Source organism: Mariniflexile aquimaris, assembly GCF_042676825.1.
Taxonomy (GTDB): domain Bacteria; phylum Bacteroidota; class Bacteroidia; order Flavobacteriales; family Flavobacteriaceae; genus Mariniflexile; species Mariniflexile aquimaris.
On record NZ_JBHTIB010000012.1, the window covers coordinates 115,343 to 346,028 of the forward strand.

Below are 230,686 nucleotides of genomic sequence, written 5' to 3' on the forward strand. Positions count from 1 at the left end.
GCCTGACTTGAGGTACGAAAGTAACGCCCAAAAAAATAATAAAAATGATAGATCAACTTTTAGAATACGATACCGAGCTTTTTTTATTTTTAAACAATTTAGGTTCGCCTACCTGGGATAATTTTTGGCTGTTTGTAACTAACAGATTTGCGTTTATTCCGTTATACGTGTTTTTATTGTATTTATTATACAAAAAATATGGTTTAAAAGCCCTGTTTATTTTTATTGTGATGGTAACCTTAATGATTACGTTTACCGACCAAATTACCAATGTTTTTAAGCGTGGTTTTGAGAGATTACGACCTTGCGGCGTGCCAGAATTGGCAGATTCCATGCGTTTTGTGGTAGACTACTGTGGGAAATACGGTTTCTTTTCTGGGCATTCGTCTAATAGTATGGCGGTAGCAGTCTATGTGGGTCTATTTCTAAGGCCATATTACAAAAATGTTATATTTATGTTACTGTTTTGGAGCGCTACAGTAGCGTATAGCAGAATTTATGTTGGCGTACATTACCCATTAGACATTTTCTGCGGGTTAACTTTTGGAGCCTTATCGGGTTTTATGTTCTACAAAATAACCAAAATTGCAATTGCTAAATTAACAAGCGATTAAGCGATAACGGTTAGTGCTTTTTCTAGGATGTTAATGTCGATTGACGGCTTCTTAATCAGTAAAAATTCGCCATCTAATTGTATTTGAAATAGGCGTTTGTTTTTTTGTGTGATTGTGATGTTTTTAGTCTGATAACAATCTACTCCTTTTAAAATATTGTGGCGTTTAAAGAGCATTAAAAACATGAATAAGATGATTTTTAGCAGGCTTATTTTTTTAACAATAAGGATGTCTAATTTCCCGTCTTGTAATGATGCTTTTGGTGTTAAACTTAGGTGATAACCTAATTCGTTTGAATTTGAAATAAAAATTAGAAACGGTTTATGCACGATGGTTTTACCATTAAAAGTGGTTTCTACCTGAACAAGTTTCTTTGATTTTTTTAACGATTTTATAGTTGCTTTTATATAACTACCAATAGTCCTTTCGTTAGAGGCTTCGTAGTTTTTTATTACCTGAGCATCAAATCCAATACCAGTATTACTAAAAAAGTAGTGCTTATTTAATTGCCCTACATCTATGCGTTTAGTCTCTTGGGCTTTTATGAGTTGAAGCGCCCTATTAATGTTTTTAGGAATGTTTAAATTAGATGCCAGTCCGTTTCCAGAACCAATGGGAATAATTCCTAACGGAATGGATGTGTTAACAAGGCAAGATGCTACCTCATTAATAGTGCCATCGCCGCCACAGGCTACTACAATATCGGCTTGTTCTAAAACAGATTCTTGAGCCAACTTTATGGCATGCTTTTTATATGATGTAGGTTTTAAAGTTAAGGTAAACTCATCCTTATTAAAAAACGATTCAAGTAATGCAATATCGATGTTATTATTGCCTTTTCCAGCAATAGTATTAACAATAAAGTGAATATGTTTCAATAACTAATTTTTTAATTTAAGGCCATTATTTCGATATAAATAATCGGCGACTTGGTAGAAAGCAATGGTTTCTTCTAACATTTTAGAATCAACATCTTTAGGAATTAAATTATCGTTATCTGTTTCCCATTCAAAATAATTAACAACTTTCTGGTCGCTTAAAACCATGAGTTGTCTGTCTTTTAGAAGACCTAAATTTCTGTAGTTACCAATAAAAGCACGCTCGTCTTTTTTGGTCATTTTCATTATATCTAATCCGAATAAATTAGATGTGTAATCCCAATTTAGAAGTGCAAAAAGAGTAGGGAACATATCTATTTGGGAACTTAATTTTTCAATTTTTTGCGGTGATTGATTTTCTAAATTGAAAATCATGGCAGGAATACGATATTTATCAATATTTAAATTCCAACGACCGGCACTACTAGCGCAATGATCGGCCATTATTACAAATACGGTATTGCTAAACCATGGTTTTGTTTTGGCTTGCTTTAAAAAATTATTAATGGCATAATCGGTATACTTTATACCACCATCTCTACCAGTGCCAGACGGAATATCTATTTTACCTTCAGGATAGGTGAACGGGCGATGGTTAGAGGTAGTCATTATAAAATTAAAAAAGGGTTCTTCATTTAAAAAAGCGGCATCTGCTTCTTTTAAAACTTTCGAATAAATATCCTCGTCGCAAACGCCCCAGGCATTTTCAAAAGTTACTTCGTCATCATTAATATTGGTTCGTTTGGTGTTCACATTAGAATCTAATAAAAACCCTCTGCCTCTGTCAACAATATTAAATCCGTTACCCCCAAAATAGTTGTTCATATTATCAAAATAGCCATCACCACCGTAAAAGAAGCTCGATGTATAGCCTTTTTGTTTGAAAATTTCGCCTATTGTGAACAGGCCTTGGTTTTTATCGCGTTTTACAATACTTCTTCCCGGAGTTGGCGGGATTGATAATGTAATGGCTTCCATACCTCTAACCGTACGGGTACCAGTTGCATATAGGTTTGTAAAAAACAGACTTTTATTCGATAAAGAATCTAAAGTTGGTGTAATGTTTAAATTGCCGCCTAAAGAGTTTAAATATTCGGCACTAAGGCTTTCTATACAGATAAAAATAACGTTGGGTTTTAGCTCTGGGTTATTGATGCTGTCTGCGTGTGTGAGCGTTCTATAAATTTCTTTCTTATCTGGTTCTAAAAATAAGCTATTCGGCGCCTTTATTTTTTGTTTAACAATATTGAAGGCGAGGCTATCATCAATGGTTTTGTAAAATTCGGTGTACGACAGTTCGTTGCTTCTAAAGGCTGCAAAAAAGGAATAAATACCTGTTTTGGCGATTTCGTTATTATATCTGTTATTGAATTGTTCCGCATTAATGTTTTTTACAAAAAGCCCAAAAACTAAAGCGATACTGATTACTACAACTGTAGGAAGTAATTTGTCTTTAAACGTTGTGCCATTTTTAAAGGTGATTTTAAAAATATTTTTTCTTTTGGTGATGTAGATGATGATGAATAATACAATTAAAATAGCACTTAGTAGCAGCGGAATGGGGTAGGACTCATTGATGTTTTTTACCACCTCGAAAGTATAGATAAGATAATCGACTGCTATAAAATTAAAGCGGCGTTCAAATTCGAGCCAAAAGGTTATTTCGGCAAAAAACGAAAAAAGGAATATGGTAATGCCTAAACCGTATCCGAAGTAAGTAATTATTTTATCGAATAAGGAGCCATAAAGTTTTTTAGGAACGAGAATTAAATATAAAATATAAGGAAGTGCAAAAAAAGAAACAGTACCTATATCGAATAAAAAACCAACAATAAAGGTGCCTATTAAAACAAAAAATGAATTGTTAGTTTGGGTAATACTCCAAATTAAAAAACAGACTCTTAAAATAAATGAGAAGACTAAAAATATGGAAATGAAAGCTGCCAGTAATTTATAACGACTAGGAAAAATTTTACTTAGCATATAATGGGAGTATTAATTTTAGTTTTATTAGGGAGAATTTTGGTTTAGTTTTTAAGTGGTACCGCAACTTTTACATCGTCCCATGCTAAGGTTAGCGCTAAACTATCGGTAGAATTATCGAATGCAATGGTAAATTGTTCAACTTCTTTGTCTAATTTTATTACTGGCACGTCTATATCTACAACATCATAATTAGGATCCCACATGGGTTTCATTTCAGAATTTACGCCCCAAGAATATTGTTTAGAATTAAATATTACGGTCCAAGTAGAGTCTTTCGGTACGGTCCATAGCGTGTATTTTCCAGGAGATAGGTTCACCCCATTTATGGTAAGAGGTTTATTGGTTTCGAAGGTAGTTGCTTCGTTGGCACCTGTTCGCCATACCTGATTAAAAGGAACTAACCCACCAAAAATAACTCTGCCTTTTTTAGAAGGCCTGTTATAGAACACTCTCAGTTTTAAGTCATTGAGTTCGAATTTAACGGTATCTTTCGGACTTAAGCGTTTTTCAAAAATATTTTCTACAAAAACAGAATATAAAAATAAGCCTAAAGCGATTACAAAGAGAAGAATAACAACTCGTTTTAAAAAGGTGTTCATAAATTTATTTTAATTTGGGCATAAAGATACTTTAAAATGCAACAATTATTAAAAGCCTAACGTACAATTATTAGATTTAGTTTTCACTTGGTGAAAAAAAATTGTTTCGACAAAATAATAGCTTTTTATTTTTGATACTTAAAAACGTGTGTACTTATCAAAAACCGAAATTACAGGTTGCACATTACCATTCGCATCAAAAAAACTTCGAGAACCTCTTTTTGAAACTGCAGGTTCCCACCAGAAAATTCCAACGCCTCTTTCATTAGGAATGCTGAGTACTATGCGATTAACTTCATCTAAAAATTCTTTTTGACCTGTCGGAGATTCTGGAAACGGTGGTTTTTTATCGAGGTATTCAGTTGGTGTCCAATTATAAGCAACTTCAACAAGAATCACATTTTTATTATAATTAGTTGCCGTAAAGTTGAGACATTCTCTCAAGTTTAATAAATTTCCGTGCCACCATGGATAGTATGATTGCCCAATGACATCGTATTTTAAATTATAGGAATTCAGTTTATCGAAAAAGTATTTAGTAAAATCTTTATCGCCGCCTTTATCAATATGAATCATAATTTCCGGACAAGGATTGTTACCACAACTGGCATTAACGCCATTTATTCCTGCTTGTACTAATTGCGAAAAGTTATCCCAATTTTCTGGAAGTTTACCATTTGGCCATAGCATTCCGTGGCTAATTTCATTACCAATTTGAACCATATCTGGATATACATTGGCATTTCTAAAGGCTATCATGGTGCTTTTAGTATATTCGAATACGGCTTTAACTAATTCAGATTGTGTTTTGCCTTCCCAGGCTTTCGGAATAAACTGTTTTGCAGGATCTGCCCAGGTATCTGAATAATGATAATCTAACAAAAATTTAAACCCATGCTTTTTAGCTTGTTGCGCCAGCGCTATGGTATACTCAAGATTATTTGGCAGTTCGGTAGGTGTGTGAAATAAACGTAAGCGAATCCAATTATAGCCATGTTCTTTAAAAATTTCTAATCCTGGTTTTATCTTTCCGTTTTCTTTAAATGTAAACCCCGAATCTTCTGCTTGTTTTAAAAATGATACATCGGCGCCTATGGCATAATTTTGAGCAATTGATAAGTGATTTATTAAAAAGCAAAAGCAAAAAAACAGTAATAAACTTGAGGTAATATGGATTGGTTTTTTAATGGAAGTTTTCATCTTTTTTAAGTTCTTCGTTTATTTTTTCCACGATGCTATCAGCACTTGTTAAATAATCAAACCATAGCGTATTTTCATCTTTTTTAAACCATGTTAATTGCCTTTTTGCAAAGCGTCTTGTATTCTTTTTAATTTCTGAAATAGCAAAGTCTAACGTCCATTCGCCTTCCAAATAATTAAATAACTCTTTGTAACCAACCGTATTTAAAGCGTTTAAACTTTTGAATGGGATTAGACTTTTAACCTCGTCTAGCAACCCTTGTTGCATCATGATATCCACCCGTTGGTTTATTCGATTGTAAATAATGTCTCTATCGGCAGTCAGTCCGATTGTGATTGTCTCAAAATTACGATTATTATTTTTCTTGTTCAAAAAAGAAGAATACGGTTTGCCAGTACCTATACAAATTTCTAAAGCCCGAATAACGCGATGCGGATTATCGATGGCAATGTTAGTATAAGATTTAGCGTCTAATTCTTTTAATTGATTTTGAAGATAGGGAAGCCCTTGTTCTTGTAAATGCTTGTTTAAAGTCTCTCGAATATTGGGATCAACATCCGGAAAATAGTCTAATCCTTTTGTAACGGCATCAACATACATGCCGGAACCACCAACCATGATTACGACGTCGTGATTATGAAATAATTGGTGTAACAGATTGAGAGCGTCTTTTTCAAAAGCACCGACATTATAATTGTCTTGAATAGATTTATGATGAATAAAATGATGCTTAGCAGCTGTTAATTCTTCTGTTGAAGGCGCCGCTGTGCCAATACTCATTTCTTTAAAAAACTGTCTGGAATCTGCCGAAATTATTTCTGTATTAAAAGCATTTGCCAGTTTTATGCTTAACGCCGTTTTTCCTATAGCAGTCGGTCCAACAATAGATAGTAATAGTTTATTCATGTTTTAATACTTTCCCGCAACTGTAGCAGAATTTGGCAAGGTCAATATGGTTTTCTGCGTTACAGTTTGGACATGATTTAGTGTTAAGATCTGCTGTAGGTTTTATAGGTTCGGTTTTATCTTTGTTTTGAGCTGTATATTCCGCCGATACAATGCCCGTTGGTACAGCAATGATGCCATAACCTAAAATCATTACTAGAGAAGCAATAAATTGTCCTAAAGGTGTTTGTGGCGCAATATCGCCAAACCCAACTGTAGTAAGGGTTACAATACACCAATACACACTTTTCGGAATATTTGTAAAGCCATTTTCTTCTCCTTCAATTAAATACATAATGGTTCCAAGAATAATAGCTACAATGATAACAGTAAATAAAAACACAGAAATTTTGGCGCGACTTGCTTTTAAGGCGCGTACTAAATTATTAGAAGCTCCTAAATATCGTGTTAATTTTAAAATTCTGAATATTCGTAATAATCTTAAAGCGCGTAACGCGGCCAAAGCATGTACACCGCCAAAAATTATAGAAATGTATTTAGGAATGGTTGATAACAAATCGATAATTCCATAAAAACTAAAGATGTATCTGATTGGTTTTTTTACCGTAATAATTCTTGCAATATATTCGAATGTGAATAGTATGGTGATAACCCACTCAGAGATATTCAGGAAATTATGAAACCTTGCATCAATACTTTTTACACTTTCCAGCATTACCAATAAAATACTAGCAATGATGGTTATCATTAAAACAATATCGAATAACTTACCGGCAGGTGTATCTGCTTCATAAATTATTTCGTAGAGTCTATTTCTCCATTTTACGATTTGCCGTTTTTGCATAGTATCAAAAGTACTAAAGATTTATTGCTTCTTTTGTAATAAGATAAGAGAATTGGTTTGAATGTCGACTATTTTGTTCATGAATTCTTTTAAATAGGGATAGAATTCTGGTCCGTATATAGTTTCTTTAAAATTAAACTTAAGTGAAACAATTACTGAATTATTTTGAATCGTACTAGTAAATAGTAATTGTCCCGAATTATTGGGCAAAGAAATTACATAATCTTTTGGTGCTTCAATAATTGAAAAGGTTTCGCCAAAATTTAATTTCATAGAATAGAAATAAACGTCTTTATATCCAAAATCTATGGGGTATGTTCTTTCTTGTAGTTTAAACGGATTTTCATTAAAAAATTTAAATAAAAACGGATTGAGATAAATTTTGTCTGCAATAAGATTGTCTTCGTAAGTTACATCGTATGTTTCTACGAAATTAGGACTTTTTTTATCCTCGTTATCAACAATGTGGTTTGTTATTTCGATATGCGGAAAATTATTTTGCAGTTGATCTACATAAGATTCTTTATTAGGAAAATACTGTTTTTTGCTATTTAAAGCATGATAACCAGTACTTTGGTCTGTAACTTTGCCCGTGATATTGCCAGAGTCGCTTAAATTTAATTCGACTTTACATAGTTTAGTGGATAAATTATTTGCAGCAATATCAATCCATTCGCTTCCCTTTTTAAAATCTAAAATTCGGCCATAACCATTTAAACATCTAAAGGGTAGGTCTCCAAAGCTCAGGTATTTATCGGTGGCATCTAATAAATAAGGTTTACCATTAATTGTTGCTTGCACAATTAAGTAATTAAAATCTGAAATAACTGGGAAAATTTTTGTTGCAAACCCGCTATTTCTGGTTGATAATAAAACAGGTTTTACATCAATTCCAGCTTCTAACAATAAATTATGCAATAAGATGTTTATTGCCGAAACATTACCAGATTTATTATTGATAATGTCTTTTATTGACACGTCTTTAAAAATGTTAAATTCTTCGTTCCAGGTATAATTGTCTTGAACAAACCAATAGATGCTTTCTGCTTTTTTTAATGCATTGGTTTCGGATATTATAGAGGCATCTAAAAAATCTTCTAATTTTAAAGATTTGCCCAACTGTCTGCCAATATTTGGTTCTTTTCTTAGTTCATCATCTACAGTTTCCCATGTTTTGGTGTAATGATTAATAACACCATCAAATCCTTGAAACGTTTTTAATTCGTAATCAATACGCGCCAGATAGTTTGATTTTGAGGTCATATAATTTTCTTCCTTAAATGCCGGAATATCTTTCATGGCATAATGCATTAAAGAACAACCTGCGCTGGCACCTCTTGCTCCTTCCAAACAATTCTTTTCAACTTCTGAAGTGTTTATATCTAGTGGTTTGTAACCTACTAATTTTATATTATAATCCCAATTGGCAGGGATGCTGGCTCTGTAATCGCTGTAAAGTTTTGGAATATCGTCTTGAAACTTCCATCCATAATAATTAAACATAAATGGCGAGGTTTTGGTGTAACTATACGTAATAACAGAGCCTTCTTTTATGTTTGGTAGTGTAAACTTTACCACCGTATAATTTTCGTTGTATTTTTCTGTGAAAATATTTTTAGCATCAAGCTTAGTAATCTTAATTTTTCCAGCTTCTAGGTTATAGGTTGCTGCAAAAATATTTTTTATTTGCTCTTTCCGCTTGTCGTTATTATAAAGATAAATAGCAACGTTTGCCTTCTCAAACCCTTCGCGTTTTAATATTTTAATTTTATGTTTTAGTTCTGTTCTTAGGTCGTATTCATTTTTGTCGACATAGCTATTGCCTTCTTCATAAATTACCAAAGCATTCGCGGTAGTATCGGCAGCAAATACGTTCGTTTCAATGTCGTTTAAAGACACATTGTACGAATCTGAGTTGAAGTTTGTTTGAGAAAAAAGCAGAAAATTGCAGAAAAGACAGGTTAGTAAGGTGAAGTTTTTCATGGGTTATCAAACGTAATTTGTTTTACATGTTTATTTTTTCGAAGGTAACTTTGAATAATATGTTGGGTGTCTCTATTATTCTGCATGGGGGTAATAATAGATTCTAATACCTCGATGTTGTTTATTTGATAATTTAAATTGAAAAACCCAAGCCCTTTAAAAACCCCGTTTTCAATTAAAATGGCACTACGTTCGTCGATTTCCCGTCCTTTATCAATAATAACCATGTTTTTGTTTGCATAACTGTTTTTAGTTATAAGGGCTTCAACACGTTTATTATAGGTTTCGGCTGCTTCCTTATTAACACAAGCCCCATCGCATGTTTTAATATCGTAATTAAAACAGCTGGTTTTTGTTTTGTATAAACCTGTTAATTTTTGGCATAGGCGATAATCTTCAACGGCTTTGGTAATAAAGCTTTTTCCACTTTGTTTATTGGTGAAAGTTGTTATGGGTTTTTTTCGTCCGTCTACAATATCAATTTTTAAGTTTAAATAATTATTGTCGTCAACAAAACTATATAACGCATGAGTGAACGACGTGCGCCTTAATGCGCGATTAAATTTAGGTTTTAATCGCTTTATTTCTTCACTTTCCTTTAATAGCGCTACTAATTCGCTACCGGTTTCTTCGTAAGTCACCGTAGAAACTTGGGCCTGTAATTTTTTTGATTTGTGATTTGTGTTTGTGAAGTGTTGATTGATGCGTTGTTTTATATTTTTACTTTTACCAATATAGATAATTTCGCCATCGCTTTTATGAATATAATAAACACCAGTTACAGAAGGTAATTCTTTAATGATGTCTATGTGTTTGGGTTCTAATTGAAGTTTCGGATTTAATCGAATAGATTGTTGAATGATACTTTTGCCCGTATCTTTTGCCAATAGCATTTGGAATAGTTTTACGGTAGCCAAAGCATCTCCAGTAGCGCGATGTCTGTCGGTTACCGGAATACCAAGCGAGCGTACCAATTTCCCTAAACTATACGATTCCTGTCCAGGAATTAAATCTTTTGAAAGTTCTACAGTACAAAGTGACGGACGAACATATTCGAAGCCCAAACGGCTAAATTCGGTACTTAAAATACGGTAGTCAAATTGGGCATTGTGCGCCACTAAAATGCAGTCGTCTGTAATTTCAACAATGCGTTTTGCAACCTCGTAAAATTTGGGTGCGTTGCGAAGCATATTGTTATTAATACCTGTAAGATTTACTACAAAAGGTTGGATGTCGCGTTCTGGATTAATAAGGCTTATAAACTGATCTACAACTTTATGGCCATCAAATTTATAGATAGCAATTTCTGTAATTCCTTCTTCATTATACTTACCACCAGTAGTTTCTATGTCTAATATTGCGTACAAAAAGTGTTTGTGTGTTTAATCGTTTTTTGTTTATTACTTGTACCTAATTATAATGTCGTTCGCCAAAAATGCTACTGCCCACGCGAATCATATTACTTCCGCATTCTATTGCTAATTCGTAATCGCCGCTCATGCCCATACTTACAATTTCTGGTTTAAAGTTAAAAGTTTCGAATGATTTTAAGGTATCAAAAGTGGTTTTTAACAATGTAAATTCATTTTTAATCTGACTTTGATTATCGGTAAAAGTCGCCATTCCCATAACACCTACAACTTTTATGTTTTTTAATTCTGAAAACACTGGCGAGAGTAACAGGCTTTTAGCTTCCATGGGTGTCATTCCAAATTTTGTGTCTTCTGAAGCTATTTTTATTTGAAGTAAACAATTAATAATTCTATCGTGCTTTTTTGCCTGCTTGTTTATTTCTTCTAATAATTTGATATCGTCCACACCGTGAATTAGGCTTACAAACGAAGCCATATATTTGACTTTGTTTTTTTGCACGTGCCCAATCATATGCCATTGAATATCATTTGGTAAAACATCATATTTGTCTACCATTTCTTGAATTTTATTTTCTCCAAAAACACGTTGACCCGCTTTATAAGCTTCCATAATGGCGTTAACGGGTTTGGTTTTAGAAACAGCTACCAACGTAACGTGTTTTGGTAAAGTAACTGTTATTTTATTTAGGTTTTCTTGTATAGACATTGTTTTTTGCATTTAATTTGAATCTCGATTGATTACATAAAATATTACATAAAACCAGCCAAAAACACCATGGAGTATTGCTAGTAAAACGGATTTATTGTATTCCCATGAAATTACAACTGCAATTACACTTCCTAAACCAATTCCATTTTTGACCACCGTATTTTTGATTGATGAACCTGAATATTCTTGACAAAAACAATCTAAAGTAAATAATAAAATTAATAATAGGCTTAATGTGTATCTTTTCATATTAAATTGGCATTAAATTTTAATAATTTGTAAATTCAAAATTCAAAAATTGTGATGCCACTACGCAATTTTGGTTCTATAAACGTGCTTTTTGGCGGCATGGTTAAGCCTTCGTTTGCAATGGCTTTTAATTCGTTTATTTTTATAGGTACTAATCCAAAACCAACAGCAAATTCGCCAGAATCTACTTTGGTCTTAATTGTTACTAAGTTATTTGTTCCGTAAGAATAACTCAAGCGTGTATTGTTTCTAACATCTTTAATACCTAAAATTGGCTCTAAAATGGTTTTATATAATATTTGAGTATCTAAGGCTTCTAACGGGTTTTCAAACTGATACGTCATTTTTCGCAGAAACAACGAGTAAAATTCGCCATCTAAATACATGCAAAAATGATGCTTTTTTGTTGGTTGATAGAGTTCGTTACCTCGATTTTCAATTCTGAATACAGTATCTAATTGAATTAAAAAGGCTTCTTTAGTTAACCCATTTAAGTCTTTAACCAGTCTATTGTATTCGTGAATTTTTAATTCGGATTCTGGAAGTAAATAACTCATAAAATAGTTGTAGGGCTCGTTACCAGTATGATTCGGGTTTTCAGATTTTAATGCTTGCGAAAGTAAATACGATGAAGCGGTACGGTGATGCCCATCGGCAATATAAATGGTTTTGATGTTTTTAAATTCCGTTTTAATGCTTTCAATGGCGCTTGTATCATCTAAAACCCATAAATAATGTGTATCTCTAAAATGGGTTGTAAATTCAAATTCGGCTCGCACTTTTTGAGTTTTCGAAATTATAGTTTTTATAACATCGTTATCTGGATAGGTAAGTAATACGGGTTCTGCATTAAACCCAACTGTTTTTAAATAATCTTTAAAAATATGTTCTCGATATTCTATGGTGTCTTCGTGCCTTTTAATAACATTGTTTTTATAATCCTCGGTGCTTGTTGCTGCAATAATTCCAGAGAATTCATCACCATTTCGGTTTACAATTTTGTAGATATAATAACATGGTGTTTGGTCTTGTACAAAAATGCCATCTTCTTTAAATTCTAAATAGCGGTTTTTTACCAGACTATAGCGTTCCTTTCCGTGTAAATCCTTGTCGTATTTATACCCAGGATTTACAATGTGTAAAAAAGAATACGGATTGTAATTTAAGCGAGCTTCTAGTTCGGGTTCAGAATAACTTTGATAAGAACGCGACGCTACAAGCCCCACTTTATCGCGGGTTGGTCGCACTGCCTTAAAAGGAATTACTGTTGCCATTTTAATCAGCTTTTAGTTTTAGTTTTGAGGTTTACAACTTCTCATTTTAAAAACTGTTTTGAAATTTTTTCAGCTTTTTTACTTTCAGAATAGTCATAAAAACCTTCGCCAGATTTCACACCTAATTTTCCGGCGTTCACCATATTAACCAAAAGCGGGCAGGGTGCATACTTGGGGTTTTTAAATCCATCATACATCACGTTTAAAATAGATAAACAGACATCTAAACCAATAAAATCGGCTAACTGTAAGGGTCCCATGGGGTGTGCCATACCTAATTTCATTACAGTATCTATTTCGCTAACGCCCGCAACGCCATTGTAAAGTGTTTCAATCGATTCATTAATCATGGGCATTAAAATACGGTTGGCTACAAAACCAGGATAATCGTTAACTTCAACAGGGGTTTTACCTAAAGTTTTAGATAATTCCATTATAACGTTTGTAACCTCGTTGCTCGTATTATAGCCTCGAATAATTTCAACCAATTGCATAATGGGAACAGGATTCATAAAATGCATCCCGATTACTTTGTCGGGTCTTGAGGTTACACCACCTATTTGTGTAATGGATATAGACGATGTGTTGGTTGCTAAAATGCAATCTTTAGCACACGCTTCATCCAGTTGCTTAAAAATGTTAAGTTTTAAATCGACATTTTCGGTAGCCGCTTCAACCACTAAATTTACTTGATTAATGCCCGAACTAATGCTTGTAAAGGTCGAAATATTGGAAAGTGTTTGTTCTTTATCCGATGCTGTAATGGTTTCTTTTGCAACCATTCTGTCAAGATTTTTAGTAATGGTTGCAATTCCTTTTTCCAAGGCAGTTTCGCTTACATCAATTAGGTTTACTTGAAATCCTTTTTGCGCAAATGTATGCGCGATACCATTTCCCATGGTGCCAGCACCTATTACAGCTATATTTTTCATAATCCTCACTTAATCTCTCCAAAGAAGAGAAATTGTTATATTAATAGTTTCGTCTAATTTAATTACAAATTTTGCTCATTAGAGTTTCCTTCCCTTTGGGAAGAATTAAGGATGGTATTAAAAACAATTTATTATTTGAGTGGCTACACGCAATGCTTCAGTACCATCATGTAGTGTCACTTCTGGCGAGGAATTGGTATTTATAGCATTTGCAAACGATTCTAATTCATCTAAAATCGAGTTGTTATTTGCCACATGCGGATTATCAAAATAAATCTGTTTTTTAACACCTTCCGCATTTTGAAGTACCATATCAAAATCACCCGGCGTTTCTGGGGCATCTTTCATTTTTACTACTTCACATTTCTTATCCAGAAAATCTACAGAAATATAGGCGTCTTTCTGAAAAAAGCGGGCTTTACGCATTTTTTTAAGAGAGATTCTACTGGCAGTTAAATTGGCCACACAACCATTTTCAAACTCGATTCGCGCATTGGCAATATCTGGAGAATTACTAATAACCGCCACACCGCTAGCGCTAATGTTTTTTACTTTCGATTTTACAACACTTAATATAATATCTATATCATGAATCATTAAATCTAAAACCACAGGTACATCGGTACCACGCGGATTAAATTCTGCCAATCGATGCGATTCTATAAACATGGGCGAATTAATTTCGTTCTTAACCGCCAAAAATGCAGGGTTGAAGCGTTCTACATGCCCAACCTGACCCCTTAAATTGTGTTCGGCAAGCAATTCTCTAATATGTTCTGCCTCTTCAACCGTATTGGTAATTGGCTTTTCAATAAAAATGTGTTTTCCTTTAGAAATGGCTTGTTTTGCACATTCGTAATGCGATAAGGTAGGCGTTACAATATCTACCATATCTACAGCATCAATAAGTGCTTCAATAGAATTGAAAAACTTATATCCAAATTCGGCTTCTACCTTTTTGCCACTTTCTTCGTCGGCATCGTAGAATCCTACAAGTTCGTATTTTTCAGATTGTTTTAAGAGTCTTAAATGAATTTTTCCGAGGTGGCCAGCACCAAGTACACCAGCTTTTAGCATAATATTTTACGTTTTCAACAAAAATAAGATAATTAATAAATGTAGTTCATAATTTGACATCTAAATTTAATTAAAATAACTATTTGGGCGTTCCCCTCCCGAGCGGTCGGGAGGGTCGGGCTTTACGCGCTACACGGTAGCTTGCTTCAATCCCTAACGCGGGTCTATTTGCCATGGTTCGTTAGCACCTAAAGTTTAAGGTTTATTTAAAAAGCCCAATATTATAAATTCATAAAAAAGCATTTTAAAATTATTCTAAATTTAGCTTTTTAAGCTAAAAATGTTTACCTAATTTTATCCTGAAAAACCACAGCAATTTTGAAAGACACTTTTAAACATAAAGGATTACGACAGCAATTAGTTAATGTGTTAATTAGCAAAGGCATAAAAGACGAAGCCGTTTTAAAGGCTATAGGTAAAGTGCCAAGGCATTTGTTTATGGATTCTGGGTTTTTAGACTTTGCGTATATTGACAAAGCATTTCCTATTGCGGCAGATCAAACCATATCGCAACCCTACACTGTAGCCTTTCAAACCGAATTATTACAAGTAAAGAAGGATGATAAAATTCTAGAAATTGGTACGGGTAGTGGCTATCAAACCGCTGTTTTATGCGAAATGGGAGCTAAAGTGTACAGTATCGAAAGGCAACAGGAATTGTTTAAAAAAACCAGTAAGTTTTTACCTAAATTAGGGTACAGAGCTAAAAAGCTTGTTTTTGGAGATGGTTACAAAGGCTTGGAAGAAGATGCCCCTTTTGATGGTATTATTGTAACAGCTGGTGCACCTTTTGTTCCTAAACCATTATTAAGTCAGTTAAAAGTAGGAGGAAGGTTGGTAATTCCCGTGGGCGAAGACACTCAAATTATGACCCTATTTATTAGAAAGGATACCAAAGAGTTCGAGCAACACGAGTTTGGGGAGTTTAGATTTGTGCCGTTGTTAGAAGATAAAAATTAATGCTTTAATCTTCAGGAAAATATTCAATTGGGATTAAGTTTCTTCTATTTTCATGAGCCCAATACACATTAACTATCCACCAGCGTTTGCCATCGTTAAATAATTGAATACTATTAATGCCGCGCATAAACGGGGATTCATCTTTTTTGCTATTGTAAGATTCATAGGTACTAAAAACCTGTGCCATGGTACCGAATGCATCTACTTTGCGGTGTATTTCTTTTTCAATAAAACCATTGTCTACTAGCCATTTCCCAGAGCTTTTTATGTAATCTTCTGGTTTCATATAGCGTACTTGTAGTTTGCCTTCGTCATTCTTCCCTGAAGCAATTAATTTGGCATCCGGATAAAATAAATATTTAAATAAATTCCAATCGCGTTTTTCCTTTTTTTCACCCGAAATGGAGCTATATAATGAATTGATAATACTATCGATAGTTAAAACATTTTCGGTATAATCTTTTTCAGGAGCTTTGGCAGCAGGGGCTTTTTTGCCTTGCGATTGTACTGCCGAAGAAATTAATAAAACGAATACAAGAGGAAGTATTTTTTTTAGCATTATTAAAATGATTATTTAAAGTTTTTCTTTATTCTGTCTAAATCACGTTTATTATCACGGTCTTTTATGGTTTCGCGCTTATCGAAAAGCTTTTTACCTTTTGCCAAGGCAATCTCTAATTTCGCAAAGCCTTTTTCGTTAATAAACAATCGAAGCGGTATGATGGTAAGTCCAGAGTTTTGAACTTCTTTATGTAACTTTTTAAGTTCGCGTTTGCTTAACAACAATTTTCGTTCCGCTTTTGGCCTGTGGTTGTAATAATTTCCATAGGTATATTCTTCAATAGTGGCATTCACCACAAATAGCTCACCTTTATCATTAAATTCACAAAAACTTTCGGCAATAGACGCTTTACTGCTTCGTATCGATTTTATTTCTGTTCCAGTTAAAACAATACCAGCAGTGTACTTATCTAATATTTCATATAGAAAGCGTGCCTTTTTGTTTTGTATGTTTATATTTTTTTGCATAAAGCACAAAACTACATAAATTTATTTTTAGTAATTGATTGCAAATAATTAAAAGTTAAATAAAATTATTGCATCGAGAAAAGTGATAAATTCGAGTAAATTAGCGTGTTGAGATTGTTTTAAAGCTTTAATATTGTACATGAAAAAAATTATTGGGTTTGTTTTTGTTTTAATGCTCGTTGGGTCGTGCAAAAGCGTTTCAAAGTATAACGAGCAAATAGCACGTTTACATCCCATTAAAGATTTACATGCCGATATAGACAAAGTATACGGACAGTTACAGAAGAACCATCCAAAACTTTACCAATACACCCCAAAAGAGGTGCTAGATTTTAAATTCGATAGTTTAAAAAAGTCTATAACAACCCCTATTAATTCCCGCGAATTTTATAAAAAATTAGCACCGGTGGTGGCTAATGTAAGGCAAGGACATATTTCGGTGGGGTCGGCAAGCAAGCAATTTACCAACAAGGAACGTAAAAAATTAAAAAAGCAAAAGTTTGAATTTTACGATTTAGAATTCGGATACTTAAATAATGCCCTTTGGGTGTTAAAAACTAAAGGAGAAGATTCTACATTAATTGGCAGTGAAGTTGTTAAAATAGATCATGAAAACATTAATGATTTAATTGATGTTTACAAAACACGGTTTGCATCCGATGGGTATAATAAAACCTTGCATAATAGGCTTGTGGGTAATGCTTTTTCTACCTTATACTTTAAAGATAAAGGTTATTTAGACAGTTTAAATGTGACTTTTAAGTTAAAGGATTCCTTGTTTAGTAGAACCTTAAAACGTGTTGAAAAAGAAAAAAAGAAAGACTCCATTGCCACAGATAGCTTAAAGTCAATTGCGAAAATAAAACTAACCGCTTCAGAAAAGAAGCAGAATAGAAAAGTAGCAAAACAAAATAGGCGATTTAAACGAATACACGGTTTTATAAATAAGCACGATGGGTATACGCGTAATTTTCAATTTTTAGAAGATAGTACCGTGGCTTACATGAAAATAAAGTCCTTTTCTAATGGTAATTATAGAAAGTTTTATAAAGAAAGTTTTAAAACAATAGATTCGTTACAAACCAAGAATCTCATTATAGATTTACGAGATAATGGCGGTGGACGAATAGCCGAAATAGATTTTCTATATGCCTATTTAACAACCCAAAATTACAAACTTATTGAAGAGAGCGAAGTAAATAGCCGCTTGCCGTATTTCAACTATTTAATGGGTAACACCACGCCTTTTATTCTTAAAGCGTCATCTGTAATTTTGTCGCCCTTAATCATTGCACAGAATTTAATTAAAACAAAAAAGAAAGACCAAAAAATCTACTATAAGCTTAGGTTTTCTAAAGAAAAAGAGCCTAATCCTTTAAACTATAAAGGCAATTTATATGTGTTAATTAACGGGAATTCTTTTTCAGCTTCGTCTTTGCTTTCAACGCATTTAAAAGCCACCAAGCGCGCGGTTTTTGTTGGGGAAGAAACGGGTGGTGCTTATAATGGTTGTGTAGCCGGCATTTACAAGATTTATCAAGTTCCAAATTCCAAACTAAAAATCAGAATGGGGTTGATGCAAATTGAAACACCTTTTAAACAAGATCCAGATGGTTATGGCGTTAAGCCCGATGTAGAAATTGTGCCGTTGATTGACGATAGAAAACTACACAAAGACCCCGAATTAAATTGGGTATTGCACGCTATAAAAACCGATGCGAATTTAAAAGAAACAACATCGAAAATTTGATGGATTCCTAAACTTTTTAAGGCATATTTTTAAAATAGTAGAAGTTTTAACACATTTCAATTAACATTTCTTTTTTATTGCCTTACAATAAAACATTTGTATTTTTGTTTTCAATTTTTAATAATCGAACTTCAAACATTTACTATGAATTCATATGATGTAGCCGTTATTGGCTCAGGTCCTGGAGGCTATGTTGCAGCCATTCGTTGCGCACAATTAGGCATGAAAACTGCCATTATCGAAAAATATAGTACACTTGGTGGAACCTGCTTAAATGTGGGGTGTATTCCAAGTAAAGCACTTTTAGATTCATCGCATCATTACGAAGATGCGGTTAAGCATTTTGAAGAACATGGCATCGAAATTCCTGGCGATATTAAAGTGAATCTTGAAAAAATGATTGCTCGTAAGCAAGCAGTCGTAGACCAAACAACCGGTGGAATCGATTTTTTAATGAATAAAAATAAAATCGATGTGTACCGTGGTTTAGGAAGCTTTAAAGATGCTACCCATATTAGCATAAAAGGCGAAAAAACTGTTGAAATTGAAGCTAAAAATGCCATTATAGCAACAGGAAGTAAACCATCAAGTTTGCCTTTTATAACATTAGATAAAGAGCGTGTAATAACATCTACCGAAGCTTTAAAACTTAAAGAAATTCCAAAGCATTTAATTGTAATTGGCGGTGGTGTTATTGGTTTAGAACTTGGGCAAGTTTACAAACGTTTAGGTGCCGAAGTAACCGTTATTGAATATTTAGACAGAATCATCCCAACAATGGATTCTGGACTATCAAAAGAATTAAATAAAGTATTGAAAAAGCAAAAATTCAATATTAATACTTCACATAAAGTAAAATCTGTTGAGCGAAAAGGCAATGAAGTGATTGTAAAAGCAGATAATAAAAAAGGTGAAGAAGTGGAATTTAAAGGAGATTATTGCTTGGTTTCTGTTGGCAGACGTCCTTATACAGATGGTTTAAATGCTGAAGCTGCTGGTGTAAAAATCACTGATAGAGGTCAAATTGAAGTGAATGACCATTTACAAACATCTGCTAAAAACATTTACGCTATTGGTGATGTTGTTAAAGGAGCAATGCTTGCACATAAGGCCGAAGAAGAAGGTGTATTTGTTGCCGAAACTTTGGCGGGACAAAAACCACATATCGATTATAATTTAATTCCTGGTGTGGTTTACACTTGGCCAGAAGTGGCTGCTGTTGGTAAAACAGAAGAGCAATTAAAAGAAGCTAAAATAGACTATAAAGTTGGGTCCTTCCCAATGCGTGCTTTAGGTAGAAGTAGAGCGAGTATGGATTTAGATGGCTTTGTTAAAATTCTGGCAGATAAATCAACAGACGAAATTTTAGGGGTTCATATGATTGGTGCACGTGCTGCCGATATGATTGCTGAAGCGGTTGTGGCTATGGAATTTAGAGCATCAGCGGAAGATGTTTCAAGAATGTCTCATGCGCATCCAACTTTTACAGAAGCTATTAAAGAAGCTGCTTTGGCTGCTACCGACGATAGAGCGTTACATATTTAAAAAACGTAATAACGATAATTTAAAAAGGTTGACTAAATGTCAACCTTTTTTATTAGAAGATGTTATTCAAAACTTTTGCTAAGCGAATGCCAGCTTTATGCAGTTGAGATCTTACGGTTTCAAAATTATCATAAGAATAATTATAGCGTAAATTTTCGCCGGGTTTAACATGTGCATAAACCTCTCTGGTTAATTTGTGCGTATCATTCACCCAATCAATTACAGAGCCTTCTTCAATGGTTTTTACTTGATTTTTATTCAATACATCAGCATTATCAGCAAGTTCCGTATAACTCATGCCATAGCTATCAATGAGTTCTCTGTCCCAAACAGCATGTAAATTAGTGTCATCATAAAACCATTTTAATTTAAAATCGTTTCCGCCTTTATCTTCTAAAAGACCAACGTGCATGGGTTGATGTAAATCGCCAATAAAATGAATTAATAACTTCAAGTAAAACGCTTTGTCTTCAAGCTTTGCATTTTTATCTTTTATCACAGAAATGCAATGGTTTATGCCAGTAACTAAATCCCCTTTAGGATTTTTTTCAGATGTTTCATAATCAGATTCTAAAGGGATATTAATAAAATGCCAAGTATAAAATTCATCGTAACGTTTGTCAGACTTGATGTCGTCGGCATAGGTAGAAACAAAATCTAAGGATTGATTGTTAAGGAGTTTTTTAATTTTCCTTTTCGTGGCAGGTTTTAAATACTTGTAGGCTATTTTACCTACTACGCGATGCCCTGTAGCACTCCAGTCATCGTCTGCTTGTAATTGTGCTGTGGTAAAAACAAAACATGCTAATAATACTGTTAGTAATTTGCTCATTCTTTTAAATTTAAATAAACTAGTCTTCAATTTTTTTCACGGTACTTTTTCGCAATACTAACATGGGTAAAGAAATACCGACGGTAATGGAAATTAATATAAAAAGCATGGTAAATCCGTTAGAGAATATCGAATCAATAAGTACCAGTTTTTTAGCCGCATCTTTTTCAATAAAAAGAAAATTCATGACTGCCAACACGGTTTCATAGGCAAAATAACCTGGTATCATGGGTATCACTGGCGGGATGCAAAACACTACTGGCGGATGATGAATTTTATGAGCAATAGGCATGCTTATAATGGCTACAAAAAGGACTCCAATAAAAGTGGCTAGTACAATGTGCACCCCAAATTTTAACAAGGTGAATTTTATTAATCCTGCCACAAATCCTAATGTGATGACTGTAAAAATGGATCCTTTTGGTATATTAAATAGTATTCCAAATCCGAGCGCCGCTATTCCAGACCAAACAGCAACTTCCAATAATTTTAAAATAATTTCTAACATATTAGTGTAATTGAAAAATTATCATGGTTACAAATAATCCGAGGGCAATCGCTAAAACCGTCATTACTCCAGAGGTAAAGCGTACCATGCCGTTAATAATGTTGTTGTCTAAGAAATCTGTAAACGAGTTAATTAATGCCACCCCAGGCACCAAATAAAGTATCGATGTGGCTAAGGCCGCTTGTGGATGCTCGCCAATATTGTAAATAATGCCAAGTCCGGCGATAAGCGATGCAATAAACGATCCTAAAAATATGCGGATATACACGTTGTATTTCACTTTATGGGTTAATTGAAAAATAATTAAGCCAATAAATGTGCTTATAAAAGCTACGAGCATATTTAAATAATCGCCTTGAAAAATATTACAAAATCCTGCGCCTGCTAAACTTACCGCGATAAGCACTGTAAGTTTTGAATATCTTTTGGTGGTTTTAATTTTTTCAATTTCGGTAGAAATTTGGTCGAGCGTCCAGTTTTCGGTTACGGCATCCCAACTTGCTTTACTAATTGCAGAAATTATTGAAAAATTGATGGCGTGCGGCGGAATATTTTTAACGCGGGTACAACTTTGTACAGAATCTTCTTCATATAAGGTCATAATGATGCTTTTATGACTAATAAAGCAAGAAGTTTTAAAATTTAATCCGGCGGCAAACCGAGCAATACTCAAATTTACGCGAACGGTATTGGCTCCCGAAACCATGAGAAGCGAAGAAATTTCTAAGAGTAAATTAGTAGCTTTTATTAGTTCTTTTGAAGAATCCATATGCTGGTTAAATTCGATAAACAGATGCAAATTTAAACCATTCTGAATTTATTTGGGTCATCTAAGTAAGCTAAAATTTTAATTAAGAAAAACTTTACTATTTTTGAAAAATACAAAGTGACTTTTTGTATTCTAGAGTGTCATATTATAACGATTAATTAAACTAGCGTAAGCTACATTTGAAAACTTTTAAAAATAGTAAAGAACTATCAGATGACGATCTGATTAAAGGCATTGTTAAAAACAATGATACTTTGCTGTTTGAGATTTTATATGACAGATATTCCAAATTGGTTTTTAACAAGTGCTATGGTTTTGCAAAAGACGAGCACGAAGCCAAAGATTTAACGCAAGATGTGTTTTTAAAACTCTTTGTTAAGTTAGCCAGTTTTAAAGGGAATTCTAAATTTTCAACCTGGTTATACGCGTTTACATATAATCATTGCGTTAATTATGTAACTAGAAATACTGCTAAAAAATTTGAAAAACAAACAGCAGATTATGCAGAATTAGAAAACCTGTCGGATGTTGAAGACGAGAGTAGTTTTTTAGAGATGAAAGTCGAAAATTTGCAAAAAGCATTAGAACTTATTTCTCCGGACGAGAAAATGATACTACTCTTAAAATATCAAGATTTTTTGAGTATTAAAGAAATAGAAAGTGTTTTAGATATTGGCGAAAGTGCCGTAAAAATGCGCATAAAAAGGGCTAAAGACAAGCTCGTTGCCGTTTATAATGAAAAATTTAACTAATGGAAAATCCGTTTAAACATATAAACCAGCCTCTTAAAGAAGTTCCGCCAGAACTTAAGGCTAAGGTAATGAACGATATTGCCATGGCTAAGTTGCTTATGGATTTAGCAACACTATTTTCTTATAATATTGGAAACGTTATAGAGTCTGTTATAAAAAGTAGAGAAAAATAAAATAACCAAACCCCTAATAACAAATTAAAAATGGAAAAAGCAACACAGTGGAAAGAGATAGCGCTTGAATCTTTAACCAAGGTATGGTTTGAAATATCTAGTATATTTCCAAATATTATAGGAACCTTAGTAGTTTTAATAATAGGTTGGTTATTTGCAAAACTGGCAGTACGTATTATTAAAAAAGTATTAACGCTTGCCAAAGCCGATAAATTAGATGAAACCATAAACGAAATTGAAATTATTGAAGGCAAAAAGTTAAACTTTAATACTATTAAAATAGTTTCGGTATTTGTAAAATGGCTTATCTATATTATGCTGTTAATAATGGCATCAGATATTTTAGGGCTACAAATTATTTCACAAGAAATAAGCAACTTTTTAGGGTATTTACCAAGGTTGTTTGCGGCGCTAATAATATTTATTGTTGGCTTGTTACTGGCTAATCTGGTTAAAAACGGATTAAAATCGCTTTTTGAATCGATGGAGATATCGGGTTCAAAAATTATTAGCCAGTTAGTGTTTTTTATCTTTTTAATATTCATTTCCATAACAGCTTTAAATCAGGCAGGCGTAAATACCGAAATTATTACCAATAATATCACCATGATTTTGGCAGCGTTTTTATTGGCTTTTGCTTTGGCATTAGGCCTTGGAGCTCAAAAAGTGGTGGGCGATTTATTAAGAACCTTTTATGCCAGAAAAACCTATGAAATTGGTCAGATTATAGAATTTAATAATATAACTGGCGAAATAATTGCGATAGATGGCATTTCTGTAACTATCAAAACTGCCAAGGGCAAGTTTGTAATTCCTATAAAAGACGTTGTTGAGAGTCAAGTACGGGTAGATGAATAAACTTAAATCGAATTAGAAGTAGGTTAGTTATCTTCAACATATCTATAAGACTTTAATCCCTTTTTTGTTGATCCTTAAAAGGGATTTATTTTTGCTTTAAATGTTGATTTTCATGTATTAAAGAAGTAACTTTATTGAATAGGGTTGAAAGTTTGTTTTTCGACCCAAAAAGGATTGTTGTTTTAATTAAATAACATGGATATTTTTGAAAGTGTAAAAAATTGGATGCTTGAAAATCCAACATCTGTGAAGGTATTAAAATACTTTATATGGATTGTTTTGGTGTTTTCTCTTATTGCTTTTTTCAAACGCTATTTAAAATATATATTTCGAGACACCTCTGTTCGTTATAAATCTCAAAAAGGAATTGAAATATTCGGATTTATTCTCTTAATCGGAATATCAATTTCATATTTCACTGGTAATATCAAAGATTTTGGTTTGGCTATTGGACTGTTATCGGCGGGAATCACTATTACCTTGCAAGAATTAATTCTGAGTATTGCAGGGTCGTTTTACATATTTTTTGTTCGTGTTTATAAACCAGGAGATAGAATAGAAATTAATGGTATAAAAGGCGATGTAATTGATGTTGACAGCATTTATACAACGATGATGGAAATAGGGCAGTGGGTGTCTAGCGATAATTACAGCGGTAGAATTGTTAAACTAAGTAATGCTTTTGTGTTTCGCGGACCAGTTTATAATTATTCGCAAGATTTTCCTTTTGTGTGGGATGAATTTAATTTACCTATTCGCTATGGGTCGGATATTGAATTGGCAAAATCTATAATTATTAGTGTCGCTACCGAACATCTTTCTGAATATGTTCAGGAATCGATTACCGATTGGAAAAAAGTAGTCGATAAATATTATATTGAAGATGCCGTTGTAGACCCCACACTAGCCATTACGTTAACCGATAATTGGGTTTCTTTTAATTTAAGATACATTGTAGACTATAAAAAACGACGAGGAACCAAACACCGATTAAACGAAATAATTGGTCAACGCATCGAAGCAACAAACGGAAAAGTGTTGTTAGCATCAGCAACCTTCGAAATTGTTAAAATTCCTGTATTAGATATCAATAAAAAGGAGTAAAGGTAAACTGAAATTAGATACCTTTTTTATGGTCTTTAAAATATAAAATTTTAAAATGGACTTCCTGAAAACTGTGACTGCGACCGAATACTACTTCTTTTTCCGCTTATTATAATTCTTATCCCCTCGAGTCTTAGGCTTTTTGTATTTCGCAGCAATTTTAAATTTATACGAGCCTCCTAAATTTTCTTTTTTGTTTTTATCTTTTTTCTCATGAAAAGCAGGTCCAGGCGCATTTTCATCGGTGCGTTTAATGGGGTTGTAGTGTTCTTTTATTTGTGGACGCTCTTCTTCAATTAATTCTGTAGAAATCTCAACGTCTTCAGGAAAATCTATTTTCGGAATAGACATTTTCATCAATGCCTCAATTTGTTCGATATATTCCTGTTCATTTTCTGTCGAAAACACAATAGATGCCCCTTGGCGTTCTGCACGACCCGTTCTTCCAATGCGATGCATGTAATTTTCTGGATATTCAGGAGTATCAAAATTAATAACATGAGAAATGTTATCAATATCTAAACCACGAGCCATAACATCGGTAGCTACCAAAATACGATTCATGCCGTTTCTAAATTGCTCGATACTTCGAAGTCTGTAATTCTGTGTTTTATTGGAATGAATCACACATAATTCTTCATGAAAAAATTCGTCTAATTTCTCGAATAAACGGTCTGCCATTCGTTTTTGTGAAACGAAAATTAACACTTTGTTGAATGTTTCAGTATCCTGCAACAGGTATTTCAGTAAATTAACTTTGGTATAAAAATTAGCAACATCGTAACGTGATTGTGCAATATTTTCTAGAGGTGTTCCAGAAACCGCGATTGAAACACGCTCCGGACTTTTAAAGAAATCGTTAATCAGCACATCAACGTCATGAGTCATGGTCGCAGAAAACATGATGTTCTGTCTTTTTTCTGGAAGAATATCAAAAATATTAATTAACTGATGTCTAAAACCTAAATCGAGCATCACATCTACTTCATCAATCACCAGTTTTTGTATCGATTTTAGCTGTAATACTCTGCTTAAAGCTAAATCGTAAAATCTTCCGGGTGTTGCAACCAAAATGTCTAAACCATCGGCAATGGCTTGTTTTTGAGTGTTTATATTGGTGCCACCATAAACCCCAAGTACTCGGGTATTTATATATTTGGCAAGTTTTTCAATTTCTTCTACAACCTGCACAACCAATTCGCGCGTAGGGACTAAAATTAGAATACGAGGTGTTTCTTGGGTTGAAAACTTTAAATTTTTTAAAATCGGCAACATGTAGGCAAAGGTTTTACCAGTACCAGTTTGTGCAATGCCCACCATATCGGTGCCAGAACTCACTACATTAAATGCTTCCGCTTGAATAGGCGTAGGTGTAGTAAAGCCTAAATCGTTTAAGGCGTTGTATAAAGGTGTATTTAAATTTAAATCTTGAAAAGTCACAGTGTGCAATTTAGCTGGCAAAGTTACGCTTAAAATTCTATTTAGACTAAACTCTCATGAATTTCAATAAAGTAGCTAGCTTCAAACGTTTTGCCCGCATCCAATTTTATGATGCCTTCCTTGGTTTTAAAATCTTGATTCGTGTTTACATTATCAGCTATTCCTAGCCAAGGTTCAATACAGACGTAATCGCCCGTTGGTTTTGCCCAAATACCTAAATATGGGAAATCTTTATAGCTAACTGAAAGTACTTCACCATGAGTTTTACTTTTTAATGCCACTTTTTTCGACTTTAAATCTTTAAAAATTAGCGCATCTTCGTTAAATAAATTATGGGTTAACGGTAGCTTATTGGTATTGTTAAATATGGGTTTTGTTGCATCAGAAATCAATCCATTTTCCATATTAATAAGATGTGTTTTAGAGTTTTCAATATGTTCGAATTCTAAAAAATAATCTTCATAAACTTCATTTTCAAAAACAGGACATTTAAAAGCTGGGTGTCCACCAACAGAGAAGTACAAAGGTTTATCATCTACATTTTTAACTGTATGCAGTACTTCAATAGTATTATTGACAAGTTTATAGGTGATTAAAAATTCAAATTTAAACGGATATATTTTTAAAGATGCTTCGCTAAACGCCAGCCTATAGGTTAAGCTATTGGCTGTTTGTTCGTGCAATACCACCGATTTGTTGTTTCTAACCATACCATGCTTTGGTAATGCGTAATTGCTATCCTCAAAAATATAAGTGTCTTCTTTTAATGCGCCAATAATTGGGAATAGGTTAGGAGCAAAACTTCCCCAAACATTTGGGTTGGCATCCCACATAAATTCGGTATTATTTTTAACCGACGTTATTTTGCATAATTCGGCACCAACAGTGTTTACTGTAATTTTAAGTTGACTATTTTCGAGCGTGTGCATAACATGTTATTTTAAACTAAAGTACAAAACTTGCAAATTTTTAAGGAATCTAACTAACTTTACGGCTTAAATTTTTAAATGGTTGCATATTTTCTGAATCAAATAATTTTGATTGCTAAGAGAGATATAGCAAGTTGCACAAAAAGTAGATTTAATAAAATGGGATTTATAAGACGTTTAAATTGAGAACAACCTACCATCATACCGCCCAAAACCCAGAAATGTTTAAGCAGCAGCTAGTTACATGGGCGCAACAGTTTGATGATGTGATCTGGTTAGATTCCAATAATTACAATCAAGCGTATTCCAACTACGATGCTGTGTTGGCGGTAGACGCTTTTACCAGTATTAAAACCGATTATTTACAGGCTTTCGAGCACTTAAAAGAATACCAAACCATAACAAAAGATTGGATTTTTGGGTACTTAACTTATGATTTGAAAAACGCTGTTGAAACCTTGATTTCACAGAATTTTGATGGCTTGGAGTTTCCTGATTTGTATTTTTTTCAACCTAAAAAACTCTTTTTTATTAAAGGCAACCAAATAGAAATGCAGTATTTAAAAATGGTTGATGATGCATTTGAAAGTGATTTAAAAGCGATTAAAAGTGAAGTTGTGGGTCACCCCGAGCGAAGTCGAGGGGTCGTAAACAATATCAAAATAAAACTCCGAATTCATAAAGACGACTATTTCGAAAAAATTAACAAAATGCTCGCTCATATTCATCGAGGTGATATTTATGAAGCTAATTTTTGTCAGGAGTTTTATGCCGAAAACACCGAAATAAATCCGTTAGAAACATACAACAAGCTTAACGCAATTTCTAACCCGCCATTTGCCACCTTTTTAAAGTGTAACGATAAGTATTTATTGTCTGCCTCACCAGAGCGCTATTTAAAAAAGGAAGGAACTACAATCGTTTCGCAACCAATTAAAGGAACTGCAAAACGCTCATTAAATAAAGCGGAAGATTTAAAATTAAAGAACGAATTGTTGAACAATGATAAAGAACGCAGTGAAAATATCATGATTGTAGATTTGGTTCGAAACGATTTATCTAAAACAGCCATTAAAGGCAGTGTTGAGGTTGAAGAACTTTGTAAAATTTACACATTCGATCAGGTTCATCAAATGATTTCTACGGTTAAATCGAAAGTAGAATTAACAGCTCATCCAATCGATATTATAAAAAGTACGTTCCCGATGGGCAGCATGACAGGTGCTCCAAAAATTTCAGCAATGAAAATTATTGAAGCCTTAGAAGAAACGAAACGCGGACTCTATTCTGGCGCGGTGGGCTATTTTTCTCCTACGGGCGATTTCGATTTTAACGTGGTGATTCGCAGTATTTTATATAATGAAACAAAAAAATACGTGTCTTATTCTGTAGGTGGCGCTATTACCGCTAAAAGCGATCCACATAAAGAATATGAAGAATGTTTGGTTAAAGCCAAAGCCATGCGACAGGTTTTAGAAGATTAATCTAAATGGTCTTTAAATTTGTTTTTAACCTCTTCGTAAATAAATTCTACACGCTTAACCTCAATAGATTTTACTTTCGCTATTTCTTCAAAATTTAATTTTCCAAAAACAAGTAAATCAATAACGCCAGATACATTTAGTGGCAGCCAGCTATAAATGCCACCCAATAATTCTTTTGTTTTATTTTCGGCAACATCATCTGCATCAAAGGCCGATAATACAGAGTTTTCATCTTCATCATATACAAACAAGTGTTTGTGTTTGCGGTCTTGTTGATAAGAAATATCATTTAACTCATCATTCATCACAAAGTCAAAACCGTCATCAATGGTATATTTTTCTTCTAAAGCATCTAATTCTTCTTCTAAAATAGCATTGGTGCTAACCGTGTTTTTATGAAAATCCTCTTTTTTAAAAATGGCATCTAATTCGTTATCAACAAACTTAAATAGCTTTAGTTTTAAAGCATTAGGTTCAATATCAATGTCGTACCCATTTTCATAAAATTTGGCGATTCCTTCATCAATAACACCACTAGAAGAATACATGTTTTTTGGTATAACTCCCATTGATTGCGCTATATAAAGTCGGTGTTTTACATAAGGATGTAGCTGTTGAGATGCAGAAACTACTTTTTTGTCGAAAGCAGCTTGTGTTGCTTTTTCGTTAAGTTTATCTATTGAGCCCATAATTTTTAATTTAAAAATCTATTTCTAAAGTTACTAAATTATTAAGAAACTCGTATGATGAATGTCATTTTAAAATAACTGATAATATGTATTTAAATAGCCAAAGTTGTATATTTGAGGCATGCTTATTCAACTGCAAGACCAATTAAATTCAAAGCTTTCGTTCTTAAAATCGAGTAAGCTTCTTATCGCTATTTCTGGAGGTTTAGACAGCGTCGTGTTAACGCATTTATGTTGTAAACTGGGTTTAAATGTTGCGTTAGCACATTGTAATTTTAATTTACGCGGAAAGGAAAGTGATGCCGACGAAGATTTTGTTTTACAACTTGCCGAAGATTTAGATTTGGAAGTGTTTATTGAAAGTTTTGAAACTAAATTGTTTGCCGAGGATGAAAAGATAAGTATTCAAATGGCAGCAAGGGTTTTAAGATATCAATGGTTTGCCGAACTTACCGAACAACTTCATTTTGAATATATTTTAACGGCGCATCATGCCGATGATAACCTCGAAACGTTTTTGATAAATCTAACGCGAGGAACCGGATTAGATGGTTTATTAGGCATTCCGGCAGTTAATAATAATGTGGTAAGGCCACTATTAAGTTTTACAAGAGAAGACATCGAAACCTATGCCAGAGCTCATAAGTTGGAGTGGCGAGAAGACAGCAGCAATATTTCTACAAAATATTTAAGAAACAAATTACGTCATGATGTGATTCCTATTCTTAAAGAAATTAACCCGCAGTTGTTACAAAATTTCGCCAAAACGCAATTGTTTTTAAATAGAACAAAATGTATTGTAGATGATAAAATAGCAGAGGTAATTCCTAAAGTTATCAAGCCAATAGACGATTATACCTTTTCTTTGAATATTAGCGAAATAAAAAATTTAGGTCATCCCAAAGCGTATTTATACGAGCTTTTAAAAGATTTTGGTTTTACAGAGTGGCAAGATGTGTTTGCTTTATTAGATGCGCAGTCTGGTAAATATGTACAATCGCATTCGCATCGTTTGATAAAAGATCGAACCTGTTTATTACTGAGTGAAATTCAGAATAATAAAAGTCATATCATCACTATTTTGGAGTCAGACAAGGTTGTGAATACGCCTTTTGGGGCGCTATTGATTAATGATGTTGATGCCATTACGGAAACCGATAAATCTGTAATATATATTGATAAAGATCGTGTTAAGTTTCCGTTAACCATCAGAAAATGGGAAAAAGGCGATGTTTTTTATCCCTTAGGAATGACAGGGAAAAAGAAGCTAAGTAAGTACTTTAAAGACGAAAAATATTCCTTATTAGATAAAGAAAATGCCTGGTTACTGTGTTCTGAAGATAACATTGTTTGGGTGATTGGGAAACGAGCAGACAACAGATTTAAAGTCACCGAAAACACAAAGCAAATATTAAAAGTTGAATTGAAATAATTTGTAACACTGAGCGCAGTCGAAGTGTCTCATTAATAAAATCATATAATTTGAAGCTACAAGGGCAAATAGTCGACATACAAAACAAGCGCGTTTTTAAAGGTGAAATCACTTTTGAAAATGGAAAAATTGCATCAATTATTGAAAAGGAACATACTAACGAAACCTATATTCTTCCAGGTTTTGTTGATGCCCACATACACATAGAAAGTTCTATGTTGGTGCCCAGTGAATTTGCGCGTTTGGCAGTAACGCATGGTACGGTGGCAACGGTTTCAGATCCGCACGAAATAGCCAATGTTTTAGGTGTTGAGGGGGTTGAATTTATGATTGACAATGGTAAAAAAGTACCGTTTAAATTTAATTTTGGTGCGCCATCTTGTGTGCCGGCAACCACTTTCGAATCGGCTGGCGCAGTAATAGATTCTGATGCCGTAAAACTGCTTTTAGAAAATCCCGATATCAAATATTTAACAGAAATGATGAATTACCCAGGCGTTCTGTTTGATGATGCCGAGGTTTTAAAGAAAATTGATTGGGCAAAAAAATATGGAAAACCTGTGGATGGGCATGCACCCGGATTGAGAGGTGACGCGATCACCAAGTACATCAACGCTGGAATTACTACCGACCATGAGTGTTTTACTTACGAAGAGGCATTAGAAAAACTTCAAAAAGGCATGAAAATTTTAATTCGCGAAGGAAGTGCCGCTAAAAATTTTGATGCTTTAATAGATTTAGTTCCAGAGTATTTTGAAAATATGATGTTTTGTAGTGATGATAAGCATCCTGACGACTTAATAATCAACCATATAAACAAGCTTTGCGCGCGAGCGGTGGAAAAAGGTATTGATGTGTTTAAGGTGTTGCAAATGGCCTGTTTTAATCCCGTAAAACATTATAATTTAGAGGTGGGATTGTTACAAGTTGGTGATGCTGCCGATTGTATTGTAGTTGAAGATTTAACAAATTTTAAAACGCTTCAAACTTTTATAAATGGCGAGTTGGTTTTCAATAATGGTGAATCGTTAATCAAACCCGTAAGCTTTAAAAATCTAAATAATTTTAATTGTAATAAAAAGGAGGTTTCAGATTTTAGAGTGGCATCTTCATCAACCCTTCGACTGCGCTCAGGACAAGCAAAAATCAGGGTGATTGAAGCCTTAGAAGGGCAATTGGTTACTAACGAATTAATTGAAAACACATTAATTGTTGATGACAATCTGGTTTCGAATACAGATACAGATATCTTGAAGATGACGGTTGTTAATCGCTATAATCCCGATAGCCATCGGGATGAAAAACCAGCCGTGGCATTTATTAAAAATTTCGGACTGAAAGAAGGGGCTATTGCGTCGTCTGTTGGTCACGATTCGCATAATATCATTGCGGTAGGTGTTTCAGATGAAGCCATTTGTAAAGCGGTTAATTTAATTATTGAAAATAAAGGCGGTATTTGCGCCGTGAGCGATTCGGAAGCAAAAATTGTGTCCTTACCAGTCGCCGGAATTATGAGTGATAAAGATGGAAAAACTATTGGAGAACAATATGCTGTATTAGATACTTTGGCAAAACAATTGGGCAGTAAGCTGCACGCACCCTATATGACTTTGTCGTTTATGGCATTGTTGGTAATTCCGTCGCTAAAATTAAGCGACAAAGGCCTTTTTAACGGAACAGATTTTAAATTTACAAGTTTAACAATTGACAATTAACAATTAGCAATTGACAATTGACAATTAGCAATTTGCAATAATCAATAATCAATAATTTTACATCTAACCATCTAACCATCTAGAACCTAGAACCCAACACCTAACACCCAAAACCCATAAAACATGCCAGTAATAGAATCCACCTATAAACCACCATTCTTTGTTAAAAAGGGATTTGTTTCAACCGTTTATTCAGGCTTGGTTCGCAAAGTAAGCTTACAGCAAGAACGCGAGCGCATCACATTACCCGATGGCGATTTTTTAGATTTAGATTGGAGTTATTCAAACGAAAAATCAAACAAGCTCATCATTTTACTTCATGGTTTAGAAGGGCATGCACAAAGACCCTACGTTACTGGAGCTGCTAAATTGTTTAACAACAATCATATGGATGCGGTATGCGTAAATTTTAGAGGTTGCAGTGGCGAAGATAATTTACTGTACAGAAGTTACCATTCTGGCGCTACCGAAGATTTAGAAGCGGTTATTAATCACGCCATTTTAAATAAGAAGTATTCAGAAATTTATTTAAAGGGCATTAGTTTGGGTGGAAATATTGTTCTAAAATATTTAGGAGAACGCACGTTGGTTCCCACAGAAATAAAAGCTGCTGTGGCAATTTCGGTACCATGTCATTTATCGGGTTCTGCTAAAGAATTACATGCATTTAAAAATATATTATTTCACGAAAGGTTTAAAAAACACTTAGTCGACCGATTAAAAATTAAGCAAAAACGGTTTGCAGAAGATTTGAGTATCAAAGAAATTGAATCTATAAAAACTTTATACGATTTTGATAATGTATACACCTCTAGAGCACACGGATTTAAAAACGCCGAAGATTATTATGAGAAATGTAGTTGTCTTCAATTTCTTCCGAAAATAAAGACACCTTCCCTTATTATCAATGCATTAAACGATTCTTTTTTGTCAGCAGAATGCTACCCTGTTAAAGAAGCTAAAAATAATCAGAACTTGTATTTAGAAATGCCAAATCATGGCGGGCACGTAGGATTTATTGATAAGAAAAATATTTATTACAACGAAAAACGCGCGTTAGAGTTTATAAAAACACAAGCTATTTAGTTTAATTTTTAGGTGCTATTATCAGTTAAGGTGTCTGTATTGGTGTCGCGTTTATTAATGCTTTACTAATTCTATTTCCCAAAATTTACTTAATACTTAATAAAATTCATGTCATTTTGCGAAATCGTTAATTATTGCCCGTTTATTAAAAATGTTAGTTATTTATACTTAAAAATAAGTAAAAATACTTAGATTTGTAAAAGAATTACGTAGTTGTAAAGTGCAACTAACACTAAATTTTTAATATTTAACTGATGAAAAGAATTATTGTTGTTGGTAATGGTATGGTAGGATACAAGTTTTGTGAAAAATTTGTAGCATTAGCAGAAGATAAAAAGTTTCAGTTAACTGTTTTTGGTGAAGAACCAAGACCAGCTTACGATCGGGTACATTTAAGCGAGTTTTTTCAGAATAAAGATGCCAAGGCTTTAGAAATGGCGCCTAGAGAATGGTACGAAGAACACGGTATTGAATTAGTTACCGACGAGCGAATTACAGCCATTCATCGTGTTTCTAAAAAAGTAACTACCTCTAAAGACCTTAATTATAAGTATGATTACTTAGTATTAGCAACAGGATCTGCGCCTTTTGTACCTAATATTCCGGGTGTAGAGAAGCAAGGTATTTTTGTTTACAGAACCATTGAAGATTTAGAAGCAATGCTTAAATACGCTGCTAAACTTAAAAAGGGCAGAAAAAATGAGGCCATAAAAGCGGCTGTATTAGGTGGTGGTTTGTTAGGCTTAGAAGCTGCGAAAGCGGTTATGGATATGGGCTTTGAGCCGCATGTAGTTGAGTTTGCAAACAAACTAATGCCACGTCAGTTAGATACCAGAGCTAGTAAGGTTTTACAAGAAAAGTTAGAGTCTTTAGGGATTAATATACACCTATCAAAAGCTACCAATAAAATTCTTGGAGACAAGAGTATTTCAGGAATGGAGTTTGGTGAATATGATAAAATTGATGTTGAAATGTTGGTTATTTCAGCAGGGATACGTCCGCGTGACGAACTAGCAAAAACCTGTTTTTTAGAAATGGGTACGCGCGGTGGTATTGTGGTGAACGATAGGATGCAAACTTCGGATCCTGAAATTTATGCGATTGGTGAAGTTGCTTTGTATAACCAAATGATATACGGTCTGGTTGCTCCAGGTTACGATATGGCAGGTGTTGCCGTAAACCAAATTTTAGGAGATGCTGAGGTTGTGATGGCACAAGATATTGATATGTCAACCAAACTAAAACTAATTGGTGTTGATGTAGCAAGTTACGGCGAGCCGTTTATGCCTGTTGAAAAAGGGTATTCTATTATTTACGAAAACAAAACGAAGAATTTATATAAGCGTATTAATATCAGTCACGATGGGAAAAGCCTTTTAGGAGGTATTTTAGTTGGGGATGCGTCTGATTATAACATGTTCCATCAAATATATTTAAACGGATTGCCAATTCCTGAAGATGCTGAAGAATTGATTTTAGGAAGCAGAGGTGAAGGCGGGTCGTCGTTTGGAAGTGTGATGGATATTCCTGATGCTGCGCAAGTATGTTCGTGTGAAAGTGTTACCAAAGGCATGATTTGCTCGTCCATTACTGAAGGCGGTTGCCAGAATTTAGGCGATGTGATTGCAAAAACCAAAGCAACCTCTGGTTGTGGTGGTTGTAAACCTATGGTGGTTGATTTGGTAAACGAAACTTTAAAATCCTTAGGAAAAGAAGTTAAAGAAACGCTTTGCGAGCACTTTAGCTTTAACCGTCAGGAGCTTTACGATTTGATAAAAGTTAATAAAGTTAAAGATTACGACGAAGCGCTGAACCTATTTGGTGAAGGCGATGGTTGTGAGGTTTGTAAGCCAGCATTGGCGTCTATTTTCGCTACCATTACTATGGAAACGCCAAATAAACAAGTGGCTATTCAAGATACCAACGACCGTTTCTTAGCAAACATTCAACGAAATGGAACCTATTCGGTAGTGCCAAGAATTGCGGGTGGTGAAATTACACCAGACAAGTTGATTGTGATTGGTGAAGTTGCTAAAAAATACGATTTATATACGAAGATCACTGGTGGACAACGTATCGATTTATTCGGTGCGCAGTTACACGAATTGCCACTTATTTGGAAAGAATTAATTGATGCTGGTTTTGAAAGCGGACATGCTTACGGAAAATCGTTAAGAACGGTGAAAAGTTGCGTAGGTTCTACCTGGTGTCGCTACGGTATGCATGAAAGTGTAACCTTTGCCATAGAAATTGAAGACCGTTACAAAGGCTTACGTTCGCCACATAAATTAAAAGGAGGCGTTTCGGGTTGTATTAGAGAATGCGCCGAAGCTAGAGGAAAAGATTTCGGATTGATTGCTGTTGAAGGTGGTTGGAACTTATATGTATGTGGAAACGGTGGTGCTACACCAAAACACGCCATTCTTTTTGCAGAACAATTGGATGATGCCACAGCTATAAAATACTTAGATAGATTCTTAATGTTCTACATACGTACCGCGGGTCCTTTAGTTAGAACTGCACCTTGGTTAGAAAAACTAGATGGTGGTATTGAGTACTTGAAGAAAGTAGTTATTGAAGATTCGTTAGGTATTGCTGAAGAATTAGAACAAGAAATGCAAGGGCTGGTTAACAAATATGAATGTGAATGGAAACAAGCTATTGAAGACCCGAATATGGCAAAACGTTTCAAACATTTTGTGAATTCGGATGATACAGATGATAACTTGGTGTTTGTTCCAATGCGTGACCAGAAGATGCCGAAGGCGTGGTAGGTCAATTGACAATTATCAATTATCAATTATCAATTGTTCCGCGTTAGGGATTGTGCCGAAGCGTCGGGAGAAATTCTTTTTTTGTCACCCTGAGCGGAGTCGAAGGGTTAAACACAAAAAAGATATAGCGTAAAGCCCAACTTTTACGCTCCTACAAGGTTTTAAAAACCTTGTAGGTATAAGTAAAAGGAACCCAAATAAAAAGAATGAAATTAAGAGGATTTGTTTAATTGTTTGTAACACTTAAACGAATCAACAAATCAACAAATCAACAAAAAAATAGATATGCAAAATATTCTTGAACAATATCAATCGGTTACAGAAGCAGAGGTAAAAACGTGGTTTGAAGTGGGTATGGTTTCGGATTTTCCTGAAAACAGCGGTGCCTGCATTAAGTACAAAACCAAGCAAATAGCGGTGTATAACTTCGCCAGAAAAGACAAGTGGTATGCCTGCCAAAACTTATGTCCGCATAAAATGGAAATGGTTTTGTCGTTGGGGATGATTGGCGACAAAGAAGGCGTTGCTAAAGTGGCTTGCCCGATGCATAAAAAGAATTTTTCGTTGGAAGACGGTAGTAATTTAGGTGGTGATGATTTAAAAATTGCAGTGTATCCTGTTAAAATTGAAAGCGGAAATGTGTATATTGGCTTTTCAGATTAACCAATAATACGTACACATCATGAAACCAACACGTTTTGAAACAGCCATTGCATTAATAGATAAAAAAAATTCTGAAGATCCGAATGTTTACCATGCTTGTGGATTGGATTTTCCTAAAGAATTATTGTATTCGCAACGCATGTCTCAAAAGTTATTGCAGTTTAAACCGGATGCTTCCAGAGCACTTCAAATTGCAGCAAGAGCGCAACATATTTGCCGTTGGAAAATTGCCAGAGATGAGTACCCAATGGATCGAGTAGGGTATTTAAAATGGCGTGAAACCCTTAAAAAAATGCATGCTGAAATTACAGCAGATATTTTAAAAGAAGTGGGTTATGACGACGAATTTATTGAGCGTGTATCCTTTTTGATCAATAAAAAACTCATTAAAAAGAATGAAGAAAGCCAAACTATTGAAGATGTGATTTGTTTGGTGTTTTTAGATTACTATTTTGAAGAGTTTGCCGAAAAGCACGATGATGCAAAAGTGATTGATATTCTTCAAAAAACCTGGGTTAAAATGTCGGAAGAAGGACATGCAGAAGCCCTAAAACTTAAATTTTCAGATAAAAGTTTGGCACTTGTAAAACAGGCCATTTCTTAAATACTTTAATAAACAATGACGAAAAACGGTAATTCATTAGATCAACGCACTTTTGATAGATTAAGCCGTTTGTACATTATTGCGTTAAGTGCCATTGCGCTTTCGGTAATTGTGAGTCAATTTTTGGTACGCAAGCATTTAAACGACCAGCAAAGTGATTCTTCGGTTATTAATGTGGCGGGAAGACAGCGAATGTTAAGCCAGAAATTAACCAAAGAAATTGTATTACTTGCTACGGAAGACAGCATTGAAGCGCGTTTAGAGCAGAAAGAAAAAGTAAAACAAACCCTAAAACTTTGGGGGGTATCGCATAAGGCACTTCAAAACGGGAATGATAGTTTAGGATTGCCGGGAAAAAATAGTGCTATCATTAAACAAAAATTCGAAGAATTAAACCCGACGTTCGATAGTATTTGTACTGCTTCCAAAGCGATTATCAATACAATTGAAATGAGTCCCGCCGCACCACGTTCCACCTTTATGGAAGATGTTGACATGGTGAAACAGCACGAAGGCCATTTTCTTCAGGTCATGGATCAGATAGTGAACCAGTACGATGTAGAAGCCGATGCCAAAGTAACTTGGTTACGCACCTTGGAAATGCTGTTAATGGTGCTTACCTTGCTAATATTGTTGGGTGAATTTTTATTCATTTTTTGGCCAACGGCAAAATCGGTTAAATCGACACTGGCGGAATTATTAATCGCCGAAAAGAAAGCGAAGAAAATGGCTTTTGATGCCGATGAGTTAACCATATCCAAAGAAAAGTCCATTAAGGAATTGCGTGCCTTGAGTCATGCCATGGACGAAACGCTCTTGTTTGCCAGAATTACACCCAATGGCGCCTTGGTGCACATCGGGAAAAAGTTTTCGCGCCTGTTTAAATTCACCAAGTTTAATATGACCACTAATTTTTCGGAAGTTTTATCAATAAACGAAACCGAACAGTTAGCTATTGAAAACTTAATTTCGAAAAACAAGAAAACAGGTTGGCAGGGCGAAGTAAAAGGAACCACCAAAGATAAGCAAGATGTTTGGTTAGAAATGGCCATTATTCCATTTAGTCCAACCGATGATAAATCGGAACTGCTTATCATTGCTTCAGAAATAACGGCGCGTAAAGCGGCGCAACTTGAAATAGCGCGCTTAACTAAGGAAAGTTTTGAGGAGAAAATTAATCAGCAAAAAATAGTTTCCAGCCAGATTATTGAAAACCAGGAAAAAGAGCAAAACCGCATAGCGAAAGACGTACACGATGGTATCGGGCAGATGCTTACCGGTCTAAAATACAATTTAGAAAGTATCGATATTAAAGATATTGATAAAACAGCGTCTAAAATTGAGCATTTAAAAGAACTTACTACCAATATCATAAAGGGCGTAAGAACCGCGACCTTTAATTTAACGCCACCAGAATTATCAGATCATGGTATTGTGCCAGCCATCACGAAGTTAACGTCGGAATTGGGTAAACTAACAGGTAAAAACATCGTGCTTTTTAATAAAACAGAGTTTAATCAGCGATTGGATTCCTTAGTAGAAATAAATATTTACCGTATTGTTCAGGAAGCCATAAACAATGCTATTAAGTATGCCGACTCCACACATATCCTGGTGTCCTTATCGCATAGCGAAAACATACTAAGTATCGTTATAGACGATAACGGAAAAGGATTCGATCCTTCAAAAGTAAAGCATGTTAAAAATGGCGATGGCGGCATGGGGCTTACCTTTATGCGAGAACGTATTAAATATATTGACGGACGATTGTTTCTCAATTCAGAACCAGGAAAAGGAACCCGTGTTACATTAAATATACCATTAAGTAATTAAGTATATTTACGTAATTATTTGTAAATTTGTACTTAATATTTCAGTTTTACAAGGTTTCAAGTCCTGCAAGGTTTCAAAAACCTTGTAGGTATAAAAGGAATTAAATCCTGAAAGTTTTCAAAAACCTTTTAGGTATAAAGTAAGTATTGATTTAGTTTAATAAAAACCTACAAGGTTGCAAAACCTTGCAGGTTAGATAAGTAGGTTTTATGAGCATAATAAATGTAGTTTTAGCAGACGACCATGTTTTAGTAAGAGATGGCATCAAAGCACTTTTAGAAGATCAGGAAGGTATTCGTGTTGTAGATGAAGCTTCTAATGGGGTGGAAGCCCTAGAGGTTATAAAAAAGAACAAACCACATTTGTTGATTGTTGATATTCGCATGCCAGAAATGAATGGCATTGAAGTCGTTGCTGAAATTAATAAGTTGTATAACGATGTAAGAACGCTTGTATTGTCTATGCACGATTCTGAAGAATACGTAGTAAAAGCGATTCAAGCGGGTGCTGATGGGTATTTGCTGAAAGGAGCCAGTAAAGAAGAATTCCTAAAAGCATTACACAAAGTAGCATCGGGCGGAAAATATTTTACAGGTGATGTGTCTGCAATTATTATGAATAATTTCGTGAACGGCAATACAGCAACGCCTACTTCCGAAGAACCAAAGCAAATAGAAGATCCGTTCAATCTAACCAAACGGGAAAAACAGATTTTAAACCTGGTACTTCAGTTAAAAAACAACAAAGACATTGCCGAAGAACTTCAAATAAGCAAACGCACCGCCGAAGTACACCGTTTTAATTTAATGAAAAAACTAGACGTTAAAAACCTTATGGAACTAAGTAATAAGGCTAAGGAGTTTGAGTTGGTTTAGTTAGTATCGCAGCACATTTTTGTCTCATGTTTTTACGATAATATTTTAGGGTATCAAAGACCTCACAGGTTTTAAAACCTGTGAGGTCTGAATAACAAACATGCCTTTCTACGCTAAATACTTATATTTCTATTCTGAATTTTTGCCATCTATTAATCAAAAGTTTATAAAATAGGCGTCATTGGAAATTTTACTTCTTTTAAGTAAAATTTGGCAATCTTCCTATTGAAATATATGCTTACAAAAACAATTTTCACCAAAAATTCTCTCAACCTCAATCACTCATTTCATCAATTTCCTATACTTAGCAATCTCTTTTTTATCAATTCCTCAAAAACCATCTTCTAAAATTATCAACCTCATATTAATTATCAAATAATACGTATTTAATAGTTATAATTAAGTAAATATACTTAGTTTTGTACGTATAAATATACTTAATATGAAAACGACACCATCTCTTAAGGCTACCAAATTAAATTTATTAAACTTTAGATCCATTCCAATTCGTACATTTTGGATAACGTCTATATCATTCTTCATGTGTTTCTTCGCATGGTTTGGTATTGTACCGTTTATGCCCGATGTGGTTAACGATTTAGGTTTAACACCTACCCAAAAATGGAATTCTATCATATTAGCGGTTTCTGGAACCGTGTTTGCCAGATTACTTATTGGTAAATTATGTGATAAATACGGACCACGTTTATGTTACACCTGGTTGTTAACATTAGGCGCCATTCCGGTTATTGCTTGTGGTTTGGTACAAACACCACTTCAATTTTTAATATGTAGATTATTTATTGGTTTTATTGGTGCGTCGTTCGTTATCACGCAAGTACATACGTCTTTAATGTTTGCGCCTAATGTAGTAGGAACTGCCAATGCCACATCTGCTGGTTGGGGTAATTTAGGTGGTGGTGCTAACCGTTTAGGGATGCCACTTATTGCTGCAGCAGTTGTTAGTTTTGGGGTTGCCGATGCAGAGGCGTGGAGATATTCTATGGTTATTGCGGGAATTGTTTGTTTTTTAATGGGTATTGTGTATTACTTTTTTACACAAGATACGCCAGAAGGAAACTTTAAAGATTTAAGAGAATCTGGTGAAACGGTTACCACTAAAAAAGATAAAGTTGGTTTTTCAACCGTTATAAAAGATTACAGAACTTGGATCCTTTTCATTGTATATGCTGCCTGTTTTGGTATTGAACTTACGGTATATGGTACCATGGATGATTATTTGCAAAACACCTTTCAATTAAGCAGACTTACGGCAGGAAACATCGTGTTATCTTTCGCTTTAATGAATATTTTTGCCCGTACTTTGGGTGGTTTCTTTGGCGATAAATTTGGTAAACTTAAAGGTTTACGTGGTCGTGTATTGTTTTTGGCAGCCATCTTATCGTTAGAAGGTATTATGCTAGTAACATTTTCTACAACTACAAGTATTTACTTAGGAATTCTATTCTTAATCATGTTTAGTTTAACGGTACAAATGGCCGAAGGAGCAACCTTTTCTGTGGTGCCTTTTATAAATAAAAAAGCCATTGGTTCGGTTTCGGGTATTGTGGGTGCCGGCGGAAATGTAGGTGCCTTTTTAGCAGCCATGTTATTAAAATCGAAAGCAGCTGTGGCTGAAAAAGCGGCACTTGCTACCAATCAAGGCTTGGGTGAAGAAGTGATGAAATCAGCGCAATCAGCTGCTGCTTCTAGTGCGGTTTCTAGCGGCTATTTTATCATTGGTTTTATAGTGGTATTGGCTGGAATATTAGCACTAGCTATTCGTTTTTCGACTGAAGATGAGGTGGTTAAGGAAGTTAATTTAGAGGATGTGAGTCCGGAATTGATTGCTGTTAGAGCCGATTATAAAAACTAAGTTTTATAGATATTTAAAAATCAAGCGTTATTTTTAGCGTATTGGTAATAATAAACCTAGCATTTGTTTTGTGTTAGTAAATTGTCTTAATTCGTAATAAATCGTATTTGTAGATGCATAAAAAGGAAGTAAAAACCACGTGTTCGTATTGTGGAGTTGGTTGCGGTATTATTGTTAAAAAAGATAACAATGATAAGGTTTTTGTTGAAGGCGATAAAGACCATCCTGTGAATCGCGGTATGCTGTGTTCTAAAGGCATGAATTTACATTACGTAGTTAACGACACTTCCGATAGAATTTTATATCCAGAAATGCGCTGGAGTCGTTCGCATCCGCGTGAGCGAGTTAGTTGGGACGATGCCTTAGATAGAGCGGCAAGTGTTTTTAAATCCATTATTAAAAAACACGGACCCGATAGTGTGGCGTTTTATGTATCCGGGCAAAGTTTAACCGAAGAATATTACATTGCCAACAAGCTTACCAAAGGCTTTTTAGGAACGAATAATATTGATACGAACTCGCGCTTGTGTATGAGTTCGGCAGTAGTTGGTTATAAAAAAACCTTTGGAGAAGATAGCGTTCCGGTGTCTTATGAAGATATCGAATTAGCAGATTGTTTTTTAATTACAGGCGCAAACCCTGCGTGGTGCCATCCCATTCTTTTCAGACGCATCGAGCAACATAAAGAGAAAAATCCCCATGTAAAAATTATTGTCATCGACCCGCGAAAAACAGATTCTGCAAATTTTGCCGATTTGCATTTGCAATTAATTCCGGGAACCGATATTATTTTATACAATGCCATTGCGAGATGTTTGTATAAACGCGGTTTAATCGACGAAGATTTTATTAAAAATTATACCGAAGGCTTTTCAGCATATAAAGAACAAATTTTTGCAACTTCTGTAAAAGATGCGTCAAAAATATGCGGCGTACCAGAATCGGATATTCGAAAAGCCGCCGATATGATCGGGCTTTCAAAAGGCTTTATTAGCATGTGGGCTATGGGGCTTAACCAAAGTGCTGTGGGTACCGATAAAAATACGGCGTTATTAAACTTGTCGCTTATTACTGGGCAGGTTGGTAAACCCGGTTCTGGTCCGTTTTCATTAACCGGACAACCCAATGCCATGGGCGGTCGTGAGGTAGGCGGAATGGCTAATTTACTGGCAGTTCATAAAGATTTACAAAATGAAGAACACCGTAGGGAGGTAGCGCAATTTTGGGGCGTCGATCAAATTTCACCAAAACCAGGTTTAACGGCTACCGAAATGTTTGATGCTTTAGAATCGGGTAAATTAAAAGCTATTTGGATTGCTTGTACCAATCCCTTAGTCAGTTTGCCAAATACGCATCGCATAGAGAGCGCCATGAAAAACGCGAAGTTTGTGGTGGTTCAAGATATTTCGCATAAATCTGATACTGTCGCGTTTGCCGATTTAGTACTTCCAGCTGCCGGTTGGTTGGAAAAGGAAGGTACTATGACGAATTCTGAGCGTCGCATTTCTTATTTACCAAAGGAAATCAATGCGCCAGGTGAAGCCAGACCCGATGTGGAGATTTTTTGCGATTTCGCACAACGTATGGGCTTCCGCGGATTTAACTTCAACAGTGCCGAAGAAATTTACGAAGAATATTGTTCCATGACTAAAGGAACTAAAATTGATATATCGTTTCTTAATTACGACCGATTAAAAAGTGAAGGCACCTTCCAATGGCCGGTACCAGAACACCGCCATGCAGGAACACAAAGACTTTTTCAAGATAAAAAGTTTTACACACCGTCTCAAAAAGCCATTTTTAATGTGGCAACCAGTATAGAAAACACCTCGATGCAACCTAATGGAATGTATCCATTGGTTTTAACAACAGGGAGAGTGCGCGACCAATGGCACACCATGACTAAAACGGGGAAAGTATCGCGCTTAAAAACGCATTATCCAACGCCTGTTCTAGAAATCAATCCTGTTGATGCCTATTTAAGTAAAATTAAAGATGGTGATATTACCGAAATTAAAAGTGAGAATGGCGTTGTTAGAGTACGCGCAAAAGTTACCGATAACATTGTAAAAGGCTGTGTGTTTTTGCCAATGCATTGGGGTAAACAATTGCAAAGCGATTTAAACAGAGCTAACAATTTAACCAATACGCTGGTCGATCCAATTTCTAAAGAACCAGATTTTAAATTCACACGAGTTTCGGTTTCAAAATATAAAAAGGCAGTCGAAAAAATAATCATTGTTGGTGCGGGTGCTGCAGCGTTCCGATTTGTTCAGAATTATAGAGAATTTAACGAGGTTGATGAAATCCATGTGTTTTCAAAAGAGCCTAATTTATTCTATAACAGGGTATTGTTGCCGGAATACGTTACCGAAGAATTGTCTTGGGAACAACTGCTTAAGATAAAACAAAAGGAGTTAGGCAAGTTAAACATTAAGGTATATCCAGAGACTTCCATCAGTACCATCGATTCAGAAAATAAAGTCGTTACAGATACCAATGGTGAGCAACACACCTTCAATAAACTCATTCTGGCGACAGGAAGTCGTGCTTTTATTCCTAAAGATGTTCAAATAGATTTGCCAGGGCGTTTTACCATGCGTAATAAAAATGATGCCGACAAATTTAAAGCCTATTTAGAGGCTACAGGCTTGCCGCCAGAAGAACAACATGTAGTGATTGTCGGCGGTGGTCTATTAGGTTTAGAGTTGGCAGCAGCCATGAAGCACAAAAACGTAAAAATCACCATTATACAGCGTGCTTCCAGATTAATGGAGCGACAGTTAGATAAAGTTTCCAGCAAGTTATTGGCTTTAGATGTGCAAGAACGCGGCATTCAAATATACTTTGATAATGAGGTTAGTACCGTGTTTGATGATGAAGATACCGGCGAATTAAACATCACCTTAAAGAGTGGTAAGTTTATTACTGCCAATGCCATTGTGTATGCTATTGGAACCATCCCCAATGTAGAAATCGCCAGAGAAAATGGTATTTTATGTAGCCGTGGCGTGAAGGTGAATCAGCATTTACAATCGTCTCATCCAGACATTTTTGCCATTGGTGAAATAGCCGAATTTAATAATCAGTTATTCGGAATTACCTCAGCTGCAGAAGAGCAGGCTACTATTTTAGCAAACTTTATAGCAGGCGATGTGAGTTCAGCTTATAACGGTTCGGTATTAATGAATATCCTGAAATTTAACGATTTAAATTTATGTAGCATCGGTGATATTGATGTTCCTGAAAACGACGATTCGTACGAAGAAGTTATCTTCACCGATATTTCTAAACGCTATTATAAAAAATGTATCGTTAAAGACGATTTATTGATTGGTGCCGTTTTAATGGGCGATAAAAATGAGTTTGCCGAATTTAAAACCATGATTGAAAGTAAAATAGAAATGTCTGAAAAGCGAAATACCTTATTGCGAGGCGTTTCTAACGATGTTCCTGTTTTGGGCAAATTAGTATGCTCTTGCAGTCAGGTAGGGGCAGGAAATATTGAAGAAGCCATTAAAGGTGGTTGCACAAACTTTACCGAACTGTGTAATAAAACAGGCGCCGGTTTGGGCTGCGGAAGTTGTAAAACAGAGGTTAGGGAAATTCTAAATAACACAAAAGTTTTGGTTTGATAAATGAGTTTCCTGCAAGGTTTCCAAAACCTTGTAGGTAAAAAACAAAGTATACTAATAGGTGTAACATATACCTACAAGGTTTAAAAAACCTTGCAGGACAGAAAAATGTAAAATGAAAGAATCGTGTAGATTGATAGTAAATGGCGGTGTATTGTCTCCGGGAGAATTAAAATACATTTGTGAAGCAGCCGAAAGTTTGGGTTTAGATACCATTTCGTTTGGATCTAGACAAGACATTATTTTTCCAGAACCTGTTGATATAGAAAAGCTAAGAAGTTTCGATAAGCTTCAAGTAGTGTTACCTAATCAGGTGCGTACAGAAAATATGGTATCTTCATACGTGTCGGCAGATATTTTTCCAAATACCTCATGGCTTACTAGCGATCGCTATCTCTATGTTTTAGAACAATTTAAACACGAATTAAAACTACGTGTAAACATTACCGACCCCAAGCAACGTTTGGTGCCGTTATTCACTGGGAATATAAACTATATCGCTTCAGAACACGAAGACTATTGGTATTTATACATTCGTCTTCCAGAATGGAAAAAAACGGTCATGTATCCGGCGCTTATTTATAGCTGGGATTTAGATAAAGTAGAGCTCGCTATCGAAAATTTGTTGCAAGAAGAACCCGAAAATGTAGAAACTATTTTCGAATTGGTCAGTGATGCCATCGATACCAACAACAGAACGGTCGATAAACCCTTGGAAGTACCATTCTACCCATTTCCTTATTACGAAGGCATGAACCGAATTGGCGATAAATATTGGTTAGGATTATACTGGCGAAACAACCGCTACGACTTGGCTTTTTTAAAAGCCATGTGCGAGTTGTGTGCCGAAAATAAAATAGGTAAAATATCCATTACCCCATGGAAATCCTTTATAGTAAAAGGTATTCCGTTGCAGGCAAAACTACAGTGGGAAAAGTTTTTAGGTAAATTCGGTATCAACGTTCGTCACTCTATGTTAGAGTTAAACTGGCATTTACCAGTCAACGATAAAGACGCTTTAAATCTTAAAAAGTACTTAGTAACTAATTTCGACCAAAACGATATCAGTACCTATGGTTTAACTTTCGGACTCACTAATTACGCCAGTAGTGCCTATTATTTCACGTCTATCGTTGTCGAAAAAAACAAAAAACCAGAAGCCTTGGGCGATTTTGTAATTCGCGATACCTATAACTTATTGTACGCCAAAAACTTCGATCCGAATACACGCGAGTACATCATGCATGTTCAGGATGTCGATAAGGTAGAATTACCAGGCTTGTTAATGGAATTAAGTCAGCTGTATTTCGATCAACTAGGTACAGAACGAGAAGATATTACTTTGCAAGAAGTTAAAAAAGAAGCTTCAGAAGAACAAGTATTTCAGTGCAAAGATTGTTTAACAGTGTACAACGAAATTTATGGCGACATTACTCAGCATATTTCACCAAATACACCCTTCGAAACATTGCCCGATAGCTACGAATGTTCACTGTGTGAAGCACCAAAAAGCAATTTCGAGAAGAAGGTATTGGTTAAGTAGTTCATGTGATAAATCACTATTTCATTAAACAAATAAACAAATAAACAATTAAACAGTTAAACATTATTAGGGCGTTACCCCAAGGGTCGGGCTTTACGCTATATCTTTTTTGCTTTTAGTGGCAAAAAAGGATGCCTCCCGACGCTTCGGGACAATCCCTAACGCAAATCCAGATACCAGATAAAAAAAAAGGCTGAAATCAAGCTAATAAGCTTAAATTTCAACCTTTTTTTGTAATTATTTATAGCTTAATTCAATCGCTTTCTTTTAAAATTATACATGGTTTCATCAATAGTAAACCAGCAGAAGTAAAAAATACCAACCGAGAATATCACATCACCAATCATACGCATCCATTTAAGCGTTTGTACTGTTGGAGAGTATAATAATTCAGATTCTCTAGCAAAAGAATAACCCTGAGTAATTGAAGTATACGCTTGTATAATACCAATAGGTAATAAACTGAAAACTACCATGGCTACTAATCCAATATTCAATAACCAAAAAGCACGTTTTAGTTTTTTGTTTTCCCAAACGCGGTTAGAGTAAAAACGTAAACAAATTAAAATAAAGCCCATGCCTAACATACCATAAACACCAAATAGAGCGGTGTGTGCGTGTACCGCTGTGGTATTTAAACCTTGAATATAGTACAATGCAATTGGCGGATTAATTAAGAAACCAAATACACCGGCACCAACAAAATTCCAAAAAGCAACCGCGATAAAGAAGAAAATGGGCCATTTATATTTTTGCATCCATTGTTTACTTTTTAGCAGGTTCCAGTTTTCTCTAATTTCGAAGCCCATAAGAGTCAGTGGTACAACTTCCAAAGCACTAAAAGTGGCACCCAAAGCAATGGCTTGTACCGGTGTTCCCGAATAGTATAAATGATGCAGCGTACCAATAATACCACCAGCTAAAAATATAGAAGCAGAGGCTATAGAAACACGTCCAGCCGTTTTAGGTGATATTACCTTCATTTGAGAAAATATATAGGCAATCACCACGGTTGCAAAAACTTCAAAGAAACCTTCAACCCATAAATGTACCAACCACCATCTCCAGTAGTTAATTACAGGTAAGCTGCTGTTTTCGCCGTACATAAGTCCGGAGAAAAAGAACATACCAATTGCCATTACCGATATTAATAGTATTATGAGCAAGTGTTTTGAAGCATCGTTTTTTCGAATGGCAAAAAGAATATGACGACTTACCATAACTACCCAAAGTACCAGACCGATACCAAGAAATATTTGCCAAAAACGACCTAAATCCATGTATTCATAGCCTTGGTGACCAAAGAAGAAATTCGTAGTTAAGTCTAAAAATTGGTGTACACCTAACCATTCGCCAAACATGGATCCTAAAACGATTACCAATAAAGCGAAGAACAAAAAGTTGATACCAAAACGTTGGTATTTCATTTCTTTGCCAGAAATCATAGGTGCTAAAAACAAGCCAGTCGCTAACCAAGTGGCAGCAATCCAAAATACCGCTAATTGGGTATGCCAAGTTCTGGTAACCGAATAGGGTAGGAAGCTCGATAAATCAAAGCCAAAAAACGCTTGTCCTTCTACCGTGTAATGTACCGTAACTGCACCTAAAATAACCTGCAAAGCAATCAATAAGGAAATTACTATAAAATACTTTAAGATGGCCTTTTGTGAAGGGAATAGTTTTAGGTTTGTTAAAGGATCTGATTCCGGTTTCTCTAAAAGTTCGCCTTTTTCATGGTTTAATAAATAGTAGTAGGTAAGAATACCTATAAAAAGTAACAGCAACACAATAGATAATCCAGACCATATAATAGAATCATCTGTAATGTTGTTGTCAATTAGCGGCTCGTGTGGCCAGTTAGAGGTGTAGGTATAATCTTTTCCGGGGCGATTGGTACTTGCTGCCCAAGACGTCCAGAAAAGGAAAGCATTCAATTGTTCTAACTTTTCCTTTTCAACTAACGCTCCTTTTGGTATGGCGTATTCTTCTTTTCCTTCAGAAAAAATAGCAGAGTAATGTTTAATATTTTCTTTAATTGCGGCTAATCTGCTTTCAGATATACTAATCGATTTGTCAGATTCATTAAAGGAATTTGTTTTAATATCTTTAATCAATCGTGCTTTTAATGCTGCTTTTTGTTCAACATCCAAAGATTCGTAGGTCGTATTAAAATCATTTTTCGCCCAAGCGTTTAACATATAAACGGCTTCTTTATGGATCCAATCGGCAGTCCAATCTGGGGCAACATAACTTCCATGCCCCCAAATAGAACCGACTTCCATACCGCCAATAGATTCCCAAACGTTTTGTCCGATTTGGATATCTGCTTTGGTGTAAAGAATTTCTTTAGTTTCTTTAACAATAACAGTTTCTGGAATAGGAGGTTGGGTTTGATATACTTCCGTACCAATCCAGATTAGCGTGATGAATGATAAGACAACAACACTAATAAAGGCAAGCCATGTTTTTTTCATTTTAAGTTGTATTTAGAGGTTTTATTAATTAGTTATTTACATTTTTTACGCGTTCCACACTATCATAAATTGAAAGAGATAACCTGATGATACAATCAGACAGACAGGTTAGATCGTGCAGAATGTTGGCGTTTAGCGCTATTAAATCACCTTTATTTAAAAGTTTCTTTTCGTTGTTTACACCAAAATTGATACTGCCTTCAAAGATTTCGATAACAATGGGGTAGGGCGCTTGGTGTTCCTTCATGGTTTGTCCTTTTTTCATAACAATCCGAATTTCCTTAGTGGTTTCGGTTTTAAATAAAACGGTGACGGTTGGTTTGTTTTCTTGGTAGGTTATTTGGTCTACCAACGATGCAATGTTCATGGTTTAAAAGGTTTAGTATATTTTTATTATTTCTCTTTTTAATTGACTTATTATAACTTTGAATAATCCATCTAAATTAATTAGGATAAAAATATCTTATTTGTAATCAGAATGGTTTTCAAATTGCTGGCAAATTTAGTTTTAAATTATATAACGGACAAATTTATCCTAATTAAAAATAATTTATTTTTTAAGTGAGGAAAAGGGGGAAGTATTTTGGTCTATTGTATTAAGAAACGCGAATTCATAATTAAGTGTTATCCACCAATCGTAATCATACTTCTGTTATTATTATGCAGTTTAGGTTCTTGAAGTTTTTCCAGCGTGTCCATACCACCACGGACTTTAAACTTCGCTTGAACCGCTTTTTGAATGATAGGTTCAATCGATTTTCCTGCACGAAGTGTTGTTAATAAATCGGATTCTTCGGAAGAAAATAAACAGTTTTTTAATTGGCCGTTTGCCGTTAAACGCAGTCTGTTGCAGGAATCGCAAAATGGATTAGTAACAGAACTAATAATAGCAAAACTACCTTTGTAGTCTTTTATTTTATAATTCTTCGACGTATCATTTGGAGCATCTTGCAGACGGTTAATATCTTCTTCGGAAAAACTTGCATTTACATGCGCCATCACTTCAGCATAAGAAACCATTTTACTCATATCCCATTTGTTGCCATCAAAGGGCATAAATTCTATAAATCGAATGACAATAGGTAAGTCTTTGGTAAGATTTATAAAATCGATGATTTCATTCTCGTTAAAATCTTTCATTAACACTACATTTACTTTCACGGTAAAACCTTCTTCAACTAAAAGCAACATGTTTTTATAAACGATATCGAATTGATCGCGACGGGTAATTTGATGAAATTTGTTTTTATCTAATGAATCTAAACTGATGTTGATTTTTTTAACGCCATTCTCTTTTAAAACATCAATAAATTTATCAATGATTACAGCATTGGATGTAATAGATAATTCAACAGGAAGCGTCGCCAGTTTTTCTAAAATAACTGGAATATCTTTTCTGATTAAAGGCTCGCCTCCAGTGAGTCTTATCTTGGTAACCCCATGATTAACGAACGTTTTTGCAATTTCATAGATTTCTTCATAGGTCATTATATGACTTTTAGGTGACAATTGCACACCTTCTTCAGGCATGCAATAGGAACAACGTAAATTACACCTTTCAATGAGTGAAATACGTAAATACCCATGGTTTCTGCCATGTAAATCTTGTAATATGTTGTTGTGTTCGTTCATTGTTTTGTTTTGTGTAATTGTTGAATCGTTGAATTGTTTAATCGGTTAAACGACTAAACGATTCCACGACTAAACGTTTAATCATGTCTGGCGCCTTTTAAAATTCTAAAAATGTGTAATACCGACGGAAAAATAGCATCCATTGATTCACTTGCACCATTGGTTGAACCTGGTAACGCTAATACTAACGTGTTTTTAAGGGTTCCCGCAACGCTTCTTGAAAGCATGGAATACGGAGTTCTGTCTTGCCCGTAATTACGAATCGCTTCTTCAATTCCAGGGATACGTCTGTCTAATAGTGGTATAAGCGCTTCTGGGGTAACATCTCTTGCCGAAAGCCCTGTGCCGCCTGTATATATTATTAAATCGATGCCCTGACTTTGATACATTTTTGCTTTTTCTTGTATAATATCTTTTTCATCAGGAATTATGATGTATTCTTCAACTTTAACCTCGCAAGCTTCTAGTTTTTCAATAATGGCTTTTCCTGCTTTATCTTCTTTATGTCCACCCGAAATGGTATCGGAACACACAATAACCACAGCAGTCAAATCTTTTCTAAACTTGTCTTTAAAGTCCGATTTACCACCTTTTTTGTTTAATAATTTTATATGATGAATTTCGATGCCTTTATCGATTGGTTTCAACATATCGTACATGTTTAAAGCCACTACACTGGCACCATGCATCGCTTCAACTTCCACGCCTGTTTTGTAAATGGTTTTTACAGTGAAAATTACTGATATTTCTAAACCGTTTATGTCGTATTCAACGCCAGTAAATTCAATAGGCAAGGGGTGACAATCGGGTAAAATATCTGGGGTACGTTTAACACCTAATAACCCAGCGGCTTTACTCATGGCAAATACATTGCCTTTTGGAACGGTATCGTTTTGTATAGCCAAAATTGTTTCTGGTTTGCTAACCTTTACCACTGCCTGTGCTACGGCTGTTCTTAATGTGGTGCTTTTATGTGTGATGTCGACCATTTTCGGATTTATTATTTTCTATTGATTATTGATTATTTTGTGCTTGCTGTTTTTCTTGAAGCCATAAAGATTGCTGTTAATTCACTAGATTCTTTCAAAAGATTGTCTATTTTTTCTTTTAAAATTAAATCTTCATCTAAAGCAAATTCTAACCAAAAATTAGATTCATCAACCTCTTCAATCACAATACTGATTTTTGCAATAAAACTTGGTTTTGATTGGGCGATACAAGATGCTCTATAATTGGCTGCAACAGAAGTTGAACATCTAATAAGTTGACTTTTAATGTGGTTAGAAAGATACGTATTAGGAAATTCCTGCGTTATTTTTACACAGTTATGGGCAAATACTTTAGTTCTCTTTTTTAGTTGCTCTTTCATGGTAGTTTAATAATAAATAGTCAATCAACAATAATCAATTATTGACCTTCCATTGATGTGTGTCGTCTTCAAAAATCTCCTTTCCAAAAACAGGTACATCGGCTTTAATGGCTTCTACAATATATTCTAAAGCTTTAAAAACCTCTTTTCTTCTCGGTGAAGACACAAATACAAACAGGCATATTTCTCCTGCTTTTACGGTACCCAAACTGTGGTAAATATGCATGCAAGTGAGTTCGAACTTTTCAAAAGCGGCCTCGCGTATGTCGTTAAATTTCTGGTTTGCCATGTCTTCATAAGCGGTGTATTCTATGGCTGAAACGGGTTTTCCGTTAATAACATCGGCACGTACCTGACCCAAAAATATATTATGGGCACCAATACTTGTTTTGGTTTGATGCTTTGCGATGGATTCTCCAATAAATTCTGAAGAAATGGCGCCTTGTTTAAATACGCTTTTTGGTTTTTTAGTTTCCATAAAGATGTTTTTTTTGTAGACCTACAAGGCTTTTGAAACCTTGCAGGTCGAATTCATTCATTCTATTTATCATGCGAGGTTTTCAAAACCTCGTAGGTATCAATTATTTGTTTAGCGCCTTCTTTCAAACTAAAGCAATTTTTAATATTCAAATTATTTAAAATTGAAACGGCTTGTTTACTTCGTATTCCTGCTTGACAAAAGAATACTTTTTGCTTTTTATTATCGATTTTATCTATTGAATTTTCAAGTTCGCTTAAAGGAATTGAAGTCACTGTTAGATTTGTAATTTTTGGAAGTTCATGCGATTCTCGAACATCAATAACCTGAACATTCTCAAATTCTGAAAGGTCTGTAATGGAAATTTCTTTTATTTCAGTCTCACAATTAAAATCCATTTGGTTAGTATGAAAATTCGCTTTGTTTTTTAAAACGGTATCAATTGTTTCTTGAGATTTTTTGACTTTCAAAATGGAAGTCTGATTTGTCAATGCATTAAAACATAATAATTTTCCAGAAAGTACATGTCCAATTCCCAAGACGATTTTTAAGACTTCATTGGCTTGCAAACTTCCAATAATTCCGGGTAAAACACCTAACACACCAATTTCAGAACAATTTGGAACGGTATCTTTTTTTGGCGGATTCGGAAATAGGCAGCGATAACTCGGTCCGTTTTCATAATTAAATACAGACACCTGACCTTCGAACTTGTAAATAGCACCAAACACGAGCGGTTTATTCGTTAAGATACACACATCATTTACCAAATAACGCGTTTCAAAATTATCGGAGCCATCAACGATAATATCATACTGTTTAAATAATTCGAGTGCATTTTGATAATCTAATGGAAACGGATATGCGTTAATTGTAATGGTGTCATTTAAATCTTTTAACCTTATTTTTGCGGCTTCAGCTTTATTTTGACCCAAGCTGGAAGTTCCGAATAATACTTGGCGCTGTAAATTAGATGCTTCAACAATATCAAAATCAATAATGCCTAAAGTGCCAATGCCTGCTGCGGCTAAATATTGCAAAACAGGACAGCCTAATCCGCCAGCACCAACTACCAAAACTTTAGCGTTGGATAGTTTGTCTTGACCAATTTGACCAATTTCTGAAAGGATGATATGTCTGTTGTATCTATTCATAAATTCCTGCGAAGGCAGGAATCTTATCCTACCTTTTAATATAATTAATTATCCACCCGCAAAAGGCGGTAATAAAGCGATTTCGTTTCCTGTGATTTTTGTTTCAAATGACACCAACTCTTGGTTTTGTGCCACTTGAAAATCTTTGTTTTTTAGCTCTGGATATTTAGCATATAAATCATTGAAAAGTTCAGAAATTAAGTTGCCAGAAAAACTAAGGGTTTCTTCTTCACATTTAGTGACTTCAGCAATAAGTCCGAAATATTTTATGTTGACGTTCATAGGGTAATTGCTTTTAATTCTTCAGGGGTATTGATATTTTGTGTGAACAAAGCATCGGCTTCATTCAAAACTACATTTTTAAGGTTACATTGATTTACTGCAAATTGTAATCGTCGTTCTCCTTCGTTTAATAGTTTTAAAAATATGTGTTCACATTGTTTTTTATAGAGTGCTATTAACGGCATGGTTTTACCGCCACTTTCAATCTGGATAACTTCATAGTCTTCAACAGCTGCATTAACAAGTTTTTCCAGAATATTTGATTTTATTAGCGGAATATCGCAACTTAAAACTAAGTTGTATTCGGTGGAAGCATGCTTTAATCCGGAATAAATACCAGCCAATGGTCCGGTGTTTTCAATTTCATCTTCAATGCGTTTGAATCCGAATATATCGTAATCTTTATTATTAGAAATAATAATGATATTGGAGACTAGGGGTTTTAAAGCGTCAATACTATGCTCTACAAACGGTTTTCCTTCAAACATTAAAAAGCCTTTATCGCTGCCCATGCGGGAGCTTTTTCCACCGGAAAGTATAATGCCTGTTATGTTTTTTTTATCAATCATTTTAGGTAAATAGTAATTTTACGCAAGCAATAATTAATACAAATGCCAGCATGTAACGTAATTTTTTGTCGTTCCATTTCTTGCTTCCATAGTAACCACCCAAGATGCCTCCAAAAAGTGCAATAGCCACTAAAACAAACGATTCTAGTTCTATTTGAATACCGCTACTTATTTGTCCGACAAGTCCGGCAGCAGAATTTACCCAAATAAAAAGGGCAGAAACAGCAGCAGCTTCTTTCATATTTCCCCAATGCAGGAGTAAAATTAATGGTGTTAAAATGATGCCACCACCAATGCCAATTAAGCCAGAAAAGAACCCAATAATGCCTCCCGCTAAAAGTCCTTGCCATAGTTTAACTTCTTTGATGTTTTTAGTTTCTTTACCAAATACGTTGAGCATTTTTAAAATAGCAAACACTAATAAAATGGCTAATATTTTTTTGTACCAAGTAGCATCAATCTCGATGGTACCTCCGATAAATGCTAAAGGAATAGACGTGATTGCGAATGAAAGAAACAGTTTTTTATTGAAATAACCTTCTTTATAAAAATAATAAAACGATATGCCCGCTACAAATAAATTAAGTAGTAGGGCAGTGGGTTTCATCGTTTCTGGGGAGAACGAAAACAAAGCCATTAATGCTAAATAGCCACTGGCACCGCCATGACCCACACTAGAATAGAGGAATGATACTATCGGGAGTACTAGTAGAAATAGGTATATGTTTTCGGTTTGTAACATTTATTGTGAGTGTCTAAAGTTATGAGTGTCTAAAGTTATGAGTGTCTAAAGTATTTAAAGTTATGAGTGCCTAAAGTATTTAAAGTTGTTTTTGTATAACTTGTTCCTGATTTAGTAATCTGATTTCTTATGACTAAGCCCTCTGCCGTTTTAGGTAATGAGGACGACATTTTATTGATTGAAACAGCAAATTGAAGCGTTCTCAATTCAAGTTTTTTAGCAAATTCCTTGTTTTCCATAACTCAAATTTTAGGCATTTTAAATACTTTTAACTTTAAGTACTGTTATCATAAATTTTCAATTTTTTGAAGTTGAACATCTAAAAATTCCCAACAATTAGTGTTTATTTCATCAAAAACTTGGATTAATGATTTGCCGTATTCAGTCAATTCCGCTCCACCGCCTCCTTTACCACCGGTGGAATTTATGGTAACTGGTTTTTTAGCCGATTTGTTTACAGAATCAATAAGGTTCCATGCTTTTTTATACGATAGATTTAACGATTTTGCAGCTTTTGATAACGACCCTGTTTCGTCGATTGCTTTAAGCAATTGCACACGACCTTCGCCTAATAACACGTGGTTATCGTACTCAATCCAAACGCGACTTTTTATTTTATAACTCATAATTTTCAGCTTTAGACGGGTAATAAAACGACATCGACCAAATCTCCTATTTCAATTTTATTAATTTCTTCAGGTACAAAAACCAATGCATTAGAAACGGAAAAAGTTTGCAACATGGCAGAACTTTGACCTTCTAAAATTTTTACTGTCCCGTTGCTGTAAATAGCCTTTAAATACTGTGGTCGGTCGCCATTTTTCATGAATTTCGTTAACGATTTTGCCTGTATACGTGGCAGCTCCAGATCTTCATTATCCATCATTTTTTGCAACGCGATATACACATAGGCATAGAAACATGTTAGTGCCGCCGCTGGATTTCCAGGGAGTGCAAAAATTGATGTTTTATCTTTTTTTCCGAAGAATAAAGGTTTTCCTGGTTTTTGTTTTACTTTATAAAAAAGGGCTTCAACTTTTAATTCTTCAAGCGCTTTTCCAACAAAATCGTAATCGCCAACAGAAATACCACCCGAAATTATCACGAGGTCGTTTTCGGTGATCACCGATTTTAGTATGGCTTTTGTTTTGTTATAATCATCTTCAACTTTATGAATCGTTACATCATAAAATTTCAAATTATAAAGCGCGTTTTGAAGCATTTTGGAGTTGCTTTCATATATTTTTCCATAGGTTAATGTTTGTCCTGGTTCAACTAATTCGTTTCCAGTGGTCACAATAGCGATGGTCGGTTTTTTAAATACAGTTACGTTTTGTATTCCTAACGACGCTAAATAACCAATGGCAGCAGGAGTGAGCTTGGTGTTTTTTGATAGCGCTAAAGCACCTTTTTTTACTTGTTCGGCAACAGGTCTGATATTATGATGGATTGGAATTTGGGATTCTAATGTAATTTTAGAACCAGTAACACTAACTTTTTCTTGCATCATTACAGCATTCGCGGTATCGGGAACTGGAGCACCTGTAAAAATGCGCACCGCTTCTCCTTTTTTTAAACTAGGTTGTATAGAATCGCCTGCCTTTATTTCTCCAATTAAGGTGTAGGTTAAACTATCGTGAAGACAAACCGCATACCCATCCATGGCAGATTGCCGGAAAGGAGGCATATTTAACGGCGAAATTACATCATTAAAAAGTTTGTAACCGCCCGCTTTTTCGATAGGTTTAATGGTGTTTTTTAATAAAGGAGAACTATTATCTTTAACTAATTGAATGGCTTCTGAAATGGATATCATTAAAATTTCGTTATGTATTTGCAAATATAACGCTTTTTAATGAAATATCTAGAGTTAAAATAGGACTATATTAGTTAAAAGGTACCAGAAGACGAATTTTATTTCTTGATGAATTTATTTTCTTTTCATCATTTAATTGCTTAATAATTCTGGATATTACAACTCTCGACGTATGTAAATCGTGAGCAATTTCTAAGTGTGTAATTTCAAGATCGCAGTTATGATTAATTTGAGCCTTATGGATTAAATATTTTAAAATGCGTTCATCTAAATTCATAAAAGCTAAACTATCTACGGCATCTATCATCTCTAAGAATCTAAAATGATAACTGTCAATTATATAATAGCGCCACGACTTATGTTTAATTATCCATTGGTCGATGTACTCTACGGGTATAAAAATAGCTTCAAGATCTTTTTCTACAATACCTTTAAAGATACTTTGTTTTCTGTTTATACAATTGGCGAACGAAATGGCACAAGTATCGCCACTTTCTAAGAAATACAGGACAATTTCTTCACCATTTTCTTTTCTTCTAATAATCTTTAAAACGCCTTCTAAAATGAGTGGCATAAAAGACATTTTAGCGCCAATATTGATTAATAGCTCGCCACTTTTAAATGCTTTATATTCAGCTACTTTTACGATGTCGTCTATTAGTTCCGCATCGAATTTTTTGGAAAAGTATTTTTTTAATTTCTTCTGTAAAAAAAGTTCTTGATTAGTCACTTTTAAAAGCTATTAAAGATTACACAGAAATAACAGTTAACAAAAAAACCCTCCAGCCATACCTAGAGGGTTTAAACTCGAAACTTAAATTATAAAAATCCAACCAATAGATATATATATTTAAGATATGTAAATTTAAAATTTTGAAGCTCTAAATTAACTGATATTTATCAGGTTTTTCTTATATAAAATGATTCAAAAGAGTAACATTTGTTACATTATAAATAACTGAAAATGAATTAAATAAATAATTAAGTAAACGCTCTATCTTTTGTTTTAAAAAAGTGTTTTTTAATTTTTTATTATTTTTCCGGAATGAGAACGCGAATTTTATTTCGTGTAGAATATATTTTGTTTTCATCATGCAATTGTTTAACAATTCTAGAGATAACTACTCGAGACGTGTTTAAATCGTTTGCAATATCGAGATGGGTAATATCGAGGTCGTTAGTATTGTTAACTTTTGCTTTGTCTGCGAGGTATTTCAAAATACGTTCTCCTAGATTCATAAATGCCAATCCATCTATGGTGTCTACCATTTCTAATAATCTAAAATGATAACTATCTATAATAAAATGACGAAATGATTTAAATTTTGATAGCCAAATATCGATTGAATCAACTGGTAAAAAAATAGCTTCTAAATCTTTTTCAATAATCCCTCTAAAAATGCTTCTTTTTTTGTTTATACAATTCGCAAAAGAAATAGCACAAGTATCACCGCGTTCTAGAAAATGTAGTACAATTTCTTCACCATTATCATCTTTCCTCATTATTTTAACAATACCATCTAAAATTAAAGGAATGTGGGTCATTTCATCACCAATATCTATCATTAGTTCGCCACTTGGTATTTTATTATAGTGGCTCACTTTTACCATTTCATCAATTAATTCTTCTTCTAATATGTTAGAATAATATTTTGTGATTTTTTCCTTTAAAAACAGCTCTTGATCGTTCACTTTTTATGGCGTATTGACGTTTAAACAAAGATAGCAAAAAACAAAGAAAAACCCTCTAGTAATCCCTAGAGGGTTTTGTACTAATTTTTGAATGTTTTTTAATTAAATGAAAGCTTTATCAAATTAAAACTTAATTTGTATTTGGGCTAATAATGCGTCGTTGTCAACATTTATAACCGTATCAATATTCGCTTGATAATTTAATTGAAAGCGAACTTTATCATTAAAGAAATAATTAGCACCTATGGTCATACGTTCCATATAACTTCCATCGTCTTTTAAGTCTAAATTCGGATCGAAAAATTCATATTTAAATACGGGTTGAATTTTTTCGTCCACGCTATACGATGCCATGATATAAGCACCATCTCTTCTTTCACCAAGAGCAACTGGTGTGGCACCACAACCACCTGAAGCACCACTAAAATAAGCGCCTTCATCGTAGATATATTCTGCTTGAATTGCTAATTTATCCAATTGCATTAAAATTTCAGCGCCATAAGTAGTACGGGTATCCTCTTCGTTATTAGGAATAGGATATCCATATCTAAAACTACCACCTACAGTTAAATAATTTGTAAGTTTATAAGTAGCTCTAGCAATAACGTCTTTTTTGGTGTTATCATCTTTTACCTGTAAACCTCTACCGTTCATTACAGCTACCCAATAGTTGAATTTGGTATAGTTGTTACCTCCTAAAATCATTAAACCAAAGTCTCTTTGAGGAGCAACAAGTTGATCGGCTACAATAGATCTGTCTATAGTTGTTAAGCTATGGCAAGGTGTGGCAACATCTAAACTAAATGGTTGTTTAAATGTACCTACCGATACTTTTGCCCAATTGTATTTCGTGTAAGATACAAAGGCATCCATAAGATAAGCATCACCAGTGCTACCAACAAACGGACTTGCTTCAAGCATGAAATAATATGAAAAATCTTTATAAACAAGACCTCTGGCACCAATTCTGGCACGTTTAAACTTAAATGTGTTATCTCCAGCATCTGTAAAGTTATAATCATATTCTGGTTGAATGTAACCAAATATAGTAACTGCAGGCGCTTTTAAGGAGTCGTTACCTACAGGCAAATCACCTTCGCAACCTTGGGCCAAGGCATTACCTGATAGTAATAGAATGCCTATTGTTATTGCGATATATATATTGTTTTTCATCATTGTTTGTTATTTAGAATTTAAATTAATTGTATACAACAGGATAGTTTTTTGGCACTGAAGAACTCCATTTGTTTGAGGTCCAAGCAGGATTATTATTGTATAATCCATTCATGCCAAATGTTAAACTGTACGCGTCGTAGCCAAAAACTCTTAAACAAGCTGCAACTACTGCAGATGTTTGCCCGGTATAACAGTAAACAACAACTTTAGCATTATTGTCAAGTCCTAAATACGTGTCGTCTCCAAGGTTTAAAGGAAGTATGCGGTTTGCACCGGCTATATGTCCGAATCCTAAATAATCTGTTTCAGAAAAATAATTATTAATAAAGTAGCCACTTGGATTTGCTAAAACATCTGATCCTTTAACTGTAGCTGGTGTGAAACCTGCTGCTACAACCTCTTCAACTCTACTTTTAAGGATTGCAAGACCGTCTGAAGATAAGCTGGTTATAGTTGGGTCTTTATAAACAACTTTAGCAGGTGCTGCGGTAAAAGACCAATTACTATGTCCGTTTGCAATATTTCCAGTAATGGCATTATTCCAAGAGGTCGCGTTGTTAGAATTCCAACCAGACATACCCCATTTTAGGGCTTGTGTGCGAGGATATCCATACAAACGTAATAAAGCGGTTGCGTAACAAGCTGTTTGACCTGTGTAGCAAACAACCAAGATAGGTTTTGTGCCAGCTTTTGGAGCTTCGGTTAAAATATTAGCAAATGCTACATTGTTCGCACCCGCAACATGACCTGTAGCTGTAAAATCGGCACTACTTCTAATATCCATAATATAATATGAACTTAAAAAAGCGTCAACATCGGCAGAAGTGGCAGGTGGACCCGCAACAAATTTTTCGTTTAATGAATTGGTTAAAATATTATCGATATCAAGATTGTTATCCACAACATAATCTTTCATTAATGTGAATTTGGGTGTTGCCACCACGCCATCAGATGGATCGTCGCCACGGTCGCAAGATGTTAGAAAGAATGTTGGAATTATTAGTAATCCTAAAATTAAAAATGATAGTTTTTTCATGACTTAATATTTATTAGTTAATTGGTTTTTTTATTCTACAACTGGATACATGTTTATTTCTTTTTTTGTAAACGCATCCGAGCCTTTTTCTTTTAATAGGTTATTCATAAAACTATTTTCGCCATAGGCTAAATTTCCTGTGTTATAACCTAATACATTTAAGTAGGCTACTACATATGCTGCTTTTTGTCCTGTGGTTTCATAAACCACTATTTTTTCTTTAGCAGGAAGTGTTAATAAATCGTTAGTTAATGATGCTTCTGGATTATAGTGTAAGGCTCCTGGTAAATGCCCTTGACATTTAGTTTGATCCCAGTAGTTTACTATGTAGTAATTTGCAGGATTTTGGAATACATCTGTAGATTTTACGATATACTCGTTATAAGGTTTTGCAAATAATTCTTCTAATCGTGCTTTTAAAATGTCTTTTCCTTCAGTTTTACCAGTTTTTAAAATAGGATGTTCACCTTTTACTTGTTTTTCTTTTTCGGTAGATTCTATTTTAGAAGCAAAATCGTTAGAGATGTTTTTGTTCCAGGCATTGTTTGCAAAGTCTTCTCTCCAAGCGCTCATGCCCCATTTCATGCTAGCAACATTTGGGTAACCTGCTAATTTTAGTAAGCCAGCATAGTAAGCCGCAGATTGTCCGGAATAGCAAACAAGAACTATTTTATCAAAATCGGCTGGTTTTATTTTAGTTTCGAAATAAGTAAGTAAAGTTTCTGCTTTTACATTGGCGGCACCTTTAATATGTCCGTATTGAAACCAACTTTCGGTTCTTATATCGATAACATGATATTTAGGATTTTTCATATTATCTTTTACCTCAGAAGCCATTATAATGGGTAATTCTCCTTTTATTATATTGTTGTTTTCTTCAAGGTATTTTACAAGTGTTTCGAATTCGTCTGGTGGGTCGATACAGGCATTTGTCGCTGCCGAAAAATTGCTGAATAAGGACGTTGTTAAAATAAGTATTACAAATACAAAAAATGATTGTTTTTTCATGATATAAAAGTTTAATGTTCAGTGGTTTATAATGAATAAAGTTAAATTCTAAACAGAGCTATTTTTATGACTTTTATCAACTTTTATCTATAAATAATCGGTAAATTGAGTAACATTTGTTACATATGTAATTATGTGTTTTACAGTATGTTAAATGAGTTTTAAAATGGTTTTTAAAAAGGAAGATTTTTGCTAAAAAAAATATTTTGAGGCAAGCACATTTTTTGAGGAAAAAAAAACGCTAGAAGACTAACTTTTGAAGCAAAAAAAAACTGCTTATTAAGCAGTTTTTTACAGAATTTATAGAAGTTTAACAACCGCCTTCTACAGGCATTTTCTTTTGTTTTTGCACAGTGATTACTTTTTTTACCGGAGCAACTACTTTAACAGGAACTGCGATATCTTTGTTTTTGGCTGATTCTTTTATGAATGCAGCGATATCAGCTTCTGAATTTTCAACTTCAATAGGTGTTGTTATTAATTTGTTTTGCAAATAAGTGTTTTTTGCTTTTAATAATTTAATGTTGTTGTACCCAAGTTGATATAATATTAATAACGGCGTGTTAACTTCTTCGGGGTTACTGCCATAAAGCACGGCAGTTTTTCCGGCTTCTTTTAAGTTTTTAAAATAATTTAAATTTGATTCCTTTAAAATTTCTGGTGTATAAATGTTTTTTGCATTTTTTAAATGACCCTTATCGTATTCATATTCGCTACGCACATCAATAATAGCGTAGTCAGCATTGTTAATGTCGTTTATATCAACAAAAAAGTTATTGTCTGTTAAATTTTCAAGCGTAGCTTTCGTATTCAGTTCAAAAATATTTTGAGGTCTTTCATACATTAAAAGACCAATAATCACTGCTAATATGAATACTACTGAAGCTATAGATATGTTTTTTACTTTTTCTAGTTCTTTCATCTTTGTGTTTTTTACTTTATTAAATGCTTAACCAAGTATTATTTTTTATAAATAAAATAGTTTTAAAGATTAGCAACCTCCTTCAACAGGCATTTTTTTCTTTTCGACTGTAATAATTTTTTTAGGAACAATTTTAGGTTTAACAACCTCAACAGGTTTTACTTGTTCTGGATAAAAAACGCCAAAAAACATACTTGCTGCTTTTCTGGTATCATACAGCTTAAAAGCTTCTTCAGGCATATCTTCAGTTGGTTTTGGCGGATTTATAATGGTGTTATACCAAGTATTCATGCCTCCTTTTAAAACACGAAGATTTTTATACCCTAAACGGTTGCATAGTATCCATGCTTGGTCTGCATAAAAATTATCGTTCGAAAAAAACACCACATCATATTGACTCTGATTCAGAAATCTCGCAGAATCATTATCTAAAATTTTTTTTAATGGAATATTTATAGCGTTTGGCAGTGTATAGCTTTTAAAACTAGCTTCGTCTCTAACATCTACTAAAATAAATGAGGGGTCTTGACTGATTAATTTATGTGCAATTTGGTCGGTTGAAATATAACGTTCTAAACTAATAGCATTGGCCAGTAGTAGATCTGGTTTAATACCTTCATTTTTTTGATATTTAGGTAATAAAACCAATCCTCCTGCTAGAATAAGAAGAATAAGAGCCAGTATTTTGTATCTAAAAGCTAGAATTTTGGCGGTTCGTTTTTTAATCATTTTGTGAGATGTTTAATTAATAAAACACTTTTTTTACTTTTTTTCGAACTATATCAGAAATTGCAAAAGCTACAATTGCTATTATAGAAAATATAAAAATGAACCAATATGGATTCCAGTTAAAGGTATCGACTAAGGTTATATTTCCTAAGTAATAGCCATCGTAAATAGGTTCTATGAAATGAAAAAGTTCTGAAAACATGAAAATACCTACCATTATTCCCACTACATAAACCCAGGCGTCTATTTTTCCAATGGCTACTGCGCATAAACTGGTGCCAGGGCAAAAACCTCCAGCTACAAATCCTACACCCATGATAACACCGCCTATAATAGCGCCCCAGATGTACGTTGGATGCACATATAATTGAGTGATATCTAGATAACCTAAATAATCCATGTAATACAAGCCAATTACTGATACTACAGCAGCTGTAAAAAACACTTTAAGTACGGCAAAATCGTATCCATAAAAAACACCCGCTAACTTTCTAGATGATGAAAATCCGGATGCTTCGAGTATAAACCCAAATGCGATTCCGATTAAAATTGCGATGATACTGTTCCATTCTATTGGTATGATATCGTTAGGAATTAATGGTCCCATATTGTTTTTTTTTTAATTAATTAAATCCAATTTTTTCTAAAGAAGTATGCTGTTGCATAAGCAGCTCCAAATATGCCAAACATGGTTAAAAAACCACCTGTAGATAACACAGCCATACCGCTTAACGCAGCACCACTAGTACAACCGCGAGCAATTTGGGCTCCTAATCCAAACAAAATACCGCCTAATAATGCAAATACTAAACGACGTTTGCTGCTAATTTTTGGCGAATGCTGAATTCTCCAACGAATTCTTCCGCTTAAACCTCCCGAAATAAAGGCGCCAATTAAAACACCTAATGTTTCAAAAACCAGCCAGTTGTTCATTGGCGAACTGTCTTCACTTATAAATGTTTTGTAATAAGCATTATGTTCTGCATGAGAATGCGATACTGCATCGACCAACGTTACAACACCGCTTTTCATAGCACCACTAGCACCCAGACCTCTACCTGTTATATAAAACGTGAATAGGATGATAATGCCTAATAAAAAGCCTCCGAAATAAGGATTCCAGTATACATGGCCTGCGGTTCGATTTTTTATTTTCATAATTTAAAGTATTTAATAAAGGAAACGTGTTAATTGACCTGCTTCTACCATCACAAATCTAAAGATGAGCCCGCCTAAAATTACTAACATAGCGGGTACTATAACGGGCACTTTAAAGCCAATGAGCTCAATAAGTTCTAACACCGCCGGCACAATTAATCCGAGGATAACTACAAAACCAAAGAACATTACTGTAAAATCGCCACCTACTAATAATTGCATGGCTTCTAACTGTACTTGTGAACCTGCATAATACCCCATAATCATGTGAACAATTAGGGCCAATTCTATTATTATTAAAGCCAAATCAATTTTACCAAATAAGTGTTTTTCTATTGAGGTTTTTGAAAATAAGATGATGGCAGCTGCACCAGTAGAAAGTCCAGAAGTTAAGAATAACGGACCTAATATGGCGTTATTCCAAAGTGGTCTTGCATTAAATGCAGATAATAAAATACCTGTATAAACGCCCAAAATTAAAGCTAATGGTATTAAAGCATAAGCAATATAAATTCTATTTTTTACAATGAACTGCTCGAACGTGTTCAAGAATTTTAAACGTTCAAATAGTTTTAATTTGGATTCTAGTTTTGGATACACTTCTCTGTAATAGCTAAAGGTCCAAATAAAAGATAGTGGCGTTACAATAAGTAAAACCCAAGCACCCCAAGACATTGGCGATTCTATTCTAAATGTTGTATACAATTGCCAAGTGTATAGTTGGTGTGTTAAATCGTAAACCAATGCGAGTAACCCAATAGACAAGGCAATAGGGGGAATAACCGAAGTAATTTTAACCGCTGCAGGGTATTCTTTGTCTTTTTTAAGAATATAAAACAGTGCTGCAAAAAATAAAATACCTGCTGCCAATCCACCTAAAAACAAGTATAAAGCTATGGGCCAATGCCATATTTGTAATGAAGGATCTATATTTGGAATATGTCTTCCGCTTGTAAATAATTCTTCTTGCATAATAATAAATTTAAATTAGGTAAAATACATGCGGATTAGTACCAGCTTCTGGCGCTAATGTTTTATGTTTTCTATTTTTTAATAATTGAGAAACTTCACTATTCGGATTGTCTAAATCGCCAAAATACATGCATTTGGTTGGACAAACAGAAACGCAAGCAGGAAGTTGGCCATTTTCTAATCGGTGATGACAGAACGTACATTTGTCTACATAGCCATCTGGATGTTGAAAACGGGCATCGTAAGGACAAGACTCAATACAAGCACCACAACCAATACATTCGTTAGGGGTTACTAAAACAATGCCCCCATCAACTATGTGGCTGGCACCCGTAGGACAACAACGTACACAAGGGGCGTTGTCGCAATGATTACAACGTTCCGATTTTAATTCCATTACGATGTTGGGATAGCTGCCATCAACCGTTTCGGTTATCCAGTCTCTACAATATCCTATTGGTACGTTATTTTCTGTTTGACAAGCAACAACGCAATCACTACATCCAACACATTTTAATGTGTCTATTACCATGGCATATCTCATATCGCTAATGTTTTATGTGGGTTTTCGGTTAATATTGAAACAAAATTTCCTCTTAGTCCGGTTCCTCCCATAATGGGGTCTACAACTACTTTTGTAATTAAATCTGTATCGCTTACACCTTTACCAAAAGCTCTTGTTAATTTTTTGTTGTTATGTCCAAAACCGTGATACATATAAACAGAATCCCAGCGTACGCGTTCTGTAACTCTAACTTTAATGGAAAAAGTTGAAACCACATCATCTTGATTTTTTAACCAGACTTCCTGGTTTTTCTTCAACCCTAATATTCTGGCCACTTTCGGGTTTACCCAAAGCGTGTTTTCACTTTTTAAATCGTTAAGGTTCGGATTATTTATGGTTCTACTGAAAGTATGCATTGGCGAACGACCATAATTTAAGCGATAGAACCCTTGTGGTGGTTCGGGGTGTGGTGTGTAAACTGGTATGGGATCAAATCCTTTTGCCGCTAATTGATGCGAGTAAAATTCAATTTTACCACTCGGAGTAAAGAATGTATGATTTTTGTCTTCTTCAAAGAATAGCGAACCAGATTTTCTTGGGTATTGTTTAACACCTAGTTTTTTCATTTCTTCTAATGAGGTTCCGAGCTGTTGTAATTGCCATTCAATCACTTCTTCAAAATCGTTATAATTAAAGTATTCACCCAAACCAAGACGTTCCCCTAATTCTTTGCTAATCCACCATGCTGGTTTCGAATCGTATTTTGGTTTTACGGCTGGTATTCTAACGGCGATAGATGGAATTCTGTTGGGTGCAGATCGAATCTCGTCGTAACGTTCTAAATAGGTACACTCAGGAAGCACTACATCGGCATAACCTGTAATTTCCATTGGCATCGTATCAACTACTACCATAAAATCTAGAGTATTAATAGCTTCAATAGTTTTATCGCGTTGCGGTAAGGTTTGTATTAAATTTGTTCCTGCAACCATCCACGCTTTTATAGGATATTTATTATCTGAACCTCCAATAGTGGCGTTTACAACTTCTGAAGTGTTTCCCATTTCAGCATACGGGTATTTTTCACCAATTTCATGCCATCCCCATTTTGGTTCTGGGTATTCTGGACATGGGAAATCAGGCACTTTAAGACCTTCTTTTAGATAAAATCCTCCGCGATTTCCCCAAGATCCTAATAGACCGTTAAGTATGGCTATGGCGCGTTCTCTTTGCGAGTCATCACCATACCAGGTTACATGTCTACCAGGATGAATAATGGCAGCTGGAGCAGCATCGGCCATAATACGCGCTGTTTTTCTTATCACATCTGGTTTTATTGTTGTAATGCCATAAGCCCATTCCGGAGTGTATTTTTGAACGTGGGCTTTTAATTGTTCGAACCCTGATGTGTATTTCTCTACATATTTTTTATTGTAAATACCTTCTTCAATTAAAACATGCATCCAAGAAAGTAGTAAAGCAATATCGGTTGCTGGTTTAATTGCCAACCAATGCTCAGATTTACTCGCCGCTGTAGAGAATCTCGGGTCTACCGTAATTATAGTAGCACCGTTATCTATGGCATCGGACATTTCCTGAACTTGTGTATTATGCATGTTTTCACCAATGTGCGAACCTATTAATACCAGACATTTTGTATCTCGAATATCGGTGGGTTCCGGAGAGCCTACCCAAGAACCAAATGTTAAGCCAAAGCCGGTTTCTCTTGGTCCGCGGCATTGTGCATAAGCAGGTTCTGCAATGGTATCTGAGCCCATAGCTTTGAATAAATGCTCTAAGTGACTTCCAGGAGAACCATGTTTAAGTAGCGCGATAGATTCCGCACCATAAGTTTCTTTAATACCTTTAAATTTTGAAGCAATTAAATCTAAGGCTTCTTCCCAACTGGCTTCTCTATAGGTTTCTTCGCCATCTATGGTCGTTCTAATTAAAGGTGTTTTTAGTCGGTCGTCATCGCTATACATTCCAACACCGCCCGTACCTCTGGGGCAAAGTCTTCCGTTGCAATGCGAATCATCATCATTTCCAATTATTTTTTGAATATTTCCTTCATCGTCTGAATATGCCCATGCAGCACATTTCCAAAAGCAAACTTCGCAATAGGTTGCTGAACGTTTAAATTTATTGGCAATATTTTCTTTTACAACGGCATCCAAATAAGCGTTGCCACCAAACATTTTGTAAGCAGTTGAAACTGTTGCCAAACCTCCTATACCTAAGGCAGAAATTTTAATAAATTTTCTTCGAGAAGTAGTCATATGTTAATTTATTTTACCGTGTAAAAATATTTATATTTACCGCTGGATATTATGATAAATATCATGTAATCAGTGTTTTATGTGTAACATAAGTTACATAAGAACTCTAACTATTTAGTTTAGAGCCTATTTATAATTTAAAAAATTTTAAAATATTGTAGATTTGAAAAACAGTTTAATCAATGAATAGAAAATATAAGTTTTACGTTTTATTTTTATCTCTTTTTTTACTGTTTGGGCTATTGTTTTTTTTTAGAAATAAAGAATTATTTAAAACAGATAATGGTTATGAAAACGGGAGTATAAATACGGAAGTGTCTCTTACTGAGTCTTGTTTACAATGCCATAGCAATACTAAAGGGTATTCAAAGTTTCATAATCCCGAAATCATTGGTTGTGCTAGTTGCCATTTAGGAAATACACTCTCACTCGATAAAGAAGAAGCTCATAAAGGCATGATTTTAATTCCAGGAAATCTGTCAGACGCCAAAGAAACCTGTGGAACATGCCATCCAAACGAATTAAATAAAATAAATAAGTCGTTAATGACAACGAATAGCGGTTTAGTTGCCGTTGATAAGTTTATTTTTGGAGAAACAGGGCATCCTGACTACCAATTTCATATTAAAGATATAAAGAACTCAGCTTCAGATAAACATCTAAGAGATTTGTGTGCCAACTGTCATTTAGGTGCCGAAAAAACGTCTTATGGTGAAATTAATCAATTAAGCAGAGGTGGTGGTTGCAATGCTTGTCATTTAAATTATTCTGCAGAAGCTAAGGCAGATTTAAATAAGTATTTGGCTTCCAATAAAAAAACACTTCCTCAATTTCATCCGGCAACCAATATTTTTGTGAATAATACACATTGTTTTGGCTGTCATAGTCGGTCGAGTAGAATTTCTACTAATTATATGGGCTTGCAAGAAACTCTTTTAGATGAAGAAGCTGTTAAACATAAAAAAGGTTATCAGGTTTTAGAAGACAAAAGGGTTTATAAATATATAGCCGAAGATGTGCATCATACTAAAGGGATGTTATGTATAGATTGCCATTCTTCGCATGAAGTTATGGGTGATGGAAAAACCTATTTACATGAAGAGCAGGCTGTAAAAATACAATGTTTAGATTGTCATTTTGATGGGAAACCCAATACAATTGCTTATAAAGACATTGATGTGGAAAGCAAAAATGTATTTATGCATCGCAGCTATAAACATTACGATAAGCAAATTATAGTGACCAAAAAAGATAATAACCCGTTGGTAAACACCTATGTTGATGAAAAGGGCAATGCTTTTTTAATTGGTAAAAAAGACAATAAGCTGCATGAATTAAAACCACAATCGGAGGTGTGTTCGCGTGATAATGCCCATAAAAACGTAAGTTGTTCGGCGTGTCATTCTTCGTGGACACCGCGCTGTATTGGTTGCCATAATCAGTTTGATAAAGAGGAACCTCGAGGTTATGATTTGTTAGCTAAAAAATATGTAAAAGGACAATGGAAGGAATATGTTGCCGAATTCTCGTCGTCACTTCCAGCGATGGGCGTTCGACAGAATAAAGAAGGTAAAACAATTGAACCAGCTATTCCTGGTATGATTTTAACCATAGATAAAGGAAGTTATTCGAACAAAAAAATAGGGGAGGATGTTTCGTTTCATAGACTTTATGCCCCAAATTCACCACATACTACCACAAAAGAAGTTCGCGATTGTAAATCTTGTCATGCCAACGCAGCTTCAATAGGATATGGCAATGGTAGTTTAACTTACGAAATTAAGAATAATAAAGGTAAGTGGGAGTTTACACCTGAATATGAATTAAACGCTAATGATAATTTACCGGAAGATGCTTGGATTCCGTTTTTAAAACCTGAACCTAAGTCGTTAGTAAAATCTACGAGGACTGATTTTAGACCATTTAATGTCGAGGAACAAAAAAGAATTTTGCTAGTGGGAGCTTGTTTGCAGTGTCATAAAGACAACTCGAAAGAAATGAAGCAAACACTTAATTTAGGTTTGAAATCGGTGATGAAAAGATTAAGTAAATCGTGTATTTTGCCTTCAAATTAATTTAGGATTTTTAAGGAAAGGCAGTTTTTTCAGAAAGTCAATTCAAAAAAAAACAGTCAAAATATATTTTTGACTGTTTTAAGTTTTTTAATTTGATGGGTTGTGTTAAATAAATACAATTTGACATCCTTCTGTATCGGCTCTATTATAAAAATCGCCGATTGTTAAAATACCGTCTAATTCATCAATTAAATCTTCTTTTTTCAGGTGAAACATATCAACAGCTAGTTTACATCCCCAAAGTTTACAACCAGAATCTGAAAGGATTTCTAAAAATTCGCCAACTGGAGGCATATCTAGTTTTTCCATTTCTTTTTTCATCATTTTGGTTGCAAAAGCTTCCATACCAGGTAACCCGCCAATCATTGTTGGAATATGCATCCCTGGGTTACCTACAGTGGCAACGTGTAAATGTTCTAGTTTTTTCTTTTGAATAGCTTCTAATCCAAAAAACGTAAAAAATATTTCAGATTCGATGCCTTCCATTCTTGCACCATTAGCCATTACAAATGCCGCATAAGCGTTTTCGATGGTGGCTTTCGATAAGATGAAAAGCATTTTTTTAACTTTTGTACTCATAATATTGTGTTTTATGTTAGTATTTTGTTTTAAAATTAGATACAGCTTTTTGGTTTTGGAACACCAGCTATTTTTGTTGACACCTTTAATGGTCCGTTAGGGAAAAGTGCATAGAATTCTTTAATGTCTATTACGCCACTTTTTTTAATGCCTCTAATAGATAAAGCCACATCGTTTTTAACTTGCTCTTGTAACCATTTAACAACTTCCCAGTGTCTGTCGGTCATTTCAATTCCTTCGTTTTTAGCTATTTCTAAGCCAATTTCTTTAGTCCATTGCGATACATCTGTTAAATATCCATCTTCTGTAACGTCTAGTCTAATTCCTGCAATATTTAAATCCATAATATTTATATTTAGTTTGTTATTAATTAATTTTTTTTAATGTCGAATATTTTACCTTTAAAACTCATGTTTCTAGAAACAAACGGTATGGCAATACCTTTTAATAGCATGTTCCAATAAATCCATCTGAAGGCTAATTTTCCCCAATGGTTAAGTACACTTTCTTTTAATAATTTTAGAGGTCCAATTTTGGCAAACGGGAAAGTGCCATGAACGGGTTCTGTGTTATAATTGAAATCGATGAGTAATGCTTTGTTATGTCCAGTTTCAATAAAACAATTTGCATGCCCGTCAAATTCTTCTTTTAGTATAAAACCATTTATGTAAAGTAGAATATTGTCGGTTAATGTTTCGGCTTGAAAGTGTGCTACAGATCCTGCTTTAGAAGCGGGTACATTAGTAGCATCTCCTATTACGAAAATGTTTTCATGATCGATGGACTGTAATGTATGTTTATTAGTTGGAACAAAGTTTAAATCGTCGCCTAAGCCAGATCTTTCAATCACTTCATCACCCATATTTGTGGGAACTGTTACTAATAAATCGAACGGAATTTTTTTCTCACCATAATCAATAATTTCTTTTGTTTCGTTATCAACTCTTTCTATAGCGAAATCTGTTTCCATTTTAACGCCTTTTTCAGCAAGTAAATAACTTAATGATTTTGAACATGTTGGTTTTGTAAATGCGCCAGATAGCGGGGTTACATAGGTGATTTCAACTTTGTCACGCATACCTTTTTTAGTAAAATAAGCATCCGCTAAAAAAGTAAATTCTAAAGGTGCCACAGGACATTTTATTGGCATTTCAGTTAAGTGCACCACTAATTTGCCACCTTCCCATTCACGCAATTTGTTTCGTAAAGCTAAAGCGCCTTCAAAAGTATAGAAATCAAAAATATCTTTGTGCCATAATGGTCCGAGTAGACCTTCTGTTTCTTCTGGAGCAATTTTAGATCCGGTAGCAATAATTAAGATATCATAATCGATAGTTTCGTCCTCTAGTTCTACTTTATTATTTTCCGGTAGAATTTTTTCTATCTTTTTTTGAATGTAATTAACGCCCTTTGGGATGAATTTTTTTCCTTCTTTCTTTACTTGGTCTTCTGTATACGTGTCGAAAGGAAGAAATAAAAATCCTGGTTGATAATAATGTGTTTTATATTGGTCTACTATAGAAATTTTCCATTCCTTTTTTGGGAGTTTAGAAACCAGATGATTTGCCATCATGGTTCCTGAAGTTCCTGCACCTAATATTACTAAATTTTTCATGTTTAAAAGTTTAAGTATGGATTACAAAACAAATCGATTTTGTAATTCTTTTGTTTCGTAAAATTAATCCTTGGGGGGTCTAAAAAACATGACAGAAGTCATACATGAATCCTTGTGTAACATAGGTTACATAAAGGCTTTCAGCGCTTTATAATTAAAAAAAGCTAACAAATGTCATAGATATAGCAGATATGCAAAGTTAATTTTGTAGTATTAATATTTAATAATCGCATCATATAATATGGTGCATAAACTACCTAATTATGAAAACTAACTTTATAAAACTATTATTTTTGTTTTTTACTTCAGCTGTATTTTCGCAAGCTGGACATATTATGCAAGGCGTAGGCGCTGTAAATATGTCTATGGGTGGCGCGGCAACCGCACAACCTCTTGATATTTCGGGAGCTATGCAATGGAACCCCGCTACACTTTCGGCTTTTGATAGCAAAATTTTAAAACTGGACGTTGGTTTGTTCTTTTCTTCACCAGAACTTTCTTCTTCGTTACCAGCAGGTATGTTAGGAACCGGAGCTCCTGGTGTTAGTGGCACAACAATGGATGATAGAGGGATGTCTCCTATGCCAGCATTAGCTATGGTTTGGGGGAAAGAAGGTAGTAAACACACCTTTGGGGCTTCTGCATTTGGTATTAGTGGCTTTGGTGTTACTTTTCCAGAAGAAACTAATAATCCATTAAGTGCATCTTTTAATCCTACGATAAATTCCAACCCTATAAATTATCCGCAAGCTGCAGGTGGTTTTGGTCATATAGAATCTGATTATATGTTGTTGCAAGTTGGTTTATCATATGCTTACGAGATTTCAGATAAATTTTCTATAGGTATTCAGCCAACAGTAAATTATGCAGCCTTAGAATTAGCACCAAATCCTACAGCAAATCCAACAACAGCTGGATATCCAACAACCGATAAAGCTTCGGCTATAGGTTATGGCGCACAATTCGGATTATTTTATGATTCAGGATTCGGATTAAAATTAGGCGCTTCCTATAAAACAGCACAAACTTTCAGTGAATTCGAATTCACCAATACCTATTTAGATAATAGTACTGCTAAAAATAAATTCCAAATGGATTATCCAGCAATTATGTCTGTTGGACTTGGATATTCTACAAGCGATATTGATTTTGCTTTAGATTTTAGAAGAGTGGACTATGAAAATACCGAAGGTTTCGAAAAAACAGGATGGACTCAAACAGCATCTGTTGCCGGATTTGGATGGGAAAACATTTCAATTCTTTCTGCTGGATTACAGTATAAAGGTATCAATAAATTGCCTTTACGTATAGGATATACTTATAGCTCTAATCCAATACCAGAAGAAATAACATTTTTTAATATTCCTGCTACAGCAATCATTAAAAATGCTTACCAATTTGGATTTAGTTATATAGTAAATGATAGCTGGAAAATAGATGCAGTATATCATTATGGAGATAGTAGTGGTGCAACAGAAGGGAATATGTTATCACCTTTTATGGCTTCAGCAAGCAACCCTAATGGCGTGGTGCCTGGAACTTCTATTGGCTATGAAATGACAACTTCTATGATACAGTTCGGTATTAGCTATACATTTAATAAATAACAGTATCAATACATTAAATTACTAAGAAGTCTTATTAATTTTTATCAAGTGGCTATTAATAAAAGGTTAATAGCCACTTTTTTTTTATATAATTAATGAATGCTTACATTGAATGTTTAAAGCATGGTTATTATTTTTCAAAATATGATTTTAATCATATTGTATATTTTTACGTTCTATGATTTTTGTGTCCGATTAAAAATTAGAAGTAAAATTGAAGTTATTATTTATATTTGATTGGATTTAATAAAAATAGTTATCTTTAAACGTAAAATTTAAACCTGTGAATCTTAAAAGAAACATATTGCCCGAAAAAAAGTCTCGCTGGAGAACCACGGCGGTGTTTTTAATTGCAGTAATTACAGGCTTAGGTTTTTTTATGTCTAAAGAGGCAGCATTGGTTTCTTATATGTCAGACGATCCGTTGGCATGTGTAAATTGCCACGTCATGACTCCAGTTTACAATAGTTGGATGCATAGTTCGCACAGAGAATGGGCATCTTGTAACGATTGCCATGTGCCGCATAACAATATATTTAATCAGTATTATTTTAAAGCAAAAGACGGTTTGTTTCATGCTTCGGTATTTACGTTAAGAGCAGAACCCGAAGTGATGTTTATGCGAGAGGAATCGGCAGAAGTGGTTCAAAACAACTGTATTCGTTGTCATGTTCAGCAAGTTACGCAAACTAAATATGATGGTTTTGTAGACGATCACGCTAAAAACAGAACAGAAAGACAATGTTGGAGTTGCCACCAAGAGGTGCCACATGGTACTATTCATGGTATTTCAACAATTAAAAATAATATTGCACCGATACCTACAGATCCCGAAAAATCTGTAATTCCAGAATGGTTGGAAAAAGAAATGGAAAATAAAAAGAAGTAAATTAAAAACTTAATACATGAAAAACAAGGTTTTATTTATAGTTACGGCAGTGGTAGTATTTCTTTTAGGAATGTTAGCATCTAGTATTGTTAATAGAAAAAACGAAGCTAAATATAAATATGTTCCACAGGTTGAAATTGCTGAAAATGAACCGAGAAATGCAGAATGGGGGAAAAATTTTCCAGCGGAATATCAGTCGTATTTACAAACGGCCGATACCAGTTTTGCATCCTACCAAGGTGGAAGTGCTATGCGCGATATTTTGCATGAGGACAGCCGATTAGTAGTGCTTTGGGCTGGATATGGTTTTTCTAAAGATTACAAGCAAGGTAGAGGGCATTATTATGCTATTGAAGATTTACACAATACACTTAGAACTGGTGCGCCAAAAGGAGCAGGAGATGGCCCGATGCCTGCAACATGTTGGACATGCAAAAGTCCAGATGTACCGCGTTTAATGAATGAAAAAGGAATAGCTGAATTTTATGCCGGTAAATGGGCAGATAAAGGCGAAGAGGTTGTAAACCCTATTGGATGCGCAGATTGTCACGACTCTAAAACTATGAAATTAACAATTTCAAGACCAGCTTTGGTTGAAGCTTTTCAAGCCATGGGTAAAGACATTAATAAAGCAACCCACCAAGAAATGCGTTCTTTAGTTTGTGCACAATGCCATGTGGAGTATTATTTTGATAAAAAGAATCCTGGAAACGAAGGGATTCCGTATTTAAAATTCCCGTGGGTTAATGGAATGACTGTTGAAGCTATGGAAGAATATTATGATGCCATCGAGTTTTCAGATTGGACACACGAGTTAAGTCGTGCACCAATGCTTAAAGCGCAGCATCCAGATTACGAAGTGTATTTAACCGGTGTTCATGCAGATAGGGGAGTTTCTTGTGCCGATTGCCATATGCCGTACAAAAGTGAAGGTGGTCAGAAATTTACAGACCACCACATTCAATCGCCTTTAAACAATGTGGCTAATGCTTGTCAGGTTTGTCACAGAGAAGATGCCGATAAATTAAAATTGAATGTATATGAGCGTCAACAAAAATCTACCGAAAACAGAATAAAATTAGAAGATTTCTTAGTTAAAGCACACGTTGAAGCTAAGAAAGCATGGGATTTAGGCGCCACTGAAGCCCAAATGAAAGATATTTTAATGGATATCCGTCATGCACAATGGCGTTGGGATTATGCGGCAGCAGGACATGGCTCATCATTCCATTCACCAGTTGAATCGGCTAGAGTGTTAGGAAGCGGCTTTTCAATTATTCAAGAAGGACGTGTTAAATTAGCACGCTTATTAGCGGAACTGGGGCATAACAAACCAGTAGATATGCCAGATATTTCTACCAAAGAAAAGGCTCAAAAATATATTGGATTGGATGTTGAAACTCTGAAAAAAGAAAAAGCTGAGTTTAAAAAAACCTTAGTGCCACAATGGTTAGAAGCTGCAAAAAAACGCGAAGCTAAATACGGCACTAAGCAAGTAGCAAAAAATAATTAATTTACTTTTTATTGTAACGAATTACTAAGAAAGATAACCTTTGTGGTCTTATAAAATCATCAAAGGTTATCTTTTTATATTTAATAATTTTCCATGCAAAAATTTTTTAAAATCTTTTCATCTTCAAGTTTAGCATTACTCTTATTGCTCATTTTTGCTGTATCTATGGCAGTTGCCACTTTTGTAGAAAACGATTATGGCACAGCAACAGCATGGGTGGCCATTTACGATTCATGGTGGTTCGAATTAGTCATGCTGGGGTTAGTTTTTGTGTTTATCGCTCATATTTTTAAATACAAGTTATTGCGAAAAGAAAAATGGGCCATATTGCTATTTCATGTGGCTTTTATAGTGATTATTTTGGGCGCTGCCATTACCCGATATACCTCTTACGGCGGCATCATGAGAATTAGAGAAGGCGAATCCTCAAACATTGTAATTTCAGACACAAACTTTTTAAACGTTACAATCACAGACGGCACATCTAAAACGGCTTTAAAAGAAAAATTATCGTTTTCGCCAATTAGCAATAACCATTTTAGCATAGAAACAAGGTTTAAAGATAAACCTGTAATTATTACCTATAAAGAGTTTATTCCAGACGCTGAAGCGGAAGTTGCAAACGAGGAAAATGGTGGAGAACCGCTATTGGAAATGGTTGTTAGCGAAGGCAATGGCAGACACACGGTTTACATGAAGCAAGGTGAAATTGAAACAATAGGAGATCATCATCATGAAATTGGATTCAATTCTGATAAAGAAGGGATTATTAATATTATTGAAGAAAATGGTTCCTTCAGCATTAAATCACCATTCGATTTAGATTTCTTTATCATGTCTTCGCAACAGGCCGGAAGAATTTCTAAAGATAGTATACAGCCCATTACTTTAAGGACTTTATATCGTTCAGGTGATATGTCTTTTGTGCCGTTATCGTATTATAAAAATGGCGTGTTTAAAATTAAAAGTACTGCTGTAAAACCTAAGGATAACGATAAAACAAAAGACGATGCTTTAATAGTAAATGTATCGGTTAACGGTATTGAAAAACCATTAAATTTATTGTACAGACAAGGTATGTTACCTACACATCACGAAGTAGAAATTGATGGTTTTCGAGTTATTTTGTCGTATGGTGCTGCCGCTATTAAAACGCCATTCTCCATTCAATTAAATGATTTTCAGTTAGAGCGCTACCCGGGGTCATCTAGTCCGTCGGCATACGCTAGCGAGGTGACAGTGATTGATGGAAATGAGAAAATACCGTATAGAATTTTTATGAATAATGTTCTTGACTACAAAGGATATCGTTTTTTTCAGGCCAGTTATGATACCGATGAATTAGGCACGGTACTTTCTGTAAACCATGATCGATTAGGAACATTAGTTACTTATTTGGGTTATTTATTAATGATGTTGGGGATGTTTTTCGCGCTATTTGGAAAAGCCTCACGTTTTCACTTGATTAATCGAAAATTAAAACAATTAAAGAAAAAGCAGCTTGTTACGGTTCTCTTATTATTTAGTCTTCAGGTGATGTTCGCTGCTTCTATGAATGATTCTACAGCGACGCGTATTGAAAAATTAATTAAAACTCAGCAAGTTGATAAGGCGCATGCCGAATATTTCGGAAGATTGTTGGTACAGGATTTAGATGGTAGGATTAAACCAATAAACACGCTGGCTTCAGAATTTGTTCGAAAAATATCTCGAAAATCTAGTTTTTCATATCCTATAATCGGCAAGAAAATAACGCTCGATGTTAATCAGGTGTTTCTGGCAATGCATATGGCGCCAAATGTATGGCAGCAAATTCCATTGATTGAAATAGATTTTGAAAAGACTGGAGACCTTTTAAAAAACGTAACTATCGGAGCTAATAACTTGGTTGCTTTTAATGAATTGATTGATAATAACGGCGATTATATTTTAACAACAGAAGTTGAATTAGCCAATAAGAAAAAACCTGCCGAACGAAATGAATTTGATAAAGAAGTATTAAAAATTGATGAACGCTTTAACATTCTTTACAATTTGTTTATAGGAAATTACCTGAAAATATTTCCTAATAAAAACGATGCCAACAACACTTGGTTTAGTTATACCCATCATTTTAAAGATTTTCCTGAAGAAGATGGTTTGTTCGCGCAAAGTATAATGCCTTCCTATTTTAAAGATATTGCCATTAATAATTATGATGAAGCGCACGAAAAGTTGCTTTATATAAAAAAGTATCAAGAAGTTTTAGGGGCTCAAGTAATTCCAACTCCCGAACGAATTGAAGCAGAAATATGGTATAACACCGCCAATATTAATTTTTGGTTATTTCAGGTATTTTTTACATTGGGCTTTTTGTTATTGGTTCTGGCCATTTTAAAAATGTTTTATAACAAGAAAGTCATAGAATTTTTAAATAATGGTTTAATAATACTAACCTTAGTGTCGTTTTTAAGTTTTACAGGAAACATTTTATTGCGTTGGTATGTGGCGCAACATGCACCCTGGAGTAATGGTTACGAAATGCTGGTGTTTGTTGCATGGGTTTTATTATTATGCGGATTAATTACGTTTAGAAAATCAGATTTTGCGCTGCCCTTATCAACCTTGTTTTCTGGTGCACTGCTGTTTGTGAGTTATCTGGATTGGTTAAATCCGGAAATAACGAACTTGATGCCTGTTTTAAAGTCGTATTGGTTAAAAATACACGTGGCAACCATTGTTAGTAGTTATGCGCCTTTGGCTTTATCGAGTGTGTTAGGGTTAATGGCTCTGTTGTTACTTATATTCAAAACCGAAAAAACAAAAGCCATCATCGATATTAAAATTCAGGAGCTAAGTTATATTAACGAAATAGCCATGACTATTGGGTTGTTTGTATTAGCGGTTGGTACGTTTTTAGGCGGTGTTTGGGCCAATGAATCTTGGGGTCGTTATTGGGCATGGGACCCGAAAGAAACCTGGGCTTTAATTAGTATTATTGTGTATGCCATAGTTTTACATCTACGATTTATTCCAAAATTAAATAATAATTACGTGTTAAATGTCGCAAGTATGTTCGCGTTTTGGTCTATAATTATGACATCTTTTGGAGTAAATTACTATTTATCAGGTTTACATAGTTATGCGGCAGGCGATCCGTTACCTATACCGAAATTCGTCTATGTATTAGCATTTTTGATGGTATTTGTGGCTGTTGTAGCCTATTTAAGAAATAAAGCGCATAAGCGTATTAAGGCGTAATTAACAGTTATAAAATTGATTGCGTAACCTCCTCCTTTATAAAGAAATTTATTTTTTTAATAATTGCATGGAGTAAATATTTTATATCTGTAAAAATAGTAAGTTGTTTTTGCTTATTGTTCAAAAATACGTATTAGTGAATTAAAATTAAGTATTAATACTTATATTTGTTCAGATTGATTCCTTCAAAATACGATAAATGCAGACGCTAGCACAAGATATTCGCAAAACTAACCACCGTGTAAAAACGCGTGTTGGTGTTTCTTGCGATGTTTGTGTCAATCATAATTGTATTGTAAAAAAAGGGTTGTCGGTTTTATCAGATTCCGATTTAATCAAAGAAAAAAACACGATTCGCTGCAAAAAAGGGCAGCAATTTATTATTGAAGGCGCACCAGTAAATGGCTTATTTTTTATTCTGAAAGGAAAAGTAAAAGTATTTAGAACCGGCATAAATGGTCGCGAACAAATTGTAAGATTTGCTAAAGATGGTGAAATAATTGGGCATCGTGGTTTTGGAACTGAAGAGTATTATTCAATTGGTGCCATCGCTTTAGAAGATACGGTGTTATGTTATTTTTCAAAAGATGTGTTACAGGAAACCTTGCGTAAAAGCCCAGAGTTTACCTATAATATGATGTTGTTTTATGCCAATGAACTCAACCGTAGCGAATCGAAAGTAAAGTCTATTTCCCAAATGACCGTAAGAGAACGCGTAGTTGATACCTTATTATATATAAACAGAAAGTTTGGTACATTAAAGGGGTTTCTTGATATCACCCTTAGTAGAAAAGAGTACGCCGATTATGCAGGAACCACCGAAGAACAGGTAATTCGTGTTTTTTCAACTTTAAAGAAAGAAAAACTGATTGCGGCAAAAGGCAAAAAGATAGGCATTACCAATATAGACCTTCTTAAAAAAGAAATTAGCGAACATAACTTCTATTTGGATAGCTAGTTTCCATTCAAATACTTATATTTTTATTTATTTCTAGTCATTTTATTGATTTACTACGTACGGTTACTTACTAATTTATGTAAATGTAATTCATTGTATTGTAGTTAATTGTAAGCATTTTATGTTTTTTAGCAGGTTTTCTAATGGTGTAAAAAGAGGTTTTTATATGGGTAATACCATTGAATAAAAATACATGTACTTATATATTTGTCAAAAAATAAGTATTAATACTTAAATTAATTAGAAACTAATCAATATGAAAGCACTATTTAAAAAAACAACATGGATCTTATCACTTGGATTGCTTTTAAGCGCATGTGGTGGAAAAGAAAAAAAGGCTAACACCGAAGACGTTAGTGCCAAAACATCAAATACAAAAACATTAGATATTGAAAAACCACAGTTAACCTTTGGTTTTATAAAACTTACAGATATGGCACCTTTAGCCATCGCTAAAGAAAAAGGTTTTTTTGAAGATGAAGGATTATTTGTATCTGTTGAAGCGCAGTCAAACTGGAAAAATGTTTTAGACCGCGTTATCGATGGGCAACTCGATGGGTCGCACATGTTAGCTGGTCAGCCTATTGCTGCTGGTGCTGGTTTTGGTCGTCAAGCCGAATTGGTTACGGCATTTTCAATGGATTTAAACGGAAATGGTATTACAGTATCCAACGATGTGTGGGCAAAAATGAAACCAAATGTGCCAAAAGGTGCCGATGGAAAACCAATTCATCCCATTAAAGCCGATGCTTTAAAACCAGTTATTACCGAATACAAAAATAAAGGTAACGCCTTTAAAATGGGTATGGTATTTCCGGTATCTACACACAACTACGAAATCAGATATTGGTTAGCAGCTGCAGGAATTAATCCAGGTATGTACACTGCCGATAATGTACAAGGACAAATTGGTGCCGATGTATTGTTATCTGTTACGCCACCACCACAAATGCCGGCAACTTTAGAAGCAGGAACAATATATGGCTATTGCGTAGGTGAGCCTTGGAATCAGCAGGCTGTATTTAAAGGTATTGGCGTGCCAGTTGTTACAAACTTAGATATTTGGAAAAACAACCCAGAGAAAGTATTTGTAATGACTAAAAAGTTTGTTGAAGAAAATCCAAATACAGCCATTGCTGTAACAAAAGCCTTAATTCGTGCTGGTAAATGGTTAGATGAACCAGGAAATAGAGCCGAAGCAGTAAAAATATTATCGATGCCTCAATACGTGGGAGCAGACGAAGTGGTTTTAGCGAATTCTATGACGGGAACCTTCGAATTTGAAAAAGGTGATAAACGCGAGATGCCAGACTTTAACGTGTTTTACAAATACAATGCAACCTACCCGTTCTATTCTGATGGTATCTGGTTTTTAACGCAAATGCGTAGATGGGGACAAATTCCTGAAGCAAAAGCAAAAGGTTGGTACGAAGAAACCATCAAGAAAATTTACAGACCAGATATTTGGAATAAAGCCGCCGCATTATTGGTAGAAGAAGGTTATATCCCTGCGGGAGATATACCGAAGACCGATGGTTATAAACCAGCAACAACCGATTTTATTGACGGCACAAAGTACGATGCTAAAGACCCAATCGGGTATATTAATAGTTTCGCTATAGGAAACAAAGACAAATAATAACAAAAACATTTAGTAAACATGAAGCAGAGCATAGCAATAGAAAAACTATCCAAGTTTATGGGCTTTGGGTTTTTAGGAACATTAAAATCGATAGCGACAGGGAATATTGAAAAAGAAGATTTTAGAAACTTCTTAAGACAGGTTGTCGTGCCGATTGCTTCCATACTCTTATTTATAGGATTGTGGCATATGGGAGCTAAATGGTTGTACACTATTGAAGCCGATTATAAAATAGAAAAAGCCTTAACCGAACAAGGGCAGGAAGCCGCCGATGCCATGCGTGCTTGCATAGCATCTGGAGCCGTAAAATGCCAACCAAACACCTTACCATCTCCTGCTCAAGTTTGGGATTCTTACAAAACCTTGCTAAACGACCATTATACTATTAGAGCAGATAAGCAAGCTTTTATTGAAAAAACGGCTGCTTTAAATGCGAAACGTGTGGCAGAAGGAAAAGAGGCCATTGTTTATACGGGAAGACCATCGTTTGTTGATCAGATTTTTACCAGTATAAAAACAGTTTTTGCTGGCTTCTTTTTAGCACTTTTAATTGCAGTACCTATCGGCATTGTAATTGGGTTAAGTAAAACCTTAAGAAGTTCGGTGAATTGGTTAATTCAAATTTTTAAACCTGTGTCGCCAGTAGTTTGGTTGTTATTGGTTTTTATGATTGTAAAAACATTAACCAAAAACTCGGAATCTGATAGCGCCTTCATCATTTCGTTTATAAGTGTTGGTTTGTGCTCTATGTGGGCAACCTTGGTTAATACGGCTATGGGTGTTTCGTCGGTTGATAAGGATTATATAAACGTTGCCAAAGTATTGAAGTTAGGAACGTTTCAAAAAATTTTTAAAGTGATTTTACCATCGGCTTTACCATTAATATTTACGGGATTACGTATTACGCTATCGGTGTCGTGGATGGTACTTATAGCCATAGAATTATTAGCGCAAAGTCCAGGTTTAGGATCGTTTGTTTGGGAGGAATTCCAAAATGGGGCAATCGATTCTAACTCAAAAATTATTGTTGCCATGTTTGTTATTGGTGGTATTGGTTTCTTGCTGGATAGAATCATGCTGACCGTTCAAAACATGATTTCATTTAATAAGAATGATGGAATTTAAGTAAATGTTTAACTGTTGAATTGTTTAAACGTTTAGGCGTAACCAACAATTCAACAATTAAACTTTAAATGTGCGTTAGGGATTGCAGTGGAAAGCCCACAGCGACCCCGATGTTTCGGGGGAGCGAGCCCCGAGACTTCGGGGGTAACGAAAAGCCCGACCCTTGGGTAACGCCAAAATTAGTGGAATTGTTGAGTTGTTTATTCGTTTAGGCGTGTAAATGTCGATTAAACAAATCAACACATCAACAAATAAACATAGAAAAAATGGCCTATTTAGAATTAAATAATGTTTGTAAAACGTACGGAAAAGGGGAGCATGCTACCGAGGTGCTGTCTAATATAAATTTATCTATAGACGAAGGGGAGTTTGTTGCGATTGTTGGGTTTACGGGGAGTGGAAAAACAACTTTGGTAAATCTTATTAACGGATTGTTGCAGCCAACAAGTGGCGAGGTTTTGTATAAAGGCGAGCCGGTTGTTGGAACCAGCCATGAGCGTGGTGTTATTTTTCAAAATTATTCGTTGTTGCCTTGGTTAACTGTTGGGCAGAATATTTATATGGCTGTTAAGGAGGCGTTTCCGAAGGAAAAGAAATCGGTTTTACATAAAATAGTTGCCGATTATGTTGAAATGGTAAACTTAACACCGGCGATAAACAAACGACCTAAAGAATTATCGGGTGGGATGCGACAACGTGTGGCCGTAGCCAGAGCTTTAGCCATGAAACCGGAAATGATTATTATGGATGAACCTCTGGGTGCTTTAGATGCGCTAACCAGAGGGAATTTACAAGACGAAATTTTAAATATTTGGGGGAAAGATAAGCGCACCGCTTTATTAATTACCAACGATGTAGATGAAGGTATTTATATGGCAGATCGCATTATTCCGCTGCGTCCAGGACCCAAAGCAACCTTAGGACCGGAATTTAAAATTGATATCGATCGGCCACGTGATAAAACCGAATTAAACGATAACCCAAATTTTAAGAAAACAAGAAATACCATTATTGAGTATTTAATGGATATAGGGAATGAACGGAAATCGGCATCGGAAATTGAATATGTATTGCCAGAATTAAGTCCGAAAGAATTTATTGGACGCTTTTAAAAAACAGTAATTATGAATAATACCATCATACAAAATAAAGAAACTCAGATTTTAGAAGAAAACGGACTTTTTCCACCTTGCAGAATTATGTTGGATTTAAAGAACCTTAAGAAAGTGTATCCAACGCCCAAAGGTGACTATGTTGTGTTGGAGGATTTGAATCTTCAAATTATGAAAGAGGAATTCGTTACCATTATTGGGCATTCTGGTTGTGGTAAAACCACCATGTTATCTATGATTGCAGGACTTAATGCAATTTCTGGTGGAAACATTTCGGTTTTAGGTAGGCATATAAAAGGTCCCGGACCCGATAGAGGCGTGATATTTCAATCGCCTAGTTTAATGCCTTGGATGACCTCGCTTCAAAACGTTATGTTAGGCGTTAATCAAGTGTTTCCGCATGCTACAAAATCGCAGCGTACAGATATTGCTAAGTACTATCTTCAAAAAGTGGGTTTAGAAAATGCCTTTAATAAAAAAGCTTCGGAGCTTTCTCAAGGTATGCAACAGCGCGTTGGTATTGCCAGAGCATTTGCTATAAAACCTAAAGTATTATTGCTGGATGAACCGTTTGGAATGTTAGATTCTTTAACACGTGGCGAGCTTCAAGATATCCTAATAGAAATCTGGAATAAAGAGAAAATTACGGCGGTAATGATTACCCACGACGTCGATGAAGCCATCTTTTTAGCAGACCGCGTCGTGATGATGACCAGCGGACCCAAAGCCAAAATTGGCGATATTTTAAATATCGATTTTGAAAGACCTCGAACCCGAAAATCTGTTTTAGAACATGACGATTATTACAAATACAGAAAACACCTGATAGATTTTTTAGAGCATTAAAAGAAATAAAATTACCTTTAAAATAATAATGATATAATAAAACAATGTAGGGCGTTTTATAAAATTTTGTTATGAGAATTATCATAAAACAAGAATAGTAAAGCCTATAAATTTGCCCGCAGGTTTTAAAGAAAATATTAAACTAGTAAAAACAAATAATTAAAATTCAACCAAATTTAAAACTAACAATTATGAAGAAGATTTATTTAACAATAAGCATCTTAGCCGTAATGGTTCAATTTGCACAGGCGCAGTTTACATTAGATGGCGAATTTAGACCAAGGATGGAATATTTAAACGGTTTTGGCAGTCTAATTCCTGAAGCCAGTGAGCCCGATTTCTTTACGGTAACTAGAGCGCGATTAAACGCTGGGTATGCCACCGAAACGTATAAAGTATATATGAGTATTCAGGACATTTTGCTTTGGGGTGAAAATCCGCAAATTATACATAGCGATGTTAATAACAAATTCGATTTGTTCGAAGCCTGGGCAGAATTACAACTTGGTAGTGGATGGTCTACTAAATTAGGGCGTCAAACCTTATCTTACGACGACCAAAGAATACTAGGCGGTTTAGATTGGGCGCAATCTGGACGTAACCACGATGCGGCTTTACTAAAATACGCGAAAGATGGTTTTGCGCTCGATTTTGCTTTGGCTTTCAATCAAGATAATTTAGCTGCAGCCGGAAATTTATATGCTACAACGGCTCTTTTTTCATATAAAACCATGCAAATGATGCATTTAAATAAAAAGTTTGGTAATCTATCGGCTAGCCTTTTAGTTATGAATAATGGCTACCAAAACGGTACACCTGGTGTATCTAATTTACAAACCTTTGGTACGCATTTAAATTACAAAAAAGATGCCTTCGGACTAGCAGTAAACGCATTCCTTCAAACAGGTGCAAGACTTGGCGAGGTAGATGTTAAAGGTGCTTACGATTTAAGTTTAGACCTATCTTATAAAGCTTCAGATAAAGTAAGTATTGGTGCAGGAGTTGAGGTAATTAGCGGAAACGATGCTGGCGCAGGCGAAACCGGTGCTTTCTTTCCGTTGTATGGTACAAACCACAAATTCAATGGTTTAATGGATTATTTCTACGTGGGTAATCATGCCAATACAATTGGTCTGGTTGATATTCATGTGGGGGCAGACTTCAAATTAAGCGAAACCTCAAATTTATCGGTAAACCTATTAAACTTTAGTGGCGAGCAAGAATTAACTAGTGGCGAAAAATCCTTAGGAACCGAGTTAGATTTGGTATTCTCTAAAAAATTCAAAGGCTATAGTTTAATCCTTGGCTATTCGCAAATGTTTGCCGCCGATGGTATGTACGAACTTAAAGGCGTAACCAAAGCAGATGCAGCCGATTCTCAAAATTGGGCATGGGCCATGTTAGTTATCAAACCTAAGTTTATAAATTAATTATTAGTAATTACAATTAGTCAAATCCTAAAAGAGGCTGTCTGAAAAGTGTATTATATTTACTTTGTCAGATTGAGCTTGTCGAAATCGATATTGATTATCAATAAGTTAAAATATTTCGACAGGCTCAATATGACACTGATTTACACTTTTCAGACAGCCTCTTTTTTTTATTTTAAATATTAGAAGCTTTTACCTGCTTTCCGCTATATCTTTTTAAAACAACAGGGCAATCTTTAAGTGAGTGTAAATCAAACTTATTTAAGGTATTCACAATAGTTTGTGCTAATCAAGTTTTAAAAAGGATGCCGCTTCAATCAGGGCTAAACCTGCCAATGGTTTGGTCCATTTATTAATTGCTATTCCTTTTCCTTTAAGTGTTGTTCAAAAAAAAACACCATCAATAGTCATTAACTTAGCAATTACATTTAAAATACTTTTCTTACTTTTAAAAAGTAAAAAATTAATATGCTTAAAAAGGTTTTTGGAAGTGCTGTTTTTGGAGTCGAAGCCACAACAGTTACCGTCGAAGTTAATACAGACACAGGAATAGGGTACCATTTAGTCGGTTTGCCAGATAATGCTATAAAAGAAAGTAATTTTAGAATTGCGGCGGCACTTCAAAATAATGGCTATCGCATCCCCGGAAAAAAGATTATTATCAACATGTCTCCGGCCGATTTACGAAAGGAAGGCTCCGCCTACGATTTAACACTCGCTATCGGTATTCTGGCATCTTCAAGTCAGATAAAAGCCGAAGATTTAGAGCGTTATTTAATTATGGGCGAATTGTCATTAGATGGCACACTGCAACCCATAAAAGGCGCCTTACCCATCGCTGTTAAAGCCAGAGAAGAAGGTTTTAAAGGGTTTATACTCCCAAAAGAGAACGCCAAAGAAGCGGCAATCGTCGATAGCTTAGAGGTGTACGGAATTGAAAACATCAAACAGGTCATAGATTTTTTCGATAAAGGTGAAGCCTTAGAACAAACCATTATCAATACCCGCGAAGAGTTTGAAAAAAACCTAAACTATCCAGAATTCGATTTTTCTGATGTAAAAGGACAAGAAGGTATTAAGCGTTGTATGGAAATTGCGGCAGCTGGCGGACATAACATTATTTTAATCGGGCCACCAGGCGCAGGAAAAACCATGCTCGCCAAACGTTTACCAAGTATTTTACCACCCATGACGCTTCATGAAGCACTCGAAACTACAAAAATACATTCGGTGGTAGGTCGCACAAAAGATACCGGTTTGATGGCGCAACGCCCGTTTAGAAGTCCGCACCATACAATTTCAAACGTCGCTTTAGTCGGTGGCGGTAGTTACCCACAACCTGGGGAAATTTCATTATCTCATAACGGCGTGTTGTTTTTAGATGAATTACCCGAATTTAAGCGCGAAGTTTTAGAAGTGATGCGTCAGCCATTAGAAGATAGGGAAGTCACTATTTCACGTGCAAAATTTACGGTAACCTATCCAAGTAGTTTTATGTTAGTGGCGAGTATGAATCCGAGTCCGGGAGGTTATTTTAATGACCCTAACGCGCCGGTAACCTCAAGTCCTGCTGAAATGCAGCGTTATTTGAGTAAAATTTCCGGACCATTATTAGATAGAATAGACATTCATATTGAAGTTACACCAGTGCCTTTTGAGAAACTGTCGGAAGACCGCAAAGGGGAAACTTCGGTAGAAATCAGAAAGCGTGTTACCGAAGCTAGAGATATTCAAACCAAACGTTTTGCCGATTCCGATACCGTGCATTACAATGCTCAAATGAATACCAAACAAATTCGAAATTATTGTGTTTTAGATGATGCCTCTAAACAGTTACTAAAAACCGCTATGGAGCGTTTAAATCTTTCCGCTAGAGCGTACGATCGTATATTAAAAGTATCCAGAACAATTGCGGATTTAGAAGGTTCTGAAGCCATAAACGGTGCACACATAAGTGAGGCCATTCAATATCGAAGTTTAGATAGAGAAGGGTGGTTAGACTAACAAATACCTGCGAAAGCAGGAATCTTAAATAGAATAATTAAAACAAACCATTGACGCCACAAGCGAAACGCTTGCGGTAGCCAGGAGAATTCCTGCGAAAGCAGGAATCTTATTGCAAAGAGATTCAGCATAATAGTAGGTGATCGCTTTTACAAGAGTCGCTATTTAGACAATAAACTCTTGAGGTGGCATTTTTATAAACAGTTTAAACCATGAAACTGGATTGACCCACAATCAATTAACGCTTTTTTGTATGAACGTAAGCAAAATCATTCAATCTAAAGCCAGAAAGTTTTAGTAGCTTTAGTCAATCAAATTAAAACTTTTACATGAAACGCATTCTTTCCTTATCATTAGTCATTTTAGCTTTGAGTTGTAATAACACAAAAGAAAAAAAAGTGGATACGCCAACACCAATAATTGAAATAGCTCCTAAGCCTGTGCTGGATTTAGCACATGCCAACAAATTGGCTAAATTGCCATTGCATTGTATGAACATTGAGTATCCTAACAGGTTGTCGCAAACTTTAGGTGGCGACACCGATTTAAAAGCACCACATGTTTTGCATCCTGCCTTTTACGGTTGTTTCGATTGGCATTCTTCAGTGCATGGGCATTGGAGTTTGGTGAGTTTGTTAAAACAATTTCCCGATATTGATAATGCTGAAGACATCAAACAAAAACTACTTCATAATATTTCAAAAGAAAATATTGAAACCGAGGTTGCCTATTTTCATGGAGAACATAACAAATCTTACGAACGCACATATGGTTGGGCGTGGTTGTTAAAACTAGCCGAAGAGCTACACACCTGGGATGATAAAACGGCAAGAGAATTGGAAAATAATTTGCAACCATTAACCAATTTAATTGCTGCTAAATACATTGAGTTTCTACCAAGATTAAACTATCCTATTAGAGCGGGTGATCACCCCAATACAGCATTTGGGTTAAGTTTTGCTTTAGATTATGCTAATACTTTAAATGATACTATCTTAAAATCGAGTATTGAAAAACGCGCAAAAGATTTTTATTTTACCGATGTAAATTGCCCAATAACATGGGAGCCTAGTGGAACCGATTTTTTATCGCCTTGCTTAGAAGAAGCGGCTTTGATGAAGCGTGTTTTAACAAAAGATGAGTTTGTAATTTGGATAGATAAATTTTTACCACAACTAAAAGATAAAAACTTTGTTTTGGAAACAGGAAAAGTTTCCGATAGAAAAGATGGTACTTTAGTGCATTTAGACGGTGTAAATTTTTCACGAGCATGGAACTTATACAAAATTTCAGAAAATTTACCTGAGTATGAGCATTTAAAGAATATTGCTAATAAGCATATTAATTATTCGTTGCCCAGTATTTTTGATGATAGTTATGAAGGCGGACATTGGTTAGGTAGCTTTGCTATTTACTCATTGAATTCCACTTCTAAATGATAAAAAACTGGTTTAAAAATATAGGTCCAGGTCCTTTAGTTGCCGCTGCGTTTATCGGACCAGGAACCGTAACTGTTTGTACACTCGCCGGGGTTCATTTTGCGTATGTTTTGTTGTGGACCATGGTTCTGTCTATAATAGCTACTATTGTACTTCAAGAAATGTCGGCGCGTTTAGGAATTATTTCTCAAAAGGGTTTAGCCGAAATAATAAGAACAGAAATAACCAATCCAATTTTTAAGGCGTTTGCTATTCTGTTAATTTTATCAGCTATTGTGGTAGGTAATGCAGCCTACGAAGCAGGAAATATTAGCGGAGGGGTATTGGGGTTGGAAACTGTCTTTGGTAATCCGTATGTTGAAATTGGAACAATTAATTTTAATCCTTTAAGTGTAATTATTGGTTTATTTGCATTTGTGCTGTTGTATATTGGAAATTATAAAATTCTTGAACGCGTATTAGTTTCCTTAGTAATTTTAATGAGTTTGGCATTTTTAATTACTGCTATTATCACTAAACCTGATGTATCAGAAATATTTAAGGGTATCGTTCTTCCAAAATTCCCAAAAGACAGTATATTAGTTATAATCGGGCTTATAGGCACAACGGTGGTTCCATATAATTTGTTTTTACACGCATCGCTAGTTAAAGAAAAATGGCAGCATCCAGAAGACTTGAAATTTGCCAGAAAGGACACCATTATTGCGGTTGTTTTAGGAGGATTAGTTTCAATGTGTATTATTATTTCTGCAGCATCTATTCAATCTGAAGGTATTTCAAATGCAGCAGATTTAGCCAAAGGTTTAGAGCCTTTATTTGGTAATTTTGCTAAATATTTTTTGGCGATAGGATTGTTTGCAGCAGGTATTACGAGTGCAATCACAGCGCCATTAGCAGCTGCTTATGTTGCTACAGGGTGTTTGGGTTGGGAATCTAATATGAAATCAAAAAAGTTTAGAGCTGTCTGGATGATTATTTTGTTGTTGGGAGTTGTTTTTTCTTCTTTAGGAATAAAATCTATCGAAATCATAAAATTTGCTCAAGTTACAAACGGAATTTTGTTGCCTTTAATAGCGGGATTTTTAATTTGGGTCATGAATAAACAATCGGTATTGGGAAATAATAAAAATAATGTGAAACAAAATATATTTGGATTTATTATCTTAGGAATTAGTATTATCCTTTCTTTAGCAACCATGCATAAAGTATTAGGTTTAAATATATTTTGATGCATCATTATAATATAGATATAAATGTAGATGTAGGTGAAGGGGTTGGTAACGAATCTCAGTTGTTGCCATATGCTTCGTCGTGCAACATTGCTTGTGGTGGTCATGCTGGCGATCATAAAAGCATGCGAAAAGTGGTTAAATTAGCGCAGCGGCATCGCGTTAAAATTGGTGCGCACCCATCATTTCCAGATGTTGAAAACTTTGGCAGAAAACCTATGAATATGCCCTGTGTGGCTTTGTTTGCATCGTTGCAAGAGCAAATAAATAGTTTGTATACTATCATACAACAGGAAAACGCCATGTTACACCACGTAAAACCTCATGGCGCATTGTATAATATGGCGGTGACAGATACTAGAATTGCAACCATTATTATTGAAGTTATGAAGGCCATCGCATTACCAGTAAAACTTTATGTGCCATATAAATCGGTTATTGAAACCCTCGCCATTCAAAATAACATCCCTGTAACTTACGAGGCTTTTGCCGATAGAAATTATAACGATGATTTAGCCTTGGTTTCTCGTAGTGAAAAAAATGCCTTAATTCACGAATCTGATGCCATGTTCGAACATGTCTATAGAATGATTATTCATCAAAAAGTAAAAACGATAACAGGTGCTGAGGTTGCTATTAAAGCCGAAACATTTTGTTTACATGGCGACAGTCTTAATGCTGCTAGTTTGGTTAAGAAACTACGAATTAAGTTAGAGTCTAAAGGCATTAAAATACTATAAATTTATTGGCTTATAATTTAACATATAAACCGTTTGGTGAACGTTCTATTTTAATAGAATGGCCAGCAATTATTGACGAAAATATTATAAAAGATATTGTAAGTTTAAAAAAATCAATTGAAAAATATAATATTAAATCTATTGTTGAATTAAAAACCGCATATAACTCGTTATTAATTAGTTATGATTCGATTTGTAGGAATTTTGAAAAAGAGGTAAATCAGTTAAAAAACATATATTCTGCATCCGATTTTGATGATGAATTCAAATCGGTAAAATGGAAAATCCCGGTATGTTATGATGCTGTTTTTGCATTAGATTTAGAGACGATTTCAAAAGCTAAAAAGATCTCAAAAGAGGAAATTATTAAGCGACATTCTCAGGCTATTTACACTGTTTATTTTATTGGTTTTTTGCCTGGGTTTTTATATTTGGGAGGCTTAGATGCATCGCTTTATATGCCTAGAAAATCAACTCCGCGATTACAAATCGAAAAGGGATCGGTTGCTATTGGGGGTAATCAAACAGGCGTGTATCCATCTTCTAGTCCTGGTGGCTGGAATATTATTGGTAATTCTCCCATAGAATTTTTCAATCCGAAACAAGCTGTTCCATGTTTTGCAAATCCTTTAGATAAAATTGAATTTAAAGCGGTTAGTATTTCAGAGTATAAAGATATTAAAGTGTTGGTAGATGAAGGTGTTTATCAGTTAGAAAGCGAGGTGCTTTATGGTTAAGGTTTTAAACCCCGGATTGTATTCAAGTATCCAGGACTTTGGGCGTGTAGGTTTTCAGCAATATGGCGTGCCGATTGCGGGTGTTATGGATCAATATTCAGCAGCGTTAGCAAATCATATATTGGGAAATCATGAAACAGCCGCTGTTATTGAAATGACAATGACCGGAGCAACGCTTCAATTCTATAACGATACTTATATTTGTGTAACGGGTGCAGATATGTCTCCTAAGCTGAATGATGTGCTACTACAACTCAATAAAGCTATCAAAATTCAAACAGGTGATGTGTTGTCTTTCGGGAAAATAAAAACAGGTTTTCGAACTTATGTATCGGTTTTAGGAGGTTTTAAATCTGAAATGGTAATGAATAGTCAAAGCATGTTTGGTGGCATCACATCAGAATTAAAATTAGTTATAAATGACGAATTTAAATATGACGTAAGTAACTCATTTATAGAGCGTAAAAATGCTTCAATTAAAGTAAATAATAACATGTTTTTAAAACATGATATAGAGGCTTTTCAGGGTCCGGAATATCATTTACTTTCACAAAAGCAGCAGGATATTTTGCTAAACTCTCCATTCAGCATTTCAAACAATAACAATAGAATGGCATATCAGTTACAAGAGCCTCTAGAGAATAGTTTAGAGCCCATTATAACCTCTGGGGTACTTCCGGGAACAGTTCAGCTTACGCCTTCGGGAAAACTCATTATATTGATGCGTGACTGCCAAACAACAGGAGGTTATCCTCGAGTGCTTCAGTTAAAAGAATCGGCTATTAATATACTTGCTCAAAAATATACCGGGCAGCAAATAAGGTTTAAACTGGTTTAAGCGAGTTCTAGGGCTACTTCAACCATGCCCTTAAAAGTTGTTTCTCTTTCTTTGGTGGTGGTGCGTTCTCCTGTTACTAATGAATCAGAAATGGTTAAAATACTTAAAGCGCGAACATTGTGTTTTGCGGCGATGGTATATAATCCTGCCGATTCCATTTCTACACAAAGGACTCCGAATTTCGACCATTTTTTGTAAGATTCGAAATCGTCTGCATAAAACTCATCCGAGGTAAATACGTTTCCGGCTTTTATAGGAATGTTTTTGTTTTTAGCTGCTTCTACGGCTTTTTGGAATAACTCAAAATTGGCAGTAGGAGCGTAGTCGGCACCACCAAAACGGAGTTCGTTAACACCGGAATTTGAAGACGCAGCCATAGCCAATACAATATCTCTTATTTTAATATGTGCTTGGTAAGAACCAGCGCTTCCTACACGAATTAAATTCTTTACACCATATTCGGTGATTAACTCATGGGCGTAAATGGAAATAGAAGGCACACCCATTCCTGTTCCCATTACCGAAACACGTTTATTGTTGTAGGTTCCTGTATATCCAAGCATACCTCTCACTTGGTTGAAGCAAACTGGGTTTTCAAAAAAAGTTTCAGCAATCCATTTGGCTCTTAGGGGATCTCCTGGTAGTAAAATAGTTTCAGCAATATCGCCCTTTTGTGCTTCTATGTGTACGCTCATGATATAAAATTAAAAGTTAAGGTGTAATTTAAAAAAAATGTTTAGTAGTTGTTATCAGTTGAAGTTTCGCCCGTTACAATCGCAATTCCAGACGATGTGCCTAATCTTTCAACACCTAAATTAATATATTCTAAGGCTGTTTTGTAATCTTTAATACCTCCCGAAGCTTTAATTTTTACTTGTCCTTTTGCAACACTTTTCATTAAGTTTACATCATGAATGGTCGCTCCGCCAGTACCAAATCCCGTAGAGGTTTTAATAAAATCGGCGCCACTTTGTATTGCCAGTTCACTCGCTTTTATGATTTCTAATTCTTCTAAATAACAAGTTTCTAAAATAACTTTTAAAGTATTGTTAGGCATGGACTTTTTAACCGCTTCAATGTCCTTCCAGACAGCATCAAAATCTTTGCTTTTAAGTAATCCGATATTAAGCACCATGTCAATTTCATCGGCACCATCTTTAATGGCTTGCTTGGTCTCTGCTACTTTTGCCAAGGTACTCATGGCTCCTAATGGAAAACCAATAACGCAACAGACTTTAACCTCGCTGTTTTTTAGTTCTTTAAGTGCGAGTGATGCATAGCAGCTATTAACACATACAGATTGAAATTGGTATTGTTTTGCTTCGTTGCAAAGTTGTATAATGTCGTCTTTTGTTGCTGTCGCTTTTAAGAGTGTATGGTCGATATAACTTCCTAACTGTTTCATAATGTTGATTAAATTTTACACGCTATAACTAGTCTAAACATGATGAAAATCTGGTTTAAATAAAAAGTTATGCATGCACAACAAAGGTATTAACAATTCTTTGAAAATACCATTGAAAAAAATATTATTAGGAAGTTTATTGATTTAAATTTTTAAATCAAAATACATAAGATTACATATGTCTATTTTGGTTACTTCTGATGGTTGTCTGTTAAATTAGTTTCGAGAACAGTTGTTTTTTGATTCGCTTCTAAATACTTTTTAAAAATTTTTGCATTTCTGTTTTGAGGCACTCGGTTTCCTGAAGAAATATTAACCGAAGTTCCAATAATATCGGCTCCTGCTTCTAAGTATTTAATAGCGGTTTCATAGTCTTCAATATCGCCATAAGCAACGATTTTTGTGGCGTCTCTTATGGTTTTTTTAATGATTTTAATAGCTGTAAATGTGGCACCGCTTTTAGAGAATCCGCTGGAAGTTTTTATGTAATCTGCTTTGGCATCTAAGCAAATTTCGCAAGCTTTAATAATTTCATTTTTGTTTAATTCTGAAATTTCAAGAATCACTTTTAAAGGAACATCTCCTATGGCTAATTTTACATCGCAAATATCTTTTAAAACCGAAACATGGTTCTGACTTTTAAGAAAGCCTAAATTAATCACCATTTCAATTTCGTCGGCACCGTATTCTATCGCTTTTTTAGCTTCAAATACTTTCGATTCTGTAGTTGTTGCGCCCAATGGGAAGCCAACTACTGTGCAGACTTTTATATTGGTTTTGTCTAGAAGTTGCTTAGCGAAGGTAACGTAAGCGCTGTTTATGCATATGGCATAATAATTATTTAACTTGGCTTCATGGCATAAGTCGATAATTTCTCTTTCGGTCGTCGTCGCTTTTAAAAGTGCATATTCGATTTGGCTGGATATATCCATAGTTTATAAGTAGGTTTTTTGGCTTATATTTTTATTATAAGCAGTTGCTATTAATTTATTTTTTGTAGAGTTTGGGACTTACAAGTACGCTAAGTTAGATATTTTTATCGATATAAATGTACCGTTTATCGATTACATAAAATTATTTATTAACTGACTTATTAACTGATTAGATATCAAAATATTAAGATATCGATGAAATAACGGCTAAATTTTATTGATAAATTAAAAAAAGCAACAATCTTCTTATTAATTAAGAATCTTGTTGCTTTTACCAACCAACCAAAAATAAGCTTATTTGTTTATCTAATTTTTACTGAATACTTTACTGATTTTAAGCATTTTCAGATACTAAATCATTTTGGTTTCTAAACACTAAGTGATCATTAAAGGCATCTAATAATATGATGCTATCTGTAGTTACTTTACCAGCTAATATTTCCTTACTTAATGCATTTAATACTTCTTTTTGAATAACGCGTTTTACAGGTCTCGCCCCGTACTCTGGGTTATAACCTTTGTCTGATAAATAATCAATAGCTTCCTGAGTAGCATCAAAAGTAATACCTTGTTTTCCTATCATTTTCGTTACATTTTTTAGCTGTAATCCAACAATAGCTTTGATATTTTTTTTGCTTAACGGTGTAAACATAATCGTGTCGTCTATACGGTTTAAAAACTCTGGTCTTACGCTTTGTTTAAGTAATGCGAGTACATCTACTTTTGCTGCTTCAATGGCCGATTCAATGTCTTTAGTAGCTTCAAAACGATCATGAATTATTGTGCTTCCTAAATTGGAGGTCATAATAATAATGGTGTTTTTAAAATCGGCTACACGACCTTTGTTATCTGTTAAATGACCTTCATCAAGCACTTGCAACAGTATATTAAACGTATCTGGATGCGCTTTTTCAATTTCATCTAACAGCACTACAGAGTAAGGTTTGCGTCTAACGGCTTCAGTTAATTGTCCGCCTTCATCATATCCTACATATCCTGGAGGTGCTCCAACTAATCGGCTTACGGCATGTCGTTCTTGATATTCACTCATATCAATTCTTGTCATCGCATTTTCATCGTCGAACAAATATTCGGCTAAGGCTTTTGCTAATTCTGTTTTTCCCACACCGGTCGTTCCTAAAAACAGGAAGGTACCAATTGGTTTTTTAGGATTTTGCAAACCTGCACGACTTCGGCGAACGGCATCACTAACAGCTGTAATAGCTTCTTCTTGTCCAACCACACGTTTGTGTAATTCGTCTTCAAGCTTAAGTAATTTTTCGCGTTCGCTTTGAATCATTTTTGTAACTGGTATGCCTGTCCATTTTGCAACCACTTCTGCAACGTCGTCATAGGTTACTTCTTCTTTTATCATTGAATTCTCAGATTGTGCATCTAGCTGTTTTTGTAAAACTTCAAGTTCTTCCTGAGCTTCTTTGATTTTGCCATAGCGTAATTCGGCTACCTTACCATAGTCACCATCACGTTCTGCACGTTCGGCTTCTAATTTAAAATTCTCGATACGTTGTTTTGTATTCTGAATATTTTCAACAACCTCTTTTTCGCTTTTCCATTTAGCATTTAAATCGTTGCGTTGTTCTTTTAAGTTTGCTAAATCAGCGCGTAAAGTTTTAAGCTTAACCTCGTCTTTCTCTCGTTTAATGGCTTCAATTTCAATTTCTAACTGCATCACTTTTCTGTCTAAAACATCAAGTTCTTCTGGTTTAGAATTGATTTCCATACGCAGTTTCGAAGCGGCTTCGTCCATTAAGTCGATGGCTTTATCTGGTAAAAAACGATTGGTTATATAGCGTTGCGATAATTCTACAGCGCCAATAATTGCTTCGTCTTTAATGCGAACTTTATGGTGGGTTTCGTATTTTTCTTTAATTCCGCGAAGAATAGAAATAGCACTTTCGGTGTCTGGTTCATCAACCATTACTTTTTGAAAACGACGCTCTAATGCTTTATCTTTTTCAAAATATTTCTGATACTCATCCAATGTGGTGGCTCCTATGGCACGAAGCTCTCCTCGGGCTAGGGCTGGCTTTAAAATATTTGCGGCATCCATAGCGCCTTGTCCGCCACCGGCACCTACTAATGTGTGTATTTCATCAATAAATAACACAATGTCGCCATTACTTTCTGTAACTTCTTTAATAACGGCTTTTAAACGTTCCTCGAACTCGCCTTTGTATTTAGCACCAGCAATTAAGGCGCCCATATCTAAGGCGAAAATTTGTTTGTCTTTTAAATTTTCGGGTATATCGCCATCTATAATTCTATGTGCTAATCCTTCGGCAATGGCTGTTTTACCAGTTCCGGGTTCTCCAACAAGAATTGGGTTGTTTTTGGTTCTACGCGATAAAATTTGCAGAATTCTGCGTATTTCTTCGTCGCGCCCAATAACAGGGTCTAATTTCCCATCTCTTGCAAGCTGGTTTAAATTTTTCGCGTATTTGTTTAGCGAATTATAGGTTTCTTCCTGACTTTGAGAGGTGACTCTTTCTCCTTTGCGCAATTCATCAATTGCTGCTTGAAGTCCTTTTTCGGTAACACCTTGGTCTTTTAACATTTGGGCTATTTTGCTGTTCGATTTAAAAATGGCAAGGATGAGATGTTCGAGAGAAACAAATTCATCATTCATTTTTTTAGCAATAAGAGCCGCTTCGTTAAGTGTTTTTCCAGCTTCGCGAGATAGCATAAGCTCGCTTCCTGTTACTTTAGAGAAACTTTCAATTTGTTTGTTTAAAGCTTGTTCAAGGACTGATATATTTACATTCAATTTTTTTAAAATGAATGGAAGTACATTTTCATCAACTTCAAAAATGCCTTTAAAAAGGTGTTCGTTTTCAATTTGTTGATTGCCATAACCTTGAGCAATTTGTTGCGCTTGCTGGATGGCTTCTTGCGATTTAATAGTATAATTATTCAAGTTCATATTTTTTATTTTTTCATTCCTGTTGTAGCAGGAATCTCATTAATATTTTCTTTAGTGTTCTGGTAGTGTAAAAATCTTTTTAATTATTTTACATTTACAAAATGAATAGGTCAATAATCTTACCAACACTAATTGGGAGACAAAATGTCGGTTTAAATCAGTAATAACGTGACTTTTAGTCAGTTTGTAAGTTTTAAAAAAGTATGCGACTTATTCATTATTAAACACAAAACATGGGATTATTTAATAAAATATTTGGAGGAACAAACGAAGCTAAGGAAACTAAAACTTTAGCATGGATTCAATTAACCGATTTGGCGCAATTGCAAAGCATTGAAGCTAAATCGAGCACAAAGACACAAGTTATATTTAAACATTCTACCCGATGTGGTATTAGTAAAATGGTGATGAATCAATTTATTGAATCGTACGGTTTGAATGATAATGATGTGGATTTATACTATTTAGATTTATTAAATTACAGAGAGATTTCCAACGAAATTGCGGAAAGATTTCAGGTATATCACGAATCACCACAATTGTTGGTATTAAAAAATGGGGTTGTAGTGGTACATGCCAGCCACGGCGCCATAAATGATATAGATTTAAATCGATTTGTTTAAGTTGTATTGTTTGTATGCACTCAGAATATTTGTTTGTTTACGGAACGCTATTAAAGAATTTTGATAGTTATATGTCTAAATTTTTAGACAGGAATTCAGAGTTTATTGGCCCCGGTTATTTTAACGGAAAATTATTTGAAATTTCATGGTATCCTGGCGCTATTTTGAGTGAAGATGATTCTGAAAAAGTGTACGGACATGTTTTTAAAATTAACAACGAAAGCAAAACCTTTAAAATTTTAGATGATTATGAAGGTATCGGGGATACTACCGAACACCCCAATGAATACAAACGCGTATTAATTGAAGCGTATTTAGATTCAAAAGAAACCATCAATACTTGGGTTTATATTTATAATCTTCCCACTTCTAGTTTAAAATTAATTACTTCAGGTAATTATTTAAAGCAATAAGCTTTATCTTTATAGGACTATAGGATTACTTAAATAGCCTAGAATTAGGTTTTATTTAATTTACCAATTGTTTATAACTATAAAGACTAAGGTTATGACTAAAAAGACTTTTGGAACATTCGCAGGTGTATTTACACCAACAACCTTAACCATTTTAGGCGTTATCATGTATATCCGACAACCGTGGGTAGTTGGAAACGCTGGTGTTTTAGGTGCTTTAGCTATAATCTTGTTGTCGGTAGCAATAACGCTGGCTACAGCGCTTAGTTTATCGTCTATTACTACAAACATACGTATAGGAAGTGGCGGTGCATTTAGCTTGATTTCGCAATCTTTAGGTTTGGAAATAGGTGGCGCCATCGGGATTCCATTTTATTTTGCTCAAGCTATTGCTGTAGCAATGTATATTTTTGGTTTCCGCGAAGGTTTACAAATACTTGTACCACTAATAAATCCTATAATATTAGATCTGGCAATTTTTGCACTCGTTATGGGTATTGCTTTTGTGAGCACGAGTTTTGCTTTTAAAATTCAGTACGTCATTTTAGGAGTCATTATTTTGTCGTTGATTTCTATTTATGGTTCTTTATTTGTAAACGACCTAAATTATAATTTTGAATGGTTTGGAAAATACCCTGGATCGATTGAAAATAATTTTAAAGGATCGTCGTTTTGGATAGTTTTTGCTGTGTTTTTTCCAGCGGTTACGGGTGTTATGGCTGGTGCAAACATGTCTGGCGATCTTACTAATCCTAGAAAAAGTATTCCTGTTGGTACCATTTCGTCGGTTATTTTAACTACGATTATTTATGTTAGTTTAGTTTTTGTGGCGGCATTAATTGCTACTCCAGACGAGTTGTCGAAAAATTATAGCGTATTTATCGATAAGTCGCTTTATGGGCCAATTGTGCTTGCCGGTTTGTTAGGGGCTACGTTATCGTCGGCATTAGGTTCTTTTGTTGGTGCTCCAAGAATCTTGTTGGCGCTTGGTGAAAAAAATATTCTTCCTAAAAGTAAAAAGTTAGCAAAAACATCCAAAAAAGGAGAGCCAATTAACGCCATGATTATTACAGCGTTTATAGTGCTTTTTGGTATTTCACTACGTAATTTAAATACCATTGCACCTTTGCTTACCATGTTTTTCATGATAACCTACGCCATGGTAAATGTGGTAGCACTTGTAGAACAAACCCTTGGTTTACCTAGTTACCGTCCAACTTTAAAAATTCCTTTAATTGTACCGGCTATTGGGGCTTTTGGTTCTATTGCTATCATGTTTGTAATGAATGTAATCGTTGCCTTATTTTCTTTAATATTTATCGTGTTATTCTACTTGTATCTAGTAAAAATGAATATTAAATCTGCCGCAGGAGATTCAAGAAGCGGACTTTTTACAGCCTTGGCAGAATGGGCTACAAAGAAAACAAACAGTTTAAGGCAAGAGCGCGAAGTTAGGTCTTGGCGTCCTGATTTATTGTTTCCAGTGATGATGCCAAAAGAGCTTCGAAGTTCATTTAGGTTGATACATTCCATTATTTATCCGAAAGGTTCTGTGAAGATATTATCGTTAAAGCATACGAATAAGATAGAGCAAAAAAACATGGAAACCTTTCTTAATAATGCGGTTGCTAAATTTAAAGAAAGCGATTTGTCTGTGTCATACACTGTGATTGATAATACGGATTTTAACACCACTGTGAACGTAAGTATGCAGTCGCTTAATGCTGCCTTTTTTAAACCGAATATAATTTTCGCAAGCATTGATACGACAACGTCAAATTTTAATTATTACAATAAACTTATTACCGATACAAAGGCTAATAATTTTGGGATGATTATTTACATTCCGTATTCCACAGCGAGTCTTGCGATTGAAAAAAGTATTAATTTATGGATGACGGATATTCCAGAAAATTGGAAAGAAACATTTAGTGTGAAAGACAATAATTTATCAACCTTAATATCGCTGTTAATTTGTCGGAATTGGAAAGGTAGTATCGACGTTCATATTTTAAATAATAATCCGAAGTTGGTTTTCACAGACCATGATATTGAAGATTTACACACTATGGTTCGTTTTCCTAAAACAACTCATATCTATATCAAGCAAGGTAATTTAATTGAAAATGTAGTAAAAGAACGCAATACAGATATTAATGTTTTTAATATAGCAGCAGGCATGACCATTGAAGAAATGGTAGCTATTGTAAATGAATCGCGAATCTCAGCCGTTTTTTGTGCTGATTCCGATTTTGAAAACGTGCTCGTTTAATGATGATGTGCTGCAATTAGAATTTAAGAAAGTAACATTCAATATAAAATACCATGATAGATAGAAGAAAGTTTTTAAAAACAGGATCGTTATTTACAGTCGCTTCCATGTTTTTTTCATTTGGTGGCCAAAAATTATTTGCACTAAGCAGTAGTAAATCAATACCTAATACCACACTCAATAATGGTATTAAAATGCCATTTCTTGGTTTTGGAACTTACAGTCTGCTTGGAGACATCTGCGTAGAAAGTGTGCATCAGGCAATTTTGTCTGGGTATCGACTTATAGACACAGCAACCATTTATGGTAATGAGGAATTTGTTGGCTTAGGAATAAAGAAAAGCGGCATTAATAGAGCAGATTTATTTATTACTTCGAAGGTATGGGTAGATGATTCGGGCTATCAAAACACTTTAAAAGCCTTCAATACGTCCATTAAAAAGTTAGGCGTAGAGTATCTAGATTTATATTTAATACATCGTCCTCGTGGCGATGTTAAAGGTTCGTGGCTGGCTATGGAAGAACTTTATAAGCAAGGTAAAATAAAAGCGATTGGAGTGAGTAATTTTGAATTACCACAATTAGAAGAATTGCTAGAGTATGCTAAAATAAAACCTGTGGTAAATCAAATAGAAACCCATGCGTTTTACCATCAGCATAGTTCTTATAAAAATTTGAAAAAACAGGATATTCAACTCGAAGCATGGTCGCCATTAGCGCAAGGTCGCAATGGTTTATTTACAAATAAAACACTCGCAGAAATAGGAAATAAATATGGAAAGAGTAACGCGCAGATAAGTTTACGATGGCATTACCAAAGAGGCATTGTGGCCATTCCACGAACAGAACAGAAATCGCACATGATAGAAAATTTAGATATTTTCGATTTTGAACTTAGTGACATGGATATGAAAACCATAACGCAATTAGATTTAAACAAAACCCAATTTCCAGAATGGAGATAACCAAAAAAAAAGCCCTGTGATTTAGGGCTTTTATATTTAACTGGGATTGTAACTATTTATAATTTTTTTAAGCTGAATTTTTAAATCTTCGCCCGTATCGTAAATCATTTGTTCTTCAGAAGGAAAAGGAACTTGTCTGTTATTTAAAAACGGGAGTAAAGTTGTTTCTAACGCTCTATTATCACCTCTTGCTGTCGCAAAAATATGTTGAAAAACAAATTCACTTGTAATAGGGAAGGCGTCGGCTAATTGTTTGGTGTTTAAATTATAGTACTCTACGTTTCCTGTAACTTGTACAGATTTAAATTGCGTAGACTCATAATACTCGCAACGAACTGTTATGGTTTTATCAATTTGGATGGCATTACCAAGACTATCTTTTACAACATTGCCTTTAGCGTCTAGTAAATTTTGCTTCCCATCTACAACTTGTTTTTCTTTAATTATCTGGCGTTCTTTTATTTGTTCTGGCGAAATGTTAATATCTCTCAACTTCACACGCATATTGAAATCGTACTTAACTTTATCTACTGGGTTGTTGTGGTAAACGGTCCATAAATTGTTAATTCCATAAGTGCTAAAATTTAATAAATCGTCTTCAAGTCTTGTAGGAATGGTTTTTCGCGTATCGTTAATCATATCAACCAAAATAAAATCGGTTCCTTTATTATGGGCAACTTCCATAAGATTCCGAACATCTTTAAAATTAGGATTGATGTTTTCAATTTCACTAAACATATCAAACGCTTGTCTGAAATCTAATTTGTTTTTCGATTTTAAAAGTGCCGATGCATTTTTGTATATATGTAATGATGCATCATTTTTAAAACTGATAATCTGATTAGAATAATCGGTTATATCAAACTTCAGGTTTTTGCCATTAATAGCAAGCGGAAGTAGTGGTTTTATAAGATCTTGACGCTTAGTTAAACCCACGTACATATCGTAAATACGAAGATAATTTTCAGGATTGTTTTCTTTCTTTAGGAAATTGATAGTAGTTAAATCGCGCTCATTAGATTTATTGTATGCTTCTTGAAGCATAGCAATTATGTCCGATTTTCCTTTTTTGTCTTTGTTGGTTCTTAGTTTTCCAATGGCATTGTAAATGGCTTGGTCATAATTACCTGTACTTAAAGATTTTTCAATTTGTTTACTGGTACTGCATGAAAATAAAAAAAGCAGTGCAACTGTTGAAAGTAATAGTTTCTTCATTTGGCTAAAATTTAGGATATGGAATGCATGTATCCAATTGTGGTGCCAAAATACTAATAATATAGATAAAAAGCTAATTAATACGATAAAATACAATAAATTTACTTAATCGTATTAATTAGCTTACAAATATGTTTTAAAATTACGATGTCTTAAAAGCCTATAATATTTAAATGATAAAAGGATTGATAGAACCTCCTTATTTTTTCGAGTAAACAGGTAATAATTTGGTTGATACTTCTCCAAAACCAATTCGTGTACCATCTTTTTCGCAATAACCACGCATAATTACGGTATCGTTATCATTGATAAACTTACGTTCACTGCCATCCTTCATTTTAATTGGCTTTTCACCTTTCCAAGTTAATTCCAGCATAGAGCCATAAGCATCTGGGGTTGGTCCTGATATTGTTCCACTTCCCATCAAGTCTCCAGAATTTATGGGGCATCCATTAACTGTATGGTGTGCTAACTGTTGAGACATGTTCCAATATAAATGTTTGAAATTAGATTTGGTAACCACGGTTTCTTTAGCGCCTTTTGGTTGAATAGCTACTTCTAAATTAATATCGAAACTCTTTTTTCCTTTCGATTGCAGATAGTCTAATTGCGGCTTAATTGGTTTCGGTCCTTCTACTCTAAATGGATCTAGAGCATCTAAGGTTACGATCCAAGGTGAAATGGAGGAAGCGAAATTTTTAGCCAAAAATGGCCCTAGTGGTGCATATTCCCATTTTTGAATATCTCGCGCACTCCAATCATTTAATAATACCAATCCAAATATGTATTCTTCGGCTTCATTAACCGGTATAGACTCCCCAAGATCGTTGGCATCGGTGGTTATAAACGCCATTTCCAATTCAAAATCCACCATAGTACTTGGTCCGTAAATAGGCACTTCAGCGCCTTTAGGAAGCATTTGTCCTTTTGGTCGGTGTACTGGAATGCCAGAAGTAATTATTGAAGAACTTCTTCCGTGATACGCCACAGGGATATGTAACCAGTTAGGTAATAGGGCTTGTTCTGGGTCTCTAAACATAGAACCCACATTGGTAGCATGTTCTATACTGGAGTAGAAATCTGTGTAATCACCTATTTGAATAGGTAATTGCATTTCAATTTCATCCAATCTAAACAGTACAATCTCTTTATGCTGCTTGTTTTGTTTTAATGTTTCGTTATTACTATCAAATATTTGAGCAATACGGTTTCTAACAGCGCGCCAAGTTTTTCTTCCATCAGCAATAAAATCGTTAAGCGTATCCTGAAGAAAAATATCATCGGTTAATGGGATGCCATCAAAATACCCTAATTGGTGCAACGCTCCTAAATCTATAGCAGTATCACCAATTCTGGTTCCGATGGTAATAATATCATCTCGGGTTAAAAACACCCCAAATGGTATATTCTGTATGGGGAAATCGGAGTTTTTATCTACGTGTAACCACGATTTTCTATCTGGATTGTTAGCTGATAATGGCATAACTTATTTTTTGTTGTTTATTGAATTATGTTCAAACCTACACAATTTTTTCATTTTATTAGAATAAAACATTAAAAATTTAGGTTTCTTGTAAGCGTTAATAAATCGGTTAAAAACTTAGTAGTAAATATATGTTTTTTGATGAATTTTACTAATCTATTTCCTATTTTTGCCGAATATTTAACAAGAAATAATTTTTATGCAACGCGACGAACAAATTTTTGAACTAATACAAGCTGAAAAAGAACGCCAACTTCATGGTATAGAACTTATTGCATCAGAGAATTTTGTAAGCAACCAGGTAATGGAGGCTGCAGGTTCTGTTTTAACCAATAAGTATGCAGAAGGTTACCCAGGCAAACGCTATTATGGCGGTTGTGAAGTGGTTGATGAAGTAGAACAAATAGCTATTGATAGAGCAAAAACCTTGTTTGGAGCCGACTATGTAAACGTACAACCTCACTCTGGAAGTCAGGCAAACACCGCTGTATATCATGCATGTTTAAATCCAGGTGATAAAATTTTAGGATTCGATTTGTCGCATGGTGGGCATTTAACACATGGTTCTCCAGTTAATTTTTCAGGTAAATTATACAATCCTGTATTTTACGGCGTAGAGCAGGAAACAGGTGTTTTAAACTATGATAAAATTCAAGAAATAGCAACTAAAGAACAGCCAAAATTAATAATCGCCGGTGCATCTGCATATTCTCGCGATATCGATTTTAAACGTTTTAGAGTGATTGCCGATAGTGTTGGCGCTATTTTAATGGCAGATATTTCGCATCCTGCGGGATTAATTGCTAAAGGTATTTTAAACGACCCGATGCCACATTGCCACATTGTAACAACTACAACGCACAAGACTTTAAGAGGTCCGCGTGGAGGTATGATTATGATGGGTAAAGATTTCGATAACCCATTCGGAATTACATTAAAAGACGGAAGCTTACGTAAAATGTCGTCTTTATTAGATTCTGCAGTGTTTCCAGGAAACCAAGGCGGACCATTAGAGCATATTATTGCAGCAAAAGCCATTGCATTTGGAGAGGCCTTAACCGACGATTTTTTACATTACCAATTACAGGTAAAAGCCAATGCTGCGACGATGGCAAAAGCGTTAGTAGAAAAAGGCTACAACATCATCTCTGGCGGAACAGACAACCACTGTATGCTTATAGATTTACGTAACAAAAACATCTCTGGTAAAGAAGCAGAACAAGCCCTAGTAAAAGCAGATATTACTGTAAACAAAAACATGGTACCTTTCGATACACGTTCGCCTTTTATAACATCAGGAATTCGTGTAGGGACTGCGGCAATTACCACACGCGGATTAAAAGAAGCAGACATGCTAGAAATAGTAGAGCTTATAGATGAAGTAATTGCAAACTTCGAAAACGAAGCTGTATTAGAAGCTGTTAAAGATAAAGTTAATGCAATGATGGCAGGAAAACCATTATTTGTTTAAACGCCATTTATATAAAATTAAAAATCCTGCTTTGGCGGGATTTTTTGTTTTTGGGCGTTACCCTAAAAAGGGTCGGGCTTTACATTACAATCTTTTGGTTTTTTATCGTTCCTGCAAGGGCAGGAATCCATAATCAAATTTAAGGGTTTGTTTATTAAGGCCATTTTTCCGCCCAAGAAAAACCAAAAGGATTTTCATTGCAATCCCTAACGCGGGTATCCGCTAAAGTTCGTGCTCGCCACAAATCAATTTCCATTTGTAGAGTGCATTACAGCGCTTAAAAAAATTGGTCCATTAGTATTTATTCAAAGGCGAAAGCCAAAAATAGTGTTTCCTAGCGCTAAAGAATAATTAATTATCCACAGGAAAAGTAATATGCTGATAAGCACCTAAATCGGGAGCAGTGGTTCTATTAACATTTAAAATATCAACTGGTACTTGGGTCGCAAAACTTGCCAAGCCTTTGTTTATAGCTTCAGATTTTTCGCCAATAATAAGCATGTTGTTGCTGGCGTCTTTAAAATAAGGGTCTTTATTAAAAATGTTTCCAACGTAGTGATTGGTATCATTCAAATTATAATTAGCACCCGTAATGTTGTTATTGCTATTATCAAAACGGATTAAACAATTGGTGAATTTAAAATTGAAAACAACGGCAGCGTCTTCAATTTCATCTAACAAAATTTCTGGGTTATCATTCCCATAAATAATACAATTGTTAAAATTAGCAGCCGTTAAATTGGTTATAGTGGCATTGCTATCATCATCTAAAACAAAATTATTTAGCAGCACAGAAGGAAATTGTCTGGAGCCACTCCAATAATTGGCAATGGTGCAATGTGTAAAATTGTATTTTCCGCCAAAAGTACCTGCAAACGATGATTGTCCGCTATTGTTTACCACCAGATTTTCGGCGGTTATAGATGTATTTCTTCCTAAAATTCCGAAGCTGCTAGAATTGTATATCTTAGAATTGGTGATTTTTAATTTTTCTGAAGCTTCATTCGGGTTGCCATCGCATAAAATTCCAACAGTGGCATTTCTTATTGTAGCGTAATTTATGGAATTATTTATACTACCATCAAAAAACCAGATAGTTCCCCATTGTCCGGGAATATCAGAAAAATCAGGTTCTAATCGGTCACCCTCTAAAATCACTTCATTTTCTAATAATGTTTGATCGTTGCTCAACGCCCCATTAATTTTTAACGAAGCGCCTTCAGTAATAATTAAACCGGAATTGTCGTGAAAATGCACACGAGCACCTGCGTTTATAGTTAAGGTTTGGTTGTTAGGCACCGCTGCAAAACCATAAATTACATAAGGCTTGTCTTTGGTGAAGGTTAATTCGTTGGGTAATAATTCGCGACCTTGCAAATTGGTTTCAATAAGTTCGCCACCAACATTTAGTGTAATGGTTTCAATAACTTTGGTAGTATTATCTCGGTCGGGGTAAATAAAAATGGCATCTTGAACCAGTGTAACGAGTTCTACTTTTTGAAGCTTAGAACCAGCATCAAATTCTATTTGATCGGTGTATAAAAACTTACCGTCTGTATTCGAAAAATTATTAATATCTATAGTGCTTTCAACAAAAATATACATGCTGTCTTTAGCCAGAATATGAATGTTTTCGAATGTTTTCCCTGACATGCCATCAACATTCAATCTGTAATTTGATGCACTTCCTTGCGCCAGTTTTATGGATGGAATTAAGATGTCTTTGTTGCTTCTGTTATACACTTTTAAATTGTAAGTACTCGAACCTATATTTGAAAATACCGTATCTAAATATACCGTGTCTTTCGAAAATTCAAGATTTCCTGTATTAGGAGAATACTCAAAATCCTTTCTACAAGAACTCCAAAGCATTAAAAAACCTAAAGTTAAAACAAGGTACAAACTACGTTTCATAACTAATAATTCAATTTGAGTAAAAATATAACTTTTGTTTAGATGATAGCGAATGTGTGCCTTTATTTAGTTGAATAATTTAATGATGTCTTCTGTAATGCGAGCAGGTTTATTGGTTTTACTACTCATTAAACACCATGTGGTTTCAGACGATGCTAGCAAGGTATTGTTGTTATTATAAATATCGACCATACGAATGGATTTTACACCTTCAGACTTTTTTACATAGGTTTTAATAAGGATAGTATCACCCAAAAAAGCGGCACTTTTATATGCAATACAATGCGAAAGCATCACCCAATAATATTCTTTAATAATTTCTGGAGATGCATTATTAAGCCAATGTGCTTTGGCAATATTTTGAACCCACTCAACATATCTAATATTATTAACATGGTTTAGTTCATCTAAATCAGATTTGGTAACAATTAGCGAACGTTCAAATACTTGCATCGTAGTTAGCTTGTTTTTATAACATATTAACGTTCCAGGTTACCTGATGGGTTTCATTGGGTTTTAAAGTTTGTAAGCCCATTTTATTATTAAAACTATCTGCAACACCTGTGGTAGGTTCGATAGCTACGGTATTCGCTCTAGGAGGCATATATATTTGCAAAAAATTCTCTTTAGATGATGCCTTTAGTTCTAGCGTATATTCTGGTGTTGTAAACAGGGTGTTACCAGAATTTAAAATGTAGCAATCATCGAGCATTCTATCCTCAATTTTAAATCCAGATTTACTATCTATATCTATAGCAACAACATCGGTGGTAATGCATCGTGCATCGAAAACAGTTTTTTTGTCGCAGTCAAATTTTAAATAGCTGTTATGTAAATCTTTACAGATAAAATAAGGATGCCAGCCAATATTAAAAGGAAATGGCTTTGAATCTGTGTTGGTTACTTCAACATTAATATCTAAAGCGTCATCTTTTAAAATATATTCAATTTGAATAGCATAGGTATATGGAAATCCAACGGATTCATTTTCTTCGGTATATAATAATTTTACCGATGCAAAATCCTCAGATGTTTGTTGATCTATAATTTGAAAGGTTTTGTTGTATACCAATCCGTGTATGGCATTGTTTCTATCAATTTCATTAATTTGAAACTGATATGTGTTTCCTTCAAATTGATAAGTACCGTCTTTTATCCTATTAACAAAAGGGAATAATATGGACGATGCATAGGTATTATCGTAAGTTAAGGGGTGTAAATCCTCGATTAGAGTTTTTCCTTGGAGTTTTAATTCTTGTAAACTGGCACCAAGGTTTACATATATTTTAGCAAAAGTTGATTGGCTTGAATTTGTTATTTCTAAATAATCTAGTTCGTTAGAGTTATTAGGGACTGGAGTTATTGTGTACAAAAGTATGTTGTTTATTGTTATGTATAAAGCAAATATACAACGCTAATTTAGGATGGCACAATACTATCAAAAAAAAACCTTAAACATGTGTTTAAGGTTTTTTTTGTGAGAATGAAATCTCTTAGCGGAGAAAGAGGGACTATCCATAATCCCATTTTTATAGTATTTACAGGGCTTAAAAAGACCTTAGAAATTTAGTGACCCCGAATTAGCCCCTTTTTAACAAAAATTTAAGATTCTCCAGTGATTTTGTTTGTATTTGGTGGCTTTTGGCATCAAATGCAAACAATTTTAACTATTAAATATCTTCCTATACTAAATCAAATAATAACCTTTGTTATTGTAGATTTAATTGCAATATACCCTTAAAGGTATAATTTATGATTTAAAAACTTATTTTATACCCAAAAAGGTATAATTAAACGTTTTTTTACTATATTGCACCCTTAAAGGTATAATAGAATGGAATGGGATAAAGAGAATGCAATAGCCCAATTTGTGAGGGATAGACGCAAAAAAACAAATCTAACACAAGTAGAGTTATCAGACTTCACGGGTGTAGGCTTACGTTTTGTACGCGAACTAGAACAGGGAAAACCAAATCTAATGACCGATAAAGTGAATCAGGTACTATTATTTTTCGGGCACACACTAACACCAACACCTATAAGTGATGAGACAAGGAGAAATATGGGTAAATAAATCGTTAGCAGGTATATTAACCGAGGACGATAATGGTTATCATTTCAAGTATGACAAAGCATATTTAGGAAATAAAAACGCACTAGCTGTAAGTTTGACTTTACCTCTAGGTGAAGAAGAATTTAATGCAGATTATTTATTTCCTTTTTTTGATGGTTTAATTCCGGAAGGTTGGTTATTAGACATTGCGCAGAAAAATTGGAAAATAAATCCAAGAGACCGCATGGGCTTATTATTAACCACCTGTAGAGATTGTATTGGCAATATTAGCATTATAGAAAAAGTATGAACTACTGTTTAGCATGTCATAAAAAACTAGCAGATGGTGATATAAACTACCATCAAAACTGCTTAACATCATTTTGGCAGGAAGATACGCCTGTATTAAAATTAGAGTATGAGCTGTCTGAAATAGAAACGTTGGCAAAAGAAAACATAGCACAACGCATCATTGTTACTGGTGTACAACCAAAATTATCATTAGGTTTCACTCAAGAAAACGCTCAAAATAGGTTAACTATCGTAGGCGCATTAAATGGCAGGTTTATATTAAAACCACCATTTCAAATGTATCCACAAATGCCAGAAATTGAAGCCTTATCCATGTTATTAGCACAAGCTTGTGGTATAGCCACCGTACCCTTTTTATTAATACCATTAAAAGATGGTGCTTTAGCTTATTTAACCAAGCGTATAGATCGTACTGCCAATAACGAAAAGTACCCAATGGAAGACGCTTGCCAATTCACGGAACGACTCACAGAACATAAATACCGTGGTTCTTACGAGCAAATTGCAAAGGGTATCATAACCTATGCACAAAACCCTTTACTGGATGTAGTTAAATTTTATGAACAAGTGATTGTTTCTTTCCTAATTGGAAATAACGATATGCATTTAAAAAACTTTTCACTCATAGCAAAAGACAGCAAACACTATGCCTTGGCACCAGCCTATGATATGGTAGCGGTTAAATTATTAATTCCGGAAGATCAGGAAGAATTAGCACTAAACCTTAACGGAAAAAAGAAAAAAATTAAACGTCTAGATTTTAACGAAGCCATGGCCAAAGCACAAATACCTGTAAAAGCTATTGAAAACCTTTGGAATCGTATAGAAAAAGGCATACAACAATGGCAAGAATTGATTGCCTGTAGCTTTATAAGTGATGAAAGCAAAAGTACTTTTATGGCCGTTATACAAAACCGATCGAAACAATTAGACTTAAAAAGTAACCTATAATCCTTAATTAATTATTAACCTCAATAAACACATAACTAGTTCATAAAATCACAGCAAAGGAAGAAGTAAAATCATTCCTAACACAACTCCTTGATGCGTTTTAAAGCAGTATTATCATTATTTGGAAATTTTATTAATAAATGTCATGATGATAATATGAAAAAATGGCTTGATTACTGAAATAATTTACCGTTTTTAAAGTCAGCTTTTTCTCATCAATTATCTTCACAAAAAGTATTTTTTTATCATGTATAATGTTATTGAGTTTTAAGTGCATTACCTGTTTCATGATGAAGCCTTACGATGTAAAGCATTAGATTTCTTTTTTAGAATTTTTTCTGTACCAACTTTTGGCACCACCATCGTTTGTTAAAAAAAACGGTATTACAATCAACTTTTATTTGTTTGAAATTGGTAATTCGTGCTTCGCTAATTAATTAGGTTTAAATATTATGATAAATCAATTCAAAATCAAAACGACATTTAAAAACCAAAGATTAATTGATCTGTAGGAAATAGAAATGGTATAAATAAAAAATTATTTAAGGTAATATTGAATAAGCAAAAGATAATTATTGATATCGTTAAAGTATAGATTAGAATTAATTTTACAAAATCATATAAAAACTAAATTTTATGATGTTGTACTACACATATTAAACTAAACTTAAACTAATGAATTTAAAAAACTTATTTAAATCTAAAAGCCTATTGAGTCGGTTTACGCTCATTATGTTTCTAGTGTTGCATTGTGGTTTGTTAGCGCAAAATAATGTAACAGTAAAAGGTATTGTAAAAGGTGAAGATGGTATGCCTATTCCCGGAGCAGCCGTATTATTAGAAGGAACTAAAGTTGGCGCTGTAACAGATTTTGATGGAAATTATAACATACCAGCTAAAACAGGAGATGTTCTTGTTTTTAGTTATTTAGGCATGACTCCAAAATCTGTAAAAGTTACAGGTAGTATTTTAAATGTTACTTTACAAGAACAAGCAAGCCAATTGGATGAAGTTGTAGTGATTGGTTACGGATCTGTAAAAAAGAAAGAACTAACAGGTGCTGTAGCAATTGTCAAATCAGAAGATATAGAACAAATTACCACATCAGATTTAGGGACGGCACTTCAAGGTCAGGTTTCTGGTGTAAACATTGTATCGTCTTCAACCCCTGGTGGTACTTCCGAAATATTAATTAGGGGTGTAACTACCTTACAAGACAATACACCATTGTATGTAGTGGATGGTATTATTCAAGAAGGTGATCCTAGGATTCCACCTTCAGATATTGAAAGTATAAATATTCTTAAAGATGCGGCTTCAACTGCAATTTATGGTTCTAGAGGTGCAACTGGGGTTATTTTAATTACTACAAAGCAAGGTAAAGCTGGGACCCTTCAAGTTCGTTTAAATGGTAGTTACGCTATTCAAAATAGAAGAGCAGCAGTGCCTTTAATGAATTCTTTAGAGCAAACTTATTTTGATGTTGTACAACAAAGAAACACACAAGGCGCCTTAGATGATAGAATTACGGCACTTCAAATTCTTAATAATCCAATTTATTTTCAAAACGAAACAGATTTGAATAAATTGATTTTTAGGAATAACGTCCCTACACAAGATTATAATGCGAATATATCTGGTGGTACTCAAGATATTACTTATAATGTAACTTTAGGTTGGTTCAACCAAGAAGGATTACAAATTAATTCGGCATATAACCGATTTAATACCAGAGCAAATACTGTTTATGAACGAAATAAATTAAGAATTCAAACAAGTATTGGTCTTAATATCGATCAAAGAGACATTCCTCAAAGTAATCTGTTATCACAAGCTATTGTTTATAGACCTACGCAAAATGGCATTGAACTAGAAAGTTTTGATGATATCTCTCAAGGAGGAAACGATGTAAATCGATTAGGCTGGGTATTAGAAACCTTACGTACAGAGCAAGATTTAAAAACAGTGAGAACGAATGCGTCGTTTGCAGTTAACTACGAGTTATTGGAAGGTTTATCACTTTCTAGTAATGTAGGTCTTACAACTACAAATAGCATAGGTAAAGAAAAAAGACCATTTCAAGCTATTTACAATAACCAAAATCCACCTGTGTTACAAACGCAGCCTTCAAATAGCTATATAGAAATGACAACGCTTTATAGAACGTCATTAAGTGCTGAATTAGGAGCTACCTATGTTAAACAAATTATGGACGATCATAAATTAACCTTTGGTTTGTTTGTAACTACAGAAAAATATAAACAGGAACAGTTTTCTGCGCGTAGAGAAGGAGTAACCAATCCAGACGCCAATGTTTTAGATTTGGCTACTGGAAATCAAAGTGTTTCGTCTGGTTTCGATTATACCGATACCCGTATAGGAACCATTGCTAGAGTACAATACGATTATAAAGGGCGCTATTTTTTAAGTTCTAGTGTGCGTCGCGATGGTTCTTCTAAATTTGGTACCGATAACCAATGGGGTACTTTTCCATCGGTTGCTTTAGCTTGGAATATTTCAGATGAATCGTTTTGGTCATCATTCGAAAAAATCAATAATTTTAGATTAAGATTATCCCATGGTTCTGTTGGAAATGACAGGATTACGTCTTATTCGTTTGTGCCAGGTATAGAACAGAATATTAACTATATCGGTATGATTAATGGTGTTGAACAGTTGAATTTAGGCGCTACTCAAACAAGTTTTGCTAACGAATTATTAAAATGGGAAACAACCACCCAATCTAATATAGGAATAGATTTAGGGTTCTTTAAGAACAAATTAACCCTATCGGCCGAATATTATTACGCAAATAAAGAAGATATGTTATTTCCGGTGTTTTTACCGCTTTCTGCTGGTGGAGGAAATAATGCACGCGTAGTTTTAAATGTTGGTAACATGACCAACGAAGGATTTGAATTAGCGTTAGGTTATAAAATGAGAACCGGAAAGTTTAATTGGAACATGAATGGAACTTTTTCTACTAACAAAAACGTAATTACAAAAATTAACGGAACCGATAATTTTATTTTAACCGATGATTTTGGACTTGTTGGAAGAGCGCCTCTTCAGTCTCGCGTTACAGCGTTAGCAGTGGGTCGTGAAGCCGCTGCCTTTTATCTTTGGAGAACAAATGGAATCATTGATACAGAAGAAAAATTAGCCGACTACCAAAAAATTAATTCTGCGGCAAGAATGGGAGACGTTATTTATATTGATCAAAATAATGATAACCAATTAGATAATGACGATAGAGTTTATAGTGGAAGCGGATTGCCTGAATACGAAATAGGATACACCTGCAATATTACATTTAAAAGTTTTGATTTTTCCATGAACTGGTATGCTGCTATAGGTCAAGAAATCATGAACGGGTTTGATGCTTGGGCATATGGATATGGAAGACATAAAGATCAAATATACCAATGGTCTGAAGCAAATCCGGTAACATCTATACCGGCTTATAGAGACGATATTCAAAAACACCCTAACTTTCTTGGATATAGCGACCTTTGGTTGGAAGATGGTTCGTATTTGCGATTAAGACAAGTGTCTTTAGGGTATAGTATTCCTAAGAAAACAGTTGAAAAATGGGGTTTCAATAGATTGAGATTTTATGTAAGAGCACAAAACCCATTAACTCTCACCAAGTATTCTGGTTATAATCCAGAAGTTGGCGGAGGTATATCTAGCAGAGGTCTTGATAAAGATACTGGACCAGTATCATCATCATATTTTGTAGGAATTAATTTTAATTTTTAAAAAAAAGAAATTATGAAATCAATAATAGCTAAATGTTTAATACTGGTTCTTACAATAAGTGCCGTATTTTCATGTCAAGATAACGAATTTTTATCCGAGAAAAATCCAAATATAATTGCAAAAGACAATTATTGGAAAGATTTAAACGAAACAGAAACAGGATTAAATGCTGTTTACAAAACACTGCATAATCCAAGTTTAATATTAGTGACTTCTGAAATGTTACGATCAGATATGGCATATCCAGGCGAGGGGCGTCCGTTTCCAAGAAATCCTGGAGAGTTTTATTATCATACATATAACGGTAGTACACAAGATATTTCTAATAAATGGCAAACAAATTATTTGGGTATTTTTAGAGCCAACCAAGTTATTGAAGCACTTGAAGATTTAAATGTTTCGTCGAGCGAACAAGCAGAATGGAAATCCCAGATGGCTCAAGCACGTTTTTTCCGTGGGTTATTTCACTTTTATTTATACACCACCTTTAATAAAGGCAGTATTATAATTAGAGATAAGGTGCCATTAACAAACGAAGATTTTGCTAAACCATTATCACCTGCCGAAGATGTAATTAAATTTATTAGAGAAGATTTGGAGTATGCATATGCTAATTTATACAAAAAAGGTGCATATCCTGATAACGATGTAAGCAAAGTAACCTCGGGGGCTGCAGCCACCATTTTAGGAACAAGCTATCTTTACGAGCTAGATTATACCAAAGCCATGACCTATTTTACAGATGTAATTAACAACCATGGCTATGAATTGGAGTATGATATGAGTAAATTGTTTACTACCGCTGGAGAGTTTAATAAAGAATCTATTTTTGAAATAAATTTTACCACAAGTTTTATTCAAAGTGAATTGTCACCTTGGGATGGTACATCTGGAACAAACTGGTTAAACTTTCAAACAACTTCGCCAACGGTTAATAATTCGGCTTTAGGTCCAGCATGGATAATCTATGATTATAAATCAGAACCAAAAGATCCTTTAGATTCTAGAAATTATTACACAACTACTGCAGGAGGATCAGCATTACGTAATGTGCCTTTAAGAGCTTCTGCTATGATGGCTGTTGTAGAAGATAATCAAACTAAATATTACTTAAATGGTACTGTTTCTGAAGTTGTAGGTGTGTTTCATGGAACCTATTCTGGATTTGGTATTTGGAAAAAATATTCAAATCATGATATTGTAACGGCAGAAAATCAACTACCTCTAGGCTCTCAATGGTCAAGTAAAAATGTAACTCTTAATAGATTAGCTGATGTTATGCTAATGCAAGCAGAGTGTAAAATTAAAACTGGTGATGTTGATGAAGCAATAAGATTAATTAATGAAATTAGAAAAAGATGGGGATTGGTTTTAATTGGAAAATCTGGTTCAGACACTGCTCATACTTATGATGAAGAAGATTATGATGCTAATAGGTTAATGCAGCGCTTAATGAAAGTTGAAAAACCTCTTGAAATGGGTGCTGAAGGACATGCCATTAGATGGTTAGATTTTCAACGATGGAAAAAATCAGACAACTATGGTTTTAAAGAAAGATTACAAGAATTGTCAAATTCATCATATTACGGGTTAAATTATACCTTTATTAATTCTGAAGGAAAATCTCAAACCAGAGGTAATTTCCCTTCTTTAAATCAGGGTACTCCGCCAACTGGAGCATTAATTATAGATTATGAGTATGATATTCCATATTTAAACTATGATGAATCTAAAAACGGATATTATCCTATTCCATTTGCAGAAATTAATGCAAACCCAAGTATTAACTAAAAAAAATTCGCGAAATGAAAAATAATAAAATAGTAATATTCTTGCTTAGCCTTATAGTGTTATGGGGTTGTAATCAAGATGATTATGCTGATTTTACAGCGCCAGATGAATTTTCAGATGTGTCTTGGTTGCTTAGTTTAGATAGAAATAGAGATCCGGCATATCGATACGATATTAATGCAGATACATTTATATCATTTTTAAATTTAGCGCAAAACGCGGTAAGTTCAGAATGGAAAATAGAAGAGGGTAATTTCTTTTTAAAAGAAGGGTTTAAATCTGCCGACTCTCTTGAAAAATATATAGATGACGAAGCAGGATTGTCCATTACATCTGGTAAAGCACACGTGTTTTTTAGAAAAAGCGGAATAAATACGGTAACGCTAATAAACAAGTTTAATGAGCCAGTAAAAACCAACATAAGCAGCGATAACGCCGACCGTGTTAAAGTTGAAACATATGATGAAAATGGATTATTTGTTGTTAAAACAGAATTTATTTTTGATGTTTATGCTACAATTTCACCTGCTTTTTCAGTTTTAAAAGATGGTGTTGAAATTCTAAAAATTACTGAGACAGATTTGCCTAGTTTAGAGGATTCAGATTCATGGCCAACTATTGAAATTGAAGCTGCTACATCTTTAACATTTGTAGACAACACAACAATAGGTAGGCCTAATTTTAGAACTTGGGGAACCCCAGATGGCGTACCTGGTACATCAAACTTAGCATCATCGGTTGTTAAGTTTTACAGACTGGGAACCTTTAATGCCGGAGTTTTTAAATCTGGAAGATTAACCCCATTTCCACAAGCTTCAACCGAAAAAATAATACCGCTTAAGGTTAAAGTAGTTAAATCTTCTCAACCTTTTGTTTTTGACGGTGCGTTGACTGAAGATATTAACCAAAAAATCACGTTTAGAGTAAATGGAGAAGTAAATCCTTTTACAGGTGCCGAAGGAAGTTTTACAGTTAATGTTAAAAACGCTGCAACGGGCTTCGATCAAAATATTCCTGTGCAATCTGCTCGAGTAAATGCAAGCGATGCCATTTTTATAGATTTAACTTTAGCAGCCCCTATTTATAATAGCGATGTTGTAACAGTTTCTTATAATGGTGCAGGCAATATTCGATCTGCCGACGACAGACTTTTAGAGGCCTTTGGTCCTGCAACGGTTAAAATGTTTTTTGGGGTAAGTATTTTGCCAGGGAATTCACATCCAGGGTTTGAAATTGCCGGAGGTAATGTGACTAATGCAGGAGCAACATCAGAATTCTTTATTCCTGGTGGAAATGGTATTGGTACAGGTACAGGTAATGGACAGTATGGCGATGAGTGGGTATGGCAAAGAGTTGATAATAAATCGCGTACAGGATTTGCAAGTATGCGCTATAAACTTCCTAATGTGGCAGCGATACCAATTGTAAATTTATTTGGTTTCTTTATATCAGATGGTCCTAATGGCGTGCCAGCAGGAACTTATAAAGTGTCTTATTGGGTATTTATTGAACCGGGCACCACTTTAAAAGCGTTCAGAATTGAATTTGGTAATCCGGTTACGGATACAAAAATTTTCGATATTTCTTCAGCAGAAAAAGGAAAGTGGGTAGAAATTTCAAATGTTATAACGTTCCCAACAACACTTACAGGAAATAATAGAACAACATTAAGAATCCTTTCAGATGATAATCCAGGAGTATCTGGAGCTCAATTAATGTATTTTGATGATTTATCGTTAGTTCCAATCGAAGTAAGACCTTAATTTAAAATAAGAATAATTATGAAAAACAACATAAAATATTTAGGGCTTTTTGCTATTGTTTTATTCTTCTTTAGCTGTAGCGAAGAGAGCAATTTTAAAGAGCCAGACATCGATTTAGTTCCGGTGTATGCCATTACAAACATTGTAGGAACTAATGCGCCTTATGCAATAAATATATATAGAGAGAAGCCTTTAATTATTGTGTATACAACTTCTGTAAATCCGATTAGTTATACGGCTACAGGATATACCGACAATTCTACAGAGTCTAGTTACGATATTACAGTAAATAGAGTGTCTGAAAATGAAACCATTAAATATACCATTACAGCAGATAAAGCTACTGGAGTTGGTAATTTAACAGTTGTTGGAGCATCTACTACTGCTTATACTATTAAAGTAACAGAGAAAGAGGTTTACAACTAGAAATTAATTCTATTTAAATTGAAAACGGGCAATTAACATATGTTGATTGTCCGTTTTTTTTATTGATTTTTATATAAGCATTAATTATGAACTTAATTCTAATACATCTAATTCCTATTTTGTATTCGATTTTAATGAGTTTCCGCTTTAGTTGGTTAAACATCAAGGTTAATTTCTAAAAAGAAAAAAACTGTTTTAAAATTTGACGATTTAATTAATTAAAGTTGGCTTCCGCCTTAAGAGATGTAAATTGCAATAGACAAACCTTAACCAAAGCATTTATAATCTTATAAACCCGCAAAGCAGTGAGTTTTATTAAGCTTATTTTTTCAGTGAATGTGCTTGCTGTTAGTAATCTACAGATAGTAATTTTTTTTTGGTTGAATAAAAGGAAAGAAAAGAAAAGAAAAGATGTTTTTGATAATTAATAAATTGCTGAAATCTTCAGATTTAATTTTCTACAGAAAGTTTGATTTTGAATTATTTAGAAAGTAATACTAAGTGCAAATAGGACATAGTCGAAGATAATAAAGAGCAAGTTTGTAAGGTTGTTTAATGTGTTTAAAATATTTTTTTAAGTGTTTATCCCGAAGCGTCGCGAATGCTTCCATATAATCTTTTCTTTGGATATCGAAATTTAGTTATGCACGTTTCAGAAGTGTAATTCGGATAGAATATAGTCCAGTTATAAATATTTCACGATTTAGGATTGGAAAGTATATTCATAAATTATATGAAATGGTAAGAAATGGAAAGGCTTCCAAAGTTCAATAAACTTTGGAAGCCTTATCTAAAAAACTAAATTAAACAATTACATTATTCTTTAATTATCTTCTTGGTAGATATTCCGTTTTCAGATTCTAAAGCTAGAATATAAACCCCTTTTGTTAAAGAAGATACATTTAATTCTTTTGTAACCTGAGGTGTCAATACAGTTCTACCTAACAAGTCTATAATCGATATTTTTTGTAATGGTTCTTTCGTGTTTATGTTTAACACATCTTTTACTGGGTTTGGATATGTTGAAAATTCAAAAGCAGACTTTGTAGTTGTTGATAAAGTTCCACTTGAACCTATTTGTCCATTATTAGTACCATCGCTTTCAGCGTAACTCCATAATCTATAAATATGAGCGCCACCATCATTCAAAACAGTGTTGTTTACTGTCCAATTTGCAGGATTGTGAATGTTAGCTCTTAATGTATTAGCATCTCCTAATAATGGACCGTTATAAACTCCGTTATACATAACATTAAAGCCAAATTTAATAGTATAATCAGCCATAGCATCTAAAGCTGTAGGTTTCGCACAAAATGCATTTGCTGTATTTGCTACAACTTCACTCCAATCTAGTCCTGTTCTTATGCCAGTAATCCATTGTGATGATGTTCCGTCTGTTGGTTCTGCAAAAGTACCAGAATGCTGAAAAAACAGAACAGAATCTCCCCAACCACTATTGTTGGATAAAAGATTAAAACCAGTTGTAGTACCTCCACCTGATTTCACAGTAGTACCTACAGTCGACAATGCACCTCCTGTAACTCTGGTTACAGATTCTCCAGTACCTAAGGTTAAGATAGTTCCTGTAGGTAAAGCAGCTCCGGCGGTCCAAGTATAAACATCATCAACACCATATGCGCCAGTAAACCCTGTTTGATTATCAAGCCATGATCGGTTTGTAATATTAATAATTGTACCTGCTTCAATATCTTTTAATAGCATAAAAGCTATGGCGCCTTGATTAGTATTTACAGATTTATAGCCAACAATGGCAATATCGCCTGCTGTTAAAGTTGTTTGAGCGTTTAATGCAAAAAATGCAAAAACAAATAAAAATGTTGAGTAAATTTTTTTCATAATGTAAAATATTTAGTAGTTAAGATTAATTGTTGTTGCAAGTTACTACTTAACTACAGCCAATATTTAGTTGATATTACCCTAAACTTTGCGATAATTACCTTAAATGGTTTTTACATTGGTAGTGAGTGGTTTATAACGTGATTGAATTATTAATAATCGTTGATTTGTAAACCACAAGAATTAAAAAAAATATATGTTAAAAAATGCGTTTTAAAGGTAAAATTGAGAAGTTATATAAACTATTTATTCTAAATTATTGTAATAAGGCTTGTAACTGGTTGATATATAGATTTATGTTATTATTGAGGTTTTATTTATTATTAAATTAACATTTTTGTTTAGTGCTTGCTGTTAAAGTGTTTAATAATTTGATATAAAATTGTTATATTCGTAAGGTAAAATTTATTGCTGTAGTATATATTAGCAATTATGGGGTAAAATAGTTTAATAATATAAGTCTTTATTGATTTAGGTATTATATTAGAAATTTTATGAAATTAGTATTAAAAAATCCAGATAACTTCGTTAATAAAAGGATGAATATTTACAATAAGGAGGTTCCTTGTTTAGATACGGCATGGCATTATCACCCCGAATATGAGTTGTTGTATGTAACTAAAAGTACTGGAATTCGTTTTGTAGGAGATAGTGTGGCTCATTTTTATCCAGGTCAATTGGTATTGGTTGGTGCTTATTTACCGCATTTATGGCGTAACGATGAAGCTTATTATGAAGCAGAAGGAGGAGATTTAATGGTCAACACCATTGTGATGAAATTTCTATTAAATTTTATAGGGGAAGGTACTTTTGATAATCCGGAGTTTATTGGAATTAAAAATTTACTGGAAGAGTCTAATTTTGGTGTGAGTTTTGACAAAGCAATAGGGGAAGAGCTTCACAATGATTTATTAGAAATTGCCAGTTTACCCCAAGGACAACAGTCTATAAAATTATTAAATATTTTGTACAGATTATCTCTATGTGAAGAAGAAGAGAAAACCATTTTGTCATCAACCGATATGCGACAGTTTTCTACCGAAAGTCCAGATCGATTGGATAGTGTAATTAGGTATATTTCAGATAACTATAAAATGGATATTTCTTTGGGTGATGTCGCCGATATTGCTTGTATGACCACGAATTCATTTTGTCGTTTCTTTAAAAAAATGACTAATAAATCGTTTACAGAGTTTTTAAATGAAATTCGCATTCGCAATGCAGCACGAATGTTAGTGCAAGAAAACACACCAATTTCCGAAATATGTTATAATGTGGGTTATAAGTCCATCCCTAATTTTAATAAACAATTTAAATCTATTATGGGTGATACCCCTAAAGGATTTCGATACAAATTGTAAATCTACTTTAATATTTTGTTAGTAGTTAAATCATCTGATTTTCAGGTGACACTATCTAATTTTCAGGGATAAATATTGTTTTATTCAACAGCGTTATTTTTCTTTTCAATAATAAACTTCTCTTTTATTGAATAAGGTAAATTTAATTAAGTACAGGGTAAGTTCTGCCCGTTTTCAACCTAAAAATCTTCCTTTCTTTGTAATGATAAAATGTCTATTAAAAGCAAATATTCATTGTTTTTAGTATTAATGTTTAAATTACAATATACAGATGCAACCAATTTCACAAAAGGCTATGACGCCTGAAATAATTAAAAAAATCGATGATTCTGGAGTGATAGCAGTGCTTGTTATCGACGAATTAAAACATGCTGTTCCCGTAGCTAAGGCCTTATTAAAAGGTGGCGTTGATTCGATTGAATTGACTTTGAGAACACCAGTAGCACTTGATGCTGCAAAAGCCATAAAAAAAGAAGTGCCAGAAATGACACTAGGTTTTGGAACCGTACTTACCAAAGACCAAGTAAAGGCGGTAGTAGATTTGGGTGCAGATTTCGCAGTAGCTCCCGGTTGTAACCCAAAAATTATTGCAGAGGCGGTAAAGTTAGGATTGCCTTTTGCACCTGGAATTATGACGCCAACCGATATTGAAATGGCTTTGGAAGAAGGCTGTCGTATCTTAAAATATTTCCCTGCCGAAACCTCTGGAGGTATGGATAATTTAAAAAATATGGTGGCACCATATCAATATCTTGGATTGAAGTTTATTCCTCTAGGAGGTTTAAATATAAACAATGCAAGAACCTATTTGGAGTCTTCGTTAATAACAGCGATTGGTGGTTCTTGGCTTGCTAAAAGCGACCTTATACATGCCGAAAAATGGGATGTAATCACTAAAAATGCTCAGGAAATAAGAGATTTAATAACAAGTATAAGATCAAAATAATACTAAATAAAATGAATATAGTAGTAACTTTTGGAGAGATTATGGCGCGCATTGCAGCACCAGAATATTTAAGATTAAGACAAACACGTCAGTTTGATGTTACCTATGCTGGTGCAGAAGCCAGTGTTGCGGCGTCTATTTGTAATTTTGGAGGTAAAGCAAGATATATTACGGCATTACCTAAGCATGCATTAGCAGAAGCTACCATGGATTCTGTAAGAGCGGTAGGAATAGATACTCAGTATGTTTTAAGAACAAATAAAGGCCGTTTAGGATTGTATTTTCTTGAAACTGGAGCGAATCAGCGTCCAAGTAACGTGATTTACGATCGTGCAGATTCGGCTATTGCCATTACACCTGCAGAAGAATATAATTGGGATGCTATTTTTAAAGGCGCAAGTTGGTTACACCTAAGCGGTATTACCCCAGCACTTTCAAAAAACGCTGCCGATGCCGTATTAGTTGCTGCAAAAAATGCTAAAGCAGCTGGTGCTTCAGTATCTATCGATTTAAATTTTAGAGGAAAACTTTGGAATTGGGATGCATCAAAATCGGCGAGAGAATTAGCGCAGGAAACCATGCGTAAAATTTTACCATTTATAGATGTGGTTATAGGTAATGAAGAAGACTGTCATGATGTTTTAGGAATTCAGGCTGGTGATACAGATGTACATTCGGGAAAATTAGATACCTCACGTTACCCAGATGTTGCCCGACAAGTTGTCAAGCAATTTCCTAATGTGAGCAAAGTCGCTATCACGTTAAGAGAAAGTTATTCTGCATCACATAATAATTGGGGAGCTATGTTGTATGATGCCAAATCAGATACACCTTATTTTGCACCTCTAGATAATGAAGGCAATTATCAATCCTACCAAATTAAAAATATTGTTGATCGCGTAGGTGGTGGCGATTCATTTGCTGGTGGATTAATATTTGCATTAACAACTTCAGAATTATCAGAACCACAAACGGCTGTAAAATATGCCGTTGCCGCATCATGTTTAAAACATTCCATTAAAGGTGATTTTAATTTCTCAACCCGATCTGAAGTAGAAGCACTTATGGGTGGTTCTGGGTCTGGTAGAGTAGTTCGATAAAAAAGAAATCAATGACAACAAAAACAAATATTAATTGGTTATTAATTGTGGTAGTGTTTATGCTTGTTGGCATAAATGTTGGCTGTAGTTCTGATGATAGTCCTGCCGATGGTGAGGAACAAGTGACTCCAGACCCTACACCTACACCAACTCCTACGCCTACACCAAATTCAAACTATCCATTATCAGATCAATCTAATTCTGGTAATTGGGTATTAAATACTGCTGTTAGTGACGAGTTTGAAGCAACTGTTTTAGATGAATCAAAATGGTTAATTCAAGGGCGTAATGGTGTGTTTCAATCTAACTTTAAAGGTAGAGCACCTTCACAGTTTTCAACTAATAATGTGCGTTTAGAAGATGGTAAACTTAAGCTTGAAACACGATGGGAACCAAATTATAACTTTTCACCAACAACAGATAGTAATGGTGATAAATATGAAAACATTACAACTGCTGCCGTAATAACTAAAAGCGAATTTGTTTATGGGTATTTGGAAGTTAAATGTAAAGCGGCAGATGCCGAAATTACAAGTTCTTTCTGGGCTACTGGTGGTAATACTGAATTCGACTTTTTTGAATTTTTTGGTGACCACAGACAAAGCAGTAAGTTGTGGAAAGATAGAGAGCTTTGGTGGTCTATTCACGATTGGACTTCGGCAGGTGCTGGGAGAACAACCTATACCGAACATCACGATTTAGGATATAGAGTGGCAGATGCTTTTCATGTGTACGGATTTGATTGGAGTGCCGATGGTGTTAAAATTTATATTGATGGCGTTTTGTTTAGAGATGTTTCTAGAGCAACAATAAATAGTTATGATGATATTAATAATGGTGGTGGTAATGGCGCGAACGAAAATTTTGTGGTTACCAAACCAATTAAAATATGGTTTGATCAAGAAACATTTCCGTGGCATGGTGTCCCAGACAGTTTAGAAGATTTAGAATTGAATAGTCCTGAAGGAAAGAAAACAGATGGTAAAGTTGATTTTGAGATTGAATATTTAAGAATCTGGCAAAAAGGATAGGTGTTAAGAAATATAAAACAAATTGCTTAAATGGCTTTAATAAAAAAAATAGTATCAATAGCAGTTTTAATCTTTGTATTCGCGGTGTTTTATAATTGTAAAACTTCGAATACTACGCAACAAACTGCGGTTTTAAACAATGCAATTAATCCGTTTTCAGACCCAACTAATCAAGGTGGATGGATTCTTAATACCGAAGTAAGTGATGAATTTGATGCGCAAGTAATTGATGAAAATAAATGGTACATCGTTGGAAAATTTGAAAATGGAAAACCGGTTTATAAAGATCCAGATTACCCAAATAAAAAAGTCTGGAAAGGAAGAGCGCCTTCGCAATTTTCCGGAAGAAATTACAGGTTAGAAAATGGTAAATTAATATTGGAAACAAGGTGGGAACCCGATTTTCCTTTTGCCGATGATAATACTCAAACTTGGGGTAATGATAACAAAATTGAGAAGTTCGAAAATATTACCACTGCTTGCTTTATTGGTCGTAGAGAGTTTAAATACGGCTATATGGAAATTAAAAGTAAAGCCGCAGATGCCGAAATTACCAGTGCTTTTTGGGCTACGGGAAGCCAAACAGAATTAGATATTTTTGAACAGTTTGGAGACCATCGTCAAAAAGGCAAAGAATGGATGGATAGAGAACTTTGGTGGTCTATTCACGATTGGAGTAAAGAAGGCAAAGGTAAAACGGTTTATACAGAACACCTAGATTATGGTTTTAGAGTTGCAGACGATTTTCATGTTTATGGTATTGAATGGGATGAGAATGGGTTGAAACTTTATGTTGATGGAAAGTTATTTACATCGGCAACCAAAGAACAGGTAGATGCTTATGCAAAAGAGAAAAATTTACCTAATGGTTGGGTTATGACAGGGCCAATTCATATATGGTTGGATCAAGAAACATTTCCATGGCATGGTGTACCTGATAGTTTAGAGGACTTAGAACTTAATAGTCCTGAAGGCAAAAAAGAAGATGGCGTTGTAGATTTTGAAATTGAATATGTACGCGTTTGGCAAAAAAAAGGATAAACAAAAACCAATAAATTAACATTAAACAATAAACATTAAAAATTATGAAAAAATTAGTATTAGTACTTGTATTGATGGCGTCGTTCACTGGCATGACTGCACAGAATAAAACCCAAGAAAAAAAGATTAAGTATTTTGTTGAAGCAGCAGTTAAAGAGTTTGGTTTAAATGCAGATCAGCATAAACAATTACTAGATGCTCGAAATGCTTATATCACAGATTACATGAAAGTTTCAAAAAGTACAGAAGGTGATGATAAAAAAGCAAAGTTAAACGAAGTTAACAAGAGTTTTAATCAAGTACTTTCAGAAATTACTGGAAAAACTTTTAGTGAACTTCAACCATTTTTAGCTAGAATGCGAGATGAACTACCAAATGTGTAAATTATAAATCTTAGTAAATTTTTTTACTGAAGCATCTAGAATTTTTCTAGATGCTTTTTTATTATCAAAAATCGAATAAAAGAAGAAAATAGAATCTTTTAATTTTTGAATTAATAATATCAGTACAGTTAATCTAATAATATGTTAATATAAGGTAATATTATATTAATGAAAGGTAATATTCAACAATTACAACACTAACATAAGTGTTAATTTAGTGTTAAACAATTATTTATGGATACACACATTATTTTTTGGTGTATTTAATCAAGATTTGGAATTGTAAACAACCTTAAAAAACTCGAAATATGAAATAAAAAACAAAAAAACTAAACTAAAAAACTAAACTAAAAAATAGAAAAACAAAAAGAGAGTGCCTAAACACTCTCTTGTAAAAATTCATGTTGTCGCATGAATATAAAGGTAAACACCCATTGTCGTGGGTAATTTTAACTCTAACAAATCAAAAATATGAAAATTAAATGTTTAAAAAACACTTTATGGCACTTCCTTTCTTTTAAAGTGCTGTGGGTTGTAAAATTATTCCTGTTTTGTTTAACAATAAATCAGGTGAATGCATCCTCAATTACTGAATACACTAATACCAATTCAAAAGACATTCTCCAGCAAAGTATTTCGGGTGTGGTTTCTGATGCCAATGGGCCATTACCAGGAGTAAATGTTCAAGTTAAAGGCACATCAATCGGTGCTGTTACAGATTTTGATGGTAATTACACAATTTCAACAAACATTAAAAATGCTGTTTTGGTTTTTTCTTATGTTGGTTACACAACAAAAGAAGTGGTTGTTGGTAACAAGGCCACAGTAAATGTTATTCTTGAAGAAGACGCCGCAAAACTAGATGAAGTTGTTGTTGTTGGTTATACCACCAGAAAACGTGGCGAGCTTACTGGATCGGTAAGTACAATAAACTCTGCCGAAATTGAAAATACTTCAAATAAAGATGTGGCAAAGTCTTTAGCCGGAAAAGTTTCTGGTTTAATAGTTTCAGATAGAGGGGGATACCCTGGTTCCAACGACGATATTACGCTGTTAATTCGTGGTAAATCTACTTTAGGAAATAATGCCCCATTAATATTAATTGATGGAATTGCAGCAGGTCAAGGTTCATTTTCACAGCTTTCACCTCAAGATATTGCCTCAATTAGTATATTGAAGGATGGTGCTGCAGCAATTTATGGAACTCGTGCAGCCAATGGTGTTATATTGGTAACCACTAAACGTGGTAAAAGTGGCAAAGCCAAAATTAATCTTTCTACAACCTATAGTTTGGCTAGCTTTTCTGCAACACCAAATTTAATGAGTTCTTCGCAATTTGCTATTTACAATAATGAAATTGCAGAAAGAAAGGGTGAAACTCTTCCTTATACACAGGCAGACATTAATAATTTTGCATCTGGTAGCGATCCTCTTAATTTTCCAAATACAGATTGGGGCGATTTAACTTTTGCAAATTCTGCACCCGAAACAAGAACTTCTCTTTCAATTTCTGGAGGAAGCGAAAATGTTAAGTACTTTGTAAGTGGAGATGTTACAGATAGAAAAGGAATGTACGCCTCAGGTGATTTAGGATTTAAACAAAATCAAATTCGATCTAATCTAGATATTAACATCACCGAAAATTTTAAAATTGGTGTCGATTTATCTGGAAGATTTGGGAAAACAACAGAGCCGGGTGTTGAAGCATCATTTATCTATAAACATATATATACAAACGAACCAACATTGGTAGGCCTTTATCCAAACGGTTTAGCATCTGGTGTTGGACTCGAAAACGGTGCTAACCCATACGTTATGTCAAGTAATGAATCAGGATTTGTAAAAAGAACCGATAATGATTTAAGAAGCAGGTTTTCTTACGACTGGGATTTAAGTAGTTTAGTTGAAGGATTAAGCTTTAATGGCTATGCGGGTGTAAGAAGAATGAACAATGATGAAAAATCCTGGTACACGCCATGGACGGTTTATGCCTATGATGACACGACAGGAGAATATCTGGCATCCACTGGTTTTTCACAACGAGGAAATGAAAGAATTTTAAATGAAAGTTTCTGGAAATTCGATGAAACATTACTCAATTCAACTATTCGTTATTCTACAACGATTAATGAAGACCATGCTGTAAGTGGCTTTATAGGATACGAACAACAAACTTCAAAATCGCGTAATTTTTGGGCTCAAAGAAGAGGTTTTCCAACCGCAGATCATTCAGAATTATTTGCAGGAAGTGATGACGGGCAACAGTCTAGCGGATCCTCTAGTGAAGCCGCTACAGTAAGTTATTTCGGGTCATTTTCTTACGATTTCATGAAAAAATACTTTGTTGATTTTACTTTACGTCGTGATGGTTCAAGTAATTTTGGCCCTGGAAAACGCTTTGGAACATTCCCTGGGGTTGCATTAGGTTGGGCAATAAACAAAGAATCGTTTTTGGAAAACGTTAGTTGGTTAAATGCCTTAAAACTAAGAGCATCTTACGCAGAAATGGGAAATGATAGAATTACGCCATTTCAATATTTAACTCGATATAATTATGGCGGTGTAGTAAATGCAGCGCGTCCTAACTATTATGTTTTTGGTGTAGCAGGAACCAGTTACAATGGGTATACCAGTGCAAATGTACCAAACCCAGATGTAACATGGGAAACGGCTTTTATGAAAAATATAGGGCTAAGCTTTACTGTGTTAAATAACAGACTTTCGGGTGATATTAATTATTTCCATCAAAAAAGAGAAGGTATTTTAGTAACCAGAGCTGAAGCGATTCCAGATGCTGCTGGTTTAACTTTACCTGCCGAAAATATTGGGAAAGTAAACAACTTTGGTTTAGAACTTGAGATGGCATGGAAAGATAAAATTGGAAAAGTAGATTACAATATAGGATTTAACTTTACACAGGCTAAAAATCAAGTGAAATATTTAGCAGAAGCAGCCGACACGCCCGATGCATTAAAGCGTGAAGGTAAACCGTTAGATTCTTATGTAATTTATCCAACGGGAGGAATATTTAGAGACCAAGCACAGGTAGATGCTACAGCTGTTAAATTAGCAGGAACCGTAGAAGGAGAACCATATTATTTAGATACAAATGATGATGGCGTCATAAATTCAAAAGACAGAATACGTAAATTCACTTCTAATGTGCCTGAAATCCAGTACGGAATTGCTGGTGGTTTGAGTTATGAAAATTTCAATTTTAACTTTTTATTTCAAGGTCAAGCCAAAGCCGAAATGTTAGTGTTTTTCGATCAAAATGGAGCGAAACCAGATTACGTATTTAATGACAGATGGACTCCAACCAATAGAAATGCTATGTATCCAAGATCTTTTGGTGCGGGTGATGCTTACAGCAGCAATTTAAGTGGAAATGCAGATAATTTTGAAGGTGCCGATTTTTGGCTTCGCGATGCGTCATTCTTAAGATTAAAAGAAATCGAACTTGGTTATAGCTTTAGCAAAGACAAAATTAAAATCGGAGATTTAAAAGTTTTTGTTAGAGGATTTAACCTTTTAACCATGTTTTCAGATGTATACAAACTTGGTTTAGATCCAGAAGCAACGGGTTATAACAATTTTAGAGACGCAACTTACCCTTCACTTAAGACCTATACTTTTGGTGTAAACTTTAGTTTTTAATAAATATAAAAATGAAAAAAATGAAAAAATTTAAATTTATATATCTAATTGTAGCATTCGGACTTTTTGCGACAATTAGTTGCGAAGATGTATTAGATACTAAGGCATCAGATGCTTTTGCTGAAGATCTTATATATAGCGACCCCGACCAAGTTGAACGATTAGTATTTACCGCTTATAATAGTACTGAAAGTTGGGGTTTGAATAAAAACCAATGGTGGTCTAGACGCTTTAATATCGAAGGAGCATCGTTTGAGGCTAAATTTAATTTCAACGATTTAGACCTTTATAGAGTGCGTGCCGGATGGACCGCGGCTAACGTTGGTGTTTTTAAAGAAAAATGGACTAATTATTGGTTTTATGTTAGATCAATAAACGAGTTTCTCGATAGGATTGACGACAGTGAAGCAATGCAAGCTAATCCTAATAAAGTAAATGTGTTAAAAGCAGAAATGAAGTTTCTACGAGCCAATATTTATAGTAAACTTATAAGTTTTTATGGAGGCGTGCCTATTTTAGAAAATGCCTTAGGATTAAATGATAATTTCAATCTTGTAAGAGATTCGTATGAAGATTGCGTAACTTTTATAGTAAAAGATCTTGACGAAGCAGCGGCTGTTTTACCAGAAACACGTCCAGATTCAGAATATGGTAGAGCAACTAAATTAGCAGCTCTAGCTGTAAAATCAAGAACTTTACTTTACGCTGCCAGTAAACTTCACGACCCAGCTTTTGCCCCAAAAAACGATCCGCTTTATGTTTATACAAAAGCAAGTAAATGGCAAGATGCAGCAAATGCAGCAAAAGCAATTATTGATATTGTTGGTGCCAGAGATTTAATGGCTGTAAGTAACGCAACCGAATATCAAAACTTGTTTTTAACACCTAATCAAGATAATATTTTTGTTCGTCCTTATGGAGCTACTTATTATGATTTTGGTACAGATGTAAATTCACTTTGGGATCAAACTCAATCTCCTAGCGGTTATGGTGGATGGGCGCTTTCGTCTCCAACTCATAATTTTGCATTAGAGTTTAATATGGCAGATGGGACTAAAACAAGTGGGGTAGGCTCTACCTATAATCCAGCAAGCCCTAATGCCAATAGAGAAATGAGATATTATGCAAATCTTAATTTTCAAGGCGCTATGTTTAGAGGTCGTGCTGTAGATTACGCTTTATTAACACCTGCAACTACTGGGAATAGTGAACTTAATGGACCAGATTCTCCGAAGGGATTGGTTGATGGTATTGGGATAAACCAGGCACATTCTTCTAAAACAGGCTATAACATCAGAAAATTCCAGAATGAAAGTGTAGCATTAACAGCTGTTTCACCTCAACGTCCATATATCTTATATCGTTTGGCAGAAGTTTATTTAAATTATGCTGAAGCTTTATATCACGTTGGCGGACAAGAAGCAACGGCACGTCAGTTTTTAAATAAAGTGGTTACAAGAGCATTACAACCAGCCGTTACAGCTAGTGGTACAGATCTTTTAGAAGCAATTAAGAAAGAAAGACGCATAGAACTTTGTTTTGAAGGCCATAATTTCTTCGATGAAAGAAGATGGATGAACGAAGCTAATTTAGGGTTTGATGTAAAAGGATTGAAGTGGACTAAAACTGCTGCAGATGTTTATAGTTTCACAGAATACACCGTTGTTACAAGACCTTGGTTTGGAAGACAGTATTATTTACCAATTCCAGCTACTGAAGTAGAAAAAGCTCCAGCAATGCTACAAAATGATGGTTATTAAAGATTTACTTAATAGCTAAGTGCCAATTTATAATTTTAGAATATTTTATAAAATACCGAAGGATCAGCCTTCGGTATTTTTTTTATTCTAAAAAAATTAAAATACAATCAATAAGGGTATTGCCAAAAGCAGAAGATAAAATTATTAAAATCTAAACTTACTTTTCATTACCTTGAAGTTATCTCAATAATTATAGTATTATAAGTAATTAGGTAAAATAGATTATCTCTAGGGTAATTTATAGCGCTAATAAAAACGGTATATAGGGTATTTTAGTACCATATTAGAATATCACTATTTTAAAGATATTTTAATAGTGATATTAAGATAATATTTTTTTAAAATAATACATTAAAAGATGGTAATCGAAAAAATCGAAACGTTTGTACTAAAAGATAAGTTGTCAAAAAGCTTTTTCTTTTCACAATGGGAATATGCTGAAAGGTGTATTTGTGTTGTTAAAATAACCGCATCTAACGGTCAATTTGGCTGGGGAGAAGGTTATGGGCCTGCAGCTGTACTTCAGGAAGGGGTTAAATTAATAGCGCCTTTTGTAATAGGTGAGAATCCTTTAGAAAATGAAGTGATTTGGAATAAAATGTATCGTAAAACTTTAGATTTTTCTCGAAGAGGTGTTTTAATGGCATCTGTAAGTGCCATCGACATTGCTATTTGGGATTTGAAAGGTAAAATTTTAGGGTTGCCAGTTTCTACCTTATTAGGTGGAGCTCATAGGAAGAAAATTAGGCCATATGCTACAGGTTTGTATTTTACAAATTATGAAGATCCTTCAATAGGGTTGGTTGAAGAAGCGAAGATGTATGTGAAGCAAGGTTTTATTGCTATGAAAATGAAAGTTGGATTAGGTATTGATCGTGATGTTGAATTGGTAAGAATGATTAGAGAGGCTATCGGTGAGAACATTAAATTAATGGTTGATTCCAATCACGCTTATACCTTAAGAGAAGCTACCGAACTTGCTAGAAAAATTGAAAAATATGATATTGGGTGGTTTGAAGAACCAATTTCACCAGAATTTTACGATCAATACCGAGAGTTGAGATCTAAAACTACAATTCCAATTGCTGGTGGTGAATGTGAATATTTACGATTTGGTTTTCAACAATTAATTAAGCATAATTCCATAGATATAATTCAGCCAGATATTTGTGCTTGTGGAGGTTTAACAGAAGCTAAAAGAATTAGTGCTATAGCAAGCGCAAATGGTATAGATATTATACCACATACTTGGGGAACGGCTATAGGAATTCATGTGGCATTACACTTTATTTCAAATATAGAATCAATTCCAGGAAGAATGTATCAGCCAGAATTTTTAATGGAATTCGATCAAACTGAAAACGGTTTAAGAGAAAAGTTAACATATCCTAAAATTAAAATGATTGACGGTATGATAGACGTACCAAACAGACCAGGTTTAGGTATCGAAGTTGATGAAGAATTTCTAAAAGAGGTTTCTTTATCAAAAGAACAAATTGAAAGTTTAATATAAAAAATAGTTCAATGAAAACCCAAAATTTCGGATATAAAAAATTATACATTAATGGTGAGTTAATCGATTCAGCGAGTGGCGATAGAGACGACGTAATTTGTCCCGCAACTGGCGAAGTAATTGCACAAGTAGCAAGAGCAGGAAAGGCAGATGCTGAAAAGGCATTACTATCGGCTCAAAAAGGATTTAAATATTGGTCCAAGTTGTCATTAGCGGAAAGAACTGAATGGATGCTTAAATTAAGAACAGCCGTATTAAATAAAGAGCATGAATTAAAAACGGCTATGGTGCATGAAATGGGCAAAACTTACGCCGGTGCTTACGAAGATATTGAGGCTGTTGTTAATGCCTTAGAATGGTACCCAGCGGCGATGAAAAACCTTCGTGAAGAACAAATTCCTGATTACGAAAACACCCATACGCATAGAATGATTTCAAAACCTGCCGGTGTAGCTGTTGCGTATCTGGCTTGGAATTTTCCTTTGTTAAATGTAGGTTTTAAATTAGGTCCTGCGCTTGCTTCAGGTTGCTCTATTATCATAAAACCATCACAATTATCGCCATTATCTACTTATATGATTGGCGAAATATTACACGATATTAACTTTCCAGCAGGTGTAGTTAATATTTTATCCGGATCGAGTTCTGAAGTGGCGACACCCATGACAACAAGTACAATTCCTGCCGTTTTAACCATGATTGGCTCCACAGCTACTGGTCAAAAAGTTATCGCAGATAGTACAACTTCAATCAAAAAACTTGGAATGGAATTGGGTGGAAATGCACCTTTTATTGTGTTTGAAGATGCCGATTTTGATAAAGCTCTGGATTTAGCCATTGGTTTAAAATTCGGAAATTCTGGTCAAATTTGTGTTGCTGCCAATAGAATTTTTGTTCACAAAAATATATACGACAAATTTATAAAAGCGTACGTAAAAAGAACTTCAGAATTAAAAATAGGTTTTGGAACTAAAGAAAACCCCGATGTTTTTATGGGCCCTGTAGTTTCTAGAAAAGATAGAGATAGAATGTTCGATTTGGTTAAAGATGCCGTAAGCAAAGGTGCTAAATTAGAGTATGGAGGAAAAATTCCTGAAGGGTTTCCTGAAAACGGAAACTGGATTCAACCAACAATAGTTTCGGGGATAACTACAGAAATGGATTTGTTTAGAAAAGAAACCTTCGGTCCGGTTGCGGGCGTTATGCCTTTTGAAACAGACGACGAAGTTTTAGAACTGGCCAACGATACAGAGTTTGGTTTGGCATCGTATATTTTTACAAACAATCACAAAAGAATAGAAAGATTTACCGAAGAGTTAGAGTTTGGTGAAATTCAGATTAACGGCGTTAAATACTCGATATACTTACCTCATGGTGGTATTAAAAATAGTGGTATTGGTCATGATTGTTCTCATCTTGCATTAGACGATTATTTAGTTAAAAAACGTGTTTCAACTGCAATTTAGCCATGGTACAAAATTCATTGAAAAAACAACTTCAAGAAGGCAAAACCGTTTATGGGCCTTTTAGCAAGTTACAAGATCCGGCCATTGTAGAAATTGCGGCTTTTAGCGGCTTTAATTTTATAATTATCGACATGGAACATGGTCCATTTAGTGTGGAGACTGTTCAAAACATGATAAGAACTGCCGAAGCAAAAGGGATCACGCCAGTTGTTCGAGTTACCGAAAATTCAGAAACCTTAATTTTAAGAGTATTAGATATCGGGGCAAAATGCATTCAAGTGCCTCAAATTTGCAACAAATTAGATGCAGAGAAAGTTGTAAAGGCTACAAAATTTTATCCTAAAGGAGAGCGAGGCATGTGTCGTTATGTGCGTGCTGCCGAGTATACAAATATCATGTCTAGCGAACATTTTGGTAAAGCGAATGATTCTATAATGACCATCATTCATATTGAAGGTATGGAAGGGATTAATAATCTATCTGAAATCTTAAAGGTTGATGGAATTGATGTGATTTTTCTAGGACCTTACGATTTATCGCAATCTTGTGGTGTGCCAGGTCAAGTTGATCATGAAAAAGTGGTAAATAGCATGAAAAATGCTGTAAAACTTGCGAAAGAACATAATAAGGCAGTTGGCACTTTTACCGAATCTCCCGAAAAAGCTAAAATGTGGCGAGATATAGGTGTTCAATATATTTCTTATGCCGTAGACGTAGGACTTATTATGAAAACTTTTAAAGACATAACTAAAGAATTAAATGAGAGTTCCGTTGAGAATATCGACAGAACACATACCTCTATTTCAGCATAAATTCATAAAGATAGATGTTTACTAATTACGTACATAAGTGTCATACCCAAGTTATAACTAGCTTAACGTTTTGTTTAATGTCTTTGTTTGCCTCAAATTTTGGGTTTTCTCAAACACGTAAACAAAGTAGTAAAAATGCATTTGTAGAGGTTATAAAAGAATTTCCCAGACAAGATAAAAATTTAAGAAAATGGGATGCGCCTGTTGTCGCAGATTTAGATCAAGATGGTTATCCAGATTTATTAATAAACGACCACGGTTACGGCATTCAAGTATGCTGGAACAATAAGGGGAAGTTTGCAAAACCATATGACATTATTATGGGAGATTTGCACGGTGTTTCTGTTGGCGATTTTGATAATGATGGTGTTTTAGAAATAATTATGTCTCGCGGAGGAGGTTCTGGGAGTAATGCAAGAAATTCCAAATTATTTAGAGTTACAAAACAACGAGAATTTATAGAATTACCAGATTTTAACGCACCTCTCGAAACAATGAGAGGCAGAACGGTTAAGTTTCTTGATGCCGATAATGATGGGGATTTAGACTTGCTAAATTTTGCGTTTCCAGATTCAGATAAAAACGGTGAAAGTGAAAACTATGTTTATTCTAATAATGGTGCTGGCCAATTGGTACTGCATTCCACTATTCCTGCAATAAAAGGCGATGGCCAAAAAACGCTGATTACAGATTTTAATGGGGATTATAAATTTGATATTATTCTTTACGGAAATGGTGCCTTGAAGGCGTATCAAGGAAAAGGAGATTTAACATATATTGATGTTTCCAAAAAGGTATTTCCGTATGAAATTGAGGACGTTACTGGTATTGTAGAAATAGATTATGATAATGATGGCGATTTCGATTTGTTTATTACCAGAGGCAATGAATTCGATAAAGGAGATGCGTTTTACGATGCAGAAACAAAAATATTAGGTTTCTATACCAAACGTGGAGAATTTCAATTAGAAGATTTAGAAGTTGGTGATGTTTTAAACCTCGAAAATTTTCAGTCGCAATGGCCAAACAACGATACTTATTTTATTGGCGAAGCTTCATATGATTATGAATTTGAAGGTGAAACACATTCCGGTAAAAACATAAGATTGGTAAATAGTGATGCTTTAGGGTTTCCCGATAAAACGAATTACGAAGAAAAGAAAGGATGGTACATAGGTTTTGTGGGAAATAATAAATGGCGCATTGCAGGATTTCTTTGGGCACCAGCCTCTGGAATCGTTCATCGCGTCGAAAACTATACAAAAACAAAGCAATCTGTTGGTCTTCAAAATGTGCTTTTAGAAAACACCGGAAAGGCATTCAAAGATGTTACAAAAGATAAAGGACTTATAAATATGGAGCATTCTATGGGTGTGTCCGTTGCCGATTTCGACAATAACGGCCTTCAGGATTTGTTAGTTATAAAAAGAGGCGATTTAATTCATAAAAACGAATCTTTAATCTATTTAAATAAAGGTGTTTCTGGATTTGAGCTTCTAAAAGACCATAATATTATTTCCACTGAATTGGGAGCTATAGGAATGGCTGTTGAAACTTTAGATTATAATCTAGATGGAAAAGTAGATGTAGTAATTGGTAACGAAAGAGGCAAATGGCATTTGTTTAAAAATGAATTGGACAATGCATCTAAAAATAATTTCATAACCATTGAAGTTGGAAATTCCATGTCTGATAAAGCAACTGCATTAGGGGCTTTAGTGGAAATACAATCATGTGGTAATAAACAAATTAAGCGGGTTGGTTCGACAGGAGCAGCTTATTCATTAAGCTTTAATGATTTAGTTCATTTCGGACTTGGGACTTGTGATAAAAACATAAAAGTAAAAGTAACCTGGACGAACGGGGAAATTCTCGAAAAAAATATAAAAATTGTAAATACTAAAATAATAATTGGAAACAAAAACTAACAACTAACCAAACTAAATAAAACATTTAACTATGAAATCATATAAAAGAAACGCATTTACATATGCCACAATTGTTGCAATTGGAGGTTTTATTTTTGGTTTGGATGCTGCTTTAATATCGGGTACAGTAAAATTTATTACTGAAGAATTTTCTTTAAACCCTATGCAACTAGGTATTGTAGTTGGTGCTCCAAGTATAGGGGTGCTACTAGCATTATTTTTTGCAGGCAGTATGTGTAATTCTTTGGGAAGACGTAAAACATTACAAATTATTGCTGCGCTTTATTTAATTTCGGCGGTAGGGTCGGCATTAGCACCTTCCTATTGGACTTTAGTAGCCGCTAGGTTTTTAGGAGGTTTGGCGTTTAGCTCCATTTCTGTGGCATCTATGTATATTGGAGAAATTGCACCACCAAAATGGCGCGGAAAATTAGTATCCATGACCCAAATAAATATTGTATTAGGGTTGTCTGCAGCCTATTTTATAAATTATTTAATCATTCAATCTACAAATTCAGATGCTGCTTGGGTAGATAGTTTAGGTCTTAGAGAAAATACATGGCGTTGGATGTTAGGTTCTGAAATTCTACCAGCTTTAATTTGGTTAACATTACTTTTCTTTATTCCTAGAAGTCCATCATGGCTTATGTATCAAGGGAAAACCGAAGATGCAAAACGCACCCTTAGAAAAATTATTCCAGAAGAAGAAGTAACTATTCAAATTAATGAAATGAAAATTAGCATGGAATCTGGAGAACAAGACCATTCGCTGATTTCACAATTAAAACAAATTTTTGGCAAGCAAATGCGTGTTACTTTTATTATCGCCATGACAATTGCCATCGCACAACAATCAACAGGAATCAATGCCATTTTATTTTATGCACCAACAGTTTTCGAACAACTGGGTGGTGGCTCAGATGCAGCATTTATGCAGTCTATTTGGGTGGGTTTAACCAGTGTTATTTTTACCATTTTAGGCTTATTATTAGTAGATAAATTAGGACGTAGACCGTTAATTATTTGGGGAATGGCTTGGATAATTTTAAGCTTAAGCATTTGCTTTTACGGATTTAAATCGGCAAGATATACCATCTCTAATGAAGCTGTTACAGAACTAACTAGTATAAATAATGTTGAAAGATTAAATTCAATAGTTGGGGTAGAGTATAAAAGTGATATAGAATTTAAAGACGCCTTAGAAAAAACGCTTGGTGAGGTTGATGCCCGTAATTATTCAAGTGTGTTAATTCAAAAAGCGGCCGATATTAATGCTATATTAATATTAATAGGAATCCTAAGTTTTATAGCGGCATTTCATTTTTCTGTAGGGCCAGTTATGTGGGTGTTGTTTTCAGAAATTTTTCCAATTGCCATTCGTGGTATTGCAATCCCATTTTTTACACTAGTTACAAGTATTGTAAGTTCGTTAGTACAGGTGTTTTTCCCAAAACAATTAGCAACTATGGGAATCAGTTATACCTTGCTATTCTATGCCATTACAGTAGCTATTGGGTTGATAATTTTATATAAATATTTAATAGAAACTAAAAACATGACGATAGAAGAAATTCAATTTAAACTTCAAAATAAATAGCGGTTATGAATTTAAAAATAAAAATTTCGATAAGAATTATGCTGCTTGTGGTATTATTTATGGCGTTCGGATGCAGTGCCCAAAATAAAGTTAAAACAACTAAAGGATCTCAACAAAAAGCAAATATTTATTACCCCTATTCAGATCAAGAAAATAAAGGAGGTTGGATATTGAATGAGGAAATTAGTGACGAATTTGAAGGAACCACCATCGATACTACAAAGTGGTTTGTAGAAGGTCAAAATGGCGATTATTATATTTGGAAAGGACGCGCCCCATCGCAGTTTGTACCTCATAATGTAAGGGTGGAAGATGGAAAACTTAAATTACGTACTGCTTGGGAACCAGATTACCCGTTTTTTCAAGAAACCTATACTGATGGCAACATGGGAACTTCAAAATATGGAGAATATGAAGGTAAGCCAATGCCAGTTACTACAGCAGCCGTTGTTTCAAAAAAACGTTTTTTAAATGGGTACATGGAAGTAAAATCTAAGGTTGGTAACGCAGCCATAACAGGAGCTTTTTGGGCAATTGGTTACGAACAGGAATTAGACGTGTACGAATTAATGGGAAATCCTAAAAAACAAGGAAATATAAGAGCAGATTCGTATTTAGCCACGGCGCATGATTGGAGTCCGCCTGCTCAAAGACCAACAAATGTTTTTCAGCATACTGAAGATTTACCTTATAGAACGGCAGACGAATTTCATGTATATGGCGCAGAATGGGGTGAAGATTACCTGAAACTATATATAGACGAAAAATTAGTCCATCATTTTACACAAGACGATGTAGGTTTAGACTGGGTATTGAACAACCCAATGGAAATTTGGTTAGATTCTGAAATATTCTTTTGGTTAGGTCTTCCGCATAAAGAAGAATTGCCAGTAGATTTTGAAATCGAATATGTTAGAGTTTGGCAAAAACCTTCAGATAATTTGTTGGCTAAAGACAAAGCATTTTATGGTTTTGAAGGACCTATTTTATTTGAAGAAAACCCTAGACCATTAACTATGGTGCCTGAAGATTCTAAAGCGAACGATTATCAAAAATTTTGGTTGATTGATGACGCTTCGGCGAAATATTTATCTATTGTAGAAGGTATGTACGCTAGTGGTGTAGAGAGTCTTCAATTTGCAGGATATGGTAAAAACGAAAAACTTGAAGTTGATAAAGTATCCATTTTAACGCCAAAAGGAGCCATTAATATACCTGCTGGAGAATACATGTTTTCCATGAAAGTTTGGTTAGATCAAGGAAGAATAGCGGATAAAATTCATGTAAGTTTTGAAAATCCTAAATTGAATATAGAATTTAAAGATTTATCAAAATTAGCCCGTCGGCAATGGATAACGTTGGAAGCTAAAATTTCAAAACCAATGGCATCTGCTATAGACGACCAACTTAAAATTGAACTTAGAAAAGAAGATTTACCACAGGATAAAGCTCCTAAGTTATTTATAGATGATATTGCAATTAAAAAAATAAAATAATCAGGAAGTATCCTAAATATTAAAATATTAAAATAATGAGTACTATTTCAAACTTTCATAAAAAGGCAATCACCAATAATTCAGAAAGTCCTTATGTAAAACTAAAAAGTATCAATTTTGGAGACTGCAAATGGAATTCTGGATTTTGGGCTGAAAAAGTAAAGAATGCCGAAGATAAAATGCTTCCTTATATGGGCGATTTATTGTGTGGCGATATTGGTCATGGTTTAAACAACTTTAAAATTGCTGCTGGTGAAAAAGAAGGTGTACATAAGGGTTTTTACTGGCACGATGGCGACTTTTATAAGTTCATGGAAGCCAAAATGTACATTTATGGACTTACAAAAAACGAGTCCTTATTAAAAGAATTAGACGAGTACATTGCCATTATAGGAAGAGCCCAAGAAGAAGATGGTTACATTCATACACACGTTCAAATTACCGAAGGTGTTGATAGATTTGAGAACAGAAAATACCATGAAATGTACAATTTTGGGCATTTATTTATAGCGGCTTCTGTACATTTTAGAATTACCGGACAACGTAATTTCTTAGATATTGCAGTAAAAATGGCCGATTTACTATGTGTGTATTTTATGCCAGAAACCAAGCGTTACCAACGTTTTGGTTTTAACCAAACGCAAATAATGGGCTTGGTGGAATTGTATAGAACTACTAGAGATTCAAAATATTTAAAACTTGCCGAAAAGTTCATCAACCGAAGAGGAACCTACGAGATAAAACATGACGAAACTACCATAGGCTACCCAATAGGTGATATGGTTCAAGAAAGAACGCCTTTTAGAGAATCTAAAGAGGCCGTTGGTCATGCTGTTTTAGCATTGTATTATTATGCAGGTGCTGCAGATGTGTATGCTGAAACTGGCGAAAAAGCCCTAATTGATGCCTTAGATCGACTTTGGGAAAATGTTACCGACAAAAAAATGTATGTAACAGGGGCTGTTGGTCAAGCGCATTATGGTGCTTCAACCAGCTTAGATATGATTGAAGAAGGGTTTATCGACGCTTATATGATGCCAAATATGACCGCCTATAACGAAACCTGTGCTAACTTATGTAACGCTATGTTTAGTAGTAGAATGATGGCCATCAAAGAGGAGTCGAGATACGCAGATATTATTGAGCTTGTTTTATACAACAGTGGTTTATCAGGAATAAGTGTAGAAGGAAAAGATTATTTCTATTCGAATCCGTTACGTATGGTTAATAATACCAGAAATTATGATGCTCATAAAGATGTTACTGAAAGCCCCGTAAGACAACCGTATTTAGAGTGTTTTTGTTGTCCGCCAAACTTAGTAAGAACTATTTGTAAATCTTCAGGGTGGGCATATAATTTATCCGAAAACGGTGTGGCAGTTGTTTTGTTTGGAGGTAATAATTTAGATACCACCATGTTGGATGGATCGCCTTTAAAACTTTCACAAGACACTGAATATCCTTGGAAAGGACTCGTGAAAATTACTGTAAATGAATGTAAAAACACCGCGTTCGACATAAAAGTCCGTATACCTAAATGGGCTGTGGGAAGTACACTAAAAGTAAATGGTGAAGCCGTAGCTGTTGAAGTTACCCCGGGTAATTTTGCTACAATCAATAGAGTTTGGAAAGCAGGTGATGTGATTACTTTAGATATGCCTATGGAAGTTACATTATTGGAAGGTCACAACCGAATTGAAGAGGTTAGAAATCAGGTTGCAATTAAACGAGGGCCAATTGTATATTGTATAGAAACTCCAGATTTACCAAAAGACGTTTCTATTTTAGACGTGTATTTTAAAGGTAATGGCACACTTAACGCTGTTCATAAAAATGACTTTTTAGGCGGTGTTACTGTGGTAGAAACAGAGCTTTTATTAAGGTCTGGTAAAAATAACGATATGTACCAAACCGTTACAACGCCTCAATTTAAATCCTATAAAACGCAATTAGTACCCTATTTTGCTTGGAGCAATAGAGGACAAGCAGAAATGACTGTATTTATGCCGGTAATCTGGTAAAAGAAATGGAATTCAAATTAAAATATAGAATGATACGAATATTAGTAGTGATGCTATTTTTGGTTTTTCAAATCAAGGCTGAAGCTCAAAAACAACCCAACATTATTTTCTTATTTTCTGACGATGCTGGATATGCCGATTTTGGGTTTCATGGGAGTAAAATCATGAAAACGCCGAATTTAGACAAGCTAGCACAAGGTGGTGTTAAATTTACACAGGGTTATGTTACCGATGCGGTTTGTGGACCTTCGCGTGCTGGATTAATGACAGGGAAATACCAACAACGTTTTGGTTATGAAGAAATAAATGTGCCTGGATACATGAGTGAAAGTTCCAAGTTTTTGGATGATGATATGGGATTGCCATTAGACCAAGTTACTATGGCCGATTATTTGAAAAAGCAAGGGTATACCAACGCCATGATAGGTAAATGGCATTTAGGTAACGCCGATCGTTTTCATCCATTAAAAAGAGGTTTCGATGAGTTTTATGGGTTTAGAGGTGGCGATAGAAGTTATTTTGCCTATCCAGAAATACCCGATGGTCATTTAGATAAAAGAATGGAAAGTGGATTTGGAAATTTTGAAGAACCTAAAAGCTATGCTACAGATATTTTTGCAGATAAAGCGGTGTCTTTTATAGAGAGAAATCAGGATAAACCATTTTTTATTTATTTAGCATTTAATGCGGTGCATACACCTATGGAAGCAACACCAGAGGATTTAGCAAAATTTCCTAATCTAAGAGGAACTCGCAAAGAAGTAGCGGCTATGACATTGGCTTTAGATCGTGCTTGTGGTAAAGTGATGGATAAATTAAAAGAATTAGGACTTTATGAAAATACCATTATTGTATTTTCTAACGATAACGGTGGACCAACAGATAAAAATGCCTCCATTAATTTACCTTTAAGCGGTACGAAATCCAATCATTTAGAAGGCGGTTTACGAGTACCATTTCTATTAAGTTGGCCAGCACAGTTACAAGGAAATAAAACATACGACTACCCTGTTAGTACATTCGATTTATTGCCAACTTTTTATGCCTCGGCTGGTGGAAATGTTTCAGATTTAAAAGATATAGACGGTGTAAATCTTATTCCTTTTGTGAAAGGAGAAAATAAAAATAGACCTCATGAAGCTTTATATTGGAAAAAGGAAAATCGTGGTGTATACAGAGAAGGCGATTGGAAATTGATTCGTTTTCCTGATAGACCTGCAGAGCTTTACGATTTATCAAAAGATATCACCGAGCAACATGATTTAGCAACTCAGTATCCTGAACGTGTACGTAGCATGTATAAAAAATTATTTAGCTGGGAATTAACATTAGCCCGCCCCATGTGGATGCTAAAAAGAGAATTTGAGAAGTACGATTTAGATAGAATGGACCGGTACAGAACGCCAGAATTGGTGAATAAAGAAATGTTACAAATGATGGCGCCAATTAAAGATTAACAGATTTTTAGTAATTTTATAATGATAAATCCAGGTTAAGATTGTTTTCTTAAACTGGATTTTTCTATTTCCTGAGTAATAAAATATATTTCTTTCTATTAAATTTTTGTCAAAAGGACTAATTATTTATTGGATAAAATTCAGTTAGGATTGGATAATTTTAATGGTTTTGAAAAAGGTCTAATGTGTTTTATTTGTTATATAAATTATTGAGTTTTTTTATTTCTCTAAAAATTGAAATAAAAAGTTAGTTGTTCGAATTAAAACTGAAACCATGAAAAATATAATCATACTAGTAATCACGTTATTATTTTCAATGTCTGGAATAGCACAAGTTGATGCACCATCGGTATTACCAGAAGCTCGATTAGAAAGCGATTTTTTTACAGATGATTCTGGTAGTTATCCGGTAGGACAAAGAATAACTTTGGTAAATAATGCTGGTGACGATTCATCAACCCTTCAAACAGCTATAAATACCTTAACAGGTCTTGGCGGAGGTGTTATTACGATTCCGGCAGGAACTTGGGAATTCAATGAAATTCAATTAAAGTCTAATGTTCATTTAATGTTCGACCCGCTTGCCATTGTTAAACCATATGAAACAGGGGATGTTAATAGTCTTCCTAATTTGTCTATTTTCCGAATTGGCTATACATCGGTTAAGTCTTCTAATGTTAGTATTAGAGCTATAAGCGGTCAGTTTAAAGTAGATTTAACGCATTTGGCAAAGGAAACTAGAATTACCCCATTCAATGTAAAGGAAGCTGAAAATTTTATGGTTGCAGACGCATTTGTTGACGACAATGGTACCATACATGCCACTTTAAATTGTTCTGCAAGTAAACGAAATAATATTTGGACAGGACCTGTTAAAGGTTTGATTAAAAATTTAACCGCTCAAAATGCGCATGGTGGTTATGGGGTAGTTCAGGTAAGAACAGGCGACCGATTGCTGTTTAAAGATTTAACATCCTTAAGAGGTGGCGTTACACTCCGTTTAGAAAGTGATGATGTAAGCGCTTCAGGAGGACAAATTCCATTAAGTGTTGCAAGAATGTCTGAAATATCTGGATATAATATTAAATGTACCGATGGAAATGCAGCAGTGATGCTACAACCTTGGGATGCTACTAATGGTTGGGTAGATGTGCAAAAAATTGAAGCGAATGGTTGTATGGCTGGGGTACGTATTGATAAAGCTTATTTAAGTACGATTGGAACTTTCGATCCAGATTCAAGAATAACAGATGTTACCACCAGTTATGGTACAGATGCGCAGGTGAAACAAGGGGTTCATCCATGGGTGCCATGTGTATTAAGAATGAATCCAGCTATTTTAAGACCAAATCCTATTCCCGATATGGAAACATATCATCTAGGGCCATCCATATCTCCTTTACTTTATCGGGCTAGTACTACCAGTGGTGCCGTAGGCAACGGATATTATAGTGTAAACGTTCCAACATCAAGCGAGCTACAGAGTAAAGCAACAGGGTTTAATTGGTCTATTTCCTTGGTGATTTCAAGGGATAACCACCAGGTGAACACAAATAATTGTCCGCCTTTATCAGTTAATTCTTTTGAATTTGCAAACAATATTAAAATGTATCCGAATCCATTAAGTAATGAAGATGGGATTATAACCATTGAATTTCCAATAATATCAAATATAGCATTAGATATTTATAATGTATTGGGTAAAAAGGTGTTCTCAAACAACTATTTTGAAAAGGATGAAGTTAAAATCAATACTACACAACTAAATCTAACAAAAGGTACTTATCTGATAAAGATGAATATTAATGATACTACGCTAACTAAAAAATTGGTGATAAAATAATTCGTATTCGCTATTACTTTTATAGTCTGATATCACTTCGAGTGCAATAAAGAAGTTATTCAACAAATTTGATTTCTACAGCTCCCGATAGTTATAGATTACGGACAATCAGATAAAATAAACAGAAATAAAAGATAATTTATTTCTGTTTATTTTTATTTTAGATTTATATAATTTTCAATTAAACAACTCTTTGTTTAATCACTTTTTGAAATTACTTATTTAATACGTTTTATCAAATAACGAAACAAGTTCATTCACAACTTTAGGGTTTTGTACGGCAATATTCACCGTTTCGTATGGGTCGTTTATATGGTCGTATAGCTCCATATAAAGTGGTGTGTCATTGGGGCGTCTTCTGTCTTTCCAAATAATCAATCGGTAATTATCTGTTCGCATGGCGTAACCCATAACAAACTGCTCAAAGGTTTTTCTATCCCATTTATCACCCATTTGGTTTGCAACTTTGGTTTCAATTTTTTCAATTAATGGCATAAAGAAAGTCGTTCTAAAAGGAGCTGTAAACGGTCTTGCAGCCCATTCGCGCAATGCAGGTGATGGAAAAACACTAAACGCTGGTTTTTTAGATTTTGTCGTTGGTTTTTTAAGATAAGGCACTAAACTTTGGCCTTCTAAATGATTGGGTTTGCTTAAACCAGTTAAATCGCAAAGTGTTGGGAATATATCAACCAACTCTACGGTGGCATCCGATGTTTGCCCCTTCGTTCTATCGGTAACACCTGGAGCCGAAATAATAAACGGTACACGCGTAGCTATTTCATAATTGGTAGCTTTTCCCCAATAGCCCATTTCACCTAGATTAAAACCGTGGTCCGACCACAAGACAATAATCGTGTTTTCATACTGACCAGCATCTTTTAGAGCCTGAATCATTTTACCTATTTGGGCATCGATATAGCTGGTACAAGCATAGTAACCATGTTTTAATTTTCGTTGCAATTCCGGACTTAAATTCCCTGTTTTTGGGATGTCTGCCGATACACGTAACTCTAAAGATTCAGATAAGCCAATAGCAGCGCCATCTTTAGGAGGATTCACTTGTGTGGCAATTGGGATTTGAGATTCATCATACATATCCCAATATTTCTTAGGTGCAATCCAGTCTAAATGCGGTTTTTTAAATCCTAATCCAAGAAACCAAGGCTTATCACCTTTTTTAACCATATCATTAAGCGTTGCAATGGCCGAAAGTGTATTGTAGCCATCATCGTAAGTTTCGTCTGGAACATCGGCAGCTTCTAGGGCAGGACCTTTATCCAACCAATTTTCACGTATTAACTTTTCGCCATATTTGGCTTCTAAAGCAATTTTGTTTTTTAAGTACATCAATTGACTTTCAGGAAGTGCATACCCACCCTCAATTTCCGGCACATTGGCATCGCGTTTTACTTTTATAGGTTTACGGCTCCAAGACATTTCATCGTCGGTGTAAGATCCATGATAAACCTTTCCAAGAGAAACAGTTTCATAGCCATTTTCTTTAAAATGCTGAGGTATAGTAACTATGCTTGGTCGGTTGTCTCGAAAATCTTGAAATAAATCAATCACATTGATGGTTTCTGGTCGCGCACCTGTCATAACACTTGCTCTCGATGGTCCACAAATGGCTTGCTGGCAATAGGCACGATTAAATTGAATGCCATTACTCGCTAATTTATCTATGTTAGGCGATTTTACAATATTAGAACCATACGAACCTAATTCGGCACGTAAATCATCAACGGCAATAAATAAAATATTAGGTTGTTTTTTGTTTTGTGAATAACCGCTGATAGAAATTAAGAACGATAAAAGTATCAGTGTAATAAAATGTTTGCTTGCCATGATGTGAAAATTTAAAATGAGATAGTAAATAGTCCTTCAAATTACGAAGTTTTAAATAAAAGTTACTTCCTTAAGATTACCCTATGTTAAAGGTATTTTACCCAGAAATCATTCAAAGTTTAGAATCGAATATAAGATTAATGAATAAAGGTAAAATCAATTATGGGTTGGGTAAAATGTCTATGTGAAAGCACGTAATAATGTTTTTAATTAGCCATTCTAAAATAAGTACAGTGAGTAGATATTTCTTAATTATTTGGAGTTTTGGTGTTTTTGCTCAATCAAATTCTGAAACACTTTTTTTTGAAAATCCAAGCGTTATTCAATTTGAAGACCGCTCTCGCAGAAAATTTGATAATGCAGTAATTGCAGATTTAGATCAAGATGGTTATTTGGATTTGCTATTAACAGAGCATTCGCGTCGTGTAGAATTATACTGGAATAATAAAGGCACTTTTGTAAAAGGTGAACCTTTCATTTTTGGAGATACACATGGTATTGCTGTCGCAGATTATAATCAAGATGGTAATTTGGATGTTATTGTTCAACCAGGAGGAGGAAATGGTGAAAAACCTAGTAAACCTATAAGCTTTCAAGTTAAGCCAGACCGTACTATTAGTGGTGGAGATGCCTTTGCTCATTTTGAAGGCAGTCGTGGTCGTGCAGCAAAATTGGTAGATGTAGATAACGACGGGGTTCTAGATCTAATTACAACGGCATTCCCCCCAAACAATTTACTAAGTCATGCTCATTTTTTGTATAAAAATGAAGGGGCATTATCATTTAAGTTTATCGATTATTTACCACATGCCGATCGTTTTGGAATGCGTTCTACTATTACTGATTTTAATAATGATGGTATTTCCGATATCCTATTTTATGGCTGTAATAATATGATAGTGGCTAAAAGTGAAGGTAATTTTAGTTTTACAGATGTATCCAAAGAAGTGCTGGGAGCTCTTTCTAAAACAAATCAAGTCAATAGTATTTCTGAAATCGATTTTGATAATGATGGTGATATGGACTTGTTTTTAACACGTTCTAGAGAACCTTTTGGTTATGAAAGTGATTATGATAAAGCTACCAAAGCATTTTATTTTTTCGCAAGAATGAAGCCTTTTTTATACGATAATTTAAAAATTGAAGGCGATTTTATTATGGAGAATCTTCAAATGGCTTTTCCGGATTTTGATGTGTTTATTGGCTCAAAAAAGCATTTATGGCAACGTAAAGAAGATAAACACGGGCATCATGATGTTAAAATAACACCCGAAGAAGCCCAAGGTTGGCCAGAAGATACTACAAAAAGAGGCTTGTATATAGGCTACTTAGGAAATGGTTTATGGCGTGTTGCTGGTGAAACGAATTCGCCAACATCAGCGGTCATTCATAACGTGGTTTCTAAACCAGAAGTAATTGCGCTTGAAGATATGCCAGCTAAATTATTGGAAAATCGAGGTGGTGTTTTTTTTGATGTTACTGCTGAGTTTGGTATTGATATTCAAGAACAAACAAGCAGTTCGGCCGTTGGAGATTTCAATAACGATGGTTGGTCAGATATATTTGTGTTGCGTTATGGCAACCCTTCTAAACAAACCAAGCAAATTTTGTTATTAAATCAGGGTGGTAAAAAGTTTATCCGTTCCGAATCACACGGCATCATAACAAAAGAGTTAGGTGCTGTTGGCATGGGAGCAGATGCTTTCGATTATGACAAAGATGGCGATTTAGATATTATTTGTGCCAACGAACGTGGGAAATGGCATTTATTTACCAATAACAGTAATTCAAGTAATAATTACATTCAAGTTAATGTTGGTAACTCGCCTTCTGGCAAAGCATCCGCTATGGGCGCTGTGTTAACAGTAGCAGCGTGTAATAATACATCCAAACGTGTGGTTGGCGCAACTTCCTCACCATATTCCCATAGTTTTAATACCTACTTACACGTGGGTTTAGGTACCTGTGAACAAATAGAAAATGCCTTTGTAACATGGAGTAATGGAGAAAAAATGAATCTTAAAATAACGACTTTAAACAAAATATATCATACAGAAAATTAGTCTTTTTGGTTAATTATTTATGATAGGAACTTAAAATAAAACAAATGAAAAATCAATTTAATTTATTAACATTCAAAATCTTAGGAGTATTTCTGATTTGTGCTGTTTTAAATAGTAATGCACAATCGCCACTCGAAAAAACAGCACTTACCAAATTAAACGAGCTGGAAACTTTAATGGATAACGCACGTTCAAAATCGATTGATGTTACTCGAGAAGAAACAGTTGTTTGGTTCTCAAAAGAGTTTTTAAAATTTGCCAATTGGGATGAAAACAATAAAGAAGCTGTCGCAAAATTGTTTGGGTATGAGCGCTATTATACTGATAAGAAGGAACAAATGGCTGAAGAATTACCAGATTTTGAACGAAAGAAAGTCATTCAAATATTAGATAAAGGCATTGAGGATTTACAAAAAGTTCTGAATGGCGAAATTAAACGGCGTCCTGTAAATAAAGTAGATTGGCAAAATACAAAAGCTGGAGATAATATGTTTGTTAGCAATGGCAAACCCATTTTTCCTTATGATTATTTCTCTAAAACAGTTGGGCAACCACTTACTAACACAGACGTTTATAATGACCATTTAGGGGCTTTATATCATGGTGGTGAGAATTTATATCCTGTAGATCACGATCGTGCCATTAACTCCTTTTTATTAAAAGAAGACGGTACCTTTGATGAAGAACTCATGAAAGAGCTTACAGGCATACCAGATACAAATATCGGGTTTTTATACTATTGGAGCATGGGTATTCCAGAATGGGTTGAAAAGAAAGAACCTGAAATTCGTAAAGGGCGTTCTCTTTTTACGGGCTTTGATATTGACAACCCTTTAGCACGTGATTTATGGGGTAAAATTATCCGTCACACCGGAGAATTAACAAAGGGTAAAAAGGTTACAGAACTCGGTTTTGTTTTTGCAAACGAGCCACATTGGTATTCGGAAAAAGATTTTTGGACGTATAATTATGATGAAATGCATGGAATTTCTTCATATACTTTGAATAATTTTAGGTCTTGGTTAAAAAGCAAATACAATAATAAAATTCAAGACCTGAATGCTAATTGGGGTGAAACATTTAAAAGCTTCGATACCGTTCAAATTGAAATTCCAATGGATACGGCATTAAGAGGTAAACCCATTTGGTACGATTGGAATCGTTATCACATGCATAGAACCACTTCTTGGTTTACATTTATGCAAGATAATTTGCACTCCGTGAATCCGGATGCAGACACCCATATAAAATTATGGCCTCGGTCGTTTTATGAAGATTCGCGCTCTCATGGTATGGATTTCGAAGCACTTACCGAATTAACTACCATGATTGGTCACGATGCAAAAGCTTTGGGCGACCCAAGTTTTCGTGATCATATCAATTCAGATTGGCATCAAGATTATGCTTACAAATGGGATGGAATGGCCATTTTACACGACTTTTTAGAGTCGGTTAGTCCTGATAAAATTAATTTTAATTCAGAATCGCACTTTCTGTCATCAGGCCAATATAGAAAATTAGATATGCGTACAAGCTATGTACGAAGTATATATTGGTTAGCGACTTTAATGGGTATGGATGCCAATACAGGTTGGTTCTGGGCAAGAGACCCTGACGGTTCGCCAGAAGATCGATTGGAAGGCGATTTAAACTTTTTCGACCCAGGTTTGGGAGGTGCCTATGCAGGTTCTAACAATATGCAACCTCATATTACAAATGAAGTAACTCAGGTAATGTTTGATTTGAATTCATTTTCCGAAGAAATTATCGCTTTGCGTAAACAACCTCGTCCGTTGCGACTTTTTTATTCCGAAACTTCTGCCATCAACTCAGAAGATTATATGACCCAAACGGGCAAACTTTATAAATCCTTGTTTTTCGAAGGTTTACCGCTAGGATTTGTAACTAAAAACATCATCGAAAAACAAGATAATAATTCCTGGAATACGGTTGTGGTTTACAAAACGAAGTATGTCACCGATGCTGAGTTTGAAGCTTTGCAGTCTTACCTGAATAAAGGTGGAAAGGTAATCATTGATTCTAAGGAAAGTTTATCTATGAATGAATATGGTAAAAAGCGAAGCAAGAAACTAACTGCGGGTAAAGGCAAGCTTATCTTTTTAGAGCATGCTGATATTACCAAAATTAAAGAAAAGGCTTTGGCAGAAGTTGTAGATATTATGCCAGATGTCATTGTTGAATCCGATAACGGAAAAGATTTTAAAACAATTATTTCTAGAGTCGTGAAACAAGAAAACGGATCGTATTTGGTGAATTTATTGAATGTGGGTCATGACACAGCTAAGATTAAGCTATCATTAAAATCGGGCGCGCAAGTTTCAGTCAAAAATTTAATGACTGAAAATAGCCTTAAAAACGAATTCAATTTAGCGTCTGAAGAAGTCCTGCTTCTGGAAGTTAAATAAAATGAAAACGCTCTTTTTATATATAAGTCTGTTTATAGTTTTTGGTTGCAATAGCACGAAATCTGGTTATTAATAGATAATAATCTAGAAAAGGCAGTACTAAGAGTAAGGCAGTTTTATGAAGTCAATAAAAATAAATTATAGTTAGAAATGTACGTTGTAGCTCAAAACATTTTACCCTATAATAGGTAATTTTAAATCAGTTTAAGATAAAATTGATTTCAAAAATGAGTCTATTTAAAATTAACTTTGACAGTATTATAAGTCATTTGTCTAAAACAAATTAAAAATATGTTAAATAAGAAAATAAACACCGTTTTAATTTTAGTAGTAATACTACTAATCGCTTCATGTACAGGGGTAAAGAGTCAATCTGTTAAATCAACTGAAAATCAAACGTCACGTCCAAATATCATTATAATAATGACTGACGATCAAGGTTATGCTGATGTAGGTTTTAACGGTTCAAAAGATATTATTACACCAGAGTTAGATAAATTGGCAAGTTCAGGGACAATTTGCACGTCTGCGTATGTAACCCACCCTTTTTGCGGTCCGAGTAGAGCAGGCTTGTTAACTGGAAGGTACCCACACGAATTTGGCTCTCAGTTCAATCTTCCCGCAAATAGTGAAAAAAGCGTTGGTGAAGGAATTCCGTTAAGCGAAAAATTTATTAGCAACACATTACAAGATGCTGGATATTATACAGGCATTATCGGAAAATGGCATTTAGGCGCTGTTGAAGGCTATGAACCAAAAGACAGAGGATTCGATCATTTTTATGGTTTTTTAGGAGGAGGTCATAATTTTTTTCCTGAAGACTATACCACAAAATATAAGCAACAAGTAGCTGCTGGAAACAAAAATATCTGGGAATATTTAACGCCTTTACAACGTAACGGTGTTGAAACTGAAGAAACAGAGTATTTAACAGATGAACTTTCGCATGATGCGGTACGATTTGTAACCGATGCGTCCAAAAAGAATAAACCATTTTTCTTGTATTTAGCCTATAATGCACCACATACGCCGTTAGAAGCTAAAGAAGAAGATATGGCGAAGTTTAGCAATATAAAAGATAAGGCGAGAAGAACCTATGCTGCTATGGTTTATGCGGTAGATCGTGGTGTTGGTGAGTTGGTTGCAGCTTTAAAAGCTACCAATCAATACGAAAATACCTTAATTGTATTTTTAAGTGATAATGGAGGCAGAACTGATCAAGGTGCCAATAATTTCCCATTAAGGGGTGTAAAAGGTGATACTTATGAAGGTGGCTACCGGGTGCCTATGTTTTTTCATTGGCCGAACCAAGTGCCTGCTGGTAAGAAGTTCGATTTCCCGGTTACAGCATTAGATTTGTATCCAACATTTGCTGGTTTAGCAAAAGCAACGATTCCTAAGGAAAAACAACTTGACGGTAAAAATATTTGGAATGATGTGGTTAAGGGTTCTAACCCACGTAAAGGCGAAATGATTTTTTCTATGCGCCATCGTAATGGGTTTTCAGATGTTGGTGTTAGAATGGATGAATGGAAAGCTACCAAAGCCTACAATAGCAGCTGGAAGCTCTATAATATTAATGATGATATGGGTGAAAAAAATGATTTAAGTTCTAAATATCCAGAACAGCTTAAAATTATGGTTGCAGGTGCAGAAAATTGGAGTAAAAAACATACGGAGCCAAAGTGGTTTGATCCAGAAAGCTTAAAAGAGGTGTGGAAAGAAAAAGAAATGGCTAAATTTCCAAACACATTTAAAATTTCTAATTAATTCATTTTAAGTAGTTTTTATTTCGTTTTATAGAATATTAAATATCGCAACAGATTTTATTGAAATACACCTTATGAAGCGTTAAAGCCATGGATGCACCAAATGGGATTAACGGCAGTACTTACTATGCTAGTTATAGTAGTTCTGAGCTACCTTCAAAATAAAGGAAAAGATGATGAAAAGGGTATTACATTAAGTAAGGAATTATTTAAAACAACACCATTATTTAATATCGGATCCTTTGTAGTGTGTATTGTTACGGCGGCATTATATTGTCTATTTTGGTAACGGCGCATTCATATTCATTCATAAATTATAAAAGACATAATGACACAAAAAGTAGTAGTAACGGGTGGGTTGGGTTTTATAGGTTCGCATGTTGTGGTAGAACTTCAAAATGAAGGATTTGAAGTTGTAATTATAGATAACCTGTCAAATTCATCAATAGAAGTATTAAAAGGCATTACCGCAATAACAGGTAAGCAACCATTGTTTGAAAAACTGGATTTACGAGAAAAAGAATCGGTAATCGATTTTTTTAAAAGACATCATGACATTATAGGGGTTATTCATTTTGCCGCTTCTAAAGCAGTAGGTGAAAGTGTAAACCTTCCGTTGTTATATTATGAAAACAACTTGAGTACGCTCATCTACATTTTACAGGAACTTCAGAAAAAAGAAGCGGCTAATTTTATTTTCAGTTCATCATGTACGGTATATGGTCAGGCAGATACTTTGCCAATAACCGAATCGGCTCCAATAAAAGAAGCTGAATCTCCTTATGGAAACACCAAGCAAATAGGCGAGGAAATTATAAGGGATACTTGCAAAGTAACAGAAACATTAAATGCCATTGCACTGAGATACTTTAACCCGATAGGTGCTCATGAATCGGCTAAGATTGGCGAATTACCTATTGGAACACCTCAAAATCTGGTGCCGTTTATTACACAAACAGGAATTGGATTGCGAGAACAACTATCCGTTTTTGGGAATGATTATCCAACAGTAGATGGTACGTGTATTCGTGATTATATTCATGTGGTAGATTTAGCCAAAGCCCACGTAGCTGCTCTAAAACGCCTTATTGATGGAAATAACGCTGACAATTATGAGGTTTTTAATATTGGTACAGGCAAAGGCTCATCTGTACTGGAAGTGATTAATGCGTTTGAAGAAGTTTCCAATCAAAAACTTAATTACAAAATAGTTGATAGACGGGCAGGCGATGTTGTTGCGGCTTATGCTGATACATCAAAAGCTAATAATATATTATGTTGGAAAGCAAAATTAAACCTAAAAGACGCATTGGCTTCTGCATGGAAATGGCAGCAGCGTATTGCATAATATTTAACTTTAAAAAATAAAACAAACATATATAAAGAAAGAATTTAAAAATTCAGAAATTCTGTAAAGCATAGAAAAGGCCACTAATTATCAATTTGATGATTGGTGGCTTTTTTATATAGTTGTTTAATGGCCATTCAGCACATTCCCCTAAATTTCGTGAAAACTACATTCCGGGAAAAGAGCTTCATTAAAACAGGTCTTGGACACAATCCCCACTTTTTACTTTTCATTTCGTTAAATCTTTCCATCCCGAAACTTCGGGGCTGGAGAGGAACACTTCATTTCCAAGTAAAAGCGTGAATCAAGTCCGCTTTATAGGAAATATATATCTCGTGGTGCTTCACTTCCCATGCTTTTCTATTTAACTATTATGTTAGAATTACAGCAATAAGCCAACACCGTCAGACCTTTTTTTGACTGCAAAATAACAACATTCAGCTTTCAACGACAGCATAACCAGGCTTCGTTCCTCGCACTTTTTATATGTCTTCACTAAGTTGAATGTTGAAAAAAATCAAGCAACAAAAAAAGGTAACAGCGTCGGCACTATAGGAAGTAAATGGAATTAAATGAATCGTACGTTCATTGTTATTATACAATTATTTAAAAATGGTTTTAACATTAAAATTCCTTTTAATCAACTTCATTAAAAAAAGGAAAACGCTCTGGATATAATAAGTATATGGATATATGCCATTATGGCAACCAAATGGCAACAATATAATTCAAATTATATGGCGTAAATATTGTGCTGTTTTTAAGTAAAAACAATAAAATTAAAATCAATACTTCATCGGTTTTATTGAGGATAGTATAAAAATTAAAAAATAATCCTGTTAAAAAATGGATTGTTACCAATCATCCAAATTTGGCTATTTAGCTTTTGGTAAAAAGTATGAAAAACCGAGATGAAATAAAGGGATGGAATAGCAAGAGGGTAACACGCTAGCGCGATGTTACGTTTATTCAATTTTGATGTAGATAGATTGTTTATAGGGGTTTACAAGGATTTGTCCTTTTTTGAAGTTTGAATAGAAACATCACTTTTTACTAAAAACATTCCGTAACCGCCGTAAATAGGCATTTTTTTTACTAAAAATATGGATAAAGCATTTAAAAAAGAGGAATTTGAGACATTAAAGATAAAGAAGTCTGTGGCTATTGAGTTTAGAAAATTTAGTAAAATGCTCACGAAATCACAATCGATGACATTACTCATAATGATGGACTTTTTTAATGAAAATGGAATTTCCCCAACTGAGTCTTTGGGCCCAAATATGGAAAACTTAGAAAAGCGAATTTCATTACTCATTAAAAAAAGAATGAATGGAATGATTGCCATAATGAAGGATATAGAAAAGAACCAAACCAAACCGACAGTGGCAATGCTGCAATCGCTTTTTGAACAAGCTGAACCGCTTAAAAAGGAATTAATATTAGAAAAAAATCATCCAGAAAAAAAACAAGAAGTACGATTTCAAGAAATTAAAAACCCAAGAATTGATAAATAATGGAGACAGTAAACTACATTAAGCACCTCAATACCGTGTTGGAAACATTTTATAACGATGAACGAATTAGACAAGGGCATATCACTTTGTACTTGGCATTCTTTCAGCTTTGGAACCGAAAGTTTTTCAAAGAGACCTTAACCATAAATCGTGAGCTTATAATGGAACGAGCCAAAATCAAATCAAAAACAACGTATCATAATCATGTGCGCGATCTCGATGCCTGGGGATATCTAATATATTATCCATCATATCATCCATCAAGGGGATCTAAAATTAGGATGGCCAGAGCTTGTCCCAAAAATGGTACAACTGCTGGTACACAGGAGATCCAAAATTTGGTCAACTTCGTTCCAAAACCTAGCCAAAATCTGGTACCTTCTTATAAACATAAAACAAAAGAAAACTTTAATAAACAACCTAAGCCCATTTTTAATGAAAATGAAGTTGCTTTATTTTTTAAGGAAAATAATTGGCCAGAGGTAGAAGCAAGAAAATTTTACGTTTATATTAAGTCAAAAAAATGGAAAACAGATAACTGGCAATTGATTGCTAAGATTTTTGTTAAAAATAATTTTATGTTGGAAGAACCAAAAAGGAAAAATCCAATTTCTGGCTATGTAAATAGCATAGGCCAGATGAAAGAAAAAAATAATGGTCACTCGTAAATTTTTTATTTAAACTTATTCCTCAAGATGTCCATATCCTTGCTCACTTTCATATCTAAAATTTTTGCATAATGCTGTGTGGTTTTTAAATTAGTGTGTCCAAGCATTTTACTAACCGATTCAATGGGTACACCATTAGAAAGTGTAACTGTTGTAGCAAATGTGTGTCTGGCTAAATGAAACGTCAAATTTTTGTTGATACCGCAAAGGTCTGCAATTTCTTTTATGTAAGCATTCATTTTTTGATTGCTCAAAACCGGTAATACTAGATTTTTTACTTTCATCAGCGCATTGTCCTTATATTTTTCAATAAGAGATTGAGCAATTGGTAATATTGGGATATTGCTTCGGGTATCGGTTTTGGTTCGTCTTGTCTTAATCCATTGCTCACCGTCAACACCGATAACAATATCATCCTTGGTTAGTTTCTTTACATCTGCGTAAGCTAAACCCGTAAAACAACAAAAAATAAAAATATCACGAACTTGGTCCAAACGATCCATTTTCAGTTCCTTATCGATTATTTTTTGAATTTCTTCTTGCGTTAAAAATTCGCGCTCTACTATTTTTAGTTTTCCTTTCCAATGTAGAAAGGGGTCTTTGTCAATCCAATCATTAGCATGCGCAATACGGATAATCTTCTTGAAGTTAGTTATATACTTAATAGCAGAGTTATGGGCGCAATTCCGTGTGCTTTTTAGATAGTATTCAAGTCCTGTAATGAACTTGTGGTTAACATCCTTCACAGGAATGTCCTTTTTGTTGTATTTCTTCTTAATGAATTCTTCAACGTGCTTTTTGCAAGTTCGGTACCTTTCAGCGGTTCCAGCGGAAAAATCTTTTCCAATCAAACTTTCAACTTTATCGTTGTGATCTTGAAAGATTTTGAGAAGCATTTTTTTGGTTTTGTCTTTACCTAATGTAGCATCCCGAAGGGTAGTAGCAGAATAACTTAGATTATCACGTTCAAAATTTTGCTGGATGGAGTAAACCTTGTTCTTTATAACGGCCAAATGCCTATTGATTTCTTGAGCGGTGGCAGAATTACCTAGGGCAAGTTGGGTTTTGGAGTTCCATTCATTGAGTTTAACTTTTCTGCTTAAACTACACTCAGCCCGTCGTCCATCAAGGGTTATTCGCATGTAAATGTTGGCTTTGCCCTGTTCGTCGGCTTTGCTTTTTTTGATATAAAACAATAAAGAAAGAGAATGTGACACCTTTTAATTTTAAATTATACTCAATTTACAAAAAAAATAATTAAAAATTTAATGGTGTAATTATTTGAAAAACAAATAATTATCAATAATTCGGTGTCAGTTGAGATGAAGACTTTTAGTGACACCGAATTAGCCCCTTATTGTACGATATCATATGATATCAAACGATATCATATAAAATAAAAAACCCTGTAAATCAATTGTTTACAGGGTTGTTTGTTGCCATTTGTAGGACTTTTCGCGGAGAAAGAGGAACCCGCCAGCTCTTTTTCTATATATAACACACTTACTTGAAACCTCTGTAAACCCTTATAAATAAAGGGTTTTTATGCTTTTTACATCAAAATTTAATTAAGTAAATAATGTATAAAAATGGTAATTGTGGGGATAATGTGGGGATAGTTTTGTATCTTTATATTGTTCACTTTTAAGATATTATCACATTATGGCTACTATTAATTTCCTTGTAAAAGGTACAAAAGGATATTCTAATGTCCTACTACGTTTTAAAAACGGAAGAAAATTTGACTACACAGCTTCAACAGATTTAAAAGTTCTTCCAAATCATTGGAGTCAAGCAAAGCAAAAGGTAAAAAATATCAATGATGCAGCTTACAAAGATGAAGTAAACACACATTTATTTGAACTCGAAAATTTTATAATTACTGAATTTAATTCAGATAATTCTAAAGGTGTTTATATTGATAGGGATTGGCTTCAAACTAAAATAGCTAATCATTTTAATAGACCTGTTAATGATGATGCAATCGACCAGGTGTTTTTCCTTCCATTTGTAGAGCGATTTATTGAGTTAGCTCCTTCAAGGATAATTAAGGGTAAAAATAAGGCAGTAAGTTCTGGAACTATTACAAAGTACTCGACTACCAAAAATAAAATAATCGAGTATGAAAAGAAGTTTAAAACCAAACTAAAATTTACAGATTTAAATTTAACCTTTTATGACAGGTTTGTAAATTACTTAACCCAAGAGCAAAATATCAATTTAGGTACAGTGGGTAATTATATCGGTACGATAAAAACAATGGCTAGAGATGCAATGCTTCAGGGCTTACCAGTGCATGAACATATTAACCATCCTAAATTCTTTGCGCCCAAAGTAAAAGCCGATAGTATCTATTTAAGAGACGAGCAAATCAATAAAATATACAACCATGACTACAAAGGTGTTGAGCGTTTAGAAAATGCAAGAGATTTATTTATAATAGGTTTAAGAACCGGATTAAGAATATCAGATTTTCTAAGGTTAAAAGCAACAAATATAAAAGAAGGTTTTATTGAGATTGAAACCCAAAAAACAGGACAAAATGTTGTGATACCTATGCACCCACAAGTAAAAGAAATACTTGAAAAACATAATGGATTCCCACGAAAGATATCAGACCAAAAGTTTAATTTACATATTAAAGGTGTTTGTGAGGAAGCAGGTTTTACGCAAGAAATTGAAGGAAGTATGATTAATCCTTTAACCAAAAGAAAAGAGAAAGGAACTTATGCTATGTATAAGTTAGTAACCTCTCACATATGTCGTAGAAGCTTCGCTTCTAACTTATATGGTAAACTACCTAATATGGTTATTATGGCTATTACAGGGCATCAAACAGAGGCACAATTCTTAAAATACATAAAAATAACTCCTAAAGAGAATGCGAAAACACTTCAAGATTATTGGTTAAAGCAGAATAAAGAAAATAATATTGAAAAAGTTAATATGAAAGTAGCAAAGTAGGATAAGGTTTAATAAATTTAAATCTTTTTAACTTTTTCTATGAGTATAAAATACTATGGTTTTGAAAAGTTTTGTGAACTTTTAAATGATAATAACATTTTAAAGAAACATTCTGTTGCAGGAGTTATTAAAATGCTTCAGTTATGTATTTCTGAAATAAAATCCGATGTTTTACTAAAATTAAGTAATGAGGGTCAAAATGATTTTTATTTAAGCTATTTAATAAACGAAATTGAGAAACAGGACTATTTAAAAGATTTTGGTATTGAAAAAATTCAGCATGTTTTAGATAATCTAAATGTAACTGTTGATGACTTAATAAATACAACATATCCTTATGAACTAAATGATATTATTGATGTTAAATTATCTTATGATGAATACCATGATAATTTTGATTATTTAAGAAGTGTTCAAGATAATCTACTTTTATATTTTTTAAATTATTATGCCAATGCATTAAAAATATTTTTAGAGTCTTTAAAATCTACTAATAACAAAAAAGAGGGACAAGTAGTAAATGATTCTAAGAATGAGGAGCAAGTAACAAAGAACGTTTTTGCAAGTATTTCATTCAAATTTGAGAGAAACAAAACTGCTGAAGACTTTAATCAAATGCATCGGGATACGCCTTTTTTTAAAGAGGCATTAGTAAAAAATCCAAACTTTTTAAAAGACCTTTTTGATTTTATATCCGATGAAAATAGACCAATTAAAACAACCTATGAAATTTTTGATAAAAAGCTAAATTTATATCTGGTAAATGGATATACACTTTTTTATATGAGATTTTCTAATACCGAAAGTGTTGTAATGTATCCAGCTGCTTTAAAAATGGAGTACTTAGAGGAATTAAAAAAGAGGAAAAGTAATTTAAGGATTTATAATTTAGAAGATTTAAATAAGACTATCAAAGAAACTTATGAATTAAGGGATTTGTACACAGAAATGTTTTCTGATTTTTTTAATTACGATGAAAAAATAAAAAGCAATGCTAGTATTTATGCAGCAATACTTTTGCAAGCTGTTAGGGAATTATTAAAGACAGCAATCCCATATTTCAAAGACTATACTCCAGATCAAATTTTAGGTTTTAATGATAATAGATTAAATATTGCTAAAAGCGAAATTAAATATAGTTTTCAAACTTTTCATAATCTTATTAGGCACATAGGACTTAATCATACACCTTATTTAGAACATAAAGCAGTTGAGTTTATTTCAGGTCAAATAAATATTATTAATAAGAATTTTTTTGAATTTTCATATTTATATGAAGTTTTAGAAAGTGAAGCTAATAAAATATATAATGATAAGGTTTATGAAAAAATCATTGAAAAAAATAAGCTATTAGAAACGCATAAGTATTATGAAAGAGATAATGAACAATCTAAAAAAAGTACGCCAAAATTTAGAAATGATATTTTTACAAGTGTAGAATCTCAAAACTGGTTTAATGATGCACTTCAAGAATTAGCAGCAATTGATAATAAAAATACACCTGAAAGAAGTTTTCAAGCTATTTGTAATGCAATTTTTAGAGATAAAAATTGTAAGTCTTTAATTTTAAAAAATAGATTACCACTAAATAAATACATTCAGTTTTTAAATGATGAATATGTAGCTGGAATCAAGAATGAAACTAATTTATCTAACCACCAGAATTATATTGAAGATGTTAAGGACTTAATCAAAATTTATCAAAACAATTTATCAACGAATAAACCCGAATAAATCCGAATTTTTAACGAATAAGCTTTGTACTTATTTAGCATCGTAGAACAATAAAACGTATCACGATGGAACAAAGTAAAATCACTCAAGTTTTCGGTATCACACCAACCGAATTAAAAGAAGACATCATCAATGATGTTAGGGCAGAATTAAATGTAATTGCTCAAAATTTCCAACCCATTAAACCTGCCGAATATCTTACAAGGCAAGAAGTCGCTACCATTCTAAAAGTATCTTTGGTAACCCTAACAGATTGGAATAAAAAAGGCATTTTAAAGCCTTATAGGTTAGGTAATTTAATTAGATATAAGCAAGCTGAATTAGAAGAAGCATTAATTAGTATTAACTCTAAAAATCACTAATTATGACAGCCTTTACACACCCCATAAACGATAGTTTAAACAAAATATCAGAGCGTTTAGAGTTTTTAATTAAACAAAGTAAACTTAAAAATATTCAAGACCCCAAATATGTGATTTTAGATAATGCTGATATTTTGCAACTGTTTAAAATTAGCCCTAAAACCGCTTCAAATTGGAGAGAAGAAGGCATTCTGCCTTATTCTCAAATTAAAGGGAAATTGTATTATAAACTTTCAGATATACATAGCATTATAGACAATCACTATTCTGTTAAAAAAAAATAGCAGTTGTAAAGCATATCAGTGTACCAATAGAAATGTTTATTGATGCACAAAGCAGTAACTATTCAAAAGAATTAAAATTCTTTTTGTTACTAAAGTTAATGTACCCAGGTGGTAAAGCGCAATTAAATAATGAAGCCTTACAATTTATTCAATTAGTAGAAGAAATTATCAGTCGAAAAACCTTAAATAAATACATCAATTTTTTAATGGAAATAGGCTGGATAGTTTACAATCAAAAAACACAGTTTTACGTTTTCAAGTCATTTGATAGAATTAGAAAAGAAAACAATTGGGAAGTAAGGTTAGCATTTCAAATAGACTTTAACAATTACTATAAAATCAAGGCAGTTACAGGAGCAGTAATTTACGGTTATCTTCATAAAGATTTTTGGAGAAAAGTTAAGAAACAAAAAAGCGTACAATTAAAGGGAAGTACCTATCATTTTTTGTCTCCTAAATTTAACTATAAAGAGCAATACGCTCCTGTTTCTGTTAATGGTGTTATGCAACTTTTTAATATTTCTATTGCTACAGCTTCAAGGCTTAAAAATGAAGCTTTCAATGAAGGCTTAATTAAGTTAAAAAAGAACTATTCCAAAACGCCTATCAACAAAAAATTTATGCAATACTATTTAGATTACAATGATATGAAACAAAGTATCGTTTACACCAATGGTAAATATCGTTTACAACTTATTGATACATTATACCCTCTTTTTTATTTCTCAAAACGGAAATCTCTGTAAACATAAATAAAGGGAATAATAGAAAAGGAATAAATAAAAGTGTAAGAATATATAAATAATTAATATATTTAAACTCTCCTTAAACTATTAATAGCAATTAAAATAATAGTAGTTAAATAATTAAAAGCAATACTTTAAAACCTTTAATAAATTTCTGTAAGCATTGAGGTATAAGCTAGAGTAAATTAAGTAAAAATTTTACTTACTTTACACTGTTCTCTTGCCATTTATCTTTAAAAGATTTCTATTTTTAAGGTTTGAAAATAAAAGGTATAAAAGCCACTTAATAAAACCAATGTAATGCAATGGTTTTAACAATATAAACACGCCATGTTTAAATGAACAAAAAAGACATCCTTAATAAAATTAAATCTCTCGAGGGTTTAGATAACAACGAAAAAGCCTACTTAGTAAATTTAGTAAACACCACTAAAAAATACGGCTTAGTTTGGGAAGACAAACCCGAAGATGTGGAAGAAGAGTTGCGTACAAAACTACCAATACTTAAAGAGGTTAAAGAACGTGCCATAATTAACGACACAGAAACAGAAAAACACCCAAACCACATTTTAATTGAAGGCGACAATTTACATGCGCTTACCTCATTAACCTTTACCCATGAAGGCTTGATTGACCTAATTTATATTGATCCCCCTTATAATACAGGTAATAAATCGGAAGATGGTACAACGGATTTTAAATATAATGATGATTACGTTGATAAGGAAGATAGTTATCGACATAGTAAGTGGTTATCATTTATTTATAAAAGGTTAATAATAGCACGAAGTTTATTAGCTGAGGATGGCTTTATTTGTGTTTCTATTGATGATAATGAAATAGCCCAATTAAAAATAATTTTAGATGATTTATTTAATCAAAACACTAAAATTGTGGCAGTTAAAATGAGCGAAGCTAGTGGTCTGAAAATGGGTGCTACAAATAGGATAAAAAATATTCCAAAATACAAAGAGTATATTGTTTTTGCTAAAAGAGAAGGTATCAGAAATTTGGATATTGACAATGTTAAAAAAGAAGAATGGGATAATGAATATAATATTTTTATTGAAGGTTTTACTAAAAAACAAAGAGATTTTATTGATGATAATTTGATAGATCCTTCAGAAGATGTCTTAAATGAAATTGACAATATTTTGTCTAAGATTAGTCTTGTTAGTTTGACACAAAAACTAAAAGATTTAGGTGTTGCCAAAAAAGATGAGCTAGATTGGAAATTTGAAAATGCTTGGAGGATTGTTAGAACAGCTGCATCTTCATCAGTGAAACGATTAGCCGATGATAAACGTAAAATTTCTAAGCAAAATTATTTCTCAGTGATTTCAAAAAGAGATAAACTATTATATTTGGTTAAAGGTGATTATTCGGAGGTATCGAAAAGCCCTAGAGTACAATTTTTATTCGCTGATACAAATCTAATGGTTCATCCGGGTGATTTCTGGCAAGACATTAAAACTACTGGATTAGAAGCTGAAGGTGGGGTTGAGTTTAAAAATGGCAAAAAGCCCTTAAAATTGATGAATAGAATACTTAATTCTCATTTAAATAAGAATACGAAAATATTAGATTTTTTTGCAGGTTCAGGGTCTACTTTTCATAGCGCCTTAGAATTAAATAATAAAGATGCTTTTAGTAGAGAAGTTATCTTAGTAACTAATAATGAAAATAATATCTGTGAAAACACTACTTATACAAGGTGTAAAAATATTATTGAAGGATTCAATTCTTTTGAAGGATACAAAAACAACAACTTACGCTATTATCAATGCAATTTTGTAGAGCGCGCCCCATCTTTAAATAACAAAAAGAAATTGACATTATTAGCCACAGAGTTATTGTGCATAAAAGAAAATTGCTATAATGAAATAACAAGCAGCTTGCTAAAAGCTAATTGGCATAAATTATTTGCCAATGGTAACAACAACTTTGTATATGTTATTTATGATGATTTTTATATAGAAGATGCTATAGAAACTCTTACTGCTTTTATAAATAATCAGCCAGATGAAATTACAATAAAAGTATATGTGTTCTCTAACGGTCAGTATGCTTATGCTGAAGAGTTTGAGAGTATTGCAGCTAATATAACTTTGGCAGCACTACCAGATGCTATTTACAAAGCTTATCAAAATGTATTACCTAAAGAAGAAAAAGAGTTTATCCCAACTCTAGAAGATGATGTAAACCCAGAAACTGCCAACTAACATGATACAATTAAAAAACTACCAAGAGGAAGCAGTTAACGGCTTATTAAAAGATACTTATAGCGCTCTCAAATTACCAGGCACACGTAACCGCATGGTTTTTAAAGCACCAACAGGTGCAGGTAAAACAGTGGCTATGGCAGCTTACCTTAACCAATTAGCAGCAGAAATTCCAGATAAGTTAGACTTGCCTAAACGAAAAGTAGCTTTTATTTGGTTCGCACCTAATCAATTGCATTTACAATCCTATTTTTCTTTAAAGGACTATTTTAAAGAACTGCGCACCATAAAACCAATTCAGTTTGAAGATGTAAGTAATGGTAAATTAAACCCTAACGAAGTTCTATTTGTAAACTGGCAATCTGTAAACAGTGCAAATAATGTCTATGTACGTGAAAATGAGCAAGGCAAAGATTTAATAAAATATATCTATAAGGCCATGTTAGATGATACAGAAATTATCTGTATTCTAGATGAAGCACATTATCATGCAAATGGCACAAAAGCTAAAGCTTTATTGCAACAAATAGGGGCTAAAATTGAAATGGATGTATCGGCGACACCTATGTTTCATTCAGATTATGGTTATACCATAAAAAGGCAAGAAGTAGTCGATGCAGAAATGATTAAAAAAAATGTAGTATTAAACCCTTTATTAGACCATCATCAACAAGAGGGTAGAAGCTTAAACCAAGTATTATTAGATGAGGCTCTAAAAAAACATAAAGAATTAAAACAGGCTTATGAGTCTTTAGGCTCTAACATTAATCCTTTATTATTAATTCAATTACCTAGCGACAAAAAAACAGAGAGTGCTTTAGATAGACAGTTAATAGATGAAATTGAAACCTATCTACTAGCAAAAGGCATTACTGTACAAAATAATAAACTGGCAGTATGGTTAAGCAATCGTAAAGATAATTTAGATGGTTTAGAAGATAAAGAATGCATGACAGATGTATTGTTGTTTAAACAAGCCATTGCCTTAGGTTGGGACTGCCCAAGAGCTGCGGTGCTATTAATATTTAGAGAAATACAACAAGAGCATTTTGGTATTCAAACAGTAGGTAGAATTTTGCGTATGCCTGAGCAAAAACATTATACGTTACCTATTTTAAATAATGGTTATGTATATACCAATTTAAGCAAGGATATTATTAAAATAGTACAAGAAGATATAGACTATATTGTACAAAATACAGCAAAACGAATTGAGAGTTATCAAGAAGTATGTTTAGATTCTGCCTTTATAAATACACGTTTAACACGTAACCGTTTAAGTTCTAAATTTAGAAAATGTATCTATGAAGCAGCTGAAGAATATTTTGGTTTGTCAAGAGATTTAGATGTCACCAATCCAGAGAGTATAGAAGCATATAATACTAAAAGACTTCAAGAAAAATTTATAGAATTAGATGTTTCACAAATAGAAATACCCATACCTAAAAATGTTCAATTAACAACAGAAGAGGGATATACCAAAGTAACTGAAAAAGAAATATTTGCAAAAACGCAAGGGGAGTTAGATATTTTGTTTCGCCAATTTTGTAGGGATAATGTTGGTGCGTATGCCAAAGCAGATTCTACACCTGTTTTAGAACTAGGGTTAAAAATGTTGTTTGAAGAGTATTTGCTTTTGAATGAGTTTCAGGCTATAAAAATAATCTTGTTTGAACAAAACAAATCTAAATTTATAGAACTAATAGATATTGCCTTAACTAAGCATCAAATATTATTAGACCAAAAAGCTTCAGAAGCTTCAAAACGAGTTGAACATAGTAAGTGGGATGTTCCTGTAGAGCGTATTTATAATGAACATTATTTGCTCAAAGAAGCAGAACAACATGCCTTAAAACCATTTTATGAGTTTAATAATGCTAGCACACCAGAAAAGGAATTTGTTTACTTTTTAGAACAAAACAAAACACACATAGAATGGTGGTATAAAAACGGCGATAAAAACAAAGAAGATTTTGCTGTGACTTATGTAGATAGAAACGGCGTTACACGTGGTTTTTATGTAGATTTTGTAATTAAAACAAAGTCAGGTAAAATTGCCTTATTCGATACCAAAACATTAGATTCTGACCCTGAATTTGTTGCTAAACATAATGCACTCATTCAATATATTGAAGAAAAAAGTACCAAAGACAAACCGTTAATTGGGGGTGTTATTGTTCCAAAAGGAGCTAGAGAAAATAGAACATGGAAATATTGCGATAATTTAATAACCAAGGCAAACGATACTATTGGTTGGTTGTCGTTTGAACCGGCTTTAACATAGTATACAATCATGAGTAATAAAGGTCTAGACAGTACATTTTTACATTTTGGTATTCGTAAAGAAGATATTCAATTAATAGAATCGCTTTGCGAAAAGCATCAATTAGATTTTGATTGGGTAAAAGATTTTTTAATTAAAGAATTTCACGAGAAGAAAATTAGAAATCAAGATATTGATGATAAAACGGTTATTCAAATTATTGATAAAGCACTTCAAAAAATCAAATAACTATGTTAATCAAAAGAATAAAAGCCAAAAACTTTAAAACATATCTTGATTTAGATTTAGATATTAATGTGGATGATGATAAACCCATCATATTAATTGGCGGTGTAAATGGTGGTGGAAAAACCACATTTTTTGAAGCTATCTACGGCGCATTATACGGCCTTCATATAACTACATCAAAAGCATTTAAAGAATTATTAAATGCAGGTGCAATTGGTAATGTTGAAGAAAAAATTGAGTTGGAACTGCATTTTTCTGGTAAGGTTCTTAATGAAGAACAAGCTTATATTTTAACGCGTACTTACATGCTTAATACATTAGGCAATCCTGTAGAAGCTGTTAAATTAAATATGAATGGTACTATATTTAATTACGGAACGGCTACGCCAGCATCTCAAAGAGCAGAACAAGAAGCACAAGTAAATAAAATAATAAAGGCAAATTTACCGCAGGAACTAAGTAGATATTTTCTTTTTGATGCTATGGAAGCAGGTAATCTATTAAAGGAAGACCAATTAAATAGAGTTATAAAAGAGAATATTGAAAACGTTATGGGTTTCAATAAATACATGCAATTAGCTGATGCTTCAGAAAATTTGTATCAAACAAAAACAGCACAGCGATTAGAAGTTGAAAATGAAAAAAAGGAATATTTAGAACTCGTTAAAAGTAAAAATGAATTAAAAAGTACGATTGACAATTTAAAAGAGAATTTAGGCAATGCCCTAAATTATTCTGTTCAAAATAAAGAATTATACGATAATTTAAAAAGTGGCCTAAATGAAGAAACCACTATTAATAATAAAATTGAACAAACTAAATTAGGTATAGAAAGTACATTAAAAAAAGAAGATAATTTTAGAAGTGATTTAAATAATTTCTTAAAAGAAATTGAATTAAATGTTTGTATTCCTAAAGTGCAAGAAGCCTTAAAATCGGAGATTCAACTCATCTTAAAAATAAAAGAAGATGTTTTAATAAACAACAATTCAAATATTGCTGTAGAACAAATTGAAGCTATTAGTAAGTCAATAATTAAATATTTGGAAGAGAGTAAATTGGTGGAAACCAAACTGAATATTGATACTATAGTAGATTACGTAGTAAACGCAGCTGCAAACGTTGAAAAGGCTGATGTATATGCGTTTCTTGAACACTCCGACGTGAAAGCTTTGGAGAGTTTATTGAGCATAAAAACGGTTAATACATTTCCTGTATTGGAGCAGCAAATTATTGAATTAAATAGTGCCATTCAGCAAATACCTGCTCAAAACACCTTTATAGAGCAAATGAAAGCGCAAGTTACAGGTAGAGATTATTCAATTTTGAAAGCCTATGAGGAAAATGAAGATAAAATAAAAAAATACGAAATTGAAATAGAGGAAAAAGAAGCAGAAGTTAAAAAAATCGATAAGCGTATACATCAATTTGATATCCAAATCAGTCAAGAACCAGACCCCAAATACGATACTTTAGGAAAACTAAAAGACTTTTTTGAAGATGTTGCAAATCAATTATTAATTGTAAAAAAGCAACAAATTGAAATGAAGATGAAACAAGATTTGAATATCATTTTAGCGGCCTACAAAGATGTGATTGATAGAGTCGAGTTATCTGAAAACCTTTCAAATCTAACATTTAAAATCTTTCATAAATCAGGTAATGAAATTTATTTAAACCATTTGAATACCGCATCTAAACAAATAGTAATCCAAGTGCTTTTAAAATCCTTGCATCAATTTGGAGATTATGACCCTCCTGTTATGATTGATACGGTTATGGGAGTTTTAAGTGAAGAGAGTAGGGCAGCAGTTCTAGAACATTATTTCCCACAATTAGCACATCAAACTATATTATTAAGTTCAGATAGTGAAATTAGGAAAGGTGCGGAATTTGAAAAAATTGAACCGTTTATTTCTAAAACCTACACGCTAAAACGAGATAGAGAAAAACAGTTAACAGAAATCATTCCTGGTTATTTCGGGGTTAGTATTAATGCGTAATTAAATTGTTATGAGTACAATGAACATTCTTAATATAAGACAGGCTGAAGGTTTGAATGAGGCTATAGCTGAACTAAAATATCATGTTGAAAAGCGGATAAATTTAAATAGCTATTCGGAGAACAAACCGAACATTACATTGAGCAATAATAAATTAATGCGCATGTGTTTGTTGGCAGGTTTAACTTCTGAATCAAAAAGAAACCTAAATGAATTAGATGCTATTAATTTAAGTAGTAATAGAATTTTTGAAACGCTGTTTACACTTCATAATTTAAGTGGCATATTTTTTTCATTGCTAAAATTACGATATCATACCATAGATATTGATTGGGAAAATAATAAAATGAACAGTAAAGTCGTAAACGCTGAAATATTCAGAGGGTATAAATTATTAATGAAAGAAGGTGTTCTTGAAGATTGGTTAACGAACACTTCAAGTAATGGCAGCATAAAACATAGTGGCATTATTCCTGTGCTTAATCTCAATATTGGTAGTTATGAAGATGATATACCAGCCCTATTAAATTTAAACGGTAAGGATATAGCAAACACTCAAATATTAGTTGCAGGTACAACGGGTTCTGGTAAATCTAATTTGTTGGCAGTTTTATTAAACGAAATACGCTCATTATCGGTAGATAGTAATTATCCTGTTAATTTTTTACTATTCGATTATAAAGGCGAATTTTCAGATCCTGCAAACAACCATTGGCTAGCTTATTTTGAAACCGATAGAGGTGCAATATTAGACCCGATTTCTGCGCCATTACCTTTCAATCCATTCAAAAACTTTATAGGTAAACCCCAAAATGAAATAAATTTATATTCAACTGAATTATCAAATGCCATTTGTGCAATTGACAACGCACGTATAAGTGCCAATATGAGTAATCGCTTATCGGAAGCTATAATTAAAAGCTATAAAGTAACGCACAATAAAGCCATTTCCTTCGATTTGATTTTAAAGGAATACACAATTGCGCAGCCAGAAAGAGACCAAGTAAAAGACGATAGTATAAAGTCCGTTTTAAAGCAACTAATAAGAACTAATCTGTTTTCAAAAGAAGATAGAATTGATTTAATTAGGGATAGTTATATTGTTAAAATGGATGGATTCCCAAAAGATGGACCAATAGCTAAAGCTATTGTCTATTTTATAGTTTCTAAATTAAATTCAATTTATGAGACACTACCTAAACAAGTAGTTGATGATGATTGTGTAGAATTACGTCATTTCACTATAATAGATGAAGCACATTATATGCTAGGTTTTGATAACAAACCCTTACGTGATTTAATTGCTACAGGTAGAAATAAAGGACTGAGTATTATTTTAGCAACTCAAAATATGGATAGTTATAAGAGTGAATATTTTGACTTTTATGCTAATGCTCAATATCCACTAATCATGAAACAGCAGTCTATCAATGATAGTGTTATTAAAGACTTGTTTGGTGTAAGTGGTAAGGAATTTCAAGAAATAAAAGAAGCAATTGCCAACTTACAAAAAGGAGAATTGATATTAAAGAACCCTACCGCTATTCAATTAGGTATTGGGAAAAAATATAAAATTCTAAAAGTTAGACATTTAATTTAAGCGCGAAAGGAATATATTACTTAAAACAAAATTCGTCTGTTTACAAATAGAAGAGGAAACTTATTAATAGAGAAATTAATTTATATAATAATAGCCATTGGTCATGAAAAAAGATAATCCATATCAAAGAAAACTTAAGACTCCTAATTTTTTTATGATTCAAACACCACCTGATATTTGGAATCATATTTATGGTTTATCATCTTCAATTGGTTTAATTATTACGGTTATAGTTATTGTTTATAATTACATTAACCCTAGTGAAAATAAGGATTATAACTATATATTAACAATTTTAGCAATGCTTTTGGCATCAGTTTTGCTTATGTTTTTAATAAGTGTGATTTATTATAGTAATAGATTAAAGAAATCATCTGAGATACCTGCCAACTATAGCTTTTTTAAAGAACAATACGAAAAACAGGATATAATAATAAATCAAATATGTGAGTGCTCTCACATTATAACACATTATTATAGAAATTTAGATTTTTTATTTCAGAATATAATTGACGCAGACCCTACTAAAGTAAGTGAAGAGGACTTAGTAGGTGCAATAAATAAATTTGATTATTTTTTAATTAATATAACTACTAATCTTCAAGCATATTTTAGCCAAATTACTGATGATAATTGTTCTATTACAATAAAACTCCTTAACTTTAATAGAGAACCTAATGATACTGATACTCTTGTAAGAACATATTTTAGAGACCCAGTAAATTTTAAAAAAAGAAGAGATGCAGATAATTCTTGTAGTCCATGTCATGTAGAAGATAATACTGCTTTTTCAATAATTATGAATCCAAATTTTCAAAATATTTATTTTTCTGAAGATAATTTACCTGATTTATATGATAATCATCAATATAGAAATCCTAATCCAGATTGGCATAAATATTATCATAGTACATTAGTGGTTCCTATTTCAATTATAACATCTTTGGATAATAGAAATGTGTTAGGTTTCTTATCAGTAGATAATTTTAAAGGAGGTTTAGCAACAAATAGTAATAAAGAATATTTGTTTTTTGTTGCTGATTTACTATATTTAGCTTTTAGTAGATTTAATTCTATTATAAATTTAGCTCAAACTAAAAACATAAAAAATGAAAAACTCGACAGGTACACCAATTGGAATTAGTGTTAATAAATCTTCTGCTGAACAAAAATATCAGGTTAGAGATACTGTGTTTAGAAAGGGTTCTGAATTGAATATGAGAGTAAGTTTTTATGAACCTCAAAGAAATGTTGTGGGTTATACTTCTCAAAGACGTGATAATAATGATAACAAGTAAGAAATAAATAAACTTGTTAAGCAGTTTTATTATACTCATACCATTAAAATAGTCCCAACTGATAGAATATGTAGTGCAGGTAATAAGGTGTTCGTCAGTCGTTCCATTTAGTTCCATAAAACATATCTGCAAGCCAATTATCAATTTTACGTCATTGCGAACGTAGTGAAGCAATCTGCAAATCAATTAAAGTTTCAAATTCATTGGGCTTGCATATACCATAAATAGTACCACTGCGGCGTCACGTCCTCGTTGGCACTATTTATTTGTTTTATTACACACATTCTCTCCTTCCTCACCCGTAGCTACTTTTGTACCCAAACCCAATAAGGTTTCGCTACGCGAGTTTTTATTATTGGGTACAACCGCTACTTAATGTTATGCGAGCCTGCGGGTCGCTTCGGGCAAAACCCACATGGCTTTCGTATAAATTTGATATTTAGTATTTTATTTTAACTATATAAATCCTAGAAAAATTGATTTATTAAGTGTGGGTTTACGGGTGTCACATTTTTTGAACTTCCCAAGTTTGCAAATAAGATAACCGCAGTAAAATCAAGGATGTTATAGTATTGCATTTAAAAAGTAGCTTCATACGTTAATTAGAACTTCAATGAACGCTGCGGATTATCCTATTTCGCAAGCAGCACACAAGAGCAACTCATTCAGTCGGTAATTCCATCCCACGCTTTATAGTTTTTACATTACGGTTTGGCTTTTATTATATCAAAATTTGTCTTTCCCTCATAATCCTTAAATTCTTTAAGTACTTGCACAAATTAAAATAACGCCAAACCTTAAATGAAAACTATATCCAATCCTTCCATTACCTCCTTCATTCCTTGCACTTGCCTACACATGATTATTTTGAACGACCAATAAAAATCCATCTGATACAATATTAGAATCAAAAAATCCGCCACCCTTGCGGTAAACCGTTGCTGTGGTACGCCCTTTTGCAGAAAAATGCAACGGGCTATTTACCCCAGCACCCTTGCTCAACTCGCAGCCGGCTCGCTCGGCTAGATTACCTGCGAAAGTAAATCCGTAACTATAAAAATAAAATCGAAACTATACTTACATTATTTAAAAGTACGATTTAATCCAAGTTAAGTTTTTTATTAAAAAACTTCGTTATATATTTAAATTGAACACGTAACATATATTAACATATGAGTTTAAGAGATACTTTAAATATGCTTGGAATAAGAGAGGAAATAGATAAAGTTTGGTCTGCTATAGAGCATGAATTAAACACTAAAAAAATTGTTATTTCTTCAGAAAAAACCCTAGTTTTTAAATTTGCGTGGTTATTAAATTCAAATGATAACCTTAAAATTTATAACCTCGACTTTGAAAAGGATATTTTTAATAAAGAATTTTTAGATGGTAAGTTTTTAGATTTATATTTTGAAATAGAATATGCAAACAAAAATTACAGAGTAGGTATTGAATTTAAATTTCCCCACAAGAAAAAGAACAATTCTGGAGCAACTGAAATTAGGCAGAAAATAATTAATGATTTAAAAAAGTTAGATAGTTTGATTCAGGATGATAAAATAGATTTAGGAATTTTTTTATGTGCGACAAATGAAAGATATTTTTTGTTAAATAAAAAAAGAACAGAATCTCATTTTGCAACTTATAACAATAAGAAATATTTATTTGATGAATTTTATCCATGTAACGAAAAGTATAAACATAAATTAAAAGTAAGTAATGAGATTATGTTTTATTGGCGCAATCAAAATTTAATTAAAGATGATTATTTTTCCTTTTTAGATCCAATTCATATTATAAAGTAGGGTGTTTTTAATTTATTTAAAATAAAAAAGTAAGCAAAATTAGGTAGCTTTCTTCACCCCACGCTCAATCCTATCAAGGTCAAGCCCTACGGGTGTTGAAAAAAATCTCCACCTCATAGTATTTATAGTTTGAATTAATGCTTTTTATTTAGGTAGTATTTTTTCCAAAAACCTTGACAGCATTATCCGCGCTACCAAGTGGAACGGCTGTCTTTTTTATTTCAAAAAAAAATAATGTGCGAAGCGTAGCGAAGCAATTTTAAATTGGATAGCTATGTCAACTTTTGAACTAAAAACACACTAAATTGGAAAAACCTACTCGCAGCCTCATTTTTTTATCCTAAACAAAGGACTAAACAGCGGAAAACCTCTGACTAAACCTTGCACTAATTGTTTTGTAGTCATTACCACAAACGAAGAAGATAAAACCATGCTTTATCACTTGTCAATGATGCTACAAATAGGTGGTTTTTACGCTTATTTTTTAAAAGGAAGTGTTATTCCGTTCATCACAATAGATGATTGTAGAAACACGCTTAAAAAGGGTTTAAAATCAACAAATACTATTGATTTTCACCTTCAAAAGCACATAGATGCCGTTTCAATAATTAGTAAAAAGGAAAAGGAACTAAAAAGCATAATAAATAAGTTGTCAGATTTAAAAATGGCCTATATAAAATCCTGTATTAAAATGATGTAAAGCAAGGTATTTAAAGGTAAACCCATCCATAAGGCATTAAAAATGAAATGAAATATTATAATATTGTTATATAATTAGAAAAGTACAGTTTAAGACTGTGTTAAGCCCGTACCAAGTCCGAATGAATATTAATTAAAAATTGTAATATGTTATGGGAAAAATTGGCCAAGGAATCCTAGGAGGATTATCAGGAAAAGTAGGAAATGTGATTGGCGGAAGCTGGAAAGGTATTGATTATTTAAGAATCAAACCAACAAGCGTTGCTAATCCAAGAACAGAGGGACAAGTAAATCAGCGTAATAAATTCACTATTACTTTAGAGTATTTACAGGCTACTAGTGATTTTGTTAAAATCGGTTATAAGTCTTTTGCGACGAAAAAAACCGAATTTAACGCAGCTATGTCGTATGTGTTAAATAACGCAGTAGGAGGGATAGCTCCTAATTTCACGATTGACTATTCTTTAGCATTATTAAGTAGAGGTCCTTTATCTGGAGTTTTAAATGGTACAACCAATTTAGCAACCCCAGGACAAGTAACCTTTAATTGGGATGATAATTCAGCAGAAGGTAATGCTAATGTAACAGACAAAGCGATGGTATTAGTTTATAACCCAAGTAAGAAAGAATCAATTTCTATTCTTAATGGTGCAGTTAGAACTATTCAAACACAAACCGTTACAATACCAAACTCTTATGCAGGAGATATTGTTGAGCTTTTTATGGCATTTGTATCTGAGGATGGTTCTAAAGTATCAAATAGCATTTATTTAGGTAGTGGTACGGCATCTTAAAAGTGATCCTAAATAAATGATTAAAAGACCGTTGCATTAATTTGTAACGGTTTTTTTATAATAAAAATAAGTGGGGATTATGTGGGGATATATTAAAAACAAAAACCCTAACTAATTGATTTTCAATTGTTAGGGTTTGTTTTCAGCGGAGAAAGAGGAACTATCCGTAATCTTATTTTTACTTATTTTATTGGGTTTATGGGAGGTCATTATAAGTATATACGCACCGAATTACGCACCTCATTATTTTATTCAAACTAAACATCTCAAAACATAAAGTATTCTTCCTAAAAAAGCCAGTAGTTTAATATTAATGAAATATCTAAACTTTAAGTTTAGTTTTTATTGCTTTTTTTAACCCATTGTTGCAAGGTAATTTATTATGTAATTTTTCCTTTTTGAAAAAGAATAGAGGTGAAGAGGAGAGAAATTGCTGTTTTCCTACACTTCTAACTTGTAGTTTGAAATTGCTTCCCCTTTTCAGTTAGTCTATACCGTTGTTTACTGCTTTTAGGTTTGTCCGGTATAGTCATTTCAATTAATTCTGCATCAAGTGCTGGCTGCAAATAGTTATATAAAAATGTCGGACGGTGTTTTATATCTGACAAATTCATTAACTCTGTCGTTGTATATTCATTTTGATCTACTTTTGAGAGTAATTTTAGAACTTGTTCGGTAACTTGTTCGGTAACTTGTTCGGTAACTTGTTCGGTAACCTTTTCATAAGCAGGAAAAGACATTCTCGTAAAGTTATCCATAAACCTGAAACATTCTTTTCCATAGCTCTCCAAAATTCTTGGAATACCAGAACCCAATTGCTCTACTAATTCCAAATCCCTATAAACACGCATTAACTCTTTATTTCTCGGAATAGAAACGCCTTCAAAAAAATCGACTTCGCTTAGTCCTTCCGGTAATGATCCAGCGGAAGTAATTTCAATCCTGTCATCAAATATTTCAAATTTAGGGGGTACTTCTCGAGTATAATCGTTATGCACTATAGCATTATATATGGCCTCCCGCAATGCAATAGGGCTCCATAGTTTCCGTTCAATACGTTGCTTTGATGTGATGGTTGCAAAAGTTGTATTTTCTACTGCAATTTTATCCAATACACTTTTTGTGGCCTTAATGAGTGAACAATATCCATATTCGTTGTTTTCTATTAACTCTACTCTATTTAGACCTTTATATTTTGCTACTTTAATGGATACATTATTAACATCTGCTAAAAGGTATGCTGCATAATTAAGAAAACCGTCTTCGGTAAGAAGTTCTAAGTTCTTTTTAAACTGTTTGTTAAGAGGTTTACCATTTTCCTGGTAATAGATATGAAGCTGTTCAAAATTCAAGTCTTGACGATGCGATTTTATTTTTCCTATTGAGTTTCGGGTACGAGTAGCAAAAAGTTTATCAATCATGGTTTGGGGCATGGGTTCAGCTGCCGTACCAACACGAATGAAACTGCCTTTTTCGGTCATGCCATATTTCTTTTTGAAATAGGGTTTCTCACTACCACCTGCTACTATAATTTTGATAATTTCTCTGCTGTCACGTTCCTCTGTCACAACATCAAACAACCCCATGGCAGAAGGTAAAATGTTGTTTTTGATACGGTCTTTAATTTTAAGCATATCACCATCAATGTCATTTACACCCAATGTTTTTCCATGTTTATCAATACCGATATAAATCAACCCTCCTTCCAGATAATTGAGAAAAGCTATAACCTCCTTTTCTAAATCAAGGTCTTTGGTTAATTTTTCCTTATATTCTATACGGTTTGTTTCAGACATTATTGATAATTTGATAGTAAAAATAATTCTTTTTTATAGATGCTAAAATATCCTCCTCCAATATTTAAAGGTTCTAATAAATCAATTTCTGTAAATTACCTCTTATGTAACAATAAGGCCTAAAAATCGGGGTCTATTGTTACACGAATGGTAAAGGTGTTTTATTGTTACTTTTAATTACAGCTTAAAACAAAAAATTATTTCTACTTATTTTGATCAATGTCATTTTATAATTGTCATGCTTGATTGTCAACAATTTTCGCCCTGTTCTTGATGGCAATGGCGCTTTCGTATACCCCAAACATAGCAATAAAACACCGATAACCAGTGTGACCAAGGTACAGGAAGTGGTCATCGACCTTTTGCCACATGACCAGATGTTTTGCTTGGATAAGATTAGCGAGATACTTTCAAAGGAAGAAGGGTATAAGCATAGGGTCGGATAACACAAAACTGTTTGTGAATTGAATTTATGGAGAATTCATAGGTTTAAGCCCTGTATATCGATGTTCTGACTGATTCATTTGCTGCTCTAAATTCAGCTTTCAAGATTTTAAAATTATTGAGTTTTAACCTTTTCCCAAACTAATAGTACTGTTTTCTATAATTTTTAAACAACAACTATGAATAAATGATTATTTTCATATCGAAAAGATTTTAAAATGAAACCAATAACAACGATACTGCTTTTATGTGCTTTTATGACCGTAAAGTCTCAAAATAATTTATTAGATGATTTAAAATCAGCTATTGATTCTTCTTATATATATGACAACCAAAAGCATAAAGAAATCCTTAGTATAAAGAAAGCGCTCATTAAATTAAATGAATCTGATTTTGAGAACAAGTTCAATTTAAACCAGCAATTGTTTGATCAGTATAAAGTTTTTAAAAGCGATTCGGCATATTACTTTAGTTTACAAAACAAAACAATAGCAGAAAAATTAAAAGATTCTTCACTCATTTCCAGAGCTTTTCTAAACATGTCCGATATATGTGTCTCTGTAGGTATGTACAAAGAAGCCATGGAATACCTCCAGAAAATTGACGCAAAATTTCTAAATAACGATGTAAAGACAATGTACTTTGGTATTTATGGAAGATTTTACAGTGATTTGGCAGAGTATAGCAACTTGCCAGATTATAGTTTTGATTATAATCAGCTCGCCAAGTTTTACAGAGAGAAGACGTTAGAGCTTATCAAAGAGGGTGGCTTTTTTAATAATTTCATGGTCGCTTATAATGAGTATAAAGCTGGAGATCAATACAGTGCCATAACAAAGCTTGATTCTTTGTTAGAAATGGATTTAGGGCTTCACGACCAAGCCTTAACACATTACGTATTAGGTGAAATTTATTATAGCAAGGATATTGACAAAGCTGAATATCATTATTCTAAAGCCGCAATTGCCGATATCAAAACGTCAACAAAAGAATCTTTAGCAATTATCAGGCTTTCAGAGATTCTATTTAAGAAGAAAAATCTTGAAATGGCTTCATTGTTAATTCAAAAAGCCTATCAAGATGCAAAGTTTTATGGAGCTCAACAACGAAAACTTCAAGTTGGTGCAATTTTACCACTGGTACAGGAGGGAATTACCCAAAATATAGAACAAGAGCGTAAAAGATTGTATATACAATATGTTGGGGTTATTATAAGCTTGATTATAGTAATCATTTTTATGACAATTGTAATTATACAGTTTAAAAGATTACAAAAAGCCAAAAAATTAATTACCCATGCTCATAATGAATTGCAAAATATAAATATTCAATTAACTCAAGTAAACGAGCAAGTTAAAGTCCAGAATCAGGAAATAAAGGATGTTAATGAAAGATTGTTTGAAGCCAACAAAATTAAGGAAGATTATTTAGGCTTTTTTTTTACTGAGTATGACAACGTTTTTGAAAAATTTAATGATTTTATCTCCGTTATCGACAACAACATTGATGAAAAAAATATTGAAAAGCTAAAGTATCATTTATCTAAGTATAACCTAAAAAAGGAGAAAGAAAAATTACTTGACAATTTTGACAATGCATTCATTAATTTGTTTCCAAATTTCATAAATGAGTTTAATGCCCTTATGAAGGAAGGGCATAAAATTAAACTTAAAGAGAACCAGATTCTTAATAAAGAACTGAGGATTTTTGCTTTGATTAGATTAGGCATTACACATAACGATGTAATTGCACAAATTTTAGGTTATTCCGTCAATTCTATTTATGCATATAAAACTAAAATTCGAAATAGATCATTAATTGAAAATGACAGTTTTGATCAAAATCTGCTTAATAACACTTCAATTAGAATCTAAATTCATCATAATTTCAAATATTTTTAAACTTTTTTAAGTTAATTGCATTTATATTATCTATATAAAATATTTGCTATAATTAATATTATATAACTGGTAATCAATTTTTTAAATGTATTTTTAGTTAATATATTTTACGTTTTATCTATACGTTTTTTTAAATCTGTTTTTTGACAGACGTTTTTTTATTCCTTTGTTTCAGATGTATGTATAATTAACCAAATAGTGTATACAATTAACTATAACTAAATCAAGATGAATAAAAAAATTAAACGTAAAGTGCCACACAAATTAAAATTATTTGTTGCATTAATTATTTTAAGTTTATTACCCCGAATTGGTGTTTCCCAAACAAATAATTCAGGTATTATAATCTCCGGTCAAGTTCTTGATGAATTCAGTGTGCCTCTTGCTGGAGCTACTATTTTAGAACAGGGAACAACCAATGGAGTTGTTACTGACTTTGATGGAAATTTTGAAATAGTAGTGCGAAATAAAAGCGCTTTATTAGTAGTTAGCTATGTTGGATATAAATCAGAGATTGTTTCTGTTCAAGACAAAAAGATTGTCGTTAAATTAACACCAGACCTCGCGCTTTTAGATGAAGTTGTTCTTATTGGATATGGAACATCCAAAAAAAGTGACCTTACAGGTTCTGTATCTTCAGTTCAAATGGATGATGTTCAAGGGCAACCAACTTCCAATATTGGAGATGCCATCCAAGGGAGGGCTGCAGGTGTTACTGTTATTACTTCTGGTCAACCTGGAAGCAACCCAACATTTAGGATTAGAGGAACTGGAACTATTGGGAATAACGACCCTTTAATAGTTGTTGATGGTGTACCACTAAATGGTGGACTAAATCAGGTCAATATGAAAGACGTGGAGTCTTTACAGGTTTTGAAAGATGCTTCTGCCACGGCTATTTATGGTTCAAGGGGCTCCAATGGAGTCATAATTATAACTACAAAACGAGGGAAAAAAGGCAAAGCCACTCTTGATATAGACACGTTTACAAGTGTTCAAACCGCTACGAATGTTATAGATGTGCTGAATGCTGAACAGTTTGCCCAATTTAATAATGAAATGTTGAGCAATGGAGGTATAGCACCAAATCCAGATTTTAGCAACCCCTCACTATTGGGAAAAGGAACTAATTGGCTTGATAATTTTTTTACTACAGGTAAACAGAGCAATGTAACGCTTTCCTATTCTAAGGGGAGTGAAAACTCTAATATGTACACATCATTAAATGTATTTGATCAAGAGGGCATTATTATAAATTCCGCTTATACCAGATATATTGTTCAATTTAACAGTGATACACAAATCAACGAAAAAATAAAATTTGGCAATAGCTTTAAAATCAATTATGATGTCAAGAAAAATGGCGATAACAGTATTCAAAATGCCATTTTATCATTACCAACCCAACCTATTTTCAGAGAGAACGGGAATTATTCAGGGCCTATAGGTCAGCCAATTTATTCAGGGGATATAGAAAATCCTATAGGCAAATCAAATATTGTAGAAAATTCAACAAAAGGTTACAATCTTCAAGGAAGTATTTTTGGTGAAATTACGTTTTTTAAAAGCTTTAAATTTAAATCACTCTTTGGTGTTGAAGCTAATTTTTGGGACAATCGAACATGGGCACCTGCTTACAGTTGGGATTCAGATGTTTCAGAAAATGCATTTTTATCTGAATCTTCAAACCGAAGTATCACGTTACTTTTTGATAACACAATAACATACAATAAAGAGTTTGACAATGGAAGTTCTATAACAGCCGTTTTGGGTACCAGTGCACAAGAAAATGAGTTTAAATTTTTAAGCGGTTCCATACAAAACTTTATAAGTGAACAAGCACAAACTATAAACAATGGTCTTGAGCAACCTACGGTAAATGGTAGTGGCTCTGAGTGGTCTATTTTCTCATATTTTGCAAGAGGACAGTTTGACTATAAAAACAAATACTATTTAACGGCTACGGTTCGTAGAGATGGTTCTTCTAGATTTGGAGCAGGAAATAAATATGGAACGTTTCCTTCTGGGTCGTTTGCATGGCGTATTTCCGAAGAAAACTTCCTAAAAGAATCTAAAACGATTAATGACCTAAAATTAAGAGTAGGTTATGGTGTTACGGGGAATCAAAATATTGGAAACTACTCTTTTGCATCTTCTTATAATACCAATTTATACAATTTTAATAACAGTTTTGTTACTGCGGCAGTGCCAACTGTTTTGCCCAATTCAAATGTTAAATGGGAATCACAAAAACAATTTAATATTGGTATAGATGCTTCATTATTCAACCATATTGTTGACATCACTGTGGATGGATATATTAAAAATACCGAAGATATGTTGGTGCCACAAACAGTACCAGTAACATCTGGTTATTCAGATATATTTGTGCCTTTTGTTAATGCTGGAGAAATAAGAAACAGTGGTATTGAAACTGTTGTAACTATCAGAAATATTGATAAGGATAAATTCAAATGGTCAACTGATTTTGTGTTTGCCTATAATAAAAATGAAGTTATAGACATCAATAGTAATACCCCACTTACAACAGGAAGCATCGGCTTAAATTATACTTTGGCGCGCATCCAACCGGGATATCCAGTTAACGTGTTCTATGGATTTGTGCAAGATGGTATTTTTCAAACCCAAGACGAAGTAAATAATTGGGCTGTCCAAATTCCTGGAACAAATTTTGCCTCAAGCACATCTGCCGGAGATATTCGTTTTAAAGATTTAAACAGTGATGGCCTTATAAATGATGACGATAGAACTTTTATAGGAAACCCAAATCCAAAATTCACATATTCTTTAAACAATACGTTCAATATTGGAAACTTTGATGTCTCGTTATTTATTCAAGGAGTTCAAGGTAATGACATCTTCAATGCTAACAGATTATTTACGGAGAATATGTCTGTTACCACAAATCAATCAACGGCCATATTAAATAGATGGAATGGTGCTGGGTCAAGCAATACCATGCCCCGAGCTATTTTTGGCGACCCTAATAATAATACAAGACAGTCAACAAGATATATAGAAGATGGCTCTTACATAAGATTGAAAAATGTGAATATATCTTATAATGTGCCTTTAGATGCTTTTAAAAATAAAGTATTCAACTCACTTAAGTTATATGTCTCTGGGCAGAATCTATTAACAATTACTGATTATTCAGGTTTTGACCCTGAAGTAGGGGCAAATGGTATAGATAACAACATCTATCCAGTAACAAGAACATTCACATTAGGAGCAACATTAGGATTTTAAAAAAATAGAACCCATGAAAAGAATAAAACTTATTTTTTCAATTTTCACTGTATTAATAGCATTTAGCTGTAGTGAAAGTTATCTAGACAAACAACCGTTAGATACTATAAATACTGAAAACTACCCCCAAACGGCAGCAGAATTAATTACCATAGTAAACGGAGCATATCAACCACTTCAATGGCCAAAACTTTATAATTTAAGAATGTGGACCTCTGATATTATGGCTGGAAACAGTATAGTAGGTGCAGGTGGTGGAACCGATGGAATAGAAACCCAAAACATGTCGAATTTTGTGACACAACCAGATAATGCTGGAGTTTTAGATTTATGGCGCGGTCCATGGCCAGGGATTTTAATGAGCAATATTGTATTGGAGGCAGCTCCCTCACTTAATATTGATGAAAATATTAAGAATAGATCTATAGGCGAAGCCTATTTTTTAAGAGCAAACTATTACTTCATTCTGGCTCGTTATTTTGGCGATGTTCCATTGGTAACCAAACCTTTAAGTTCAGATGACGATTTATTTCCGGCTCGAAATCCCGTTAGTGAAATATATGATTTAATTATCAGCGACCTAAAAAACGCCATTCAATTATTACCAACAAAATCTTCTTACAGCCAGCAAGATATTGGCAGAGCATCCAAAGGAGCAGCTTACGGCACTTTGGCAAAGGTATATTTAACACTAGGTAATTATCAAGAAACGGTAGATATGGTAACCCAAGTTGAAGGTTTAGGATATGCTTTAAACCTCAATTATGCCTCTAATTTTGATATTAATAATGAAAACTCCCAAGAATCCATCTTTGAGGTACAATATGCATCTGATGGTGGCTATAGTTTTTGGAATAATGAAAATCAAGCATCTTGGACAAGTCCATTTATGGGGCCAAGAGGTTCAAATTTTGTAGGTGGGTCCTTTGGTTGGAATCAGCCAACACAGGAATTTATAAATCAATATGAAGCTGGAGATTTACGAAAGGATGTTACGATTTTATATGAAGGTTGTCCAGATTTTGACGGAAAACAATATCAAAGTTCGTATTCTTTAACAGGCTTTAATGTACGCAAATTTTTAGTGCCCCTAAGTGTTGTTTCATCATATGATAATAGTCCACTTAACTTTCCAGTGTTAAGATATTCAGATGTTTTATTGATGAAGGCTGAAGCTTTGAATGAATTGGGGCAGACTTTACAAGCTGAAACTTACATTAACATGGTAAGAAACAGAGCTGGACTTGATAATATTCAATCTGGTTTAAGTAAAAACGATTTTAGAGATGCTGTTCTAAAAGAACGTCGCATAGAATTAGCTTTTGAAGGACAAAGATGGTTTGATTTAATTAGGGTTAACAATGGTCAATATGGTTTGGACTTTTTACATTCCATAGGCAAAACAAATGCAACACAAAAACATTTGCTTTTTCCCGTACCTCAAATTGAAATAGATAGAAACCCTAAACTACTTCCTCAAAACCCAGGATATTAAAATATATAATTATGAATACAAATAAAATTTATAAAGCATACAGTGTTATTATAATGATAGCAATGGCATTTAGTTTTACCTCATGCGATGACGAATTAGTTGATAATTCTTTTGAAAATGGAAACACTTTGGAAATATCTACTCCAAATACAGAAGTAGTATTAGAAGAACAATTTTTTAATAACAATGTAACATTTAACTGGACGAAAGGTTCAAATCAAAATACGGGTTCCGCAATAAAATATACTTTAGAAGTTGACCTGTCAGGAAATGACTTTTCAAATCCCTTAGTTACGCTTGAAGAAAATGTTCAAAATAAATTTTCACATGTAATTAATTATGGAGACTTAAACAATTATTTACTAGATAATGGTCTACAAACAAACCAGACCTATGAGCTTACAGCCAGAGTGATTGCAAAATTCGCCAATAAAGCTGTAGAAACACAGACAGCTACTACCAATTTTTCAGTAACTACATTCAAACCAGTTTCCAACCAATTATTTATTGTGGGGGATGCTACTCCAAATGGTTGGGATATTTCAAATGCAACCCAAATGATGAGTTCAACCTCACAAAGAGGTGTTTTCATTTATACCGGTGATTTATCATTGGGCAACTTTAAATTTCCTGTAAATCAGGATGGTTGCTGGTGTCAAGATTTTTACACTAAAGACCCAAATGATGCTTCTAAAATTGTTTATAATGAAGGTGGTAGTGGTGATGATTTACAATGGACCATTGAAACAGAGTTAAATCCTAATGAAGATTATCGAGTTACTGTCGATTTACTAAATCTTTCTATAAAAATAGAAATTGTCGAATCAACAATTAACACACCCCCTTTCTCTAATCTTTATATAGTTGGAGATGCTTCAGAAAGTGGTTGGAACGTTGATTCACCAGCTGCATTTTCACAAGATGGAAACAATCCGTTTTTATTTTCTTACGAAGGTCTTTTAAGCACTGGAAACTTTAAAATATTGGCTGGTGCATTAGGTGATTTTTGTGGCGAATGGTACAGGCCAAATGCCGATAACATGGATTTAACAAATGGCTCTGTAGAGCAAAATTCAGGATGTGATGTTGATAATAAATGGTTGGTTACAGATAGCAATAAAGGACGCTATAAAATTACTGTTGACACTCAAAACAACCTTATAACCTTTAACAAGGTTATGCTGTACATCATTGGAGACGGTGGTCCCAACGGATGGAATATCAATAATCCTGCACCAATGAGTTATATTAATGGCGAATACGTTTTCGTTGGCCCTCTTGGAGCAAGTAATCCAACAGGCGAATTTAAAATTTCAAAATTTGTTGGCGACTGGTGCGGTGGCGATTGGATTAATGCCGCAACAGCTTCACAATCCATCAATAACACCAATTTTATAAACACCACCAATTGTGATGGGCCAGACAATAAATGGAAATTAAAAGATGGTGAGGCAGGAAATTATGAGATTAGGATTAATCTGGAAACAGAAGTGATAACAATTACAAAACAATAAAGATGAAAAAAGTTATAAAAATATGTTCAATAATATTGGTATCCTCCATGTTCGTATTGTCTTGTAATGAAGATACTATTGACATGAGCAATTACCAAGAAGCTGGTCAATCATTACCTTTTCAAGAAGCATTGCAGTTGAAAAAGGACAAAGCGAAGTACAATCCAAGTGAAGATGTAACATTTACTGTCAATGCCGTACACCCAAATACAAGTATAAGATATAAATATTTAGGCAAGACCTTATCCGAAGTGCCATTAAGTAGCACTTCTTGGACTTGGACACCACCATCTGATGATTTTAAAGGGTACATGGTGGAATTAGTTAAAAACACCAATGGTGATGAAACAATATTAGGAACTGTTGCCGTAGATGTGTCTTCTGATTGGACTAAATTTCCAAGGTATGGATTCCTTTCAAAGTTCGGTAATGTAAATTCATCCCAAAGAAACGACATACTAAACAATCTCAAAGATCACCATATCAACGGCATACAATATTATGATTGGCATGCTAAACATCATATCCCATTGCCTCTCGATAGTAGTGGTAATCCCGAAAGCTCTTGGTTGGATTTATTCAATAGGGAAGTGAAACTTGAAACTGTAAAAGGATATATCGATAGTGGCCATCAACTTAATATCTCCTCAATGTTCTATAATTTACTGTTTGGAGCATGGCATCCTGAGGACGGTGACGGGTTTTCTAACCAATGGTTACTTTATAACGATCAGTACCGCAATTCCATAAACAAGCATGACCTAGGGGGCTTGGGAGCTATACTTGTCACGGATCCGGCCAATAACGCATGGCAAGATTATATTTTCAACAAAACCGACGATGTTTACAACAATCTGGATTTTGACGGCTGGCATTTGGACCAATTAGGCGATAGAGGAACGATCTACGATTATAACGGCTATCAAGTAAACTTGGAAAATAGCTATAATGATTTTATGGAAGAGGTAACAGAAAGATACCCAAATAAAAAACATGCTTTAAATGCCGTTGATCAATTTGGACAGAACCAAATCCTAAAAGCACCAGTTGATTTTGCCTATACTGAAGTTTGGTCTAGAGAACAATATTCGGATTTAGCCCAAGTAATACTGGAAAATAATCAAATATCAGAAAACCAATATAATACAGTATTAGCGGCATATATGAATTATGACTCTAGTGAAGGTGCATTTAATACACCAAGTGTACTGTTGGCTGATGCCGTGATTTTCGCCTTCGGAGGGGCGCATTTAGAACTAGGAGAACACATGCTGTCAAGAGAATATTTTCCCTATAATAATTTATATATGGAAGACAAACTCAAAGCTTCTTTATTAGAATATTATGATTTTATGGTTGCGTATGAAAACCTTTTGAGAGATGGGGGTGAATTCATGATGCCTAGTGTTTCTTCTAATAATTTAAAAGTAAATAATTGGCCTCCATTATACGGAAGTATTTCATTGGTGGGCAAAAAAGTGGATAACAAACAAGTGTATCATTTATTGAATTTTAATGGTGTTAGCACATTAAATTGGAGAGATAATTCTAAAACCCAAACGGCTCCAACTATTTTTAATGATGTAGAAATTACAATAAACAGTACTTCCTCGGTTTCAAAAGTTTGGTTTGCATCACCAGATTTTAGAGGTGGTGCTTCGCAAGAACTAGAATTTAAATCGACAGGAAATCAAATAAAAATAACCGTTCCTTACTTAGAGTATTGGAGTATGATTGTGCTGGAAAACTAACAATAAAAACAAAATTAATTCATATGAAATGAGCCATAACAGTTCTGGTTACCAACCGATAGTTATCGGGACGAAGATGTTGATTGGCAAATTACATTTGACTTTAAAAACAAATAAATAGCAACAGATGAAAACACTAATAAAATCTTTTATAATTATTGCCATAGGAACACTTATTTATTCTTGTAGTAATGATGAGGATAATATGGTTGAAGCAGTTCAACCTCCAACAGCTAACTTTACATTTGAAGTTTTACAGGATAATTCTCAACTAGTAAGTTTCACTAATACAAGCGAGAATGCAAATGCATTTGAGTGGAACTTTGGAGATGGATCCGAAGTATCCCACGAAAAACATCCAAGCCATTATTATTTGTATGGAGGTACCTATGCCGTAACTCTTAAAACGATAAACGAAGGCGGAAGCAATGAGTTTTCTGAAAATATTGAAGTAATTTCTAGGGCACCCGATTATAGTAATCTTTATATTGTTGGAGACGCTTCTCCAAGTGGATGGAACATTGCTTCGCCAGAAGCATTTACGCAAGATAGTTCTAATCCATTTGTGTTTACTTATGAAGCACTTTTAACACCGGGAGCATTTAAAATTGCAACATTTACAGGCGATTGGTGCGATGGCAATTGGATTAATTCTGTAAATAATGGCGATGATTTAACAGGTAATGGATTTATTGTAACATCGGGATGTGACGGACCAGACAATAAATGGTCTGTAACTTCTAGCGGCCAAGGGCGTTATAAAATAACAGTTGATTTTTTACAAAACACCATTTCATTTGAAGAACAATTTCCAGAATATTCTGGACTTTATATTGTCGGTGATGGCTCTCCAAGTGGATGGAACATTGGGTCGCCTGAAGCATTTATCCAAAGTGAAGATGATGCTTTTGAGTTTACTTATAAAGGAATATTAACTCCTGGTTCGATAAAAATATCAACATTTACGGGTGATTGGTGCGATGGTAATTGGATTAATCCACCACAAGATGGCTATGAATTAACAAGTACAGAATACATTATTACTAACGGCTGTGAAGGACCAGATAATAAATGGATGGTTACGTCAAATACTCAGGGTGCTTATATTATTACTATCAATTTATATAATGAAAGTATAAAGTTTGAGCTTCAATAAAATTAAATTAAATGAAAATGGTAAGAATATATAATAGCATCTTAATAGCTTTAGTTTTTAATATTAGCTGGTCCCAAAATGAATTAAATTTAATTAGTGCCATTTCAGATAAGAATAAGGTTGTTTTTTCTTGTGAAAACAACACTAAAATTTCACTTGAGTTTTTAGATTCCAAAAACATAAAATTTTGGTATGCTCCTGAGGGAAATTTCAATAGGAATAATGAATCTTTTGCGGTCATTAATGAAAATTTTCATGCAAACTATGCAATCACCGTTAATGAATCAGCATCGGTTTACGAAATTTTCACCGATGATTTGAGAGTGATGGTTTATAAGTCACCTTTCAAAATCCAAATTTTTAATAAATACCAAAGGTTACTATTAGGTGACGATGATTCACGTCCCTATACAGTTGAAGGGACGAAAATTAAGGCTTACAAAAAATTGAGAAATGATGAGCATTTCTTTGGTCTAGGTGAAAAGACAGGTTCTTTAGACAGAAGAGGCAACTCATTTATTATGTGGAATAGTGATAAACCTTGCTATTCTGATCGTGAAGATCCGCTTTATAAAAGCATTCCCTTCTTTATGAGCAGTTATAATTACGGAATTTTCTTTGATAACACCTACAAAACAACATTTGACTTTGGGAAAGAATCAAAAGACTACTTTTCGTTTTCTGCCCCAAATGGGGCGTTCATTTATTATTTCATGTATGGTAAAGACTATAAAGAAATTATAAAAAGTTATACCGAGTTAACAGGTAAACCAATCATGCCACCCAATTGGGCATTTGGATGGGCACAAAGTAGAGGTCTGTTAACAAATGAAGAACTAACTATGGATATAGCCAAACAATATCGTGAACGAAATATACCTTGTGATATCATCTATCAAGATATTGGTTGGGTAGATGGGCTTCAAAATTTTAAATGGCATAAAGATAGGTATGACAATCCAAAAAAAATGTTGTCAGATTTAGCAGAAAATGGCTTTAAGGTTATTGTTTCGCAAGACCCTGTTGTTTCTCAAGCAACCATTGAACAATGGCAAGAAGCAAATTCAAACGACTATTTTGCAATCGACAAGCGTTCTGGAAAAAGTTATGATATGCCATGGCCTTGGGGCGGAAATGCAGGTGTTGTTGATTTTACAAAACCAGAAGTAGCCAATTGGTGGGGGAAGTTACAACAACAACCAATTAATGATGGTGTTAAAGGCTTTTGGACTGATATGGGTGAGCCAGCATGGAGTAATGAAGAGAGTACAGATAGGTTGCAAATGAAGCACCATTTAGGGATGCATGATGAAATTCATAATGTATATGGGTTAACTTGGGATAAAGTAGTAACTGAACAATTTGAAAAACACAATCCAAATCAACGGGTTTTCCAAATGACTAGAGCTGCTTACTCAGGATTACAGCGTTATACATTTGGTTGGTCAGGAGACAGTGGCAATGGAGAGGATGTAACGTCTGGCTGGAAAAATTTAGCTAATCAAATTCCTCTAGGGTTATCTGCTGGTCTGGGTCTAATACCGTTTTGGACTACAGATATATCAGGGTATTGTGGCGATATAACCAATTATGATGAATTTTCAGAATTATACATTAGATGGTTACAATTTGGTGTTTTTAATCCTTTAAGTCGCGCACACCATGAAGGAAACAATGCTGTGGAACCATGGCTATTTGGTCCTGAAACAGAACAAATTGCTAAACAATGTATTGAACTTAAATATCAATTACATCCTTATACTTACACTCTAGCACGCGAAGCTTACGACACTGGCATACCTATAATGAGAGCCTTGGTTTTAGAGTTTCCAAATGATGAAAACGTATATGGTATTGATGATCAATTTATGTTAGGAAAAGATATTCTAATTGCACCGATAATAAAAGAAGGCGCAACAAAAAGAATGCTTTACTTACCTGAGGGAAATTGGATAGACTATAATAGTCCAGAAAAAATGTATAGTGGAGAACAAACAATTGAATACCCAGTGTCACTTAAGACTATTCCTATGTTTGTGAAATTTGGAGCTATTATCTCTAAAATGCCAATAATGCAGTATATAAATCAAATAGAACATGCGCCAGTAATTTTTGAAATATTTCCATCAGAAAAACCCAGTGCTTTTGAACTTTATGAAGATGACGGTACTACAAACAATTATAAAAGGAATATATTTTCAAAAACCAGAATCGAATCCCATGGCAGTACTAGTTTATTGGAAATTAGCTTATTTGAAAATCAAAATAATTTGTTTAAAACTGAAAAACGCAATTATGTGCTCCAGATACATTTACCATCAAAGCCTAAAAAAATTCTATTGAATAATGCCAAGTTGAAGCCAACTACCCTCAGTAAAATAAATGAGGATGTAAATTCAAATTTTAACGATTCAGGGTTTAACTATAGTTCAGAAAACCAAATCCTAACAATTCGAATACCAGACTCAAAACAAAAAACAATCATTTCAATTACTAAATAAAAATTATAATGACACTTAAACGCTTTTTCATCATTCTTTTAATATTTCAATTATCCATAAATGGCATCGTTGCACAGCAATTACTGTCTCCAGATAAAAACATGGCTTTAACATTTTCTTTAAATGATAACGGCATCCCAGTCTATCAAATTTCTTTTAAGAATGCCTTAGTCATAAAAAAAAGCAAATTGGGTTTCATATTAAAAAACGACGAAAACAACCTGTTTGATAATTTCGCTATCTCAAATACAGAAACTTCAACTTTCGATGAGACTTGGCAACCTGTTTGGGGTGAAGAAAACCAAATAAGAAACCACTATAATGAAATGGCTGTTACTTTAAATCATCAGAAAAGTAATAGACAAATGATTATTCGATTTCGTGTGTTTAATGATGGCGTTGGTTTTAGGTATGAGTTTCCTGAACAAGATAACTTAGGGCATTTTGTTATAGAAGATGAAAAAACGCAATTTGCTATGACTGGAAATCATACTGCATTTTGGATTCCTGGAGATTATGACACGCAGGAATATGATTATACAGAGTCCCGCCTTTCTGAAATAAGAAAATTAATGACTAATTCGATAACGGATAACCTTTCACAAACCACATTTTCGCACACAGGGGTGCAAACATCTCTCATGCTGAAAACAGATGAGGGGTTATATATTAACATACATGAGGCAGCTTTAATTGATTATTCAGTAATGCATTTGGATTTAGATGATAAAAATATGGTATTCGAAGCTTGGTTAACACCAGATGTAAAAGGAGACAGGCCTTATATGATAGCACCAGCAATTACACCTTGGCGTACTATCATAGTAAGTGATGATGCACGTGATATTTTAGCGTCAAGGCTAACCTATAATTTAAATGAGCCTAGCAAGATTGAAAACACGTCTTGGATAAAACCTTTAAAATATATTGGTGTTTGGTGGGAAATGATAACTGGAAAAAGCTCATGGGCATACACAGACGATCTTAAAGCAGTAAAATTAGGCGTAACGGATTACAGGAAAGCAACTCCCAACGGAAAGCACGGCGCCACTACAGAGCATGTTAAAGAATATATTGATTTTGCACATAAGCATGGATTTGACGGTGTTCTTGTTGAAGGTTGGAATATTGGTTGGGAAGATTGGTTTGGACATTCAAAAGATTATGTCTTTGATTTTGTAACACCTTATCCCGATTTTGATGTAGATGAATTACAAGAATATGCAAAAACTAGAAACGTTCAAATGATAATGCACCATGAAACATCTTCATCAGTTAGAAATTATGAAAGGCACATGGATAAAGCCTATAGATTTATGAAAGATCATGGTTACCATGCTGTTAAAAGTGGATATGTAGGTGATATTTTGCCTAGGGGTGAAAACCATTATAGCCAATGGATGGTCAACCATTATCAATATGCCCTTGAAAAGGCAGCAGATTACAATATTATGCTGAATGCACATGAAGCAGTTAGACCAACGGGAATAGCTAGAACCTATCCAAATTTAATTAGCAATGAATCCGCCAGAGGAACAGAGTATCAAGCTTTTGGTGGCTCTAAGGAAAATCATGTTACTGTATTACCTTTTACAAGATTGATTGGTGGACCTATGGACTATACACCAGGTATATTTGAAATGGATATAAGCAAGCTAAACCCTGATAATCATTCGCATGTAAATAGTACCATTGCTAACCAATTAGCTTTGTATGTAACCATGTATAGTCCGTTGCAAATGGCGGCAGATTTACCTGAGAATTATAACCGCTTTTTAGATGCTTTTCAATTTATAAAAGATGTAGGAATGGATTGGGAAAAAAGCGTCTATATTGAAGCAGAACCAGGAAGTTACATAACCATAGCCAGAAAAGAAAAAGGAACAAATAATTGGTTTATTGGTAATGTTAATGGTAAAACGAATAGGGTTTCCAATATCAAATTTGATTTTTTAGATAATGATAAAGTATATATTGCCACTGTGTATGCCGATGCTAAGGATGCTGATTATAAAGTCAATCCTCAGGCATACATCATAAAAAAGTTCAAGATAACGAGTAAATCAAAATTATCTCAACAAAGCGTTGCTGGCGGAGGTTATGCAATAAGCATTTTTGAGAGTAACAAAACGGAAACAAAAAGTTTAAAAAAGCTATAAGATTTAAAACCTAATAAACTTATAAACCCCATTTGGAATTGTAAACATCATTTGGGGTTTTGCTCATTTAGATTCCTATGTTAATAAAACGGAAATGGTTTTGAGCATACTACTTTCTAATTATATAAATATAAGAAACAAAGAATGATTACAAACAACACAGCCATAACAAACACCACTACCGCCCAAGTTGAATAAATTTTAGCTTCCTTAATTTTACTCTCAAATCGACTTTCAAAGCGTTCCATGCTATTTATGTATGAAGCCATTTGTTTCTGATGCGCCACAAAAATGGTTTTGTATTCCACTACATCCATCTTAATCTTGGTCGTGTTCAATTGTTCGCTGATTTTTTCCAGTCTTTCAACGCTTTTATTAAAGTCATGGAGCTCATTGGCCAAAAGGGCGGTCAGTTCTTCAAGTTTTGTCATGATTGTTATGTTTAATTAATATCCAATTCCTTTTTGGATTGCTTTTTTAATAATGAACTTGGTTATTTTAAGGGCCAAGCTAGGGGTCAGGTCAACCATTTTGTCCGCTAGTTTAATACTTACATTGTTTTCCTTTAAGATACGTGCCCCTTGAATCCCGGACATCTGCTTTCCGATATTGCCAATGGACATATTACGGTGTACTTCGCTTCCCTTTAGGTTATGGCCATCAAACTCAAACCGAAAGCCCTGAAGCTTGTTCTGGCTGTTTATAGTTGGAATAACTTTTACCCCATTGGTCTCCATCGCCTTGACATAATCATCAAAGGATTTTGGCTGGAACTGTTTCATGGTCAGGTCATGCCTTCGTTTGATTTCCGTGCGGATTTCCATCGAGTTGAATGCCTTTTCAAATTGCACCTGTTTGACCGTGGTCAGCTGCATACGTTCCGCCACTCTTTCAGCGGCCAATTGGCTGCGCTTCCCAATAAAACTATCGTTATAGGCAACGCCCCTAAAATCAATACGGTTGACATATAAATGGATGTGCTTATGCTCCTTATCCTGATGTACAAAAGCAATGGCCTGGCGTTCGCCCAGGTTCATGTCCTTTATAAAACGTGCCGTGATTTCATGTAGCTCATTTGTTCCCAAGTGTTTTCCATCTTCAATAGTCGGACTGATGACAAAGGAGATGGTATTCTTGGTACAATGGTAGTTCAGGTCCTGGACCATTTTGAACTCCTTGGTGATCTCTGCAGGCGTATCCCCATGCAGGAATTCCTTCAGTACGATCTGGGCATCCTTTTCCTGGTTCCATCCGTAGGACATGGAAGCCCGGGTGTGGGATATACTTTTCCCTTTTCCTATCATGATTGAAACTTTTTAAGGTGTTCTTTGATGTCGTTCGCCAGAGTGTGAACTTCTTCCATGAGCTTGGGATTCCGTTTTTTGAACATGTTCCCAATGGACTTAAAGTTGTTGTGGTACTTGATGAGCATTTTATAAAGTTCGATGTGCTCTTCCGTAAAACGTTCCGTAATTTCCTGTTCAAATAGGCTACGTCGTATATATTCACTTAATGTCAAACCGCTTCTGGTTGCTTTGATATTCAAAAGCTTCTTTTCATAAACGGTACATCGAAACTTAACGAGGTCTTCCTTCCCCTTAAACACTCTTTTTTTTTCTTTGCGACCTTCGGGAGCAAACGAGAATGTGTCCACAGACACACATCTCGAATTCCTCCCCATGGACAGTTCCGTTTCCGATAGGTTCAGTACCACTTCCATGTCCAAGGCTTCCAAATTATCCAGTGCTTCGGTCGGAATCTTTACTGTCCGCTGTTTTTGACCTTCGTTATTTTTTGGTGTAAAATCAAAGTTGTTATCATCCGCCATCACACAAATAGTTGTTTAAATCTTTATGGTTTTTATAGGTGTCACTTTTATCAATAACCCTATGACTGGTTACCATAAGGTATTTAGTAGCTCCAGTTCCAGCCGTATCGTTATCCAAATAAAGCAAGGTCTGTTCATAGCCATCGATATAGGGTTTCATGTCCTTTACAAAGGCAATGGAGTTCAGGACCATGATATCCGAAATGTTCAACAGTTCCGGTTCCAATATGGCCAATGACAACAGATCAAACATGCCTTCCAAAATGATTAATTGTTTATTGTTGTTTTGGATATAGGTAAAGGATTTGGGGCTGCTACTATTCTTAAAAAGCCTGTTTCTAAGTTCCCACCCATTTTTAGAATTTCTTAATCCAATGGCAAAGAATTGAGTCTCCTTAAACCTATACCAAACTTCTTTGCAATAGGTATTGGCAACCATTAATGAAATACCTCTGGAATTCAAATATTGAATCAGGGCAGGGTGCATGATGTCTTGGACCTTAATGATTTTAATATAGGTACATGGGATTGTGTTAATTGCCCTTGTATCCCACTGATACCGTTGTTCCATTATGTTAATTGGAATGGAATCACTTAAAAACTCCAAAGCTTCTTTTATGGAACATTTTAAAATTTTGCATACCAAATCTATCACATTACCTCCAATACCCTCACCGTGGTCGTACCATCGGTTCTTGGTTCTGGAGACTTTGAAAGAGGCTTGGGTTTCTGACCGAAAGGGACTCAGAAACCAAGCTTCTTTCTCCGTTGTCCGATTGGGAAAGTGCCCTAATTTTTCCAGTTCCTTTTCCACTGAAAAATTACGGGCTGTTTCACAATTTATTTTTCTTTTCATAAGCCAATGTGTTTTAGGGTGTTTTTTTAATGATTTGATGATTTCACTTGTAAAGCCTTATAAACAGTACGTTTTCTGAGTCATCAAAATGTCATCATTTCATCATTCTTGGTTTTTTATAGCATTGTCCTGTCATCATTATTTTTTTTGATGACAAAATGATGAATAAATGATGACGGCTTTAGTTCAACAAATACAGTAGGTTTTTCACTCTGTCATCAAATCATCAAAATTTTCAGTTAAAAATGATTTCCCAACGGTAAAATAGCGTCCCTTGGCATCTACCAAAGTCATATCTCCGTCCGTCCAAATCACAAATTTTTGATAGCTATTGGAGTTGTCTTTGTTGCTCAATTTCCAATCCTTCTTCAGCAGCCTGCGCAGTTGGGTCAAATCCGTTTTTACACGAGTCCTATTCAGTGCCAACAGGGCATCCATTGGGCATAGATCAACGGCTTCCAAATCAAATTTTTCAATGACGCCCATCAGAATGCTTGCCAGTTCCTTTTCAACCCTATTCCGATTGTTCTGTACCAACTTTGTTAAGGCGGGTGTCCTTATCTGTTGGGCAGTGAACCACATACGTGTTAAGTGTTTGGAGCTCAGTTTCCGGTTTGCTAGATAATAAAGGAAGGCTGGGATTTCTTCAATTAATTTTTCCAAGTAGTTGGTCTGTTCTGCTTCCAGAACCGGTACTTTGATTACCCAAAACCGGGTTTCATTGGCATCAATTTTAATAAAGCTTTCTTCATTGTTACTGCACAGGATAAACTTGCCAAAGAACTCGACCTCACGTTTGTCCTTGCCCTTGGCTTCCAGTTTATTAATATTGGTGGTAATGAGGTATTTGATGCGCTCAGTGAGCTCTTCCTTGTTGAACAGGACTTCGTCAATACATATCAATAGCTTGTTTGCCCAATCGGCATTGAACTGGCTACTGAAACTGTCATTGGTCAAGTAGGTGAGGTTGTTCTCAAAGATTTCCTTGAGCCATTTTAAGAAGGTGCTTTTTCCTGTGGAACGTTCCTTGGAAACCAGACAGAGGATAGGGAGTACTTGGATAGGTTTAAGGTATAACAATTGGAGATAGTCTAAACCCAGTTCGTAATGTTTGCCAAAGATGTGCTTTACGAATTTCAGGGACAACTTGAAGTCCCCTTCTTTGGGCGTTTTGCCCAAAGGGGAGTAGATATTGTAAAAGCCCAGGTATTCCTGTTTGAAATCCATATGGCTTGGGATGCAGGTAAAGCCATCATATTTAGGAACCTTGCTTAAATGGTCCTTGCCATGGTCTTGTTTAATGGTCTCCATGTTCCAGTGCACCAGGATCTCATTGAAGTGTCCTGCGATGGTTGGGGCTTTCACGCGTTTGTAGTAGGACGTGCCCACACGTATATAGGGTATCTGTTCCATAAGAAATGTTTTTATGCCATAAGAGTCATGGCGAATTGCTAACTGTTTGGTTTTGAACTAAAAAAAGTTAGTCCTCCTTATTTGCCAGATTACCGGCTATGGCATTGTCCCTTATTTCCAGTCTGGGTCCTCGCTTATGTTGTAGTAACCAATCCACAAGTTTCTTTTTATCAAAAAAGACCATTTTTCCATTGGGTTTGGAGTGTGGAATTTTCCCGGAAGCAGTTAGCTTATAAAGGTAGCTTCTCGATATGCCCGTGTAGTCACTGGCCTCATCGAAGGTCAATACTTCCTTGCTTCCAATCAGAAGTTTTTCTAAACGATCCAATCGTTCCAGTATTAAAATAGTGTCCATTTTTATTGTTTTTAGGTTAATAAAATGAACAAAAGCGCTTTTGTTATCCCTTATGGGATTATGGTAATAAAGGTATAAAACGTGGCTGTTGAAAGAAGAAAAAAAATAATTAGTTATTCACAAATAACTGATAAACAGTATATTAAATTAGAATAAACCAATTTTTATGACAATAAAATAAAAACATTTTAATTGATAAAGCTTGGCATCATTCAGCATGAAACTAAATGACCAAAAAAACGCGGTTTTTGGGAAGATTATGGGTTATTAACAATAGAAAACAAAAGTTTTGGTCGATTTCGGGATTTAAAACGGCTAATATTATATCGCTGCTATTTTAAAACATCAAATTAGCTTATTGATTTATAGATTTTTTTTCATTGTCATGTTCAATAGCATCCATTTTCAATCTCAAGGCATTCATATCTTCACTCACCTTTTTATCAATAATTTTAGCATAGTGCTGGGTCGTCCTTAAAGATTTATGTCCCAACATTTTGCTAACTGATTCAATAGGAACCCCGTTTGTAAGTGTTACAGTAGTAGCAAAGGTGTGACGTGCTAAATGAAATGTTAGATTTTTATTTATTTCACATAAATCTGCAATTTCTTTGAGGTAAGCATTCATTTTTTGGTTACTTAAAACAGGAAGCAAAAGTTCAGTATCCAAAGATTCCTGATATACTTTGTATTTATCAATAATTGCCTGGGGAATTGAAAGAATAGGAATATTACTTCTGGTATCTGTTTTTGTTCTTTTGGTTTTAATCCAATTTTGGCCATCAATACCAATAACAATATCATTTTTGGTAAGCTTTTTTACATCAGCATAGGCCAATCCAGTAAAGCAACTAAAAATAAAGATGTCCTTAACTTGGTTCAATCTGTCAGTTGAAAAATCCTTTTCAACTATTTTTTGAATGTCTTCACTTGTTAGAAATTCTCTATCAACAATTTTAAGTTTGGCTTTCCAATGGATAAAAGGGTCTTTGCTAATCCAGTCATTGGCATAGGCAATGCGAATGATTTTTTTTAAATTCGTTACGTATTTAATTGCTGAATTATGAGCACAGTTTCTTGTAGTTTTTAGATAATATTCAAACCCAGTAATAAACTTAAGGTCAACTTCTCTAACAGGAATATCTTTAACTTGATACTCTTTTAGAATATAATCAGTAACATGCTTCATTGCCGTTTTATAGCGTTCCGCTGTTCCAGCTGAAAAATCTTTGCCCACTAATTCATTAACTTTATCATTGTGTTCTTGAAAAATCGCCAAAAGCATCTTTTGATTGCTATTCTTTCCCAAATAGATGTTTTTGATTTTTTCAGATGTAATCAAAATGTTTTTTTCAGATAGCTGTTCTTGAATTTTATTAATCTTGAGTTCTATTGAGAGAAGATATTTATTCAATTCACGAACATCGGGAGTGGTGCCTCGTATTTTGCCTGCATCAGAATTCCATCGCGTTAATTGCACTTTACGCCTTATACTAAACTCACTTCGCTTACCATTTACAGTGATGCGTGCATATATGGGCGCATAGCCATTTTTGTCAATATCGTTTCCTCGTGGGTAGAATAGGATGGAGAATGTGGTTTGCATCGGTGCGTATTTATTATCTTCACCAAAATACAAAAAAAATATCAATTACAAAAATTAATATATGCTTGTAAACTACTGTATTACAGTATTTAACAATCAATTCGGTGCGTAAATTTTATTTTAAAAAATACGCACCGAATCCCGTACTTTTTATTTGATATTTTATAGTTTTATTTGATATTGAATAAAATTAAAAACCCTGTAAACATTTAATTTACAGGGTTTTAGTGGGATTTGATATATTCCCAGCGGAGAAAGAGGGATTCGAACCCCCGGAGGTGTGACCCTCAACAGTTTTCAAGACTGCCGCATTCGACCACTCTGCCATTTCTCCAGTTTGGGTCTCATCAGGTATTCCCTGAATGCGGGTGCAAATATAGAATCCTTTTTCAATACTTTCAAATAAAATGTCAACTTTTTAAAAAATAAATTTAATCCTTTTTAGTATTCGTTAATTTATGTCACTTTTTAATTAAAAGATAAATTCAAAGTTTATTTTTGTCATTATTTAAAATTCTAAAATGGATACAATAAAACAGCTCCAATGGCGCTATGCAACAAAAAAATTCGATAGTAATAAAAAACTGAATTCTAACAAATTAAATATATTAAAACAAGCATTTAATTTAACCGCAACATCTTTTGGCTTACAAACCATTAAAATGTTAGTGGTTCAGAACACCGAATTAAGAGCCTCTTTGGTAGCCCACTCATACAATCAAAAACAAGTCTTAGAAGCCTCGCATTTACTCGTTATTTGTATTCAAGAAGATATTTTAGAACAAGATATTATCAACTATTACAATAACATTAAAAAAATAAGAAATACCCCCGAAACCATTTTAAAACCATATCGCGAAGACCTCATTAAAATGATGTCAAAAATGTCCATTCCAGAGCGTCAACGCTGGTCTAAAAACCAAGCATATATCGCACTGGGTAATTTAATGACGGTTTGCGCCATCGAAGAAATAGACGCCTGCCCAATGGAAGGATTTAATGCAGCAGCCTACGATAGCGCCTTGCAGCTAGATAAATTAGGCTTAAAATCGGTGCTGTTGCTGCCTGTTGGCTATCGCGCCGATACCGATATGTTTGCGGGTTTCGCAAAAGTAAGAATGCCGATAAACGATGCAGTATTAGAACTGTAATTAATAATTTGGGCGTTACCACAAGGGTCGGGCTTTTCGTTGCAATCTTTTTGCTCGTACCTCACAAAAAGGATTTTCACTGCAATCCCTAACGCAAAGGCAGTTTCAATAAATATTAAGTAATAAAAAATACAATATGCCAGGATTTGAATTATTTGGAGATTTAGAAAAAAAACATGTTAACGATGTACTAGACAATGGCGTTTTAATGCGCTACGGATTTGATGGCATGCGTAACGGACATTGGAAGGCTAAAGAACTTGAAACAGCCTTAGAAAAAACCTTTCAGGTAAAGCATGCGCAGCTTGTATCTAGCGGAACGGCGGCATTATCGGTAGCATTAGCATCGGCAGGAGTAGGAGCAGGAGACGAAGTCATTATGCCAACCTTTACTTTTGTAGCAACCTTTGAAGCCATCATGCAACTTGGTGCAATTCCTGTTTTGGTAGATATAGACGATACCTTAACCTTGTGCCCAAAAGCTGTGGAAAAGGCGATTACTTCAAAAACAAAAGCCATTATGGTGGTACATATGTGTGGTAGTATGGGCGATATGGATGCTTTACAAGCCATTTGTAAAGCGCATCATTTACTTTTAATAGAAGATGCATGTCAAGCCATTGGAGGGGAATACAAAGGCAAACCCTTAGGAAGTATTGGCGATTTAGGATGTTTCTCCTTCGATTTTGTAAAAACAATTACTTGCGGCGAAGGTGGCGCCGTCATTACAAATAATAAAGACTACTATATAAATTCCGATCATTATAGCGATCATGGTCACGACCATGTGGGTAACGATCGCGGCGCAGAAACGCATCCGTTTTTAGGGTATAATTACCGAATTTCAGAGCTTCATGCGGCGGTTGGTTTGGCACAAATACAACGTTTGCCAGAAATATTAGCGATTCAAAAAAATAATTTCAATATCATTAAGGAGGTTTTATCAGAGATACCAGAAGTAACTTTTAGAAAAGTTCCAGAAGGTGGGATAGAAAACTATAGTTTCTTAAATTTCTTTTTGCCAAATTTAGAAACCTCAAGAAAAGTCATTCAAGGTTTTAAAGAAGGTGGCGTAGACGCTTGCTGGAATTATTTCGATAATAATTGGCATTACATTCGTAAATGGGATCATTTAAAAAATTTAAAATCGTTAGCTCCAATTTCAGAAGAAGTAAAGAATGGACTGTCGTATCTAAAAAACAAAGAATTCTCGCAATCAGATAATGTAATAGGCAGAAATATTTCATCCTTAATTAAATTGTCATGGACGGAAGAACAGGTTAAAGAACGTGCCTTAAAAATGCGAGATATTATTAAAGCATCTTTGTAATTTAAACGAATTAGTATGTTAAAAAAGGCATTAGTCATTATCGTTTTAATGAGTTCATTTGTTAATTTTTGTCAGGCACAAGATTATCACATTATTAACCTATTGCCCCTAGAAGAAGATACGGTTGAGAATGTGAATTTTTATGTTTCTAAAATTATTGATAACCGTATTTACAAAGACAATCTAGGAATTGCACAAAAAGGAGTTTTCAACAAAAAAGTACTTTCAACATTCTATAACCCTTTTGAAGAGGAGTTAATGGATTATTTTAATGCTATATTTCCTGCCAATACATCAAAAACACCACTAGTATTAAGAATTAATCAATTACTTATTTCTGAACATACAGGTGCGTTTAAAGAAACAGGAAAGGCAACCGTTAATTTAGATGTTTTAACAGAGAAGGATGCTATATATTATTTTCTTGGAAGTTTTTCTGCTTATGCCGAAAAAAACAGTGTCGATGTAACTGGAAAACATGACGATAGAATTAGGGAGATTTTAAAAAGTTGTTTAATTCAATTCAGCGAATTAAATCCAGATACTCAAATGAATCGACCAATTTTGATAGAAAACCCAAGTGCGCCAGTAATTTTAAGCGAACCGATAAAAAAGGGTTTCTATACGTCTTTTTCAGAGTTGTATAACAACCAGCCATTTCAAGATGCGTCTATTGCATTTAAGGATTATTCATCAAATCAAGAAAAACTAAATTTGGAAGAACGGGAGCATAAACGCGCATTGTATTATGCTTATTCTGATGGAGATTATATTTATCTGAATGCTTCAAATTACTCGGGAGAAAAACACTTTGTTAAGTCGGAACTAATAGATAAATATTTATTGTTTAACGACACCTTTGTGAATCAAGATAAAGTAGCTGGTATGTCTCTTGCGTTTGGTGTCCTAGGTTTATTAATGTCTAACGAGCAAACAAATGTCTTGTTAGATTTGTATACGGGCCAATACCATAGCATTGATGGTTCTAAAATTAGAATGCTATTAAATGATAAATATCCAGATTTATATAAACACGTTCGAAAGAATTTGAATAATAAAGATGTAATGAAATCAGTTTTAATAAAACTTTTAGAAAGTGAAAATAAAGAAGAAGTAAGATATATTTTAGAAGCTTCTTAGTAACATGATTTTATAATTTTAAGTGGTTAAAAATGATCGGGCTAGAGTTGTCAAAGCAGCAGCGCATAATATTTATATATTAATTTTAAATAAATCAAATAATTAGTTATAATCATTTGATTTATAGTGTTTTATTTTCTACTTTTATGTGGCCATAAAGTCTTCATATACATAACTCTTTTATAGTATTGGTTACAATCTTAATTTTCAAGATTGGTAATTCAATTTATTTCTCTCAAAAGGTTAATAGCAAAAAAATAGTTCAACACCAGGTTTTTATTTTTTTAAAGTAGAAATGCTCACATTTCGTTTGCATTTCAATGTAACTATATATAAACCAATTAATGCTATTAATTATGAAACGACTTTTACTTTTTTCAGTAGTTCTGTATGGACTTGTATTAACAAGTCCTTGTGCGTCCCAAACTTATAAACTTGATGTAAAGACAATTTGGAGTAATTTTGATAATCCCGAAGTCTGGCAACAAGACTATGTAGAGCAATATACATACGGTAATGGTGGAAACAAAGAAACCAAAATATTAGGTTTGGTATATCCGAGTTTAGAAAATGATTATCAGTATATTAAAACCTATAATACCACTAATAATACGATAACCACAAACTTAAGACAAGATTGGAATGGGGCATCATGGGATGATAGTTATCAAGAAACGTATACATATTATACAGGAACGAGCAATATCAAGGACATAACTACTTACTCCTTTGAAGCGGGATTCGATGTTTTAAAAATTTCTTATGAATATATTGGAGCCGATGTTTATAAAATAACATTTCAAGAAGGAAGTACGGGTACTTTGGTGAATTATAGACAATTTGAATATGCCTACGGTACTTCTGGACAGCCATCCACAGAATGGGAACGGCAGTGGACTGGAAGCGCTTGGCAATTAATTGAACGAGGAACGGCTACTTATACAACAAATCAAAGAGAGTTAATTGTTGATAGTTATAATGGGAGCACTTACACGTTAAAAGAAAGATATATAACCACCTACATGGGAACTTTAGAAACCATTTATCTATGGCAAAGTTGGGTAGATCCTAATTGGGTAAATGAAGATAGAGAAGTAAGTACTTATGATAGTAATGGAAACAAAGAATTATATGTTTATCAGGATTATGATTCAGCTACTTTAAGTTGGGTAGGGTATTATAAGGAAGAAAGTTCATTTTCGTTAGCAGCACCTCTAAGTACGGAATCGTTTGATAATAATAATTTTAAAATTTATCCAAATCCAGCGTCAAGCGTTATTTATATTTCATCAAATAGTAGCATAGGCCTAGTTACGATTTATGACGTTTTAGGAAATCAAGTATTAAAAACTAAAAACACAAAACAAATAAACGTAGAAAGTTTAAAAACAGGAGTTTACATTCTTAAAGCTTACAATGAAAAAAGTAGTACCACAAAAAGAGTGGTAATTAGATAAAATAGTTTGAGTTAGTAAGTGAAAAAGAGGGTAGTGCTAAGTAGTTTAACTTGCACTGCTCTCTTTTTAGTAATTTACATAATCCACAATTTCTAAACCATAGCCAATTAAGCCCACACGTTTACTTTGTTGACTGTTAGATAACAAACGGAGTTTATGTATGTTTAAATCGTGTAATATTTGTGCGCCAATACCAAAATCGCGGGCATCCATATCTATTTTTGGTGCTTTATAGATGGTATCAGGTTTTTGATTGTCTTTAATAACAGCTAATCTTTTTAAAATGTTCATAGACGGTGTTTCCTGATTAATAAAGATAATAGCACCTTTCCCTTCCTTGTTAATTACGCTAAACATATTTTTCAACTGTTCGTCAACGTTATTGGTTAGGGTTCCTAAAATATCATTATTAATTAAGGTAGAATTTATGCGGGTTAGCACCTCTTCATTATCTTTCCAGGCACCTTTGGTTAAAGCAATATGTATTTGTTTATTGGTAGTTTGTTTGTAAGCTCTTAATCTGAAACTTCCAAAGCGTGTTTCTATTTGAAAATCTTCTTTTTTTTCAATTAAAGAGTCGTGTTGCATTCTGTAAGCCACTAAATCTTCAATCGACACTAATTTTAAATCTAATTTTTTTGCAATCTCTAAAAGTTGCGGTAATCGCGCCATGGTACCATCTTCATTCATGATTTCCACAATTACACCTGCGGGTTGTAAACCTGCCAATCTTGCGAAATCTATGGCTGCTTCGGTATGCCCTGTTCTTCTTAAAACGCCACCTTCTTTTGCAACTAATGGGAAAATATGTCCTGGTCTAGCTAAATCAAACGGTTTGGTATTAGAGTCTGTTAATGCTTTTACAGTTTTAGCTCTATCGCTAGCCGAAATACCTGTGGTTACTCCCTGACCTTTTAAATCTACCGATACCGTAAAGGCAGTTTCCATATGATCGGTGTTATTTCTAACCATCATATGCAAATCTAATTCCTTACAACGATTTTCAGTTAGTGGCGCACATATTAAACCGCGACCTTGTGTGGCCATAAAATTTATCATTTCTGGCGTCACTTTGTCGGCAGCAGCTACAAAATCACCTTCATTTTCTCTATTGGCATCATCTACTACTATAATAACTTTACCATTGCGAATATCTTCAATAGCTTCTGGTATGGTATTAAGTTTTACTTGAGTGTTTGTATTTTCTATCATGGCTTCTGTAATCATAATGCAAAGGTATTGCTTATTTTAAGGAATCTAAACAATTTTGTTTTAAGTCTTCTTTTAATCTAGATTTTAAAAATATATATGTAATAAAGTATAATGGTATTCCAAGAATCAATAAATAGAGTTCTGGTTTTTTATCTTTATTACGAATGTGGGTATAAAAACTAAAATTATTAATGAGCGATTTTATGTAGTATATTAAAAATAAAACAAACGAAGAAATACTAAGTTGAATTGATGCCGAGGCTAACGATGGCAGCTTATTATTTTTAAATACAAAATGAAGTATAAGTAAAACAACTCCAATAGTATATAATGTTAATGCAAATTTTGAATGATCGTTATAATCGCTTGAGATGGATTTTGAAGTTTCATAATTCTCATCTATCGGCAAGCCTTCATCACGTAATTGATTGGTGCTGATGCCTCTGCTTTTTAATACTTGTATGGCTTCATAGCGACTGCTTTCTTCAAAACCCAGTGCTTCGTAATTAGTTATAACATTAACTAAAGCGTCATTTTTATAAGATGATAAAAATGAATAATTTATTTCCTCTTTATCTTTAATATTAAATACTTTTTTAAGAGGTTCAATAAGGTGATCGAATTCAAATAAACCTTTATCTGCCGTAGCACGTCTGGTTAAAAATATGCCTAATGGAAGCATGATTAATGTAGAAAACCAACTTGCTAATATAGGATTGAAGCTACCAGTTTTAGCACTGTTTGTCGCAAAAATACCAATAAAATGATAGGTTAAAAATAATAAAATGGCGATAACCATGGGCAACCCTATACCACCTTTGCGAATTAAAGCTCCGAGTGGCGCCCCAACAAAGAATAAAATTATACAGGCAAATCCTAGCGCGAATTTTTCGTGTAAAGAAATAATATGTTTGTTAAGCCATTCTTTCGAAATTTTTAGGGAAGCTTGATTTGTATTAATTATTTGGCGAACATTGGTTGTATTTTTTAACGCAATATCAACCATTTCAAATTTTTTCTTGGTTTCAAAAGCATCTAAAATAGGACCCAAATTTATTGAATCTTTTTGTTTGAATTCTGGCATGGCAATTGTCGCCACATTCGATGCTTGAATTAAACTTTGAGAAAAAGTAGCGCGACTATTATTTTCCATTTTCACCAAAGAATCAATAGTAGTTTTTAACCCAACAACATTAAGCATGTTATACTTATCTGTATGAGACTGTTCATCGAAATCAACATTATTCATTTGTGATAAATCAATATTGATAATGTATTTTTCAAAAGTACTTTTGGCGAATGGTTTTTTAAGTCGTGCTTTTACGTTATTAGGGTTAACATCACTGTAATAGTTACCATCAAACAAAATAAGTTTTAAAACATTCGAGTCTTTTTCACTGGCTAATTCGCCCGTTTTAGATTTAATTACGGTTGCATTGGTTCTGCCATTGCTGCCTTTTATATGTATGGTAACATTGTCTAGATACTGATCGTTGTCGCCATGTTTATCATCAAATTTAATGTTATAGTTATTGACTTCGTTAAATTGACCCTTTCCAAGCAACATTGCAGGTTTAGTTTTAGCAATGTTTGTTCTTAGGTTATAAAAACTAATTTCTGCCCAAGGAATTACATTATTAGCAAAGAAAAACGTAACAATACCTAATATTACTATAAAAACGCTTAGTCCAGACATGGCACGCTGTAATGAAATGCCGGTAGATTTCATAGCCGCAAACTCATAGTTTTCAGCAAAACTACCAAATACCATGATAGATGATAAAAGTATGGTTAAGGGTAATACCAGTGGGATGAGTTTTGGCATCACATAGATTATGAATTTTACAATTACAGAAAAATCCAAATCTTTGCCAGATAACTCTCTAATATATAGCCATATACTTTGTAAAATAAAAATTAGAATTAGTATAACAAATACGCTAAAGAAAGTTTTAAGGTAAGAGGTTAATATGTATCGATCTAATATTTTCACACCGGCATAAATTGCTAATTGATTATAAATAACTAGTTTATAAAATTAAGAACGCAAATAATAATGCGTTCTTTTATTTTAGTCATTTATTAAATACAAGGTTGTTAATTAATTTTATTTATATAATAACCTTTGTATTTGTTTGCGTCAAAGGTAAATAAGCTTTTTGATAAAGGCTCATTTGTTTTAAAAGAATTAACGGTAAGCGTAGTTTTTGTACCGTTTTTGCCAATTTGCATTAAATTATAAATGTGTTTTGTTTGATTGTCTATTCCTAAAAGGATGTACTTTATTTCAGATTTAGAATCAATTGGTGTTAGTTTTACCAGCTGAATTTTTCTACCGTTAATATTTTGCTCAATATCCATGGCATAGGTATAACCATCTTCATAAAACGATAACATTTTGCTTGGCGTGATAGCATCTTCTTCTGAATCTTTTTCAGACGAAATGGTAATTTCTTCATCTTCTGTACTTATGCTGTAAAGTTTCTTACCGTCGTAAAGGCGGGTAACACCAAGAATATTTAGTTTGTATTTTTCACCTTGTAAAATAACATCGCCTTTTGTTTCTTGTTTTATTCTTTCGGCAGTATTTTCTAGAACATATTTAAATTCAATAGAAATATTGTCGTAACTTTTTACTTTTTGTGAAACTTGATTTAATAAGGTTTTGGCTTTATTTTGAGCAAAACTATTTATGGTTAGTGCTATTAATAAAAGGGCTAAAACGTTTTTGATTTTCATAGGGTTATAATAATTATATGTTTTCATTTTCTAAATGTCTATCTAATGCCGTAAGATCGGTGATAAGGACCTGTCTGGCTTTGCTCCCTTCAAACGGACCAACAATACCAGCGGCTTCTAATTGGTCTATTATTCTGCCTGCGCGATTGTATCCTAATTTAAGTTTTCGCTGAAGCAAAGAAGCAGAACCTTGTTGTGCTGTAACAATAACTTCGGCAGCTTCTCTAAACAATTTATCTCGGTCTTCTATATCTATATCAAGACTTGTGCCACTTTCTTCTCCTACATATTCTGGTAAAAAGTAGGCGTTAGGATAAGCTTTTTGAGAGCCAATATAATCGGTTAATTTTTCAATTTCAGGTGTGTCTACAAAGGCGCATTGTACGCGTATTAAGTCGTTACCTTGGGTGAAAAGCATATCACCTCGCCCAATAAGTTGGTCTGCTCCAGAGCCGTCTAAAATAGTTCTTGAATCTATTTTTGAAGTTACTCTAAAGGCAATACGCGCTGGGAAATTGGCTTTAATAATACCCGTAATAACGTTTACCGATGGACGCTGTGTAGCAATAATTAAGTGAATACCGATGGCACGGGCTAATTGTGCTAAACGTGCAATTGGGGTTTCTACTTCTTTACCGGCGGTCATAATTAAATCGGCGAACTCATCAACAACTAAAACAATATACGGTAAGAATTGATGACCTTCGTTAGGGTTTAATTTACGTGCTTTAAATTTAATATTGTACTCTGCTATATTTCGGCATAAGGCATTTTTTAACAGCTCATAGCGGTTATCCATTTCAATACAAAGCGAATTTAATGTATTGATTACCTTGGTATTATCTGTTATTATCGCATCTTCACTATCTGGAAGTTTTGCTAAATAATGACGTTCAATTTTATTAAAAAGTGTTAGTTCCACTTTTTTAGGATCTACCAAAACAAACTTTACTTCGGCAGGGTGTTTTTTATAGAGTAAAGATGTGAGAACGGCGTTTAATCCAACCGATTTTCCTTGACCAGTAGCACCAGCCATTAAAAGGTGAGGCATTTTAGCTAAATCTACTACAAAAGTTTCGTTGCTAATGGTTTTTCCTAGGGCGATTGGAAGTTGCATTTCGGAGGTTTGGAACTTTTTAGATGCTATGACCGAACGCATTGAAACAATGGTCGCATTTTTATTTGGCACCTCAATACCAATAGTCCCTTTTCCTGGAATTGGCGCAATAATACGAATACCAAGCGCTGCTAAAGATAGTGCAATATCGTCTTCTAGATTTTTTATTTTCGATATACGTATTCCGGCATCGGGTACAATTTCATAAAGTGTAACGGTAGGTCCAATGGTCGCTTTTATACTGGCAATACCAATATTGTAGTTCTTTAAGGTATCTACAATTTTATTTTTGTTTTCTTCTAATTCTTCCTGATTGATGGTGATGCCTTCAGAATCATATTTCTTAAGAAGATCTAACGGTGGAAATTGATATTTTGAAAGCTCTAAAGTAGGATCGAATTGACCAAAATCTGCAACTAATTTATCTGATAGATTATCGGTTTCTGAAAGTTCTTCAGCCACTTCTTTCACTTCCATTTCAATATCTAACTCATCTTCTAAATCTTCTTTAGTAGGCGGTTTTACAATTAAAGGCGCTGTTTCAACTTTAGGTTTCACGTCTTTAACCGTATTCGAATTATTACTTTCTTTAGCGATTTCATAAGCCGATTTAATAGCATGCGCTTCTTCCGATAAATTATTATCTAACGGAATTATAACATCATCATTAGTTTGTTCAAAATCGTCTTTAAGACCAGCTTTAGCCGATTTAAAAAGATTTGTAAAGCTTTCAAAAGTTACTTTATAACGCGTAGCCAGATAGGTAATAAGACCGAATAAAAGCAGAAGCGATGTGCCTATTTTTCCAATATAATCTTGTAGATAGGTGTTTACTTCAAAACCAATAGTACCCCCGAGAATACCATAGCTGTTTCCAAAAAAACCAAATAGAATAGATAACCAAATAGCTGTTAAAATGCCCCAAAACCAGTGCTTAGCAAGATTGGCTCTACTTAGATTTAACAAGACATAAATACCCGATATAAATATTAATCCTGCAAAAATAAAAGACGCAATACCAAATCCGCGTTGTATAAATAAATCACTTAGCCATGCGCCAGATTTGCTTAACCAATTTTCGGATTTAACATCGCGCGATGCAAAATCAGACAAGGTACTTTGGTCTGCTTCACCGGTAAAAAAGAAAGAAATAAATGCAATAAAAAGTAAAATGCCAAAAAAAGCTAAAAAACTACCAAATACCAGTTTTTGCTGGTTTGATAATTTAAAACTCGGCATTTTAATTTTTTTATTTGAAGTTTTAGTGTCGTTTTTTTTCTTCGCCATTAATGCGCTGTTGGTTTAAACAAAAATACAAATTACTAACGTTTAACCTAATGGTTATAGTATTTTAAAAAATCTTTGGTAAATAGATGATTAGCCCAATAATAATCGCAATAATTGAAGCATAAAACACAGAACCAGCGGCGATATCTTTAATTAACCCAATTTTATTATTGTGTTCTGGGTGAATAAAATTCGCAATTTCTTCTACCGCGGTATTCATGCCTTCAATACTCATCACTAAACCAATGGCTAAAAGCTGAATAATCCATTCTGTTGAAGAAATGTTAAAAAAGAATCCAGCTGCTGTAACTAATAATGCAATAGTAAACTGAACTTTTATACTTGCTTCTTTTTTTAAAAGCACTAAAGCACCTCTAACTGCATAACCAATACTTTTAATTCGGTTTGCGAAAAAGGATTCTTTTTTATTCATTAATGACGTCTGGCTAAATTTATTATTATAATGCTTTTAAGGCAGCCTCGTAATTAGGTTCATCAACGATTTCCGGAACTTGTTCTGTATATAAAACGGTACCTTTTTCGTCTAAAACAATCACGCAACGAGAATGAAGCGCTTCTAATGGACCAGATGTAATATTTAATCCATAATTTTTACCAAAACTTCCATCTTTAAAATCAGAAAGACTAATAACATTTTCTAAACCTTCGGCACCACAAAAACGAGCATGAGCAAAAGGTAAATCGTGAGAAATACATAATACTTTGGTATTTTTCATTTCACTAGCTTCTTTGTTAAATTGTCTAACAGATTGTGCACAAGTGCCTGTGTCTACGCTAGGGAATATGTTTAAAACAACTTTGCTACCAGCAAAATCACTTAATTTTTTTGTAGATAAATCGTTCGCTGTTAAACTGAAATCTGGAGCTTTTGTTCCAACTTTTGGTAATTCGCCAGAAGTTTTAATTGCGTTTCCTTTTAATGTTACTGTTGCCATAATAGTTTATTTAATTATTGGTGTAAAAGTATGAATAAATACACTAATTTCTATTTCAAATTGACGAATTTGTTTAGTTTTTAATTGAGAGCTTTTATTAAATGATGCATGTTATAATAATGAGATTTAAAAATGAATATTTTGATTTTTTTTATAAAAAGTGGTATGTCATTTAATAAGCAGCGCTATATCTTTAATTTATTGAATAATATTTTATAATAAATTTTATCAATTACAACATAGGTTAATAGAATGTTATAAATTGGTTTTTTAGTAGTCTATTTAGTAACTTTACCTAATTCAGTATTGCTAAACAAATATTAATATAAAACCTTATGAGTAGTTCAAAAACAGGAAAATGTCCAGTTATGCACGGCGCAAATACAACTGGTGAAAAGTCGGTTATGAATTGGTGGCCAAATGCATTGAATTTAGACATTTTGCATCAACATGATCTTAAAACAAACCCTTTAGGAAAGGATTTCAATTATCGGGAGGAATTAAAAAAACTTGATGTAGAAGCTCTTAAAAAAGATCTTCACAATTTAATGACTGATAGTCAGGATTGGTGGCCAGCAGATTGGGGACATTATGGTGGCTTAATGATAAGAATGGCGTGGCATGCTGCCGGTTCTTATAGAATCGCAGATGGACGTGGAGGCGGTGGAACAGGAAACCAAAGGTTTGCACCTCTTAATTCATGGCCAGATAATGTGAGTTTAGATAAAGCGAGACGCTTATTATGGCCAATTAAAAAGAAATATGGTAATAAAGTAAGTTGGGCAGACTTAATTATTTTGGCAGGTACCATAGCTTACGAAAGTATGGGATTAAAAACCTATGGTTTTGCCTTTGGTCGCGAAGATATTTGGGGGCCAGAAAAAGATACTTATTGGGGCGCTGAGAAGGAATGGTTAGCGCCTAGTGATGAACGTTATGACGATGTTAGTAAGCCTTCAACCATGGAAAACCCGTTAGCTGCTGTGCAAATGGGATTAATTTATGTGAATCCTGAAGGTGTTAATGGTGTGCCAGACCCTTTAAAAACAGGTGCTCAGGTACGTGAAACGTTCAAAAGAATGGCGATGAACGATGAAGAAACCGTAGCTTTAACCGCAGGTGGGCATACCGTAGGGAAAGCACATGGTAATGGAGACGCTAGTATTTTAGGACCAAGCCCCGAGGAAGCTCCGGTTGAAGAACAAGGTTTTGGATGGTCTAATCCAACCAGGACTGGTAAAGGACGTGATACAGTAACTAGTGGATTAGAAGGCGCTTGGACCACATATCCTACAAAATGGGATAATGGTTTCTTTGAAATGTTATTCAACCATGAATGGGAATTACGTAAAAGTCCAGCAGGCGCATGGCAATGGGAACCGGTATCTATTAAAGAAGAAGACAAACCTGTTGATGTAGAGGATTTGAAAACACGATATAATCCGATGATGACTGATGCAGATATGGCTATGAAAGTGGATCCGATATATAAAGAAATATCATTGAAATTTAAAAATGATTTTGATGCCTTTTCTGACGCCTTTGCACGTGCTTGGTTTAAATTAACACATCGTGATATGGGACCAAAAGATCGATGGATTGGTCCGGATGTACCAAAAGAAGAATTAATTTGGCAAGATCCTGTACCAAAAGGTACAAAGGATTATAATGTTAATGCCGTTAAAGATAAAATAGCTAAGTCAGGATTGAGTATCTCAGAACTCGTATCAACTGCTTGGGATAGTGCACGTACATTTAGAGGTTCCGATTTTAGAGGTGGCGCTAATGGCGCTAGAATCCGTCTCGCTCCGCAAAAAGATTGGGAAGGGAATGAGCCAAAACGTTTGGCGCATGTGTTGTCGGTATTAGAACCAATCGCCAAAGAATTCGGAATTAGTGTTGCTGATACCATCGTATTAGCCGGTAATTATGGAATAGAGAAAGCTGCAAAAAATGCAGGACTATCTATTGAAGTACCATTTGCACCAGGACGTGGCGATGCTTCTTCTGAAATGACAGATGCAGAGTCTTTTGAGTATTTAGAGCCTGTTGCCGATGGTTATCGTAATTGGTTGAAAAAAGACTACGTGGTAACTCCTGAAGAATTACTGCTAGACCGTACGCAATTAATGGGCTTAACAGCACCAGAAATGACTGTTTTAATTGGTGGTATGCGTGTTATGGAAACTAATTTTGGTGCGACGAAACACGGTGTATTTACAGATAAGCCAGGAGCATTGACAAATGACTTTTTTGTTAATTTAACCGACATGGCAAATTATTGGAAACCAACTAGCAATGGGGTTTATGAAATTTGTGATCGTAAAACAGGTAAATGCAAATGGACAGCAACACGTATAGATCTTGTATTTGGTTCTAATTCTATTTTACGAGCCTATGCAGAAGTATATGCTCAAGATGATAGCAAACAGAAATTTGTAAACGACTTTGTGAAAGCTTGGGTTAAAGTGATGAATGCTGATCGCTTCGACTTAGTTTAAATTAAAGTTGATATTAAAGTAAAAAACCACTTCATTTGAAGTGGTTTTTTGTTTGCAATAATTTTTCTTTTTCTATTTATCTATCGATCCGAGTACACGAGACATAAAATTATTTAAAGCCTCTTTTTTTGGTGTACCATCTTTAACCATTTTGTTCACTTCAATGGCGCCGTACATGTTTGATATAAGTTCGCCAATTACATCCAATTCTTCATCTTTTAAAGAAGGAACTTCCGTAAGTGCTTCAAGTGTTTCTATGGTTTCAACAACATAATCTTCGTCGTTTTCTTCAATAAATTGCGTTAAATGCTTAATTACTGGTAACTTCATTTATTAAATCTTTTAATACTTCGAATTTATTTGTTTGCACCTGATTAACAAATGCACCATTTTTGAAAGTAGCGAAGGTAGGTAAATTGTCTACCGTTGCTAGTTTTCTAGATTCAGGGAATTTTTCAGCATCAGCAATAACAAAAGAAATACTTTCATTTTCTGAAGCTAACTTTTTAACTTTTGGTTTCATGATTCGGCAATTTCCACACCAGGTAGCCGAATATTGAACCACAACAGTTTGATTACTTGCAATAATATCTTGCAAATTGTCTTGTTCTAATTCTTGCAACATAATTAATTAGCTAAAGTTGATAAGTATTCTGCAGTTGAATTTCTATCTGCTTTCATAGCATCTTTTCCTTCTTCCCAGTTAGCTGGACAAACTTCACCATTTTTTTGAACATGCGTTAATGCGTCAATGATACGTATATACTCATTTACATTTCTACCTAACGGCATATTGTTGATGCTTTCGTGTTGTACGGTTCCTTCTTCATCTATAATGTAAGTGGCTCTGTAAGTTACGTTATCACCTTCAACAGTTACTACACCGGTTTCTTCGTTATATTGCTCGTTCGAAATATCTAAAATACCAAGCGTAGAAGCTAAATTTCTGTTAGAATCTGCTAAAATCGGGTAGGTAACACCTTCAATACCACCATTATCTTTCGCGGTATTTAACCATGCAAAATGTACTTCGGCAGTATCGCAAGACGCGCCTATTACCAATGTGTTTCTTTTTTCGAATTCACCCAATGCTGCTTGAAATGCATGTAACTCTGTTGGACAAACAAATGTGAAATCTTTTGGGTACCAAAATAAAACTACTTTTTTCTTGTTGTTAACTGCTTCTTCTAGAACGTTTACTTTAAAAGTATCGCCCATATCGTTCATTGCGTTAACGCTTAAATTTGGGAATTTTTTTCCTACTAATGCCATATTGAAATTTTTAATAATTAATAATTTTTCTGATGCAAACTTAAGCTTAGTTCATGCATGTTTTGAACATTATCAATTAATAAAACTTATGGAGTAATAGCAATTAAAAATGGGAATAAAATTACAGGTTGTTTTTTCTTAATTTAATAATTTTAGCTTCCGTAAAATAGCAACTTTGTAAAATATTGGCAAAAAGGCTAAATTATCGTTATTATTTTTTTGCCAATTCTTTTATTTTTATTTGGAATGCTGCAAATAATAAGGTCATAAACGGACTTAACCAATTAAAAATGGCGTATCCGGCGTAATGAAGAGTATCTACCCCTAAAACACCACTTTGGTAAGCACCACAGGTATTCCAAGGAATTAAAACAGAAGTAACCGTACCAGAATCTTCTAAAGTTCTACTTAAATTTTCGGGCGCCAGTCCTCTGTCTTTATAGGCTTTTTTAAACATTTTTCCAGGAATTACAATGGCTAAGTATTGATCGGAAGCAATCGCATTTAATCCTAAACAGCTTATCACCGTACTTGCAAACAGTCCGAATATGGATGTGGCTACAGCAAGTAATGCCTTAGTAATTCTGGCCAACGCTCCAATGCCATCCATAATACCACCAAAAATCATGGCGCAGATAATTAAATAAATGGTCCATAACATACCTTGCATACCACCCGCTGAAAAAAGATCGTTTAATTTTTCGTTGTCTGTGGTAATTTGGGTATCGGTAAAAATTGAAGTTATAAGAGATTTTAATTTAGAATCTGATAAATGCATTAAAACTTCCGTTTGAAAAACGAATGCAAAAATGGCGGCTAATAAAACCCCAGCACTTAAAGCCATTAAGGGTTTTGTCTTTAAAAGAATTAATGCAATCACCACTACGGGAACAATGAAAAGCCAAGGAGAAATATTAAACGTCGTATTAATAGTTGATAAAAGATTACTTAAATCGGCGCTTCCAGACGTTTCGATGTTCATACTTATGATACCAAAAACCGTTAAGGTAACAATTAGAGTAGGTACCGTTGTAAACGTCATGTATCTTATATGTGTAAACAAATCTGTGCCTGCCATTGCTGGCGCTAAGTTAGTAGTATCGCTTAATGGTGACATTTTATCACCAAAATAAGCTCCAGAAATTACGGCACCGGCAATCATGCCTGTGTTTATGCCCAAAGCGGTACCAATACCTACTAATGCAATACCAACTGTGGCCGATGTTGTCCAAGAACTTCCAGTCGCGATCGATATTACGGCACAAATAATTACCGATGCAGGCAAAAAAATGGCAGGATTTAATACTTGTAAACCATAATAAACCATAGCAGGAATTACGCCACTAACTAACCAAGTTCCTGCTAAAGCACCAACTAAAAACAAAATCATGATTGGGATAAAAACACTTTTTAGGTTTTCCCAAATTTCGGTTAGCATGCTTGGAATTGTAACTTTATTAAACAAGCCAACACTCGCCGCAACAATGCCTCCAAGAAGTAAAATAATCTGGTTAGTGTAAGTTCCAAACCATTCTTGACCTTCAACAAAAAAGATATTATAAGCCAGTAAGAACATTAAAATAACTACCGGAATTATAGCTTCCCAAATATTAAGCTCTTTGTTTTCAATTATGTTTTGATTCTCGATTTCTATTTTGGAAATATTCTTATCGTCTTGCATTTAACTGAATTTGAACTGTAATGTTACGATTTTAGATGAATGTATGCAAATGGTTTTAATGTGTACTTTTGTCATCAAGTTTTAAATTTAATGGATTCATTCACGCAAATTGTGTTAGGGGCTGCATGCGGCGAAGCAGTTTTAGGTAAAAAAATTGGCAATAAAGCGATATTGTTTGGTGCCATTGGTGGTACGATACCAGATTTAGATGTGCTTGTTGGCAAGTATTTATTTGGAAACGACATTGATGCCATGTTATTTCATAGAGGTTTTATGCATTCTGTGTTGTTTTCAATTTTAGCGGCTTTTATTTTGGGTTGGGGCGTTTATAGATTGTACAATTCGGGGAAACGACGCCATACCACCACTCAAAAAGATTGGATCTTGCTCTTTTTCTGGGCTTTATTTACACATCCTATTTTAGATTGTTTTACGCCTTATGGTACACAACTTTTTACGCCATTTACAACGTACAGAGTTGCCTTCAATAATATAGCTGTTATTGACCCTTTTTATACGCTTCCATTTTTGACTTGTGTGATTATTCTAATGTTTTTTAACAGACAAAATAATCGAAGACGATTTTGGTTGAAATTGGGTTTGGGAGTTAGTTCTGCTTATTTGTTTTTAACGGTTGTAAACAAATTGTACGTTGATGCGATTTTTAGAAAGTCGGTAACTGAAAGTGGTATGCTTATCAACAGATTTAGCATTCAACCTTCTATATTTAATAATATTTTGTGGTACGCCATAGCGGAATCCGACACGTCGTATTTTGTATCTTATTATTCACTACTCGATACAAAAAATAGATTTTTAGAATTTAATGAATTACCAAAACAACGCGATTTAACACCCGAAGAGTTTAACGACATTAAAAATCTGGCAGATTTTAGTAAAGACTATTACAGTGTTTATAAAATAGGGGACAACCTTTATCAATACAATGATTTGCGGTATCCCATTATAGATGCAGATAATCCAAATTCATCTGTGTTTTATTTGATTCTGTTCAAAGAAAATGAGCGTTTAAATATGAAACCTTTCAAACCAAAAACAGACAATGTTAATAAAGCATTGTCTGATCTTTGGATACGTATTAAAGGTATATAATTTATAGAATATTAAGTTCTTTCATGCACATATTCATCATCTGGTACGTGCGTTCAATATCGTCGTCAAGTCCAATAGAAAAACGTATCAATCCATCACTTAAACCCATTGCTTTTTGTTCTTCCTCAGGTATTTCAGAAGAAGTTGACGTTCCTGGTGCGCTGAACAAGGTTTTATAAAAACCTAGACTAACAGCAAGATATCCTAATTTACGGTTTTGCATAAGCTCCATTAATTCATTTGCTTTTTCTAAAGAGCCAACATCAACAGTTAACATACCTCCAAAGCCGTATTTTTCATTCATCATACTTTTGAATAATTCGTGACCTGGATGCGATTTTAATCCCGGATAAACCGTTTTTAAACCATCAGCTTCAAATTTTTCGGCTAAATACAAACCATTTTTACTGTGTTGCTGCATTCTGATATGCAAGGTTCTTAAATTCTTCAAAATTGAAGCAGCTCTTAAACTATCCATTGTAGAGCCTAATAACATAGACGCACCATGGTTTACGTTGCGCAATTCGTTTATAAGTTCTTGGGTACCACATACTACACCACCAACGGTATCACTGGAACCATTTATAAATTTTGTTAAGCTATGAATCACAATGTCTGCTCCTAAAATAGCTGGTGATATTGATAATGGCGAAAAGGTGTTATCGACTACCAATTTAATATTATGTTTTTTAGCAATAGCCGCCAGACCTTTAATGTCGGCAATTTCTAATAGTGGATTACTTACCGCTTCGCAATACAGTACCTTTGTGTTTTTGGTGATAGCCGCTTCAACAACATCTAGTTTTGCGATGTCGACAAACGACGTATCAATTTTAAATCGTGGTAAAAAGTTTTTCAAGAAGGCATACGTGCCTCCATAAATGGTTCTGCTTGAAACAATATGGTCGCCAGCATCGCATAATTGCATTAAAACCGGTGTTATGGCGCCCATACCCGATGCCGAAACATTAGCGGTTTCGGTACCTTCCATGGCAGCAAGGGTTGCACCTAAATATAAATTTGAAGGTGATGAATGACGCGAATATAAATAACACCCATCGGCATTACCTTCAAAAGTATCAAACATGGTTTTTGCTGATAGAAAGGTGTAGGTTGATGAATCGGAAATAGAAGGGTTTACACCTCCGAATTCTCCAAAATATTGTAAATCTTGTATGTTGTTTGCAGGTTTAAAAGCCATAACGCATTGTATTGATTATCTATCAAATTTCGATAAAATTAGATTAAAATACAATGATTACTTATTTATTTAGATAATAAAACTAGAATATATCAAAAATAAAGATTAATTTTTTGTTATTTTATGTAAATTTGATAAACGAACGAAAAATTTTCAATTATGGTTTTTGATGATATTGATAAAAAGCTTCTTGAGTATTTGCAATCAGATAGTAAACAAACTAACAAGGAGCTTTCAAATAAATTAAATCTTTCTGTTACAGCGGTTTATGAGCGCATCAAAAAACTTGAAAAAGATGGGTTTATTAATAAATATGTAGCATTGGTTAACAAAGACCGCGTAGATAATGCCTTTGTGGCTTTTTGTCATATTAAACTCATTCAGCATACCCAAGACTATGTTATGAAATTCGAAAAAGAAGTCACCAATTTAACAGAAGTATTAGAGTGCTATCATATTAGCGGTGACTACGATTATTTGTTGAAGGTTATTGTGAAGGATATGGCGGCATTTAGAGAATTTGTAGTGAAAAAATTAACGTCTATCAATCATATTGGGAGTACGCATAGCATGTTTGTAATTAATGAAGTAAAACACACCACCGCAATTAGTTTTTAAAATGAACTCCACCCTGTATAAAAGCATTGAAATAGCCTTGATTTTTATTGTTTTACCAATAAGTTTTGCGTTCCCTTATGCTGTTTGGATGAAATTATCGTTTGGTATTGTGGGGTTTCTTTACGTTATCTATGTGTTGTTAAAAGTTGAAAACGAATCTTTTTATATAGTGCCAAATTTAAATTGGAAGCAATTCTGGGTAGAAACGCTGGTTAAATTTTTAATAATTGCTTTGGTTACAACACTTTTTGTCTGGTTTACAGCCAAACAGATGCTGTTTGAAGTTGTAATTAATAAACCATTATTGTGGATTGGTTTTACACTTGTTTACTGGTTGTTTTCGGTGTATCCGCAAGAATTACTTTATCGAACCTTCTTTTTTAAACGGTATAAAAATCTATTTAAAAACGAATCGTTCTTTCTTTTTTTTAATGCTATTTTATTTTCATTAGCACATATGTTCTTTAAAAATAGCTTAGTTATTGTACTGACGTTTTTAGGCGGATTATTGTTTGCATTTACGTTCAACAATACCAAATCGACCCTTTTGGTTTCTATAGAACATGCTATTTATGGAAGCTGGTTATTTACCGTAGGCATGGGAACGATGTTGGGTTTTCCAACATGATAGATTCTTATTCTTACAGTTAAAACTTTTTTACTACTTTTAAACCGCTATTAATTAATTAACCAATTTTATAAATGAAAAAACTCATATACATAATTTTAGGGTTCTGTATTGGAGCTTTATTAACGTATTATTTTTGTCCAAGGGAGATTCAAAATGAGACGCTAGCTACAAATAAAGTTCCTAAAGACACCATTTCGGTTGCAGAAGCTAAAATATTAAGTAACAATTGGGAACAGAACAACCCCACGGCAATAGATTCTCTTATAGATGTTGAAGGCTCGAAAAAACAAATGCGTTCTGTGGCATGGTCGTTAAAAGATATTAATGATTATTTGGTGTACGCCGAAGCAAAATCTGATAGTTTGGGGTATTCCATGACTGGTGTGCGGGTATATTTAGGTAACTATGGAAATGTAAGTAACCCAGAAAAAAAGAACAGAAACACCATGTTTATAGTGCCAACAGGGACTAAAAACACGTCTAAAGCCAGTAGTTTAAGTCTGTTTTTACCGCCAGCTAATCAAGATATTCCTGCACCGCCTTTAAATGAAGGAGTTGGTGGTAATGGTGGTTATCCTCAATAAGAAAGTGAACGAATTTTTATTACAGAATTATATGTTAATAACACATTCTGTTGAAGTTGTAGCAGCTTTAACAGGTGTGTTTTTTTATAGAAAATATAAAAATGAAACCACAAAATATTTTATATATTTTTTGGTTTACCTAACTATTTGCGAATTTTTAAGTGGTTATACGAGGTATGTTTATCCTGATAAATTTTTGCATATGTTAGTAGGAACGATTGTGCAAAAAAATCATTGGTGGACAACCTTATTTTGGAAGATTGGGGCTATTATGTTTTTTGCTTTTTATTTTAATAAAATATTAAAGACTAAAGTTTTTAGAGATATTATAAAGTTAGCAAGCTCAAGTTTTTTTATAATCTCTATTATTTATATTCTATTCAATTGGGAAGCCTTTTTTTATAAGTTTTTCCCTTTAATTAGTGTTTTAGGCGCTTTGGTTATATTTTTATGTACTGTATTTTATTTTATTGAAACTTTACAAAGTGATAAATTATTAACCTTTTACAAAACAGTTAATTTTTATATTAGTGCAGCCATTTTTATTTGGTGGTTAATTATCACGCCATTGGTTTTCTACGATGTCTATTTTACATACGAAATTGGAAATTCAAATAGAGACTGGGATTTTATGTTTTTAAGATGGCAAATCTATTTATTTGCTAATATTTTTATGTATTCAACTTTTACATTTGCTTTAATATTTTGTAAACCGGAAATTGAAAATAACACCATGAATAAGTGATAGAATTTTTAGCTAAAAATTTCAATTTTATTACTTATGGTTTAGAGTTTTTAGCAGCTTTAACCGGTATTATCTGCTTAAAAAACTATATTAATTCTAGTACAAAGTATTTCATATTTTTTTTAATTTATATATTTATTATTGAAGTTTTAGGTGCTTCTTTAGTTTATTATCCAGACTTCTATCCAGTATACTTGATAAGACGTATTGGTTTTCAAATGACAAATTGGTATAACATCTTTTGGTTTTTTGGAAGCATTGTTTTTGTATTGTATTATTTTTATTCCTTATTACAATTGAAACAAAATAAATTTATTATTAAGATTGTCGGGATTTTGTTTTCGGTAATTATGCTTGGACATTTTATAATTTATTTTGATGTTTTTATGTCTTCACACCCAAAACTTTATCAATTTCTTGGTCTATTAGCAACCTTTATAAGTATAGCGCTCTATTTTATTGAATTTTTAAAAAGTGATTCTATGCTAAATGTGTTTAAAACGTTTGGTTTTTATGCGAGTATTGGACTGTTTTTGTGGTGGTTAATTATCACTCCGGTTATATTTTTCGACTTTTATAACACGGAAGCCGATTGGCATTTTGTTAATTTAAAAAGACTTATATTTCTATTTGCTAATGCATTTATGTATTCAACTTTTACGTTTGCTTTGATGTATTGTAAACCCGAAAATAGAGGTGGCACTGTTAATTAATGAAAAACTTTTTATTACAAAATTATCTTCTTTTAACATATGGTGTAGAGCTATTAGCGGCGCTAACAGGCGTTATGTTTTATAGAAAGTATAAGTATTCAAACGCCAAATATTTTATTTATTTTTTGGTATTTATAGCTTTGGCAGAATTAGCTTCTGGTTATACAAATTTTATTGAAAATGATGGGGTTTTTAGTTTTTTAAAAGGTACTGTTTTTGAAAAAAATTATTGGTTCGGAGCGCTTTATTGGTCTTTAGGGGGTATATTATTTTATTCATATTATTTCTTAAAATTACTTAAATCAAAAAGCTTTGTGTTTGTGATAAAAATTAGTCGTAATTTTTTCCTTATTTTTTTTATCATTTATGTGCTTTTTAATTGGAATGATTATTTTATAAAACCTTTTCCTATAATAGATATTTTAGGAGCCATCATTATTTTTCTCTCTGTAATTTTCTATTTTATTGAGATTTTAAAAAGTGATGTTATATTAACTTTCTATAAATCGATAAATTTTTATATTGCGGTTACTATATTTGTTTGGTGGTTAATTATTACACCATTAGTATTTTTTAATGTTTATTACAGACATGTTGATTGGAATTTTATTTTTTTAAAATGGCAAATCTATTTATTTGCCAATATAATTATGTATTAAACCTTTACAATTGCTTTTATATGGTGCAGACCGGAGAACGATTAGCTAGTACAGCTTCAGAACGCTATTTATTAATATATATGATTGCTGTTTTGGTAATTGTAACGTCTTTAGTAATTATATTTTTTGTGGTTTTTTTAAAACGGAAAAATAAATTATTGCTAGATCGAATAAAACAACAACAAGCATTCGATGCAGAAATTGTTCAAGCACAAACAGAAACACAAGAGCAAACTTTAAAAAATATTGGTTGGGAGTTGCACGATAACGTTGGGCAGTTACTGTCGTTTGCAAGTATGCAGTTAAGTATTTTAAAAATGCAGATGTCTGAAGATGTAAAAGAAAAATTTAAAGACACCAGTGATGCGCTTAAAGAAAGTTTGGCTGAAGTGCGATCGCTTTCAAAAACATTGAATAATGAAGTAGTGCTGAATATTGGATTTGAAAAATCGATTACCAATGAATTAGATCGGCTTAAAAAAATGAAATTCACTTCGGCAGAACTTAAAATTATTGGCGAAAAAGTAGCCTTTAAAGACCGAAAGCATGAAATTATAATTTTTAGAATTCTTCAGGAATTTTTATCAAATTCTGTAAAATATTCCGAAGCTAAAAACCTGAGTATAGTTTTAAATTATCAGCCCAATAATTTGATGATTACGGCCAGTGATGATGGTAAAGGCTTTAATATTGAAGACGTTGAAAAAGGCTCAGGTTTAATTAATATGAAGAGTCGAGCAGCTTTAATTAATGCCACTTTAGATTTAACTTCACAACCCGATAAAGGAGTGCAGTTGATACTAAATTACCCGCTTTAAACGTCCTTGCGAGCCTCATGTAATGATGCGAAGTAATCTTAGTATTGTGAGTTATGAGTTAAATTTATAGATGATTTTAATGAGATTGCTTCGTGCCACGCAATGACGTTAATTTCTAGCTAAAATATTTAAACATTTTTTTTAGAATCCCTAATTTCTCATTATAAGGCGCATATCTTATGGGAGGGTCTATCCAATTACCACGTTTAATGATGGCTTTTCTATGTGAAAACGTATCAAATCCGTGTTTTCCATGATACGCACCCATGCCGCTATGTCCTACGCCGCCAAATGGTAATTTGTGGTTCCCGAAATGAATTAAAACATCGTTGACAACACCACCACCAAAGCTGAATTTGTTAAGAATAGCTTCTACAAAAGACTTTCTATTCGAAAACACATAAAGCGCTAATGGTTTCTCAAAGTGCGTTATAATGCGCTCTATATCGTCTTCTGAAGTATATGATAATAAAGGTAGTATGGGTCCGAATATCTCTTCACTCATTACTGCGCTTTCCAATGAAGGTTCATCTATAAGTGTAGGCGAAATATAACAGGTTTCTTCATCTACTTCACCACCAAAAATCACATGTTCATTTTTAAGCATCTTTGCTAATCGAAGTGTATTTTTCGTATTTATAATTCTTGGGTAATCTGGAGAATTACTTGGGTTTTCACCATATGCTTTGGTTATTTCTGTTTTTAAAGCCTCTATAAATTCAGTTTTGATATTAGAGTTTATAATTAGATAATCGGGTGCGATGCAGGTTTGTCCGCCATTTAAAAATTTACCCCAGACAATACGACGGGCAGTTAGCGTTAAATCTACCGAATCATCAATAATACAAGGCGATTTCCCACCCAATTCTAATGTTACAGGTGTTAAATGTTTTGCCGCTGCTTGTGCTACAATTTTTCCAACGGAAACACTACCTGTAAAAAAAATATAATCCCATTTTTGAGCCAACAATTCTGTAGAAGTTTCAACACCACCTTGAATCGATGCTACATATTCTTTTGGAAAAACTTTTTCAACAATTTCTGTGATTAATTGCGATGTGTTTTCTGTAAGTTCACTTGGTTTTAAAACCACCGTATTTCCTGCAGCCACTGCCATGATTAAGGGTTCTATTGCAAGTAAAAAAGGGTAATTCCAAGGCGCGATTATTAATACGCTTCCGTAAGGGTCTTTATAAATATAATCTTTTGATGGAAAGGTTAAAATAGAAGATTTTACAGCTTCAGGTTTTGCCCATTGCTTTAAATTTTTAATTGCCAGATTGAATTGCAAAATAACAATACCAAATTCACTGATAAACGATTCAAACTCCGATTTTTTGAAATCTAGTTTTAAAGCGTCGTAAATCGCTTGTTCTTTTAAAACAATTTCATTTTTTAAAGCCTTTAGGTACGTTAATCTACTATCAAGATGTTTCGTTTTTTGAGAATTGAAATATGCTTTTTGGTCTGAAATTATGTTTGGTATGCTGCCCACCGACTTTTTTATATAAAGATATAAAATTTAAGCATTGCAAGCATTCCAAATAACATCGTCGGGCAGAGGAGCGGTTATGTTGATGGTTTCATTTTTTACAGGATGCACAAACGTGATATGTCTTGCATGTAAATGGATGCTGCCATCGGGATTGCTTCGGTCGAAACCATATTTTAAATCGCCCTTAATTGGGCAACCAATACTTGATAATTGCGACCGAATTTGATGGTGTCTTCCTGTTTCCAAATCGACTTCTAGTAAAAAATAATTATCCAGTTTATGTAATAATTTATAATGAAGAATGGCTTTTTTACTGTCCTTAGTTTCTTTAATATACGCGGAAGATTTATTGTTTTTCGGATTCTTTTTTAACCAATGAATTAAGGTGTCTTCAGTTTTTGGAGGTGCGTTTTTAACGATTGCCCAATACGTTTTATGAATATCTTTTGAAACAAACAAGGCATTTAATCGGGGTAATACTTTACTAGTTTTTGCAAAAATAACCAGTCC

General features: G+C 34.0%; 189 protein-coding genes and 1 tRNA gene (1 of these 190 only partly in view). 107 read left to right on the top strand and 83 right to left on the bottom strand.

The window, feature by feature from the left end; translation table 11 throughout:
• The first annotated feature begins 44 nt into the window (after positions 1-44).
• A complete protein-coding gene (locus ACFQ0I_RS08545; protein ID WP_379941253.1) occupies positions 45-614 on the top strand; it encodes a phosphatase PAP2 family protein in 570 nt (189 codons plus the stop codon).
• Here the strand turns inward: ACFQ0I_RS08545 and ACFQ0I_RS08550 are convergent.
• From ACFQ0I_RS08550 to ACFQ0I_RS08610, 13 genes are all read right to left on the bottom strand, one after another.
• Complete coding sequence (locus ACFQ0I_RS08550; RefSeq protein WP_379941255.1) at positions 611-1,492, bottom strand: diacylglycerol/lipid kinase family protein; 882 nt, start codon at positions 1,490-1,492, stop codon at positions 611-613. The genes ACFQ0I_RS08545 and ACFQ0I_RS08550 overlap by 4 nt on opposite strands.
• Positions 1,493-1,495: 3 nt before the next feature.
• Positions 1,496-3,475, bottom strand: a complete 1,980-nt coding sequence (locus ACFQ0I_RS08555; protein WP_379941257.1) for an LTA synthase family protein — start codon at positions 3,473-3,475, stop codon at positions 1,496-1,498.
• Between the two features lie 44 nt (positions 3,476-3,519).
• Complete coding sequence (locus tag ACFQ0I_RS08560; protein WP_379941259.1) at positions 3,520-4,077, bottom strand: DUF2911 domain-containing protein; 558 nt, start codon at positions 4,075-4,077, stop codon at positions 3,520-3,522.
• A gap of 138 nt (positions 4,078-4,215) precedes the next feature.
• On the bottom strand, positions 4,216-5,277 hold the full coding sequence (locus ACFQ0I_RS08565) for a glycoside hydrolase family 53 protein (RefSeq protein WP_379941261.1): 1,062 nt from the start codon (positions 5,275-5,277) through the stop codon (positions 4,216-4,218).
• The gene (gene miaA, locus ACFQ0I_RS08570; RefSeq protein WP_379941263.1) at positions 5,261-6,184 is read right to left on the bottom strand and encodes a tRNA (adenosine(37)-N6)-dimethylallyltransferase MiaA; all 924 of its coding nucleotides are present in this window, start codon (positions 6,182-6,184) and stop codon (positions 5,261-5,263) included. Before miaA ends, ACFQ0I_RS08565 begins: the two co-directional genes overlap by 17 nt.
• Positions 6,177-7,028 carry an ion transporter gene (locus tag ACFQ0I_RS08575; protein WP_379941265.1) on the bottom strand — a complete coding sequence of 284 codons (852 nt, stop codon included), beginning with the start codon at positions 7,026-7,028 and terminating at the stop codon, positions 6,177-6,179. The genes miaA and ACFQ0I_RS08575 overlap by 8 nt, the downstream gene beginning before the upstream one ends.
• A 21-nt stretch (positions 7,029-7,049) precedes the next feature.
• Positions 7,050-9,011: a DUF3857 domain-containing protein gene (locus ACFQ0I_RS08580; RefSeq protein WP_379941266.1), complete on the bottom strand. Its 1,962-nt coding sequence runs from the start codon at positions 9,009-9,011 to the stop codon at positions 7,050-7,052.
• Positions 9,008-10,378, bottom strand: a complete 1,371-nt coding sequence (locus ACFQ0I_RS08585) for an exonuclease domain-containing protein (protein ID WP_379941268.1) — start codon at positions 10,376-10,378, stop codon at positions 9,008-9,010. The genes ACFQ0I_RS08580 and ACFQ0I_RS08585 overlap by 4 nt, the downstream gene beginning before the upstream one ends.
• 43 nt (positions 10,379-10,421) lie before the next feature.
• Positions 10,422-11,090 carry a YggS family pyridoxal phosphate-dependent enzyme gene (locus ACFQ0I_RS08590; protein WP_379941270.1) on the bottom strand — a complete coding sequence of 223 codons (669 nt, stop codon included), beginning with the start codon at positions 11,088-11,090 and terminating at the stop codon, positions 10,422-10,424.
• Positions 11,091-11,102: 12 nt separating this feature from the next.
• On the bottom strand, positions 11,103-11,342 hold the full coding sequence (locus ACFQ0I_RS08595; RefSeq protein WP_379941272.1) for a hypothetical protein: 240 nt from the start codon (positions 11,340-11,342) through the stop codon (positions 11,103-11,105).
• 35 nt (positions 11,343-11,377) lie between these two features.
• Complete coding sequence (locus tag ACFQ0I_RS08600; RefSeq protein ID WP_379941274.1) at positions 11,378-12,616, bottom strand: DUF1015 domain-containing protein; 1,239 nt, start codon at positions 12,614-12,616, stop codon at positions 11,378-11,380.
• Positions 12,617-12,657: 41 nt separating this feature from the next.
• Entirely contained in the window at positions 12,658-13,548 is an 891-nt protein-coding gene (locus tag ACFQ0I_RS08605) for a 3-hydroxyacyl-CoA dehydrogenase family protein (RefSeq protein ID WP_379941276.1), read from the bottom strand.
• A 117-nt stretch (positions 13,549-13,665) separates the two neighbouring features.
• A complete protein-coding gene (locus ACFQ0I_RS08610; RefSeq protein ID WP_379941278.1) occupies positions 13,666-14,625 on the bottom strand; it encodes a Gfo/Idh/MocA family oxidoreductase in 960 nt (319 codons plus the stop codon).
• A 318-nt stretch (positions 14,626-14,943) separates the two neighbouring features.
• Between ACFQ0I_RS08610 and ACFQ0I_RS08615 the strand changes: the two genes are divergently transcribed.
• Entirely contained in the window at positions 14,944-15,585 is a 642-nt protein-coding gene (locus ACFQ0I_RS08615; RefSeq protein WP_379941280.1) for a protein-L-isoaspartate(D-aspartate) O-methyltransferase, read from the top strand.
• 4 nt (positions 15,586-15,589) lie between these two features.
• Here ACFQ0I_RS08615 and ACFQ0I_RS08620 read toward each other — a convergent pair whose 3' ends face one another.
• A complete protein-coding gene (locus tag ACFQ0I_RS08620; protein ID WP_379941282.1) occupies positions 15,590-16,144 on the bottom strand; it encodes a hypothetical protein in 555 nt (184 codons plus the stop codon).
• Between the two features lie 11 nt (positions 16,145-16,155).
• Positions 16,156-16,614: an SsrA-binding protein SmpB gene (gene smpB / locus ACFQ0I_RS08625; RefSeq protein ID WP_379941284.1), complete on the bottom strand. Its 459-nt coding sequence runs from the start codon at positions 16,612-16,614 to the stop codon at positions 16,156-16,158.
• 139 nt (positions 16,615-16,753) lie between these two features.
• Here smpB and ACFQ0I_RS08630 point away from each other — a divergent pair, with 139 nt between their 5' ends.
• Both ACFQ0I_RS08630 and lpdA read left to right on the top strand, forming a co-directional pair.
• Positions 16,754-18,364: a S41 family peptidase gene (locus tag ACFQ0I_RS08630; protein WP_379941286.1), complete on the top strand. Its 1,611-nt coding sequence runs from the start codon at positions 16,754-16,756 to the stop codon at positions 18,362-18,364.
• Between the two features lie 144 nt (positions 18,365-18,508).
• Positions 18,509-19,909: a dihydrolipoyl dehydrogenase gene (lpdA, locus tag ACFQ0I_RS08635; RefSeq protein ID WP_379941288.1), complete on the top strand. Its 1,401-nt coding sequence runs from the start codon at positions 18,509-18,511 to the stop codon at positions 19,907-19,909.
• Positions 19,910-19,961: 52 nt separating this feature from the next.
• Here the strand turns inward: lpdA and ACFQ0I_RS08640 are convergent, their stop codons facing one another.
• Genes ACFQ0I_RS08640 through ACFQ0I_RS08650 form a run of 3 tightly spaced genes read right to left on the bottom strand, consistent with a single transcriptional unit; the run spans position 19,962 to position 22,018 of the window.
• Positions 19,962-20,741 (bottom strand): S1/P1 nuclease, encoded by a 780-nt coding sequence (locus ACFQ0I_RS08640; RefSeq protein WP_379941290.1) that lies wholly within the window; start codon positions 20,739-20,741, stop codon positions 19,962-19,964.
• A 19-nt stretch (positions 20,742-20,760) separates the two neighbouring features.
• Entirely contained in the window at positions 20,761-21,249 is a 489-nt protein-coding gene (locus ACFQ0I_RS08645; protein ID WP_379941292.1) for a threonine/serine exporter family protein, read from the bottom strand.
• Between the two features lies 1 nt (position 21,250).
• Positions 21,251-22,018 (bottom strand): threonine/serine exporter family protein, encoded by a 768-nt coding sequence (locus ACFQ0I_RS08650; RefSeq protein ID WP_379941294.1) that lies wholly within the window; start codon positions 22,016-22,018, stop codon positions 21,251-21,253.
• A gap of 179 nt (positions 22,019-22,197) precedes the next feature.
• Between ACFQ0I_RS08650 and ACFQ0I_RS08655 the strand changes: the two genes are divergently transcribed.
• The 4 genes from ACFQ0I_RS08655 to ACFQ0I_RS08670 all read left to right on the top strand — a co-directional run bounded on the left by ACFQ0I_RS08655 (position 22,198) and on the right by ACFQ0I_RS08670 (position 24,905).
• Positions 22,198-22,770 (top strand): RNA polymerase sigma factor, encoded by a 573-nt coding sequence (locus tag ACFQ0I_RS08655; protein WP_379941296.1) that lies wholly within the window; start codon positions 22,198-22,200, stop codon positions 22,768-22,770.
• Positions 22,770-22,943, top strand: a complete 174-nt coding sequence (locus ACFQ0I_RS08660; RefSeq protein ID WP_379941298.1) for a hypothetical protein — start codon at positions 22,770-22,772, stop codon at positions 22,941-22,943. The genes ACFQ0I_RS08655 and ACFQ0I_RS08660 overlap by 1 nt, the downstream gene beginning before the upstream one ends.
• A gap of 30 nt (positions 22,944-22,973) precedes the next feature.
• Positions 22,974-23,801, top strand: coding sequence for a mechanosensitive ion channel family protein (locus tag ACFQ0I_RS08665; RefSeq protein WP_379941300.1), 828 nt, complete (start codon positions 22,974-22,976; stop codon positions 23,799-23,801).
• A 195-nt stretch (positions 23,802-23,996) separates the two neighbouring features.
• A complete protein-coding gene (locus tag ACFQ0I_RS08670; protein ID WP_379941302.1) occupies positions 23,997-24,905 on the top strand; it encodes a mechanosensitive ion channel family protein in 909 nt (302 codons plus the stop codon).
• A gap of 90 nt (positions 24,906-24,995) precedes the next feature.
• Here the strand turns inward: ACFQ0I_RS08670 and ACFQ0I_RS08675 are convergent, their stop codons facing one another.
• Positions 24,996-26,345: a DEAD/DEAH box helicase gene (locus ACFQ0I_RS08675; RefSeq protein WP_379941304.1), complete on the bottom strand. Its 1,350-nt coding sequence runs from the start codon at positions 26,343-26,345 to the stop codon at positions 24,996-24,998.
• A gap of 41 nt (positions 26,346-26,386) precedes the next feature.
• A complete protein-coding gene (locus ACFQ0I_RS08680) occupies positions 26,387-27,274 on the bottom strand; it encodes an aldose 1-epimerase family protein (RefSeq protein ID WP_379941306.1) in 888 nt (295 codons plus the stop codon).
• A gap of 182 nt (positions 27,275-27,456) precedes the next feature.
• Here ACFQ0I_RS08680 and pabB point away from each other — a divergent pair, with 182 nt between their 5' ends.
• On the top strand, positions 27,457-28,758 hold the full coding sequence (gene pabB / locus ACFQ0I_RS08685; protein ID WP_379941308.1) for an aminodeoxychorismate synthase component I: 1,302 nt from the start codon (positions 27,457-27,459) through the stop codon (positions 28,756-28,758).
• On the opposite strand, the gene ACFQ0I_RS08690 is transcribed toward pabB, so the two are convergent.
• Positions 28,755-29,447, bottom strand: coding sequence for a hypothetical protein (locus ACFQ0I_RS08690; RefSeq protein WP_379941310.1), 693 nt, complete (start codon positions 29,445-29,447; stop codon positions 28,755-28,757). The two genes, pabB and ACFQ0I_RS08690, sit on opposite strands and share 4 nt — an antisense overlap.
• Positions 29,448-29,568: 121 nt before the next feature.
• Between ACFQ0I_RS08690 and tilS the strand changes: the two genes are divergently transcribed.
• The 11 genes from tilS (at position 29,569) to ACFQ0I_RS08745 (ending at position 47,483) form a co-directional block, all read left to right on the top strand.
• Positions 29,569-30,879: a tRNA lysidine(34) synthetase TilS gene (gene tilS, locus ACFQ0I_RS08695; protein ID WP_379941312.1), complete on the top strand. Its 1,311-nt coding sequence runs from the start codon at positions 29,569-29,571 to the stop codon at positions 30,877-30,879.
• Positions 30,880-30,929: 50 nt separating this feature from the next.
• A complete protein-coding gene (ade, locus tag ACFQ0I_RS08700; RefSeq protein WP_379941314.1) occupies positions 30,930-32,594 on the top strand; it encodes an adenine deaminase in 1,665 nt (554 codons plus the stop codon).
• A gap of 123 nt (positions 32,595-32,717) precedes the next feature.
• Positions 32,718-33,680 (top strand): YheT family hydrolase, encoded by a 963-nt coding sequence (locus tag ACFQ0I_RS08705; protein WP_379941316.1) that lies wholly within the window; start codon positions 32,718-32,720, stop codon positions 33,678-33,680.
• A 254-nt stretch (positions 33,681-33,934) separates the two neighbouring features.
• Positions 33,935-36,454: a nitrite reductase large subunit NirB gene (gene nirB, locus ACFQ0I_RS08710; protein ID WP_379941318.1), complete on the top strand. Its 2,520-nt coding sequence runs from the start codon at positions 33,935-33,937 to the stop codon at positions 36,452-36,454.
• 285 nt (positions 36,455-36,739) lie between these two features.
• Positions 36,740-37,117, top strand: a complete 378-nt coding sequence (nirD, locus tag ACFQ0I_RS08715) for a nitrite reductase small subunit NirD (RefSeq protein WP_379941320.1) — start codon at positions 36,740-36,742, stop codon at positions 37,115-37,117.
• Between the two features lie 19 nt (positions 37,118-37,136).
• Entirely contained in the window at positions 37,137-37,721 is a 585-nt protein-coding gene (locus ACFQ0I_RS08720; RefSeq protein WP_379941322.1) for a DUF4202 domain-containing protein, read from the top strand.
• A 15-nt stretch (positions 37,722-37,736) separates the two neighbouring features.
• Positions 37,737-39,554 (top strand): sensor histidine kinase, encoded by a 1,818-nt coding sequence (locus ACFQ0I_RS08725; RefSeq protein ID WP_379941324.1) that lies wholly within the window; start codon positions 37,737-37,739, stop codon positions 39,552-39,554.
• Between the two features lie 209 nt (positions 39,555-39,763).
• Positions 39,764-40,429 carry a response regulator transcription factor gene (locus tag ACFQ0I_RS08730; RefSeq protein WP_379941326.1) on the top strand — a complete coding sequence of 222 codons (666 nt, stop codon included), beginning with the start codon at positions 39,764-39,766 and terminating at the stop codon, positions 40,427-40,429.
• Positions 40,430-40,871: 442 nt separating this feature from the next.
• On the top strand, positions 40,872-42,305 hold the full coding sequence (locus ACFQ0I_RS08735; protein ID WP_379941328.1) for an MFS transporter: 1,434 nt from the start codon (positions 40,872-40,874) through the stop codon (positions 42,303-42,305).
• A gap of 113 nt (positions 42,306-42,418) precedes the next feature.
• Positions 42,419-45,940: a molybdopterin-dependent oxidoreductase gene (locus ACFQ0I_RS08740; RefSeq protein ID WP_379941330.1), complete on the top strand. Its 3,522-nt coding sequence runs from the start codon at positions 42,419-42,421 to the stop codon at positions 45,938-45,940.
• 115 nt (positions 45,941-46,055) lie between these two features.
• The gene (locus ACFQ0I_RS08745; RefSeq protein ID WP_379941332.1) at positions 46,056-47,483 is read left to right on the top strand and encodes a rubredoxin; all 1,428 of its coding nucleotides are present in this window, start codon (positions 46,056-46,058) and stop codon (positions 47,481-47,483) included.
• A gap of 248 nt (positions 47,484-47,731) precedes the next feature.
• On the opposite strand, the gene ACFQ0I_RS08750 is transcribed toward ACFQ0I_RS08745, so the two are convergent.
• From ACFQ0I_RS08750 to ACFQ0I_RS08870, 25 genes are all read right to left on the bottom strand, one after another.
• Positions 47,732-49,957 carry a nitric-oxide reductase large subunit gene (locus ACFQ0I_RS08750; protein ID WP_379941334.1) on the bottom strand — a complete coding sequence of 742 codons (2,226 nt, stop codon included), beginning with the start codon at positions 49,955-49,957 and terminating at the stop codon, positions 47,732-47,734.
• A 28-nt stretch (positions 49,958-49,985) separates the two neighbouring features.
• The gene (locus ACFQ0I_RS08755) at positions 49,986-50,324 is read right to left on the bottom strand and encodes a cupin (RefSeq protein ID WP_379941336.1); all 339 of its coding nucleotides are present in this window, start codon (positions 50,322-50,324) and stop codon (positions 49,986-49,988) included.
• Positions 50,325-50,581: 257 nt separating this feature from the next.
• Entirely contained in the window at positions 50,582-51,589 is a 1,008-nt protein-coding gene (moaA, locus tag ACFQ0I_RS08760; RefSeq protein WP_379941338.1) for a GTP 3',8-cyclase MoaA, read from the bottom strand.
• A gap of 77 nt (positions 51,590-51,666) precedes the next feature.
• Positions 51,667-52,578, bottom strand: a complete 912-nt coding sequence (gene moaCB / locus ACFQ0I_RS08765) for a bifunctional molybdenum cofactor biosynthesis protein MoaC/MoaB (RefSeq protein WP_379941340.1) — start codon at positions 52,576-52,578, stop codon at positions 51,667-51,669.
• 32 nt (positions 52,579-52,610) lie between these two features.
• Positions 52,611-52,958, bottom strand: coding sequence for a four helix bundle protein (locus tag ACFQ0I_RS08770; RefSeq protein ID WP_379941342.1), 348 nt, complete (start codon positions 52,956-52,958; stop codon positions 52,611-52,613).
• A gap of 34 nt (positions 52,959-52,992) precedes the next feature.
• Positions 52,993-53,436, bottom strand: a complete 444-nt coding sequence (locus ACFQ0I_RS08775) for a molybdenum cofactor biosynthesis protein MoaE (RefSeq protein ID WP_379941344.1) — start codon at positions 53,434-53,436, stop codon at positions 52,993-52,995.
• A gap of 62 nt (positions 53,437-53,498) precedes the next feature.
• The gene (moeB, locus tag ACFQ0I_RS08780; RefSeq protein ID WP_379941346.1) at positions 53,499-54,590 is read right to left on the bottom strand and encodes a molybdopterin-synthase adenylyltransferase MoeB; all 1,092 of its coding nucleotides are present in this window, start codon (positions 54,588-54,590) and stop codon (positions 53,499-53,501) included.
• Positions 54,591-54,638: 48 nt separating this feature from the next.
• Complete coding sequence (locus ACFQ0I_RS08785) at positions 54,639-54,872, bottom strand: MoaD/ThiS family protein (protein WP_379941347.1); 234 nt, start codon at positions 54,870-54,872, stop codon at positions 54,639-54,641.
• On the bottom strand, positions 54,869-55,441 hold the full coding sequence (gene mobA / locus ACFQ0I_RS08790) for a molybdenum cofactor guanylyltransferase (protein ID WP_379941349.1): 573 nt from the start codon (positions 55,439-55,441) through the stop codon (positions 54,869-54,871). The genes ACFQ0I_RS08785 and mobA overlap by 4 nt, the downstream gene beginning before the upstream one ends.
• A gap of 1 nt (position 55,442) precedes the next feature.
• Positions 55,443-56,183: a sulfite exporter TauE/SafE family protein gene (locus tag ACFQ0I_RS08795; RefSeq protein WP_379941351.1), complete on the bottom strand. Its 741-nt coding sequence runs from the start codon at positions 56,181-56,183 to the stop codon at positions 55,443-55,445.
• A 35-nt stretch (positions 56,184-56,218) separates the two neighbouring features.
• Positions 56,219-56,422 (bottom strand): hypothetical protein, encoded by a 204-nt coding sequence (locus tag ACFQ0I_RS08800; protein ID WP_379941353.1) that lies wholly within the window; start codon positions 56,420-56,422, stop codon positions 56,219-56,221.
• A gap of 48 nt (positions 56,423-56,470) precedes the next feature.
• Positions 56,471-56,809, bottom strand: a complete 339-nt coding sequence (locus ACFQ0I_RS08805; protein ID WP_379941355.1) for a winged helix-turn-helix domain-containing protein — start codon at positions 56,807-56,809, stop codon at positions 56,471-56,473.
• 11 nt (positions 56,810-56,820) lie between these two features.
• Positions 56,821-57,999 carry a molybdopterin molybdotransferase MoeA gene (locus ACFQ0I_RS08810; protein WP_379941357.1) on the bottom strand — a complete coding sequence of 393 codons (1,179 nt, stop codon included), beginning with the start codon at positions 57,997-57,999 and terminating at the stop codon, positions 56,821-56,823.
• A gap of 70 nt (positions 58,000-58,069) precedes the next feature.
• Positions 58,070-58,729 (bottom strand): Crp/Fnr family transcriptional regulator, encoded by a 660-nt coding sequence (locus ACFQ0I_RS08815; RefSeq protein ID WP_379941359.1) that lies wholly within the window; start codon positions 58,727-58,729, stop codon positions 58,070-58,072.
• 302 nt (positions 58,730-59,031) lie between these two features.
• Positions 59,032-59,691, bottom strand: coding sequence for a Crp/Fnr family transcriptional regulator (locus ACFQ0I_RS08820; protein ID WP_379941361.1), 660 nt, complete (start codon positions 59,689-59,691; stop codon positions 59,032-59,034).
• Between the two features lie 123 nt (positions 59,692-59,814).
• Entirely contained in the window at positions 59,815-60,867 is a 1,053-nt protein-coding gene (locus ACFQ0I_RS08825) for a porin (RefSeq protein WP_379941363.1), read from the bottom strand.
• Positions 60,868-60,889: 22 nt separating this feature from the next.
• Positions 60,890-61,903, bottom strand: coding sequence for a rhodanese-like domain-containing protein (locus ACFQ0I_RS08830; protein WP_379941365.1), 1,014 nt, complete (start codon positions 61,901-61,903; stop codon positions 60,890-60,892).
• Positions 61,904-61,933: 30 nt separating this feature from the next.
• The gene (locus ACFQ0I_RS08835; RefSeq protein ID WP_379941367.1) at positions 61,934-62,911 is read right to left on the bottom strand and encodes a rhodanese-like domain-containing protein; all 978 of its coding nucleotides are present in this window, start codon (positions 62,909-62,911) and stop codon (positions 61,934-61,936) included.
• 310 nt (positions 62,912-63,221) lie between these two features.
• On the bottom strand, positions 63,222-63,833 hold the full coding sequence (locus ACFQ0I_RS08840; RefSeq protein WP_379941369.1) for a rhodanese-like domain-containing protein: 612 nt from the start codon (positions 63,831-63,833) through the stop codon (positions 63,222-63,224).
• A 69-nt stretch (positions 63,834-63,902) separates the two neighbouring features.
• Complete coding sequence (locus tag ACFQ0I_RS08845) at positions 63,903-64,562, bottom strand: rhodanese-like domain-containing protein (protein WP_379941371.1); 660 nt, start codon at positions 64,560-64,562, stop codon at positions 63,903-63,905.
• Between the two features lie 16 nt (positions 64,563-64,578).
• Positions 64,579-65,169 (bottom strand): YeeE/YedE thiosulfate transporter family protein, encoded by a 591-nt coding sequence (locus tag ACFQ0I_RS08850; RefSeq protein ID WP_379941373.1) that lies wholly within the window; start codon positions 65,167-65,169, stop codon positions 64,579-64,581.
• Positions 65,170-65,189: 20 nt separating this feature from the next.
• Complete coding sequence (locus ACFQ0I_RS08855; RefSeq protein ID WP_379941375.1) at positions 65,190-65,720, bottom strand: YeeE/YedE thiosulfate transporter family protein; 531 nt, start codon at positions 65,718-65,720, stop codon at positions 65,190-65,192.
• Positions 65,721-65,732: 12 nt separating this feature from the next.
• Complete coding sequence (nrfD, locus tag ACFQ0I_RS08860; RefSeq protein ID WP_379941377.1) at positions 65,733-66,692, bottom strand: NrfD/PsrC family molybdoenzyme membrane anchor subunit; 960 nt, start codon at positions 66,690-66,692, stop codon at positions 65,733-65,735.
• A 10-nt stretch (positions 66,693-66,702) separates the two neighbouring features.
• A complete protein-coding gene (locus tag ACFQ0I_RS08865) occupies positions 66,703-67,236 on the bottom strand; it encodes a 4Fe-4S dicluster domain-containing protein (RefSeq protein ID WP_379941379.1) in 534 nt (177 codons plus the stop codon).
• Positions 67,233-69,476 carry a molybdopterin-containing oxidoreductase family protein gene (locus ACFQ0I_RS08870; protein WP_379941381.1) on the bottom strand — a complete coding sequence of 748 codons (2,244 nt, stop codon included), beginning with the start codon at positions 69,474-69,476 and terminating at the stop codon, positions 67,233-67,235. Before ACFQ0I_RS08870 ends, ACFQ0I_RS08865 begins: the two co-directional genes overlap by 4 nt.
• A gap of 182 nt (positions 69,477-69,658) precedes the next feature.
• Between ACFQ0I_RS08870 and ACFQ0I_RS08875 the strand changes: the two genes are divergently transcribed.
• Positions 69,659-71,551 (top strand): hypothetical protein, encoded by a 1,893-nt coding sequence (locus ACFQ0I_RS08875; protein ID WP_379941383.1) that lies wholly within the window; start codon positions 69,659-69,661, stop codon positions 71,549-71,551.
• Between the two features lie 105 nt (positions 71,552-71,656).
• On the opposite strand, the gene ACFQ0I_RS08880 is transcribed toward ACFQ0I_RS08875, so the two are convergent.
• From ACFQ0I_RS08880 to sqr, 3 genes are read right to left on the bottom strand one after another with little or no spacing between them, the layout of a single operon-like run.
• Positions 71,657-72,130 carry a DsrE/DsrF/DrsH-like family protein gene (locus tag ACFQ0I_RS08880; RefSeq protein ID WP_379941385.1) on the bottom strand — a complete coding sequence of 158 codons (474 nt, stop codon included), beginning with the start codon at positions 72,128-72,130 and terminating at the stop codon, positions 71,657-71,659.
• Positions 72,131-72,165: 35 nt separating this feature from the next.
• Positions 72,166-72,474: a TusE/DsrC/DsvC family sulfur relay protein gene (locus tag ACFQ0I_RS08885; protein WP_379941387.1), complete on the bottom strand. Its 309-nt coding sequence runs from the start codon at positions 72,472-72,474 to the stop codon at positions 72,166-72,168.
• 26 nt (positions 72,475-72,500) lie between these two features.
• Positions 72,501-73,745, bottom strand: a complete 1,245-nt coding sequence (gene sqr / locus ACFQ0I_RS08890; RefSeq protein WP_379941389.1) for a type III sulfide quinone reductase, selenoprotein subtype — start codon at positions 73,743-73,745, stop codon at positions 72,501-72,503.
• Between the two features lie 263 nt (positions 73,746-74,008).
• Here sqr and ACFQ0I_RS08895 point away from each other — a divergent pair, with 263 nt between their 5' ends.
• The 16 genes from ACFQ0I_RS08895 to ACFQ0I_RS08970 all read left to right on the top strand — a co-directional run bounded on the left by ACFQ0I_RS08895 (position 74,009) and on the right by ACFQ0I_RS08970 (position 95,094).
• Positions 74,009-75,352 (top strand): OmpP1/FadL family transporter, encoded by a 1,344-nt coding sequence (locus tag ACFQ0I_RS08895; RefSeq protein ID WP_379941391.1) that lies wholly within the window; start codon positions 74,009-74,011, stop codon positions 75,350-75,352.
• A 283-nt stretch (positions 75,353-75,635) separates the two neighbouring features.
• Complete coding sequence (gene nrfH, locus ACFQ0I_RS08900; protein WP_379941393.1) at positions 75,636-76,241, top strand: cytochrome c nitrite reductase small subunit; 606 nt, start codon at positions 75,636-75,638, stop codon at positions 76,239-76,241.
• A gap of 16 nt (positions 76,242-76,257) precedes the next feature.
• Positions 76,258-77,754 (top strand): ammonia-forming cytochrome c nitrite reductase, encoded by a 1,497-nt coding sequence (gene nrfA, locus ACFQ0I_RS08905; RefSeq protein ID WP_379941394.1) that lies wholly within the window; start codon positions 76,258-76,260, stop codon positions 77,752-77,754.
• A 93-nt stretch (positions 77,755-77,847) separates the two neighbouring features.
• Complete coding sequence (gene ccsA / locus ACFQ0I_RS08910; protein WP_379941396.1) at positions 77,848-80,994, top strand: cytochrome c biogenesis protein; 3,147 nt, start codon at positions 77,848-77,850, stop codon at positions 80,992-80,994.
• Between the two features lie 199 nt (positions 80,995-81,193).
• Complete coding sequence (locus ACFQ0I_RS08915) at positions 81,194-81,952, top strand: Crp/Fnr family transcriptional regulator (protein ID WP_379941398.1); 759 nt, start codon at positions 81,194-81,196, stop codon at positions 81,950-81,952.
• A gap of 256 nt (positions 81,953-82,208) precedes the next feature.
• Positions 82,209-83,591: a CmpA/NrtA family ABC transporter substrate-binding protein gene (locus ACFQ0I_RS08920; RefSeq protein ID WP_379941401.1), complete on the top strand. Its 1,383-nt coding sequence runs from the start codon at positions 82,209-82,211 to the stop codon at positions 83,589-83,591.
• A 21-nt stretch (positions 83,592-83,612) separates the two neighbouring features.
• Positions 83,613-84,719, top strand: a complete 1,107-nt coding sequence (locus tag ACFQ0I_RS08925; RefSeq protein WP_379941403.1) for an ABC transporter permease — start codon at positions 83,613-83,615, stop codon at positions 84,717-84,719.
• Positions 84,720-84,985: 266 nt separating this feature from the next.
• Positions 84,986-85,831, top strand: coding sequence for an ABC transporter ATP-binding protein (locus ACFQ0I_RS08930; RefSeq protein ID WP_379941405.1), 846 nt, complete (start codon positions 84,986-84,988; stop codon positions 85,829-85,831).
• 12 nt (positions 85,832-85,843) lie between these two features.
• Positions 85,844-86,677, top strand: coding sequence for an ABC transporter ATP-binding protein (locus ACFQ0I_RS08935; protein WP_379941407.1), 834 nt, complete (start codon positions 85,844-85,846; stop codon positions 86,675-86,677).
• A gap of 191 nt (positions 86,678-86,868) precedes the next feature.
• On the top strand, positions 86,869-88,107 hold the full coding sequence (locus ACFQ0I_RS08940; protein ID WP_379941409.1) for an alginate export family protein: 1,239 nt from the start codon (positions 86,869-86,871) through the stop codon (positions 88,105-88,107).
• A 468-nt stretch (positions 88,108-88,575) separates the two neighbouring features.
• A complete protein-coding gene (locus tag ACFQ0I_RS08945; protein WP_379941411.1) occupies positions 88,576-90,111 on the top strand; it encodes a YifB family Mg chelatase-like AAA ATPase in 1,536 nt (511 codons plus the stop codon).
• Positions 90,112-90,440: 329 nt separating this feature from the next.
• Positions 90,441-91,550: a DUF2891 domain-containing protein gene (locus tag ACFQ0I_RS08950; RefSeq protein WP_379941413.1), complete on the top strand. Its 1,110-nt coding sequence runs from the start codon at positions 90,441-90,443 to the stop codon at positions 91,548-91,550.
• On the top strand, positions 91,547-92,779 hold the full coding sequence (locus tag ACFQ0I_RS08955) for an Nramp family divalent metal transporter (RefSeq protein ID WP_379941415.1): 1,233 nt from the start codon (positions 91,547-91,549) through the stop codon (positions 92,777-92,779). Before ACFQ0I_RS08950 ends, ACFQ0I_RS08955 begins: the two co-directional genes overlap by 4 nt.
• On the top strand, positions 92,779-93,519 hold the full coding sequence (gene pxpA, locus ACFQ0I_RS08960) for a 5-oxoprolinase subunit PxpA (RefSeq protein ID WP_379941417.1): 741 nt from the start codon (positions 92,779-92,781) through the stop codon (positions 93,517-93,519). Before ACFQ0I_RS08955 ends, pxpA begins: the two co-directional genes overlap by 1 nt.
• 5 nt (positions 93,520-93,524) lie before the next feature.
• Positions 93,525-94,256 (top strand): 5-oxoprolinase subunit PxpB, encoded by a 732-nt coding sequence (gene pxpB / locus ACFQ0I_RS08965; RefSeq protein ID WP_379941419.1) that lies wholly within the window; start codon positions 93,525-93,527, stop codon positions 94,254-94,256.
• The gene (locus tag ACFQ0I_RS08970; protein WP_379941421.1) at positions 94,249-95,094 is read left to right on the top strand and encodes a 5-oxoprolinase subunit C family protein; all 846 of its coding nucleotides are present in this window, start codon (positions 94,249-94,251) and stop codon (positions 95,092-95,094) included. The genes pxpB and ACFQ0I_RS08970 overlap by 8 nt, the downstream gene beginning before the upstream one ends.
• Here the strand turns inward: ACFQ0I_RS08970 and deoD are convergent.
• The 4 genes from deoD to clpB form a co-directional block, all read right to left on the bottom strand.
• On the bottom strand, positions 95,091-95,789 hold the full coding sequence (gene deoD / locus ACFQ0I_RS08975; protein WP_379941423.1) for a purine-nucleoside phosphorylase: 699 nt from the start codon (positions 95,787-95,789) through the stop codon (positions 95,091-95,093). The two genes, ACFQ0I_RS08970 and deoD, sit on opposite strands and share 4 nt — an antisense overlap.
• 41 nt (positions 95,790-95,830) lie before the next feature.
• Positions 95,831-96,499, bottom strand: coding sequence for a deoxyribose-phosphate aldolase (deoC, locus tag ACFQ0I_RS08980; protein ID WP_379941425.1), 669 nt, complete (start codon positions 96,497-96,499; stop codon positions 95,831-95,833).
• A 191-nt stretch (positions 96,500-96,690) separates the two neighbouring features.
• Positions 96,691-97,431 carry a deoxyribose-phosphate aldolase gene (gene deoC, locus ACFQ0I_RS08985; RefSeq protein WP_379941427.1) on the bottom strand — a complete coding sequence of 247 codons (741 nt, stop codon included), beginning with the start codon at positions 97,429-97,431 and terminating at the stop codon, positions 96,691-96,693.
• A 334-nt stretch (positions 97,432-97,765) separates the two neighbouring features.
• Positions 97,766-100,372 (bottom strand): ATP-dependent chaperone ClpB, encoded by a 2,607-nt coding sequence (gene clpB / locus ACFQ0I_RS08990; RefSeq protein ID WP_379941429.1) that lies wholly within the window; start codon positions 100,370-100,372, stop codon positions 97,766-97,768.
• A gap of 233 nt (positions 100,373-100,605) precedes the next feature.
• On the opposite strand from clpB, the gene ytxJ reads away from it, so the two are divergent.
• The 4 genes from ytxJ (at position 100,606) to ACFQ0I_RS09010 (ending at position 104,645) form a co-directional block, all read left to right on the top strand.
• Entirely contained in the window at positions 100,606-100,995 is a 390-nt protein-coding gene (ytxJ, locus tag ACFQ0I_RS08995; protein ID WP_379941431.1) for a bacillithiol system redox-active protein YtxJ, read from the top strand.
• A 14-nt stretch (positions 100,996-101,009) separates the two neighbouring features.
• On the top strand, positions 101,010-101,408 hold the full coding sequence (locus ACFQ0I_RS09000; RefSeq protein ID WP_379941433.1) for a gamma-glutamylcyclotransferase family protein: 399 nt from the start codon (positions 101,010-101,012) through the stop codon (positions 101,406-101,408).
• 94 nt (positions 101,409-101,502) lie between these two features.
• Positions 101,503-103,680 carry an amino acid permease gene (locus tag ACFQ0I_RS09005; protein ID WP_379941435.1) on the top strand — a complete coding sequence of 726 codons (2,178 nt, stop codon included), beginning with the start codon at positions 101,503-101,505 and terminating at the stop codon, positions 103,678-103,680.
• Between the two features lie 53 nt (positions 103,681-103,733).
• Entirely contained in the window at positions 103,734-104,645 is a 912-nt protein-coding gene (locus ACFQ0I_RS09010) for an aldo/keto reductase (RefSeq protein WP_379941437.1), read from the top strand.
• A 36-nt stretch (positions 104,646-104,681) separates the two neighbouring features.
• Here ACFQ0I_RS09010 and ACFQ0I_RS09015 read toward each other — a convergent pair whose 3' ends face one another.
• Both ACFQ0I_RS09015 and fahA read right to left on the bottom strand, forming a co-directional pair.
• Positions 104,682-105,860 carry a hypothetical protein gene (locus ACFQ0I_RS09015; protein WP_379941439.1) on the bottom strand — a complete coding sequence of 393 codons (1,179 nt, stop codon included), beginning with the start codon at positions 105,858-105,860 and terminating at the stop codon, positions 104,682-104,684.
• 199 nt (positions 105,861-106,059) lie between these two features.
• On the bottom strand, positions 106,060-107,343 hold the full coding sequence (gene fahA / locus ACFQ0I_RS09020; protein WP_379941441.1) for a fumarylacetoacetase: 1,284 nt from the start codon (positions 107,341-107,343) through the stop codon (positions 106,060-106,062).
• 199 nt (positions 107,344-107,542) lie between these two features.
• On the opposite strand from fahA, the gene glyA reads away from it, so the two are divergent.
• A complete protein-coding gene (gene glyA / locus ACFQ0I_RS09025; protein ID WP_379941443.1) occupies positions 107,543-108,814 on the top strand; it encodes a serine hydroxymethyltransferase in 1,272 nt (423 codons plus the stop codon).
• Between the two features lie 351 nt (positions 108,815-109,165).
• Here glyA and ACFQ0I_RS09030 read toward each other — a convergent pair whose 3' ends face one another.
• From ACFQ0I_RS09030 to ACFQ0I_RS09040, 3 genes are all read right to left on the bottom strand, one after another.
• The gene (locus ACFQ0I_RS09030; RefSeq protein ID WP_379941445.1) at positions 109,166-110,728 is read right to left on the bottom strand and encodes a hypothetical protein; all 1,563 of its coding nucleotides are present in this window, start codon (positions 110,726-110,728) and stop codon (positions 109,166-109,168) included.
• A 66-nt stretch (positions 110,729-110,794) separates the two neighbouring features.
• Positions 110,795-111,181, bottom strand: coding sequence for an acyl-CoA thioesterase (locus ACFQ0I_RS09035; RefSeq protein WP_379941447.1), 387 nt, complete (start codon positions 111,179-111,181; stop codon positions 110,795-110,797).
• 16 nt (positions 111,182-111,197) lie between these two features.
• A complete protein-coding gene (locus tag ACFQ0I_RS09040) occupies positions 111,198-112,100 on the bottom strand; it encodes an aldose 1-epimerase (protein WP_379941449.1) in 903 nt (300 codons plus the stop codon).
• A gap of 673 nt (positions 112,101-112,773) precedes the next feature.
• Between ACFQ0I_RS09040 and ACFQ0I_RS09045 the strand changes: the two genes are divergently transcribed.
• From ACFQ0I_RS09045 to ACFQ0I_RS09070, 6 genes are all read left to right on the top strand, one after another.
• Positions 112,774-113,091 (top strand): HipA N-terminal domain-containing protein, encoded by a 318-nt coding sequence (locus tag ACFQ0I_RS09045; RefSeq protein ID WP_379941451.1) that lies wholly within the window; start codon positions 112,774-112,776, stop codon positions 113,089-113,091.
• Positions 113,088-114,044 carry a HipA domain-containing protein gene (locus tag ACFQ0I_RS09050; protein WP_379941453.1) on the top strand — a complete coding sequence of 319 codons (957 nt, stop codon included), beginning with the start codon at positions 113,088-113,090 and terminating at the stop codon, positions 114,042-114,044. Before ACFQ0I_RS09045 ends, ACFQ0I_RS09050 begins: the two co-directional genes overlap by 4 nt.
• 675 nt (positions 114,045-114,719) lie before the next feature.
• Positions 114,720-117,806 carry a SusC/RagA family TonB-linked outer membrane protein gene (locus ACFQ0I_RS09055; protein ID WP_379941455.1) on the top strand — a complete coding sequence of 1,029 codons (3,087 nt, stop codon included), beginning with the start codon at positions 114,720-114,722 and terminating at the stop codon, positions 117,804-117,806.
• A gap of 12 nt (positions 117,807-117,818) precedes the next feature.
• The gene (locus ACFQ0I_RS09060) at positions 117,819-119,597 is read left to right on the top strand and encodes a RagB/SusD family nutrient uptake outer membrane protein (RefSeq protein WP_379941457.1); all 1,779 of its coding nucleotides are present in this window, start codon (positions 117,819-117,821) and stop codon (positions 119,595-119,597) included.
• A 14-nt stretch (positions 119,598-119,611) separates the two neighbouring features.
• Positions 119,612-121,360, top strand: coding sequence for a hypothetical protein (locus tag ACFQ0I_RS09065; protein WP_379941459.1), 1,749 nt, complete (start codon positions 119,612-119,614; stop codon positions 121,358-121,360).
• A gap of 18 nt (positions 121,361-121,378) precedes the next feature.
• Positions 121,379-121,786 (top strand): hypothetical protein, encoded by a 408-nt coding sequence (locus ACFQ0I_RS09070; protein ID WP_379941461.1) that lies wholly within the window; start codon positions 121,379-121,381, stop codon positions 121,784-121,786.
• 816 nt (positions 121,787-122,602) lie between these two features.
• On the opposite strand, the gene ACFQ0I_RS09075 is transcribed toward ACFQ0I_RS09070, so the two are convergent.
• Positions 122,603-123,643 (bottom strand): T9SS type A sorting domain-containing protein, encoded by a 1,041-nt coding sequence (locus ACFQ0I_RS09075; protein WP_379941463.1) that lies wholly within the window; start codon positions 123,641-123,643, stop codon positions 122,603-122,605.
• A 494-nt stretch (positions 123,644-124,137) separates the two neighbouring features.
• On the opposite strand from ACFQ0I_RS09075, the gene ACFQ0I_RS09080 reads away from it, so the two are divergent.
• The 17 genes from ACFQ0I_RS09080 (at position 124,138) to ACFQ0I_RS09160 (ending at position 149,055) form a co-directional block, all read left to right on the top strand.
• A complete protein-coding gene (locus ACFQ0I_RS09080; RefSeq protein ID WP_379941465.1) occupies positions 124,138-125,004 on the top strand; it encodes an AraC family transcriptional regulator in 867 nt (288 codons plus the stop codon).
• A gap of 271 nt (positions 125,005-125,275) precedes the next feature.
• Positions 125,276-125,950: a bifunctional 4-hydroxy-2-oxoglutarate aldolase/2-dehydro-3-deoxy-phosphogluconate aldolase gene (locus ACFQ0I_RS09085; protein ID WP_379941467.1), complete on the top strand. Its 675-nt coding sequence runs from the start codon at positions 125,276-125,278 to the stop codon at positions 125,948-125,950.
• 11 nt (positions 125,951-125,961) lie between these two features.
• Entirely contained in the window at positions 125,962-127,050 is a 1,089-nt protein-coding gene (locus ACFQ0I_RS09090; RefSeq protein WP_379941469.1) for a sugar kinase, read from the top strand.
• Between the two features lie 11 nt (positions 127,051-127,061).
• Complete coding sequence (locus ACFQ0I_RS09095; RefSeq protein ID WP_379941471.1) at positions 127,062-128,081, top strand: family 16 glycosylhydrolase; 1,020 nt, start codon at positions 127,062-127,064, stop codon at positions 128,079-128,081.
• 30 nt (positions 128,082-128,111) lie between these two features.
• A complete protein-coding gene (locus ACFQ0I_RS09100; protein ID WP_379941473.1) occupies positions 128,112-129,122 on the top strand; it encodes a family 16 glycosylhydrolase in 1,011 nt (336 codons plus the stop codon).
• A 44-nt stretch (positions 129,123-129,166) separates the two neighbouring features.
• Entirely contained in the window at positions 129,167-129,505 is a 339-nt protein-coding gene (locus ACFQ0I_RS09105; RefSeq protein WP_379941475.1) for a hypothetical protein, read from the top strand.
• Positions 129,506-130,075: 570 nt separating this feature from the next.
• Positions 130,076-133,162: a SusC/RagA family TonB-linked outer membrane protein gene (locus tag ACFQ0I_RS09110; RefSeq protein WP_379941477.1), complete on the top strand. Its 3,087-nt coding sequence runs from the start codon at positions 130,076-130,078 to the stop codon at positions 133,160-133,162.
• Positions 133,163-133,182: 20 nt separating this feature from the next.
• Complete coding sequence (locus ACFQ0I_RS09115) at positions 133,183-134,922, top strand: RagB/SusD family nutrient uptake outer membrane protein (RefSeq protein WP_379941479.1); 1,740 nt, start codon at positions 133,183-133,185, stop codon at positions 134,920-134,922.
• 358 nt (positions 134,923-135,280) lie between these two features.
• On the top strand, positions 135,281-136,435 hold the full coding sequence (locus tag ACFQ0I_RS09120) for a mandelate racemase/muconate lactonizing enzyme family protein (RefSeq protein WP_379941481.1): 1,155 nt from the start codon (positions 135,281-135,283) through the stop codon (positions 136,433-136,435).
• An 11-nt stretch (positions 136,436-136,446) separates the two neighbouring features.
• Complete coding sequence (locus tag ACFQ0I_RS09125) at positions 136,447-137,901, top strand: NAD-dependent succinate-semialdehyde dehydrogenase (RefSeq protein ID WP_379941483.1); 1,455 nt, start codon at positions 136,447-136,449, stop codon at positions 137,899-137,901.
• Positions 137,902-137,903: 2 nt separating this feature from the next.
• Complete coding sequence (locus ACFQ0I_RS09130; protein ID WP_379941485.1) at positions 137,904-138,713, top strand: HpcH/HpaI aldolase family protein; 810 nt, start codon at positions 137,904-137,906, stop codon at positions 138,711-138,713.
• 77 nt (positions 138,714-138,790) lie between these two features.
• Positions 138,791-140,641, top strand: a complete 1,851-nt coding sequence (locus ACFQ0I_RS09135) for a CRTAC1 family protein (RefSeq protein WP_379941487.1) — start codon at positions 138,791-138,793, stop codon at positions 140,639-140,641.
• A 31-nt stretch (positions 140,642-140,672) separates the two neighbouring features.
• A complete protein-coding gene (locus ACFQ0I_RS09140; protein WP_379941489.1) occupies positions 140,673-142,238 on the top strand; it encodes a sugar porter family MFS transporter in 1,566 nt (521 codons plus the stop codon).
• Between the two features lie 5 nt (positions 142,239-142,243).
• Positions 142,244-143,734, top strand: a complete 1,491-nt coding sequence (locus ACFQ0I_RS09145; RefSeq protein WP_379941491.1) for a family 16 glycosylhydrolase — start codon at positions 142,244-142,246, stop codon at positions 143,732-143,734.
• A gap of 35 nt (positions 143,735-143,769) precedes the next feature.
• A complete protein-coding gene (locus ACFQ0I_RS09150) occupies positions 143,770-145,755 on the top strand; it encodes a glycoside hydrolase family 127 protein (protein ID WP_379941493.1) in 1,986 nt (661 codons plus the stop codon).
• Positions 145,756-145,784: 29 nt separating this feature from the next.
• On the top strand, positions 145,785-147,212 hold the full coding sequence (locus ACFQ0I_RS09155; protein ID WP_379941495.1) for a sulfatase: 1,428 nt from the start codon (positions 145,785-145,787) through the stop codon (positions 147,210-147,212).
• A gap of 274 nt (positions 147,213-147,486) precedes the next feature.
• Positions 147,487-149,055 (top strand): T9SS type A sorting domain-containing protein, encoded by a 1,569-nt coding sequence (locus ACFQ0I_RS09160; RefSeq protein ID WP_379941497.1) that lies wholly within the window; start codon positions 147,487-147,489, stop codon positions 149,053-149,055.
• A gap of 222 nt (positions 149,056-149,277) precedes the next feature.
• Here ACFQ0I_RS09160 and ACFQ0I_RS09165 read toward each other — a convergent pair whose 3' ends face one another.
• A complete protein-coding gene (locus ACFQ0I_RS09165) occupies positions 149,278-150,900 on the bottom strand; it encodes a sulfatase (RefSeq protein WP_379941499.1) in 1,623 nt (540 codons plus the stop codon).
• 233 nt (positions 150,901-151,133) lie between these two features.
• Between ACFQ0I_RS09165 and ACFQ0I_RS09170 the strand changes: the two genes are divergently transcribed.
• The 6 genes from ACFQ0I_RS09170 (at position 151,134) to ACFQ0I_RS09195 (ending at position 160,688) form a co-directional block, all read left to right on the top strand.
• Positions 151,134-152,963 carry a CRTAC1 family protein gene (locus ACFQ0I_RS09170; RefSeq protein WP_379941501.1) on the top strand — a complete coding sequence of 610 codons (1,830 nt, stop codon included), beginning with the start codon at positions 151,134-151,136 and terminating at the stop codon, positions 152,961-152,963.
• A gap of 44 nt (positions 152,964-153,007) precedes the next feature.
• Entirely contained in the window at positions 153,008-155,389 is a 2,382-nt protein-coding gene (locus tag ACFQ0I_RS09175) for a hypothetical protein (protein ID WP_379941503.1), read from the top strand.
• Between the two features lie 291 nt (positions 155,390-155,680).
• Positions 155,681-157,159: a sulfatase family protein gene (locus tag ACFQ0I_RS09180; protein ID WP_379941505.1), complete on the top strand. Its 1,479-nt coding sequence runs from the start codon at positions 155,681-155,683 to the stop codon at positions 157,157-157,159.
• Positions 157,160-157,486: 327 nt separating this feature from the next.
• Positions 157,487-158,506: a UDP-glucose 4-epimerase GalE gene (gene galE, locus ACFQ0I_RS09185; RefSeq protein WP_379941507.1), complete on the top strand. Its 1,020-nt coding sequence runs from the start codon at positions 157,487-157,489 to the stop codon at positions 158,504-158,506.
• 1,103 nt (positions 158,507-159,609) lie between these two features.
• Positions 159,610-160,020, top strand: a complete 411-nt coding sequence (locus ACFQ0I_RS09190; RefSeq protein WP_379941509.1) for a BfmA/BtgA family mobilization protein — start codon at positions 159,610-159,612, stop codon at positions 160,018-160,020.
• On the top strand, positions 160,020-160,688 hold the full coding sequence (locus ACFQ0I_RS09195; protein WP_379941511.1) for a hypothetical protein: 669 nt from the start codon (positions 160,020-160,022) through the stop codon (positions 160,686-160,688). The genes ACFQ0I_RS09190 and ACFQ0I_RS09195 overlap by 1 nt, the downstream gene beginning before the upstream one ends.
• 5 nt (positions 160,689-160,693) lie before the next feature.
• Here ACFQ0I_RS09195 and ACFQ0I_RS09200 read toward each other — a convergent pair whose 3' ends face one another.
• On the bottom strand, positions 160,694-161,905 hold the full coding sequence (locus tag ACFQ0I_RS09200) for a site-specific integrase (RefSeq protein ID WP_379941513.1): 1,212 nt from the start codon (positions 161,903-161,905) through the stop codon (positions 160,694-160,696).
• A 445-nt stretch (positions 161,906-162,350) separates the two neighbouring features.
• Between ACFQ0I_RS09200 and ACFQ0I_RS09205 the strand changes: the two genes are divergently transcribed.
• The 15 genes from ACFQ0I_RS09205 to ACFQ0I_RS09275 all read left to right on the top strand — a co-directional run bounded on the left by ACFQ0I_RS09205 (position 162,351) and on the right by ACFQ0I_RS09275 (position 179,711).
• Entirely contained in the window at positions 162,351-163,652 is a 1,302-nt protein-coding gene (locus ACFQ0I_RS09205; RefSeq protein ID WP_379941515.1) for a site-specific integrase, read from the top strand.
• A 39-nt stretch (positions 163,653-163,691) separates the two neighbouring features.
• A complete protein-coding gene (locus tag ACFQ0I_RS09210) occupies positions 163,692-165,386 on the top strand; it encodes a hypothetical protein (protein WP_379941517.1) in 1,695 nt (564 codons plus the stop codon).
• A 65-nt stretch (positions 165,387-165,451) separates the two neighbouring features.
• The gene (locus ACFQ0I_RS09215; RefSeq protein WP_379941519.1) at positions 165,452-165,748 is read left to right on the top strand and encodes a helix-turn-helix domain-containing protein; all 297 of its coding nucleotides are present in this window, start codon (positions 165,452-165,454) and stop codon (positions 165,746-165,748) included.
• A gap of 2 nt (positions 165,749-165,750) precedes the next feature.
• Positions 165,751-166,032 carry a helix-turn-helix domain-containing protein gene (locus ACFQ0I_RS09220; protein WP_379941520.1) on the top strand — a complete coding sequence of 94 codons (282 nt, stop codon included), beginning with the start codon at positions 165,751-165,753 and terminating at the stop codon, positions 166,030-166,032.
• A gap of 83 nt (positions 166,033-166,115) precedes the next feature.
• Positions 166,116-166,778, top strand: a complete 663-nt coding sequence (locus ACFQ0I_RS09225) for a hypothetical protein (protein ID WP_379941522.1) — start codon at positions 166,116-166,118, stop codon at positions 166,776-166,778.
• 338 nt (positions 166,779-167,116) lie between these two features.
• Complete coding sequence (locus ACFQ0I_RS09230) at positions 167,117-169,000, top strand: site-specific DNA-methyltransferase (RefSeq protein WP_379941524.1); 1,884 nt, start codon at positions 167,117-167,119, stop codon at positions 168,998-169,000.
• Position 169,001: 1 nt separating this feature from the next.
• A complete protein-coding gene (locus ACFQ0I_RS09235) occupies positions 169,002-171,284 on the top strand; it encodes a DEAD/DEAH box helicase (protein ID WP_379941526.1) in 2,283 nt (760 codons plus the stop codon).
• 9 nt (positions 171,285-171,293) lie between these two features.
• Positions 171,294-171,512 carry a DNA modification system-associated small protein gene (locus ACFQ0I_RS09240; RefSeq protein ID WP_379941528.1) on the top strand — a complete coding sequence of 73 codons (219 nt, stop codon included), beginning with the start codon at positions 171,294-171,296 and terminating at the stop codon, positions 171,510-171,512.
• 2 nt (positions 171,513-171,514) lie between these two features.
• Complete coding sequence (locus ACFQ0I_RS09245) at positions 171,515-173,515, top strand: AAA family ATPase (protein WP_379941530.1); 2,001 nt, start codon at positions 171,515-171,517, stop codon at positions 173,513-173,515.
• Between the two features lie 10 nt (positions 173,516-173,525).
• Entirely contained in the window at positions 173,526-175,115 is a 1,590-nt protein-coding gene (locus ACFQ0I_RS09250; protein ID WP_379941532.1) for an ATP-binding protein, read from the top strand.
• A 103-nt stretch (positions 175,116-175,218) separates the two neighbouring features.
• Positions 175,219-176,259: a hypothetical protein gene (locus ACFQ0I_RS09255; protein ID WP_379941533.1), complete on the top strand. Its 1,041-nt coding sequence runs from the start codon at positions 175,219-175,221 to the stop codon at positions 176,257-176,259.
• Positions 176,225-176,413 carry a hypothetical protein gene (locus ACFQ0I_RS09260; RefSeq protein ID WP_379941535.1) on the top strand — a complete coding sequence of 63 codons (189 nt, stop codon included), beginning with the start codon at positions 176,225-176,227 and terminating at the stop codon, positions 176,411-176,413. The genes ACFQ0I_RS09255 and ACFQ0I_RS09260 overlap by 35 nt, the downstream gene beginning before the upstream one ends.
• Positions 176,414-177,585: 1,172 nt before the next feature.
• Positions 177,586-178,218, top strand: a complete 633-nt coding sequence (locus ACFQ0I_RS09265; RefSeq protein WP_379941537.1) for a hypothetical protein — start codon at positions 177,586-177,588, stop codon at positions 178,216-178,218.
• A gap of 304 nt (positions 178,219-178,522) precedes the next feature.
• Positions 178,523-178,918 (top strand): DUF6943 family protein, encoded by a 396-nt coding sequence (locus tag ACFQ0I_RS09270; protein ID WP_379943033.1) that lies wholly within the window; start codon positions 178,523-178,525, stop codon positions 178,916-178,918.
• Positions 178,919-179,069: 151 nt separating this feature from the next.
• Positions 179,070-179,711 (top strand): DUF6266 family protein, encoded by a 642-nt coding sequence (locus tag ACFQ0I_RS09275; RefSeq protein ID WP_379941539.1) that lies wholly within the window; start codon positions 179,070-179,072, stop codon positions 179,709-179,711.
• Positions 179,712-180,160: 449 nt separating this feature from the next.
• Here the strand turns inward: ACFQ0I_RS09275 and ACFQ0I_RS09280 are convergent, their stop codons facing one another.
• On the bottom strand, positions 180,161-181,507 hold the full coding sequence (locus ACFQ0I_RS09280; protein ID WP_379941540.1) for a Fic family protein: 1,347 nt from the start codon (positions 181,505-181,507) through the stop codon (positions 180,161-180,163).
• Between the two features lie 662 nt (positions 181,508-182,169).
• Here ACFQ0I_RS09280 and ACFQ0I_RS09285 point away from each other — a divergent pair.
• From ACFQ0I_RS09285 to ACFQ0I_RS09320, 8 genes are all read left to right on the top strand, one after another.
• A complete protein-coding gene (locus tag ACFQ0I_RS09285; RefSeq protein ID WP_379941542.1) occupies positions 182,170-183,825 on the top strand; it encodes a DUF6377 domain-containing protein in 1,656 nt (551 codons plus the stop codon).
• Between the two features lie 255 nt (positions 183,826-184,080).
• Entirely contained in the window at positions 184,081-187,122 is a 3,042-nt protein-coding gene (locus ACFQ0I_RS09290; protein ID WP_379941544.1) for a SusC/RagA family TonB-linked outer membrane protein, read from the top strand.
• A gap of 13 nt (positions 187,123-187,135) precedes the next feature.
• The gene (locus ACFQ0I_RS09295) at positions 187,136-188,617 is read left to right on the top strand and encodes a RagB/SusD family nutrient uptake outer membrane protein (protein ID WP_379941545.1); all 1,482 of its coding nucleotides are present in this window, start codon (positions 187,136-187,138) and stop codon (positions 188,615-188,617) included.
• 11 nt (positions 188,618-188,628) lie between these two features.
• Positions 188,629-190,131, top strand: coding sequence for a SusE domain-containing protein (locus ACFQ0I_RS09300; RefSeq protein ID WP_379941547.1), 1,503 nt, complete (start codon positions 188,629-188,631; stop codon positions 190,129-190,131).
• 2 nt (positions 190,132-190,133) lie between these two features.
• The gene (locus ACFQ0I_RS09305; RefSeq protein WP_379941549.1) at positions 190,134-191,882 is read left to right on the top strand and encodes a glycoside hydrolase family 66 protein; all 1,749 of its coding nucleotides are present in this window, start codon (positions 190,134-190,136) and stop codon (positions 191,880-191,882) included.
• A 127-nt stretch (positions 191,883-192,009) separates the two neighbouring features.
• Entirely contained in the window at positions 192,010-193,038 is a 1,029-nt protein-coding gene (locus tag ACFQ0I_RS09310) for a SusF/SusE family outer membrane protein (protein WP_379941551.1), read from the top strand.
• Between the two features lie 11 nt (positions 193,039-193,049).
• Positions 193,050-195,539 (top strand): glycoside hydrolase family 31 protein, encoded by a 2,490-nt coding sequence (locus ACFQ0I_RS09315; protein ID WP_379941553.1) that lies wholly within the window; start codon positions 193,050-193,052, stop codon positions 195,537-195,539.
• An 8-nt stretch (positions 195,540-195,547) separates the two neighbouring features.
• Positions 195,548-197,698, top strand: a complete 2,151-nt coding sequence (locus tag ACFQ0I_RS09320) for a glycoside hydrolase family 97 protein (protein WP_379941555.1) — start codon at positions 195,548-195,550, stop codon at positions 197,696-197,698.
• Between the two features lie 116 nt (positions 197,699-197,814).
• Here ACFQ0I_RS09320 and ACFQ0I_RS09325 read toward each other — a convergent pair whose 3' ends face one another.
• The 8 genes from ACFQ0I_RS09325 to ACFQ0I_RS09360 all read right to left on the bottom strand — a co-directional run bounded on the left by ACFQ0I_RS09325 (position 197,815) and on the right by ACFQ0I_RS09360 (position 204,090).
• Positions 197,815-198,129: a DUF6730 family protein gene (locus ACFQ0I_RS09325; RefSeq protein ID WP_379941557.1), complete on the bottom strand. Its 315-nt coding sequence runs from the start codon at positions 198,127-198,129 to the stop codon at positions 197,815-197,817.
• 15 nt (positions 198,130-198,144) lie between these two features.
• The gene (locus tag ACFQ0I_RS09330) at positions 198,145-199,002 is read right to left on the bottom strand and encodes a relaxase/mobilization nuclease domain-containing protein (protein WP_379941559.1); all 858 of its coding nucleotides are present in this window, start codon (positions 199,000-199,002) and stop codon (positions 198,145-198,147) included.
• Positions 198,999-199,526: a mobilization protein MbpA gene (mbpA, locus tag ACFQ0I_RS09335; protein WP_379941561.1), complete on the bottom strand. Its 528-nt coding sequence runs from the start codon at positions 199,524-199,526 to the stop codon at positions 198,999-199,001. The genes ACFQ0I_RS09330 and mbpA overlap by 4 nt, the downstream gene beginning before the upstream one ends.
• Positions 199,516-200,340, bottom strand: a complete 825-nt coding sequence (locus ACFQ0I_RS09340; RefSeq protein ID WP_379941563.1) for a toprim domain-containing protein — start codon at positions 200,338-200,340, stop codon at positions 199,516-199,518. The genes mbpA and ACFQ0I_RS09340 overlap by 11 nt, the downstream gene beginning before the upstream one ends.
• 249 nt (positions 200,341-200,589) lie before the next feature.
• Positions 200,590-201,795, bottom strand: a complete 1,206-nt coding sequence (locus tag ACFQ0I_RS09345; protein WP_379941565.1) for a primase-helicase family protein — start codon at positions 201,793-201,795, stop codon at positions 200,590-200,592.
• A 67-nt stretch (positions 201,796-201,862) separates the two neighbouring features.
• Complete coding sequence (locus ACFQ0I_RS09350) at positions 201,863-202,150, bottom strand: helix-turn-helix domain-containing protein (protein ID WP_379941567.1); 288 nt, start codon at positions 202,148-202,150, stop codon at positions 201,863-201,865.
• A gap of 355 nt (positions 202,151-202,505) precedes the next feature.
• Positions 202,506-203,756: a site-specific integrase gene (locus ACFQ0I_RS09355; RefSeq protein WP_379941569.1), complete on the bottom strand. Its 1,251-nt coding sequence runs from the start codon at positions 203,754-203,756 to the stop codon at positions 202,506-202,508.
• Between the two features lie 249 nt (positions 203,757-204,005).
• Positions 204,006-204,090: transfer RNA gene (locus ACFQ0I_RS09360), tRNA-Ser, on the bottom strand.
• A gap of 187 nt (positions 204,091-204,277) precedes the next feature.
• On the opposite strand from ACFQ0I_RS09360, the gene ACFQ0I_RS09365 reads away from it, so the two are divergent.
• The 4 genes from ACFQ0I_RS09365 to ACFQ0I_RS09380 all read left to right on the top strand — a co-directional run bounded on the left by ACFQ0I_RS09365 (position 204,278) and on the right by ACFQ0I_RS09380 (position 208,834).
• Entirely contained in the window at positions 204,278-204,907 is a 630-nt protein-coding gene (locus tag ACFQ0I_RS09365) for an NAD(P)H-dependent oxidoreductase (protein WP_379941571.1), read from the top strand.
• Positions 204,908-205,043: 136 nt separating this feature from the next.
• Entirely contained in the window at positions 205,044-206,237 is a 1,194-nt protein-coding gene (locus tag ACFQ0I_RS09370) for a DegT/DnrJ/EryC1/StrS family aminotransferase (protein ID WP_379941572.1), read from the top strand.
• Between the two features lie 15 nt (positions 206,238-206,252).
• Positions 206,253-207,377: a hypothetical protein gene (locus ACFQ0I_RS09375; protein ID WP_379941573.1), complete on the top strand. Its 1,125-nt coding sequence runs from the start codon at positions 206,253-206,255 to the stop codon at positions 207,375-207,377.
• Between the two features lie 356 nt (positions 207,378-207,733).
• A complete protein-coding gene (locus ACFQ0I_RS09380; protein ID WP_379941574.1) occupies positions 207,734-208,834 on the top strand; it encodes a T9SS type A sorting domain-containing protein in 1,101 nt (366 codons plus the stop codon).
• 66 nt (positions 208,835-208,900) lie between these two features.
• Here ACFQ0I_RS09380 and ribB read toward each other — a convergent pair whose 3' ends face one another.
• The 6 genes from ribB to tpx form a co-directional block, all read right to left on the bottom strand.
• A complete protein-coding gene (gene ribB / locus ACFQ0I_RS09385) occupies positions 208,901-210,061 on the bottom strand; it encodes a 3,4-dihydroxy-2-butanone-4-phosphate synthase (RefSeq protein WP_379941576.1) in 1,161 nt (386 codons plus the stop codon).
• A gap of 16 nt (positions 210,062-210,077) precedes the next feature.
• Positions 210,078-212,039 (bottom strand): LptF/LptG family permease, encoded by a 1,962-nt coding sequence (locus tag ACFQ0I_RS09390; protein WP_379941578.1) that lies wholly within the window; start codon positions 212,037-212,039, stop codon positions 210,078-210,080.
• Between the two features lie 104 nt (positions 212,040-212,143).
• The gene (locus tag ACFQ0I_RS09395) at positions 212,144-212,812 is read right to left on the bottom strand and encodes a LolA family protein (protein WP_379941580.1); all 669 of its coding nucleotides are present in this window, start codon (positions 212,810-212,812) and stop codon (positions 212,144-212,146) included.
• On the bottom strand, positions 212,799-215,189 hold the full coding sequence (locus ACFQ0I_RS09400) for a DNA translocase FtsK (RefSeq protein ID WP_379941581.1): 2,391 nt from the start codon (positions 215,187-215,189) through the stop codon (positions 212,799-212,801). The genes ACFQ0I_RS09395 and ACFQ0I_RS09400 overlap by 14 nt, the downstream gene beginning before the upstream one ends.
• Before the next feature lie 64 nt (positions 215,190-215,253).
• Positions 215,254-215,622: a diacylglycerol kinase family protein gene (locus ACFQ0I_RS09405; protein WP_379941583.1), complete on the bottom strand. Its 369-nt coding sequence runs from the start codon at positions 215,620-215,622 to the stop codon at positions 215,254-215,256.
• 25 nt (positions 215,623-215,647) lie between these two features.
• Positions 215,648-216,145: a thiol peroxidase gene (gene tpx, locus ACFQ0I_RS09410; protein ID WP_379941584.1), complete on the bottom strand. Its 498-nt coding sequence runs from the start codon at positions 216,143-216,145 to the stop codon at positions 215,648-215,650.
• A 335-nt stretch (positions 216,146-216,480) separates the two neighbouring features.
• On the opposite strand from tpx, the gene katG reads away from it, so the two are divergent.
• Positions 216,481-218,646, top strand: coding sequence for a catalase/peroxidase HPI (katG, locus tag ACFQ0I_RS09415; RefSeq protein ID WP_379941586.1), 2,166 nt, complete (start codon positions 216,481-216,483; stop codon positions 218,644-218,646).
• Between the two features lie 72 nt (positions 218,647-218,718).
• Here katG and ACFQ0I_RS09420 read toward each other — a convergent pair whose 3' ends face one another.
• From ACFQ0I_RS09420 to nhaC, 4 genes are all read right to left on the bottom strand, one after another.
• Complete coding sequence (locus tag ACFQ0I_RS09420; RefSeq protein WP_379941588.1) at positions 218,719-218,976, bottom strand: DUF6952 family protein; 258 nt, start codon at positions 218,974-218,976, stop codon at positions 218,719-218,721.
• A complete protein-coding gene (locus ACFQ0I_RS09425) occupies positions 218,957-219,271 on the bottom strand; it encodes a thioredoxin family protein (protein WP_379941590.1) in 315 nt (104 codons plus the stop codon). The genes ACFQ0I_RS09420 and ACFQ0I_RS09425 overlap by 20 nt, the downstream gene beginning before the upstream one ends.
• 2 nt (positions 219,272-219,273) lie before the next feature.
• On the bottom strand, positions 219,274-219,918 hold the full coding sequence (locus tag ACFQ0I_RS09430; RefSeq protein WP_379941592.1) for a peroxiredoxin: 645 nt from the start codon (positions 219,916-219,918) through the stop codon (positions 219,274-219,276).
• 211 nt (positions 219,919-220,129) lie between these two features.
• The gene (gene nhaC, locus ACFQ0I_RS09435; RefSeq protein ID WP_379941594.1) at positions 220,130-221,599 is read right to left on the bottom strand and encodes a Na+/H+ antiporter NhaC; all 1,470 of its coding nucleotides are present in this window, start codon (positions 221,597-221,599) and stop codon (positions 220,130-220,132) included.
• Between the two features lie 90 nt (positions 221,600-221,689).
• Between nhaC and ACFQ0I_RS09440 the strand changes: the two genes are divergently transcribed.
• Positions 221,690-222,712 carry a metal-dependent hydrolase gene (locus tag ACFQ0I_RS09440; RefSeq protein WP_379941596.1) on the top strand — a complete coding sequence of 341 codons (1,023 nt, stop codon included), beginning with the start codon at positions 221,690-221,692 and terminating at the stop codon, positions 222,710-222,712.
• Position 222,713: 1 nt separating this feature from the next.
• Here the strand turns inward: ACFQ0I_RS09440 and ACFQ0I_RS09445 are convergent, their stop codons facing one another.
• Positions 222,714-223,913 carry an aminotransferase class I/II-fold pyridoxal phosphate-dependent enzyme gene (locus ACFQ0I_RS09445; RefSeq protein ID WP_379941597.1) on the bottom strand — a complete coding sequence of 400 codons (1,200 nt, stop codon included), beginning with the start codon at positions 223,911-223,913 and terminating at the stop codon, positions 222,714-222,716.
• A 159-nt stretch (positions 223,914-224,072) separates the two neighbouring features.
• Here ACFQ0I_RS09445 and ACFQ0I_RS09450 point away from each other — a divergent pair, with 159 nt between their 5' ends.
• The 7 genes from ACFQ0I_RS09450 (at position 224,073) to ACFQ0I_RS09480 (ending at position 228,681) form a co-directional block, all read left to right on the top strand.
• Positions 224,073-224,531 carry an Lrp/AsnC family transcriptional regulator gene (locus ACFQ0I_RS09450; protein WP_379941598.1) on the top strand — a complete coding sequence of 153 codons (459 nt, stop codon included), beginning with the start codon at positions 224,073-224,075 and terminating at the stop codon, positions 224,529-224,531.
• Position 224,532: 1 nt separating this feature from the next.
• The gene (locus tag ACFQ0I_RS09455; RefSeq protein WP_379941600.1) at positions 224,533-225,159 is read left to right on the top strand and encodes a CPBP family intramembrane glutamic endopeptidase; all 627 of its coding nucleotides are present in this window, start codon (positions 224,533-224,535) and stop codon (positions 225,157-225,159) included.
• 74 nt (positions 225,160-225,233) lie between these two features.
• Positions 225,234-225,746: a hypothetical protein gene (locus tag ACFQ0I_RS09460; protein WP_379941603.1), complete on the top strand. Its 513-nt coding sequence runs from the start codon at positions 225,234-225,236 to the stop codon at positions 225,744-225,746.
• A gap of 4 nt (positions 225,747-225,750) precedes the next feature.
• On the top strand, positions 225,751-226,491 hold the full coding sequence (locus ACFQ0I_RS09465) for a hypothetical protein (protein ID WP_379941605.1): 741 nt from the start codon (positions 225,751-225,753) through the stop codon (positions 226,489-226,491).
• A complete protein-coding gene (locus tag ACFQ0I_RS09470) occupies positions 226,488-227,204 on the top strand; it encodes a hypothetical protein (protein WP_379941606.1) in 717 nt (238 codons plus the stop codon). Before ACFQ0I_RS09465 ends, ACFQ0I_RS09470 begins: the two co-directional genes overlap by 4 nt.
• Positions 227,204-227,863 carry a hypothetical protein gene (locus ACFQ0I_RS09475; RefSeq protein ID WP_379941608.1) on the top strand — a complete coding sequence of 220 codons (660 nt, stop codon included), beginning with the start codon at positions 227,204-227,206 and terminating at the stop codon, positions 227,861-227,863. The genes ACFQ0I_RS09470 and ACFQ0I_RS09475 overlap by 1 nt, the downstream gene beginning before the upstream one ends.
• On the top strand, positions 227,824-228,681 hold the full coding sequence (locus ACFQ0I_RS09480; RefSeq protein WP_379941611.1) for a sensor histidine kinase: 858 nt from the start codon (positions 227,824-227,826) through the stop codon (positions 228,679-228,681). The genes ACFQ0I_RS09475 and ACFQ0I_RS09480 overlap by 40 nt, the downstream gene beginning before the upstream one ends.
• 115 nt (positions 228,682-228,796) lie before the next feature.
• On the opposite strand, the gene ACFQ0I_RS09485 is transcribed toward ACFQ0I_RS09480, so the two are convergent.
• Both ACFQ0I_RS09485 and ACFQ0I_RS09490 read right to left on the bottom strand, forming a co-directional pair.
• On the bottom strand, positions 228,797-230,176 hold the full coding sequence (locus tag ACFQ0I_RS09485) for an aldehyde dehydrogenase (protein WP_379941615.1): 1,380 nt from the start codon (positions 230,174-230,176) through the stop codon (positions 228,797-228,799).
• 27 nt (positions 230,177-230,203) lie between these two features.
• On the bottom strand, positions 230,204-230,686 hold the 3' portion of the coding sequence (locus tag ACFQ0I_RS09490; RefSeq protein ID WP_379941617.1) for an RluA family pseudouridine synthase. Its footprint extends 219 nt past the window's final position; 483 of the gene's 702 nt are visible here — the last part of the coding sequence; its start codon lies off the right edge, out of view; its stop codon occupies positions 230,204-230,206.

Coding starts and splice junctions, on each gene's coding strand:
- ACFQ0I_RS08545 (WP_379941253.1), top strand. CDS start 45: ATGATAGATCAACTTTTAGAATACGATACCGAGCTTTTTTTATTTTTA.
- ACFQ0I_RS08555 (WP_379941257.1), bottom strand. CDS start 3,475: ATGCTAAGTAAAATTTTTCCTAGTCGTTATAAATTACTGGCAGCTTTC.
- ACFQ0I_RS08560 (WP_379941259.1), bottom strand. CDS start 4,077: ATGAACACCTTTTTAAAACGAGTTGTTATTCTTCTCTTTGTAATCGCT.
- ACFQ0I_RS08565 (WP_379941261.1), bottom strand. CDS start 5,277: ATGAAAACTTCCATTAAAAAACCAATCCATATTACCTCAAGTTTATTA.
- miaA (WP_379941263.1), bottom strand. CDS start 6,184: ATGAATAAACTATTACTATCTATTGTTGGACCGACTGCTATAGGAAAA.
- ACFQ0I_RS08575 (WP_379941265.1), bottom strand. CDS start 7,028: ATGCAAAAACGGCAAATCGTAAAATGGAGAAATAGACTCTACGAAATA.
- ACFQ0I_RS08580 (WP_379941266.1), bottom strand. CDS start 9,011: ATGAAAAACTTCACCTTACTAACCTGTCTTTTCTGCAATTTTCTGCTT.
- ACFQ0I_RS08590 (WP_379941270.1), bottom strand. CDS start 11,090: ATGTCTATACAAGAAAACCTAAATAAAATAACAGTTACTTTACCAAAA.
- ACFQ0I_RS08595 (WP_379941272.1), bottom strand. CDS start 11,342: ATGAAAAGATACACATTAAGCCTATTATTAATTTTATTATTTACTTTA.
- ACFQ0I_RS08600 (WP_379941274.1), bottom strand. CDS start 12,616: ATGGCAACAGTAATTCCTTTTAAGGCAGTGCGACCAACCCGCGATAAA.
- ACFQ0I_RS08605 (WP_379941276.1), bottom strand. CDS start 13,548: ATGAAAAATATAGCTGTAATAGGTGCTGGCACCATGGGAAATGGTATC.
- ACFQ0I_RS08610 (WP_379941278.1), bottom strand. CDS start 14,625: ATGCTAAAAGCTGGTGTACTTGGTGCTGGCCACCTCGGAAAAATTCAT.
- ACFQ0I_RS08620 (WP_379941282.1), bottom strand. CDS start 16,144: ATGCTAAAAAAAATACTTCCTCTTGTATTCGTTTTATTAATTTCTTCG.
- smpB (WP_379941284.1), bottom strand. CDS start 16,614: ATGCAAAAAAATATAAACATACAAAACAAAAAGGCACGCTTTCTATAT.
- ACFQ0I_RS08630 (WP_379941286.1), top strand. CDS start 16,754: ATGAAAAAAATTATTGGGTTTGTTTTTGTTTTAATGCTCGTTGGGTCG.
- lpdA (WP_379941288.1), top strand. CDS start 18,509: ATGAATTCATATGATGTAGCCGTTATTGGCTCAGGTCCTGGAGGCTAT.
- ACFQ0I_RS08640 (WP_379941290.1), bottom strand. CDS start 20,741: ATGAGCAAATTACTAACAGTATTATTAGCATGTTTTGTTTTTACCACA.
- ACFQ0I_RS08645 (WP_379941292.1), bottom strand. CDS start 21,249: ATGTTAGAAATTATTTTAAAATTATTGGAAGTTGCTGTTTGGTCTGGA.
- ACFQ0I_RS08650 (WP_379941294.1), bottom strand. CDS start 22,018: ATGGATTCTTCAAAAGAACTAATAAAAGCTACTAATTTACTCTTAGAA.
- ACFQ0I_RS08660 (WP_379941298.1), top strand. CDS start 22,770: ATGGAAAATCCGTTTAAACATATAAACCAGCCTCTTAAAGAAGTTCCG.
- ACFQ0I_RS08665 (WP_379941300.1), top strand. CDS start 22,974: ATGGAAAAAGCAACACAGTGGAAAGAGATAGCGCTTGAATCTTTAACC.
- ACFQ0I_RS08670 (WP_379941302.1), top strand. CDS start 23,997: ATGGATATTTTTGAAAGTGTAAAAAATTGGATGCTTGAAAATCCAACA.
- ACFQ0I_RS08680 (WP_379941306.1), bottom strand. CDS start 27,274: ATGCACACGCTCGAAAATAGTCAACTTAAAATTACAGTAAACACTGTT.
- ACFQ0I_RS08690 (WP_379941310.1), bottom strand. CDS start 29,447: ATGGGCTCAATAGATAAACTTAACGAAAAAGCAACACAAGCTGCTTTC.
- tilS (WP_379941312.1), top strand. CDS start 29,569: ATGCTTATTCAACTGCAAGACCAATTAAATTCAAAGCTTTCGTTCTTA.
- ACFQ0I_RS08705 (WP_379941316.1), top strand. CDS start 32,718: ATGCCAGTAATAGAATCCACCTATAAACCACCATTCTTTGTTAAAAAG.
- nirB (WP_379941318.1), top strand. CDS start 33,935: ATGAAAAGAATTATTGTTGTTGGTAATGGTATGGTAGGATACAAGTTT.
- nirD (WP_379941320.1), top strand. CDS start 36,740: ATGCAAAATATTCTTGAACAATATCAATCGGTTACAGAAGCAGAGGTA.
- ACFQ0I_RS08720 (WP_379941322.1), top strand. CDS start 37,137: ATGAAACCAACACGTTTTGAAACAGCCATTGCATTAATAGATAAAAAA.
- ACFQ0I_RS08725 (WP_379941324.1), top strand. CDS start 37,737: ATGACGAAAAACGGTAATTCATTAGATCAACGCACTTTTGATAGATTA.
- ACFQ0I_RS08730 (WP_379941326.1), top strand. CDS start 39,764: ATGAGCATAATAAATGTAGTTTTAGCAGACGACCATGTTTTAGTAAGA.
- ACFQ0I_RS08735 (WP_379941328.1), top strand. CDS start 40,872: ATGAAAACGACACCATCTCTTAAGGCTACCAAATTAAATTTATTAAAC.
- ACFQ0I_RS08740 (WP_379941330.1), top strand. CDS start 42,419: ATGCATAAAAAGGAAGTAAAAACCACGTGTTCGTATTGTGGAGTTGGT.
- ACFQ0I_RS08745 (WP_379941332.1), top strand. CDS start 46,056: ATGAAAGAATCGTGTAGATTGATAGTAAATGGCGGTGTATTGTCTCCG.
- ACFQ0I_RS08750 (WP_379941334.1), bottom strand. CDS start 49,957: ATGAAAAAAACATGGCTTGCCTTTATTAGTGTTGTTGTCTTATCATTC.
- ACFQ0I_RS08755 (WP_379941336.1), bottom strand. CDS start 50,324: ATGAACATTGCATCGTTGGTAGACCAAATAACCTACCAAGAAAACAAA.
- moaA (WP_379941338.1), bottom strand. CDS start 51,589: ATGAACGAACACAACAACATATTACAAGATTTACATGGCAGAAACCAT.
- moaCB (WP_379941340.1), bottom strand. CDS start 52,578: ATGGTCGACATCACACATAAAAGCACCACATTAAGAACAGCCGTAGCA.
- ACFQ0I_RS08770 (WP_379941342.1), bottom strand. CDS start 52,958: ATGAAAGAGCAACTAAAAAAGAGAACTAAAGTATTTGCCCATAACTGT.
- ACFQ0I_RS08775 (WP_379941344.1), bottom strand. CDS start 53,436: ATGGAAACTAAAAAACCAAAAAGCGTATTTAAACAAGGCGCCATTTCT.
- moeB (WP_379941346.1), bottom strand. CDS start 54,590: ATGAATAGATACAACAGACATATCATCCTTTCAGAAATTGGTCAAATT.
- ACFQ0I_RS08785 (WP_379941347.1), bottom strand. CDS start 54,872: ATGAACGTCAACATAAAATATTTCGGACTTATTGCTGAAGTCACTAAA.
- mobA (WP_379941349.1), bottom strand. CDS start 55,441: ATGATTGATAAAAAAAACATAACAGGCATTATACTTTCCGGTGGAAAA.
- ACFQ0I_RS08795 (WP_379941351.1), bottom strand. CDS start 56,183: ATGTTACAAACCGAAAACATATACCTATTTCTACTAGTACTCCCGATA.
- ACFQ0I_RS08800 (WP_379941353.1), bottom strand. CDS start 56,422: ATGGAAAACAAGGAATTTGCTAAAAAACTTGAATTGAGAACGCTTCAA.
- ACFQ0I_RS08805 (WP_379941355.1), bottom strand. CDS start 56,809: ATGAGTTATAAAATAAAAAGTCGCGTTTGGATTGAGTACGATAACCAC.
- ACFQ0I_RS08810 (WP_379941357.1), bottom strand. CDS start 57,999: ATGATATCCATTTCAGAAGCCATTCAATTAGTTAAAGATAATAGTTCT.
- ACFQ0I_RS08825 (WP_379941363.1), bottom strand. CDS start 60,867: ATGATGAAAAACAATATATATATCGCAATAACAATAGGCATTCTATTA.
- ACFQ0I_RS08830 (WP_379941365.1), bottom strand. CDS start 61,903: ATGAAAAAACTATCATTTTTAATTTTAGGATTACTAATAATTCCAACA.
- ACFQ0I_RS08835 (WP_379941367.1), bottom strand. CDS start 62,911: ATGAAAAAACAATCATTTTTTGTATTTGTAATACTTATTTTAACAACG.
- ACFQ0I_RS08840 (WP_379941369.1), bottom strand. CDS start 63,833: ATGAAAGAACTAGAAAAAGTAAAAAACATATCTATAGCTTCAGTAGTA.
- ACFQ0I_RS08845 (WP_379941371.1), bottom strand. CDS start 64,562: ATGATTAAAAAACGAACCGCCAAAATTCTAGCTTTTAGATACAAAATA.
- ACFQ0I_RS08850 (WP_379941373.1), bottom strand. CDS start 65,169: ATGGGACCATTAATTCCTAACGATATCATACCAATAGAATGGAACAGT.
- ACFQ0I_RS08855 (WP_379941375.1), bottom strand. CDS start 65,720: ATGAAAATAAAAAATCGAACCGCAGGCCATGTATACTGGAATCCTTAT.
- nrfD (WP_379941377.1), bottom strand. CDS start 66,692: ATGCAAGAAGAATTATTTACAAGCGGAAGACATATTCCAAATATAGAT.
- ACFQ0I_RS08865 (WP_379941379.1), bottom strand. CDS start 67,236: ATGAGATATGCCATGGTAATAGACACATTAAAATGTGTTGGATGTAGT.
- ACFQ0I_RS08870 (WP_379941381.1), bottom strand. CDS start 69,476: ATGACTACTTCTCGAAGAAAATTTATTAAAATTTCTGCCTTAGGTATA.
- ACFQ0I_RS08875 (WP_379941383.1), top strand. CDS start 69,659: ATGAATAGAAAATATAAGTTTTACGTTTTATTTTTATCTCTTTTTTTA.
- ACFQ0I_RS08880 (WP_379941385.1), bottom strand. CDS start 72,130: ATGAGTACAAAAGTTAAAAAAATGCTTTTCATCTTATCGAAAGCCACC.
- ACFQ0I_RS08885 (WP_379941387.1), bottom strand. CDS start 72,474: ATGGATTTAAATATTGCAGGAATTAGACTAGACGTTACAGAAGATGGA.
- sqr (WP_379941389.1), bottom strand. CDS start 73,745: ATGAAAAATTTAGTAATATTAGGTGCAGGAACTTCAGGAACCATGATG.
- ACFQ0I_RS08895 (WP_379941391.1), top strand. CDS start 74,009: ATGAAAACTAACTTTATAAAACTATTATTTTTGTTTTTTACTTCAGCT.
- nrfA (WP_379941394.1), top strand. CDS start 76,258: ATGAAAAACAAGGTTTTATTTATAGTTACGGCAGTGGTAGTATTTCTT.
- ccsA (WP_379941396.1), top strand. CDS start 77,848: ATGCAAAAATTTTTTAAAATCTTTTCATCTTCAAGTTTAGCATTACTC.
- ACFQ0I_RS08915 (WP_379941398.1), top strand. CDS start 81,194: ATGCAGACGCTAGCACAAGATATTCGCAAAACTAACCACCGTGTAAAA.
- ACFQ0I_RS08920 (WP_379941401.1), top strand. CDS start 82,209: ATGAAAGCACTATTTAAAAAAACAACATGGATCTTATCACTTGGATTG.
- ACFQ0I_RS08925 (WP_379941403.1), top strand. CDS start 83,613: ATGAAGCAGAGCATAGCAATAGAAAAACTATCCAAGTTTATGGGCTTT.
- ACFQ0I_RS08930 (WP_379941405.1), top strand. CDS start 84,986: ATGGCCTATTTAGAATTAAATAATGTTTGTAAAACGTACGGAAAAGGG.
- ACFQ0I_RS08935 (WP_379941407.1), top strand. CDS start 85,844: ATGAATAATACCATCATACAAAATAAAGAAACTCAGATTTTAGAAGAA.
- ACFQ0I_RS08940 (WP_379941409.1), top strand. CDS start 86,869: ATGAAGAAGATTTATTTAACAATAAGCATCTTAGCCGTAATGGTTCAA.
- ACFQ0I_RS08945 (WP_379941411.1), top strand. CDS start 88,576: ATGCTTAAAAAGGTTTTTGGAAGTGCTGTTTTTGGAGTCGAAGCCACA.
- ACFQ0I_RS08950 (WP_379941413.1), top strand. CDS start 90,441: ATGAAACGCATTCTTTCCTTATCATTAGTCATTTTAGCTTTGAGTTGT.
- ACFQ0I_RS08955 (WP_379941415.1), top strand. CDS start 91,547: ATGATAAAAAACTGGTTTAAAAATATAGGTCCAGGTCCTTTAGTTGCC.
- pxpA (WP_379941417.1), top strand. CDS start 92,779: ATGCATCATTATAATATAGATATAAATGTAGATGTAGGTGAAGGGGTT.
- ACFQ0I_RS08970 (WP_379941421.1), top strand. CDS start 94,249: ATGGTTAAGGTTTTAAACCCCGGATTGTATTCAAGTATCCAGGACTTT.
- deoD (WP_379941423.1), bottom strand. CDS start 95,789: ATGAGCGTACACATAGAAGCACAAAAGGGCGATATTGCTGAAACTATT.
- deoC (WP_379941425.1), bottom strand. CDS start 96,499: ATGAAACAGTTAGGAAGTTATATCGACCATACACTCTTAAAAGCGACA.
- deoC (WP_379941427.1), bottom strand. CDS start 97,431: ATGGATATATCCAGCCAAATCGAATATGCACTTTTAAAAGCGACGACG.
- clpB (WP_379941429.1), bottom strand. CDS start 100,372: ATGAACTTGAATAATTATACTATTAAATCGCAAGAAGCCATCCAGCAA.
- ytxJ (WP_379941431.1), top strand. CDS start 100,606: ATGGGATTATTTAATAAAATATTTGGAGGAACAAACGAAGCTAAGGAA.
- ACFQ0I_RS09000 (WP_379941433.1), top strand. CDS start 101,010: ATGCACTCAGAATATTTGTTTGTTTACGGAACGCTATTAAAGAATTTT.
- ACFQ0I_RS09005 (WP_379941435.1), top strand. CDS start 101,503: ATGACTAAAAAGACTTTTGGAACATTCGCAGGTGTATTTACACCAACA.
- ACFQ0I_RS09010 (WP_379941437.1), top strand. CDS start 103,734: ATGATAGATAGAAGAAAGTTTTTAAAAACAGGATCGTTATTTACAGTC.
- ACFQ0I_RS09015 (WP_379941439.1), bottom strand. CDS start 105,860: ATGAAGAAACTATTACTTTCAACAGTTGCACTGCTTTTTTTATTTTCA.
- fahA (WP_379941441.1), bottom strand. CDS start 107,343: ATGCCATTATCAGCTAACAATCCAGATAGAAAATCGTGGTTACACGTA.
- glyA (WP_379941443.1), top strand. CDS start 107,543: ATGCAACGCGACGAACAAATTTTTGAACTAATACAAGCTGAAAAAGAA.
- ACFQ0I_RS09030 (WP_379941445.1), bottom strand. CDS start 110,728: ATGAAACGTAGTTTGTACCTTGTTTTAACTTTAGGTTTTTTAATGCTT.
- ACFQ0I_RS09035 (WP_379941447.1), bottom strand. CDS start 111,181: ATGCAAGTATTTGAACGTTCGCTAATTGTTACCAAATCTGATTTAGAT.
- ACFQ0I_RS09045 (WP_379941451.1), top strand. CDS start 112,774: ATGAGACAAGGAGAAATATGGGTAAATAAATCGTTAGCAGGTATATTA.
- ACFQ0I_RS09050 (WP_379941453.1), top strand. CDS start 113,088: ATGAACTACTGTTTAGCATGTCATAAAAAACTAGCAGATGGTGATATA.
- ACFQ0I_RS09055 (WP_379941455.1), top strand. CDS start 114,720: ATGAATTTAAAAAACTTATTTAAATCTAAAAGCCTATTGAGTCGGTTT.
- ACFQ0I_RS09060 (WP_379941457.1), top strand. CDS start 117,819: ATGAAATCAATAATAGCTAAATGTTTAATACTGGTTCTTACAATAAGT.
- ACFQ0I_RS09065 (WP_379941459.1), top strand. CDS start 119,612: ATGAAAAATAATAAAATAGTAATATTCTTGCTTAGCCTTATAGTGTTA.
- ACFQ0I_RS09070 (WP_379941461.1), top strand. CDS start 121,379: ATGAAAAACAACATAAAATATTTAGGGCTTTTTGCTATTGTTTTATTC.
- ACFQ0I_RS09075 (WP_379941463.1), bottom strand. CDS start 123,643: ATGAAAAAAATTTACTCAACATTTTTATTTGTTTTTGCATTTTTTGCA.
- ACFQ0I_RS09080 (WP_379941465.1), top strand. CDS start 124,138: ATGAAATTAGTATTAAAAAATCCAGATAACTTCGTTAATAAAAGGATG.
- ACFQ0I_RS09085 (WP_379941467.1), top strand. CDS start 125,276: ATGCAACCAATTTCACAAAAGGCTATGACGCCTGAAATAATTAAAAAA.
- ACFQ0I_RS09090 (WP_379941469.1), top strand. CDS start 125,962: ATGAATATAGTAGTAACTTTTGGAGAGATTATGGCGCGCATTGCAGCA.
- ACFQ0I_RS09095 (WP_379941471.1), top strand. CDS start 127,062: ATGACAACAAAAACAAATATTAATTGGTTATTAATTGTGGTAGTGTTT.
- ACFQ0I_RS09100 (WP_379941473.1), top strand. CDS start 128,112: ATGGCTTTAATAAAAAAAATAGTATCAATAGCAGTTTTAATCTTTGTA.
- ACFQ0I_RS09105 (WP_379941475.1), top strand. CDS start 129,167: ATGAAAAAATTAGTATTAGTACTTGTATTGATGGCGTCGTTCACTGGC.
- ACFQ0I_RS09115 (WP_379941479.1), top strand. CDS start 133,183: ATGAAAAAATTTAAATTTATATATCTAATTGTAGCATTCGGACTTTTT.
- ACFQ0I_RS09120 (WP_379941481.1), top strand. CDS start 135,281: ATGGTAATCGAAAAAATCGAAACGTTTGTACTAAAAGATAAGTTGTCA.
- ACFQ0I_RS09125 (WP_379941483.1), top strand. CDS start 136,447: ATGAAAACCCAAAATTTCGGATATAAAAAATTATACATTAATGGTGAG.
- ACFQ0I_RS09130 (WP_379941485.1), top strand. CDS start 137,904: ATGGTACAAAATTCATTGAAAAAACAACTTCAAGAAGGCAAAACCGTT.
- ACFQ0I_RS09135 (WP_379941487.1), top strand. CDS start 138,791: ATGTCTTTGTTTGCCTCAAATTTTGGGTTTTCTCAAACACGTAAACAA.
- ACFQ0I_RS09140 (WP_379941489.1), top strand. CDS start 140,673: ATGAAATCATATAAAAGAAACGCATTTACATATGCCACAATTGTTGCA.
- ACFQ0I_RS09145 (WP_379941491.1), top strand. CDS start 142,244: ATGAATTTAAAAATAAAAATTTCGATAAGAATTATGCTGCTTGTGGTA.
- ACFQ0I_RS09150 (WP_379941493.1), top strand. CDS start 143,770: ATGAGTACTATTTCAAACTTTCATAAAAAGGCAATCACCAATAATTCA.
- ACFQ0I_RS09155 (WP_379941495.1), top strand. CDS start 145,785: ATGATACGAATATTAGTAGTGATGCTATTTTTGGTTTTTCAAATCAAG.
- ACFQ0I_RS09160 (WP_379941497.1), top strand. CDS start 147,487: ATGAAAAATATAATCATACTAGTAATCACGTTATTATTTTCAATGTCT.
- ACFQ0I_RS09165 (WP_379941499.1), bottom strand. CDS start 150,900: ATGGCAAGCAAACATTTTATTACACTGATACTTTTATCGTTCTTAATT.
- ACFQ0I_RS09175 (WP_379941503.1), top strand. CDS start 153,008: ATGAAAAATCAATTTAATTTATTAACATTCAAAATCTTAGGAGTATTT.
- ACFQ0I_RS09180 (WP_379941505.1), top strand. CDS start 155,681: ATGTTAAATAAGAAAATAAACACCGTTTTAATTTTAGTAGTAATACTA.
- galE (WP_379941507.1), top strand. CDS start 157,487: ATGACACAAAAAGTAGTAGTAACGGGTGGGTTGGGTTTTATAGGTTCG.
- ACFQ0I_RS09190 (WP_379941509.1), top strand. CDS start 159,610: ATGGATAAAGCATTTAAAAAAGAGGAATTTGAGACATTAAAGATAAAG.
- ACFQ0I_RS09195 (WP_379941511.1), top strand. CDS start 160,020: ATGGAGACAGTAAACTACATTAAGCACCTCAATACCGTGTTGGAAACA.
- ACFQ0I_RS09205 (WP_379941515.1), top strand. CDS start 162,351: ATGGCTACTATTAATTTCCTTGTAAAAGGTACAAAAGGATATTCTAAT.
- ACFQ0I_RS09210 (WP_379941517.1), top strand. CDS start 163,692: ATGAGTATAAAATACTATGGTTTTGAAAAGTTTTGTGAACTTTTAAAT.
- ACFQ0I_RS09215 (WP_379941519.1), top strand. CDS start 165,452: ATGGAACAAAGTAAAATCACTCAAGTTTTCGGTATCACACCAACCGAA.
- ACFQ0I_RS09220 (WP_379941520.1), top strand. CDS start 165,751: ATGACAGCCTTTACACACCCCATAAACGATAGTTTAAACAAAATATCA.
- ACFQ0I_RS09230 (WP_379941524.1), top strand. CDS start 167,117: ATGAACAAAAAAGACATCCTTAATAAAATTAAATCTCTCGAGGGTTTA.
- ACFQ0I_RS09235 (WP_379941526.1), top strand. CDS start 169,002: ATGATACAATTAAAAAACTACCAAGAGGAAGCAGTTAACGGCTTATTA.
- ACFQ0I_RS09240 (WP_379941528.1), top strand. CDS start 171,294: ATGAGTAATAAAGGTCTAGACAGTACATTTTTACATTTTGGTATTCGT.
- ACFQ0I_RS09245 (WP_379941530.1), top strand. CDS start 171,515: ATGTTAATCAAAAGAATAAAAGCCAAAAACTTTAAAACATATCTTGAT.
- ACFQ0I_RS09250 (WP_379941532.1), top strand. CDS start 173,526: ATGAGTACAATGAACATTCTTAATATAAGACAGGCTGAAGGTTTGAAT.
- ACFQ0I_RS09255 (WP_379941533.1), top strand. CDS start 175,219: ATGAAAAAAGATAATCCATATCAAAGAAAACTTAAGACTCCTAATTTT.
- ACFQ0I_RS09260 (WP_379941535.1), top strand. CDS start 176,225: ATGAAAAACTCGACAGGTACACCAATTGGAATTAGTGTTAATAAATCT.
- ACFQ0I_RS09265 (WP_379941537.1), top strand. CDS start 177,586: ATGAGTTTAAGAGATACTTTAAATATGCTTGGAATAAGAGAGGAAATA.
- ACFQ0I_RS09275 (WP_379941539.1), top strand. CDS start 179,070: ATGGGAAAAATTGGCCAAGGAATCCTAGGAGGATTATCAGGAAAAGTA.
- ACFQ0I_RS09280 (WP_379941540.1), bottom strand. CDS start 181,507: ATGTCTGAAACAAACCGTATAGAATATAAGGAAAAATTAACCAAAGAC.
- ACFQ0I_RS09285 (WP_379941542.1), top strand. CDS start 182,170: ATGAAACCAATAACAACGATACTGCTTTTATGTGCTTTTATGACCGTA.
- ACFQ0I_RS09290 (WP_379941544.1), top strand. CDS start 184,081: ATGAATAAAAAAATTAAACGTAAAGTGCCACACAAATTAAAATTATTT.
- ACFQ0I_RS09295 (WP_379941545.1), top strand. CDS start 187,136: ATGAAAAGAATAAAACTTATTTTTTCAATTTTCACTGTATTAATAGCA.
- ACFQ0I_RS09300 (WP_379941547.1), top strand. CDS start 188,629: ATGAATACAAATAAAATTTATAAAGCATACAGTGTTATTATAATGATA.
- ACFQ0I_RS09305 (WP_379941549.1), top strand. CDS start 190,134: ATGAAAAAAGTTATAAAAATATGTTCAATAATATTGGTATCCTCCATG.
- ACFQ0I_RS09310 (WP_379941551.1), top strand. CDS start 192,010: ATGAAAACACTAATAAAATCTTTTATAATTATTGCCATAGGAACACTT.
- ACFQ0I_RS09315 (WP_379941553.1), top strand. CDS start 193,050: ATGAAAATGGTAAGAATATATAATAGCATCTTAATAGCTTTAGTTTTT.
- ACFQ0I_RS09320 (WP_379941555.1), top strand. CDS start 195,548: ATGACACTTAAACGCTTTTTCATCATTCTTTTAATATTTCAATTATCC.
- ACFQ0I_RS09325 (WP_379941557.1), bottom strand. CDS start 198,129: ATGACAAAACTTGAAGAACTGACCGCCCTTTTGGCCAATGAGCTCCAT.
- ACFQ0I_RS09330 (WP_379941559.1), bottom strand. CDS start 199,002: ATGATAGGAAAAGGGAAAAGTATATCCCACACCCGGGCTTCCATGTCC.
- mbpA (WP_379941561.1), bottom strand. CDS start 199,526: ATGGCGGATGATAACAACTTTGATTTTACACCAAAAAATAACGAAGGT.
- ACFQ0I_RS09345 (WP_379941565.1), bottom strand. CDS start 201,795: ATGGAACAGATACCCTATATACGTGTGGGCACGTCCTACTACAAACGC.
- ACFQ0I_RS09350 (WP_379941567.1), bottom strand. CDS start 202,150: ATGGACACTATTTTAATACTGGAACGATTGGATCGTTTAGAAAAACTT.
- ACFQ0I_RS09355 (WP_379941569.1), bottom strand. CDS start 203,756: ATGCAAACCACATTCTCCATCCTATTCTACCCACGAGGAAACGATATT.
- ACFQ0I_RS09365 (WP_379941571.1), top strand. CDS start 204,278: ATGGATACAATAAAACAGCTCCAATGGCGCTATGCAACAAAAAAATTC.
- ACFQ0I_RS09370 (WP_379941572.1), top strand. CDS start 205,044: ATGCCAGGATTTGAATTATTTGGAGATTTAGAAAAAAAACATGTTAAC.
- ACFQ0I_RS09375 (WP_379941573.1), top strand. CDS start 206,253: ATGTTAAAAAAGGCATTAGTCATTATCGTTTTAATGAGTTCATTTGTT.
- ACFQ0I_RS09380 (WP_379941574.1), top strand. CDS start 207,734: ATGAAACGACTTTTACTTTTTTCAGTAGTTCTGTATGGACTTGTATTA.
- ribB (WP_379941576.1), bottom strand. CDS start 210,061: ATGATTACAGAAGCCATGATAGAAAATACAAACACTCAAGTAAAACTT.
- ACFQ0I_RS09395 (WP_379941580.1), bottom strand. CDS start 212,812: ATGAAAACATATAATTATTATAACCCTATGAAAATCAAAAACGTTTTA.
- ACFQ0I_RS09400 (WP_379941581.1), bottom strand. CDS start 215,189: ATGGCGAAGAAAAAAAACGACACTAAAACTTCAAATAAAAAAATTAAA.
- ACFQ0I_RS09405 (WP_379941583.1), bottom strand. CDS start 215,622: ATGAATAAAAAAGAATCCTTTTTCGCAAACCGAATTAAAAGTATTGGT.
- tpx (WP_379941584.1), bottom strand. CDS start 216,145: ATGGCAACAGTAACATTAAAAGGAAACGCAATTAAAACTTCTGGCGAA.
- katG (WP_379941586.1), top strand. CDS start 216,481: ATGAGTAGTTCAAAAACAGGAAAATGTCCAGTTATGCACGGCGCAAAT.
- ACFQ0I_RS09420 (WP_379941588.1), bottom strand. CDS start 218,976: ATGAAGTTACCAGTAATTAAGCATTTAACGCAATTTATTGAAGAAAAC.
- ACFQ0I_RS09425 (WP_379941590.1), bottom strand. CDS start 219,271: ATGTTGCAAGAATTAGAACAAGACAATTTGCAAGATATTATTGCAAGT.
- ACFQ0I_RS09430 (WP_379941592.1), bottom strand. CDS start 219,918: ATGGCATTAGTAGGAAAAAAATTCCCAAATTTAAGCGTTAACGCAATG.
- nhaC (WP_379941594.1), bottom strand. CDS start 221,599: ATGCAAGACGATAAGAATATTTCCAAAATAGAAATCGAGAATCAAAAC.
- ACFQ0I_RS09440 (WP_379941596.1), top strand. CDS start 221,690: ATGGATTCATTCACGCAAATTGTGTTAGGGGCTGCATGCGGCGAAGCA.
- ACFQ0I_RS09445 (WP_379941597.1), bottom strand. CDS start 223,913: ATGGCTTTTAAACCTGCAAACAACATACAAGATTTACAATATTTTGGA.
- ACFQ0I_RS09450 (WP_379941598.1), top strand. CDS start 224,073: ATGGTTTTTGATGATATTGATAAAAAGCTTCTTGAGTATTTGCAATCA.
- ACFQ0I_RS09455 (WP_379941600.1), top strand. CDS start 224,533: ATGAACTCCACCCTGTATAAAAGCATTGAAATAGCCTTGATTTTTATT.
- ACFQ0I_RS09460 (WP_379941603.1), top strand. CDS start 225,234: ATGAAAAAACTCATATACATAATTTTAGGGTTCTGTATTGGAGCTTTA.
- ACFQ0I_RS09475 (WP_379941608.1), top strand. CDS start 227,204: ATGAAAAACTTTTTATTACAAAATTATCTTCTTTTAACATATGGTGTA.
- ACFQ0I_RS09480 (WP_379941611.1), top strand. CDS start 227,824: ATGGCAAATCTATTTATTTGCCAATATAATTATGTATTAAACCTTTAC.